The organism is Nocardia crassostreae, assembly GCF_001613405.1.
In the GTDB taxonomy this organism is placed as follows: domain Bacteria; phylum Actinomycetota; class Actinomycetes; order Mycobacteriales; family Mycobacteriaceae; genus Nocardia; species Nocardia crassostreae.
The window spans coordinates 57,672-252,071 of the sequence record NZ_BDCH01000011.1; the positions used below are offsets into that span (position 1 = coordinate 57,672).

The following is a 194,400-nucleotide window of genomic DNA, read 5'->3' on the forward strand; positions in this document are numbered from 1 at the left end:
ATGAGCATCTGACCGCGCGGGCCGCCCTGGTCGACGTGGGCGGCATGCGCCAGCCCGCGCCCGCGCTGCGCTTCTCCCGCACGCCGCCGTCGGTGCCCGCGCCCGCTCCCGCGGCGACCACTCCGATCGGCGATATCTGGGCGTGAGCCGAAGGCCGCCGGTACGAACGGAATTCGTACCGGCGGCCGGTGCTGGTGGCTACAGGGTTTCGAGGTCGATGGTCTCGGCCATGAGCCGGTATCCAGCGTCATTCGGGTGCAGGTGGTCGCCGCTGTCGTAGGCGGGGGCCAGCGCCTCCGGATTATTCGGATCGGCCAGGGCCGCAGCCCAATCGACGACGGCATCGTATTCACCGGAGTCGCGGATCCAGTCGTTGACCGCATGCCACTTGGCCGACGCCCGGGCGCTGTAGTGATCCGAACCGCCCAGCGGCAGCAGGGTCGCGCCCACGACCCGGATGCCCGCGGCGCGGGCCTGCGCGATGAGCGCGCGGTAGCCGTCGATGAGTTGTTCGGCGGTGACATCCGGACCGGGCTGGTAGGTGGGCTGTCCGGGCGCCTCGCTGAACCCGATGTCATTGACGCCCGCGAGCAGGATCACGGTGCGAACGCCCGGCTTGTCGAGGACATCGCGCTGGAAGCGGGCCGCGGAACGTTCGCCGTACCAGGCGGAGTCATTGAGCACCAGATTGCCGCCGATGCCGAGATTGAGCACCGCCTGCTGCCGGTTCGCGGCGGTCAGCCGGTCGGCCAGGGCGTCGGGCCAGCGCCGGTTCGCGCCCGGGGTGGCGCCGAAACCATCGGTGATCGAGTCGCCGAAGGCCACCACGGTGTCGCGGCGCGCGGTGTCGCCCGCGACCTCGATATCGGTGAGGTAGTACCAGGAATTGGTGCGCTCGGTGAAAGCCGTTGCCGCCGTGTCGGACAGGTGATCGCCCGCCGCCCGGTAGGTATCGGTCCACGCCTGGGAATGGAAGGTGGCGGGACCGGTGGTGCCCTTCAGATACAGGGTCACCGCCACCGAATCCAGCGCGTCCACCGGCAATTCCACCGCATCGCTGGCGATTTCGGCGCCCGTGGGAACGACCGCCGAGGCGGCGTCGCCGAAGGTCAGCGCCCGCACCGATGCGGGCAGCACCGCCGCGCCCTCCTTAGCCTCCGCGATGGCCGCCCCGGTGATCTCGAGCGGGCTCGCGCCGAACCGGTTGGACAGCTTGATGCGCACGCTGTCACCGCCATTGGTGACCCGGACGACCTGGCGCACCGTCTGATCGGAGAAACCCGCCTCCGACCAGTTCGGCCCGAACCCGGCGCTCGGGCGCTGTGCCGCCGCGGACCAGGCGGCCGACCAGGCGGAACCATTGGTGGCTTGCTCGCCCTCGGTAGCGCAGGCCGCCGCGGCGACGAGGGTGAATGCCGCGAGGACGGCGGCCGCGACGCGGCGCTTCGAAATCATCATGACCACACTAACGGCACTGTAGTTCCGTTAATTCCCGCCGGGTTCGGGTCAGCCGATGAGCGCCAGGGTCGCGTCGTGCTGGGGTGCGTCCAAAAGGTCCACGACGGGACCGGATTCGACTATGCGCCCGGATTCGAGCACGGACATGCCGGTGCAGTAGCGGGCGACCAGACGCATATCGTGGCTGATCACCAGCAGGGCGAGGCGTTGCTCGCGGCGCAGCCGGTCCAGCAGGCCCATGATGGCGTCGGCCGTGGCCGGGTCCAGGGCCGAGGTGATCTCGTCGCAGACCAGCAGCGCCGGATTCGTGGTGAGGGCGCGCGCGAGGGCGACGCGCTGGCGCTGGCCGCCGGAGAGTTCGTGTGGATACCGCTGGGCCAGTTGGGGATCCAGCTCGACAGTGCGCAGCGCGGCGGCCACGTCCGGGGCCTTGCGGAGGGTCTGGGCGACGGTGCGGCGGGGATTCAGTGAGCCCGTGCTGTCCTGCGGCACGAAACCCGCCCGGCCGGAGACGCTGACGGATTCGCCCGTGGTCCGCTGCAATCCGACAATGGCGCGCGCCAAGGTCGACTTGCCCGCGCCGGACGGGCCGACCACCGCTATCGCCTCCCCGGCCCCGACGATCAGATCGATGCCCTCGAGCACGGGCCTGCGGTCCCGGGTCACTCGCAGATCGGTGACGGCCAGGACCGGTTCGGCTGGTGCGGCCGAAGCCGAGGATATCGGTGACGAGGAGGCCGTCGACGAGGCTGGAGGCGGTGAGTCGAGCAGGGGCGAGCCGGGCAGGGGCGAGCCGGGCAGGGGCGAGCCGGGCAGGGGCGAGCCGGGCAGGGGCGAGCCGAGCGCGCGGACCTCGTCGGCGATCTCGTGCAGGACATCGTGATGGTGGCCGGAAACGACGAGCGTCATCCCGTCCTCGATGACCATGGTGCGGAGCAAGCGCGCGATCGAGCGTTGCAGACGGCCGTGCAGCCCGGCGAAGGGCTCGTCGAGAATCAGGACGGGGGTGCGGCGGGCCAGCGCTCGGGCCAGGGCAACCCGGCGCTGTTCGCCACCGGAGAGTTCGGCGGGGCGGCGGCGCAGATGCGTATCCGGGAGTTCGACCGCGGCCAAGGCTTGTTCGGCGTGTTCCGGATCGGCGCATTCGGTGAGCAGGGCCCGGATGCGCATGGTCGGGTTGAGGGCGGCGGCCGGATCCTGGCCGGTGTAGGTGATGTGGTGGCGGCGGAAGGCGCGCAGCGCCCGGGGATCCAGGGTCAGCGGACTGTGGTCGCCGACGCGCACCGACCCGGAGACGACCGCCGCGGTGGGCACGTGGCCCAGCAGCGCACGCAGCAGGGTGGATTTGCCGGAGCCGGACGGGCCGGTCAGCGCGGTCAGGGTGCCGGGGCGCGCGTGGAGCGAAATCGGTTGCAACAGTGTGGATCCGCCGGGCACGGTCATGGTGAGGTCGGTGATCTCGATCATGTGCGCGGCCCCTTCGGTCCGTCGGCGCCGGGCGGTGCGATCCGGCCGAAGGCGGTGGCCGAGATGTTCACGCCCACGGCGACCACGGCGATGGCGAGGCTGGGCGCCAGCGCCGCCCACGGGTTGAGCAGCATGCCGGAGGCGTTCTCGCGCACCATGATCGCCCAGTTGGCCGCGTCGAGGGTGCCGGGCAATTGCAGGAAGGCGGCGGCGGAGGCGATGTACATGCCGGTCACGAAGCGTAATCCCAGCTGGGTCCAGCAGAGTTCCCGCATATTCGGCAGCATCTCGCGGAAGACGATGTGCGCGGTGGACTCTCCGCTCACCCGAGCCGCCTCGACATATCCGGTGGCGGCCACACCGGCGGCCGCCGCCGCGAAAACGCGAGTGCAGTACGGGATTCCGAAGAGCACGGCCACGGTGATCACGCCGAACACCCCGGATTCCGGCCAGGACAGCATGACCAGGAGTACGCCCAGCATCGGCGGCAGCAAGACGGCCAGGTCGGCCCCGCGTTCCACGAACACGCCCGCGCGCGGCCGCAGCGCCGCCAGCGTGCCGAGCACGCTCGACGGTCCGGCGACCAGAATCGCGATCACCCCCGCCAGCGCGATCAGTCCCCAGCCGCCGTGCAGCAGCTGGGTGAGCACATCCCGGCCCAGCCGATCGGTGCCCAGCCACGCGCTCGAATCCGGTTCGGCGAAGGGCAGTCCCGAGGCCGCCTCGGTATCCCGGCTCGCCACGAGCGGCCCGATGAGCGCGGGCAGCGCCACGGCCACCGCGGGGATCGCGCGCAACCACGGCAGCTGCCGCACCGGTTCCCGGATCATCGGGCCCGCACCTCCTCGGTCGCGGCGCGCCGGAGCGACCGGCGGCCCGGCTCCGGTGCTCGGATGCCGTGCACCGACCAGGTGCGGATGGCGTCGGAGAGCAGCAGGACGCCAATGATGGCCGTACCGGTAATGGCGGTGACCGCGGCGGCCACGGCGGTATCGCGTTCGCCGACCGAGCCCGCCAGCAGCGCACCCAGACCCGGGTAGTTGAACAGGGTTTCGACGACCAGCGCACCGCCGATCAGCATGCCGACGGTGGTGGCGAAGGAGGCCGCGATGGTGGGCAGCGCCACGGGCAGGATGTGCCGCAGCATGATTCGCACCGGGGGCAGGCCCGCCAGCCGGGCGTACTCCACGTGCGGGGTGCGGGCGGCATCGGCCAGGGCGCTGCGAATCACCCTGGCATTCCAGCCGATCTGGGGGAGGGCCAGGGCCAGCACGGGCAGGATCAGCATGTCCGCGTCGGCCGGATAGCCGGAGGAGTCGACCACTGTCACGGCGGGCAGCCAGCCCGCCGCGAGCGAGAACAGTCCGATGAGCAGGGCCGCCAGCACGAACTCGGGCAGCGCCACGACCGTAGTGGTGACCGGTTGCAGAATGCGGGCGATCAGGCCCGAAGGCCGTGCCGCCCAGGCCATTCCGGCCGCCAGGGCGGCGACGACCGTGAGCGCGAAGGCGATACCGCCGAGCAGCAGGGTCGCGGGGGCCGCGGCCGTCAGCAGATCGTTGACCGAGCGGCCGCTCGCGGTGGTGCCGAAGTCGCCGGTCGCCACGCCGGATATCCAGTCCCAGAAGCGCACCGGCAGTGGGCGATCCAGTCCGAGTTCGTGGCGTTTGGCCGCGAGCGACGCCGGATCGGCATCGCGGCCCAGGGCGGCGCGGGCCGCATCGCCCGGCAGCAGGGCGACCGCCGCGAACACCAGGGCCAGCAGCGTGACCAGCAATGCCAGCCGCCGCGCCACCAGCCCCGCGAAGGTGATCACGCCAACCAGGTCCGTTCCAGCTGCATGCGGCCGAAGCCGCCGAGGGTCGGCAGATCCCGGACGCGCGCGGAGGCCACGTCGATGCCGTCGCCCATACCCCACACCAGGTAGCCGCCGCGGTCGTATTGGATGCGTTGCAGTGTCTTGCACGCGGCGGTGAAGGCGTCGGTATTGCCCGCGGCCAGTGCGGCGGCGGTCTCGGCATCGAATTTCGGGTCGCGGAACGCGGTTTCATTGCGGCCGCTCGACGAGATCATGAGCTTGGCCGCGTAGAACAGCGTGGAATCGTTAGTACCCCAGGACACCGTGTACAGCGGGGCGTTCAGCCAGGTGCGGTCGTAGAACGTATTCGATTCCTGGACAACCACTTCCAGCTGAATCCCGGCCTCGCGGGCCTGTGTGGCAATGAGCTTGGCCGATTCCACCTCGCCCGGCGCCTCGGCCTTGGTGACGAGCTCGTAGGTGCGGCCGGTGTCGAATCCGGCCTCGGCGAGCAGGGTGCGGGCGCGCGCCAGATCGCGCGTGCGCTGTGGAATCGTCGTGTCGTACTGGGGATCCCCGGTGCCCATGACGTCATTGGCGATCTCGCCGTAGCCGGAGTAGACCGGCGTGATCAGGGCGTCCCGGTCCACCGCCAGGCGCAGCGCCGTGCGCACGCGGGCGTCCGCGAACGGACCGTCGGCGGTGCGCATGGCCAGCGCCAGCGCGGTGTCGTTGGGGCGGCGCACGACCTGCAGCCCATCGCGGCCCGCGGCGGTGCGGCCCGCGATGGCGCCCACATTCGACGCCAGATCGATCTGCCCGCCGATCACCGCGTTCGACAGCGCGTCGACGCTTTCGAACAGCGTCACCTCGATGGCGTCGAGCTTCGGTTTCGGCCCGTGCCAGGCGTCATTGCGCACCAGGCGGGCATTGCCCTGCCGGTAGGACTCCAGCTTGAACGGACCCGTCCCGATCGCCTGGGTGAAATCAGTGGTGCCCTGTTTGACGGTAAATGTCATCAACCGGGACAGCAGTGGAATCTGGGTATTGGGCGCGGCGAGGCTCAGCACGATCTTGTTCGCGCCGTCGGCGGTGATGTCCTCCGGTTTCGCCACCGGCATCTTGGATTCGCCGCCGATCTCGCGCAGCCGCCGCAGCGACCACACCACATCCTCGACCGTCACGGGGGAGCCGTCGTGGAAGCGGGCTCCGTCGGCGATGATGAAGGTCCAGTGGGTCTGCTCGGCATTGGACGACCACGAAGAAGCAAGGCGCGCAGCCACATTCGGATCGCCGCCGGGAACCGTCAGCGCGTCGTAGACCAGCGAGATGATCAAGAAGTCGCTGTCGTTGGGGATATTGGCGTGCGGATCCTGCTCCAGCTTGGCGACCTTGCCCAGCGCCCCGACCCGCAGCGTCCCGCCGCCGGAGGAGTCGTCGGAGGAGTCGTCGGAGCACGCGGCGAGCACGAGCATCGCGCCCAATCCCGCACCGGCTCGCAGTATTTGACGTCTGGTCGCCTGCACCATCGAAACCTCTCGACACCTCGGATGGAACTGCCTTGCGTGAGCGGAGGCTACCCTAACTATGGGCCGCCGTGGTCGGCGGCGACAAGACGCACTGCGATCAAGCCCACCCTTTCGGTGCGCCGCCACCGGTAATAGCGTCGATGTACGCCTCGTACAACGACGTACAGCCAGTGGATCGCCCTCCCGCCGCGGCAAATCTGCGAGGTGCGGCAATCCGGCCCAGTGTCCCGAGTGGAACCCGGCTGTCACCTCGGGGCGCATGCACGCCACTCCGGCCGTGGGCAGCATGGGCGACCAACTCCGGCGGGGCCGCACCAGTGAAGCGACCCCGCAGGCGCTTCGCGAAACCGTTCGTCCTCGCCAACTATGTCCCGGAGCGCGAAATCGCCATCGAGCAGCCGGAACCTGCCGGGCGAACGCGCTTGCGCCGGACGCTGACCCCGTACGACGGCACATCGAACTCATCGTGCAAGCAGCTCGCCTTCACCGGCGACTCGGCTCCGCCGTTTCGCATGGTAGTCAGCGACCTGCCGCACAGCGATGCCCAAACCTGCCTCGACAGCCCGGCTCGCAGGTGTGCGCGGCCAGGCGCGGACGCGCTGTCGGTGGTCATCGCGGGCGGCAGTGCTGCGCTGAGCCGGATACTCACCGCCGATCTCACCTCCCGTGGCCACCGGGGTCGGTATTCTCGCTCGTCGCACCGATCCTGCACTGTCCTACGACCGGTACGAATGGGACGGCCGATTGGTCGGCGACTGGGTTGCCACCCTGCGCAATCCGGGCCACACCGCCCTGATCAACTCAGCGGGCAAGATCGTCGACTGCCGCCCCGGCGGCCGCGCGAAGCTTCTCGACCGGCGTCGTCCGTTCGCCCGCCATCGTGCTGGGGCGCTTAAGGGAGTCCTAGCGCGATCGCAAGTGCTCGATTGACCGCGAGTAGCGACGCCGGTGTGAGCGCGCCGAGGTAGTCGCCGAGTTCGCCTTTGCCGAGTGGTTCGATGTTGTCGGTGTTGACGTACCCGGCGAGCGGATCGGACGGGCCGAGTTCAACCCAGGTCGGCAGCTGCCGCTTCGTGGTGGTCAGCCGGACGGCGAGCACATCATCGGTAACCCGGTTGCGGGCGTTATTCGACACGATCAACCAGGGTTTCGCCCCGTAGCCGAGATCGGCGCGGTAAACCTGTCCACGTATGGGCGCAGCAGTGGGTGTCACGTGGTGGCCTGCCGCCTGTTACGGCGTGCCCGCAGTGCGGCGCGCTCCTCGTCGTGCTCGTACGGGTAGGTCGGGGATTCGGCCACGGCCGCTTGGTAGGCGTCGAGTAGCCGCTGTTCCTGTAGATGCTGCCAAGCTTCGTGGATCGCTGCTACGACGGCCGCGGAGCGTGAGGCGGCGCCCGCTGCTTCGAGATCCTTGAGCCGCTGGAACGTCTCTTCGTCCAGCCGAACCGTCATCGCATATGTCACACAGATATGATACCGCTTGATGAACCGCAAGGGCCAGTCCCTAATCGAAGACGTGGTTCAAGATCCGTACCTGCTTTCATAACCGTTGGTTATGAAAGCAGGTATTGGAGTGTTCCGGCGCGGGCGACCAGGCTGGTGGCATGTTCATCGCCTATGTCGTCGTCGCCGTGATCACCATCCTGATCAATACCGCCGAGGCCGTGGCCAATTACGGCAAGCATCCGCAGGTACTGAAGAACATGGACGAGGTGCGGGTGCCGCGGCCATTGTTGCCGCTGCTGGCGACGCTCAAGGCCGCGGGATCCATCGGGCTCGTGATCGGGCTGCTGTGGTGGCCGCCGCTGGGCATTGCGGCGGCGGTCGGGTTCACGGTGTTCTACCTCTGCGCGGTGACGGTGCACCTGCGGACCGGGGTGGTGCACAATATCGCCTTCCCGATCTTCTTCCTCGCCACCGCCGCGGGCACCGTCGCCCTGGGCCTCGCCCACTGAGCCCCGGGAACCCGCGCTGAGCCCCGGGAACCACTGACACCGGAAATGGGGGCACATGCCCGATACCCCTGCCCGGCCCGGGTCCATAGCGTTCTCCGCATGATTCAGCACCACATCGTCGTATTCGGTGGCGGTTACGCGGGCATGACGTGTGCGCTGCGGCTGGATCGACGGCTGCGCCACCGCGACGATGTGCACATCACCCTGGTGAATCCGTCCCCCCCGGTTCACCGAGCGGCTGCGGACCCATCAACTGGCGGCGGGGCGGCAGCCCGCGGAGTACCGGATCGAGGACCTGCTCGAGCCGACCGCGGTCGAATTCATCTGCGGCACGGCCACCGTCATCGACACCGAGACCCGCATGCTCGCCGTGGAGACGTTGGGGCAGAAGCGGCACCTCGACTACGACGTCCTGGTCTACGCCCTGGGCAGCACGGCCGATACCCGGCCGGTCCCGGGCGCGGACCGGTTCGCGCACACCCTGGACTCGCCGCAGCGGGCCGGACAGCTGGCGCACCGGCTCGGCGAACTCGGTGCGGGCGCGACGGTGACGGTGTGCGGTGGCGGGCTCACCGGTGTGGAGGGCGCCGCCGAGATCGCGGAAGCCTATCCGCACCTGCGGGTTTCCCTGGTGAGCCGGGGCGAGCCCGCGGCCGTGCTGGGTCCGAAGGCGCGCGCGTACGTGCGGTCCGCCTTCGACCGGCTGGGCATTGCGGTGCGTATGGGAGCGGTCACCGAGGTGCTGCCGCACGCGGTGGAACTGGACGGGGGCGAGCTGCTGCCCTCCGATGTCACGGTATGGACCGCCGGGGTGCGGGTGCCCACGCTGGCGGCCGATTCCGGAATCGGCACGGACGCGCGGGATCTGGTCACCGTCGATCCCACGCTGCGGGCGGTGACCCATCCCGATATCTACGCCATCGGCGATGCCGCCGCCATCCGGCAGGCGTGGGGAGAACTGCACGGCACCTGCCAGAGCGCGCTCCCGGCGGGTGCGCACGCCGCCGACCAGATCGCGCGGGAACTGCGCGGGCTGGAGCCGAAACCGTTCCGGTTCGGCTACTTTCACCAGCCGGTCAGCCTCGGCCGCGGCGATGCGGTGATCCAGTACGTGCGCCCCGACGAGCGGCCGCGGCGGTTCGTGCTGACCGGTCCGCGGGCGGTGCGCTACAAGGAATACATCAGCCGCCGCCCGGTGCGGACCTATCGGCGGCTGCCCGGACTGTTCGGTCTGCTGGCTTCGACCGGCGCGTCCAAAGGCGGGTGGGCCACCCGCAAGGCGTACTCGGGATAACCGGGTTCGGTTCAGTCCAGTTCGAGGCGGGGCAGCTCCACCCGGCTCGATACGCCGAGTTTGCGGAAGGCCCGGGACAGATGGTGGCCCACCGTCTTCGGGCTGAGGAACAGCCGGGCCGCGATCTCCTTGTTGGTCGCGCCGGTCGCCGCCAGCCGCACCACCTGGAGCTCCTGCGGGCTCAGCGCGGCGGCCGGTTCGGACCGCTGCTCCGGCGCCGCGCCCGCGGCGCGCAGTTCCGCGCGCGCCCGGTCCGCCCACAACCGTGCACCCAGCCGCTCGAAGGTGGTGAGGGCCTCGCGCAGTTCGGCGCGGGCCTCGGCGGTGCGCCGCTCCCGGCGCAGGCATTCGCCGCACAGCAGGCCGGTGCGCGCCCGGTCGAACCAGCGATCCTGGCGGGCATGCGATTTCATGGCCCGCGCATAGGTTTCGGGATCATTGTCGAGCAGTGCCGTGGCCCGCAGCAGCAGCGCCTCGGCCCACGGCGCCCCCAGCGCGTCCGACCACAGCCGCAGCTCGGCCAGCGCCGCCCGGGCGCGGTCGGGTTCATTGCCGCGGACCGCGGCTTCCACCCGGTCCGCATAGGCGGTCAGCCACTGCGTGTGCCGGTCGGCGGCCGAATGATCCAGCGCCTCCAGATGTTCCAGCGCCGCGCCGTAGCGCCCGCGGCCCAGCTCCAGCATGCCGAGGGCCCAGCCGAAATAGCGTCGATGGACCAGGGTGTGCCCCGGCCGGGCGAGTCCGTCGCGGACCAGCCGCAGGCACCGCTCGTCATCGCCGCCGATCGCGGCCAGCATGGCCAGATTGGCCTCGGCGTGCATGATGCGCACCGGCTGATCGATATTCTCGGCCAGGCGGCGGCCCTCGGTGGAGAGGATCTCCGCCGCCCGGAAGCGGCCGCTCACGAATTCCACGGTACCCAGCCACAATTCGACCGCCGCCAGCAAACCCAGTCGCCCCCGGGTCCGGCAGTACTCCTCGAGTTCGGTGAGAATCTCCCGGGCGAGGTCCATATCGCCGAGGACCAGCGCCTGGGTGGCGACGATGAACCGCACGGCGGGTTCGCGATGCCGGAGATGTTCCGGCATGGTCACATTCCGCCGCAGCAGCGCGATGCCCGCGGCCGGATCGTCGGCGAACAAGGCCAGGATGGCTTCATAGATGCGCAGATAGGTATTGCGATCGGCGCTCGGCGGCAGATCGGCGAGCAGGGCGTGCGCGGCCCGGAAGGCGTCCACATCGCCGATGGCCCAGGCGATCCGGCCCGCGTCCAGCAGCAGGACGGCGGCCCGGTCCGGTTCCTCCGGCCCCGCCAGTCGCGCCGCGTCGAGCAGCAGCCGGTACGCCTCCTCCGGTGCGCCATTGTCCAGTTCGATCTGCGCGAGCACCGCGCAGGTGCGGGCGCAATACAGCCGTTCCGGGCCGAGTGGGCTGCCCTCGGCGATCAGGCGTTCGCCCAGCAGTCGGCCCGCGGTGGCCAGGCGCCCGGCGCGCGCGTATTGCCCGGCGGCAGCGGCATTCTCGATGGCGTGCATCAGGCGGCGGGCCTGTTCGGACCGATCCGGCGTGAGCTGGGCGGCGCGCTCCCAGGCGCTGGCGGCGGCGCCGTGGCCGGTCCGTTCGCCCGCCCGCTCGGCCGCGGATTCCAGTGCGGCCGCGACGGTTTCCTCGGGTGCGGTGGCCGCGGCGGCGCGATGCCAGGCGCGGCGGTCCGGATCGAAGAGCAGCGTGTACGCAATGGCGGTGTGCACGGCGCGGCGCTGGGCGTCGGTGGCGCTGCGATAGGCGGCGGCGCGCATGAGCGGATGCCGGAACCATACGGTCTGCCCCGAGACGCCGAGCATGCCGGTGGATTCCGCATGCGCCAGGGCCCGCGCATCGGAGCCGAGCGCGACCAGCACGCGCAGCGCCAGCCCCAGATCATTGCTCTCATCGGCGGCGGCCACCAGCAAGGCCAGGCGGGCCGCCTCGGGCAGGTCGGCGATATGGCCCCGATAACCTGACAGCAGCCGCTCCGGCAGATCCAGCGGGCCCACCGGCGGGGCGTCCAGATTCATGCCCGGCAGTTCCAGCAGGGCGAGCGGATTGCCAGCGGATTCGGCGATCACCCGATCCCGCATCTCGACCGGCAACCGCGGAACCCGCTCCGCCAGCAAGGCTTTCGCCTCGTCGGGTGCGAGCGGGGCGGGCTGCAACCGCGGCAGACCAGGCGCGTCGAACTCCGGGCGGCCCGCGAACACCATGACGATGCCCTCGTCGCCGAGGCGGCGCGCGGTGAACAGCAGGGCGTCCGTGGTCGGCTGGTCGAGCCACTGCGCGTCATCGACCAGACACAGTACCGGGCCCTCCGCCGAGAACTCCGACAGCAGTGACAGGGTGGCCAGGCCGATCAGGAACCGCTCGGCGGGCTCGACGGCCTGCTCCATACCGAGCGCACCGCACAGCGCCCGGCGCTGCGGTTCCGGCAGGACGGTCTCGAGGTGCAGCGCCGGGTCCAGCAACTGCCGCAGCCCGGCGAAGGGCAGTTCCGCCTGGCACTCCACACCCGCGCAGCGCAGCACCCGCCACTCGGAATCGGCCAGTTCCGCGGCGCGCTCCAGCAGCGCCGACTTCCCTTCACCCGCACCCGCGATGATCGCCAGCGCACCGCTGTCGCCCGCGGCGCCGCCGGACAACAGGCTGCTGATCCGCCGCTCTTCCTCCAACCGGCCGTACAGCATCGCTCGAACTTAGCGGCCCGGATCGGCGGCTCGAAAATCCCGATCGGCCCCCGCGCTCACGCCACCTCCGCGATCGCCAGCCGGGCCAGTTCCACGCGGCTCTTGACGCCCAGCTTCGGAAAGGCCCGATACAGGTGGTGTCCAACGGTTTTCGGACTCAGGCACAGTTGCGCGCCGATCTCGTTATTGGTCGCGCCCCGCGCCGCGAGCCGGACCACCTGGAGCTCCTGGGGTGTGAGCAGACTCATCGGGTCGGACGGTGCGGTTCCCGAGTGGCCGACGGCACCTCCGGCCGGAACGTTCGGTCCGGCCGGGGGGCCGGGCAGCCTGCGCGGATCACCGCCCGCCGCCCGCAGTTCGGCTCGCGCCCGCTCGGCCCAGGGCCGCGCGCCCAGACCGTCGAAGGCCGCCGCCGCCGATTCGAGCCGGGCGCGGGCATCCAGCTGACGGCGTTCGCGGCGCAGCCATTCGCCGTACAGCAGTTCGGTTCTGGCGTGATCGAAGCGGCGGTTGGCGGCGGCGTGCACCTTCAGCGCCTGCTCGAAGAGTTCGGCGTACCCGGCGAGCTGGGCCTCACAGCGCAGCAGCAGACCGCGCAGCCACGCCGAACCCGCGGCCTCGGCATAGCGGCGCAGGAAGTCCAGCGGTTCGGCCGCGCGCTCCGGTTCCCGCAGGCGGACCGCCGCTTCCACCCGATCCGCCAGCAGATGCGGCCACTGGCCGAGCGGCCGGTGCGGACTGTGGCCGAGCGCCTCGCCCCGATGGACGGAGGCCTCGTAGCGGCCGTGCGCGAGATCCAGGAGCAGCAGCGCCCATTCGCCGTGCGCGGCGTCGATGGTGTTGACATCCGGGCGGGAACGCCGCAACAACCGATCGGCCAGGGTCCGGCAGCGCTCCTCGTCACCGCGCAGCGCGGCCAGCACGGCGAGCACGGATTCGGCCTGCCGCACCCGATTCGGCTGCCCGGTGCCCTCGGCCATGCGCACCGCCTCCAGACAGCTCGCCTCCGCCTCCCGGAAATGGCCGAGCAGCAGCTGCATGGTCCCGAGCGAGGCGTGCACGGCGGGCAGGCGGGCCACCCGGCCGAGCTGCCCGCATTCGGCGGCCACCGCGGTCAGCAGATCGTGGGCGTCCTCGGTGTCACCGGCCAGCGCGCACAGCAGGGCCAGCGTGAAACGGGTCGCCGGATCCGCGGTGGCGCGGGTGGCGGCCACACCGTCGCGGATCATCCGCACCCCGGCCGTCAGATCCATGGCGAAGAGCCGATTGGGCCCCTCCACGGCCGCCAGCAGCGGGGCCCACGAATCATCCAGGGCCAGTGCGGACATGCGCGCGTGCGCCAGCTGCGCGCCCGCCAGATCGCCGACCGTCCACGCCGCGCGGGCGGCGTCCACGAGCACCGCGGCGGCGCGTTCGGGATCCTCCGGCGCGAGCTCCGCCGCGGTGGTCAGCCACAGGTCGTAGGCGGTGGTGAGGGCGCCGTTCTCGAAGGCGATGTGGGCGCGCAGATTTCGCAGCCGCGCCTGATCGGCGATATCGAGGGCGGTCGCATCGATGCGATCGGCCACGGCAATGGCCTGCTCCGGCCGCCCGGCGACGAACAGCGCGGCCGCGGCGCGAGTCAGGCGGCGGTCCTGGCGGAATCGGTCCGGGGTGAGCTGGGCGGCGCGCTCGATGGCGGACGCGGCCGCACCGTACGCGGCCCGGTGATAGGCGCGCTCGGCCGCGGCTTCCAGTGCGGCGGCGACATTTTCCTCCGGCACCGGGGTGGCCAGGGCCAGATGCCAGGCGCGGCGGTCCGGATCGTCGTGTTCGAGCGCGTCGGCAATGGCCGCGTGCGCGGCCAGCCGCTGGGTGAAGGAGGCGAGCTGATAGGCGGCGGCCCGCTTGAGCGGATGCCGGAAGGCCACCGTCTGCCCGGAAATCGTGATCATGCACGAGTCCACGGCCGCGGTCAGCGCCGCCTCGCCCAGCTCCAGGCGGGCCAGCGCCGCGCGCACCACCGCGAGTTTCCCGGTCTCCTCGGCGGCGGCGACCAGCAGCGCCCAGCGCGCCGAATCCGGTTGTGCGGCAATGTGCTCCGCATAACCGGTACGCAGACGATCCGGGATCGGGAGCGGGCCCGCCGGGCAGGATTCCAGATCCATGCGCGGCAATTCCACTACGGCCAGCGGATTTCCGGCCGCCGCGGCCAGCACCCGGTCGCGCACCTCCGGGGCCAGTTCCGGGAAACGGTCGTGCAGCAGCGCCCGCGAGTCCGCCGCGCTCAGCGGGGTGAGCCGCAGCTGCGGCACCGAAGGCGCGATCCGGCGCACATCCACGCCCGTCATCTCCGGGCGCGTGGCGAACAGCAGCACCGCCGCCTCCTCCCCGAGCCGATGCGCGGCGAAGCGCAGGGCATCGGCGGAGGGGCGGTCCAGCCATTGCGGGTCATCGATCAGGCACAGGGTCGAACCGGTCGCGGTGAGCTCGGCCAGCAGCGAGATCGTCGCCAGCCCCACCGTGAAGCGGTCGGCCGCGGTCGTGGCGGACATACCGAACGCGCCGCGCAACGCCTGCCGGTGCGATTCGGGCAGCGCGTCCACCCGATCCAGCACCGGCCGCAGCAGCGATTGTAGTCCGGCGAAGGGTAGTTCCGATTCCGATTCCACCCCGGCGCAACGCAGCACCTGACCCGGATTAGTCGTCAGCCTGGCGGCGGCGTCCAGCAGGGCCGTCTTGCCCTCCCCGGCGTCGCCGACCACCACCAGGGCCGCACTGCGCCCGCTCGCGGCGGCCTCGAGCAGGGCGCCGATCCGGCGCAGTTCCTCAGCTCGGCCGTACAGCATGAGCGCCAACGTGATTCAGACCGATCCGGGGCAGGGGCCGCACCGCTGTTCCGTTTCTCACATGTAGGCGATCGTCCGGGACCGGGTGTCACGTTTCATCGCTCTGAATTGTCTAAGGGTCAGCAGGTCTCCGCCTGCGCTCGAATCCGCAAGGAGGACGACGATGGCCTTGGCCGATGCCACCGATCAGAGGTATCACCTCGCCGCCGGTGTCAAACGATCCATCAACAAGGTCTTTCCGACGCACTGGTCTTTCCTGCTCGGGGAGATCGCGCTCTACAGCTTCATCATCCTGCTGCTGTCCGGGGTGTATCTGACGCTGTATTTCGACCCGTCCATGAGCGAGGTCGTCTATCAGGGCTCGTACCAGCCGCTGCGCGGGGTGACCATGTCGCGGGCCTACGAGACCGCGCTGAACATCTCCTTCGAGGTGCGCGGCGGCCTGTTCGTGCGGCAGGTGTACCATTGGGCGGCGCTCATGTTCGCCTGCTCGATCATCGTGCACATGCTGCGTGTCTTCTTCACCGGTGCGTTCCGCAAACCCCGCGAGGGCACCTGGGTGCTGGGCGCGCTACTGCTGATCCTGGCCATGTTCGAGGGGTTCTTCGGGTATTCGCTGCCCGATGATCTGCTCTCCGGCACCGGTCTGCGGGCGGCGTTCTCCGGTATCACCATGGGCATTCCGGTGATCGGCACCTGGCTGCACTGGCTCATGTTCGGCGGCGACTTCCCGGGCACCATCATCCTGCCGCGGCTCTACATCACGCACGTGCTGCTCTTCCCGGGCATCATGCTGGCCCTGATCGCGGCGCACATCGGGCTGGTCTGGTACCAGAAGCACACGCAGTTCCCCGGACCCGCGCGCACCGAGAAGAACGTGGTGGGCGCGCGCATCGTGCCGGTGTTCTCGCTCGATCAGGGCGCGTTCTTCGCGTTCACGCTCGGCACCATCGCACTCATGGGCGGGCTGTTCCAGATCAATCCGATCTGGAATCTCGGCCCCTACAACCCGTCCCAGGTCTCGGCGGGCTCGCAGCCGGACTTCTACATGATGTGGACCGACGGGCTGGCCCGGCTCATGCCGCCGTGGGAGCTCTACATCGGGAACTACACCGTGCCCGCCTCCACCTGGGTGGCGCTGCTCATGGGCCTGTTCCTGGTGATCATCGTGGTCTATCCGTGGATCGAGAAGCGGTTGAGTCGCGACACCGCGCACCACAATCTGCTACAGCGGCCGCGGGATGTGCCGGTGCGCACCGCGATCGGGGCCATGGCGCTCACGCTGTACGTGGTGCTCACGCTGGCCTGTGTCAACGACATCATCTCGCTGCAGTTCAATATCTCGCTCAATGCCACCACCTGGGGCTTCCGCATCGGGGCGCTGGTGCTGCCGCCGGTGGCCTACTTCCTGGCCTACCGGTTCTGCATCGGCCTGCAGCGCAGTGATCGCGCGGTGCTCGAGCACGGTATCGAGACCGGGATCATCAAGCGGCTGCCGCACGGCGAATACATCGAGGTGCATCAGTCGCTGGGACCGGTGGACGCGCACGGGCATCCGATTCCGCTCGAATACCAGGGGGGCGCCGGTGCCCAAGAAGATGAACCGGCTCGGATCGGCGGGCAAGCCCGGCGCGGGCAGCTTCCTGCGCGCCGATCCGGCGGGCGAGCGAGCAGCGCTGCGGGAGCAGCACCATCGCGAGGAACAGGCGCAGCTGGAGATGTTGCAGGCCAAGCAGGACAGCGGGAGCCAGGCGTGAGCAACTGGTTGCGGTGGGATCGGGGCGCGGCCGAATTCGGTCTGCTGGTCCCGGCCGCCACAGTGTTCGACGAACCGGCCGCGCGCACCGTCCGGCAGTTGCTGCACGCCTACGGGGTGCGCGCCACCACCGGGCGGGACCGGTCCCGGCGCTGGCGGCAGCGCCGGGACCGATTCCGCATTCTGGTCTTTCCCGAGGATGTTGTGCGGGCCTACGACGTGCTGTGTCGTCACACACGCTGAGCTCATCCGGCTATCGAACTCGTTTGCCGATGCGCGGCCCGGGGCCTAAGTTATCGCGTGTGCTGTACGGTCGTGCAAACGAAGTGCAGCAGATCGGATCCCTGCTCCGGGCCGCGCAACGGGGACGCAGCGGCGCCTTGGCCATTACCGCCGAGGCGGGCGAAGGCAAGTCCGCCCTGCTGCTGTCCGCCGAGGAACACGCCGGAAACGGCTGGCGGGTGCTGCGGTGTTCCGGGGTCGAGAGCGAATCCGAGCTGCCCCTCGCGGGTCTGCATCAACTGCTGAGCTCGGCGCTGGATCGGCTCGACGCCCTGCCCGCACCGCAATACGGTGCGCTCGGCGGCGCCCTGGGCCTGTGCGCCAGCGATGGCGCCGACCGCTTCCTCATCGGCGTCGCCACCCTCACCCTGCTCGCCGAACTCTCCGCGGACGGGCCCGTGCTCTGTCTCATCAACGATGCGCAATGGCTGGACCGGCCCTCCGCCGACGCCCTCCGTTTCGCGGCCCGTCGGCTCGGGGCCGAAGGCATCGTCATGCTCTTCGCCGCGCGCAAGGGCTTCGAGCACGGCGGGCTGCCCGGGATGCGGCTGACGCCGCTGGACAGCGCCGCCGCCACCGCCCTGCTGGCCGAACGCTGGCCCGGCCTCACCCCGGACCAGCGCGAACGAGTGCTCGCCGAGGCCGCCGGGAACCCGCTGGCGCTGCTGGAATTCCCCAGCATGAACCCGGAATCCTCACCGGCCGAACCACTGCCGCTGCCGCTGCCGCTGCCGCTGCGGCTGCGCAGCGGCTACGAACGCCGGATCGCCGAACAATCCGAACCCGCCCGCATGGCCATGCTGGTGGTGGCGGCCGAGGAGACCGGCGACCTCGGCATCGCGCTGCGGGTGCTGCACCGGCTCGGTCACACCGCCGAGGCGCTCGCCGCGGCCGAGCAGTCGGGCATGGTGGTGATCACCGGTCAGACGGTGACCTTCCGGCATCCGCTGCGGCGCTCCGCCGCCTATCACGGGGCCACCTTCACCCAGCGGCACGCGGTGCACGCGGCGCTGGCCGCGGTGCTCGCCGACGATCCGGCGCGCAGCGCCTGGCATCTCGCCGCCGCCACCACCGAACCCGACGAAACCGTCGCCGCCGCACTGGAAGCGGCCGCCCAGCAGGCGCGCGAACGCACCGGGCACGCCTCGGCCGCCGCCGCGCTGGAGCGCGCCGCCCTGCTCACCCCCGATCCGGTGGCGCGCGCCCGCCGCCTGGTGTCCGCGGTGGAAACCGCGTCCGAGGCCGGGCACACCGGCCGCGCCCTGCGCTTGGCCGAAGCGGCCGAACAGCTTTCGCTCGGACCGGTGGAACGGGCCCGGGTCACCGGGACCAGGGTCCTGATCGAATTCGAGTACGGGTCGCTACGCAAAGCGCATCAGCTCATGCTCGAGGCGGCCGCGCATGTCACCGAGATCGAACCCGCACGCGCCGCGCAGCTGTTGATCGAGGCGGGCCGGATCGCGTGGACCAGCGGGGATCTCGGCAGCGTGCGGTTGACCTTCGAACAGCTGCGGGGGCTGCGCACCGACGATGCGATCGCACCGCTGCTGCCCGCGCTGCGCGGTCCGCTCGACCTGTGGGACGGCCACCTGGCCGACGGCATCGCCACCATCCGGACCACCGTGCAGTTCAGTCGTTTCGTACCGCTCGAAATGATCTCGCTACGCCTGGGTCTCGCCCTGCACTCCGCCCTCATCGGCAATATGGTGATCGCGCGCGACGGCTTGAACGAACTGGCCGACCTCGTGTGCGAGCGGGGCATGATCGGCTGGGTGCCCGCCATTACCGCCACCCTGGCCACCGCCGAATTCATCCTGGGCCGCCATCGCGAAGCGAAGGTCATCGCCACCCAGAACGTGCGCATCGCCGCCGATATCGGCCAGCCCAATCGGGTGGCCGGGTCCGAAGCGGTGCTGGCCCTCATCGCGGCGGTGCAGGGCGACGAGGTGCGCTGCCGGGAACTGGCCGAACGCAATCTCGCCCACGCGCCCGGCGATTACAACGCCATCGACGTGACGCACTGCGAATGGGCCCTGGCGCTACTGGATCTGGGGCTGGGCCGCCATGAACGCGCCCTGGATCGGCTCGACATGCTGTACCGGGGGCCCGCCCAGGCGCGCGGTCACTGGATCGACCTGCTCTCGGATCTGGTGGAGGCCGCCGTCCGGGCGCGCCGCCCGGAGCGCGCCGCCACCGCCATGGCCGAAATCGAGGAATGGGCTGCCGCACTGGGCAATCCGTGGGCGCAGGGCCTTCTGCTCCGCTGCCGGGGACAGGTGCGCGGTGACGGCGATCTGCTCGCCCGCGCCCTGACCGCACATGCCGCCGCCGACCGTTGGTACGACCACGCCCGCACCGCCCTGGCCTACGGCGAACTGCTGCGCCGGGAACGGCGCACCACCGAAGCCCGCGTGCAGCTGCGCAAGGCCCTGGAAACCTTCGACCGCCTCGGCGCGCACCCCTGGGCGGAGCGCGCCCGCGTCGAACTCCGCGCGGCGGGTGAAGGCGTCGTCCCCGAACCCGAAACCGATGTGGCCGCCCGCCTCACCCCCCAGGAACTCCAGGTGGTCCGCCTGGCCGCCAGCGGCGCCACCAACAAGGAGATCGCCGCCCAACTCTTCCTGAGCCCCAAAACCGTTGGCCACCACCTGTATCGCGCATTCCCCAAACTGGGCGTGAGCAACCGCGTGGAACTGGCCCGGCTCAGTCTCGCCTGAGCAGCCCTGCCGCACCCGCTGTTTCGGCCCGGCGGTATCGGGTAATCGGGTGGGACCGGAGTGCCTCGGAGGGGGAGACATGGCTCATTCGGTGGCAATATCGCGGCAGACAGACCTTTTCCGATTGTCACGGATCTGGGCTCGCACCTACGGCGCGCTCCTGAGCGTCACCGCGGCGCTCACGCTGGGCCTGATCGCGGCAATGGTCTACGGCTCCGAGAGTCCGTGGTGGTTCCACGTATTCGCCGCGCCGGCACTACGTGCGGGTGCGATCCACCGCGCCGTACTTCACCCACCCGTCCTCGCCCCCGGTGCCCCGGTTCACCGGGCGGACCGAGGTGCAAGCGCAGAACGAGCTGTCCGCGTTCGACTTTCAGGCCATCGGCTGGCCCTGGGCGGTGCTGCTCAGCATTGCGGCGGTCGTCGTCGCGATTGTCATGCAGTACCGGGTGCGCATACCGCGCACCGTGCTGCGCGGCTGGGCGCTGCTGCTCGGGAGCGCCATTTTCGCACCCGCGCTGATCGTCACGATGGAAAGCCTGAGTTTCCATGCCCGGCGCGGCGAGCACGCCGGGATCGTGTCGATCTGGTTCGGGCCCGGCTGGGGCGCCACGATCGGCGCCGCCGGGCTGTCCCTGGTGCTGGTGGTGGCCGGGCTGTGGGCGGTGCGCCGCGACGCCCGGCCGGTCAGCGCTGCTGCCGATACCAGCGGATGAGGGCGTCGGTGGACGAATCCGATTGGGGGGCGGGATCTTCCGTCGAGGTCAGCAGGGGTTCCAGGGCCAGGGCCTGCTGTTTGCCGAGTTCGACGCCCCACTGGTCGAAGCTGTCGATGCCCCAGATCGAGCCCTCGGTGAAGACGATGTGCTCGTAGAGGGCGATGAGCTGGCCCAGGACGGAGGGGGTGAGCTGGGGGGCGAGGATGGTGGTGGAGGGGCGGTTGCCGGGCATCACCTTGTGGGGGACCCGGGTTGGGGCGGTGCCCTCGGCGGCGATCTCCTCGGCGGTCTTGCCGAAGGCGAGGACCTTCGTCTGGGCGAAGAGATTGCTCATGAGGATGTCGTGCATGCTGCCGGTGCCGTCGAGGGTGGGCAGATCGTCGGTGGGGCGGGCGAATCCGATGAAATCGGCGGGGACCAGGACCGTGCCCTGATGCAGGAGCTGGTAGAAGGCGTGCTGGCCATTGGTGCCGGGCTCGCCCCAGAAGATCTCGCCGGTGGTGGTGGTCACCGGAGTGCCGTCGGCGCGAACGGATTTGCCGTTGGACTCCATGGTCAGCTGCTGCAGGTAGGCCGGAAAACGGGCCAGGTCATTGGAATACGGCAGCACCGCGCGGGACTGGGCGCCGAAGAAATTCGAGTACCAGACGCCGAGCAGGCCGAGCAGGGCCGGACCGTTTTCCGGCAGCGGCGCGGATCGGAAATGTTCGTCCACCCGGTGCATTCCGTCGAGGAACTCGGCGAAGCGCTGCTTGCCGATGACGGCCATGACCGACAGGCCGATGGCCGAGTCCACCGAGTAGCGGCCGCCGACCCAATCCCAGAAGCCGAACATATTGGCCGTGTCGATACCGAAGGCCGCGACCCGCTGCGCGTGCGTGGAGACCGCGACGAAATGCTTGGCGACGGCGTCCTCACCGAGCGCCGCCACCAGCCAGCGGCGCACCGCCGTCGCATTGGTGAGCGTCTCGAGGGTGGAGAAGGTCTTGGAGGCGACAATGAACAGCGTGGTCGCCGGGTCCAGGCCGTGCAGCGTCGAAACCAGGTCCGCCGGATCGACATTCGAGACGAAGCGGGCGGAGATCCCGGCATCGGCATAGTGCCGCAGGGCCAGATACACCATGGCCGGGCCCAGATCCGAGCCGCCGATGCCGATGTTCACCACCGTGGTGATGCGCTCGCCGGTCGCACCGCGCCACTGTCCGGAGCGCAGCGCGTCGGTGAACTCGCCCATGCGGTCGAGGACCTCGTGCACCTGCGCGCCCGCGTCCACCCCGTCCACCATGACCTGCTGCCCGGCGGGCATGCGCAGCGCCACATGCTCGACCGCGCGATCCTCGGAGGTATTGATGTGCGCACCCGCGAACATCGCGTCGCGATGTTGCTCGACGCCCGCGGTATGCGCCAATTCGACCAGCAGATCCAGGGTTTCGCGGGTCACCCGGTGCTTGGAGTAGTCGATGCGCAGATCCGCCACCCGGACGGTCAGCTCGTGCCCGCGCTCCGGATCCTCGGCGAAGAATTCCCGCAGGTGGCGCCCGGCAATGGACGCATGATGGTCGTGCAGTTTCCGCCAGGCCGCCGATGCGGTGATGTCGCTGCTCACGTCCGCCGAGGTTACAACCCCCGGCGGCGACCCGCAGGTAACAACCGGTACTTCACGGCAAGCCCGCACCGGCCCGCCGGATTCGTCCGGACCACCGAAACGCTCGGACCAGTGGCCTAGGCTGGATCACATGGTGTCCGAAACCGAACTACTCGAGTCCATTCCCACACAACTCTGGATCGGCGGACCGGTGGACGCCGCGGGCGGCGCCACCTTCCCGGTGCACAATCCAGCCACCGGCGAGGTCATCGCGAATGTCGCCGACGCCACCCCCGCCGACGCCGTGCGCGCCCTCGACGCGGCCGTGGCCGTCCAGGCCGAGTGGGCCGCGACTCCGGCCCGGCAGCGCGGGGAGATCCTGCGCGCGGTCTTCGAGGCGATCACCGCGCGCGCCGAGGAATTCGCCCTGCTGATGACCCTGGAAATGGGCAAGGCATTGCCGGAGTCGCGCAACGAGGTTCGCTACGGCGCGGAGTTCTTCCGCTGGTTCAGCGAGGAGGCCACCCGAATCCACGGCCGCTATCAGCCCGCCCCCGCGGGCACCGGCCGCATCCTGGTGCACAAACAGCCGGTCGGCCCGTGCCTGGCCATCACCCCGTGGAACTTCCCCCTCGCCATGGGCACCCGCAAGATCGGGCCCGCCCTGGCGGCGGGCTGCACCATGATCGTGAAACCGGCGGGGGAGACCCCGCTGACCATGCTGCTGCTGGCCCAGCTGTGCAGTGCGGCCGGTCTGCCCGACGGTGTGCTGTCGGTCATCACCACCAGCCGCTCCGGCGCGGTGACCGCCCCGCTGCTCACCGATCCGCGGCTGCGCAAGCTCACCTTCACCGGCTCCACCCCGGTCGGCAAGAAGCTGGTGGAATCCGCCGCGCACGGATTGCTGCGCACCTCCATGGAATTGGGCGGCAACGCCCCCTTCGTCGTCTTCGACGACGCCGATATCGACGCCGCCGTCCAGGGCGCCGTGCTGGCCAAGCTGCGCAATGGCGGCGAAGCCTGCACCGCCGCCAACCGCTTCCACGTCCAGAACTCGGTGCGCGCCGAGTTCACCGACAAACTCGTCGCCGCCATGGCCGAGTACAAGCTCGGCGCGGGCGCCGACCCGGCGACCACCCTGGGCCCGCTCATCAACGAGAACCAGCTCGACACCGTCAGCGAACTGGTCGACGACGCCGTCGCCGCGGGCGCCCAGGTGAAACTCGGCGGCAAGGCCCCCTGCGGTCCCGGCTGGTTCTACCCCGCCACCGTCCTCACCGATATCCCGCCCCGCGCCCGCATCCTGCGCGAGGAGGTCTTCGGCCCGGTCGCCCCCATTGTCGGCTTCGATACCGAGGAACAGGGCCTGGCTGCCGCCAACGACACCGAATTCGGCCTGGTCGCATACGTTTTCACCAAGAACCTGGACCGCGCCTTGCGTGTGGCCGAGGGCCTGGAAACCGGCATGGTCGGCATCAACCGCGGCGTCATCTCCGACCCGGCCGCCCCCTTCGGCGGCGTCAAACAATCCGGCTTCGGCCGCGAAGGCGGCTTCGAGGGCATCGAGGAGTACCTCAACACCAAATACATCGCCCTGCCCTGAGCGGAGATGTGAAGAACCGCCCCGGGGGTAATGAACACCCGGGGCGGCCTCTGGAAAGCAGCCCCCGCTCGCACGAGAACCGCGTGGTTCGTGTCGCCTAGTGGCCGAGACGCCCGCGGCCGAGGCGGAGCAGCAGCATGGCGAGGGTGTGGCCCTCCTGACCCAGCTCGCTGAAGCGCTCCAGCACCTTCATCTCGCGAGAGTGCACCAGCTTCGGGCCGCCATTGGCCATGCGCGTGCGGCCGATGATGCGGGAAACCTCGGTGCGGCGTTTGATGGCGGCCAGGATCTCGGCGTCGAGCTTGTCGATTTCCTTGCGCAGCTTGTCGATCTCGACCTCGGAAGGCAGCGCGGTATCCGTGGGCAGGGCCGTCTCCGCAGGCACTGCAGCGTCCGATTCCAAGGCGGAGTCCGACCCGGTGGCAGGTTCGGATTGTCCCGTCGCAGAGATGCTCATACTTTCAACTCCTCGTGGTCCAGAACGTGGATCGGCCGACGGTACCGACCCGTTACCGATCGGTTCTTCACCAAGAATCTGACCTGTTCGGTCTACATTGTCTCCCCGAATGCGCGCTGCCCGTGAAACGTTTAGCAACAGCGCCGATCATGTGGCCAGTGTGCCACGAGTGGTGAGCCAAGCAAAACGAGTTCGTTTGTGAATCTCCTGAGTTTCCGTCCGCCATGTTCACCGCGCGTTCGCTCCACCGGCACTAATCGGACACCTGAGCCGCCGGGCTTCATGCCTGTCGGTGTCCGCCGGTAGCGTGGATGGGCGATGAACACGACGGTGGAGCAGGTGGAGCAGAAGACCGAGCAATTGCTCGAGGGGTTGAACCCGCAACAGCGCGCCGCGGTGGTGCACACCGGGTCTCCGCTACTGATCGTGGCGGGCGCCGGATCAGGCAAAACAGCCGTGTTGACCCGGCGCATCGCCTACCTGCTCGCGGCCCGCGGCGTGCGCCCCGGCGAAATCCTGGCGATCACCTTCACCAATAAGGCAGCCGCCGAGATGCGCGAGCGCGTCTCCGGTCTGGTCGGCCCGCGCGCGGCCGGAATGTGGGTGTCCACCTTCCACTCCAGCTGCGTGCGAATCCTGCGAACCCAGGCCGGACTGGTGGCCGGGCTCAACTCCAACTTCTCCATCTACGACGCCGACGACTCGCGCCGCCTGCTGGCCATGATCAGCCGCGATTTCGACATCGACGCCAAGAAGTACACGCCGCGCCTGCTGGCCACCGCCATCTCCAACCTCAAGAACGAGCTCATCGATCCCGAGCAGGCCGCCGCCGACGCCGAGACCGAGGACACCGAACTGCCGCGGCTGGTGGCCAAGGTCTACGACGAGTACCAACGTCGGCTGCGCGCCGCCAATGCCTTCGACTTCGACGATCTCATCGGCGAGACGGTGGCGCTGCTGCAACGGCATCCGCAGGTGGCCGAGTATTACCGGCGGCGCTTCCGGCACGTCCTGGTCGACGAATACCAGGACACCAACCACGTGCAGTACATCCTGGTGCGCGAGCTGGTCGGGCATCACCGCGGCGCCGCCTGGGGCGAGGACGACATCCCGGTCGCCGCCGACGACCGGGTACCGCCCAGCGAGCTGTGCGTGGTGGGTGACGCCGATCAGTCAATCTACGCCTTCCGCGGCGCGACCATCCGCAATATCGAGGAGTTCGAGCGCGACTTCCCGGATGCGGAAACCATTCTGCTGGAACAGAACTACCGCTCCACCCAGCACATCCTGACCGCCGCCAACGCGGTCATCTCGCGCAATGAGGGCCGCCGCGAGAAGAAGCTGTGGACCGATTCCGGCGACGGCGATCTGATCGTCGGCTACGTCGCGGACAACGAGCACGACGAGGCCTCCTTCGTCGCCCGCGAAATCGACAAACTGGTCGACCACGGCGACGCCAACTACAACGACGTCGCCGTCTTCTACCGCACCAACAACAACTCCCGGGCGCTGGAAGAGATCTTCATCCGCATGGGCCTGCCCTACAAGGTGGTCGGCGGCGTCCGCTTCCACGAGCGCAAGGAAGTCCGCGATATCGTGGCCTACCTGCGCGTCCTGGAGAATCCGGACGATGCGGTGAGCCTGCGCCGGGTCCTCAACACCCCCCGCCGCGGCATCGGCGACCGCGCCGAGGCCTGCGTCGCCGTGCACGCCGAACAGCGCAATATCGGCTTCGCACAGGCCCTTCGCGATGCCGCCGACGGCAAGGTCGCCCTGCTCAATACCCGTGCCCAGCGCGCCATCGCCGGTTTCCTCGACCTGCTCGGCGAGATCCGCGCCGCGGGCGCACAGGACGATGTGGACTTCCCGGATGTCGGCACCGTGGTGGAGGCCGTCCTCGACCGCACCGGCTACCGCGCCGAACTCGAGGCCTCCGACGATCCCCAGGACGGCGCGCGCCTGGACAACCTCAATGAGTTGGTCAGCGTCGCCCGCGAATTCAGCTCCGAGGCCCGCAACAATGTCGAGGCCGCCCGTGCCGAGGGCCTGCTGCCCGAACCGGCCGAGGGCGAACCCGATCCCGGTTCCCTCGCCGCCTTCCTCGAACGCGTATCCCTCGTCGCCGACACCGACCAGATTCCGGACGAGGGCTCCGGCGTGGTCACCCTCATGACCCTGCACACCGCCAAGGGCCTGGAATTCCCGGTCGTCTTCGTCACCGGCTGGGAGGACGGCCAGTTCCCGCATATGCGCGCCCTGGGCGACCCCACCGAACTCGCCGAGGAACGCCGCCTGGCCTATGTGGGCATCACCCGGGCGCGCAAGCGTCTGTACCTGACCCGGGCCGTGGTGCGTTCGGGCTGGGGGCAGCCGGTATCGAATCCGGAATCCCGGTTCTTGCAAGAGATTCCGGCTCACCTCCTGGATTGGCGGCGGCTCGAGCCCGCACCGTCGCAGAGCGGTCGCGGTATGCGCCGTCGCGGCGAGGACGAAGGCTTCGAACGGGATTGGACGCGCGGCGACGGCTGGGCCGAACAGCGGCCCGGAATGCGCGGCGAACGCCGCCCCGCGCCCGCCGCGAGCGGTGCGGCGGGTAAACGGAACAACAGCGGTCTGGTGCTGGCGGTGGGCGATCGGGTCAGTGATGACAAATACGGTCTCGGCCGGGTCGTCGCCGCGGAGGGATTCGGCGCGCTGGCAACGGTGACAATCGATTTCGGCACCGCGGGCAAGATTCGGCTCATCCCGCAGTACAGCCGTACCCTCATAAAACTGTAAGGGCATTATGAGCCATTTATTAGGATCTGACCTGCATGGATGTGATCCGCGTCCCGGTGAGGCAACTCACTGTTTCCGGTGCCGCGGATCATTGGAATGTATTTCCGGTACCGGCGAAGTGCGTCTTTACGAAATGTCTACGGCCCCTTTCGGATAGCCGACCCATGGAAATTACGTACCGGACATCCGGATAGGTGTCGAAAATTCCGCGGTGCTGTTCTAGATTCTGGATCGCGCCGTATTCAGCGTCGATCGGTGCATTCGAAATTCGCATTTCCGAATACACGGAGCGACTGCCATGGGCACTTCCACCGTTATCGGTTCCAGCACAACCCCCTCGCCGCGGCTCGGGGTTGGAACGCTACAGCGACTCCCGCGGACCGTCACCCGCCCTGCCTACACGCCACAGGGCCTGGGCACCGGCATCGTGCATCTGGGCTGCGGCGCCTTCCACCGGGCGCATCAGGCCCTGATCACCCAGCACGCCATGGCCGCCACCGGGGACCGGCGCTGGGGCATCGCCGCCGTCGCCATGTCCCGCCCCGATATCGTCACCGCGCTGCGCGCGCAGGACAACCTGTACACCACCCTGCTGCGCGACAGCTCCGGCGTGCGCGCCGAGGTCGTCGGCGCCATTACCGCGGCCGTGCACGCGCCCTCGGATCGCCTCGGGGTGACGCGGCGGATAGCCGATCCGCGCGTGCGCCTGGTCACGCTGACCGTCACCACCGGCGGCTACTGCGTCTCACCCGTCACCGGGCAGTTGGACGTGAGCAGCGATCCGGTACGACACGATCTGCGCTGCGCGGCGAACCCGTGCACCGCCATCGGCATGCTGGTGGGCGGGTTGCAGGCGGTGCGCCGCCGCGGCGGCGCACCGCCCGTAGTCATCAGCTGCGACAACCTCTCCGGCAACGGCCGCCAATTGCGCGGTGCGGTCCTGGGTTTCGCGGCCATGCGGGACGACCGGCTGGTGGACTGGATCGCGCGCAATGTGCAATTCCCGTGCAGTGTGGTGGATCGCATCGTGGCCTCCGCCGGTCCGGCCGACGAGGAGGTGACGCGCGGCTGGCTCGGCGGCCTCGACGATCGCGCACCGGTCTCGGCCGAGCCCTTCCTGACCTGGACCATCGAGGATTTCACCGGGGAGCGCCCGCGCTGGGAACTGGCCGGTGCGCGCTTCGTCGGCGATGTCACCGACTACGAACTGGCGAAACTGCGGCTGCTCAACGGCACCCATATGCTGCTCGCCTACTTGGGCGCCCTCGCCGGGCACGAGACCGTCGCCGCGGCCGGGGCGGATCCGATGATGGCCGCCCTGGCCCGCCAGTTCATGCTGTACGAGCAGGGCTCGACCCTGAACCTGCCGGGCCACGAATTGCGCCGCACCGTGGACGAACTGCTGCGCCGGTTCCGCAATCCGGCCATCCGCCACGAGATGCGCCGGGTGGGCCGCAATGGCTCGGAGAAGATGACGGCGCGCGTCACCGACGCCATGCGGGAGAACCTCGCGACCGGTCGGCCGATACCGGGCGCGGTGCTGCTGATCGCGTCGTGGATCCGCTGGTTCGAGCTGTGAGGCAGCGGCAATCCGGTCTCGGAGGTGATCGATCCGCGCGCCGAGGCGCTCGCGGGCCTGGCCGCCATCGCCGATCCGCACCTGCGGGCCCGGGCCTTTCTTGCCCGCACCGATATCTTCGGTGAGCTGCCGCAGCGGGATCGGATCCAGCGCGAGGTGGGCGATGCACTGGCCGAACTGGCCCGCGATAACGTCGTCGATGTGATCGAGCGACGACTGTTCCGCACCGAAATCGGGCGCGCCGCATGACCGCGCCCGGCCGGACCGACCCGCCCGTGCGCGCGGTCGTCTTCGATATGGACGGGCTACTGCTCGACTCCGAACGCCTGGCCGTCGAATCGCTGCTCGCCTCCGGCGCCGGGATCGGCTACGAGCTCTCGGACGAGTTCTGCCACAGCCTCATCGGCATGCCCGCCGACCGCTGTCGCGAACTGGCCGCCGCCGCCCACGGTCCCGACTTCCCGCTCGACGAGTTCTTCCGGCGGCACGAGGCCACCATTGCCGAGCTGGTCGACGCGGGCCGCCTCACCACCAAACCCGGTGTCGCCGAACTGCTCGACGAACTCGACCGCCGCGGCATCCCGCGCGCCATCGCCACCTCCTCCGGTCGCGACCGCGCCCGCCACCGCCTGCGGGCGGCCGGACTCGCCGACCGCTTCCACGCCATCGTGACCCGGCAGGACGTCACCCGCGGCAAACCGCATCCCGAGCCCTGCCTGACCGCGACCGCGGCCCTGGGCGCGCTGCCGGAATACACACTGGCCTGCGAGGATTCACCCAATGGGCTGCGTGCCGCCCATGCCGCGGGCCTGCGCTGCGTCCTGATCCCCGATCTGGTTCCCCCGACGCCCGAGACCCGGCGGCTCGCCCATCGCGTGTACCCGGATCTGTTGCATGTCATCGGCTATATCGCCACGGTGAACGGCCCGGCGACCGTGAGCCCGGGTGCCGGGCGCGCGTAATCGACCGCGCCGCGGCGGATTACCGAGAAATCTACGATTCAGTCGCGCTGCGGCCCGAGGCCGATGCCGCGGGAGGCCAGCCACGGAATCGGGTCGATCTTGTCGACGCCATTGAGCCACACCTCGAAATGGCAGTGCGGGCCGGTGGAGAAGCCGCGGTTGCCGACCGTGGCGATCTGGTCACCGGCCATGACGCGCTGGCCCTGGGACACCGTGGCGGTGTCGATGTGGCCGTAGATGGTCACGGTGCCGTCGTCGTGCAGCAGGCGGACCCACATACCGAAACCCGAAGCCGGACCGGACTCGAGCACCGTGCCGTCGGCCACCGCGTAGATCGGGGTGCCGATGGGCGCGGCCACGTCGATACCGGTGTGCTGCACGCCCCAGCGAATGCCGTAGCCGGAGGTGAAGTTTCCGGATGCGAACTTCGCGAACAGCGGGCGCAGCTTCGCGGCTTCCTGGGCGGCCAAGTCCGCGGCGTACTGCTGGCCCTTGCGGAGGATGCCGTTGAACTGATTGATGTCAACGGGGGCGGACACATTCAGGACCTGCGGGGAGCCCTCGGGGGCCGCCTCGGCGAGTCCGATGGTCTCGGCTCCCGCGGCGATATCGCGCACCTGGGCCGCGGCCTGGAAGTCGACATTGTCATTGTGCGGAGTGGTGGTGGTCTCCATACCGGTCTGTCCCGCGGCCACCACCGCGCCCGCGGCCACCGCCACGACGGCGGCGCGGCCCTTGAGCGAGGCCGGGGGAGCCGGGAGGCGATGCGCCCCACCGGCGCGGCGACGGCCGCCGGAGCGGGTCGCGCGCGGTTCGTCGTCCGAATCCGCTGCGGGCGCGGCGCGATCGATGGGGGCGCCGTCACCGGCGAAGTCGAGCCGCTCGCCCGAGGCGGTGCGGAAGCTGTAGGCCGGGCGGTACTGATCCGACGGGGTCGGGTCGGCGGTCGGATCCCAGTTGGTGCGGGACTGACCGGCCCAGTCGTCCGGATTGGGGACGGCCCAGCCATTGGTGGTGGCGGTGGGCTCGAAATCGGCGGGCGCGGAGTTCCATTCGGAATTCGACGCGTCCCAGCCGGATTCGGCATTGTCGTCCCAGGAGGACTGCTCGTGTTCGTTCCAGGCGGCCCGACCGTCCCAGGCGGGGGCGTTCTCCCACCCGTGCCGGTCCTCCCAACCGGGTTGGGCGCCCGCCCATTCCGACTGCGGTTCGACGGGGGCCTGCCACTGCTGGGCGTTTCTCCAGTCGTCCTGGTGCCAGTTGTCCCCGGCGTCCCAGGATCGCGCCGCGCCCCACTCGCCGTGGGCGACCTGGGCGCTGGCCTGGGGGGCCTCGAAAGAGGTGGCGCCGCCGTAGTTCTCGGATTCCTCGCGGTATCGGTGGCCGTGTTTGGCGCGATGGCGGGAGGGGAAGGGACCGTCGCTCATCGGAGTCGATCCTGGCGGTGGAGCTGGGCCGACGCATCCTCTACGGAGCGGCTCTTCACCTGCGGAGCGCTGTGCTGCGTCAAGCCTGCCGTCCTCCTGTCGTGACCGGGTTGTGACATCGACCGCATCGACGGTAACGAAACGATTGCGGGTCAGCAAGCGATGGGCATGGTTCGGCGCAAACGTATGACATTCATCACGTTCTGCTCCGCGATAGCCTCACTGTGCTCCGGGTAACCAAGTGAGGCTTTTCCGCGATAACATGTAGTAGTTCCCATCACTCGCGGGGGTTCGTGTTCTCTACCTGGCGCGCGGTCAACAAGCTACCGGCGAGTAGGTTCTGCCAGGCGTTTTGACGCCGCAGAGACAGTACCGTGACCTGTGCCACTTAGGCTGTATGCGGCTGATTTCGGCTCCATGTGACTGATTAGAGTCCGATCGACCCGCCTCCGACGACGGGCCGCCAACACAGACGTTGTCACAACAACGCAGACGAGACGGTGAGTACATGGATCTCTTCGAATATCAGGCGAAGGAACTCTTCGTGAAGCACGGAGTGCCTTCGTCGGAGGGCCGGGTCACCGGCACGGCCGAGGACGCGCGTGCCATCGCGGAAGAAATCGGCAAGCCGGTGATGATCAAGTCGCAGGTCAAGGTCGGTGGCCGCGGCAAGGCCGGTGGCGTGAAGTACGCCGCCACCCCCGAGGACGCCTTCACCCACGCCCAGAACATCCTGGGCCTGGACATCAAGGGCCACGTCACCAAGAAGATCCTGGTCGCCGAGGCCAAGTACATCGCGGAGGAGTACTACATCTCCTTCCTGCTGGACCGCTCCAACCGCACCTACCTGGCCATGTGCTCGGTCGAAGGCGGTATGGAGATCGAGGAAGTCGCCGCCACCAAGCCGGAGCGGCTGGCCAAGGTCGCCGTCGATGCCGTCAAGGGCGTCGATCTGGCCTTCGCCCGTTCCATTGCCGAGCAGGGCCACCTGCCCGCCGAGGTGCTCGACGCCGCGGCCGTGACCATCCAGAAGCTGTGGGAGGTGTTCGTCAAGGAGGACGCCACCCTGGTGGAGGTCAACCCGCTGGTTCGCACCCCCAACGACGAGATCCTGGCCCTCGACGGCAAGGTCACCCTGGACGAGAACGCCGAGTTCCGCCACGCCGACCACGCGGAGTTCGCGGATATCGACGCGACCGATCCGCTGGAGCTCAAGGCCAAGCAGAACGACCTCAACTACGTGAAGCTCGACGGCGAGGTCGGCATCATCGGCAATGGCGCCGGTCTCGTCATGTCGACCCTGGACGTCGTCGCCTACGCCGGTGAGAACCACGGCGGCGTCAAGCCCGCCAACTTCCTCGACATCGGCGGCGGCGCGTCCGCCGAGGTGATGGCCGCGGGTCTGGATGTCATCCTGGGCGACGCCCAGGTCAAGAGCGTGTTCGTGAACGTCTTCGGCGGCATCACCGCCTGTGACGCGGTCGCGAACGGCATTGTGAAGGCGCTGGAAATGCTTGGCGACGAGGCCAACAAGCCGCTGGTCGTCCGTCTGGACGGCAATAAGGTCGAAGAGGGCCGCAAGATCCTCGTCGACGCCAACCACCCGCTGGTGACTCTCGCTCAGACCATGGACGAAGGCGCCGACAAGGCCGCTGAGCTGGCTGCGGCCAAGTAAGGACACGAACCAACATGTCTATCTTCCTGAACAAGGACAACAAGGTCATCGTCCAGGGCATCACCGGTGGCGAGGGCACCAAGCACACCGCGCTGATGCTGAAGGCGGGCACCAATGTGGTCGGCGGCGTGAACGCGCGCAAGGCGGGCACCACCGTCAAGCACGTCGACGCCGACGGCAACGACATCGAGCTGCCGGTGTTCGCGTCGGTCGCCGAGGCCATGGAGAAGACCGGGGCCGACACCTCGATCGCCTTTGTGCCCCCGGCCTTCTCGAAGGACGCCATCATCGAGGCCATCGACGCGGAGATCCCGCTGCTCGTGGTCATCACCGAGGGCATCCCGGTGCAGGACACCGCCTACGCGTGGGCCTACAACGTGGACAAGGGCAACAAGACCCGCATCATCGGCCCGAACTGCCCCGGCATCATCACCCCGGGTGAGTCGCTGGTGGGCATCACCCCGGCCAACATCACCGGCAAGGGCCCGGTCGGCCTGGTCTCCAAGTCCGGCACCCTGACCTACCAGATGATGTACGAGCTGCGGGACTTCGGTTTCTCCACCGCCATCGGCATCGGCGGCGACCCGGTCATCGGCACCACCCACATCGACGCCATCGAGGCGTTCGAGAAGGATCCCGAGACCAAGCTCATCGTCATGATCGGCGAGATCGGCGGCGACGCCGAGGAGCGGGCCGCGGCCTACATCCAGGCCAATGTCACCAAGCCGGTCGTCGGCTACGTCGCGGGCTTCACCGCCCCCGAGGGCAAGACCATGGGCCACGCGGGCGCCATCGTCTCCGGCTCGGCCGGTACCGCCCAGGCCAAGAAGGACGCCCTCGAGGCCGCGGGCGTGAAGGTCGGCAAGACCCCGTCCGAGACCGCCGCCCTGGCGCGCGAGATCCTCGAGAAGGCCAGCATCAGCGCTTGATGGTTCTCGTGCCCCGCTGCCTGACGGCAGCGGGGCACAGGACAAGGAGTGGGGAGGTTCGGCCCCGCGGGGCCTCAACGGGCACAGCCCAAAGGTTCAGCCGGGCGCAGCCCTAAGGGGGTTCGGGGGCTTAGCCCCCGCTCCTCCTACCCACATGAATGCAGACCGCCTGCCGAATCCGGCAGGCGGTCTTCGCTTTTCGCGCGGGAGTGTGTCGGGTTGCACATGAGATCGGGGGTTAGGGGAACTCCCGCTGGGTACACGCCCCTTGACGTTTGCGCTGCTGGGCGTATCGCTCGGCGGATATCCGGGTATTGCGTTCCGGCGTCGGTCGGTGGTACATCGTGACCCCGGCCGTCCGGTGCAGTAGCGTCGTGGGAGTTCGTGAACGACTCGATAGGAGACGACGACATGTCATACCCGACCGGGGGCTCGGGCTCGGGATACAACTCGCCCGCGCCGCAGCCCTCCTCCGGACCCGGCTACGGCGCTGCGCCCGCGGGCGGTCCCGCTGCCGGGTCGAGCACGACGGCTGCGGCGGGCAAGGGCCTGCCCTACTTCCTCACCGTGGGCGTGGCCGCCCTCGGTGTCCTCAACTTCCTGCTGGGCTTCGCTCCGGCCAAGGGCAGCTCGGATATCGACCTGAGCTTCAACCTGTTCGAGTCCGTGCCGGCGCTGCCCGCCTTCCTGCTGTTCGCGGGTCTGCTCGCGGGCCTGTCGCTGCTGCCCAAGCAGGACTGGGTCGGTGCGGCGGCCGCCGCCTCGGTGTCGGCGTTCCTGGCGGTGCTGTTCTACTCGTTCGCCGGTGAGCTCGACAACGAGTGGGGCGCCTGGGTCATTCTGTTCCTGTCGTTCGTGCTGGCCGTGCTGGCGGTGCTGTTCGAGACCGGCATCATCAAGCCCCCGGCCCCGAAGCCCGCTGCGCCGCAGGGCGGTTTTGGCCAGCAGCCGTTCAGCTCGACCGGTCCGCAGGGCTACCAGCAGCAGGGCTACGGCCAGCAGGGTGGCTTCCAGGCATTCGGCCAGCCGGGTCAGCAGGCCGGGCAGCCGTCCTACGGGCAGCAGGGTGGTTTCGGCCAGCCGCCGTCCTACGGTCAGCAGCAGCCCGCCGGGAACGATGCCGCGACCCAGCACTTCGGCGCCGCGCCGCGCCAGGCGCCGCAGCCGTTCGGCGGCGAGCATAACGCCGATCCGTCGGCGGACGCCACCCGCGCGTTCCGTCCGGGCCAGGACGACGCCAGCAAGTAGTCCGAGCGGGACTGCGGATCGAAATGCCAACGGCCCCCGGGTTTCGCACCCGGGGGCCGTTCCCATTGCCGCGCCCGGTGCGGCCGCCGCTGTTCCCGGTGTGCGGCCCGGCCCGGCGCGCCTGACCCTCTGGTTTCGGTGAAGATGCCACGCTGGAATGCCATGAATGCCCCGAGAACCGCCTTGGCTCGCCTGGACGATGAGGACGTGCGGGCGGCCCCGCGCACCCGCACCCGCGTCCGGCGATCGAGCGGCGGCGGGGGCGGATTCGGATCGCTGACCCCCGAACGCGCGCGCGTACTGCTGATCGTCGCCGCGCGGGCGTCGAGCATCACGCTGCTGCTCATCCTGGCGCTCGTCTTCGGCACCCTGCTCGCCGCGGGCAGCGGGCTGACCGGCGCGCCCGGCGCCGTCTCCGCGAGCTGGCTTGCGGTGCACCAGGTTCCGCTGACCATCGGCAAGGCCGATATCGGCCTGTGGCCGCTGCTGCCGACCGCGTTCCTGCTGTGGCTGGTCGCCAAGGATTGCGCCCGCGCCACCGAACCGGACAGCACGCCCGCCGATCTCGGCTGGATCGCGGGTGCGGCGGTGGGCGGGCCGCTGCTGGTTACCGCGGTCTGCCTGGCCGTGGCCGACGATGCCTCGGCCGTGGTGGCGCTGCGCGCGCCGAACACCTCCTTCTCCTTCGCCTGGGTGATCGGGCTGCATCTGCTGGCCGCGGCCGCGGGCGTGGGTTCGCGGCGGTGGCGGGATCTACTGGATCTACTACCGATTCCCGTGCCGGACTGGGTGATTCCGGGTATCCGCGCGGGCGCGGTGGCCGTGGCGCGGCTGCTGGCCGCGGCGGCCGCCCTGACCGTGATCTCCCTCCTGGCGCACTGGTCGCGCATCGGCGAGACCTACGCGGCGGCCGGAAATTTCGTGGGCGTACTGGGTTTGACGCTGCTGTCGCTGGCGTTCCTGCCGAATGTGGCCATCGACGCGGTGAGCGTGCTGCTCGGCGGGCAGGCCCACATCGGCCCTGGCTCGCTCGGCCTGTTCGGCATCGAGGGCGCGCCCGTGCCCGCCGTGCCGATCATGGCGGCGGCGCCGTCCGGTCCGGCGGCGGCCTGGTGGGCCGCACTGCTGATCGTCCCCGCCGCGGTGGGCGTGCTGGGCGGCCTGGACTGCGGTCGCACCGCGGGCGACCACGCCAAGGCGCCGTGGGCCATGCTGACCTCCGCCGGTGTCGCCGCCGTCCTGCTCGCGGGGCTCGGCCTCCTCGCGGGCGGCGAACTGGGCAGCTTCGGCTGGATCGGCCCGAATGTCCCGCTCACGCTGGTGCTGGCCTTCGTCTGGCTGGCGCTGCCCGGTTATGTGGGCGTCGTGGCCGCGCGCTTCTTCGCGCCCGCCGCCCCGGCGACCGCGTACGCCGAGGAGGACTACGCCGACGACGATGACGAATACGACGAGTACGACGACGATTACGCGGACGACGACTACGAAGACGACCGCGACTACGAAGACGACTACGCCGACGACGAGTACGACGATGCCGACGGCGGCGACTACGAAGCCGACCACGACAACGAGTACTACATCGATCCGGACGGCGACCCGGATCGCGAGGACGCCCTCGACGGCGAACTGGTCGAGGAGCAGCCCGCCCTGGCCTCGGAACCGCATATCGATCCCGGCGAGGATCTCGACATCGTCGACGCCGAGGTGGTGGACGGTCCACGGTCGGCCGACCAGAGGTGACAACTGATCTCGTGCGGCGAGGGTAACTCGTCGGGTACGTCCAGAATCGGTTCGGCTCCCGACCGCCGGCACGCGTTGCCAACGGTCAACGGCTCCCAGCCGGGCGCTGAAGGTTCGGGGAGGCGGCACAGCTAGGCTCTAGGCGGCGACGGTAATCCCCTCGCCGTTCCTTCCCGCTCCGACACACAGGGAGTAGAGCGCTGACCACGCCAGCCCAGTTGTTGCCGCCGCCCGCGCCCGCGACCATTGTCGTGCTGGCCTCCGGCACCGGCTCCCTCCTGCGATCCCTCCTGGAAGCGACTCGGCGGCCCGGTTATCCGGCGCAGGTCGTGGCGGTCGGTGTGGATCGTGAGTGCGCGGCTCTCGACCATGCCGAGACGTTCGAGATCTCCTCGTTCAAGGCGGAGCTGGGCGAGTTCGCGAATCGCGCGGAATGGGACAAGGCGCTCACCGAGATCGTGGATGCCTTCCGGCCCGATCTGGTGGTCTCCGCCGGATTCATGAAGATTCTGGGCCCGGCCTTCCTGGACCGTTTCGGCGGCCGCATCATCAATACCCATCCCGCGCTGCTGCCCGCCTTCCCGGGCGCGCACGGCGTGCGCGACGCGCTCGCCTACGGGGTGCGGGTCACCGGCTCCACCGTGCATCTGGTCGACGCGGGCGTCGATACCGGGCCGATTCTCGCGCAGGAGGCGGTCACCGTACTGCCCGGCGACGACGAGGCCACCCTGCACGAGCGCATCAAGGTCGTGGAGCGCCGGCTGCTGGCGGAAGTCGTCGCGGCCGTCGCCGAACGGGGCATTGTCTCCGATGGACGAAAGGCAGTAATTCCAGATGAGCGAGATCTCCGGTGAGTGAACGCAAGCCGATCAAGCGGGCCCTCGTAAGCGTCTACGACAAGACCGGTCTGATCGAACTGGCGACCGGCCTGCACAATGCGGGCATCGAGCTGGTGTCGACCGGCTCCACCGCCGGGAAGATCGCCGACGCGGGCATTCCGGTCACCAAAGTGGAAGACCTGACCGGTTTTCCGGAGACCCTGGACGGCCGGGTCAAGACCCTGCACCCGCGCGTGCACGCGGGCATCCTGGCCGACACCCGCAAGGACGAGCACCTCGACCAGCTCGTGGAGCTCGGCGTCGAGGCCTTCCAGCTGGTCGTGGTGAACCTCTACCCGTTCACCCAGACCGTGGCCTCCGGCGCGAGCATCGACGAATCGGTCGAGCAGATCGATATCGGCGGGCCGTCCATGGTGCGCGCCGCGGCCAAGAACCACCCGTCGGTGGCGGTCGTGGCGGACAGCGGCGAGTACGACAAGGTGCTCGCGGCCGTGGCGCGCGGCGGTTTCACCTTCGCCGAGCGGACCGCCCTGGCCGCCAAGGCCTTCCAGCACACCGCCTCCTACGATGTGGCCGTCGCCAGCTGGATGACCAGCGTGGCCGCCCCGGCCGCCGCCGCGGCGGACGCCGAAGCCGAAGCGCCGCAGCAGTTCCCGGCCTGGATCGGCGCCACCTGGACCCGCGACGCGGTGCTGCGCTACGGCGAGAACCCGCATCAGAACGCCGCCGTCTACAGCACCGAGGCCGGTCCGGCCGGACTGGCGCAGGCGAAGCAGTTGCACGGCAAGGAAATGTCGTTCAACAACTACACCGACGCCGATGCCGCCTGGCGCGCCGCCTACGACTTCGACGAGCCCGCGGTCGCGGTCATCAAGCACGCCAATCCGTGCGGTATCGCCGTCGGCGCGGATATCGCCGAGGCGCACCGCAAGGCGCACGCCACCGATCCGGTGAGCGCGTACGGCGGCGTCATCGCGGCCAACCGCGAGGTGAGCGTGGAGATGGCCGAGCAGGTCGCGGAGATCTTCACCGAGGTCATCGTGGCGCCCGCCTACGCCAATGGCGCGGTGGAAGTGTTGCAGCGCAAGAAGAATGTGCGCGTGCTCGTGGCCGAACCGGCGCAGCGCAAGGGCCCGGAGTTGCGTCCGGTCAGCGGCGGCGTGCTGCTGCAGGAGCGCGATATTCTCGACGCCGAGGGCGACGATCCGGCCAACTGGATCCTCGCCGCGGGCGAGGCGGCCGATGAGCAGACCCTGGCCGATCTCGAATTCGCTTGGCGCGCTTGCCGTGCCGTGAAGTCCAACGCCATCCTGCTGGCCGATGCGGGCGCCGCCGTCGGCGTGGGCATGGGGCAGGTCAATCGCGTCGACTCCTGCAAGCTGGCGGTCGAGCGCGCCGGTGACCGCGCCAAGGGTTCGGTCGCCGCCTCCGATGCGTTCTTCCCGTTCTCGGACGGTCCGCAGATCCTGGTCGCCGCGGGCGTGCGCGCCATCGTGCAGCCGGGCGGGTCCATTCGCGACAAGGACACCATCGAGCTGTGCAAGGAAGCCGGAGTCACCTTGTACCTGACGGGATCTCGTCACTTCGCCCACTGACGAGGGCGTGAAGGAGGGTGTGGGAGCTGGGCTCCCACACCCTCCTTGCTTATTCGGCGTTCACGACTTTCCGGTCGCCGAGTGGAGCCTTCAGCTGGATCTCGAGGCTGCCGAAGACCAGGCTCTGGACGCACATCTTGCCCGCGGCGTCGGCGCGGGTGCCGCCGCGCAGGGCGACGGTGACGGTGGTGTCGGTCTCGGTCACGGTGGCGTCCACGCCGTAGCACTCCGGGACGCCGGTCTGGAAGTTGACGGCGATCTTGTCGGGCGCGATGCGGGTCCAGCTGTCGAACTGGATCGGGCGCGGGTTCACCAGATTCGGGTCGGCGGTGAAGGGTCGGCCGAGTTGATCCGCGGGGGCCTCGGTGGGTTCGGGGGCCGCCGTGGTGGTGACCGCGGCGCTGGTCGTGGTCGAGTGACCACTGTGGTCTTCGGTGTTTCCACATGCCGTGACAGCCAGGCTCAGGACCGCGGCTCCGGCGGTGGCAATCAGGCGGCGTCGCCAAATCCCGTACATGGCCTAAACCCTAGTGTCTAGGGACCGTACGGCCGGTTCGAAGCGGCCGATTTGTTGATCTAGCGAATTTCTGGCGAAGACACGCCGAAATGTCTGAGTCGTCCGGCGCGTATCCCCCCGAGTGTCGCGCGATCGTCGGTAGTCTCGAAGGTAGATGTGCGAATGCGGTTCTCGTGCCATCGATTTACCGAAGATCCCCCCTCCGAAAGGACACCACCGTGGGCGATTCGTTGAAGGTCGGCGAAGAACTCGGTCTGGGCCAGTCGCTGCAAGGCGGCGCCTACACACTGACTCTGCAAGATGACGGCAACCTGGTGCTGTCCCAGCCCGACGGCAAAGTGTTGTGGAGCACCCTCACTCACGGCCAGGGTGTGCAGCGCGCCGTGCTCCAGGACGACGGCAACTTCGTCGTCTACAAGGGTGACGGCGCCGCCTGGTCCACCGAAACCAATGGCAAGAGCGCCGACCGCCTGGTCGTGCAGTCCGATGCCAACGTCGTGCTCTACGGCTCCGACGGCAGCGCACTCTGGTCCAGCGGCACCAATACCGACAACCCCCTCCCGGCCCCCGAACCGGTCACCCAGGCCGCCGCCGTCGAGGACGCACCCCCGCCGCCCCCGCCGCCCAGACCTACACGGTCGAACCCGGCGACACCCTGTGGGCCATCGCCGAACGCTTCTACGGCGACGGCAACCGCTACCAGGACATCGCCAACGCCAACGGCATCCCCAACCCGGACGCCATCAACGCGGGCCAGGTCCTCACCATCCCGTAATCCCCCTGAACGCGGAGCGCCCCCGATGCGTAAGCATCGGGGGCGCTTGGTTTTTCGTCCCTACCGGCTGGTGAAGGGGAGCAATGCTATTTCGCGGGCGTTCTTCACGGCGACGGCGACCTGGCGCTGCTGCTGCGGGGTCAGGCCGGTCACGCGGCGGCTGCGGATCTTGCCGCGGTCGGAGATGAACGTGCGGAGCAGGTTCACGTCCTTGTAGTCGACGGTTTCGACGCCCGCGGCGATGAGGGGGTTCTTCTTCGGGCGGCGGGCCTGCTCGGCGCGGACCTTTTTCGACGGTGCTCGCTTCACTGCCATGTCAGCGGTTCCTTACTCACGAGATCTGTGGGTGCTTACCAGCTCGATTTGTGTACACCGGGCAGTTCTCCCCGGTGAGCCATCTCGCGCACGCGCACTCGCGAGAGACCGAATTTCCGGAGATGTCCGCGCGGGCGTCCGTCCGCGGCGTCCCGATTGCGCAAGCGTATCGGACTGGCATCACGCGGCATCCTCTGCAGGGCGCTCTGCGCGGCGGCCCGCTGCTCGTCGGTGCTGGACGGCTTGCGGATGATTTCCTTGAGCTCGGCACGGCGCTCGGCGTAGCGGGCGACGACGAGCTTGCGGGCCTCGTTCTTCTCGATCTTCGACTTCTTGGCCATGTCAGCGGTCCTCGCGGAAGTCGACGTGCTTGCGCACGACCGGATCGTATTTGCGCAGCACCATGCGGTCGGGATCATTGCGCCGGTTCTTACGGGTGACATAGGTGTACCCGGTGCCCGCGGTGGACTTGAGCTTGATGATCGGCCGGATATCGGTCGATTTCGATGCCATCGAATGCCTCCTCTAGATCTTCTCGCCGCGAGCGCGCAGCCGGGCGACGACCGCCTCGATGCCGTCGCGATCGATGGTCTTGATGCCCTTGGCGGAGACGGTCAGCGTGATGCGCCGCCCCTCGCTGGGCAGGTAGTAGGTCTTCCGCTGGCTATTGGGGTCCCAGCGGCGGTTGGTCCGCTTGTGCGAGTGCGAAACGGACTTGCCGAAACCCGGCTTGCGGCCGGTGACCTGGCAGATGGCCGACATGGGCACTCCTTTCCAGCCGTAGATGTTGATGACAATCGTTTTCGACAACGGCTGCCGAACAATGTACCGTTACCTTCCGGTAAATGAAAATCGTTATCGAAAGGGGTGCCGGTGGTGTCCGAATTCACCTCGCCCGAGCGCACCCCGGTGCTCATCGTGGCGGGCCTGCCCGGCCGTGCCGCCGATGGCGTGGACCAGGTGGCGCGCCTGCTGGGCGCGGAGCCCGGCACCGTCGTCGTGCGCCACGACCTGAAGGAACTGAACGAAGGCGTGGTCCGCCGGACCGTGATCGCCGACGGCCGGGTCACCGGCACCGTGCTCGAACTCGCCCACGGCTGCGTGTCCTGCACACTGCGCGCGGATCTGCTGCCCTACCTGTGCGTGCTGGCGCAACGGGATTCGGTGCGGCGCATCGTGCTCGCACTGGATCCGGCCTTCGAGGCCGAGGCCGTCTGCCAGGCCATCGAGGATGTCACGGTGACCGGCGTGCACGGTCGCGTGGACGGCCCGGCGGGTCGCAGTGTGCGCATCGAATCCGTGCTCACCTGCCTGGACGCCCGCGACTGGCTGGCCGACGCCACCGGCGACGAGACCCTCGCCGAACGCGGCCACGCCACCACCGAGGACGACCGGACCATGGCCCAGCTGGCGGTCGGACAGGTCGAATTCGCCGATGCCCTCATTGCTTTCGACGCCGGAGCCGAGCTGCTGGAGCGCGAGCGCACCGCCGCCGTACTGGCCCGCTTCGCTCCCGCCGCCCCCGTCGCATGGGTGGCCGAGCCCACCGCGCTCGACGCCGGTGATCTCACCTGGCTGCTGCGCCGCATTCCGGACACCGCGCGCCGCGGCACCGCCTTCGACCCGCACGCCTCGCTGCTGCGCGGCCAGCCGCCGCTGAGCGCGGATTGCGGTGTGACACTGGTGGAATTCGCCACCGATCGCCCGTTCCATCCGGAGCGGCTGCACTCGGCCATCGACGTCCTGCTGGACGGCGTGGTCAGCGCCCGCGGCCGGGTCTGGCTGGCCACCCAGCCCGAGGACGTGGTGTGGCTGGAGTCCGCGGGCGGCGGGCTGCGCGTGGGCGGCGCCGGAAAATGGCTGGCCGCCATGACTCCCCGGGAACTGGACGAGGTCGAACCGGAGCGCCGCACCATGGCCGCCCTGCACTGGCACGAGCAGTTCGGCGACCGGCACAACTCCCTGGTGATCCTGGTGCACGACGCCGATGCCGAGGAGATCCGGCACGCGCTGCACTGGGCGCTGGTCGACGAGGACGAACTCCGGCAGGTCCGGTTCGCGCTGGAGCGGGTGGCCCGGTGGGCCGATCCCTTCGGCGAGCAGCACGAGGAACCGTGCGACACAACCCGATCCACGCCGGTGACCGGCGACGGTGGTTCCCGCCAGAACGAAAGGTGACGCCATGAAAAAGGGAATCCACCCCGACTACCACCCGGTGGTCTTCGAGGACGTGAGCACCGGCAAGCGCTTCCTCACCCGCTCCACCGCGGTCTCGGAGCGCACCGTGCAGTGGGAGGACGGCAATACCTACCCGCTGCTGGTGGTGGACGTGACCGCCGACTCGCATCCGTTCTGGACGGGCAACCAGCGCGTGCTGGATACCGCGGGTCGTGTGGAGAAGTTCGAACGCCGCTACGGCAAGCGCGTGCGCGGCGGCACGACCGAGCAGAAGGAGAACTGAGATGGCGGTTCCGAAGCGGCGAATGTCGCGGGCCAATACCCACGCCCGGCGTTCACAGTGGAAGGCGACGGCGCCGGATCTGGTGCCGGTCAAGGTCGACGGCGTGGTGCACAATGTGCCGCGGCGATTGGTGCGCGCCGTGCAGGCTGGACTGATCGATCTCGACAAGCTGTAGCGGTTCGGGTCGACAGAGCACGATCGGACGTTTTCGAACCTAGGTCCGGTTTGTTCCCGGCGCTCTAAAAAGTCTTCTCAAAGTTGTGAATTCGTGCTCTTGCGACGGTATTCTCGTGGCCGAGGGCGGGTTCTTCTGATCGCAGAAGAACCCGCTCATCGCCAGTTCAGGGCCTGTTTACCCGGCTTTTCGGGCAATGTCCCCGAGTCCGGATAAAATCCGACAAATCAGCCAATTGGACTGTCCGATCGGGCATTACGCCCATTCGATCCCGGAGTTTGTTCGATTTGGGTGGTGTCCCGTGCACGCCCGTCCGGACCCTCGCCCCAACCGGGCAGCGGCAGATCCGGCAGCATCTGTTCCACTCGCGCCAGCTGTTCGGCGAACAGCGTCGCGGGCCCTTCGATCAGCGAGAACGGCCACGGCCAGCGGTGCCCGCTCAGCCGCGCCACCTCGGCGCTCAGCTCGGCGGTGGTCGCCTCCAGTTCGCTGATCTCGGCGCGCAGCTCGTCGATCTTGGCCAGCGCCGCCGCCAGTCCGTCCACCACGGTCCGATTCCGCCCCTCGGCGTCCTGGCCGAGCTGCGGCCAGCCCGCCAGCCCTGGACCGCGCAGCTGGATCTGGACGTCGCGCAGTATCTCTTCCTGTTCGGGCGTCATGTCCTGTTCCTCCGATTGGAAGTCCCATTGGCCGAAATCGATTCGGTCGGATTCGTTCACATCGCACACCACGCCGTCCACCATGACCTGGCGCGTGGTCTGCAGGATGTGCAGGCGCGGATCGCGATTCGTGCCCGACCAGGCCACCGTCTGCCAGCCCCAGACCGCGGTCCCGGCGTCCAGGGCCCGGCTGAGCGGCCAATATTCGCCGTAGATACCCACATTCGCGCGCCCGATGACGGTGGCCGCACCGTCCAGATAGGCATTGATGGGTTCCTGCTGTCCGGGCGTGGCATCGAAATCGGCGGAGAAGTAGATGGGCCGATCGGTGCGCCCGCCGCAGCGCAGCACCTGCGCCAGCGCCGCGCGGGCATCGGTGACCCCGGCCCCGAACCCGTCGAGCATGCGGGCCGCGGTGGTCTCCCAGTTGGAGACGATTGAAATGTCGTGTGCGCGAAGATCGTCCGCTTCCGCGGGTGTGAGCAGCTTGCCGGGGAGAGTGGGACCGCCGGGGGACAGGTACCGCACCACGAAATCGAAACCGGCCGCCCGGATGGCACTCGCGGCGGGACGACCTCCGGCGTAATCCAACCCGAAACGCATGACACTCACTGTAATTCGCCGAACACGCCGAGCGTGGGGCATTCCCGGAGTCCGGTTCGCGGTCCGCGAATGAACTCTTGGATTTCGGCCATCGCTTCCGGACCGTCGGGGCTGGTGGTTGACTTGGGGCGGCTGTGTGATCGGCGTCACTTCGCCTTTACCCGATTTGCTTGTTGCAGTACTTCAGAAACGGAGATGACCGATGCCTGTACGCGACGAGGCCTGGCCCGCGGGCACACCGTGCTGGGTCGACTGTCAGGTCGACGACCCGGCGAAAGCCGGTGAGTTCTACGCGGAGCTGTTCGGCTGGGACGTTGTGGGCGGTGGGGAGGAGTCCGGGGGATATCTCATGGCCTTCAAGGCCGGGCAGCCCGTGGCGGGCGTCGGGCCCAAACCGGAAGCGGGCGTGCCCTCGGTGTGGACCACCTACTTCGCGGTGGCCGATGCCGACGCCGTCGCCGCGCGGGTGCGGGCCGCGGGCGGGAGCATGCTGGTGCCGCCCTTCGACGTCATGGAATTCGGCCGCATGTTCGTGGCCGCGGATACTGTGGGCGCGCCCTTCGCGGTCTGGGAGGCGCGGGCGCACAATGGCGCCGCCGTGCACAACGAGCACGGCGCCTATGTCTGGAACGACCTGCAGACCGGCGACTACGAGGCCGCCAAGACCTTCTACGCCGAGGTCTTCGGCTTCGCCCTCACCGAATTCGACGACGACGCAATGCGCTACGCGACGCTGACCCCGCCCGATCGCGCGGAGGCCGTCGCGGGCATCAACGACGACACGCGCAATGGCACGGCGCCGGAACGGCCCTACTGGCTGACCTGGTTCCAATTCGACGGCCTGGACGACGGTCTCACCCGTGCCGCCGAATTGGGCGCCAATATCCTGCTGCCCGCCCAGGACGGGCGCTTCGGGCGGATGGCGATTCTAGCCGCGCCCCAGGGAGAACTGTTCGCCCTGCTCGATCCCGCCGCGAAGTCCTGACGCGACCGCGAGCGAAGGGCTGTGCCGGTCATCGAATTCCGGCGTGGCCGTGGCCTGCCGGGCCTCCCGGCGGTCCGGCGCCACCAGGATGGCCGTAATCGGAATCGCCAGCGACAGTGAGCCGATGACGAAGAACGGCACGAAGAAGTCGAACAGGTCCGCGCCCTTGGGCAGCGGCGCGGACTGGTCGATATGCGCGTCCAGCCCGGTCAGCCCGGCGTAATGCATGCCGGTGACCAGGATTCCGTAGATCACCGAGCCGGTGAGCAGCACCGGCACCGAGGACACGGTCAGGCTGAACCACAGCGTCAGCGCCGAGATCACCAGCGCGAGCACGAAGACCGCGATCATGGACACCGTATTGTGCTCGGTGCTGCCCTGCACCCGCACCGCCGACAGTACCATCAACTGCACGATGCCCAGCCCCGCCGCCATGATGACCGAGCCCGCGATCAGCCGCGCCCAGTGCAGCTTTCGGCCGACCATGAGCAGTGCGATGAATGTGGTGAGCCCGGCCAGCCCGGCCGCCACGCTGATCATGGCCGGGTCGTAGCGCAGCTGACTGCCCTTGGCCTCGAAGCCGAGCAGGGAGACGAAGGTGGCCAGACCGGTGCCGACGCCGCCGATGGAACTCGAGGCCACGAACAACCACACCACCCGGAACCGGGCGGTCACCGATTTGGTGGACTGGCGGATGCAGGCCAGCCCACAGGCCGCGCCCAGCGCCGACACGATCAAGGCCAGCCCGATGACCCAGTAGCCCATCGAGAAATAGATCACCCGGTAACCCCTGCCTTCGTAATCTCGCTCTGTGTTGTTATCCCTGCTCGGCCCGAATTGATTTAGCCGCGGGCCGTTTCGCGCTGTGACTTCATGAGCCGCTCGATGGCGTATTCGGTGACCGCCGCCAGCGATCGCCGCACTTCACCCGGATCGCGCGCGTCGATATCCACGATCGGCACGCCCTCGCGGACGCTGAGCGCCTCGCGCAATTCGGCGACCGGGAAGCGCGGTGCGTCCGGAAAACGGTTCACCGCAATGAGGAACGGCAGTTTCTTGGCCTCGAAGAAATCGACGGCGGCGAAACTGTCCTCGATACGGCGGGTGTCGACGAGGACCACCGCGCCGATGGCGCCCTTGATGAGGTCGTCCCACATGAACCAGAACCGGCGCTGCCCGGGCGTGCCGAACAAATAGAGCACCAGATTGCCGGGCAGGATGATGCGGCCGAAATCCATGGCCACTGTGGTGGTTTCCTTGCCCGGGGTGGCGGCGAGGTCGTCCACGCCCTCCGAGGCGCCGGTCACCATGGCCTCGGTGCGCAGCGGGACGATCTCCGAGACCGCGCCGACGAAGGTGGTCTTGCCCGCGCCGAAACCACCCGCCACCACGATCTTGGTGGAGGCGGTGCGGAACTCGTCGCCGGGGCGCGGCGGGTACTGCTGCCCCAGGGCGGCCTGGGGCATGCCCGGATTCGGCTGGGCCGTACCGGGAGCCGCGAACTGCGCGCCCGGGAACTGCGGTCCGCCGTTCGGGTACGGCGGACCACCGTTGTAGGCCCCGCCGTCAAAGGGCGCGGAGTCCATGCAGGGTCCTCTCCATCAGAGAGCGGCGCTCGTCGAAGGTCGCCTGGTCGCTCAGAGTCGAATGCACGCGAAGGGTCCCGGCGACGACGAGATCGCCGATCACGACCCGGATCATGCCCAGCGGCCGCTGCAGATGCGCCGCGATCTCGGCGACCGACAGCCGGGCGGTGCCCAATCGCAGGATCTCGGTGCGGATATCACCGGCGGGCCAGTCGAAATGGGCGGTATAGGACAGGGTTTCGACGACCGCTTCGAGGGGCAGATCCACTGCCGGTTCGGTGCGGCCGGAGGTCAGCGCGTAGGGGCGTAACCGGCTTGTCGACCGGTTTCCGCCGCCGCCGTTGGGATTGGTCATCGGCGGCTCATCAGGCTGTCCGGGCGGTGGCCTGCACCACCGACCCGACCCGGTCGACGAGCAGCGCCATCTCGTAGCCGATGCGGCCGATATCGTGCTGCTTGTTGGCCAGTACCGCCAGGTGCGAGCCATTGCCGACGCTCATGACCAGCAGGTAGCCGCGCTCCATCTCGACTATGGACTGCATGACCTTGCCGCCGTCGAACAGCTGCGCGGCGCCGGAGGAGAGGCTGGCCAGACCCGCGGTCACCGCGGCCAGCTGCTCACCCCGGTCGGACGGCAGATGCGGGCTGGTCGCCTGCAGCAGGCCGTCGGCGGAGACCAGGACGGCGTGCGAGACGCCCGGCACCTCTTTGGTGAATCGGGTGACCAGCCAGTTCAGATTTTCGTCGGTCTTGGTGCGCTGAGTGTCGGTCATGCATGCCCTCCGTCGTTGTACTGCGAGTCGGCCCGTCCGGAGCGGACGCCGCTCAAGTGCCTGGTCAGGCTGCTGCGAATCTCTTCGGGATTGCGAGCGCCGCCCTCGTCCTCCTGAGTCACCGCGCCGGGCACCAGCTGGGCGCCGGGCCGGCGAATCGGCAGCCCGCCCTGGGTGCGATCGCTCGTGGTCGGATTGGCGGCCTCCTCCGCGGCCGCCCAGCCGGCATCGGAGGCCGAGGTCCACGTCTCGGTGGACGGGCTGCCCGCGGCGGGTTCCACCAGCCATTCCGACACCATGCGTTGGTAGATGGGGCTGTGATCGTCGCCTGCCGGGTGCTGCTCGGCCGGTTCGGCGGTGTCGTTGCCGCCGTTGGCGTTCGCGGCGATGCCGTTCGCGCCGATGCCGTTCCCGTTCGCACCGGCGCCGCTGCCGGTCTCGAAGGAACCGCCGCCGAAGGCATTGAAGCCGGTGTCGTAGGAGCGGTCCGCCGCGCTGTCGTCGTAGCCGTACCCGCCGCCCTTGATCGGGGACATGGGCTCGAACCGCTGGGTCGCTGGGTCGCCGGGTGCGATACCGGGGAACCGCTGCTCCTCGTGGGTGAACTGCGGCTCGTCCCTCGTGAACTGCGGCTCGTCCCGGGTGAACTGGGGCTCGTCCCGGGTGAACCGCGGCTCGTCGGTCGGGGACGGCTGCTGCTCGTCCGACCGGCCGGAATCACCCCAGAAGTCGACCTGCGCGGGGTAGACGCTGGTGTCCTGGTCGGCGAACGCGTCGCTGAAACTATCCGATTTCTGCTGCTCACCAACGAATCCGGGGAGCGCGGGCAGCTCACCGGTATCCATGCCCGGCGTCTTGCGCTGCGGCAGTCCGGAACTGGTGACGCCGAATCGGGTGGTGGTCTCCGGGAAGCGCGCCACCTCCGGCGGATTCGGCACCGGCATGAGGCGCGGCGGCGTGATCGACGGCTGCGGCGCCGAGACCGGCGCGGGCGTTCCGGCGGGCGGGGCGACCGGCAGCGCGGTCGCGGCGACCGGGTACTGCCCGGTGCTGTCGCCGACGCGCTCGGGCGCGGGGGAGACCAGGCTGCCCGGCAGGTGCACGCTCGCCGTGATGCCCGGCTGCTGCACCATGGCCGAGGTGCGGCGCAGGCTGACGGTGATGTTGTGCCGCTTGGCGAGCCGGCCGACCACGAACAGGCCCATGCGGCGGGCGGTCTCGACATTGACCTCGCCACCGGAGGCGAGCCGGTCGTTGATGGACTGCAGGTCTTCGGCATTCATGCCGAGGCCACGGTCGGTGATCTCGATGAGATAGCCGCCGTCCACGGCGCGCGCCACCGAGACCGCCACCGGCGTGGTCGGCGGCGAATAGCGCAGCGCGTTGTCGATGAGCTCGGCCAGCAGGTGCTCGATATCGACGGCGGGCTCACCGGCCACGATGCCGTCGGGCACGGTGCCGATCTCGACGCGCTGATAGTCCTCCACCTGGGAGACCGAGGACCACAGCATGTCCGACAGCGGCACCGGCGCGAGATGGCCACGGCGCAAGGCGGTTCCGGCCAGCACCAGCAGGTTGTCGCCGTTACGGCGCATGCGGGTGGCGAGGTGGTCGAGGCGGAACAGCGACTGCAGCCGCTCGGAATCGTCCTCGTCGCGCTCCAGTTCCTCGATCAGGTTGAGCTGCTGCTCCACCAGGGATTGGCTACGGCGCGAGAGGGTCTCGAACATATTGCCGATCTGCAGGCGCAGTCGCGCCTGTTCACCGGCGAGGTGCAGCGCCTGCGCGTGGATATCGTCGACGGCGCGGGCCAGCTGGCCGATCTCCTCGGTGGTGTGCACGTCGACCGGCGTGATCTCGGGGGCGGCGCCGCCGGAGCGCACCACCTCGAGTTCGCGCGGCAGGTCGATATGGGCCACCTGCAAGGCATCTCGCCGCAGGCGGCGGACCAGCACGACCAGCGAGCGCCCCACCACCAGGGCGAGCGCGAGACCCGCGAGCAGCATGCCGATAACCACGGAGGTATCGCGGAGCACCGTATTGCGGGCGTCGGTGCTCAACTGCCCCAGGCGCGCGTCCAGTGAGGCGGCGAGATGCTCGGATTCCTTCGAATAGGCCTCGAGGCTGGCATTGACCGCATCCGACATGGCCGGAATGGCGGCCGGGTCCGGGACGTTCTGCGACAGCACGCCGATGCGGATGCCCGCGGCGTCCTTGAGCTGCGTGAAGTTCTGAGCCTGGCCCGGATTCAGCCCGGCGTACACCTCGAGCATGGTGATCTCGGCGCCGATGGAGGTCAGCAGCCGGGCCCGCAGCGCCGGATTCTTGGCCAGATCGGGGGAGGCCAGCATGACGCGTTCCTGGGTGAGCAGGCGCCCGCCGGTCATGATGGTGCCCAACTGCAGGAACAGCTGCTGGGTCTGCAGCTCACTGACCGACTGCGAGGTCGACAGCGTGGCCTGAATGCGGGTCGAGACCGTCTCGGTCTGTTCGGCCAGGGTGGCGGGGGAGCCGCTGCGCAGGCTGTTGCGCATGGTGCGGGCGACCCCGATGGCCTGCGTCATCTCCTGGGTGATCTGCGGATCGGCCTTGGAAGAGCGCAGCCGGGTCTCGAGGTCCGCCACCGCCTGATCGAACTTCCCGGTCGCGGCGTCGAGGACCGGATCGGCCTCGGTATTGCCCCACCCGGTGATGGCGGCGATCGCGAGATTCTGCGTCGCGGTTTCGAACTTGGTGGTGCTGCGCATGATTGCGGCCTGTTCGGTACCCGCGCTCAACTGATTGATCGTCTGCAGCTCGCTGTTGATTCGCAGGACCGCGAAGGTCGAGGCGAGCAACACCGGCAGCACCAGAACGATGCCGACCTTGCGAGTGACGGGCCAGTTGGACAGGCTGAATTGCCAGGACCGGGGCGTTGCTTCCATCCCGCTTCCGTCGCCTCCGCTTTCAGAAGTGACCCCCGGGTCATATGCGGTTGTACGGTTTCGGGGATCGAACCCGCGCGGAACCAACTAGTGGTCTTTTTGTATGGCCTGCAACATACCGCGTGGGGTGAGTAACGGCAATTCGGACAACTCGATGTTAGAGACTCCGAATGCAGCCGCGCGCAACGTGTTTCGAACAGGTATAGGCGCGCCTGTGACACGCCTCGGTAAGGGTTCTGCAAAAGCCCCAGGTCACCCCCGCATGTCTCTCTGCGTGTCGAAGGCATCCTTCTCAGTCACCTCTCAGTCGCTGTGGGCAGACTGGTGGCCATGCGCATTCTGGTAGTCGACGACGACCGCGCGGTCCGGGAATCGTTGCGTCGTTCGCTCACCTTCAACGGGTACACCGTCGACCTCGCCGTCGACGGACTGGACGCCCTGGAGAAGACCGCCAGTCAGCGACCCGACGCCCTCGTGCTCGATGTCATGATGCCCCGCCTGGACGGCCTGGAAGTGTGCCGCCGCCTCCGCAGCACCGGCGATGATCTGCCCATTCTGGTGCTCACCGCACGGGATTCGGTCTCCGAGCGCGTCGCCGGACTCGACGCCGGGGCCGACGACTACCTACCCAAGCCCTTCGCGCTCGAGGAGTTACTGGCCCGGCTGCGCGCCCTGCTGCGCCGCACCACCGCCGATGCCTCCGACTCCTCCGAGACCATGAAGTTCGCCGACCTGTCCCTGGATCCGGTCACCCGCGAAGTGTGGCGCGGCGAACGCCAGATCAGCCTCACCCGCACCGAGTTCTCGCTGCTGGAAATGCTCATTGCCAATCCGCGCCGCGTGCTCACCCGCAGCCGCATCCTGGAAGAGGTGTGGGGCTACGACTTTCCCACCTCCGGCAATGCCCTCGAGGTGTACATCGGCTACCTGCGCCGCAAGACCGAGGTCGATGGGGAACCGCGGCTCATCCATACCGTGCGCGGCGTCGGCTACGTGCTGCGCGAGACACCGCCGTAGGAGCCGTGCTCGTGGGTAGAACCGTTCCCCGGCGCACCGTGGTCGCCGGATTGACGCAGCGGCCGGAATCCGCCGGGTTCGATGCGAAGGACATGCGCCCGCCGATGCCGCTGACGCGCTCGGTCTCGCTGCGCTGGCGGGTGACGCTGCTGGCCGCCTCGGTGGTGGCCGTGGCCGTCGCCTCCACCTCCATCGCCGCCTATGCCATGGTGGCGCGCTCGCTGTACGCCGATGTCGACACCCAGCTGCGCGCCCGCGCCTCGCTGATGATCGACAACAACTTCGACTCGCTCGGCTTCCAGTCGATCGTGCTGGCCGGGCTGTACTCCAGTGACGTCGGCGTGGCGCTGATCTTCCCGGATCTGTCGCCGTATGTGCCGCCGCAGTCGACGAATCCGCCCATCAGCAGCCAGGAATTGGCGGTGGCGCGCGGGGAGATCGGCTTCTCGCTGCGCACCGTCGACAATCAGCGGGTGCTGGCCCGGCGCACGCATTCCGGCTCCACCCTGGTGGTTTCGCAACGCCTGCAACCCACCCGCGAGGTGCTCGACCGGCTGGCCTGGCTGTTGTTCGTGGTGGGCGGGTGCGGCGTCATGCTGGCCGCCGCCGCGGGAACGGCCGTGGGCCGCACCGGTTTGCGGCCCATCGCCCGGCTCACCGCGGCCACCGAACGCGTGGCCCGCACCGACGATCTGACCCCCATACCGGTAACGGGCGACGACGAACTCGCCCGGCTCACCGACAGTTTCAACACCATGCTGCGCGCACTGGCCGAATCCCGGGAAAGACAACGGCGATTGGTGGCCGATGCGGGGCACGAGCTGAAAACGCCATTGACCTCGTTGCGCACCAATATGGAATTGCTCATCGCCTCCTCCCGGCCGGGCGCACCGCGCATTCCGGACGAGGACATGGCCGAACTGCGCTCCGATGTCATGGCGCAGATCGAGGAATTGTCCACGCTGGTGGGCGATCTGGTGGACCTGGCCCGCGAGGACGCCCCGGACACCGTGTACGAGGTGGTCGATATCGGCGATGTCACCGAACGCGCCCTGGAACGAGCGCGGCGGCGGCGCAGCGGAATCGAATTCGAGGCGCAATTGCGACCCTGGTTCGTCTACGGCCACGAAGCGGGCCTGGAACGCGCCATCCTCAATGTGCTCGACAATGCCGCCAAATGGAGTCCGGCCGGGGCCAAGGTGCTCGTCACCATGACCGAGAACGGCCGCGGCCTGCTGGAGCTGTCGGTCGACGACGCCGGACCCGGCATTCCGCTCGCCGAACGCGAGCTGGTGTTCGAGCGCTTCTACCGGACCACCGCCTCGCGCTCCATGCCCGGCTCCGGTCTGGGCCTGGCCATCGTCAAGCAGGTGGTGACCAAACACGGCGGCACCATCACCATCGACACCTCCGAACGCGGCGGTGCGCTCATCCGTATCGTTCTGCCCGGAGAGGGTGCGCCACCCGCGGTCGCGGAGGAAAGTTAGAACCCTCCGGAAAAAGCAAGCACGGTCTCAGTCCGCTCTCAGTCGTCACCGCCAATGTTGGCCAGGAGACTCGAGGAGAAACGAGAAAATGACCGAGGATTCGAAGGACAGGCAGGGCAACGCAGGTTCGCAGGACAGCACCGACGGCCCCCAGGGCACCCCCGCCGCGCAGCCCGATCCGGCCGCCCCCGGCGGTCCCGCGCCTTCGGCTCCCGCCGCCCCCGCGCCCCAGCAGCAGCCGCACGGTTACGGGCCCTACGGGCAGCCCGCGCCGGGACAGCCCTACGGCGGACATCCCTACGGCGGCGCACCGGCCGGCTACGGCTCTCCCGAGACCTCCGGTGTGCATGCCACCGAACAACTTCCGACGGGTCCGTACGGCCCGGCGTATGCGGCGTCGGGGGCCGGATACGCCGCCGGAGCGCACCAGACCGGCCAGCACCGGAACGGGCCGCAGCACACCGAGCCGATCTACGGCGCGGGCGGTCCGGGGCAGCCGGTCGGTCCCGGCGCCGGATATCCGGGCACGCCCGGCGCTCCTGCGCCGAAGCGGAACTCCAAGACCGCGCTCGTCGCCGGTGCGCTGGCGCTGGCGCTGGTGAGCGGCGGCATCGGCGGTGCGGTCGGCACCCTCGCCACCCGGGACAGCGCCGGGCATTCGACGATCACCAATGCCCTCGACGCGCCGCGCAAGGTGAACGAGGTCGCCAATGCGCCGGAGGGTTCGGTGCAGGCGGTGGCCCAGAAGGTGCTGCCGAGCGTGGTCATGATCCAGGTGGCGGGCAATCGGGCCGCGGGCGAGGGCTCGGGTGTGGTGCTCTCCTCGGACGGCCTGATCCTCACCAACAATCACGTGGCCAATGGCGCGGGGCCGAACGCCAAGATGGAGGTCTCCTTCTACGACGGCTCCACCGCCTCGGCCACCCTGGTCGGCGCGGATCCGGTCTCCGATCTGGCGGTCATCAAGGTCACCGACAAGAAGGATCTGACCCCGATCGAGCTCGGCTCCTCGGAGAACCTCCAGGTCGGCCAGGCCACCGTGGCGGTCGGCTCACCGCTGGGCCTGGCGGGCACGGTGACCACCGGTATCGTCTCCGCGCTCAACCGCCCGGTATCCACCAGCGGCGAAGCCGGGTCGCAGGGCACCGTCATCGACGCCATCCAGACCGACGCCGCCATCAACCCGGGCAACTCCGGCGGCGCGCTCGTGGATATGAACGGCAAGCTCATCGGCATCAATACCGCCATCGCCACCCTCGGCGACGCGGAGACGGCCGGTGCGCAGAGCGGATCCATCGGCCTCGGCTTCGCCATTCCGGTCGACACCGCGCGCCGGGTGGCCGACGAACTGATCAAGACCGGCAAGGCCACCTACGCCCAGATCGGCGTGAAGGTGCGCGGCGGCGACGATGTGAACGGTGCGCGCGTGCTGGAGGTGACCGCGAACGGCCCGGCCGCCAAGGCGGGCATCCCGAACGGCGCGATCATCACCAAACTCGATGACCAGCCCATCGATTCGGGCAATGCGCTGATCGCCGCGGTGCGGTCGCACAAGCCCGGCGACAAGGTCAAGGTGACCTACACCGACGAGCAGGGACAAAACCAGAAGACCGTCGAGGTGACCCTCGGCGAAGCGGCAGTGGAGGGCGGCAGATGATGATGCACGAAAGCGGACGGGTGCCCATGCCCGCCATCCGGGTCCGCCCGGACGGGGAGTGGGAGCTGTTGTCGGGCAAGGGCGCTACGGTGAGCACCATGGAAATCGATGCCCCCGTGGCGGGCCGTGCTCTTGTCGTTGTCGTCGACGACCGAACCGCCCATGGCGGGGTCGACTCGCTGGGCCCGCTGGTGACGGAACTACTCACCGAGGCCGGGTTCCTGGTCGACGCCTCGGTATCGGTGTCGGCCGACGAGGTCGAGATCCGCAATGCGCTCAATACCGCCGTCATCGGCGGTGTCGATCTGGTCATCTCGGTGGGCGGCACCGGTATGTCGCCGCGCGATGTGACGCCCGAGGCCACCGAAGAGGTCCTCGATCGGGTGCTGCCGGGTATCAGCGAGGCGCTGCGCTCGTCGGGACTCGCCTCAGGCTCGCTCGACGCGGGTCTGTCGCGCGGTCTGGCCGGTGTCTCCGGCAGCACGCTGGTGGTAAACCTGCCGGGTTCGCGTGCCGCCATTCGCGACGGTATGGCCACCCTGGGCCCGCTCGCGAGCCGGGTCATCGATGAACTCTCCGGCCTGGCGGAATGACCGCCGAGTCCGAGCAGAACTCCGAGCAACCCCGTCCGGCCGAGCGCCGGGCGGGGTCTCGTCGTCTTTCCGCTGCCGAGAAGGCGAAACTCGCGCGCATATTCGGTGACGCGCTACCCGACACCACCTCCGACGAGCGCGCGCCCGCACCGGATTCCGGGCAGTCCGGCGACGACTGGCTGCGCTCGCAGGTGCCGCCGCATCACGGCTGAGCCGCCACCCTTTCGCGCGCCATTCTGAGCGCGCTCATTTTCGAGTCCGCTCAGGGACGAAGCCATTTCGTTATCACTTTCCCCGGTCGGGGACGCTAAACGCGTTCCCCGTTTTTCATGCTGTTTTCCGCATGTGCACCCTGGTGTTGCCATCTAATTGCTGATGTGGCTAGGGTCTCGTTCGGGTCAACAAACCTACTAGTCCAAAGGGTTTGAGGCAGACGCTTGAGTATTGCCGTCCGGAAACTCGAGAGTTGCTCATTGGGAATTGGCCTTGTAGGTGACCCATCCAGCTTCGGTGGTCGGAGCTGGTCGGTAGACAACCTGATGAGGGAAAGAATGAGCGAGAACCGCACCAGCGGCTTCCGTCGCGTCGGCCGTGTCGCGGTCTTCGGCGCAGCCGCCTCCGTGGCCGTGGGTCTGCTGTCGACCGGCGCCGCGAACGCCGACACCTTCGTGCCGTTGCCGGACGGCCAGAAGGCGAGCCCGGCGGGCGTTACCATCAGCCGCGTCGGCGAGCACGCCGTCATCTCGCCGTCGCTGGCCGCCAATGGCGCCGGTCGTACCGCGTGGGTGTCGGGCAAGGTCTTCGCCGATGTCACCAACACCCCCGAGGGCGAGGTCGGCCCCTGGAACGGCGCCACCAACGCCCCGGGCTCCAACAACTCCTCCACCCACGGCGCCTCCCGCCTGACCACCGGCTACATCGTCGGTTGCCAGGTCAGCCTCGCCGATGACGCCATCTCCGCCGGTGTGTCCGGCGGCGTGAGCCTGTCCGGCGGCAGCCTCGGCGGCTCCATGGGCCTGAGCCTCGGCCCGGGCCAGGTCAAGTTCGTCGAGATCCAGGGCAAGGACATCCTGAAGAACGGCACCTACTCGGTGGAGTACCAGGACGTCCCGATGGAGATCAACGGCTGCGCCGGCTACGCCCAGGCGCGCGCCTACACCGTGGTCGAGATCATCGGCGATCACTACTCGAAGACCACCCTCTACGGGCAGCCGTTCAGCATCGGCTGACGTTGGTCGCGAACCGCTAATTCACATCTCGCGTAAGCGAGTTCGACCCTAGAAGGAATTCTCATGAACATTCGCAAGACTGCGGCCCGGGTGGCCGGCGTCGGCTTCGCCGCTACCGCCGCTATCGGCCTGTTCTCCACCGGTGCGGCCAATGCCGACACCTTCGTCGGCCTGCCCGGCGGCGAGATCACCCAGACCCTGTCCGACGGCACCGTGGTGAACGTCCGGCTGGTCGGTGAGTCCGCCAATATCAACCCGTCGCTGGGCTCCACCCCGCTGCACCGCAACGCCTGGGTTTCCGGCTCCGCGCAGGTGCAGATCTCCGGCGCCAACGGCACCGTCGGCGGCAAGATCGTCCCCGGTTACGTGGTGGGTTGCCAGGTCAATATCTCCGGCGGCGGCGCCGAGGCCAGCCAGAGCAACGACTTCGCGGTGAGCGCCGACGGCGTCAGCGTCACCCCGGGCGCGCTCAACGGCGGCGGCAAGCTGACCCTGGGCCCCGGCCAGTCCAAGGCCTTCTACATCCTGGACCTGGAAGCGCCGGACGACTACGGCAGCGAGTCGCACAACAAGAACAACAAGTTCAAGGGCTCGAACGGCTCGGTGACCTGGGCCGACACCACCATCGCCCTGGGCGGTTGCGCGGGCTACGCGCAGGCGCGTTCGTTCGTGCAGGTGCAGGTCGAGACCGACAATGTCGTCGGCACGGTCACGCTCTGGGGTCAGCCCTTCAGCCTCGGCTGATTCGGTAGCCTTCCGGCTGATTCGGCAACCGCTGCGGCGGATTCGTTCCAGCTCAGCGGATCTTCAAGGGGTCCGGTGCTAAAGCACCGGGCCCCTTTTGCTATTCATAGCCTTCTCGGCATAGCTGCGGGTAGTTGTGAAGCCGTCCAAGTTCTCTTCTCTCTCACGAGTCAAACGTCACACTTGTGATGTAAAGTGCCCACCGTCGCTACGTGAAAAGAATTCGTTAGCAGTAACACAGCGGCAACAATGTGGCGACAAACTAACCCGGGTTCCTCAAAGAACCCATTTCAGCTCCGGTGGTCGGGGATGACCGCAAGAAACCTGATGAGGGGAAGTATGAGCGAGAACCGCACCAACGGTCTGCGTTCCGGAGCCCGTTTTGCGGGTGTCGGCGCGGCCGCTGCCGTGGCCATCGGCCTGTTTTCGACTGGTGCTGCCAGCGCCGATACCTTCGTGCCGTTGCCGGACGGTCAGAAGGTGTCGCCCAGTGGAACCGTGACCATCACCCGTACCGGTGAGCACGCCATCGTGTCGCCGTCGCTGGCTGCCAATGGCGCCGGCCGTACCGTCTGGGGCAGTGGCAATGCCACCGCAGACGTTGCCGAAACCCCCGAGGGCGAAGCCGGTCCGTGGAACGGTCCGACCAACAACCCGGGCACCAATAACTCCTCCACCCATGGCATTTCGCGCCTCAGCACCGGCTACATCGTCGGCTGCCAGGTGTCCATCGCCGACGATGCGATCGGCGCCAGCGTCGGTGGCGGCATCGACACCTCCGGCTTCAGCCTGAGCGGCGGCATGAGCCTGAACCTGGGCCCCGGCCAGGTCAAGTGGGTCGAGGTGCAGGGCAAGGACATCCCGAAGGCGGGCGTGTACTCGGTCGAGTACATGGACGCCGAGATGGAGATCCAGGGTTGCGCGGGCTACGCCCAGGCGCGGTCGTACACCGTCGTCGAGATCATCGGCGACCACTACTCCAAGACCACCCTGTACGGCATGCCGTTCAGCATCGGCTGACGTGGTCCGGCCCGCAAAAACTCTTCTCGCGCAAGCGAATTCAACCCCTGAGGGAAAAAGAATGAACATCCGTAAGACCATGGTGCGGGTGGCCGGTGTGGGTGCCGCCGCTACCGCCGCTATCGGCCTGTTTTCCGCCGGCGCCGCCAACGCCGACACCTTCATCCCGCTGCCGGGCGGCGAGATCACCAAGACCCTGTCCGACGGCACCGTCGTGACCGTCAAGCTCGTCGGCGAGTCCGCCAACATCAGCCCGTCCATGGGTTCCACCCCGCTGCACCGCAATGCCTGGGCCTCCGGTTCCGCGCAGGTCACGCTGTCCGGCGCCGAGGGCGCCACGGGCGGCAAGATCCGTCCGGGTTACGTCGTCGGCTGCGAGGTCAACATTGCCGGTGGCGGCGCTGAGGGCGGCGTCGAAGGCGGCGGCACCTGGGAGGGCGAAGGCAGCCTGGGCGCCACCACCGGTGGCAGCCTGAGCCTCGGCCCGGGCCAGGCCGCGAAGTTCTACGTCCTGGATCTGGAAGCGCCGGATGACTACGGCAACGAGGATCACAGCGGCAAGAACAAGTTCAAGGGCAACTTCGGCTCGGTGACCTGGGCCGACACCACCATCGCCCTGGGCGGTTGCGCGGGCTACGCGCAGGCGCGTTCGTTCGTGCAGGTGCAGGTCGAGACCGACAATGTGATGAGCTGGGTCACCCTGTGGGGCCAGCCGTTCAGCCTCGGCTGATAGTCACGGCGTAAGACGAATGGGCCCGGCGCTTTTCGCGCCGGGCCCATTCGGTTTTTGCGGGGCCCTTCAGCTTTCGTGTTTTCCGCCGCCGCTGGCATTGCCGCCTTCGGCGAGTAGATCCCGAATCTGGTGCAGCAGTTCGTTATCGGTGAGTGCGTCATCGGACTTGCCCCAGCGCTGCTTGGCGCGGGTGGCCGGAGCCACCAGGACGAAGTACAGCAGGGCCGCGATGATGAGGTAGTTGAGCGCGGCGGTGATGATCGGGCCGATGGCGATGAAGGTCGCCGGTTTGTCGGCCACCAACTGGAATCCGAGTCCGAGTTCGTTGGAGCCGCCGAATACAGCCAGCAGCGGATTGATCACGCCATCGCTGAATGCGGTGACGATGGCGACGAACGCGGTGCCGATGACCACGGCCACGGCCAAGTCGACGACATTACCGCGGAGTAGAAAATCCTTGAAACCCTTGAGCATTGCCGAAAACTCCTCTGCGTGATAGCCGGTGGAGCCTGGAGTGCTGTGATAGAGCCCGAGTAATAGCGGATATCGGCGATGCTAGTTCACGCCGCCCGCGCCTCAATGGAACACGACGGTCAGCGCGCTGCGCAATGACGCCGCCGCCACCACGGTCGCATGCCGCGCATCCATGGCCACCAGTACCACCCGCTCGCCCCGCCCGTCCCGGCCCTGCCGCCCGGCATCCCCGGGCGCCAGCACCACCGCCGCATCCGGCACCAGCAACAGCGCCGCCCGCCCGCCGCCCCCACCCTCGTCGTAGGCCACCACGTCCACCCGATCCCCGGCTCGCAGCACATCGGCAACAGGATTGTCCGCCAACCGAATCGGAACAATTCGAGCATCCGCGGCCCCACCCGCGACCACCGCCAGCCGCGGCCCCACCACCCGCAATTCGGTGAGCACCTCCCCTTCGGCGACACCCCCGGTCAACGTCGCCCCCACCACCCGCTCCGACTCCCGTACCGCCCCCGCAGGCAATTCATCCGCCGCCCGCGGCACCCGCCGCACATCCGCATCGCCGAGCACATGCCCGGGCGGCAACTCCCGCGCCGCCACCACAACCTCGGTCCGCCGATCCTCCGGATCTCCCCGCACCGCCACAACAGCCGCGATCACCAGTAGCTCCATCGCCGAAACCCGCCGCAGCAACACCCCATCCGCCCAACGCGGCAGCCCCGCACCAGTGAATTCGAATCGGCGAAGTCGGTCCATGCCGCGCAGTCTACGACCACACCCCCACCCACAGCCCCCACAATTCAGCCACCTGTGGATAACTCGGGCATTGTGAAAATCGCCCGTCCCCGAGAGGTAAGGGGGTTCCGGGGGCTTAGCCCCCGCCTTGTCTTTCTTTCGCGCCGAAGGCGCGGCGCTCAGGCCGCGGAGGTGCTGGAGGTGCTCGCCGTGGAGGTGGTCGAGGTCGAGGCGCTCGACGCGGAGCTGGAGTTGCTAGAGTCCGTGGAGGTGGACTTGGCAGGCTCGGCGGAGGTGGACCCGTTGCGGCTGTCGGTGCGGTAGAACCCGCTGCCCTTGAAGACGATGCCGACCGAGTTGAAGAGCTTGCGCAGCTTGCCGCTGCACTGGAGGCAGGTGGTCAGCGCATCATCGGAGAAGGACTGCACGATGTCGAACTTGTTGTCGCACTCGGTGCACGCATACGAGTAAGTAGGCATCGGGTAACCTCCACAGTCTTCGTCGATTTAGCACTCTACAGCTGACAGTGCCAACACTGCCAATCGGGTGTCAATTCCCGGCCGATCAGCCGAGCTCGAGCAACCCGCCGCCGGGCGTCAGCGCCCACCCCATTCGATGGTCGTGCGCCTCTTCCGGCAAATGATCAACGAGTTCATCGTCGCGCACCACGGCGATCAATCGCACATCGGCACGACAAGCCGCCAAACTGCGGTCGTAATAACCCGCCCCGCGCCCCAATCGCACCCCGCGCCGATCCACCGCGAGCGCCGGAACCAGAATCACCTCGGCCTTCGCCAGGGCATCCGCCACCGGCTCCCCATCCGGCTCCGACAATCCGAACCGCCCCCGCCGCAACCGCTCCGGCCCCAGATATTCCGCCCACGCGAGCGGCCCCGGCCCGCCGGTGACCGGCAGCAGCACCCGGGCCCCGCCGCTCCGCAGCGCGTCCAACATGGCCAGCGACCCCGGCTCACTCCCGACCGGCACATACGCGCACACCCACGCCGCCCCGAGCCCGCCGACGGCCGCGGCCAGCGCCTCCGCCTCGCGCGCCCGCACCGCCGCGGGCAGCGCCTTGCGTCGCCCCAGGATCTCCTCCCGCCACGCCTTCTTGTCCCGCACACCATCGGTCACGCCCCAACGATATGCGCCCGCCCCCATGCTCCCGACAGCGCAAGTCCGCGATCATCCTGTCGACGAGGTGCGCTCCAGCAACGCGCATCGCCATCCGCCTGTTGTAGATCCGAACGGGTGCGGCATTCCGCCGTGCGGCTGCCGCTCGGCTGCCCGCGTCGGTTCTGATGCGCTGTTCGCTGTGTTGGCGGGTGGATTCGCGCACCGTGGAATCGGCTGGGCTGTGGGAGGATTCGTACGGTGACGAGCTCCTCCGGCGGCGCGGTTCGACTGTTGGGGGCGAACCGCTCGTTTCGGTTGCTGTGGACAGCGCGGTCGGTGTCGTTCCTGGGCGACTCGCTCAGCTTGGTCGCACTCATGCTGTACGTCGCGGATCACACCGGGCAGGCGCTGGCGGTGGCGCTGCTGTTGTTGGTGGGCGACTTCGCTCCGGCGCTGCTCGGGCCTTTCACCGGGGCGCTGAGCGATCGGTTCGACCATCGCCGGGTGATGGTGGTCTCGGAGTTGGCGCAGGGCGCGCTGCTGGTGATCATCGCGGTGTGGCTGTCCACGCTCGGCGCGCTGCTGGCACTGGTGGCTTTGCGGGCGATCGCGGGGCAGGTCTTCCAGCCCGCCTCGCGCGCGGTGGTGCCGTCCCTGGTGCGCGACCGGGAGCTGGAAAGCGCCAATGCCGCAATCGGATTCGGGACCAATGCGGGGGAGACCCTGGGCCCGCTGGTGGCCGCGCTACTGCTGCCGCTGGCCGGAATCCGGGGCGTGCTGCTGATCGACGCCGCGACCTTCGCCGTCTCCGCGGCGCTGCTGGCCTTCCTGCCGGTCCGGGCGGACGCATCCGCCCGCGTGCCCGGAGCCGCCGATTCCGCTGCGGCGGAGGTGGATTCCGGCAGCGCGGCGGTGCGGGAGCCGTCGCTGTGGTCGGAGACCCGGGCGGGCTTGCGCTATATCGCCGGTATGCCGATGTTGCGGGCCATCGGGTTCGGGTATTTCGCGATTGTCGCCTGCAACGGGATCGATGATGTGGCGCTGGTGTTCCTGGCCAAGGACACGTTGCACGGCGGGGATTCGGCGGTCGGTCTGTTGCTGTCGGCGGTCGGGATCGGGCTGCTGGTGGGCTATGCGCTGCTGGGCCGCGTTGCCGGGCGGGTATCGATGCCGGTGCTGCTCATCGCCGGTTTCGCCGTCAGCAGTGCCGGGAACCTGCTCACCGGGCTCGTCTGGGCGGTGGCGGCCGCGTTCGCGGTGCAGGCGACGCGCGGGCTGGGTATCGCCGCCATGGATGTGGCCGCCAATACGCTGATCCAGCGCACGGTTCCGGCCGCATTGCTGGGCCGGGTCTTCGGAAGCCTGTACGGCGCGATCGGTGTCGCGGCGGCGCTCTCCTATCTGGGTGGCGGTCTGCTGCTGGATCTCACAGATCCGCGCACCGCCCTCGTGGCGGCGGGCGCGGGCGGTTCGATAGCCACGCTCGCGACGGCCCTCGCGTTGCGGCGTTCCGGGTCGGCGCCGCATTCCGGCTGATTCCGCTGGTTGTGGGTCTTCCCACGGTTTGCGGGCGGCGTGGCGGGGATACCAACCAGAATGTGGCGCTTTGCACTATTGGCGCGGTTGTCGCGGGTGCGCAGCCGCTTCTCGGGTGCGAAGTTGCCCGCTACCGTGCCGTTCGATGCGCTCCCGACGAGCGCGCCGCTTAGGCTTCCTGGGAACTCGGAGCGGAGACGACGGCCGCTTCGGTGCGTAAACGGATGGATAGGGTGAATTCATGACGGCTAATGGCGGCGGAACCGAGTCGTGCTTCCGCACCGCGGTGGTGCCCGCGGCGGGGCTCGGCACGAGGTTCCTGCCCGCGACCAAGACGGTTCCTAAGGAGCTGCTACCGGTGGTCGACACCCCGGGCATCGAATTGGTCGCCGCCGAGGCCGCGGAATCCGGCGCCAATCGGCTGGTGATCGTGACCTCGCCCGGAAAAGACGGCGTGGTCGCGCATTTCGTCGAGGATCTGGTGCTGGAGAGCACCCTGGCCGAGCGCGGCAAGTTCCATCTGCTGGAGAAGGTGCGCAAGGCCCCGGCCCTGCTGGACGTGACCTCGGTGGTGCAGGAGGAGCCGCTGGGCCTGGGTCATGCGGTGGCACAGGCGGAATCGGCGCTCGATCCGGACGAGGACGCCATCGCGGTGCTGCTGCCCGATGATCTGGTGCTGCCCAGCGGCGTGCTCGGCGTCATGGCCAAGGTGCGCGCCAGTTACGGCGGTTCGGTGCTGTGCGCCATCGACGTGCCCAAGGAACAGGTCAGCGCCTACGGCGTCTTCGACGTGGAGGTGCCCGAGGGCGCGCCCGCCGATGTGCTGAAGGTCAACGGCATGGTGGAGAAGCCCGCCCTGGCCGACGCGCCGTCCACCTACGCGGCCGCGGGCCGCTATTTGCTCGATCGCGCCATCTTCGACGCGCTGCGCCGGATCACCCCGGGCGCGGGCGGGGAACTGCAGCTGACCGATGCCATTGCGCTGCTGATCGCCGAGGGACATCCGGTGCACGTGGTGGTGCATCGTGGGTCGCGACACGATCTGGGCAATCCGGGCGGTTATCTTCGTGCTGCGGTCGATTTCGCTTTGGAACGAGAGGAATACGGTCCGGCCCTGCGCGAGTGGCTCGAGCAGCGGCTGAGCCCGGGCTGGCAGAGCCACTGGACGGATCCGCAGCTGCCCTCTTGCGAATAGCGAAGTCCCCCGTGTGCGGGTGTGCAGTGTGCGAGATCAGGGAAGGGCGGCATGCGCTCGGTTGAGGACCAGCAGATCAAGGTGACCGCGGCGGCCGTCGCGCCGCGGCCGGTGCGGGTGGCCATTTCGGAGGCCCAGGGACTGCTGTGTGCCGAGGATGTGGTGACCGAGCAGCCGCTGCCGGGCTTCGATCAGGCGGCCATCGACGGCTATGCGGTGCGCAGTGTCGACGTGGCGGGCGCGGGCGCGAATATTCGCGACGAGGACGGCAATGCGGTGGATCTGACGCTGCCGGTGGTGGGTGAGGTGGCGGCGGGTTCCCGGCAGCCGATTCGCCTGCAGCCCCGGCAGACCGTCCGGGTGGACACCGGTGCGCCGCTGCCCACCCTCGCGGATGCCGTACTGCCGCTGGACTTCACCGATGGCGGCCGGGCCCGGGTCAAGGTGTACGAGCCGGTACGCTCGGGCGATTACGTGCGCCGCATCGGCGACGATGTGCAGCCGGGCGATCTGGCCGTGCGCGCGGGCACCATTATCGGCCCGGCGCAGGTGGGCCTGCTGGCCGCGGTGGGCCGGGACAAGGTGCTGGTGCATCCGCGTCCGCGGCTGTCGGTGCTGTCGGTCGGCGGTGAACTGGTCGATATCGACCGCACGCCCGGTCCGGGTCAGGTCTACGACGTGAACTCCTACGCCCTGGCCGCCGCCGCGCGCGACGCCGGTGCGGATGTGAACCGGGTCGGCATCGTGAGCGGTGATCCGAAGCGGTTGCGAGATGTGGTGGAGGGGCAGCTGGTTCGCTCCGAGGTCGTGGTGATCGCGGGCGCGGTCGGCGGCTGGGCCTCGGAGCAGATTCGCGAGGCCCTGGAGGGCCTGGGCGAGCTGGAGATCACCCGGGTGGCCATGCATCCGGGGTCGGTGCAGGGTTTCGGCCTGCTGGGCCGCGACGAGGTGCCGACCTTCCTGCTGCCCTCGAATCCGGTTGGCGCGCTGGTGGTGTTCGAGGTGATGGTGCGTCCGCTCATCCGGATCGCGCTGGGCCGCCGCCATCCCATGCGCCGGGTGGTGCGGGCCCGCACGATTCTGCCCATCGCCTCGATTCCGGGCCGCCGCGGTTACCTACGCGCCCAGCTCAATCGATCCGTATGTCACCGAGGTACGGACCGGTGACGAGGTGCGGGTCGCCTTCCTCGCGCAGCGCGGATAGGCATGGACATGAACGTCTTCCGGGCCGGTCAGCATCCCGGCTGGCCCGCGCATCTGGGACCGGTGCGGGTGGCCGCCGGTCAGGTCACCTTGCGGCCCATCAGATTGCGGGACGCGGCGGCGTGGAGCCGGATCCGCACCCGTGATCGGGAGTATCTGGAGCAGTGGGAGCCGACCGGCCGCGGGGCCTGGGAGGCGCGCAATCACGCCGGGAACTGGCCGTCGCTGTGGTCGAGCCTGAAGGCGGAAGCCCGCCGGGGCGCGATGATTCCGCTGGTGATCGAGGTGGACGGCAATTTCGGCGGGCAGCTCACGGTGGGCAATATCGTGCGCGGCGCGCTGCGTTCGGCGTGGATCGGCTACTGGGTGGCCAAGGATCTGAGCGGTCAAGGGGTGGCGACGGCGGCGCTGGCGCTGGGCCTGGACCACTGCTTCGGCGCGGTGGGGCTGCATCGGGTGGAGGCCACGGTGCGCCCGGAAAACCTTGCCAGCCAGGCGGTTCTGCGTAATGTGGGTTTCCGGGAGGAGGGTCTGCTGCGCCGTTATCTGGATGTGGACAATGCCTGGCGGGATCATCTGCTGGTGGCCATGACGGTGGAGGAGGTGTCCGGCACCGTGGTGGACAGGCTGATTCGCTCGGGCCGGGCCGCGCAGTCCTGACACTTGAGAAAACCGATCCGCCCGGTCTGTAAATAGTGTGACTACTGTGGCAGGTGTTGACGGCGCGCCTGCGGGTTATTCCTGAGGTACCGAATTACCCTACGGACGTCGGTGGTGTGTCCACAACACACGTCGAAGGGATAAACGCCAGGCGGGGACGGAGGTGCGAGCACGATGCCGAATTCGATCTTGTGGATCGGACTGGTCGTGCTCTGGGTCTTCGTGTTGTTCCCGATGCTGGCCGACCGGCATCCGCGCATCCGCCAGCACACCGAGGCCGCCCTGAGCACCAGGGTGTTGCATCGCGGGGATGCCAAGCGACGCACCAGAAAAGGTCCGGCCACCGGACATGACACCGACCCGGACTTACGTGCCGGTTCGCAGGAAGCATCACCACGATGATCCGGAGGATCGGATGACCAGATCGGACGACAGCCGCACGGCTGAATCGGACGACGAGGATTTCGACACCACCCGCGAACGCGATACGGAGAGCGGCACTTCCGCGACGGCGGCGGCCGAGATCGGCGCAGAGGCCGCCGCGGAGCCAACGGAAGCGGCGGCCGACGAGCCCGAGGACGATGCGGAAGACCGCGAATTCGACTCCGGGACAGCAGAATCCGAAGCAGAGGAACCGGAGCTCGCCGCCCGGGACCCCGATGCCGAACCCGCGGAGCCCGCTCCGCCCCGCCGCGCCGAGGCCCCCGCGCGGGCGCGCATGCCCGCGCTGCGCGACCGCGATCCCGAGGATGCCGAGGCGGACGAGCTCGACGAACCCGACGACCGGGCGGCCCGCGACGGATTCGACGACGAATCCGAGGACGAGGACGCGGATTTCGTGCCGACCAGACGCGGTCGCGGCGGCTACGACCCGGAGGCCGATGCCATTGCCCGCGCGGCCCGTTACACCTTCCGCCAGCGCGCCGTGCTGGGCCTGGTGCTGAGCACCCTGGCCTTCGGCGCCGCGGGCTTCGCGCTGTCGGCCGGATTGTGGTGGCTGTGCGCCCTTTCCGGCGTCGTGCTGGTCACCTACATGGCCTATCTGCGCCGCCAGGTGCGGCTGGAGGAGGATATTCGCCGCCGCCGCGTGGAGCGGCTGTCCCGCCGCCGCAAGCGCCAGGCCGAGGACGAGGAGCAGGCGCGCCGCGCTCCCGAGCTTCGATCGCGAGTCCGCGCGAACCCAGCTGCGCCGGGCGGTCCTGGTCGAACCCGATGACGAGGATCCGTCCTTCGATCACCTGGAGCTGTTCGACGCCGCCACCGCGCGCGCGGCCCGCAATCGGGCCTCGGGTGGCCGGGAACGCCACGCCGTGGGCGAATAGCTGCCGCTGACACGAAGAACGGGCGCCCGATCCGATCGGGCGCCCGTTCTTCGTCTGTGGCTGCTTACCAGTGCTGCGCGATCAGGACCTGTGCGCCCGGATCGACGGCATTGCCGGGATCGAGAAGGAGAATGGTGGATTCGCCGCCGTGCGCCGCGGCCTCGGCGAGGATCTGCTGATCGCTGGCGTAGGTGCTGCCGTCGGGCAGCGCGAGCCGGGATTCCGGATCCATTTCCACGCGGTGCCCGGTCGGCGGCACCAGGCCGTCGATGGCGCCCGGGATGGGGCTGTTGGCGACCGCAGCGGTCTCGCCCGGATTCAGGATCACACCGAAGCCGTTGTCGGTGCTGACGGGTGTGACCGCGGATGCCGCGCCCGCGCCGATCGTGACGGCGGCGGCCAGGCCGAGAACTCCGGTGGCGGCGACTGCGAGAGGATGGATGCGCATGAGGTGCTCGCTTTCTCGGAAGGGTCGGGAACGAGCCGGCTGTGCGCATCAGTTTGCATAGCTAATTGCTATTACCGGAAGGGCTTGTCCGCGCAATCACGAATTGCGGAACCAGTGATCCGGATCGCAATCCGCATCCGGAACGGCAGTTGAACGGCGGGGAGACAACGGAAGGGCCCGGCGACGGCCGGACCCTTCCGTAGCAATCGCTGGGCTACCGCGTGGTTACGGGAAGCTGCTTCTCGATGAGTTCGGCCAGGGTCCGCAGTTTGGCCGCGAATTCGCGGGCGGCCGCCGGATCGCCGGTGGAACCCTTCCCGACCTTCTGAGTGAGCGCGGTGAGCCGCGATTCGACGGTGCTGAACAGATCCGGGGCGCGGGAATTGTCCTCGGGCAGATCGCCGCGCAACCAGGACCGCAGCCGGTCCACCACATCGCCCTCGTCGTAGTCGTCCGGGAGCAGCGCCACGGCCTCCCGGAGCTTGCCCGCCGTCACCTTCACATCGGCGGCGAGGGTGGTGTAGACGGTGACCGCGGCGTCCTCGCCGTAGGCCGCCGCGACCGGCAGCAGTTCCCGGATCTGACCCTCGTTGATGGACGGGGCCAGCGGATGCAGCCGGGCCGCCAGCGGCCAGGCCCGGATCAGCTTGTGCGCGTAGGACCGCTGCATATCCCAGCGCTTCTCCACATAGTCGTCGAAGCTGGCGTGGTCGGCCCGGTAGAGGCGGCCGTCGCGCACGATCTGCAGCGCCCGCCCGGCGGTCCAGAACGCGACCTGCAGGGCGTCGATGGAGGCTTCGCAGACATCGAGCTGTTCGAGTTCCCCGGTGCTGAGCGGACCGTCGCCGGGCGCGGGCAGCGGCATGGTCAGCGCGCTCGGCGGATCGGCGGGCGGGGCTGCCACGACCGCGAGCGCCGGTGCGGGCGGCGGCGGTTCGTTCGCGGATTCGGCGGCGGGCGTCGCGCCCGGTCGCCATTCGGCATCCCGCAGCGGTGAGACCGGGGGAGTGTGCTAGGCCTCGTCGGCGAGCGGATTGCGCCCGGGCGCGGCGGTGCCGCCGCCGATGGAACTCTTGCGTCGCTGCGGCGGCATCAGGCGGGCACCTCCACCGGAACCCGCTCGGCCAGTGCGGCATCCAGGTACGGCTGGATGAGCTCGTCGCCGACCTGGCGGTATTCGCCCAGATCCTCGAGGGGATTCTCGGCCCCGTCGCCGACCTCGCCGTCGGCGGCCTCCCGGTACCACTTCCAGGCGCTGACATAGGACTCGAACACGTCGTACCCGGCGTCTTCGAGATTGCCGCGCTGCGAACGGTATTCGGTGGAGACATTGACGCCGTTCTTCATGGTGACCGGCACCTTGGTCATGAGCACGCGCACGCGAATGGCCCGGTCGCTCTCCGCGGCGGCCTCCTCGGCGGCCCGGTAGGTACTGGGCACGCGCTTGACCTCGGACGGGCTCACGCTGGTCACCAGCACGAGTTCATCGCTCTGCGGGACGGCGGCCTTGAAGATGTCGGCGGATTCACCGCCGACGTCGACGATGATGACGTCGTATTTCCCGGCATTGTCGGTGATGCAGTCGTTGACGTGCCGGGACGGAAAGGCGATGAGCTCGAACGGAACCGCGATATCGGCCTTCTGCAGCCGCCGGTACCAGGAGTAGCCGGTCTGACTGAGCGGGTCGGCATCGATGACCAGCACCCGCTGCTGATGGGCGGTGGCGAAATACGAGGCCAGGAAGAAGGCCGAAGTCGTTTTACCGACGCCGCCTTTGAGATTGCCGAGCGTGACCACGAGGGGCTCGGGGAGTTCGGGCAGTGCAACGGAATTCGTCATTGATCCTCCGGATGATGAGGAGGGCACTTGAACGCGATCAGTCTCACACGGAGCGCTCCGCGGGGCCCGGATTGCTCCGCTGTTTCGCGCGCATTTCTCCGAAATCGGGCTGTGTCCAATTGGACACAGCCGTAAATGTTTACGATTCCGTTATGAATAACATGTGTGTCATTCGTTGCAGCCCATGCAAAACGGGCGTTCCATGCAACGTGGATCTGCTGGGAGTGCCGAGATGTTCGTGATTGATGGACGGAAACCGAAGAGCTTCACGCTGAATCGGAGGACCGCATCATGGAAAGCATCGGGGACAGACAGTCGGTTCGTTTTCTTCCGCGACTGAGCTGGAAGGGCCTGGTGACAGGCTTGCTCGGCACAGCGGCCGTCGGTGCGGCGCTGATGTTCACCGCGGGTGAAGCCGAGGCCAGGCCGGTGACCATCCCGGGTATCGGGCAATTCGAAATGCCCGAGGGAATCGAATTCCGTCCCGTGACGATTCCGGGTATCGGTAATGTCGAGGTGCCGCACATGGTTTCGATCGACGAAACCGCTCCGGCCATTGCTCCGGAGATCATGCCGAGCGCGACAGCGGATTTCGAGACCGCGCCTTTCGAGACCGCGCCCGGAACGATTCCCGTCGCGGCGAATCCCGAATCGATGCCCGCGCCCCGGACCGATTCGACACCGGCCACTCCCTCCGCGCCCGCGGCTCCGGAATTCCGTTCGGTGACCGTCGACGGTCTCGGCGTCTTCTCCGTCCCGAACAGCCTGCCCCCGCTGGCCGGAATTCCGGGCGTGACCGATGCCGCCACCATTACTCCGGCACCGGCTCCGGCCGCGCCGAAGACCACCGGTGAGCGTGCGGTCGAGGCGGCCTACTCCAAACTCGGCGCGGGCTACAGCTCCGGCGGGTCGGGACCGGACGCCTTCGACTGCTCGGGCTTCGTACAGTGGTCCTACGCGCAGGCCGGTGTGGATCTGCCGCGCACTTCCTATTCGCAGCTGAATGCGGGAACCCCCGTCTCGATGGACGAATTGCAGCCGGGCGATCTGGTCTCCTTCTACGGCGGCGGCCACTCCGCGCTCTATGTCGGCGACGGTCAGGTCATTCACGCCTCCACCTACGGATCCGGCGTGAGGGTCTCTCCGATCGAGAACATGCCGGTGTCCGGAGCGCGGAGGTTCTAAGGTGCGGTATGAGCACGAGGACAACAGTTGCGGCAGTGCTCGCGGCGTTCACCTTCGCCGCGGTGTCGGTGGCCGGGGCCGCGCCCGCACAGGCCGCGCCCATCTGTCCGGGAGCAGGGCAGCCGACCGTCACGGTCGCGACTGTGGGCGGCGCCCTGGAGGGGCTGACGGTCGATGCGAACGGGCGAGCCTTCACCACCGATCTGATCAGCGGCCGGGTCTTCCGGATCGATGCGCCGGGTGCGCCGGCGGTGCCCATCGCCACGGTGCCCAGTGGCGGCGGCGGTGCGCCGACCTGGACTCCGGACGGGAAGCTGCTGGTCGGCTATGGCGCGGATGCGCGAGTGCTGCTCGGCGATGCCATCCGGCACGCGGGAATTGTGACGGTCGATCCGGATACCGGGGCCATGGCGCCCTATACGGCCGGGTTGAGCGCGGCGAACGGCATGGATGTGGTCGGGAACGGAATCGTCTACGCCACCAATGATTTCGGCAATCTCATCGGCCGGGTGTATCCGGACGGCGTGGTGCAGGCGGACTGGGCGAGCCTGCCCAGCGCGAACGGCGCGGTACTGAGTGGCGACGACCAATTCCTGTATGTGTCACGGTCGTTCGTGAATCCGGGCGTGAGCCGGATTCCGACGTTCGCCCCGTGGGCCCCGCAGTCGCTGCTGGATCTCGGCGGCGGTGATGTGCTCGCCGCTCCGGACGGGCTGACGCTGGATTCGCTGGATCGGCCGGTGGTGCCGCTCAATCCCTCGGGACAGGTGGTGCGCATCGACGCACCGCAGCAGTACTGCGTGCTCGGTTTCGGCAATCAGCTGACCAGCGTGGTCGGCTACGGTCGCGGCGATCGGGGCTTCGCGGCGGGTCGGTTGTTCGGGGCCACGTTCACCGGTGTCGTCTACGAGATTCCGGGCGGATTCGATCCGGACGCGCGCACCGCGACGCCCTGACGAATCGCGTCACCACAGATCGAACCTGTCCTGTTCCGCCGGGGCGGGCTGGGTGAGCATGCCGACGATCATGGCAATGATGTTGTCCTGCAACTCGATTCGCTCGGCAGCGGTGCCGAACGGCTGGCGCTCGTAGTCGGCGAGCAGTGCGAACATGGCCGTGCTCATGGCCGTGAGCCGGTAGCGGCGCAGCGCGGGGGACAGTTGCGGCATGGCGCGGTAGATCCGGTCGATGAGAATGCGGGTCGCGGGCCAGAACGTCTTGTCGTGCAGATTGCGGACGCCGACGGCCGGATGGGTGCGGGCCTGTTCGAGGAAGCGGGCGTAATGGGTGGAGCCCGCGGCATACGGAATATCGAAGAGCGGGCGGATCAGGATGCCGACGAGAATGCCTACGGAATCCGGTTTTCCGGACATCTCGTGCTCGGCGAGCAGGGCGGTGCGGCGGCTCTCCAGCGCGGGTTGATGGCGCTCGATTATGGCGGCGATGAGCCCGTCCCGATTGCCGAAGTGGTAGTGCACCGCGGAATTGTTGCGTTGTCCGGCGGCGACGGCGATATCGCGCAGGGCGACGTCGGGCCCGTGTTCGGCAATGGCGCGTTCACCCGCGAGGAGCAGGAGTTCGCGGGCGTCGGGGCTGGTCACCCGGGAACTATAGCGCTGCCCGGACCTGGTCCCGGAGAACGATTCCGGACGTTCTACCAGATCGCATACTGTTCGATATAAGGCGAACGCTACGTTGCGTTCGCAGCTTCGACAATGGCGTATTGCACTCAAAATCTGCTGAATGCCAACAAGATTCGTCAAGCATCCGGCCGATGACTGTGCATCCTAATGCAATCGGTTTGGGGCTGTGTTGCAATAAACGAAGCGGTTGCGCAACCGGGGACTGCTGCCGAAACCGAGATGAAGGAGGGGTGCCAGATGCCGGGTGGAAGACTCTCGCCCGATGACCGCCGGCTCATCGCCGCGGGTTTGTCGCAGGGACTCGGATATGCGGAGATCGCCCGGCAGTTGGGCCGTCCCACCTCCACCATCAGCCGCGAGGTGAGCCGCAACGGCGGGCCGGGGCGCTATCGCGCGGATCTCGCGCACGCGGCCACCGTGGTCCGTTCCCGGCGGCGGGTGCCCCGGGTCAAGCGGGTCGAAAAGCTCGCCGACGCCGACCGGTACGGGCGCAGCCCGGAGGTGATCGCCGAATTCGGCGCGCAGTTCGGGGAACTGTTCGCGCAGACCGGAATGCCCAAGATGGCGGCCGCGGTGCTGGCGCGCATCTACGCCGCCGACTCCGGCAGCGTCACCGCCGCGGAGCTGGTGGGATACCTGCGGGTCAGCCCCGCGACGGTGTCGGCGGCCGTCGGCTATCTGGAGAGTCAGGAGCTGATCCACCGCGAGCGCGATGCCGGGACCCGCCGGGATCGCTATTTCATCGACGAATTCGCTTGGTACCGAGCAACTCTCGCTGGCGCCAAGGCCAATGAACTGCTCGCCGCCAAGGCCCGGGAGGGCGCCGCCTCGCTCGGCCCGGGCACGCCCGCGGGTACCCGGCTGCTCGGGATGGGCGAGTACCTGGAGAAGGTCGGGCTGGACATGATCCGGTCGGCGGAGCGCTGGCGGGAACAACTCGGCGGGTGACAATTTACATACATACGGTATGTATGTAACAGTGTCGGGGTACCTCCGGCATTGGAGCAAGTCATGGCAACAAGCACTGCACTCGGCCGCGTCCACGAAGTCGATCTTCCGGGCGGCCGCATCAGGTACCACGACACCGGGGAGGGCGCGCCCGTCGTCTTCGTGCACGGCCTCCTCGTCAACGCCGATCTGTGGCGCAAGGTCGTACCGGGCATCGCGGCGGCGGGCCACCGCTGCCTCACCCCGGACTGGCCGCTCGGATCGCACGAAATCCCGGTCCCCACCGCCGATCTCATGCCCACGGGCCTGGCCGACCTGATCGCCGCCTTCCTGGAGCGCTTGGATCTGCGCGATGTCACGCTCATCGCCAACGACACCGGCGGCGCGATCACCCAGGTGTTGCTGACCCGCGACCGATCCCGCATCGGCCGGGTCGTGCTGGCTTCGGTGGACAGCTACGAGGGCTTCCTGCCGCAGCCTTTCACGGCGCTGCCGCTGCTGGCCCGCATTCCGGGTTCCATCCGCCCGCTGACCGAGGCGCTGCGCCTGCGCGCCCTGCACCGGCTGCCCGTGGCCTTCGGCTGGATCGTCAAACGCAATCCGCCGCGCGAGATCATCGACTCCTATCTGCTGCCCAGCCGCAATTCCGGCGCCATCCGCAAGGACCTGCGGCGGGTGCTGAAAACCCTGCACCGCCGCTACACCCTCGAGGCCGCGCGGCACTTCCCCGACATCGATATCCCGGTACTGCTGGCGTGGGCGCGTGCGGACAGGGTCTTCCCGGTCTCCTTCGCCGAGCGCCTCGCGAAGGATTTCCCGAACGCCACCCTGACCCTCATCGACGATTCGTACACCTTCCTTCCCGAAGACCAACCCGAGTTGCTCACCAGCGCGATCCTGGAGTTCACTCGCATGCATGCCACGTCGTAGCCAAGAGGATCGCTCGCGCACCACCCGGGCCGCGCTCGAGGCAGCCGGACGGCGGCTGTTCACCGAGCGCGGCTTCGCGAGCACCTCGGCACAGGACCTGGTGGCCGCGGCCGGGGTCACCCGCGGCGCGCTGCACCACCACTACGGCGACAAGCGCGGCCTGTTCCTGGCGGTCCTGGAGGAGATCGAACTCGAATCCACCGCCGAGATCGACAAGGCCATCGCCGCGGTCGATCCCGACGACGTACTCGGCGGCATGGCCGCCGGTATCGCCCTCTTCATGGAGATCTGCACCCGCCCCGACATGCTGCGCATCGTCCTGGCCGACGCCGTCTCCGTGCTGGGCTGGGAAGCCTGGCGCGAATTCGAACTCCGCCACGGCTTGGGCCTCATCACCGCCCAACTTGAGCGTGCCCGCGATGCTGGTCTCATCAACGAGGCCCCCATCCCCATGCTGGCCCAACTCCTGCTCAGCGCGATCAGCGAAGCCGCCCTGATCGTCGCCCACGCCGCGGACCCCGCCGCCGCCAAGGACCAAGCCCAGCGATCCCTGCTGCTCCTCCTCGCGGGCATCGTGCGCGCCTGATCGGATTCCGATCTGCCACTGGCAATCGCGTCAGGGTGCTGTCAGCCCGCTGTCAGCGCTCCTCGGCACAGTGCGATCGACACCGGAATCCCCCGGGCCCGCAGAGAAAGCCTCGAATTGCCATGTCGCTCCGCGCATTCACCTCGTCCACCACCCTTGCCGCCGCCGTCCTCGCCACCGCCGTCGGCCTTGCGGCGGGCACCGCCCAGGCCGCCCAGGCCGCCGATCCCACCGCCCGGATCTCCTACGCTCCCACCGCCGACGCCAAGGCCACCACCATTACCGCCGACTCCGGCTCGCTCGCCGTCGAGGACGGTGTGCTCGAGGTCAAGGCGGCCGACGGCAGCGTGGTCGCCGGAACCGAATTGACCTTCCGCGTAGACGAATACGTCTTCCCGATCGCCGCGGAGATCTCGGGCACGTCGGCCACCCTCACCCCGCAGCTCGATCCGGCCAAGGCCGTGTACCAGCCCGTCGCACTGCCTTTCGAGAACGAGGCCGGGTGGCGGACGCCCTACGAGCGTGAGCAGGCCGCCTGGTCGCGGATGGTCGGCACCATCGGGCTGGGCGTGAGTGTCGGCACCCTGGTCGGCGGAATCGGCGGGGCGGCCGTGGGATGCGTGCTCGGCGGTATTGCCGGAGCGACCGTGGCCGCCGCGACCATTATGGGCATGTTCGGGCCGTTCCTCCCGGCCGCGGCCGTCGGATGCCTGGGCGGGATCGCCGCCATCGGCGCACTGGGCGCCGTGGCCGGGCAGGTGCTGGTGACCGCGCCGGTCGCGATTGCCGCGGCCGCACAGTACTTCACGACCATCACTGCGCCGATGCCCGCCGCGCCCGCCAAGTAGAGCGCTCAGGCGGTGAGTGGGAGCTCGTAGTTCTCGAAACGGCCCGCGAGGGTGAGGCCGCTGAGTTCCAGTGCGGTGCGGGCGGTTTCATCCTCGAACTCGATGACGGTCAGCAGTTCGACGTGGGGGGCCTGGCGGCGGAGTTCGACGACGAGGGCGCCGAACAGGGCGGCCAGGGTGGCCGGGTCCATATCGGCGGGGTGGGACAGGGATTCGCCGATATTGACGTAGGCGTCGGTGTCCATGATGGCGGCGCGGACACTGGCCGCGGCGGTGTCGACGGTCAGCTCCAGGGGCGTGTCCTCCGGCCCGTCACCGGTATCGGCCAGGGTGCTCACCGGTTCCAGGGGCGGAAGGCTCTGCGGGGCTTGCCAATCGGTGGGGGCGGCGGTCCAGGTGCGCGCGTACTCGGCGGTGGTCCGGGCGTCGAGCGCGATGGCGGCCCGCCCTTCGGGACCGGTGTTCTGGCCTTCCCAGCGCAGCACCGTATAGCCCTCGGAGCGGGCGTGATCGGCGCACTGCCGGATGAGCCCGCCGATGATGTCGGTCTCCTCGGCGGTGGCGGGCGCCATATCGTAGTAGCCCGCCACCATGGCGCGGATGATCCGCGGGGCGTACGCGGCCTGCACCCAGGCGGCCGTCGGGGAGCTGGCGTGGAGTTCGGCGAAGCCGAGCAGTTCGCCCGCGCGCCGCGCGCAGACCGCGCCCAGCATGTCCAGGTCCGGATCGTCGATGCCGTCGGCCGCCGTATGGCCGGGCATCAGCTCCTCGGCGTAGCAGTCCGCCGCGTCCGCACCGTACGTCCACTGGAATTCGATGGCCACGCCTCGACTCTAGACAGCTGATCGCCGCAGGTAGCGGTTCCGTCGGCCGGGCGCGCCGCGCCGGACCGTCACTGTGCGCGCACCCCCAGATCACGGCAGGCGCGGGCGGCGCTCTCCAGCGCGCCTTCGATCCAGGCGCGGCCCCGGGTGGAGGTGCCGTCTCCGGCGAAGGCGAGGCGGCCGTCCATTTCGGTGGTCCGGGTATCGGGTCCGATCTCGACGGCCTGGCCGGGCATATAGACCGCGGCCTCGCCGTCGGCCCAGCGGTCCGAAGCCCAGGAGTGCGAGGCGAATCCGCCGGTCCAGGTCTCCCGGACCCGCGGGCCGTGCACCTCGCCGAGATGGTCGAGGCATTCGGCGGCGCGTTCGGCGGGGCTGAGCGCATCCCAGGCGCGGGCATCGTCGGCCCAGGTGTAGGAGGCGATGAGCACGCCGCCCTCCCCGTCGGGATGGGAGGGGTAGACGGTCAGCCGGGTCGGCGCGTCGGTGACATCGGTGCCGCCGTTGCCGGGCCACCAGCGCGCGCCGAATTCCAGGAAGGTCTTGGTCGCGGCGTCGTAGTGCAGTTCGGCGATGGCGCGCTGCTTGCCGTAGGGCAGTGCGGGTTCGAACGATACGTGCCGCAGCAGGGTGAACGGCGCGGTCACCAGCACCCGATCGGCCTCGACGGTGTCGTCCTGCGGTCCGTAGGTGACGCGCATCCGGTGGCCGCGGCCGTCGACGGCGGTCACCTCCGCGCCGGTGCTGATCTACGCGCCCGCCGACCGGGCCGCTTCCGCCAGCGCCATGGTCAAACCCTCGGTGCCGCCGACGATTTCGAGCAGTTCGGTATTCGGCGCGAGATTGTGCGCGGTCATCAGGTTGTGCGTCATGCTCAGCCCCATGCGGGCGGTGAGCCCCTCGGTGGAGCCCACATAGTCGATGTGCGCCTCCGAATGTCCCTGTCCGAGCAGCCATTCCCGCAGCGACATCTCGTCGTGACGGGCCAGGTAATCCGCCCATTCGTCCACCCCGGCGCCGGGGCCGACACCGGCCTCGGTCAGCGCGTCGTCCAGAATGGCCCGCCCGCGCTGTGGCTCGATGCCGAACAGATCGGTAATGGGCTGGGGATCCTTCTCGTATTCGGATCGCGTCACCGACACGTGCCCGACGGTGATCCGCCGCTCCGGATTGGTCATGAGGAACGGCCGGGTGGCGACGCCCAGCTTGGTCAGCACGCCGGTCACCAGGGTGTGCGAGGCGGGAATGCGCATGGCCCCGGCCTCCCCGTGCCCGCCGGTGCGGCCGAAGGGTTCGCGCAGGGTGCGAATGCGCCCGCCCACCCGGTCCGAACCCTCCAGCACCCGCACCCGATGCCCGGCGCGCGCCATGATCCAGGCGGCGGCCAGTCCGGAGACGCCCGCGCCCACGATGACGACCTCGCCTGCGTTCGGCTGATGCCGCGGGCCCGGCCCGGTCAGCAGTTTCTGATACCGCGCCCGCAGATTGCGGCCGTCGTCGTCCACGCCGACGATGTCCTGGGCCACCAGTCGCGCGCGCTCCCGCTTGTAGACGGGCACCTCGGCCGCCGTCGTGCGCACCTCGTGCTGCCGATCGGTGACGAAGGCGCCGCCCGCCGCGCCCAGCGCCACACCCACCGTGCCGATGGCGGCCATGCGCAGTATGTCCCGTCTGCTGCGGGTGTCATCGCCCACGAAAGCAACTCCTCCGATGGCGCAGGTTGATTTGCTGTCAGTTTGCAGCAAATCGGGCGCGGAGTGGTTCATTGCGGGCCGGGGAGTCTGCCCGGGCCGGGTCGCAGGCATGTCCGCTGATGTCAATGCTCTGGCGAACCATGTCGCAATCGGTTGCGGCACTCCGTCTTACGGTCGGGAGGTAGGTCTCTCCCGAGGAGGGTGTCTGGTGCCACGACCGCGCCGCATTGTCAGAATCCTGTCGACCACGGCCGCCGCCGTCCTGTTCGCGCTGGCGGGACCGGGGGCGACGCCCGCCTCGGCCGATCCGTATCCGGATCCGCAGCCGCCGGATCCCACCTATCCCTTCGCTCAGGTCCTGACCCTGCTGGAGGGCACAGTCCGGGACGCCACCGCGCCCGGCATGCTCGACTACTTCGTCAAGGCCGGGATCATGACCAGCGCGGGCCAGATCGCCCAGCCCTTCCTGGAGTTCACCAAGCCGGATATCTACGGGACCACCGAGGGCCAGACGCAGGCGCTCGTCGGTGCGCAGAGGATCTGGGACGCGCTGACCCACACGCCGCCGTTCAGTCTCGGCTTCCCGCCGCATCCGGACTATCTGCCGGACTGGAATCGCAATGGCAAGTTCGGCATCGAGGACACCGCCGGGCAGGTGCTCATCGCGGGCGATTCCGATGCCATGGTCGACGACAACTACAGCGATGCGGCCTTCCAGGATGCGAACTTCCGGTACCCGTGTCTCAACAGCGACGGCAGTGTCTTCTACGAGACCCTCGAAGGCGGTTGTGCGGCAGCCGATTCCGGTTCCGAGTTCAAACTCGGCACGGTCCGGAAATTCAAGGTCGTGAACTCGCGCGGCATCCCGCTGGCGGGCAAGGTGTGGATGCCCCATGGCGCCGAGGAATCCGATCAGCGGTATCCGGTGGCCATCGGCCTGCCCGGTGCGGCCGAATCCCAGACCGATATCGGCATGTACGCCCAGTCCGCGGCGCGCGCGGGCTATATGTCCTTCACCTTCTCCCAGGCCGGACAGCCCGGCAGCGAGGGCAATGCGCTGGACCTGGTGCTGCCGCTGCTCACCGTGGAGGACTGCTTCGCGCCCGGTTCCTGCCGCGATGCGCAGGACGTCACGCGGTGGGTCTTCGGCGAGGACATCACGCCGGTCGTCGATCTGGGCAATGAGCTCGGCAATCTGCTCACCGGACAGGTGCCGCGCCTGGTGCGCAGCAATCCCTATTACGAACCGGTCGGCCACAATACGCGCAATCCGTGGCTCGGCATGCTCGATCTCGAGCATGTGAACCTCTGGGGCCAGTCGGTCGGCTCGATCGGGGTCACCAACTACCTGAACTGGCAGGACAAGGGGCACGGCATCGACGGCCGACCGCTGCTGCGGGTTAGCTCGGTGGTCGGCATGTCCGGGTTCGCCGGTATCCGCCCGGCCTCCGCGCCGCTGCAGATGCAGACCGCCGATCTCGACATCCCAGTTCCCTCCGGCAATTTCACCAACTTCTATCAGCCCTTCTTCAATCCGACCGACGGCCCGTTTGGCACCAAGGACCGTTACGACAATCTGCTGCGCAGCGGGCGCAGCCAGCCGGTGCAGCTCATCGTCTACGAGGCGGGCAGCCACGGTGATTCGATCAACTGGGTGGGCGTACCACGTAATCTGCGCTCGCCGAAGCTGTCGGTGCACTACTTCCTCAACTGGTTCGACTGCTACGGCAAGGGAACCGGTGATACCGAGGCGGCGTGCGGCGCACTACTGGAAGCGCAGCCGGGCTTGTCGCGCGCGGTCGCCACAGAGTACGCGCCGGATGGTTCGGCCGGTCCGAGCTACTGCTTGACGATTCCGGATCGAGCCACCCTCGGGCAGATCATCCGGCCGGAGGTGTTCATCCAGAACCTCACCGGGCCGGGCAAATACGACTGCGTCCGGAAGAGCTGAAAGCGATGGGCATGCGACTTCTCACGACCGTGCGCCGGGTACGGCTGCTGTGCGCGACCGGCTCGGCGGCGGTGCTGATCCTGGGTGGATCGGCGGGCACACTGGCGGATCCGGGCGAATCCATTGCCGCCGAGGAGGTTTCCGGATCCTCGGCGCCGAATCCCCTCTTCCGGGAATCGGTGCAGTACAACGCGGGCGGTCTCGGCCCGGCCGTCGGCTCGCAGACCATGGCGACCGGTGACTTCGATAACGACGGGCACATGGATGTGGCCGCCACCGGCGTGATCGACGGCGTGGCCGTCATGTTCGGCGACGGAACCGGCGCCTTGCGGCGAAATCAGTTCGTGCACACCGAGGTCGGCGCGAATGCCGTCGCGGTGGCCGATCTGCGCGGCACCGGGAACCTCGACATCGTGGTGTCGAACTTCCTGAGCATCGCGGTGCTGTTCAATGACGGCAACGGCAATTTCACGGTGGACCGCACCTATTCGCGAGACTTCAATCCGCACACCACCTATCGCACCGGCGGCATTGTCTTCGGGGTCGCGCTCGCCGATTTCGATCATGACGGCGCGGTCGATCTGGCATTCAACAATCTGGTCCCGGTGCCCGGCGGGGCGGGCATCATGCGCAATGACGGTCGGGGCCATTTCGCCGCACCGCAGTGGTACGGGGTCGGGCTGGGCAAGGGCAGCGTGGTCTCCGCCGATGTCGACAACGACGGGTGGGCCGATCTGGCCTTCCACGATCTCGGCACCTCGGGGATATGGGTGATGGTGAACGACCGGCGCGGCGGATTCCTCGCGCCCCGGTGGAATTTCGCGGCCCTGCCCAGCGAGGACCTGAAACTGGCCGATGTGGACGGCGACGGCAACCAGGACCTGGTCACCGCGAATATCGGCGCGTTCAGCGCGAGCGTCCACTACGGCGACGGGCGCGGCAATTTCGGGCCGCCCAACCTGGTCGGCCCGGCCCTGGCGCCCTGCGCGGTGGCCATCGGCGATTTCGACGGTGACGGCAGCAACGATCTGGCCGCCATGCAGTACCTGCCGTCCACGGCGGTGATCTTCAAAGGTGACGGCCGCCGGGGCTTCGCCTACGTCGAACAGCACACCATCGGGCTCGGGCCGCAGGCCGCCGCCACGGTGGACCTGAATGCCGACGGATATCCGGATCTGATCACCATGAGCAGCCTGTCCGAGGATGTCGCGGTACTGCTGAACCGGAGCGGGGAGCGGGGCTGAATCATGCGGAAATACTGTGCGGCAGCGCTGTTCGCCGCCGGAGCGCTCGCGCTCGCGATGGTGCGGAGCGCACCGGCCGATGCGGTTGAGCCGACGCTGTCCTGGGGCACGAGCGTGGGCGGCACCAGCCTCAACCATTTCACCACCGCACCCGATGGCGCATTGTTCGACGGCGATGTGGTGACGCTGATTCCCGGGGTGCGACCGGCAATCCTCGGCGTGCTCGCGGATGCGAGGCCCTTCGACAACACCTGCGCGGTAGCGAATTTCGTATTCTATCCGAAATCGGGCGCGCCGGAGACCGTTCCGGTGGGGACATCGTGCGGTACCCCCATGACCTATCTGGTGACCGCCGCGAATCCCGCGGGGGAGTACGCGGAAATGTGTGGTGTCGTGACCGTCGCCGAGCAGCGCACCGAAACCTGCTTCCGCTTACCCAATGACACCGGTGACGCCACCGTGGCGAAGACCGATGCGCCGTCGCTGCTGCCGCCGTTCAACTTCACTGTCAATATCCTCGGTTTCGACTTCAAGCACACCAACCAATTCCCGGCCGGAGTCACCTTCGACGGCGCGGTGTGGTCGCTGCATCCGGAATGGCGGGTGCTGACCATCGGCTGGCTGGCGGATATGGCGCCGTTCATCGACGCCAACTGTGCCGAGGGCGCGCTGGTGTTCGAGACGAAAACCGGTGCGCAGGAGGTGCATCCGCTGGCCACACAGTGTTCGAATGGATACATCTTCGGTGTGCTGACCGATTTGCCCGCCAAGGAGTACAGCCGTGTCTGCATGTCCTCGGCGACCGTGGGCGATCGCGGTCAGCGGGCCTGCTTCCGCTTCATCAATTGATATGCGCCCGGTCGCCAGATCAGGACGGCGGCCGGGCCGGTGTAATTCCGGGAAAACAGCGGTGCAGCCGCTCGACATATCGGCGCACCGCCGACAGTTCGGCATTGAGTGCGCGCCGCGCATCCACGGTGGGCGCCGTCTGCATTCGCCGCGTCAGCGTCGCAATGTGTCTTTCCAGCTCACCCAGAAAGATCCTGGCCTGCGCTAACTCCGGATCCTCCGGGTTGTCGTGCATATCGCCGAAGTATTCCATGCGCCCGCCTTTCGTGCCGTCCGAATGCATGCCGTCCATACGGAATTCACGGGACGTGTTGCCGCAGGAAGGCATGCGCCGCGGCGAATACCGACCGCGGCGCTTCGAGTTGCGGCCAGTGGCCGATATTGTCCAGGCTGACGATGTCCGGTTCGGGGACGAGTTCGCGGTAGCGCGCGGCCATATGCGCACCGGAATTGGGATCGACCGGGCCATTGATCAAACGCATGGGGACGGCCCCGCGGACCAGTGGTTCGACCCAGCGATCACGGAAGGCCTTGCGCTCCACATTGAATCGGCTCACCCGGTGATTGACGAATCGGCCGTTGCCGTGGAACAGCACCTCGAGCAGCGCGCCCATCTCGTCGCCGGTGGGTTTGGTGTCCGGGCCGAACATCTCCCGCACCGCGGCCGCCGCGACCGCGGGCGGCGTGAGCGGGCCCAGTACGTCACCCAGCGGCGATTGCAGCAGTCGCTGCACCGGCCGCGGCCGGTAGACCTCGTAGAACAGACCGCCATTGAGGAATACGACCGCGTCGACGGCGGGCTTGCCCGCGGGCTCCGCGAGGCGGCGGGCCAGCATTTCCTGGGCCACGGTCAGGCCGAGGTCGTGGGCGAGCAGCAGGGTGCGGTCCACACCCAGTCGCCGGAGCAGGGCCTCGTGCATATCGGCGTGCTCGAACACGCTGTAGTCATGCCGGACGGGCTTGTCGGAGAAGCCCATTCCGAGCATGTCCGGGGCGATCACGTCGTAGTGCGCGGTGAGATCGTCCCAGATGCGATGCCAGTCATAGGAGTTGAACGGATAGCCGTGCACCAGCAGCAGGACCGGCCCGCTGCCCGCGCGGCGATAGAAGATGCAATGACCGCCGTGCTCGAAATGGTCGCCGTGCGCCAGCCAGTCCGCGAGTTCGGGTCTCATCGTCGATCTCCCAACGCCGTGCCGCTGTCTCGATCCTGCCCCATGCGCGGCGCCGTTGTCAGCGGCGCAGACCCATCGATGCCGCGATGATGCGTTCCATGACCGCACGCGGCAGCAACCGGCGCACCGCGAACAGCACCGGCGCATTGCTGCCCACCGCGTAGAGCGGCTGCGGGCGCTGCGCCTCGACGGCCTTGCGGATGGTGACACCCACCTTCGCCGGGGTGATGCCCTTGGCCTGCTGCTCGTCGAGTTTGGCCATGAAGCGCGTGAACTCGCCGAGGTGCGGGGACTGCTCGTGCACGTATTTAGTGCGACGCTCACGCAGGCCGGAATCGACCTGGCCGGGTTCCACCGTGGTGATCCACACGCCGAACGGGGACTCCTCGAAACGCGCCGCCGTCGCGAAGGCGCGCAGCGCGGCCTTGGTGGCCACATACGACGAGCGGTAGGGCATGGGGAAGCTGCCCAGCATGGACCCGACCATGACCACGCGCCCGTAGCCGCGCTCGCGCATACCAGGCAGCACGGCCGCGGTGAGCGCGACCGGGCCGAGCACATTGAGCTGGAACAGCCGTTCGACGGCCTCGGCGGGCAGTTCCGCCAGCGGTCCGGCCTGGCTCTCCCCGGCATTGTTGACCAGCACGTCGACGGCCCCCAACCCGGCGGCGAAGGCATCGATCGAGGCGGCGTCGGTCAGGTCGAGCGCGCGGTATTCGACGCCCGGAACGCGATCGGCCTCCGCGATGGTCTCGGGTTTGCGGCTGGTTCCGATCACCTGGTATCCGTGGCTCGCCAGCTCCGCGGCGGTGGCCTTTCCGATACCGGACGATGCGCCGGTGACGACGGCGATACGGGCCATGAGAGCTCTCTCCTCGAATCGGTGTAGTTCACTGGAAACGTACTTCCTCTGAAAGGAACTCTCCCATGGGAACTCTCGATGGCAAGGTCGCCATTGTCTCCGGGTCCGGTCGCGGCATCGGCCGGGAGATCGCGCTGAAACTCGCCTCCGAAGGCGCGCTGGTCGTGGTCAACGATATGGACGCCGATCCGGCCAAGGAAACCCTCGCCGCCATCGAGGCCGCGGGCGGGCGCGCGGTGCCGTGCATCGGCAGCGTCACCGAGGAGGGCTTCGCCGAGCGCTTCGTGCAGACGGCCGTGGACGAGTTCGGCGGGCTCGACATCATTGTCAACAATGCGGGCTACACCTGGGATTCGGTCATCCAGAAGATGACCGACGACCAGTGGGACGCCATTCTCGACGTGCATCTCAAGGCCCCGTTCCGGATTCTGCGCGCCGCCCAGCCGGTCATCTCCGCGGCGGTGAAGCGGGCCAAGGAGGCGGGCGAGCCGGTGCCGTGCCGCAAGGTCGTCAATATCTCCTCGCTGGCGGGCACGGGCGGCAATGCGGGACAGGCGAACTACTCCGCGGCCAAGGCGGGCATCCTCGGGCTGACCCTGGCCATGACCAAGGAGTGGGGCCGCTACAACGTGACGGTGAATGCCGTGGCCTACGGCATGATCCGGACTCGGCTGACCGAGGCCCCGGCCGGTGGCAGCACCATCGACGTGCAGGGCAAGGAGATCAAGGTCGGGGTCAATCCGAATCTGCTGGCCGCCATGGAGCAGATGATCCCGCTGGGCCGCGCGGGCACGCCCGCCGATGCGGCCGGTGCCGTCTACCTGTTCTGCATTCCGGAGTCGGACTACATCAGCGGGCAGACCCTGATCTGCGGCGGCGGCTTCAACCTCTGACGGTGTCCCGGTAGGCGATTGCCTTGTCGGGCAATCGAACTCTTTACAGCCATCGTGGAGTGAGTGTACAGTCACTCACATCGCAAGAGTGATTGCTCAGTCACTCACCCCGGCTACAGGAGAACCGTCATGTCCCAACCGTCCACCTCTCGCATCGTCCTCGACAATCGCCTGTCCTACCTAGGCTTCGGCGCGGCCTGGTTGGTCGGCCACGGGGCGACCGCCCTCGCCAACGGCGAAAATCCGCTGGTCGCAATGCCTTCCGCGCTACCGTCGGCACTGCTCGTCGGCGGGATGCTGGTGGCCATGATCGTCACCGGCGTGGTGAGCGCCCGGGCCCAGCGCGGGGCCACCGGATCCGATGCCGTCGTCGGCAATCTGCTCGCCGCCTCCTGGGCGGTCGGCTTCGGGGCGCTGTTCATCGTGATCACCGCGCTGTCCTCGGCCTTGAACAATCCGGCCGTGGAATCGCTGCTGTGGCCCGCGGGATCCGGCCTGGTCGTCGGATTGCTCTATCTCGCAGGCGGATCCGCCTACCGCGATGTGCAGCAGTACGCCCTCGGCTCCCGGCTCGCCCTGATCTCCGCGGCCGCGCTGTTTCTCGGCGGCGTCTCCGCGTACTGGCTGCTCGCCCTGGCGGGCGGCGGCGCCTACCTGCTCGCCGCGGCCCTCGAACCCCGCCGTCGCGCCGCGGTTCTCGCCGAGCGGCGGCGCTGCGCCGTGGCGGTTCCGGCCTGATCGCACCGAAGCGCCCATCGACCGTCAGCGGACGGTCGGTGGGCGCAGCTGGATTTCGGCGATCAGTGCGCGGTGGTCGGCGCCGGGCACGGCGATCGTTTCCACCGCGGTCGCATGCCCATCGGCCACCAGGATGTGATCGATGCCGACCAGGGGCGGGAACGTCTTGTCCGTCGGATAGGTCACCAGATGTCCCGCCCCCGCCTGCTCGGCGGCGTCGCCGAACCGTCCGGAGAGCATCCGGCGGAACTGCGCGTGGTCGAAGGTCGCATTGAAATCCCCACCGGCAATGGCGGGCCGATCCGCCGGGGATCGGTCGAGAATCGCTCGCAGCCGGGACAATTCGTCGTCCCAGACCCGGGTGCTGTACACCGGCGGCACCGGATGGAAGGCGTACACCGTGACCGGACCCGCACCCGGTATGGTCGCGGTCGCCGAAAGCTGGTTCAGCACATAGCCGTCGTATTCGACGGTGTCGGACAGCGGGTAGCTGCTCCAGATTCCGGTGCCCGCCGCGGTGCGGCCGGGGGAGAGATACCGGTGTGGGAGCAGCTGATCGAGCCCAGCCCGGCCGAGCCCCTCGATCGCCGCGGAGGTGAGCTCGTTGACGGTGAGCAGAGTGACCTTCCGTTCGCGGACCTCGTCCACCAGGGCTTGCGGATCCGCCCCGTCGAACAGCAGATTGGCCTGCATGACCGTCACCGGCTGCCCGTCCGAGCCGCCGCGGTCGAGGTAGAGCGGGGCCTGGGTCCACACGCCGAGGCCGAGCACGAGCACCGCCACCCCGGCCCCGATCCACTGCCGCAGTCCCGCGAATACCGCCGCCCCGACCAGCGCGCCGATCATGAGGTAGGGCGCCACGGAGGCCGCCAGCACCAGCGGTTCGGCCGATGACCGGTTGAAATGCACCGCGACTCCGATGAGCCCCGCCACCGTCGCCGCGCCCGCCACCGGCTCCGACCCGCACCACCTTCGACTTCACGATCACCACTCTGGCAGGAGCCGGTGGCGGGTGCGGGACGGGACCCGGCGGTCGGATCAGTCGGCGGCCGTCTGCGCCTGGAACATCCAGCGGAGCTTCTCAAGCTCGGCGGTCATGCCGATGGGCAGATCCTGGGTGACCGGATCCGCGGTGGCGGTGGCCTCGATATGTCCGCGCAACTGGCGGATCGTGGTGTCGAGGCGGCCGACGATCAGCTCGACCACGACACGGTCGGCCAGATACCCGGCCGGAAAGGCGGGTGCGCCTGCGGCGACGGTCGCGGCCCGGCCGTCCGGTGAGATGCCCAGCGCCGCAGCGCGTTCGGCCACCGCATCGGCGAACTGGCGGCTGCTGTCGACCAATTCGTCGAGTTGCAGATGCACCGAGCGGAAGTGAGGGCCGACGACATTCCAGTGCGCCTGCTTGGCGGTGAGTCCCAGATCGATGAGGTCGGTCAGGGCTTCCTGGAGGACGACGCCGACGACCTTGGTCTCGGCCTTGCCGATGGTGCTGGTGATGGAGCCCTTGGGCAGCGTGCTGGTCACGATAGCTCCTTTCGGGATCTACCCGGATTCGTTTTCTGGAATAATTCCAGATTATGCGCGAAGGGTGGGGTCGGCCAGCATTCCGAAGATGACCTCCAACACATCGCTGTGCTGGGGTTTTTCAGCGAAAGTCGATGGTGGCGACCATGCGGCGGGCCAGGGACTCGGGGGCGTCGTCGGCCAGGCTGGAGTCGACCAGCGCGCCCTCGTGCCAGAGCGAGGCGAAGCCGTGCACCAGGGACCAGGCCGCCAATTGCGCATCCCGTTGGTGGCGGGGCGTGTCCTCGGGGCGCAGGGCGGTGACGCCGGTGCGGAGGGCGGCTGCGGAGCGATTGCGCGCGGCCGCCAGCTCCGGATTGTCGGCGTGCAGGAGTTCGCGGCGGAACATCACCTCGAAGTGGCCCGGATGCCGCAGGGCGAAGGTGATGTAGGCGACGGCCACCTCGCGGAAGTCCCCGGCCGCGGCCTTGAATTGTGTTGCCAGCAGGGTGAATCCATCGATCGCCAGGGCGGTCAGCAGCCCGGCGCGATCGCCGAAGTGATGGGCGGGGGCGGCGTGTGAGACCTCGGCGCGGCGCGCCAGGCCGCGCAGTGAGAGGGAGTCCACGCCTTCGGTGGCTATCTGGTCGGCGGCGGCCGCGAGGATGGTCGCCTGTAGATCTCCGTGGTGGTAGCCGGTTTTCGCCATGGGTCGATACTGGCCCAGAATCTTGTCATTGACAAGTTCCATGGCGCGAGCCTAATCCAGCCACTGTCAAGATTGAGCGTTTCACCGCAGGGAGTTTCCGATGCAACCGCTGGTCGTACTCGTCGTCGTCACCGGAATCAGCAGGCTGATCGGCCTGCTGGCCGATATCGCGTGGCTGGATTCCTGGGCGCATACCGCACAGCTCGGGCTGGCGGCCATGTTCCTGCTCACCGCCACGGCGCACTTTCAGCAGCCGCGGCGCGGGGCGCTGATCGGCATGGTGCCGCCGCAGCTGCCCAATCCCGCCGCCTGGGTCACGCTGACCGGGGTGCTGGAGATCGCCGGAGCGATCGGGCTGCTGCTCCCGATCGCGCCCAAGCTGGCCGCCGCTTGCCTGCTGGCGCTGCTGGTGATCATGTTCCCCGCCAATGTGCGGGCCTACCGGGCCGGTGGCATCACCACCATGCCGCTGCCGGTGCGCACGCTGGTACAGGCCGTCTTCATCGGCGCCTGCGTGCTCGTCATCGTGGGTTGAAATCGTTGGCGTGCACCGTCATACAAGAAACGGCTCCCGGCAGGATGTCCTGGCCGGGAGCCGTTTCGCGCGGTGTTCGATTCAGTGCGCGCCGAGGGCGTCGAGGATGGACGGGCGCGCCTTGGCGAGCGCCTGCCCCCAGTACGGCCAGGTGTGCGTGCCGTGGCCGATTTCGATGCGGGCCGGAATGCCCAAGGCCGCAATGCGATTCGCGAAGATCTGCGCGGCGGTCTGGGTCATGGCCTCGAGGGCCATGGCATTGATGGTGTTGCCGAGTCCATTGGTCAGATCCGGCGCGCCGGGCACGCCATTGCCCGACCAGACGTACATCGGCAGCCCGCGCAGCAATTCGGCCTGCAGGGTGGCGTCATTGCGGGTCCACGCGGGATCACCCACCGGGCCCCACATATCGTCCACATTGAAGTTGCCCTCGTCCCGCATGGCGGCCCGCATTCCCTCGTTCCACGCCGGGAAGGTCGGGTTCACATAGCCGGAGAAGGATCCGGCGAACCGGAACTGATCGCGATGGTGCGCCGCCAGGATGAGTGCGGCATTGCCGCCCATGGACGCCCCGACAATGCCGTTGTTGGTGCGCGAGACACCGTATCCGGCAAGGAAATCGGGCAGCTCCCGGGTGAGGAAGGTTTCCCACCTGTAGGTCGTGCGCTGGCCGTTGGTGCTGCTGGGCCGGTACCAGTCGGAGTAGAAGCTGGAGCGGCCGCCCACCGGGAACACCAAGGTCACATTGTCGCCCGCGAACTGGCGCAGCGCATCGGTATCGGTGGTCCACTGGCTGTGGTCGTCGGGCGCCCGCAGGCCGTCGAGCACATAGAGCGCCGCGCTGCCGCCGCGCGAGGCCCACTGCACCTGAACCTTGATCGGGCCCATGCTCGACGGCACCCAGAGGTTCTCGAACCCGCCCGCAGGCGCCTGCTTCAGCGGACCGTGGCCCGGCGCCGCGGTGGCCACCGCCGCGCCCAGACCGGTCGTCAGCGTCGCGGCCGCCAGGACGGCAATGCTCTTGCGCAACAACCCACCGATGATCCGCCGGTTCCCGAACCGTGCAGCGATTTCCACCCGATTACCTCCTCCTTGTGCGAGTAAATTACCGAAGCCCCGCCGATCCCGCTGAGGCTCCTCCCAAGTTGGCGCATATGCGCGCGCCGGTCCGGCCGGATCGGGGAACCGATCAGGAATCGAGAAGCGTCGGCCGCACCGGCCTCTCTAGCGTTGTTCGCAGAGGTCAGAGCCATCGGCAACCGACAGGAGGAACCGGCAATGACTCAGGCGAGCACACGCAAGTCCCATGCGCTGTCGCTGTGGTTCCAGCGAAAGGTCAACGCCCGCACCGTGGTCAAGATGCGCCGCAAGGGCACCGCCCGGATGATGGGCATGGACATGCTGATCCTGAACACCGTTGGCGCCAAGACCGGGCAGCCGAGCCAGACCCCGCTGTCCTGGTTCGCCGACGGTGACGACACCTGGCTCGTGGTCGCCTCGGGCGGTGGCCCCGTGCATCCCGACTGGTATGTCAACCTGATGGCCCACCCGGACGGCGTCTCGGCCGAATTCCCCGGCCGTAGCACGGTTTCGGTCGCCCCGCACAAACTGAGCGGCGCCGATCGCGAGCAGGCGTGGAAGCTGATCACCACCGCCCAGCCGCGCTACGCCAAGTATCAGCGCAAAGCCGATAGGCAATATCCGCTGGTCCGCCTCACGCCGCGCTGATCGAGCCTTCCGCTCCGCCAGATCGGCCGCGACGATCATCTCGTCGGCCTGCTTGCGCGCCTTGTGCTGCAGGAACTCCACCGACACCCCCACCAGCCGCCCACCGGCGTCCTGCACCCCGTCCGCGAGCACCTTCATCAGCCCCACATCCGACCCGCCCCACACCAGGGTGTGCCCACCCTTGCCGATCAGTTCGGCGAACTCGCGCGTCGGACCGGTGTAGCGCTCGTCGAGATCCGCCGCGGACAGGAAAACGCAGATGTTCATCTGGCCACTGTAGAGAACCCGTCTCGGTCAGATGCCCTATGCCATCCCAGTGCGGCGAAGGCCCTCCCGACCCGCTACGAACGACAAAAGAAAGCGGGCCCAGCGTTTCCGCCGGGCCAGCTTGTCTTCCAATGTGGAGCTAAGGGGAATCGAACCCCTGACCTCTTCGATGCGAACGAAGCGCGCTACCAACTGCGCTATAGCCCCGTGCTGGTCGTTTCCGGCCTGCGTTGGAAGACTCTAGCAGGTGGCTGGGCGGGGGACCGAATCGGCAGGTTGGTGGGGGTTTTTCCTAGGATGGGCGGGGTGGATATGACTGCGCATTCGGAGTTGGCGGGGGATTGGGCGGAGAAGGTCGGGGGGATGTTGGCGGGGTCGGTGCGGCCGGAACTGGCGCGGGGGACGGTGCGGGTGCTGGGGGAGGGGATGGAGAGCGTGGCGGTTCTGGTGACCTCGGAGGAGGGGGAGTTCGTGGTGCGGATGCCCAAGGGGGTGGACGGGGCGGAGGGGATCGCGCAGGAGGCGCGGTTGCTGCCGGAGTTGGGGGAGCGGGTTTCGGTGGTGATTCCGCGGTTCGCGTTCCTGGCGGCCAATCCGATCGGGCCGGGGGAGTGTTGTGTTTATCCGGCGGTGCCGGGGGACTCGGTGGGGGAGGACGTGTGGCGGGCGCGGGGCTTGCTGGAGCGGGGGGAGACGGCGCGGGTGATCGCGGGGTTCATAGGGGAGGTGCAGGGGTTTCCGGTGGAGCGGGCGCGGGAGCTGGGGGTGCTGGAGCGGGATATGCGGGCGGAGTACGGGGAGGATCTGGAAAGGATTCGGGCGGAGGTGATTCCATTGCTGCCGCGGGCCGAGGGGCGGGAGTTGCTGGCGCGGTGGGAGGGATACCTGGGGGAGGACGAGAATTTCGCGTATGCGCCGACATTGATTCACGCGGATATCAGCCTGGATCATGTGCTGCTCAGCGGTGATCGGATCAGCGGGGTCATCGATTTCGGGGATGCGCAGATCGGGGATCCGGACTACGACCTGTGCTATCTGTGGCCGGAGGCGGGGGCGGAATTCGTTCGGCGCGTACGGGAATGCCGGGGGCTGGAGCTGGATGCGCGGCTGGCGGCGAAGCTGGATTTCTGGGCGTCCTCGGATTCGGCCATCGATGTGCTGCATGCGATCGATCACGCTATGCCGGAGTTCCGGGATGTCAGCGTGCGCCGCGTGTGTGAGGCGCTGGCCCGCTTCGGGGGTCAGGGCGCGAGAGGCTCGCTGTAAGCCTCGAACACGTGCAGGAACAGGTCGGTGCGGTGCGCCAGGACGGCGGGATCGCCCGGCTCGAGCAGACATTGGGTCGCGGTGCCGTCGTGGACGGCGATCAGGGCGCGGCCCATGGCGTCCGGATCGGGTATGCGGCGCCCGGCGCGTTCGAGCAGGGTCACCGCCACCGGCATGAGAGCGCCGCGGATGGCCTCCTCACGGGCCACCATCACCCGGCGTAGCTCCGGATTGCGTAAGGCGTGCGCGGTGAACTCGGCGGTGATGCGAAACCACTTGTCGTCCATCGGGACCGCGCTGAGCAGGTACTCCACCGCTTGGCGAGAGTCGCTGACATCGAGGTCGGCGTCGAGGAAGGCGGTCACGCTCTCCAGCAGTTGCGCGGAGCGCTGCTCCCACATGGCGAGGAACAACTCCTCCAGCGAGCTGAAGTTCGAATAGAAGGCCCCCCGGGTGAATCCGGCCCGATCGCAGATCTGCTCGACCGTGGTGCGGCCCAGCCCGTCGTCGGCGAAGGCGTCGAAGGCCGCGTCCAGCAGTCGCTGCCGGGTATCGGCGCGCCGCCGCTTGGCGCGGGCGGGTGCGACCGGCTCGGACTCGAGGTGGTCGGCCGGTACGGCGGCGGCCGCGTCCCGGGAGCCGACGCTGCCGTGGGTGGTGTTATCGGCCCTGCTCACGACCGCATCGTATCGGGTGCCTCGGGGGCTCGTATCCGGCTCATCGCCCGGGCAGCCCCGCGGCGCAGGCCGCATCGCCCAGGACGGCCTCCAGCATGGCCGGGGTCAACCGGCCGGTGCAGGTGTTCTGCTGGCTGGGGTGATAGGAGCCGAACAGGTGCAGATCGCCGCGCCCGGGCGCGGCGGGCGCCAGGGTGTAGTGCACCGCGTGTCCGAATTTCGGCCTGGGTTTCGGCACCCGCCAACCGGATTCGGCGAGGGCGGGCAGCAGCGCCTGCCAGCCCCACGCGCCCAGCACCACGATCGACCGCAGGGTGGGGGCGAGCAGGGTGAGCTCGCGATCGAGCCAGCGGCGGCAGGTATCGCGTTCCACCGGAGTGGGTTTGTTGTCCGGCGGGGCGCAGTGCACTGGCGCGGTGACGCGGGCGCCGCGGAAGCGCAGGCCGTCGTCGCGGTGTCGACTGGTGGCTTGATTGGCGAGTCCGGCGGCGTGCATGGCCGCGATCAGCACATCGGCGCTGCGATCCCCGGTGAACATGCGGCCGGTGCGGTTACCGCCGTGCGCGGCGGGGGCGAGGCCGACCACCAGCAGTCGCGCATCGTCGGGACCGTACCCGGGAACCGGTTTGCCCCAGTAATTTTCGTCACGAAAGGCCGCCCGTTTCTCGCGTGCGACCTGTTCCCGCCAGGCGACCAGTCGCGGGCAGGCGCGGCAGGCGGCAATATCCCCGTCCAGCTGGGCAATTGTGCGGCACACGAAGCGACTCAATCATATCGGCGTCCCGACCGGCCTCCGATCGTCCGGCGTGGCGACCGGGCATACTGAGCGCCGGTAGCCGAGTGTTTGCGACTGTGAAGGGAAGCGGCCCCCATGAGTAACCTCGTCGAACTCGGCACCGCCGTCGACGCCGCCCAGCAGGTCGGAAATGTGGTGGGCGTGTTCGCATTCGGCGTGTCCGGGGCGCTGCTCGCGGTGCGGCGCGGATTCGACGTGGTGGGCATTGCCGTGCTGTCCATCTGCACCGCCACCGGGGGCGGAATCATGCGCGATCTCGTTATCGGGCGCACGCCACCGGCGGCCTTCGTCCAGCTGAGCTATGCGGCCACCGCGCTGCTGGCCGGGGCGCTCATCTTCTTCTGGCATCCGCCGCGCCGGTTGGTGCGCACGCCGCTGAATGTGGCCGATGCCGTCGGCCTCGGAATCTTCTGCGTCACCGGGACCGTCACCGCCTTCCAGCACGGCCTGTCCGCCACCTCCGCCGCGGCATTGGGCGTGGTCACGGCGGTCGGGGGCGGCGTGGTGCGGGATGTGCTCGCGGGCGTGACACCCAGCGTGCTCAGCGACGGCGAGCTCTACGCGGTGCCCGCGCTCCTGGGCTCGGTGGCCACGGCCCTGCTCCTGCACTACGGCCAATACACGTTCTGGACAGGAGCTTTGGCGGGTGCGGGCGCGGTGGGGCTGCGCCTGCTAGCGCTGTGGCGGCACTGGCGCGCACCCGTGGCCCGGCCGCATCGCCGCCGCGACGCGGTGTAGCGGCCGGGCGCGAGCGCGGCAGCCGCCGCCCACCCGGCTCACAGCCGCCACACTGTGCGGCGCCAGCTCGCCCGCAGACCCGGCGCAGCGCGCGTGCAGCGCCGAGCCGATCGACCTGAGTCGTGTCGCGGAGTGTCGCGAACCACGGTTGATAGCATGGCGAAGGTTGGCCGACGGGCTGTGCTTTTCACAACCTCCGAGAGAGTTCCTACCCATGCAGTTTGAGATCGTCGAGCGGGACGAGACGTGGGTTGCCGGGCTGCCGGTACGCAGTCCGAAACGTGCCCTCGGGGAACTGCGCGACCACGATCTGGAAGTGGCCTGGGCCGCTGTGCTGCATCAGGAGCTGGGCGGCCCGCTGGCCTCGGCCTACACCGACTACGCGGCCGAACTGGGCACCTACAACACCCAGATCGTCGGCTACCAGTGCGGCTCCTTCGACGCGGTCACCCGCGGCCACGTGGTCGCCCGCCTACCGCGCGGCACCTACGCCCGGTTCTCCTCGGTCGGAAATTTCCCCCAGGTCATGACCGACCTGTGGACCCAGATCGCCTTCGCGGAGGAGCACAACCAGATCAAGCGCACCCACACCGGCGATTTCGAGACCTACCCGCACGCCTACAAGATCGACCTGTACCTGGCGGTCGAGGCCCCATGACCTATTCGATAGTGGTGCGCCCCGGCGGCGTCTACGGCGGGCTCGTGGTGCCCCGGGTCCGCCCGTCCTTCAAGGTGAGCAACAGCGAGCTCATCGAGTTCCTGCGCGACCGCCTGCGCGACCGCAACAGCAGCGCAGCGGACCGCCCACTGGCCACGGTGTACGTCCCCGATCCGGCCGGCAACTACAACGTGCTCGTCTCCTACGAGTACCGCGATCCCGACGACGCCCCCGTCGGCGACGTTCTGATCAGGGTCCCCAAGGGCGTCTACGCCCGCTTCCGCCCCAATGGCGACTACCACGATCCGGCCGAGGACGTCTGGGCCCAGGTCGACGATGCGACGGCATCGGCGGAGATCACCCGGGCCTACCGCGAGGAGATCGAGATCTGGTCGGGACCGGCCGAACTGGAGCTCTTCATCTCCATCCTGGTCTGATTGCTGAAAGTTAACTGAATTGGAACCAATCGGTCTCTCGACCGTTTTTCATGACTGATAGCAATGGTTTGACCTGGGGTGCTTTCCGGACACGCATACGGGTTTCGGGACATTTGCCAGATGCCTAGACAATTTTCGTTGGCTGACGGATACTCCCCTAGGTGCCCATGCCAGGCACGGTCGATACATGGCCGTATCGAATGGGAGCGGCGTTAACGGCGTGCAGTCAGCGCGGTAGTGAAGTGGGAAACCTTATGGCAATCGAACCGATAGCGCTCGTCCCGGCGGAAGGTCCTGGTGACGGCATGCTCCGATTTCAGGATCCGCGAACCCGCTGCACGTTCCTGGTGGGGTCGCCCGAGGCTGATCCACACCTGTGGCGTCAGTGTATGGATGGTGCGCTGGAGGTTTACCGGCACTACGGATCCGAGGACACACTCGACTATGACGCGGTGATCGACGGCCGCTCGACCACCCTCTTCGGCGTTGCAATCGATTCCAGCGGAAGGGTTGTCGCGGGTGTGCGGGCGGAGGGTCCGCATAAACACGTCGAGCAGGTGCATGCGGTCGTGAGCTGGGCGGGCCTGCCCGGCGACGCGGCGTTCCGGCGCATGGTCGCCGACCAGATTCCAGATGGTGTGATCGAGTGCAAGGCGGGCTGGACTGCGCGCGACGCGCAACATCGTGGCGCTCTGGCGGATTGGGTCGCCCGCTGCATCGTCCACAGCATGGTGCTGCTCGGTGTCAGGTACGCGGTGGGTGTCGCACCGCAGCATGCACTCAAGTGCTACCGCAGCAGTGGTGCGAATGTGGCATGGTGGATTCCTGCTTCGTCGTATCCGGATGACCGTTACCGCACCGTTCCGGTGTGGTGGGATATGCAGACCTATCAGTCTGTCGCCACGGATTTGCAAGTGCGGCTCATCGAAGCCGAATTGTCCGAACTCGAGGCCAGTGGAACCCTCAGTTGGTCTCGGAGCGAGGGACTGGCGTAGGCATGGGCGGCGATCAAGTCCCGGTCGACAATTATCGACCGCTGCTATTCGATGAACTCGATTCCGGAGATGCCGAGCGGCTTGCCTCATTGCGGTCCGATTCGGTGATCGAGTTTTCCGATTTGCGCGGTTTGCTGCGTGCCGAATTCGATGGGCTGGTATCGGTACCGGAATTGTCTGAAGGGCCCGAATCTGACCGCTGGGTCTATTACCCGTGGCGACGTGCCGTCATCGCCCTGCCCGGTCCGCAGCTGCTGCGCGCGGTCCGGCTCGACCGCAATCGCAACAACCTCACCCGGGACGAGCAGGAGAATCTCGCCGGGCAGGTCATCGGAATCGTCGGTCAGAGTGTGGGTCACGCCGCCGCCTATACGCTGGCGCTCGAAGGAATCTGCGGTCGTCTGCGGCTTGCGGATTTCGATACGATCGAGCTGACGAATCTGAATCGCGTCTCGGGAACGCTGTTCGATATTGGCGTCAACAAGGCCGTTGTTGCGGCCCGCCGTATTGCGGAGCTCGATCCGTATCTGCCGGTTGAGGTTTTCGGCGAGGGCATCACCGACTCGAATATCGATGATTTCCTGACGGGACTGTCGATCGTTATCGAGGAGTGCGACTCCCTCGATATCAAACTTGCGGTACGCGAGGGTGCTCGCCGCCACCGGATCCCGCTCCTGATGCAGTCCAATGACCGCGGATTGCTGGATGTGGAGCGCTTCGATCATGAGCCCGATCGTCTGCCCTTCCACGGCTTGCTCGGCGATACCCGCGCCGCAGATCTGCGCGGGCTGTCAACTCGCGACAAGGCGCCACATGTCATCCGGATCCTGGACGGCCGCAATCTATCCGGGAAACTCGCGGCGAGCATGGTAGAGATCGGCGAAACCTTGAACAGTTGGCCGCAGCTCGGCGGCGACGTTCAGCTCGGTGGGGCCATCATCGCGGCGGCCGTTCGCCGTATCGGGTTGCAGGAGAAGCTGCCGTCCGGGCGTACCAGGGTCGATGTGGACCGTTGCCTTGACGATATCGCCGAGCCATCGCTCGGCGATGAACTCGTGTGGTTCGAGGGAGCAGTCGGTGAGCCAGAGCCCGCGACTCCGATCGAGGCTGTCCTCGAGTGCGCGCAGCGCGCGCCATCCGGGGGCAATACGCAGCCGTGGACACTGCTGGCGGGGGCCGATTCCGTGACGATTTCCATTGCACCCGAACGATCTTCGATTGTGGACATCGGCTATCGCGGTAGCGCGCTGTCGGTCGGGGCCGCGCTGTACAGCGCGCGTGCCGCCGCAGCCGCGCTGGGCATCCTCGGCGGTAGCCACTTGCACTCCGATGGCCCCGGCAGGCTCACCGCCACCTTGGCACTGGGTACCGACTCCGATCCGCGGCTTGCCCGCGACTACCCGGCATTGCTCACCAGGCACACGAATCGGCGCTCCGGTACCGGGACGCCGATTCCCGCAGAGGTCTTGGGATCCATGGCCGATATCGCCGCGACCGCTGGTGCGAGGTTGCGGTGCCTGACCGATCGCAGCGAAATCGACAGTCTGGCACGGCTGCTCGCAGAGTCCGATCGTGCGCGGTACCTGACTCCGCGATTGCACGAGGAAATGTTCACCGAACTTCGGTGGCCGGGTGACGACCTGCGAACGGGCTTGGATCTGCGGACATTGGACCTGGCTCCCGATGAATTGGCCAAGCTCGAGATCGGCCGTCGCGCCGATGTCATGGAACTGGTGCGAGCCTGGTCGGGCGGTATCGCGTTGGGCGACTCGATCCGAGATCGGGTGCTGACCAGCTCGGCCGTGGCAGCGGTGACCTTCCCGGCGCCGCCTCTGGACGATTCCGCCGAGCTGGTTGCCTATGCGCGGGCGGGTGAGGCGATGGTGCGTGTGTGGATAGAGGCCGAGCGTCAGGGACTTGCGGTGCAGCCCGTTTCACCGTTGTTTCTGTTCGTCCGACGCCCCGATGAGCTACATACGGTTTCCCCGGAGTTCGCCGATACACTAACGTCACTTCAGGGACGCTTCCTGGACCTGTTGGGAGTGCCTGGGCACGAGACAGTGGCAGTGGTGCTCCGCTTCAGTTATGCGGCGGAGGTCACGGTTCGGAGCAGGCGACTTCCGATACCGGGCGCGAACACCCGCGGCTAGTGCGATCGGAGATAAGGTGCCTCGGCGAATGCTCGACTCACTGGTGACCCAGGTCGCCTCCGAGTTGATGGCGGTCGACGCCACAACTATGGCGGCGACGAGTGAACGGGTGCTGTCCTGGTTGGTCGAGCATTTCGATGTCGATTTCAGTTTCCTGCGATACACGGACCGGGAAGAACGCGCGTCGATTCTGATCGCGGAGTGGCCGCCTCGGCCGGTGGCGGTCGATCCGGACCCGTTGCGAGTGGCGTACTTCGACAAGACCAACTCGATATTCGCGCGGTTGGAGCACGTCACCGAACCGATGATCGTCCCACGTAGTCCGGATTATCCCGACTATCAGCAGTACATTCAGGGCGCCACAGGGTTTTCCGAGGTCTCCGCTGCTTGTGTTCCTCTGGTCTCGCGCGACGTATCGACCGGCGTACTGGGCTTCATCAAGGTCGGCGACCGGGAGTGGAGCACTCGGGAGATCAATGTACTCAAGGCGATTGCCGCGCTGTTCGCGCAGTTGCAGGCGCGTGTAGAGGCCGAGGAGCGGCTGCGCTACATCGCCATGCACGACGATTTGACTGGGTTGTCCAACCGTCGGGCGCTGCTGGAGCACATGGAGGAACGGCTCAGACCTGGTAACTCGGGACCGGTGGCCGCGTTCTTCCTGGATTTGGATCGGCTGAAGGCGCTGAACGATTTCCTCGGGCACACCGCCGGTGACAATTTCATTCGCAAGCTCGCTGCGCGACTTCGCGAGCATCTGGAGCCCGGAGACATGATTGCCCGGTTGGGTGGGGACGAGTTCGTTATCGTCCCAGCCAAGCCAATGGATGCGGCGGCGGCCGACTCCGAGGCCAATCGAGTTCAGGCGCTCGTCGCCCGGCGGGTCACCGTGGGCGGGGAGACGGTCAGCCGTGGGGCGAGTGTCGGCGTGGCGCTGGGGATTCCGGGGGAGACCACGGTGGCCGAGGTGTTGCGGCGGGCCGATCATGCGCTGTTGTCGGCCAAGTCCAGTGGCGGCAACGGGGTCGCGGTGTTCACCGATGCCATGCGGGCGCAGTTCGAGCTGCAGGACGATGTGGAACTGAACCTGCGCGGGGCGGTGTCGGACGGGTCGCTGCTGCTGCACTACCAGCCCGAGGTGGATTTGCGGACCGGGCGGGTGGTGGCGCTGGAGGCGCTGGTGCGGTGGCAGCATCCGACGCGCGGGCTGTTGCCGCCGGGGGCGTTCGTGGGGGTGGCGGAGGCCACCAATCTCGCGGGGGAGTTGGGGCGCTGGGTGATTCGCTCGGCGTGTGAGCAGTTCGCGCAGTGGCGGCGGCGGGGGCTGGCGTCGAATGTGGTCATCCGGATCAATGTATCGCCGGTGCAGTTGGTGAGCCTGGACTTCGTGGAGACCATGGAGGGGGTGCTGCGGCGGTTCGGGATCGACGGGTCGTCGGTGTGCCTGGAGATCACCGAGCATGTGGTGGTGCAGGATCTGGCGCGCACCCAGGTGACGCTGCGGGGGCTCAAGCGAATGGGCGTGCAGATCGCCATCGACGATTTCGGCACCGGGTATTCGTCGCTGTCGCATCTGAAGGCGCTGCCGGTGGACGCGGTGAAGATCGACCGCGGGTTCGTGCAGCGGCTGGGGGCCAGCGCGGATGATCTCGCGATTGTGAAATCGATTGTGGGGCTGGCCGGTTCGTTCGGCCTCGGCGTGGTGGGAGAAGGTGTGGAGACGACCGTCGCGGCGCGTACGCTGGTGGCGCTGGGGTGCTATCGCGCGCAGGGCTTCCTGATCGCGCGGCCGATGCCCGCCGATGAGGTGGAGGCGCATCTGGCCGCCGGGAGAATCGCGCTGGACCTGGACCTACCCGGCTCCGGGCGCCCCTGACCCCGGCCGGTGGCCCGGTTGAAACCCCCGAGAAATAGGGGTGTGTCGAGACCGTTTCCCGACTCGCGAACAATAGTGTTCGCGTAGTAGCGTGCCGACTGACAGAGCTGTCGATTCGAGGATGGATTCGCGTGGCCAAACGAAGCCTGAGCGGTAAGAAAACCCTGATCACCGGTGCGGCGAGCGGTATCGGCCGCGCGACCGCCCTGGCCGCCGCGCGCAAGGGCGCGCATCTGGTCCTCACCGATGTGAATGCGGAGGGCCTCGAGGAGACCGTCGAATCCGTCCGCGCCGCAGGCGGAGTCGTCGACGTCGCCGAGGCGCTCGATGTCAGCGATTACGACGCCGTCACCGCCTTCGCCAAACAGGTGCACGAACAGCTCGGCTCGGTCGATGTCGTCATGAACATCGCCGGGATCTCCACCTGGGGCACGGTCGAGAATCTCGAGCACCGGCACTGGAAGCGCATGGTGGACGTGAATCTGATGGGGCCCATCCATATCATCGAGAACTTCGTGCCGCCCATGATCGAAGCCAAGCGCGGCGGCGCGCTGGTGAACGTCTCCTCGGCGGCGGGCCTGCTGGCCTTCCCCTGGCATGCGGCCTACAGCGCCAGCAAATTCGGCCTGCGCGGCGTATCGGAGGTGCTCCGCTTCGATCTGGCCCGCCACGACATCAAGGTTCACCTGGTGGTGCCCGGCGCGGTCGACACCCCGCTGGTGCAGACGGTCGACATTGTCGGCGCGGACCGCGACGACCCGCGAATCCAGGCCTGGATCAAGCGATTCCGCCGCCACGCGAAGAAGCCGGAGGCGGTGGCAGACTCCATCCTCACCGGCGTGGAGAAGGGCACCTACCTCATCCACACCCAGTTCGACATCCGCTTCGGCTACTGGTGGGCCCGAAAGTTCGCCTGGCCCTACGAGTTCGCCATGGCCCGCGCCAACGACCTGTTCACCACCTTCCTGCCGAAAGAGCAGAGGTAGAAACAACTCTCGTAACTCTCAGGGGCAAGCCCCTGAAACCCCGGGACTTCGGGGTTGGTGCCACTCTCAGGGGCGGTCCCCCGAAACCCCGGAATTTCGGGCTGGCTCGCGGCGGGTCTCGGCTAGGCGGAGTCGGCCTGCTGTCCGGTGGGCATGCACACGTCCATCGGGGACTTCGTGCAGGTTTCGGCGGCGTGGGTGTCCAGGACGCGGGCGCCCGGGCCTTCGTCGCCGAGGTGGTCGTGGGCGTTGACGATCTTGCAGGTGCCCAGGGAGAGGCAGCCGCAGCCGATGCAGCCGGTGAGGTTGTCGCGGAGGCGGACCAGTTGCTCGATGCGGTCGTCGAGCTCGCTGCGCCAGGCGGTGGACAGGGTCTCCCAGTCGCGGCGGGTGGGGGTGCGGCCGTCGGGGAGGTTGTCGAGGGCCTCGCGGATATCGTTGAGCGGAATCCCGACACGCTGTGAGATGCGGATGAATGCCACCCGGCGCAGGGTTTCCCGCGGGTAGCGGCGCTGGTTGCCGCTGGTTCGGCGGGCTGTGATCAACCCCTCACGTTCATAGAAATGCAAGGCGGACACCGAAACTCCCGCACGTTGTGCCAGCTGGCCCGGTGTCAGCTCCTTCGCCTGCCAGGATGCGGTCTGCATACCTCAACACTAGTCGAGGTTTTTCGCCGCCGCGAATTGCATGCCATCTTTGCCGCGGGGAACTACCGTCAGGATATGGGAACCAAGGCTGCGCCCCAGGCGCGACCGTTTTCCGTGACCTCGGAGGTCGGTACATTGCGCACGGTGCTGCTGCACCGGCCCGGTGACGAACTGCGTCGGCTCACCCCGCGCAATAACGACCAGTTGCTGTTCGACGGCATCCCCTGGGTGGAACGGGCACAGCAGGAACACGACATCTTCGCCAGTGTGTTGCGGGAGCGGGGGGTGGAGGTGTTGCTGCTGGCGGATCTGCTGACCGAGACCATCAAGGTCAGCGGAGCCGCCCGCATACAGGGCATCTCCGGCGCCGTGGACGCCCGCCGCCTCGGGCACGCCCTCGCCGACGAACTCGCCGCACACCTGTGCACCGTCCCCGCACCGGAACTGGCGCAGATCCTTATGTCCGGTATGACCTTCGACGAGCTACCCTTCGGCCCCGATCATCACTCGCTGGTCGTGCGCATGCATCACGGCCACGACTTCGTCATCGACCCCCTGCCGAATCTGCTGTTCACCCGCGACTCCTCGTTCTGGGTCGGCCCGCGGGTGGCCATCACCTCCCTGGCCCTGCGCGCCCGTATGCGGGAGACCTCGCTCACCGATCTCATCTACGCCTTCCACCCGCGCTTGCTGAACGTCCGCCGCGCCTACGAATCGCATACCGCGCCGATCGAAGGCGGCGACGTCCTGCTGCTTGCCAAGGGCGTGGTGGCGGTCGGCGTGGGCGAGCGCACCACCCCGGCGGGCGCGGAAGCCTTGGCGCGCAGCCTGTTCGAGGACGATCTGGCGCACACCGTGCTGGCCGTGCCGATCGCCCAGAACCGCGCCACCATGCACCTCGACACCGTGTGCACCATGGTCGACACCGATGCGGTGGTGATGTATCCGGCGATTCAGGATTCGCTGTGCGCGTTCACCATTCGCAAGGAGGGCGACGCCACGGTGACCATGGAGGGTCCGGATCCGTTCCTGCCCGCCGCGGCCAAGGCCATGGGCATCGGCAAGCTGCGGGTCATCGATACGGGCCTGGACGGCGTCACCGCCGAACGCGAGCAGTGGGACGACGGCAACAACACCCTCGCGGTCGCGCCGGGCGTGGTCGTCGCCTACGAACGCAATGAAATGACCAATGCGCGGCTCGCCGACGCCGGAATCGAAGTCCTGCCCATCCCCGGCTCCGAATTGGGTTCCGGCCGGGGCGGCCCGCGCTGCATGTCCTGCCCGCTGTCGCGTGACGAGGTGTGAAAAGCCATGCTGGACATCCCGGTTGACCACCACTCGACGGTCCCGCCGTACGAGCAGCTGCGGCAGGGCATAGTCGCCCGGGTCCGCTCCGGTGAATTGGCGGCGGGCACGAAGATACCCACCGTGCGCGCCCTCGCCGCCCAGCTCAAACTCGCCCCGAATACGGTCGCCCGGGCCTACCGCGAACTCGAACAGGACGGCGTGCTCGAAACCCGCGGCCGGTTGGGCTCTTTCATCGTCTCCTCGGGCGATCCCACCCGCGATGTGGCGGGTCGCGCCGCCACCGAATACGTCGCGGTCATTCGCCGGTTGGGACTCGACGACGAGGCCGCGCTGCGCTATCTGCGCGCGGCCCTGGGCGAAACCCGTTCCGTGCCCTGAGCTATCGCCAGCTCGGCAGCCACAGGTGCTCGTGCCAGCTGCCGGGCGTAATGGGCATGGCGGTCAGGATGGGCCACAGCCAGATGTAATTGGCGATCACCAGCGCGAGGTAGAGGCAGACCAGCAACAGCCCCAGCCCTTGTCGTTCACTCGGCGGCGAAAGGTGTTGCCAGTCCGGCATACCCGATAGTCGCCGCCCGCTCGGCGGCGCGTGCCCGAGCACATCGCCGAGCACCAGCGCGACGGCCATTACCAGGAAGGGCGCCAGCGGCACCGCGTAGAAGAAGTACATCTGCCGATCCAGCGACAGGAACCACGGCAGCAGTCCGGCCGCGTAGCCGACCAGCACCGCGGCGTATCGCCAGTCCCGGCGCACGAAACTGCGCCAGATCGCCCAGCCCAGCACCGGGAACGCCAGCCACCAGATGGCGGGGGTGCCGATCGCCATCACGGCCTTCACGCACTGCGACTGCCCGCAACCGGTCACATTGGTGTCGGCGTAGTAGTAGAGCATCGGCCGCAGACCCATCGGCCAGGTCCACGGCTTGGACTCCCACGGATGATGATTGCCCGCCGAATTGGTGAGGCCCTCGTGGAAGGTGAGCACCTCACCCCCGTAGAACCACAGCGACCGGAATGCGTCCGGCAACCAGGAGAACGCGCCGTCGCGGCCCACCCGCACCCCGACCGCGTACCGGTCGTATCCGCTCTCGGAGGCGAACCAGGCCCACCAGGAGCCGAGGTACACCAGCAGCGGAACCGCCACCAGCGCATAGACGGTGGGCCCGAGATCACGAATCGCGGCGCCCGCCCACGGCCGCCGCATCCGGTAGCCGCGCCGCGCCGCCAGATCGAAGGCCAGGCTCAATGCGGCGAAGGCGACCACCCAGTAGATGCCGGACCATTTCGTCCCGCACGCCAGCCCGAGCATGACGCCCGCCCCGAACCGCCACCAGCGCACCCCGAACCGCGGGCCGAATTCACTGTCGTCCACACGGCCTTCGGCATCGACCTGCGCCATGCGCATGCGCATCTCGTCGCGATCGACAATGAGGCACCCGAAGGCCGCGACCACGAAGAACGCCTGGAAGATATCCAGCATCCCCAGCCGCGACGAGACGAAGGTGAGCCCGTCGCAGATGAGCAGAATGCCCGCGAACGCGCCGATCAGCGTGGACCGCGACATGCGCCGCACAATGCGAATCACCAAGAGCACCATGAGCGTTCCGCAGACCGCCGAGGCGAACCGCCAGCCCCACGGCGTGTAGCCGAAAATCGCCTCGCTCAGCGCGATCATCTGCTTGCCGACCGGTGGATGCACCACCAGCCCGTACGCCGGATTGTCCTCCACGCCCCCATTGGTGAGCACCTGCCAGCCCTGCGGCGCGTAATGCTTCTCATCGAAGACCGGCGTCTTGGCATCCGTCGGATAGCCCAGCATGAGGAACCGGGTCAGCGCCGCGATCGCGGTCAGGAACAGCGTGACCGCCCAGCCCCGAGCCCAGTCAGTGGGTCCGAAATCGGGCGAGGGCCGCAGCGGCGCGGGACTGGATTGAACCGGCCCGTTCTCCACCGGAACTGCCGCCCGCACCTCGCTCACCTGGGTCACGCCCACGATCCTAGGTGCCCCCGCCCCCCACTTCCGCCTCCGCCTGATCGACAAAGCTCAGGTTCACACCCGTTGTCGCTGGTCCACACCCGATATTGGTAGCCAGTTGGGGGTGTGGACCGGCGGTAGGGGGTGTGAACCTGTGGGAGGGGTGGGGTGGGGCGGTCGTATGCTGGGCGGGCGGTGGGGGTGTGGATGGGAGTGGAATGAGCGGTGTGGGTGGACGGCTGGTGTTGGCGGCTACGCCTATGGGGGATGTGGGGGATGCTTCGCGGCGGTTGCGGGTTGCGCTCGCTACGGCTGATGTGGTGGCGGCGGAGGACACTCGGCGGACGCGGGCGCTGGCGAAGGCGCTGGAGGTTGAGATCACGGGGCGCGTGGTGAGCTTCTATGACCATGTGGAGAACGCTCGGATTCCGATGCTGCTGGAGGAGATCGAATCCGGGCGGACGGTCCTGCTGGTCACCGATGCCGGGATGCCCTCGGTCAGCGATCCGGGGTACCGCATGGTTGCCGCCTGTGTGGAGCGCGACCTGCCCATCACCTGTCTTCCCGGCCCCTCCGCGGTGACCACCGCCCTCGCCCTGTCCGGTCTCCCGGTCGAGCGCTTCTGCTTCGACGGATTCGCCCCGCGCAAGTCCGGCCAGCGCAAGGAATGGCTCCGCACCCTGACCACCGAACCCCGCGCCATCGCCTTCTTCGAAGCCCCGCACCGCCTCGCCGACTGCCTCGCCGACGCCGTCGAAGTCCTCGGCCCCGACCGCCGCGCCGCAGTCTGCCGCGAACTCACGAAAACCTACGAGGAAGTGGTGCGCGGCACCCTCGCCGAACTGGCGGCCTGGGCCATCGAGGGCGCCCGCGGCGAAATCACCGTTGTCCTGGAAGGCTCCCAACGCGTCACTGCCGACCCCACCTCCCTGGTAGACCGCGTCGAGGCCCTGGCCGCCGCCGGTCTCCGCCTCAAGGACGCCTGCGCCGAAGTAGCAACTTCCACCGGCGCCTCCCGCAAGGAACTCTACGAAGCGGTACTGGCCGCCCGCTCCGCCGACTGAACTCGAACTTCCTGCCGCGTGGGTCCTGGGGTCCACCAGTTGGCCGGGCCCATGAGTTTGACCAGGGCGGGGACCAGGAGCATGCGGACGAGGGTGGCGTCGATTATCAGGGCTATGACCATGCCGAGGCCCAGGAAGCGCATGGGGGTGAGAGGGGAGAGGGTGAAGGCGCCGGTTATGAGGACCAGGAGGGCTGCGGCGGCGGTTATTACGCGGGCGGTTTGGACTGTGCCGGTGTGGACGGATTGTTCGGTGTCGGCGCCGGATTCGTGGGCTTCGACCATGCGGGAGAGCAGGAAGACTTCGTAGTCGGTGGAGAGGCCGAAGACGACGGCGATTATGAGGACCATCATCCCGCCGGAGAGGGGGCCTACGCTCACGCCTACCAGGTCGGATAGGTGGCCCTGGTCGAAGATCCAGGTGAGGATGCCGAAAGTGGCTGCGAGGCTGAGGAAGGCCATGAGGACTGCTTTGAGGGGCAGGACTATGGAGCGGAAGGCCAGGGAGAGCATCAGCAGGGTTACGGCGACCATGACCACGAGCATCAGGGGGAGTTTGGCCAGGACGGCGGTGACGCTGTCGACGGTGGCGGCGCTTTCGCCGCCCACTCGGAGAGTGATGGCGTCGAGGGGGAGATCGCGGATGTGGCGGATGGTTTCCTGGGCGGCGGGGAAGCGGTCGGGGGCGGCCAGGGCCAGGTGGATTATGGCGGTGTTGTCGCGGGTGCCGAGGTGGGTGGCCTGGCGGACGCCGGGGACGGCGCCCAGTTCGCGGAGGGCCGTGCCGATGGCGGACGGTTGGGGTGGTTCGCCGTTCACGGCTTCCACCAGGACGGTGGCGCCGCTGTTGGCGGCGGGGAATTTGGCGGCCAATTCCTCTACGGCCGTACGGGTTTCGCTGCCCGCGGGGAGGGCGGTGTGGTCGATATCGCCGAGGCGGACGCTGGTCAGCGGGGCCGCCAGGAGGAGCAGGAGGGCGCCCACGGCGATCGCCACCGTGCCGGGGCGGCGCATGACGGCGGTCACCACGCGGCCCCAGAAGCGCTGGGCGCGGAGTTCGGAGCGCTCGAAAGCGTCTGCGCGCCAACTCCATGCGGCGATGCGGGGGCCGAGCAGGGTCAGGACGGCGGGGAGTGCGGTGATCGACAGGGCGGCGGCCAGGCCGACGGCGGCGATGGCGCCGAAGCCCACGGACCGCAGGACCGCTTGGGGGAAAACGAAAGTGCCCGCGAAGGCGCACATGAGCAGCAGTGCCGAGAACAGGACGGTGCGGCCCGCCGTGGACAGGGTGCGGGCGATGGCTTCGGGCACCGAGCGGCCTTCGGCGAGCTCCTCACGGAAGCGGCCGACAATGAAAAGGCCGTAGTCGATGGCCAATCCGAGGCCGAGCAGCGAGACCACATTGACGGCGAAGATGCTGACCTCGGTGAAGCGGGCGATCAGGCCGACCGCGCCCAGGGCGCCGACGACGGCGAAGGTGCCGACGAGAACCGGGAGGGACGCCGCCACCACGCCGCCGAAGACCAGGACCAGGACTATGGCGGTCAATGGAATCGAGATGGATTCGGCGACGATCAAATCCTGGCGTGACTGGTCGCTGATGGCATCGGCGAGCGCGCTGTAGCCGGTGAGCCGGGTGTCGATGCCGCCGATACGCAGGGCGGCCGCGATTTCGGGGTAGACGGCAATGCGATGGTTGTCGTCCCCGGCGGCGAAGACCACGGCCACGGCCTGTCGGCCGTCGGCGGAGCGCAGGTACTGCTGTCGTGAACTGTTCCAATAGCTTTCGACGGGGCGCTGCAGCAGGGCCGGATCGATGCGGTCGATACCCTGCTGGACGCGCGGGCCGATATCGGCGAGCGATTGGCCGTCCGGCGCGGTGTAGATGGCGATGACGTCCGGATTCTGCGGGCCGAGCCGCTCGGTGACCCAGGCGTCGACCCGGCTCGATTCGGCGCCCGGATCGGTGAATCCGGCGGCGCTCACATTATCGGCCAGGCCGGTCGCGAACAGGCCGCAGGCCAGGGCGAACAGTACGGCCGCGGCCAGGATCGTCTTCGGTCGTGCGACGACCACCCGTGCCCAGAACGTCATGACGATTCCTATGAATCCGATTGAGGTAGTTCGGTTTCCAGGGTTTTCACAATGCGATCCAGCAGCGCGTCCAAACGTGCCGGAATGCCGCGGCCGCTGCGCGCCGAGACCGTCAGTTCGGTGCGGCCGCCGCATTCGGTCATGCCGAACAGCAGCGGCATGGCGACGCTGTGCTGCGGCAGGATGTAGATCGAGGTGGGGGCGAAATGGGGGCTCGCGAGCTCGTCCAGGTCGTAGCGGCCCATATGGGAAACGGTGGCGGAGGCCAGATTCCGGCCCAGCCGCGAGCCCGCCCAGTCGAGGCCGCGCAATAGGGTGCGGCCGACGGCGGGCGGGAGTTTGGTGAGGCCGCTGTTGTCCATATGGTTGAGTTCGCGGCGTTCCCGCAAACCGATCTTCTTGTCGGCGTTGAGTTGCCGCCAGGTGACGCCGGGGCGGGCGTCGAGGAACAGCGGGAGCGCGAGATTGCCGGTGGAGCGCAGCTCCGGATCGTGGCGGCGCAGGTCGACGGGAATCATGATGCGCGAGACCGGCCCGCCCTCATCGGCCAGGATGGCGGCCACGCGCACCATGGCGCCGGGGCCGGTGGCGTGAATGGTGCGGTGGCGCAGCAGATGCCGGTGTTCACCCGGATCCTGCGGGCCGTGGCCGACGGCGGAGCGGAAGCGCGGTTGCATGAGGGTGGGGCGGCCGGGCGCACCGACCTTGGCGACCAGTTCGGCATCGGCAATGGGATCGGCCGCGCCGATCGGTTCCAGGCCGCGCAGCGCCCGGAACACGTCGGTCACCCACATGATCATGCCCATACCGTCCATAACGCCGTGGAAGACGCGGAACACGATGGTGGTCGGCCCGCCCGTGAGCAGCAGCACCTCGACGGTCGATTCCGGGGTCGGCCCGATGGGGGTGGTCAGCACCGGATCGGCTTCCAACTCGGGATCGCGCAGCGTGTGCTCGACCGCGCGGACGGCGGGCGCGACGCCGCTGTCCACCCAGAACTTGCCGTCCCGCACCAGCCGTGCACCCGGATTGGCCTCGGAGGCAATGGCTATCGCACGCCCCAGCTCATCCGGCGCCAGATCGCCCGCACCCTCGACGACCAGCTGCATGAGGAACGGCGGAGCCAGCTCCCGCATCGGGAAGTAGATGAGTTCGGTCGGGGAGATCGGGCGCCGGAAGGTGCTCATGCCTGCCTCTAACTGATCGTTGTGCGATTACCGCACGTTCTTGGTCAATTCGACGACGCCGCCTTGGGTTTCGAGCCAGGCCAGGAACTCGGCCAGGCCGCGATCGCGGTCCACGATCGGCTGATAACCGAAATCCCGTGTGGCAGCCCCGGTGTCGTAGGTGGCCGTGCGCGTCATCAAGGCCACGACATATCGCGACAGCGGCGGCGAGAAACGGGTGGCGATATACGGGATGCGCCAGACGGTTTCGATAATCTCCACCACGGCATGCAGCACCCGCGGATTCGGCTGCCGGGACGGCTTCTCGTAGCCCAGCCCGGCCGCCACCTCGCCGAGGAAGCCCCACACATTCGTCTTCTCGGCATCGGCGACGAAATACGCCTTAACGCCGACCTTCTCGGACGCGGCAGCCAGCACGCACGCCTCGGCGATGTTCTCGACATGGCACAGCGAGGCGTACACGTCCTTGCCGAACGACACATCCGGCAGTGAGCCCGCGGCGGCGCGGCTGAGCAGCCGCACAATGGGCCCGGACCGATCGCCCGCACCCCAGATCGTCCGCGGCCGCAGCGCGCAGGTGGTGAATTCCGCTGTGTTGGAGTCCAGGACGAACCGCTCCGCGGCGGCCTTGGTCTCCGAGTAGAAGTTGAGATAGTGATGCGGGTAGGGCACCGACTCGTCGATATCGATCTGATCGCCGCCGAAGCGGTCCATCATGGCGCTGGGGCTGGAGATGAAGACGAAGCGCCGCGCCCCGTTGTCGCGCGCGGCCCGCAGCAAACGCTGGGTGGCCGTGAAGTTCTCGGCAACGAACTGCGCGCGGGTGCCGCGCTCGTCCACCCGGGCGGCGCTGTGGAAGACCACGTCCACGCCCTTGGTGGCGTTCACCAGCGACGCCAGATCGGTGAGATCGCCGTGCCGCACCTCCACCCGATCGATCACATCGGCGAGATCGCGCAGATTGCTGGTGGGCCGCACCAGAATCGCCACCTCGTAGTCGCCCTCGCGGACCAGGCGGCGCACGATGGCCCCGCCCAGGAATCCGGATGCGCCGGTAACCAGCGCCTTCACGCCGCCTCCTGCGTCTTCCACCAGGTGAGCCCGAAAATCTGAGTCATGACCGCGGTCTCCAATGCCGAGCGGTCACTGCCCTGCTCGCGCGCCGCGCGCAGCGCGGGCCGGATCTGCGCCGCGTGCACGACGATGCTCAGGAACGCGTCGATCCAGAAGGCCGCGCGCAGCAGCCGATTGGCGGGTGCGCGCCCGGACAGCGCCAGCAGTAGTCCGACGGCCAGGTAGAGCCAGCCGAGCACCGGAACCGCGCGCAGTGCAGTGGTTTTCATCGTGGTATGTCCTCTCCGAGCTGTTGTGCCGACCAGGCCGCGAGCTGTTCGCGGCCGATCTTGGCATTGTGTCGGATGTCGACCGGGAACTTCGGATGGAACAGGAACTCCGAGATCTTGGCGGTGATATCGAATTCGGCTGCCCGCGTCCGTAATCGGAGCGCAATGATCACCTGGTCCGCGCCCGGCTCGGCTTCGACGCACAGCACGGGCCGCTGCGCGCCGCGCGGGCCGACCCCGACCAGCGCGGTCCGCGCCATCCCGGGCAGGGTGTTGAAGACCTGCTCGACCTGCACGCTGAACATGGGCCCGTCCGCGGTCTGCACGCGCTGACTCTTGCGGCCGCAGAACCAGATCCGGCCCTCGTCGTCGATCCACGCCAGATCGCCGGTGCGATGCCAGATCGCTTCCCCGTCGGCGATCTTGCCCGCCGCATTGGCCTGCTGGGGCCAGTAGTAGCGGGTGCTCACATTCGGTCCCGCGACCACGAGTTCGCCGATCCCGCGGGTGGTCGCCAGTTCGGCGGCCCGCGCCTCGGCCTCGGCCCAGGTCGGGATGGGTTCATCGGTAATGGCGACGAGCCGTGCCCGCACCCCCTCGGCGGGGCGGCCGATGCAGGTGCCGTCCCCGCGGTGCGCGCGCTCGACCAGACCGTCCAGGAGTTCCCGGGATTCGATGGTCGACATGGGCAGCGCCTCGGTGGAGCCGTATCCGGCGTGCATCTCGGCGTCGGCGGGCAGCACCTCGCGCAGCTCGGCAATGCACCAATCGGGCACCGGCGCTCCGCCGGAGTAGATGCTGTGCAGCGTGGGCACCGTCGTCTTGTGCCGCTCCAGATGCCGCAGCAGCGGAATCAGCACGGCCGGGGAGGCGAACATGGTCCGCACCCCGAACCGGTTGACGGCATCCACCACGTGCGCCGGTTCGGTGGAGCCCACCTGGCTCGGAATCAGCGGCGGCAGCACGCAGCGCGAGCCGAGCAGCATATCCAGAATGCCCACCAGCGGCAGGGTGATCAGCGAGGTGCCGGGGTCGACCCGGCCGCGGGCCGCATGCGCCTGATCGACCATGGCCGAGAGGTTTCCGTGTGTCATCTCCACGGCCTTGGCCGGACCGGTACTGCCCGTGGTGAATGCGATGAGCAGCACCTCGTCGGTGGGCGCGGGCACGCGCGCGGCCAGGGATCCGGCATCGAAGCCGGGATCGGTGACCGCGGTGGCGGCGCGCCGCGCGCCCTCCAGGGTGGTGAACAATTCGTCCAGGCGCGCCGCCATTTTCGGGCTCACGTGCTCGCGGACGCGATCGGCCGCTCCACCGGAGCGCACCGAGTCCGGTGCGCCCCAGCTCTGCAGGGTCGGCCCACCCCAGAACCAGCGCGGGCCGACGGTGATCGCCACCCGCACCTTGCGGAAGTAGTTGCGGAACAACACCCGTGCCGCATGCGCCTGCGGAATGCCGATGAAGGCTTCGGCATTCGCGGCGCGCAGGCAGTTGAGCATCTTGCGCAGGCCCATACCGGGATCGATGACCACCGGCACCGCGCCGATCTTCAACAGCCCCAGCATGATCGCGTACAGCTCCGGGCTCGGTAGCACCAGCACGACGGTGCGGGTGCCGCGCCCGACACCGGCCGCGGTGAGCCGCAGCGCGATGGTGTCGGACCAGTCGTCGAGTTCCCGATAGGTGAGGTGCCGGTAGTCCGGCAGGCCGGAGGCGGCGATTCCGGAGGGGAAGATCACCGCCTCGCGGTCCGGATCGGCGGCCACGACCGCGCGGAAGCGGTCGATGGCCTGCCAATAGGTCGCGGTCGTCACGCCGTGGCACCCACCGGGGCGGGCAGCTGGTAGAGCACGGCCGCGGCCGAGGGGCCCGCACCGGCCGCCACGAACAGCACCCGGGTGAACTCGCGCAGCGAATCATCGGCCGCCGCGCGGTCGTAGGCCAGCGACAGCGATGCGGTGTGCGGATCGCCTTGCGACAGATCGGGAGTCCGCACCGAGCTCGCCGCGATACCGAGTTCGGACGCCAGGCGCTGCGGGAAGCCGGGCGTCACGGTGGAGGCGATGAGCGCGGTGCCGACCAGGTCGGCCTCGGCCAGCGCCTGCCGCGCCACATCGGCGGCCAGGGCCAGCAGGCGGTCCTCGGCATCGGGTTCGCGGACAACGGTCATGAGTTCACGGCCGTTCGAGCCCATGGTCGCGACATCGACATAGGACTCGATGGCGGGCGATCCGGACTCGGTCGCGGTGTGCACCCGGCCGAAGCCCTCCGCATCCGCGGTGCGCTCCAGCAGCAGCGTGGCGCCCGCAGTGGCATAGGGGAATTCGGCATCGGCGGCGGCCCGCTTGGTCGACGGATGGGTGTCGCCGGAGACGACCAGCACGTGCCCGGCGCTCCCGGTCTCCAGGATGGACTGCGCCACCTGCACCGCATTGAGCACGCCGACCCCGGCGTTCATGAGATCGAAGGAGAACGATCGCGGATCGTTCTTCTCGTAGTCCAGGCCGATTCCGGCCGCCTTCTGAATCAGCGCCGAGACAGCGGGTTCCACGGTATTGGAGTCGCGGAAGATGCCCGCATTGATCAGCACGCCGACCTGATCGGGGCGGACCCCGGCCCGCTCCATGGCCTGCCGCGCCGCCGCGGCGCTGTGCTCGACAATGCTGAAAGTGTCCTCGGCCCGGCTGGTTCCGGTGGATTTGATGCGCACGCCCATGGCAGACCTCAGACCTTCAGCGACGAAATCGTGGTGGACAGGAATCCCGCGACGACGCCGGAGGCGGCGGGGACCATCAGGACCTTGGACCCCGACGGAATGGCCTGCTGGCTCAACTGGTCGTGCAGGACAATGAAATGCGAAGTGGTGGAAGTGTTTCCGTACTTCTCGATGACATTCAGATCCGGCGGCATGGGTACGCCGAACTCGCGCTGGGCAATGGCGTTGATGAACGGGATGGCGCCCGCGCCGAACTGGTGGTGAATCATGTAGTCGAACTGCTCGTCGGCGAAAGTGGTGCCCTGCTTGTCCAGGTAGCCGCCCTGCGTATCGGTCCACAGCAGGAAGCGCGACTCGTTGTGCATCTTCCGGTTGTCGGTGTACAGCGCCACGCTCTGCGATTTGTCGCTGGGCATGCCGAGGCACAGGTGCGAGTACTCCGAGGCGGTGGTCAGCTCGATGTAGTGGATCTTGTCGTTGTCGTCGACGGCCTGATCCAGCACCACGGCCGCGCCGGAATCGCCGACGGTGAGCGAGGCGAATTGCAGATCGTACTTTTCGGAAATTTCCTCGACGGCGGTTTCCGCAATGGGAGTGATCGCCTCGCCGGAGACGACAATTCCGCGGCGAACCGCACCCGAGCGAATCATGCGATCGAGAATGTAGGTTCCGGTGAGCATTCCGGCGCAGGCATTCGACAGATCGAAATGAATGACATCCGTGCGAGCGCCGATGTCCTTTGCGATGGAGCCCGCGAACGAGGGCTCCATATACATCTTGGTGCCCTCCTTGCTGCGCGTGATCGAGGTGGAGATGATCACGTCCAGATCGGCGGCCGAGTGCTGTGACCTGGAAAGACAGTCCTCGACGGCATTGAGGGCCAGGGTGAAGGGGTCTTCGGTGTTCTCCGGGGAGGTGTCACGGAAGCGGCGTTCCTTGACGCCCGTGATCTTTTCGAGATCGAAGCCCGGTGTCTCCTTCAATTGCGATACGAGCTCTTCGGTGGTGACGCGTTTCGGCGGTAGATAGGCGCCGATCGCCTCGAATCGAGAATGCAGCACAGGAACTCCTGAAAGGGCGAAGAAATGCAATCCGAAACGGTGATGTGATGAGGCTACCCGACGGTAACTATGCATGCGACCGGGCCAATGGCGGCAGATTGTCTGAGGCAAGTTCGCCGACATGGGTTTCGGCCGGTGAGGGCCTCATTTTGTGATCGATCACTGTGAGGGAGTTCACCCGCTGAGCTGGGATGTAATGCTGTTACGACCCGTGCACTGATACTTTCATTTGAAACTGTCTGAGCGACAGTAGATTTCGCTGGTCACGACCGGTTAGGTTGACCCGATGCGCATTCGGAAGGTCCTCGCCCGCAGCCTCGCCGCCACTCAACTCGGCGTCCTGGCCACACTCATCGCACCGGGAACCTCCGGCGCTACACCGGAAGTCGCCGCGTGCGGCGTCTGGGCCAAGTCCACCATCGGGCACCCTGGAGAACCTGGCCTTCGACGGCCGCGGCGGCCTGCTCCTGTCCGAACTGTCCCTCAGCGGCACCGGCGGCGCCCTGCAACGCCTCACCTCCGACGGCTCCCGAACCACCCTCGCCGCCATCGAATCCCCCCGCGGCATAGTCGTTTCCGGCAATACCGCCTACGTCAATTCCGGCAACACCATGCGCAGCGGCCTGACCGGCGCGACCGACGGCTCCATCCTCGCCGTCGACCTCGCCACCGGCGCGACCGCCACTGCCGCCACCGGCCTCAGCATGCCCAACGGCCTGGCCCAACTCCCCGACGGCGGCTTCGTGGTCAGCCGCGATATCGGCGCGACCACCGCCCTCACCCGAGTGGCCTCCGACGGCACCGGCGCTCACGCTCTCGCTCCGGAACTCACCTTCACCAACGGCCTGGCCTACGATCCGGCCCGCCGAAAGTTGTTCGTGTCAACCACTTTCGACGCCACAACGACGATCGCTGCCGTCGACGCGGACGCCCCCTCCGCCGCCCCCGCCCGCATCACCCTCCCCGGCTTCGGCCCCCTCAACTCCGCCGACGACCTCACAGTCGGCCCCGACGGAGCCGTCTACGTCGCCCTCAATGTGGCGGGCCAGATCGTTCGCGTAGACCCCGACACCGGCCGCCACTGCACCATTGCCGACGGCCTCCCCTTCGCCACCTCGGTCCGCTTCGGCCAGGGCCCGGGTTGGGACCCGAACTCGGCCTACGTCACCAGCTTTCTGGGCACCGTCACCCGTCTGACACCGTAGACGCGTGACCGATCCTTTCGAGCCCACGGAACTGCTGCCCGATCAACCGCTGCTCGGCATGTACATGCGGTATCGGCGGGAAAGTCTGGGGATGACGCAGGAGGAAGTGGCGCGCGGGATGTTCGTGAGCGTGTCGCTGTACCGGAAGCTGGAGAGCGGCGAGCGGCCGGTCACGGTGGACCGGCTCGAGGACTGGTGCGCGGTGGTCAACGCACCGGTGTGGATGCTGCACAAGATGGTGTCGCTGGCGGTGCCGAAGCTGTCCTCGCTGGCGGTCGGGGTCTGGCCGCCGCGGTTGAGCCAGGAGGATCTGGACCATATCGAGTGCTTCCCCTTCCCCGCCTACTTCCACCGCTTCCCCGAATACGAGATCCTGGCCGCCAATAGTGTGGCCCGGGAGATGATCCCCTGGCTGTAACCGGCCGCAGCGGACGCGGACCGCCCGGCGAACGTCATCGAACAGATGATGACCGAACCGCTGGCCCGCCAGGTGCTCGGCAACTGGGAGGAGATCGTGCACCGGCTGTTGTTCATCCTGCGGTTGAACTCGCCCGGGGTGGTAGCGCCCGAACGGCTCGCCCAGATCATCGAAACATGCCGTGCGAACCCGGATTTCGAGCGCCTATGGCGCACCGACATGGCCGAGGACGTCTACAACAACTCGCTGGCAACGGTGCGGGATCCACAAACAGGCGCACTACACCACTTCACCATGCGCTCCTACAACTCCATCCATCCGAACAACTGCAACTACCAGCTGTTCACGCTGACACCGCGACGTGGTGACACAAATAGTGTCACCGCCGCGAGTTGACCCCTTCTGCACCCGGATTGGATGCTTCTCCAGCGAGGATGCGGTGGATTTTGGAGGGGAATCTCCAGCGCGCAGGTGCTGTCCCTTCCGGTAAAGCGATGTAGCCCCTCGTCCCCGCGCCCACACTCACCGTCGCGTGTGGACTTACGGTGCTGCACGACCGGAAACGGCCGTGCAGCACCCACCGGGGTCACTTCGCGGCGGTTGCCTTGGGCTCCACGTACTTCGGGAAGACCACTTCAGGTTCCGGCAGGGCGGTGCCCGGCTGGAGCGGCGTCGCGATATCGGCGAAGGTGCGGCCGGTCTGGCCGAGCAGGTCCAGGATCTTGCCTGCGGAACCCGGAATCACCGGCTGGACCAGCAGCGTGACGATGCGCAGGACTTCCATGGTCACGTAGAGGACGGTGGCCTCGCGGGCCACGTCTTCGGGTGTGCCGGACTTGGCGAGGGTCCAGGGAGCCTGGGCCGAGAAGTAGCGGTTGGTCTCGCCGAGGGTGAGCCACAGCTGTTCCAGGCCGAGGTGGATGAGCTGCTGGTCGAATTCGGCGCGGACCTTCTCCAGCAGGCCGTTGGCGCGATCCAGGAGTTCGCGGTCCTCAGGGGTGAATTCGCCGGGGGTGGGGACGACGCTGCCGAAGTCGCGGGCCACCATCTTCAGGCAGCGCTGGGCGAGGTTGCCGTATTCATTGGCGAGGTCGGTATTGATGCGGCCGACAATGCCCTCGTGGCTGTAGGAGCCGTCCTGGCCGTAGGAGATCTCGCGGAGCAGGAAGAAGCGCACGGCGTCGAGGCCGTAGGTGTCGACGAGGTCGGTGGGGTCGACCACATTGCCGACCGACTTCGACATCTTCTCGCCCTTGTTGTAGAGGAAGCCGTGCACGAACACGCGCTTGGGCAGGGCGATGCCCGCGCTCATCAGGAAGGCGGGCCAGTACACGGTGTGGAAGCGCGTGATGTCCTTGCCGATGATGTGCAGATCGGCGGGCCAATACTTCCCGAACGCGGCCGAATCCACATTCGGGAAGCCTGCGCCGGTCAGATAGTTGGTGAGCGCGTCCACCCAGACGTACATGACGTGCGCCGGATCGCCGGGCACCGGAACGCCCCAGTCGAAGGTGGTGCGGGAGATGGACAGATCCTTCAGCCCGGCCTTCACATACGAGACGATCTCATTGCGCCGCGTGCTGGGCGCGATGAATTCCGGATGCGTCTCGTACAGCTCGAGCAGCTTGTCCTGATACTTCGACAGCCGGAAGAAGTAGTTCGACTCCTCGGTCCACTCCACCGGGGTCTTGGTGTCGGTGGAGATGCGGGTGCCGTCCTCGAGGAGGGTGGTCTCCTCCTCGGTGTAGAAGGCCTCGTCGCGCACCGAGTACCACCCGGCGTAGGTGTCGAGGTAGATGTCGTCGTTGGCCGCCATCATCTCCCAGATGGCGACCGATGCCGCCCGGTGATCCTCGTCGGTGGTGCGAATGAACCGGTCGAAGGAGACGTCGAGGGCCTTGTCCATGCGCTCGAACACATCCGAATTGCGGGAGGCGTACTCCTGCTCGGGCACGCCCGCGGCCTTGGCGGCCTGCTGCACCTTCTGGCCGTGCTCATCGGTGCCCGTCATATAGAACACGTCGAACCCGTCGAGCCGCTTGAAGCGGGCCAGGGCATCGGACGAGATGTACTCGTAAGCATGTCCGATATGCGGCGCACCGTTCGGGTACGCGATGGCCGTGGTGATGTAAAAGGCGGGGCGGTCGGATGCGCTCATGGTGTGTCTACTCTATCTGCGTGCCTCTACACGCTCGCGTGAATATCTCCGTGCCAGGTATCGCCCATGAGTAGCCGCCGACCCGCTCCCGCACCGCCGGAGCCGCTGGCCCCGCTGGTGGACGCGCACACCCATCTGGACGCGTGCGGGGCCACCGACGCGGAATCGGTTGCGGCCATTGTGGACCGGGCCTCGCGCGTGGGCGTGCGCGAGGTGGTGACCGTGGCCGACGATCTGGCCGCCGCCCGCTTCGCGGTGCGGGCCGCCAACTGGGATTTCCGGGTGTACGCGGCGGTCGCGCTGCATCCGACCCGCGCCAATGCTCTCGACGACGCCGCCAAGGCGGAGCTGGAGGAGCTGGCGGCGGATCCGCTCGTGGTCGCGGTGGGTGAGACGGGCCTCGATTACTACTGGCCCGGAAAGCTGGACGGATGCGCCGATATCGAGACCCAGATCGAGGGTTTCCGCTGGCATATCGACCTGGCCAAACGGCTCGGCAAACCGCTCATGATCCACAACCGTGAGGCCGATCACGATCTGCTGACCGTGCTGCTGGACGAGGGCGCGCCGGAAACGGTGATCTTCCACTGCTTCTCCTCGGACGCCAACATGGCCATGGCCTGCGTGGATCAGGGCTATGTGCTGAGTTTCTCCGGAACGGTCAGTTTCAAGAATGCTCATGAATTGCGGGAAGCGGCGAAACTCGTTCCGGATGAGCTGATTCTGGTCGAAACGGACGCGCCGTTCCTGACCCCGCATCCGTTCCGGGGTGCGCCCAATGAGTCCTACATGCTTCCGTACACGTTGCGTGCGCTGGCGGAACTGCGTGAACAAGAACCCGCGGCACTGGCCAAGATCACTACCGCGAATGCCAGGCGCGTGTACGGAATCTGATTGCCGCGCATTGTCTCCCATTGCGTGACGCGCCAACTACCGCACCATTGTTCACATTTCGAACCAACCCCCCGGGTTGGCGAATGTGTCCCGTCTCACTATGATCCAGTGCGATCGTGATTAACCTGCGGTTCGATATCGCCTCGTGATTTTCGTATCCGCAGTTCGGCGCGTATCGGTTGTCAATCCATGACCCTCTCGTTATCGTACTGTGATCATGCCGGGATTTCCGATGAACGCTCTTGCGAAGATCAACTCGTCGCGCTCGCCGCTGCTGTACGGCGCCATCGCGGCGATGCTGGTCACGCTGATCGTCGGCGCGGGACTGGCCATCGTGAACAAGAAGAACGTCACGGTGGTCGTCGACGGCCAGAAGCTCACGCAGAACACCATGTTCGGCGATGTGCGCGGTGTGCTCAAGGACGCGGGCTACGCGCTGTCCGATCGCGACGACGTCTCCCCGTCCGCGGGTGAGCGCGTGGGCGACGGCGCCACCATCACGCTGAACCGGGCCCGTGAGGTCTCGCTCATCGTGGACGGCAAACCGTCCAAGGCGTGGACCACCGCGCTCACCGTGGCCGAGGCCGTCGTCAAACTGGGCCTGCCGCACGATGTGTGGACCTCGCCCTCGCGCCCGAGCCCGCTGCCTCTCGAGGGCGCGGCCATGCTCATCACGAATCCGCGCACCGTCGAGCTCTCCGATATGGGCGGCCCGCTCGGCCTGGTGCGCCTGGCCGCGCCGACCGTCGGTCAGCTGCTGGAGGTGCAGGGCGTTCCGCTGGCCAATCAGGATTCGGTGGTGCCCACCGCCGACACTCCGCTCACCGACGGCATGAAGATCACGGTGACCCGCAAGGTCGTCGAGCAGCGCGTCGAGCGACTACCCCTGGATCCGCCGGAGAACGTCATCGAGGATCCGACGCTCAATATGAGCCGCACCATTGTGGAGAACCCGGGCGTGCCCGGCGTCCACGACGTCACCTTCGCCGTCTCCATCGTGAACGGGCATGAGGCGGGCAAGGATCCGATCACCTCCTCGGTGATCACCCCGGCCATGCCCAAGACCGTGCGCAAGGGCGCCAAGCCGGGCACCGAAGTGCCCGAGGTCCAGGACGGAGCCATCTGGGATGCGCTCGCCAAGTGCGAGTCCGGCGGCAACTGGGCCATCAATACCGGCAACGGCTATTACGGCGGCATCCAATTCGACGAGAGCACCTGGGCGCGTCAGGGCGGACTGCGATACGCGCCGCGTGCCGATCTGGCCACCCGCGAGGAGCAGATCGCCATTGCCGAAGTGACCCGCGCTCGCCAGGGTTGGGGAGCCTGGCCCGCCTGCACGTCCCGTTTGGGCCTGAGCTGATCTACATGAGCGCTCCGCCGTCGACGCGGAGTTCGGTGCCGGTCATATAGCGGCCGTCATCGGAGGCCGCCATGGCCACGACGCCCGCGATGTCCTCGGGCTTGCCGAGTTTGCCGCCCTCGAGCCAGCCGGGCAGCCGGGCGAGGAGTTTCCAGTCGGCGTCGGCGGGCAGGGACAGGCCCGCGACGAGTCCGGTGCTGATGCCGCCCGGGACGATATTCACCGCGCGCAGACCCTTGTTCACGTATTCCAGCGCGAGCGTGTGGGTGAGGGCGTTGACGCCCGCCTTCGACGCGGCGTAGGCGGGCATATAGGGATTGGCGCCGAAAGCCGCTGTGGAGGAGAAGTTCACGATGACGCCGCGGCCGGAGTCGACCAGTGCGGGCAGGGCCGCCTGGCACATGAGGAAGGTGCCGGTGAGGTTCACCGAGATGACCTGATTCCAGGTTTCGAGGGGCAGCTCGTGGGTGTGGCCCGCGCGCATGATGCCCGCGCCGTTGACGAGAACGTCCAGGCCGCCGAGGAATTCGAGGGCTTCGGTGGCGGCGGCGCGGACGGATTCCGGATCGGCGATATCGAGGCGGATGGTGTGCAGCCGGTCGCGCTGATCGGCGGGGACGCCTTCGATGGTGGCCGCCAGACCCTGCTCGTTGATATCGGCGGCGACCAGCTTCGCCCCTTCCTCGAGGAGGCGCAGGGCCACCCCCTGGCCGATGCCGGAACCGGCTCCCGTGACTAGTACTCGACGTCCGTCGTATCTGCGCAACATGGCGAGAAATTAGAACAAGTTCCAGCGCGCGTCAATGACAATGCCCAACTCTCGGGGGCTCTCAGGGGCTTCGCCCCCGAACCCCCAGCAGCATTTGGGGGCTCCGCCCCCGAGCCCCTGGGGGCGTGCCGGATCGAGTTGCCAGAGAATTCTCAAACTGGGCAATCGATCAGTTACGTAAACTCGGCCCGGCACACAAATTGTCTGTGGGTCGGGGATCTGATGGAGGATTCATGCGGTTGTTCGATTGGCGCACGCGGATTTTCACCGCGGCTGTGGCGATGACGGGGGCTGTACTGCTCCTTCCGGGCGCTCCGGCTCAGGCGGCTCCGGCGGGTGCGGTGATCGAGGCGGCCGCGCAGGGTGAACTCCGGGGCATTCCCAATGCCTACATCATCGACTACTGGACCACCCGCTCCAATGGCGAGCCGGTGCAGGCGAGCGGGGCGCTCTATCTGCCGGACGGTCCGGCTCCGGCGGGCGGCTGGCCGATCATGGCCTACAACCACGGCACCTCCGGGCTGGGCATGGGCTGCGGCGGGCAGACCGACATCACGCGCATCAACCGCGGTCCGGAAGCCGCCATGCTGCGGAAGTTCGTCGACCAGGGCTTCGCGGTCGTCGCGCCCGACTATCTCGGGCTCGGCCGCTTCGATACCGGGCCGCACCCGTACCTCGAAGTGCGGAGCGAGGCGAGCGCCACCATCGATCTGGTCAAGGCCGCCCGCGCGGCCCGGCCCGGACTGTCGCGCACCTGGTCGGTGATCGGCTTCTCGCAGGGCGGGCACGCGGCGCTGAGTGCGGCGCACTTGCAGGCGAGCACCGCGCCGGATTTGGATTTCCGGGGCGTCATCGCCGTCGATCCGGCCTCCGATGTGGAGAAGGTGATGCCGTTCATCGGTCCGTACGTGCCGGGCATTCCGGGCGAGAACGGTGCGGCCGTCAATGGTTTCGTGGTCAGCATGCTGGTCGGCCTGCGCGAGACGCATCCGGAACTGGACCTGAACGGCTATCTCACCCCGCGCGGCCGCGAGGTGCTGGATCGAGCCTCGACCATGTGTTTCGGCGACATGATGAAGGCCGTCGGCGACATCTCGATAGGGGAGATGGTGAACCGCCCGCTCGGTGACGAGCGCTTCCACGCGGTCATCGACGAGTACATGACGCTGCCGACCTCCGGGTACGACGCGCCGATCCTATTGCTGCTCAATGCCACCGATATCACCGTGCCCTCACCGCTGCACGCGGGGCTGGCCGCGCAGCTCGCCGCCAATGGGGTCGCGTACGAGACGGTGGTGGGCACGGGCCAGCACACCGAGGTGAGTCCGCAGATGTGGGCGGCCGTGGACCGGTTCACCGCCCGGGTGCTGTCCACACCGGTCACGCCCTGAGTGGCAAGTCCATAGCAAACCAACCTGTCGTTAGACTCCCCGGAAGATCAAGACTGCTTTCGGGGTGGGACTGATGGAGGTCGTATGCGTATGAACAGCGTTGTTGCTCGCAGCCTTATTGCGTCTGCCCTGACCATGAGCGCGCTGACGGTGCTGCCGGTGGGCGCCGCGCACGCCGACGCGCCGGGCGCGCTCATCTCGGCAACCGCTCAGCCCGCGGGCTGGCACAACGGGATTCCGAACGGTTCGGTCGTCGAATACTGGACGACGCGATCCAATGGCGAGGCCGTGAAGGCGAGCGGTGCCATGTTCATCCCAGACGGTCCCGCCCCCGCGGGCGGCTGGCCGATCATGGCCTACGACCACGGCACCACCGGGCTCGGCATGGGCTGCGGCGGCCAGGCCGATCCGGCCTCCGCGCCGTATCCGAACGAGCGGGGCGCCGAGGACGGCATCATGAAGTACTTCGTCTCGAAGGGCTTCGCCGTCGTCGCGCCCGACTATCTCGGGCTCGGCCGCTTCGACACCGGACCGCACCCGTATCTGGAGGTGCGCAGCGAGGCGACCTCGACCATCGATCTCGTGCGCGCCGCCCGATCCGCCGACCCGCGGCTCTCGCGTACCTGGGCGGCGACCGGTGTGTCGCAGGGCGGGCAGGCGGCGCTGGGCACGAGCAACCTCCAGGTAAGCGCCGCACCGGATCTCGACTTCCGGGGCACCATCGCCATCGACCCGGCCTCGGATGTCGAGAAGGTGGCTCCGTTCGTGGGCCCGTGGTTCCCGGAGCTGCCCGGCTCGACCGGCGCCGGAATCGACAGCTTCGTGGTCAGCATTCTGGCCGGGGTGCGGGCGGCCCGGCCGCACGCACAGCTCGACAGCTATCTGAGCGAGCGCGGCAGGCAGATGCTGGATCAGGCCGGGGACCAATGCCTGCCGGGAATCATCGACGACATGTCGGGCGTCTCCATCGGCGATCTGCTGTCGCGGCCGCTGTCGGAGGGCCCGCTCCCGGCGGTGCTCAACGACTACATGGGCGTGCCGGTGCGCGGTTACGATGCGCCGATTCTGTTGCTGGTCAACGTAACCGATACGACCGTGCCCTCGCCGCTGCATGCCGCGCTGGCGGCGCAGTTCGCCGCCAATGGCGTAGATTTCCGGACGGTGACGGGCACGGGTAGGCACACTCAGCTGAATCCGCAGATGTGGGCGGCCATCGACGAGTTCACCGATCGAATTCTCGCAACGCCCACACACCCCTGAAACGCCTTTGCACCCCTGAGAGGACCCATGCCAGCGACCGGCGCGCTCGCGCGACATCTGACCATTGCCGCGATGCTCGCGAGCGCGCTGTTGGCGGCGCCCGCCGGTCCGGCGCGAGCCGCCGCACCGGGCACGCTGATCTCGGCGACCGCGCAACCGGCCGGATTTCACGATCAGCCGAACGGATCGGTGCTGACCTACTGGACGACCCGCTCCACTGGTGAGCCGGTGCGCGCCAGCGGCGCGCTGCTCGTGCCGGACGGTCCGGCCCCCGCGGGCGGCTGGCCGATCATGGCCTACGACCACGGCACCTCCGGACTGGGTCCCGGCTGCGGCGGGATGAGCGGTCCGGATCCGGTGAGCAGTCAGAACACCGACAATCGGATTCGATACCTGCTATCGCGCGGATTCGCCGTCGCCGCACCGGATTACCTCGGGCTGGGGCTGTTCGACACCGGGCCGCATCCCTATCTCGAATTGCGCACCGAGGCGACCGCCACCATCGATATGGTCAAGGCCGCGCGGGCGGCCCGGCCGGATCTCTCGCGCACCTGGGCGGTCACCGGATTCTCGCAGGGCGGACACGCGGCGCTGGGCGCGGCGAACCTGCAGGCGAGTGTGGCGCCGGAACTCGACCTCCGCGGTGTGATCGCCGTCGATCCGGCCTCGGATATCGAGAAGGTCGTGCCGTTCCTCGGGCCCACCGTGCCCGCCATTCCCATTTCGACCAGTGATGAGGCCGTGGGGCTGCTGGTCACCATCCTGGCCGGGCTGCGCGCGGTGCATCCGGAGCTCGATGTCGACGGGTATCTGACGCCGCGCGGTCGCGAGATCGTCGATGCGGCCGGGAGCCGGTGCTATTACGACATCGCCCGCTCGGTCGGCGGCGCGTCCGTCGGGGAACTGCTGTCCCGCACGCTCGACGATCCGACCTTCCGGGCCACCATCGACGAGTACATGCGGATTCCCACCACCGGCTACACCGCGCCGATCCTGTTGCTGCTCAATGCCGCCGATATGGTGGTGCCCTCACCGCTGCACGCGGCGCTCGCGGCGCAGTTCACCGCGGCGGGTGTGAGCTACGAGACAGTCGTCGGCGTCGGGGCGCACGTCCAGCTCTCGCCGCAGATGTACGCGGCGATGGACGAGTTCACCACCCGTATGCTGGCTACTCCGACCGTGTCCTGAGAGGAAGCATCCATGTGCCAGCCCGTCCGTTGTACCTGCGGCAAGATCACCTGGTCCGGCTGCGGTGAGCACATTGCCGAGGTCCAGGCCGCGGTACCCGCCGACCAGTGGTGCGCGGGCCACGACGACGCCTCCGGAGACAACTGACCCGGCGGTCCTTGATAGGTTTCGGAGAATGTCCGACACCGAAATCGCTGGTCGAGGTAAAGCCGCTCTGCTGGGTCCCGCCGAAGTGCGCGAGCTGGCCGAGCGATTCGGCGTACGGCCGACCAAGCAGCTCGGGCAGAACTTCGTCCACGATGCCAACACCATGCGACGGATCGTCACCACGGCGGGCGTCGGCCGCGACGATGTGGTGCTCGAGGTCGGGCCGGGTCTGGGCTCGCTGACCCTGGCGCTGCTGGATGTGGTGGACCGGGTGATCGCCGTCGAGATCGATCCGACCCTGGCCGGGCATCTGCCGGAGACCGTGCGCGACCGGGCGCCCGAACTCGCCGACCGGCTGAGCGTGGTCGGCATGGATGCCATGAAGGTGACCCGCGCCGATCTCCCCGCCGAGCCCACCGCGCTGGTCGCCAATCTGCCCTACAACGTGGCGGTGCCCGTCCTGCTCCACCTCATGGCCGAATTGCCGAGCATCCGAACGGCTTTGGTCATGGTGCAGCTCGAGGTCGCCGACCGGCTGGCCGCCGAACCCGGCGGCCGCATCTACGGCGTCCCCAGCGTGAAGGCGGGCTTCTTCGGCACCGTCCGTCGCGCGGGAACTGTTGGCCGCCAAATCTTCTGGCCGGTACCGCAGGTCGAGTCCGGGCTGGTGCGCATCGACCGCTTCGCGGAATCGCCGTGGCCGCAGGACATCGACTTCCGTCGCCGCGTCTTCGCCGTCGTCGATGCCGCATTCGCCCAGCGCCGCAAGACCTTACGCGCCGCCCTCGCCACCTGGGCCGGTTCTCCCGCGGAGGCCGAGCTCCGCCTCGTTGCCGCGGGCATCGCACCCACCGCCCGTGGCGAAACCCTGGAAACCGCGGCCTTCGTCCGCCTCGCCGAACAGGTCTAGAACACGAAAAAGGGCCGCCCGGAGGACTATCCGGGCGGCCCCTTCGAATTCTCAAGCCGAGATGGTCAACCCATTCACGATGGCCGCCGCATCCCCGCCGTCATGCTCTTCCTTGGTGGTCACCGTCAGCTGCACCAGGTACTGCTCGGCCCCGATTCCCACCACGATGTACCGGTTGTACGCCCACAGCGTCAACGGCTCCACCACGTAGGTGCCGGTAATCGCACTGGACGGGTACCCCGCGAACTCCCCACTGTCGGTATCGATATCCCGCCACTCCGGCAGCCGCCGCGCATCGGTGAACCCGCACTCCAGCAGCTCGATGGCATTCACGGTCTCCGACAACTTCCCCAGCAGCAGCACCGCATTATCGGCCCACCCGCCCTCCGGCGCGGTAGCCCACACCCCGTACGCCCCCGGAAACGCGGCCGCGGGCACCTCCTGCCACCCCTCCGGAACCGGCATCGAAATCACCGGCGCCCCAGGCGTACCCGCCTCCACAGCACTGACCTGCCCCCCCGCGGTAGCAAGGTACTCGGCAAGACTCGGCAGCGAACCGGTCGACGTCATGGAATCTCCTCCTCGGCTTCACGGAACAGACGGTCGCGCTCACGCAGCGTAGGCGGCGCGAACCACACCGCCGCATCCGGGCGTGCCACCAACTGCCGCTGTGCGGGGTGCTCCTTCAGGTACCACATGATCGCCAGCAGCGTATTCGGCTCGCAGGCCAGCAGATACACGGGAATCCCGATCCGGTCCGGTGTATCGAACATCTTGTGTTGAATCGGCTCACGCGGCGTACGGAGTCCGATTGCGATCAGCGGCTTGTCACCGGCTTGAGCCGATGGTCGGCAGGTGGTCGCAGTGAGCGATTCGATGTCGTCCCACGCGATGAAATGTTCCTTGTGGACTCGGATGAGCGGCGCGATCATGGCGCGCCGGACGCCGTCCGGATAGAGCTCGATCTCCCATCGGGTGTACATCACCATGAAGAACACGAAGCACAGTGCCAAGGTGACACCGAATACGAGCGCTATGGTCGCTCCTCCGGAATTGTCCTTCGAAACCGGAAGCAGGTCGCCGCCGGTGCCCTGCTTCCACGCCAGCCAGGACGAAATCCCGTATACCGCACCGCCCCCAGAATCACCATGAGCGGCAGCGCGAGTGACATTGTGCGGCTGGCGATTCCCGGACTGTGAGGACCGCTGCGCCGGTACCGCGTTCCGTGACGGCGCGAATCGCCCTGGAAGAGTCCGGCTGTCGATATGACCAGAAAGATGAATCCGACTGCGAGCACGAGGAAGCCGAATGAGCCGACCGCTGTGTAGACGTGGTTCGCCCGCAGTCCGTCGCCGACCATGATCCAACCCGCAATGACCGCCAGTGCGGTCGCACCGGCGAGGAACAGATACGGGACGACCGATCCGGCAACCGTCTTGCGGATCGGCCACTCGGGCTTCCATTCGACCTCCGGGAATACCGGATCCGGCGATGTCATCATGACCACAATTTCTGGATGGCCTTCGAGCCGCCCCACGACACCAGACCGCCGACGACCGTACCGACAACCAGGCCAGCGGCTGTTCCGACGCCGGGAACCACCGAGCCGATCGCCATGCCGGTCACAGCCGACGTTGCGAGACTCCCCATCACGCCGCCCGCCACCATTCCTGCGGCCGTCCCTGCGCTCTCGCTGACGATTGCCTTGGTGACGTTTCCATCATCCTCGATGTCGTTGACGATGGCCGGAACGGTGCCGACGATATTGCCGAGGACTCCGAACCGGCTCATGCCGCTCGTCCACTTGCCGCGCTCTCCCCAGTTCTGGACCCACTTCAGGACGCCCGAGTCACCGGCTTCGGTGGCTGCTTGCTGCAGTCCCATGCGCTGCACCTCGGTCATCGTCCCGATGATGGTGCTGGCGGTGGTGGATGGGATGTCCGGAGCCCAGGAGAAGGTTGGGTGGGTGGCGATTTCGTCGGGGACGGCGTCGGGGTCCTGCTTCTTGATCTTCTGGATTTCGGCGGTGATGGCCGTCAGGGCTTCGGGTGGGGCCATGCGGTGGAGTTCGCCGACGGCTTCGGTGATCTTCGCGCCCCAGGTGGCGTCGGCGGTGAGGAGGGTGGACAGCAGGCCGGAGAGGCGTTGGAGTTCCAGGCCCTGTTCGGAATTCCAGTCTTCGACGCCGGTGATGGTCCAGTCGTCGGAGACGGCGACGGGTGGGGTGACGTAGAGCTGGAAGATGGTTTTGATTTCGGCCAGGGGGTGTTCCATGGCGTTGAACGCGCCTACGCAGGTCGCGCCCAAGTCGTCGTAGGCCGTGACGATGGCGCGCATCTGGGTGCGTTCGCGTTCGGCTTTGGCGTCGGCGGCGGTGCCCGCTTCGCCTTGCCAGTCGAGGCCGTCGTGGATGGCGGTGTACTGGGAGTCGGACGCCTTCAGGATGGCGTCGGCGATTGTGGTGGCGGCGTCGCCGGTCTTGGAGAGGCCGGAGACATCCCAGGCGCGGACTTCGGCGGGGGTCGGCATGGCCTATTTCTCCGCGTGGGGGTCGCCGGAGTTGAGGTCCGCCAGTGCGGCGATGCGCTGGGCCGAGTCGAGGTCGGTGCCCTTGTACTCGTTGGCGGAGTGGGCGAGGACGGCGGAGAACTCGTTGAAGCGGGCCTTCAGGACATCCTTGGCGGTGCGGCTGGCCGGGTCGGCGGCGGCGAGGGCCGCGCCGACCGTGGAGCCGGGCAAGGCTTTGGCTACCGGTTCCGCGCCCAGTTTCGGGGCGTCGTCGATCTCCTTGGGGAGCAGGGCTATGGCGCCCGCCGCCAGGCGTAGACCCTCGGGATTCACTTGGAAAGCCATATCGGCCCCCTTGCTGAAGCATGAATGTGGGGCGGGCCGGAAGCCGCCGGACGAACCGACGCTACCGACCCGCCCCACGGATCAGCAAATTATGGGCACTTACTTGAAGCGGCGCAGCCGCAAGCTGTTGCTGACCACGAAAACGCTGGACAGAGCCATGGCGGCACCGGCGAGCATCGGGTTCAGCAGCCCTGCGGCGGCCAGCGGGATGGCTGCCACGTTGTAGCCGAAGGCCCAGAACAGATTGCCCTTGATGGTGCGCAGGGTGGCCCGGGACAGGCGGATCGAGGTCGGGACGGCCCGCAGGTCGTCGCGCACCAGGGTCAAATCCGCCGCCTGGATGGCGACATCGGTGCCGGTGCCCATGGCCAGGCCGAGATCGGCCTGGGCGAGCGCCGCCGCGTCATTGACGCCGTCGCCGACCATGGCGACCACCTTGCCCTGGTCCTGGAGCTTCTTGACCACGTCCAGCTTGTCGCTGGGCAGCACCTCGGCAATGACCTCGTCGATGCCCACCTGGTCCGCCACCGTGCGCGCCGTCGCGGCATTGTCGCCGGTGAGCAGCACGGGGGTGAGCCCGAGGTCGCGCATTTCCGAGATCGCCTGGGCGCTGGTCGGTTTGATGGCGTCGGCGACCACCAGCACACCGCGCGCGGTGCCGTCCCAGGCCACCACGATGGCGGTCTTGCCCGCCTGCTCGGCCGCGGTCTTGGCCTCGGCCAGGGCCTCGGGCAGCCGGATCGACCAGTCGTCGAGAAGTTCGGTGCGGCCGATGACGACCGCCCGCTCGCCGACCAGACCCTGCACGCCCTTACCGCCGTGGCTGACGAACTGCTCCACCCGCTCGGTGTCGAGCCCGCGATCCTTGGCGCCGTTCACCACGGCCTTGGCGACCGGGTGCTCGGAGCCGTGCTCGACGGCGGCGGCCACCGACAACAGCTCGTCGGCGTCCCCGCCCTCGGCCGGAATCACTTCGGCGAGAGTCATTTTGCCGGTGGTGACGGTGCCGGTCTTGTCCAGGACGACGGTGTCGACGCGCCGGGTGGACTCCAGCACCTGCGGGCCCTTGATCAGGACGCCCAGCTGCGCGCCGCGACCCGTGCCGACCAGAAGGGCGGTCGGCGTGGCCAAGCCCAGGGCGCAGGGGCAGGCAATGATGAGCACGGCCACCGCCGCGCCGAAAGCGGTCGAGACGGCCGCACCGGTGCCGAGCCAGAAGCCCAGGGCCGCAACGGCGATCGCGATGACGATGGGAACGAACACACCCGCCACCCGATCGGCCAGCCGCTGCACCGGCGCCTTGCCGTTCTGGGCGTCCTCGACGAGCGCGGCCATCTGAGCCAGCTGGGTATCCGCGCCGACGCGGGTGGCGCGCACGGTCAGCAGGCCGCCCGCATTGACGGTCGCACCGACCACCTGATCGTCCGGACCTACCTCGACGGGGACGGATTCACCGGTGAGCATGCTCATGTCGACGGCCGAATTACCGCTCACCACAACACCATCGGTGGCGATCTTCTCGCCGGGGCGAACGAGGAACTCCTCGCCGACCCGCAGATCGCCCACGGGGATGCGGGTTTCGACGCCGCCGCGCAGCACGGCGACATCCTTCGCGCCCATTTCCAGCAGCGCCCGCAGCGCGGACCCGGCCTTCTCCTTGGACCGCGTCTCGAAGTAGCGGCCCGCCAGAATGGCCGTGATCAGGACCGCCGCCACCTCGAAGTACAGGGCGGAGGACGAGTCGCCACGCGTAATGGCAAGGCTGAAGGGGTGTTTCATACCGGGATGACCGGCATCGCCGAAGAACAGCGCGTAGACCGACCAGCCGAAGGCGGCGATCGTGCCGAGTGAGATGAGCGTGTCCATGGTGGCCGCGCCGTGCTTGGCATTGACCCAGGCGGCGCGGTGGAACTGCGCACCGCCCCACACCACGATGGGTGCGGTGAGGGTCAGCGACAGCCACTGCCAGTTATCGAACTGCAGCGCCGGAATCATGGCCATGGCGACCACCGGAATGGCCAGCGCCAGGCTCACCAGCAGCCGGTGCCGCAGCTGCCGGGTCGCGGTCGGCGCCGAATCATCCTCGGCCGACTCGGTTTTCACCGGTTCGGTGTGGTGCACGCTGGCGGTGTACCCGGTGTCGACGACCTTGGCGATCAACTCGTCGGGCGTCACCGATTCCGGGAAGCTGACCTTCGCCTTCTCGGTGGCGTAGTTGACGGTGGCGGTCACACCGTCGATCCGGTTGAGCTTCTTCTCGATTCGGGACGCGCAGGAGGCGCAGGTCATGCCACCGATTTCGAGTTCGATCGACCGCTCCGGGGCTGGTGCGCTCATCTCAGTGACCTCCTCCGTGCTCTCCGTGTCCGCCCGGCGCGCTGGATGCCGGTGCGGCAGTTGTCGTCTCATTGGTGAATTCCGCGGTGTGCACCTTGCCGCCGTGCTGGAAGTCCAGGTACAGGCGGTATTTGCCGTCGCTCGGCACCTCCGCGTGGAAGGCGACGTCCGGTCCGGGCGGTGTCTTGCCGACTTCGCCTTCCGGGTGCACGTGCAGGTAGGCGAGATCGCTGGCCCGCAGCGCCACGAGGTGCGCGTACGCACCCAGGTAGGGCTGTAGGTCGGTGACCGGCTTGCCGTCGCGGGTGACGGTGAACTTCAGTTCGCTGCCCGCCTTGGTCAGATCGCCGGTCAGGGTGACCTGGTAGCCGTCCACCTCGGCGGTCTTGGACGGCGCCGGAAGCGGTTTGTCCGCAACCGGTCCCGGCACGGAGACGATCCGGCTCAGGGTGAGTTCACCCGGACCGCCCGCGGGGGAGAAGTCGGCGAAGACCCGGTAGTTGCCGGGCTCGGCCCACTTCCAGTCGATGGACCAGGTGCCGTCCGCGGCGAGTTCGGGATGCACGTGCCGGAACTGGCTCGCATCCGAACGCACCACGATCAGGTGCAGGTTCTTGTCGTGCAGCGTGTTGTACTTCGTGACCGCGCCCTGCGGTTTCTGGATCTGGAACCGAAGCGCGCCTTGCTGATTCGCGGCCGTGGGGGCGGTGATGGTCCCGAGGGCGTAGCCGGACTCGCTGTCCAGCAGCCCGGGCGCCGCTTCGGCCGCGGCGTGCTCGCTGTGTTCGGTGGCAGTGTTCGCGGCCGGCTCGGTCGGATCGCCCACCAGGGCACCGATTCCGAGCGCGGCCCCGAACAGTACGACCAGTCCGCCGCCGAAGGCGGCGAACCTCAGTCGATCGTTCATTTAGACCGCCACCTGGTATCCCGCTTCGTCCACGGCGGCGGTCACATCGGCATCGGCGAGTGGGGCGCTGGACTCGACCTTGACCAGCCCGGTGGCGAGGTCCACGTCGACGCTGGTGACGCCATCGATCTTGCCGATCTCCTTCTTGACCGACCCGACGCAGTGGCCGCAGGTCATTCCGGTGACGGTGTAGGTGCTGGTGGCCATGTCGACTCCTTCTCGCGGTTAATACGGTGTGGGGGTATCCCAGACGCCTAGAAAAATACCCCTCATGGGTACCTGACGCAAGGGGTTCGCCGGAGGAATTCCCCCGTCGTGAGCCGGATCAACTCAGTCGCGGCCACCGTTCGGTCGCGGCAGGGCCCGAAGTGCCAGCTCAGCGACTCGCTCCAGGTCTTCGCGGCTCGCCCCGTCGCGGGCGGATTGTGACATGCCCTGCATGATCGAGGCCGCGAACCGCGCCAGGATCCGGGCGTCGGTGTCGGCGGGCAGCGCGCCCGCCGCGATATCGGCCCGCAGCGCCGCCTCCATGGCGGCGACATTGCTATTGCGCATCTCCTCGAGTCGCGTCGCCACCTCGGCGTTCGTGGTGTTGAGCCCGGCGCTGATGATCATGCAGCCATTGGGCTGACCGGGCTGGGTGTACTCGACGGCCGCCTCGCGCAGGGTGCGCTCGATGGCCGCGATACCGGTCGGCTCCTCGGCCAGCGCGCGCATGGCGAATCCGCCGTAGCGACCGCCGTAGACATCGATGATCTCGTCGAACAACGTCTTCTTGTCCCCGAACGCGGCATAGAGGCTGGGCGCCCCGATGCCCAGCTCCCCGGTGAGGTCGCTGATCGAGGTCGCCTCGTACCCCTTGCGCCAGAACAGTCGTAATGCCTTGTCCAGCGCGGCATCTCGATCGAAGGAGCGCGGTCGCCCGCGGGTGGGAGTGGCCATACCTGAAATTTTATAGTGCTCGCTAAATAATGTGCTACGGTCCTTTCTGTAACGATCACTAGAGAAAAGGAGCGGGCCCATGGGCGCACTCACCGGCAAGACGGCACTGGTCACGGGCAGCGGACGCGGTATCGGGCGGGCCATCGCGGAACGACTCGGCCGCGACGGCGCTCGGGTCGGCGTGCACTACAACGGCAATAGCGCCGCCGCGAAGGAGGCGGTCGCCGCCATCGAAGCCGCCGGTGGGTCGGCCTTCGCCATTCAGGCGCCGCTGGGCGCACCCGGTGATGCCGAGGCGCTGTGGGCCGCCTTCGACGCGCACGCCGACGGGCTCGACATCCTGGTCAACAACGCCGGTATCGACGGTGTGCGGGAACCCATCGGGGGTACCGACGAGGAGAACTTCGACCGCGTGTTCGCCGTCAACACCAAGGCTCCGTTCTTCGTCACCAAGCTGGGCCTGGACCGCCTGCGCGACGGCGGCCGCATCGTGAACATCTCCACCGGCCTCACCAATGGCGCCCATATGCCGGAGCTCATCGCCTACTCCATGACCAAGGGCGCCATCAATGTCTTCACCTCGACCCTGGCCAAGGAGGTCGGCGCGCGCGGCATCACCGTCAATGCCGTCGCACCCGGCGTCATCGACACCGATATGAATGCCGGATGGCTGCGCAACGACCAGGCCTGGGCGGCCGTCACCGCGCTGTCCCCGCTGCGCCGTGTGGCCGATGCCACCGATGTCGCCGATATCGTGGCGTTCCTGGCCTCCGAGGATTCCCGATGGGTCACCGGCCAGTGGATCGACGCCACCGGCGGCGCGCTGCTCTGAATGGTGTTGGGGGTAGCGCCCCCGCACACCCCGAGAGTCGGCTTCCCCGATTAGGCTTGGGCCGTGCTGTCAGTTGTGCCCAGTCCCGTCGTCGTGCGCGCGCCCTCGAAGGTGAACCTGCACCTCGGGGTGGGCGACCTCCGCGATGACGGATATCACGACCTCACCACGGTTTTCCAAGCGCTTTCGCTCAGTGACGATCTGCGGATCTCGCCGGCCGCCTCCCTCACGGTGAAGGTGACCGGCGAGAGCGCCGATCAGGTGCCGACCGATCGCGGCAACCTGGTGTGGCAGGCCGCCGTGCGCCTGGCCCCGATCGGCGGACGCGCGCCACTGGTGGAAATCGCCATCGCCAAAGGCATTCCGGTGGCGGGCGGCATGGCGGGCGGCAGCGCCGATGCCGCGGCCGCCCTGGTGGGTCTCAACGATCTGTGGGAACTCGGCCTGGGTCGCACCGAATTGTCGGATATCGCAGCCGAACTCGGCAGCGATGTGCCCTTCGCCCTGCACGGCGGCACGGCGCTCGGCCACGGCCGCGGCGAGAAACTGCTGCCGGTGTTGTCCCGCAACACCTTTCACTGGGTGCTGGCCCTCGCCAAGGGCGGCCTGTCCACCCCGGCCGTCTTCCGCGAACTCGATCGCCTGCGCGAAGCCGGGGATCCCCCGCGCCTCGGCAGCCCCGAGGACCTCATGCAGGCCCTGGCCTCCGGTGACGCGAAACAGCTGGCCCCCTTGCTCGGCAACGATCTGCAAGCCGCGGCGCTGTCCCTGAAACCGGAACTGCGCCGCACCCTGCGCGCGGGCGTCGCGGCCGGAGCGCTGGCCGGAATCGTCTCCGGCTCCGGACCCACCTGCGCCTTCCTCTGCGAGAGCGAGGAGTCGGCGGTGGCCGTCGCCGCCGAACTCTCCGGTGTGGGCGTCTGCCGCAGCGTCCGCACCGCGCACGGGCCGGTACCCGGCGCGCGCGTCATCACCGATCCTGCCGACGCCGCCAATCGCTAACGCTCGAATGTGCCAAAGGCGACCCACTGATTTCGTGAGGGACGGGTAACTCGTCGGGTACCGGCTAAGTCTCCCCGTATGCGACCGCCGGTCCGCAACGCGAGGTGAGTAGGCTCTTACGGTTCGAAAAAGGCACGGAGAGGCGGGACAGTCCATGGCCAACCTGATCAACCTCGAAGCCGTCAACAAGAGCTTCGGCATCAAGCCGTTGCTCGACAACGTCTCGCTCGGCGTGCAGGAGGGGGAGCGGATCGGGGTCGTGGGTCTGAACGGCGGTGGCAAGACCACGCTGCTGGAGGTGCTGACCGGACTGGAACAGCCGGACAGCGGCCGTGTCAGCCGCGTCGGCGGACTGCGTATGGCCGTGGTCACCCAGCGCGGCGTGCTGCCCGAGGGCGCGACCGTCGGTGAAGTGGTGCTGGCCGGACTGGCCGCCGACGCCATGACCGATGGCGTGGCCGAGCACGAGTGGGCCTCGAATCAGCGCATCCGCTCGATCGTCGAGGGCATCGGCATTGCCGACCTCGGCATGGACACCCCCGTCGCCAATCTCTCCGGCGGTGAGCGCCGCCGCACGGCGCTGGCCGCCGCCCTGGTGCGCGAACTCGATCTGCTTGTCCTCGACGAGCCCACCAACCACCTCGATGTGGAGGGCGTCCAGTGGTTGGCCGAGCATCTGCTCTCGCGCCGCAGCGCCCTGGTGGTCGTCACCCACGACCGCTGGTTCCTCGACACCGTCGCCACCCGCACCTGGGAAGTCCAGGGCGGCAAAGTGGAAACCTACGAGGGCGGCTACAACGACTGGATCTTCGCGCGCGCCGAACGCGTCCGCCAGGCCGATGCCAGCGAGGCGCGCCGCCAGAACCTGGCCCGCAAGGAACTCGCCTGGCTGCGCCGCGGCGCGCCCGCCCGCACCTCGAAGCCGCGCTATCGCATCGAGGCCGCCGAGGCCCTCATCGCCAATGTGCCCGCACCCCGCGATTCGGTCTCGCTGGCCTCCTTCGCCCGGAAACGCCTGGGCCGCGTGGTGATCGAGCTCGAGGACACCACCCTCGCCACCCCCGACGGCCGCGAACTCGTGAAGGATCTGACCTGGCGGCTGGCGCCCGGTGAGCGCGTCGGCCTGGTCGGCGTGAACGGCTCCGGCAAGACCACCCTGCTGCGCGCCCTGGCCGGTGATTCGGATCCGAAGTCCGGTAAGCGAATCCAAGGTCAAACCGTCAAGATCGGCTGGCTCCGACAGGAACTCGACGACCTACCCCTGGACATGCGCGTCCTGGAGGCGGTCCAGGACGTCGCCCAGCGAACCATGCTCGGCGACAAGGAGATCACCGCCAGCCAGCTGGCCGAACGCCTCGGCTTCACCCCCGCCAAACAGCGCACCCCCGTCGGCGACCTCTCCGGTGGCGAGCGCCGCCGCCTCCAGCTCACCCGCATCCTCATGGGCGAGCCCAATGTCCTGCTCCTCGACGAGACCACCAACGACCTGGACATCGACACCCTCCAGCAGTTGGAGGACCTGCTCGACAACTGGGCGGGCACCCTCGTGGTCATCTCCCACGACCGCTACCTCATCGAGCGCATCTGCGACTCCACCTGGGCCCTGTTCGGCGACGGCAAGCTCACGAACCTCCCCGGCGGCATCGAGGAGTACCTGCGCAAGCGCACCGCCCTCATCGCCGCCAAATCCGGCGCAACCACCAAACCGGCACCCGCCGCCTCCGCAACCGATTCCGCCGCCTACCGCGCCGCCCGCAAGGAACTGGCCAAACTGGAACGCGCCATCGAAAAGCTCACCGAGCGCGAGGAAAAACTGCACGCCAAACTGGCAGAAGCCGCCACCAACCCCGACCAGCTCATCACCCTCGGCGCGGAACTCAAGCAGGTCCAGTCCGAAAAGGAATCCACCGAAGAACGCTGGCTCGAACTGGTCGACAACGCCTAGTCGGGTGTGAACTCAGCCGTGTTGTTCGAGGGCGGCCTGGTCCAGGACGGGGACGGGGAGGCAGGTGCGGACGAAACAGGCGCCGAACGAGGTCAATTCGATGGTGCGGTAGAGGACCTTGGTGCCGAAGGAGGTGCGTTTGAGCATGCGGCGCACGTCGGGGAGGGCTTCCAGGAGTTGGTAGCGGTTCGGGTTGCCGAGGGGTTCGCGTGCGATGTCGGTGAGGCCCAGGCGGTCCAGGTTGGTGAGGTATTCCTCGACGCGGTTGGGGTAGCGCAGGCCCGCGTCCTCGCCCAGGAGGATGAATTCGCCACGGCTGCTGGTGCGTCCGGTGCGGACGGCGAGCAGGGGTTGGGGGCCGTCCAGGTAGAGGAAGCGGATGATGCGGGCCTCGTCGGGGGCCAGCTCGCCCAGGATGCGGGCGTAGGCGGGGTGCAGGTGGGTGTCGTCCTCGGACTGGAAATCGGCGGAGCGCCGGAGTAGTTCGGCGCCGCGGGCGCGGAGATCGGTGGGGGAGCAGGGTTCCGGGGCGGTGATCGCCGCCGGGGCGGGGGTGCTCACGCCGAGGGCCTCGCGGACCGAATGGCGTACCTGCGCACCGGCTTCGGAGAGGATATCGCGCGGGGTCTGGCCGGTCATGCTGCCGCGCAGCACCACCGAGGTGACGCCGAGGGTGGTGCGCAGGCTCCAGAAGCCCGCCTCCACCGCGGCCGATACCGCCACGCGCGCAACGCCGGTCGCGGTGCGCACGGTGCCGGTCAGGGCCGAAGACCGCCCGGGCGTCGAGTCCACCGGCACGGGCAGGGGCGCGGGTCGGCGCAGCGCCAGTTCGGTGGAGGTATCGACGGGATCGTCGTCGCCCGAGGCGGTTTCGGTCATATCCATGTCGTTGCCACTCCTGTGCCGAAGATCAGGATGTGAGCGTAACCGGCGAAGAGCCCCAGTATGCCGCCATGGACGAACAAAAGCCATTCGTCTTGTTTGATGGCCGATCGCAGCATGTCCACGAAGTCCGGCGGCTCCAGCGCCGACATTTGTTTGGAGATGAACTCCGAGACCTGCTTGCTCTGCTGGGCGTTGAAGGCCGGGTCGGCGAAGGCGATGGGCGCGATGTTCCTGGCCTCGGCGGTGAAAGACGCCTGCAGCGAGTCGTATTCGCGCCCGCCCAGCATGAACTTGACCGCGCCCCGGGCCGGTCCCAGCGCCCGGTCGGCGGCGGGCCGCAGGGAGTCCTCCAGCATCTGGATGGTGCGGTCCGAGCGCGGGCCGTTGAGCAGCTCGTCGCCGAGATTGGCGATGGTCATGACCTGGCTGGAGACCATGTCCGCGTATCCCTCGGTGATCTCCGACTGCCGCTTCACGAGCAGCCCCTGCCGCCACGGGCACCACCACTTGGGGTAGGCGGGCACGAAGATCAGATTGATGCCGACCCAGTTCACCACCCAGCCGATGATCACCCCGCCCACCGGCAGCACCAGCAGGGTCGACCATCCGGTCCAGTGCAGGATGCCGACCAGCACCAGACCCATGGGCGCGCCGAAGTAGAAGCCGAAGTTCTGCATGAACTGCAGTTCCTTCTGCCCCAGGACCTGGAACAGACTGTTCAGCAACTGCGGCCGCGCCTGGAAGTAGCGAATGACCATCTGCTTCACATCGACCAGTTGATCGATGTTGTTGGCGAGTTCGCTGGTGAGTTCGCGAAGAATATCGGGGAGTTGCTCCTTGACCCGCTGATGCACCATCTCGCGGACTCCGCTGGGCAGGTTGTACCAAAGCTGCGGATGCTCGCGCTTCAGGATGTCTTCGACGATGTCGCGAATCTGTAGTTCCGCGGTTTCGGTGAAATGCTGGGCGATCTGGTCGGGGCCGAGTTCGCGAAAGAAGTCCCCGATGTTGCCGAGTTTCGCCAGCCCTTTGTCCACGGCGATGGACGCCATCTTGTCCGCACGTGAGGGCACGATGCTCTGCCAGCCCATCCGGCCGTCGTACTGCAGCAGCGGCAGCACCTGAATTCGATTGGGCAAGTAAGGAAACAGCGCGGCGAGACCCGGAACTCGGAAGCCGTGAAACCGGACCGGTTTGAACAGCATGAGCACGCCGGTCCAGTTGGTGATGTAGCCGATCACGCCGGTGAACAACGGAATTGTGATCAATTCCAGCAGAATTGTCGGGTGAACTCCGAAAACGCTCTCTAGCACGACATCCTCCTGCCGACCCTGCACCGGTACTGCCGCCGGTGAACACACCCCATCGGCATCCCGGACCTTACTTTGCGCTCAGGAAGTGAGTCCAGTGACGGGGTGTCTGAGTCGGAGACTTCGGTCACACTGGCTCGCCCTGATGTTCCGATCTCTCGATGGGACCACGAGAATGGCGGAGGCCACATCCATATCGCTAGCGGTACGGGGGTTGCAGGGGGCTCATGGCGGACGGCGTCTCGTCCGGTGTGAGCGGGGTGGCCTTCGGTGGGCTTGCCGGGTTCGACATGCCTGGGGTCTGCCGACGGCATAATCTGTGGACGGTTAGTTCACCTGGCGATATTCGGAGATGACGTGGCAGACGACAGGACCGGACAGGAAGTGGTTCGTCCGGGTTCCCGTGCCGTGGAACGCAGCTCGGATGTGGAGAAGCGGCAGATCAGCAATGAGGCCCGGCTGATCCGCGGCGCGTTCCGAGCCGCCGGACTGGCCGTCGGCACCGCCGTGCGCGGTACCGAATGGGCGGTCGGCACCAGCTTCGAAATCACCAAACAGCTGACCCAGGCTGCCCTCGACGGGGAGTCCTCGGCCGATATCGCGGAGCGCACCGGGGCGGCGCTGCGCTCCATCGCGCGCAGTGCGCTCGGCGTCACCGAGGGTTCGGTGCGCGAGATCGTCAGCTATGTGCCGACCCCCATGAACGGGCCCACCGGCCAGCACGCCATTCCGTCCGGGGCCCTGGTCCGCTCGGCCAGCTCCGATGAACTGCGCCGCCGCGGCGACGCGCTGCTCGCGCGCTCGGCCGATGTCTACTTCACCGAGGACGTGCACCCCGCCTACGACCGCATTCTCGATCAGCTCGCACCCGACGAGGCGCGCATCCTGCGCTTCATGGCCTTGAACGGCCCGCAGCCGTCGGTGGACGTGCGCACCAACCGCCCCCTGGGCATCGGCTCCGAACTGGTGCAGGGCGATCTCACCTCGGTGCCCGAGCAGGCCGGGGTGCGCTATCCCGACCGCGCCCGGCACTACCTGATCAACCTCAACCGCCTCGGCCTCACCATGACCTCCGAGGACCCCGTGGTGCTGTCGCGCTACATGGTGCTGGAGGTGCAGCCGGTGGTCGAGCAGGCCCTGAAGAAGGCCGGTAGAGTGCCCAAGATCGTGCGAAAGAGCCTGCGCCTGACCGAGTTCGGCGAGGACTTCTGCACAACCTGCTTCAGCATCAACGGCTGACCCGCCGCCCCGCCGTCCCCCCAACCACCCCGAACCGGGGCGCGCGAGTACCTGGCTGATAGCGATACGGTACAAATCTGCCTCAATCGGCAAAGGATTCCGCATACCTGATGGGATTGTGGATGCTATGGATTCCGATGCGGTAGCCGCGATCAGCCGGTTGAAGTTCCGGTATCTGCGTGCCCTCGACACCAAGTCGTGGGAGGAGTTCGCCGACACCATGATTCCGGAGGCCACCGCCACCTACAGCGAATACCTGCAATTCGAATCGCGCGACGCCTTCCTAGCCTTCATGCGCATCACCCTCGGCCCCCACGTCATCACCGAACACCGCTGCGACCACCCCGAAATCGACGTAGACGGCAACACCGCCACCGGCACCTGGTACCTAGCCGACACAGTCCTCATCCCCGGCCACAACATGCTCCTCCGCGGCGCCGCCTTCTACTCCGACCAATACGTCAAATGCCCCGACGGCCAATGGCGCATAGCCCACACCGGCTACGAACGCACCTACGAAGTAGTCCTCTCCCTCTCCGACCTCCCCAGCCTCCGCCTAACCAGCAGCCGCTGGGGCTTGATCGCCCGAGACCCAGCGGACACCCCCCGCACCGAACCCATGCCCCCCGACGCCACCGGCACGATGGGCTAACTGTTCGCGGCCCACCACCCTGTTGGTCTGCCGCTGGTGATGCTTTTCCAAGACGTCGTCTCAAGGGCCCGCCGTAGGCGAACTGTCGACGACAGTCGGTCCAATCCGTTCCGCGTATCAAGCCAGTTCGTCCGTCTGTAGGGAATTCTCTTCGAGCAGTCCTGTCAGGGTTCGGGCCGTCTCGATTTTGGACTGAGCGGAGCGTGCGTCTGTGCGGGGGAGCGAAGCGGAGGAGCACAGACGTGCGCGGAGGGAGGGAAAAATCGAGACTCAGGGGCCCGAACCCCGCCCGGAGCGAAGCGGAGGGCAAATTAAACACAGCCACGAGCGATCCTGATCAGAAGCCGCTCTCCCGGTTTTTCCTGCCCGCGCCTTCTACTCCGTGCCCGCCACCAACAGTTCGAGCGTCAGCTCCGGCATCTCCTTCTGGATGTACTGCAACCGCCACTTATCCGAGAACAGCGCGAGCAGTGCCCCGTCGGTCCGCGTGAACACCTCCACACCGCGCTGCCGGTTCAGTTCGGCAGCCGAAGCCGCGTCGGTCCGCCGCGCCAGCTGGTAAGGCAGGTGATCCAACTGCGTCTCGACGTTGTATTCGCCCAGCATCCGCGCAGTCATAACCTCGAACTGCATAGGCCCGACCGCCGCCAGCACCGGCGATGCATCACCGCGCGTGTCATTCCGCAGCACCTGAACCACGCCCTCGGAGTCGAGCTGGTCGATAGCCTTCCGGAACTGCTTGTACTTGCCCTGCGACTGCGCCCGCAGCGTCGCGAAGTGTTCCGGCGCGAACGACGGAATAGGCGGGTACTGCACCTTCTTGTCCACGAACAGCGTGTGCCCCGGTGCCAGCGCGGTCGCGTTCACAAGCCCGACCACATCGCCCGGATAGGCGGTGTCGACCGTGGACCGCTCGCGCCCGAAGACAGTCAACGCGTACTTGGTGGCGAACGGCCGCCCGGTCTGCGCGTGCGTAACCACCATCCCCCGCTCGAACTCACCGGAGACGATCCGCATGAAAGCCAGCCGGTCGCGATGCGCGGAATCCATCCCCGCCTGCACCTTGAAGATCACCGCACTGAACGGATCGGTAGTCGCACGCGGCTTGCCGTCGACATCATTGCGAGCGCGCGGCGCCGGAGCCAGCTCAACGAGCGTGTCCAGAATCTGCCGCACCCCGAAGTTCAACATGGCGGACGCATAGATAACCGGCGACGTATGCCCCGCCAGGAACAGTTCCTGATCATGGTCCTGCCCTGCGGCAGAGAGCAATTCGCTCTCCTCGGCCGCGGTCACCCACACCTCGCCCTCACGCGCCTCAGCCTGCTCAGGCGTGTAATGCTCCTCAGGCGCAATGGTCGCGCCACCCGCAGTACGCGTGAAATGAATGTATTCAGTAGCCGCCCCCTCGTCACCGCGCCGCAGCAGCCCCCGGAAATCCCCGGCGATACCCACGGGCAGAAACAGCGGCGTAGGCGTCAGTCCGATCCGCTCGATGATCTCATCCAGCAGTTCCAGCGGCGCCTGCCCCGGCCGGTCCCACTTGTTGATAACAGTGATCACCGGAATCCCGCGATCCCGCGCCACCTGAAACAGCTTGAGCGTCTGCGGTTCCAGCCCCTTCGCGGCATCGATGAGCATGACCGCCGCATCCACCGCGGTGAGCACCCGATAGGTGTCCTCGGAGAAATCGGAGTGCCCCGGCGTATCCACCAGATTGATCACGCAGTCCCCGTACTCGAACTGCAGCGCCGTCGAGCTGACCGAGATACCGCGCGCCTTCTCCATCTCCATCCAGTCCGACACGGTGGACTTGCGCCCGCCCTTGCCGTGCACCGCACCGGCCTCGGCAATGACCTTGGCATGCAGCGCCAGCGCCTCGGTGAGCGTGGACTTACCCGCGTCGGGATGCGAGATGACCGCGAAGGTGCGCCGCCGCGCCACCTCGTCGGCCAACCCGGATGCGGTGGTCGCGCTGGTGGTCGGGGAACTCACGGGGGACTCCTTTTGGGACGGCGAGCGGTCCGGAAACGCGGACGGCAACCTGTCCAGGGTACGTGACGACCTACACGCCCTGACCAGCCGGATCCGCCGCCAGATGCCGGGCGACGGCGTCCGCCACCAGAGCGCGCACATCGGTCCCCGGCGCGACCGCCTCGATACTGCGATTGGCCACCACCACCGCGATCCCGTGCAGATTGGTCCACAGATTCAGCGCCCGCGCACCGGCCCGATCCGGCGCGCATTCCGCGATCAGCTCGCGCCATCGCGCGAACATCGGCAGTGTCGTGGTCACCCGCAGGTTCCCACCCGCGCCCTCCAGGAGGTCGTGCCGGAACATGAGGGTGAACATCTCGGGCCGTTCGGCCGCGAACTCGACGTACGCCAACCCCATTCGCTCGACCTGCTCTCGGACTGTTATCCGCTGTGCTGCAATGGTTTCCGTGCATCGCCGCACGGCCGTCCCCGGAGCCTCGGCGGTTCGCCCCGTGTCCTGCGCCGCGTCGATCCGGGTCCGCAGGTCGGCGTAGCCGCGGACGGCAATGGCGGCGAGGAGGGTGTTGTGCGTCGGGAAGTAGCGCCGGGGCGCGCCATGTGAGACGCCGGTTTCGCGGGCGATCTGCCGTAGTCCGAGCTGGGCCGCGCCGACCTCTTCGAGCATGTCCACCCCCGCGCTCACGAGGCGTTCCCGCAGCGGCTCAACCACTCCCATGCGGCTCATTCTCGCGCCCTTCGCTCCGGTTTTCGCTGTAGACACTGTCTACCGACTCGTGTAGGAAGGAGCTTAACCCGCGTAGACAGTGTCTACGAACTCGTCTCCGGGGAGGTTCTCATGGCGTACTGGTTCCTGAAGTACGTGCTGGTCGGTCCGATACTGCGCCTGCTGGGCCGCCCGAGAATCGAAGGGCTCCACCACGTTCCGAAGGACGGCCCGGTGATCATCACCGCCAACCACCTGGCGGTCGTCGATTCCCTCTACCTGTGCCTGGTCCTGCCCCGCCGCCTCACCTTCCTCGCCAAGCAGGAGTACTTCACCGAGAACGGCTTCCGCGGCCGCATCAACCGCTGGGTCATGAACGCCACCGGCCAGGTGCCGGTCGACCGCACCGGCGGCACCGCGGGCTCGGATTCCCTCGCGGCCGCCATCCGCATTCTCGAGAACGGCGGCATGTGGGGCATCCACCCCGAAGGCACCCGCTCACCCGACGGCCGCATCTACCGCGGCCGCACCGGCGTCATCCGCGTCGCCATGCACACCGGCGCACCCGTGGTCCCCGTGGTTCTCTCCGGCACCGACCGCGTCAACCCCCGCAACCGCCGCTTCCTCCGCCTCGCCAAGGTCAAGATCTCCTTCGGCCGCCCCCGCCACTTCCTCCCCGCCGACCAGCGGGCCGTCCGCCGCGCCACCGACGAGCTCATGGCCGATATGGTCCGCCGCTCCGGCCGCCCCTATGTCGACTGCTACGCGGCGACTTTCAAAGCCGACGCAGCTTGAGCGCGTTCGCGGGTGGGGGTGGTGCGGAGCGGCTATCGAGGCATGTTAGAGTTCTCAGGTTGTCTCGGCGAGGGTGTGGCACCCAGTTGCCCACCGTGATCGACGCGGCTCGGCTTTCCGGCCGTCCCTGTTCGGTTCTCGCCCGACGAGAAGACCAACATTGCCAGGGCGGCACAAGTACCCCTGGCGCACACGCTGACACAGCCCGGACGAGCCGTAGGAGTAGACAGTCATGTCTGACGCCAACCTTCTCGAAGCCACCGTACGCACCGAGTTCGGTAAGGGTGCCGCGCGTCGGACCCGCCGCGACGGCAACGTTCCCGCCGTTCTGTACGGCCACAACGAAGAGCCGCAGCACCTGGCCGTCGACGCCAAGGCCTTCGCCGCCATCCTGCGCGCGCACGGCACCAACGCGATCCTGAACCTGGACATCGCGGGCAAGAAGCAGCTGGCCATGACCAAGTCGGTCGTCGTCCACCCGCTGCGTCGCTACATCGAGCACGCCGACCTGCTGATCATCCGTCGCGGTGAGAGCGTCACCGCCGATGTGCACGTGACCCTGGTCGGCGAGGCCGCCTCCGGCACCCTGGTCACCCAGGAGGCCACCGTGCTCTCCGTCGAGGCCGACGCCCTGAAGCTGCCCGAGTCCATCGAGATCGATATCGCGGGCTCCGAGCCGGGCACCCAGATCACCGCCGGCGCCGTCGCGCTGCCCGCGGGCGTCACCCTGGCCGGTGACCCGGAGGCCCTGATCGTGAACATCATCGCCGCCCCGGCCGCCGCCGAGGAGCCCGCCGAGGGCGAGGCCGCCGAGGAAGCCGCCGAGTAATTCGGCCTTCCCGCAACGACTTTCACCAGAAGTCACCGCGATGACCGTGGCTGATGCCGGGCCCGCGCTCGTAGTCGGATTGGGTAATCCCGGAACCGAATACGAGCGCACCCGGCACAATGTCGGGTTCATGGTCGCCGATGTGCTCGCGGAGCGCGTCGGCGGCCGTTTCACCGTGCACAAGAAGTCCGGCGCCGATCTGCTCGAGGCGCGCCTGGACGGGCGCAAGGTGCTCATCGCCAAGTCGCGCAGCTATATGAACCTGTCCGGGCGACCGGTTGCCGCGCTGGCGAAGTTCTTCTCCGTGCCCGCGAGCGACATCATTGCCGTGCACGACGAATTGGATCTGCCCTTCGGCACCGTCCGTCTCAAGCAGGGCGGCGGCGAGGGCGGGCACAATGGTCTGCGCTCCATGTCGCAGGCGCTCACCACCAAGGATTACCTGCGGGTTCGCTTCGGCATCGGGCGGCCGCCGGGTCGGCAGGATCCCGCCGACTACGTGCTCAAGCCGTTCTCCGCGCCGGAGCGCAAGGAACTGCCGGTGATCGTGGAACAGGCCGTGGACGCTGTCGAGCTACTGCTCCGAGTGGGCCTCGAGCCCGCGCAGAATCAGCTGCACTGAACATCTTTCGCCCCGTCGCTCTCGCGACGGGGCGAAGTTGTTCTCAGGACAGGTTGGCGGCCGTCGCCGAACGCCGGAGTTTTCCGGAGGATGTCTTCGGCAGCGCGCCCGGCCCGAGTACCGTCACACTGCGCGGCCGCACGCCGACTTCCGAGAACACCGCGTGCACGACATCGTGTTCGATGCGTTTCACCTCGTCGAGATTCTGGTGATCGTTGCTCTCCACTACCACCGCGAAACTCTCTCGTTTCTGCCCGGCGTCCAAGCGGACAGCCACCGCATTCCCGGGTCGAACGCCCTTGACGCGCAAGGCCGCACGCTCGATATCGGTGGGAAAGATATTGCGCCCGCCCATAATGATGACGTCCTTGATGCGGCCGCACACCACCACCAGTCCGTCCTCGGTGAAGTAGCCGATATCGCCGGTGTCCAGCCAGCCCTCGGCATCCACCGCGCTGCGGAATCCGTCCACCGTCACATAGCCGGAAGTGACTGCCGGACCGCGTAATTCGATGACACCCACGGAGCGAACCGGCAGCGGCTGCCGATCGGCGTCCACAATGCGACCCTCCAGATTGTCGACCAGGTAGCCCAGCGTCGGCAGCCTGCGCACCGTGCCGTGATGGTGAGCGGGATCGCGCACCCGCACCGCCTTGCCGATGGCCTCGAGCAGATCGGCGTCGACGAAATCCAGCACCTGCCCGAGCCCGGGATCCGGAACCGATACGGCCAGAGTGGTTTCGGCCATGCCGTACACCGGCGTCAGGGCCATCGGATTGAGCCCGAAGCGCTGCCCGGCGACCGCCATGGCCTCCATGGTGTCGGCGTCCACCGGTTCCGCGCCGTTCCACATATAGCGCACGCTGCTCAGATCGAGCGCGCCGTCCTCGGCATTGCGCAGCCTGCGGGCCAGCAGGGAGTACGCGAAATTCGGTGCGGCGGTGACGGTGCCGCGATACTTCGAGATGAGCTCGGCCCACAGCAGCGGCCTGGTGAGGAAGTCCAGCGGCGTCACGCACACCACCTCGGCGCCGAATTGTATGGGCACGCTGAGGAATCCGACCATGCCCATATCGTGGAACAGCGGCAGCCAGCTGATCATCACATCGTCGTCGAGCTGATATTTCACCCGATCGAACATGGCGTAGGCATTGACGTAGAAGTTCCCGTGCGTGATCCGCACCGCCTTGGGCGATCCGGTCGAGCCGGATGTCAACTGCAACAGGGCGATATCGTCCTCACCGGTTTCCAGGGGATCGGTGGCCGCGCCCGCCCGCATGGAATCGATGGTGATGACCGTGATGCCGCGTTCCAGCAAGAGCGGTTCCGCCGCCTCGAACGGCGCACCCAGGATGACCGCCCGCGCCTCGATCATGTGCAGCACGGTTTCGGTATCGCGCGCCCACATCATGAGATCCGTGCGCGGCGTGGGCTGGTGCAGCATGGTGATCGAGGCCCCGCGCATCCACACCGCCTGGCAAGCCGGTGCGATATCGACCGGCATGCCCGCCAGGACCCCCACCGCATCCCCGTGCCCGATCCCGGCCGCCGCCAGCCCGCCCGCCATCCGGCGCGCGATCTCGTGAATCTCGCCCCACGGCTGCCGTCGCGGCGCATCCGGTTCGCCGGTCACCAACCCGCGACCGGATGTTCGCGCGGTCGCATACATTTCGTCGGTGAAGCGGCTCACGGTCGACTCCTCACACGCTGCCCAGCACCTCAACTATCCCGCACGGCGCTGATGAAGCGGTCCAGGTCGTCGAAATCGACGAAACAGTGCGGGGAGGCGCGCACCACCGAATCGAGATCGCGGGCGGACATATCCAGCAAAGTGGACGAGCGGTGGCTGACGGTCACCGTAATGGCCTGGGCGGCCAGGCGGTCGCGCACCTCGATGCCGCTCCGGCCGTCGACGGTGAAGGAGACGATGCCCGCGTGCTGGGTGCCGCGGTCGCGCACGGTGACGCGGGGAATCTCCTGCAGCGCTTTGCGCAGGTATTCGGCGCGCTCGGCAATGGCCGCGTAGACCTGGGCCGGACCGAGGTCGAGCAGATACCGCACGGCCGCGCCGAGGCCGAGGCGACCGGCGATATCGCATTCCCAGAATTCGAAGCGGGAGGCGTCGGGGGCGAGGGTGTACTCGCTCGGGGCGGTCCATTCCGCGCTGTGCAGGTCCAGGCGGCCGGGTTCGAGGGTGGCGGCAAGCTCGGGGCGGAGGTAGAGGAAGCCGGTGCCGCGCGGACCGCGTAGCCATTTGCGGCCGGTGGCCGAGAGCGCGTCCACTCCGAGCTCGATGACGTCGATGGGGAGCTGTCCGGCGGACTGGCAGGCGTCGAGCAGGGTCAGCGCGCCCGCGCGGCGGGCAATGCGGGCGGCCTCGGCGACCGGGTTGACCAGGCCGCCATTGGTCGGAACATGCAGTAGCGAGACGATTTTCACGCGCTCGTCGACCATGGCCTTGAGCGCGTCGAGGTCGAGCTGGCCGCTGCCGTCGCTGGGAATTGCCTCGACGGTGGCGCCGGTCTGCCGAGCGCGTTGCAGGGCGGCAATGGCATTGCTGGCGTAGTCCGCGCCGGAGATCAGAATGCGGTCGCCGGGACCCAGGGGCACCGAATAGAAGAAATCGGACCAGGAGCGGCTCGCGCTGTCGCTGAGCGCGATATTGCTCGCCTCGGTGTTGACGAGTTCGCCAATGGCCGTCTTGACGGCGTCCAGATCGGCGAGCCGCTCGTTCGCGGCGCGGTAGCCACCGATCTCCGCCTCGCGGCGCAGATGTGCGATGGCGGTGTCGACGACGATCCGCGGCGGCAGGGAGGAACCCGCGCTGTCGAGAAATACCTGATTCTCGCATCCGGGGGTATCAGCGCGCAGACCTGCGATGTTCAGCATGGAATCGACCATACGTGTTGGTGTGTTCTCCATTTCGTCAGATTTCGTGTCGGTGGGTATGGCTACCCTGGTTTGGTCGGCGTCGTCTCTTCGGCCGCCGATGCCCAGGAGAGGGAGGTTGGCATGGCTGTCACGGCGTCCCCCACCGAGTTGCCGCGAGTTGCCGCAGGTGGCGCTCGCCCGGCCGGTGAGCGCAATGGCCACGTCGCACAGGCCCCGACCGGTGAGTTCTCGTCCCGCGCCGCGGCCGAGGCATACGTCGGAAAAGTCTGTTTCAAGCAAGGTCCACCATCATTGATCGGCGCCGAACTCAAGTGGCTCACCGCCCAAGGTGAGCGTTCGGTGTCCGCCCCGCGCCCCGACCTGACCGAGTTGGCGAGCGCACTGGTGCCCTACGCGCCACGGTCGATATCCCCCGAATCCCCGGCGGTCGCACTGCCGGGAGGCAGCCGGGTCACCATCGAACCCGGCGGGCAGATCGAATTGTCCTCTGCCCCGTTCGGCGCCGCCGCCGAACTCTGAGAGAATCTGCGCACCGACGCGATCCGCCTGCGGGAGCTCCTCGAATCCCGCGCAATCCGAACCTTTTCCGCCGCCGCCGATGAAACGCGGCAGGCTCAGCGGCAGCTCCAATTGCCGCGCTACTCCGCCATGGAGCGTTCCTTCGCCGGTATCGGACCGTTCGGCACGCTCATGATGTGCAATACCGCCGCCACCCAGGTGAGCGTGGATGCCGGGGCGGATGCCGCGGAGATCGCGGCGCGCTGGACCGCCCTGTACGCCATCGGTCCCGCGCTACTGGCGGCTTTCGCCTGTTCCCCGAGTCTGCACGGCGCCCCACCCAGCGCCTGGGCCTCCCAGCGCATGCGCACCTGGCTGCGGCTGGACCATTTGCGGACCAGGCCACCCGTGCACGACTGGTCCAACCCCATCACCGGGTACGCGCGCTGGGCACTCGATGTGCCCCTGCTGTGCGTGCGCTGCGACGATGACGGGGATTGGATGGCCCCGCCCGGCGCCACCTTCGCCGACTGGCTGTGCGGCGCTCTCGACGACGAGATCGCCCGCCGCCCCGATCGCACCGATCTCGACTATCACCTGACCACGGTCTTCCCGCCGGTCCGCGCCGCCGGTCATCTGGAAGTCCGCTATCTCGACGCGCAGCCGGGCGACTCGTGGACCGTACCGGTGCACGCGGTCGACGCGCTCATGTCCACGCCCGCCGTGGTCGCCGAGGCGATGGCTCTGGCGGCGCAGACCGCCGGGCGCTGGTCGGAGGCGGCCTGCCGCGGCCTGGCCGATCCGGAGATCCGCGCGGCGGCGGTCGCGCTGCTCGAGCTGGCCGCCGCGCATGCCGGAATGCCCACGGCAGCAATGGAATTGGCTGCTGCCGCGGAGCGATGTCGGCGCGGCAGCGCGCCACCCGACAGTGGTGATCCCGGGAGCCCGGTATGAGCTCCCGGCGCCCGATCGGCACTTCCCGTAGCGGGGCGGATGCCATCGGGTGCGGTGTGCTGCCTGTTCAATCTTTCGAATTCGGAGTTCTGTCATGACCATTGAGCATCTACCCGGGACCGATCGAGCCGAGACGGAGCGATTGCGGGGGCGGATAGCGGACTCGCTGGAGCGGGCCCGGCGGCGCACCGCCGGACTCACCGAATGCCTCGACGAGGCGGAGCTGGTGGCCCAGCATTCGCGCATCATGAGCCCGCTGGTGTGGGATCTGGCGCATATCGGGAACCAGGAGGAGCTGTGGCTGGTTCGCGATGTGGGCGGGCGGGAACCGGTGCGGGAGGACATCGATCACCTCTACGACGCGTTCAAGCACGCGCGAGCGGATCGGCCCGCGCTGCCATTGCTGGATCCGGTGCAGGCCCGCGAGTACGTGGGCACCGTGCGGAAGAAGGTGTGGGATGTGCTGGAGCGCAGCCCGCTGCGCGGTGACGCGCTGGTGTCGGACGGTTTCGCCTTCGGGATGATCGCCCAGCACGAACAGCAGCACGACGAGACCATGCTGGCCACGCACCAGCTGCGCACCGGCGAGGCGGTGCTGGCCGCGCCGCCCCCGCCGGTAGCGGCGAAGCCCGTGCAGGGTGAAGTCGTCATTCCCGCGGGCGAATTCGTCATGGGCACCGACACCGACCCGTGGGCGCTCGACAACGAGCGGCCCGCGCACCCGGTGCACGTGCCCGGTTTCGCCATCGACGCCGCGCCCGTCACCAACGAGCAGTACCTGGCCTTCCTGGCCGACGGCGGCTACGACCGCCCGGAGCTGTGGTCCGAACGCGGCTGGGGGCACCGCGTCGAAGCCGGGCTGGCGTCCCCGCAGTTCTGGGAGCAGGACGGCGGCGGCCGTTGGCGGCGGCGGGTTTTCGGCACCATGCAGCCGCTGCGCCCGCACCAGCCGGTGGTGCACGTCTGCTGGTTCGAGGCCGAGGCGTACGCCAACTGGGCGGGCAAACGCCTGCCCACCGAGGCCGAATGGGAGAAGGCGGCGCGCTTCGATCCGGAGACGGGCCGCTCCCGCCGCTACCCCTGGGGCGACGCCGATCCCGACCACACCACCGCCAATCTCGGCCAGCACCACCTGGAACCGGCCGATGCGGGCGCTTACCCCGCCGGTGCGTCACCCCTCGGTGTCCACCAGTTGATCGGCGACGTCTGGGAATGGACCGCCTCCGGCTTCGACCCCTACCCCGGCTTCCAGGCCTTCCCCTACCGGGAGTACTCGGAAGTCTTCTACGGAGGCGACTACCGCGTCCTGCGCGGCGGCTCCTTCGGCGCCGACCAGGTCGCCGCCCGCGGCACCTTCCGCAACTGGGACCACCCCATCCGCCGCCAGATCTTCTCCGGCTTCCGCCTGGCCCGCGACCTCCGATCGGGCGAACTCTGATGTGCCGCCACATCGGCTACCTCGGCCCACCCGTCCCCGTGGGCGAAATCCTCACCCGCGGCCCCCATTCCCTGCGCACCCAGTCCTGGGCCCCCGGGGAGATGCGCGGCGGCGGCACCATCAACGCCGACGGCTTCGGCGTCGCCTGGTGGACCCCGGCCGCACCGCCGGACCACGGCCCCGGCGTCATCTGGCACGGCGGCATGCCCCCGGATCCCTCCGAGGACTCGTCCACCGGGCAGGGGCGGTCGCATACCGCTGCGGGTACCAGCGGCGTCGATCGGGAGTGGAGTGCGGGTCCAGCGCCTCTGGTCGTGAGCCGCTACCGCAATGCGGCGCCGATCTGGACCGACCCGGCGGTGGATGAAGTGCTGCCGCAACTGCGTTCGACGGCGGTGCTGGGCGCCATTCGATCCGCCACCGTCGGCATGCCGGTGGAGCGGGCGGCGTGCGCGCCGTTCACACACGGGAGCTGGGCATTCAGTCACAACGGTGCGATACCGGACTGGCGGCACGCGCTGACCGCCGTTGCGCTCGAGTTCGATTCGCCCCCGCTGCTGGAGGCCGAGTCGCTGACGGATTCGGCCGCACTCTGGGTGATTCTGCGCGGGCTGCTCGAGGGTTCGGCGGAGACCGGCGCGGAGGACACCGGTGGTGAGGACACGGGTGCGTCGAGCGAAAGGCGCACTGTGCCAGGAACACCCGAGCCCAGCCACGGTGGTACACGTCCGCCGGGCGCGGACGCCGCCGCACCGGATGAGGACGCCGTGCCGCCGGGTGCGGCGAGCTTCAGCACGACCGTTTCGTTCGGCTCCGCGGTGAGCGTCAGCACGACCTCCGGTGCGCAGCCGCAGGTCACGTCGTGGAGCTGGACGACCGGCGAGGAAGTCGGCGGTGCGGCGGAGGAGGCGAAAGGCCCCGGCGGCACCGCCGGGGAAGCCCGAATTCACGGCCAGTCCATGGTCTTCGGACCGGGTGGCGCCACGGCCTGGAGCTGGACGGTCGGCGGTTCGGAGAAGGGCGCCTCGCGATGGGGAACCGCCGCGGACGCGGCGGACCCGGCGGGCAGCGCTCGCGCGTCGCGTCGCCGACAGCCCGCCTCCGATGCGGAGTCCGGCAGCGGAGCGACGGGCGCGGCCGAGTCCGGTGGAGGGAGAACGGGCGGCGCGGAAACCCCCGGCGGCCAGTACAGCGGCGGTCAGGGAGCGGGTTCACCCGGTCACGGTGCGGGGGAGAGCGCCGGGCGGGGTGTGGCTCCGGATGTCGCGTTGCGGATGGTGGTGCGGGCCGTATTGGCGCGGTCGCCGCGGGCGCGGCTGAACTTGCTGTTGGGGGATGGGGAGACGTTGTGGGCTACGACCGTGCATCACTCGTTGTCGGTATTGGTGACCGAGGAGTTCGCGGTGGTGGCTTCGGAACCGTATGACGGGGACCCGCGGTGGCGGGCGATCGGCGATCGGCAATTGGTGGGTGTGCGGCCCGGATGGGTGTCGGTGCAACCGCTGGATAGCGAAACTGGGAAGGCTTCTTCATGAATTCGGCTGAGCTGGAAATACATCTGACCGACGACGATTTGACGGCGGCGCTGCGCACGGATGTGCGGACCGGGCTGACGGCGACGCCCAAGTGGTTGCCGCCCAAGTGGTTCTACGATGCGCGCGGCAGCGAGCTGTTCGAGGCGATCACCGAATTGCCGGAGTACTACCCGACGCGGACCGAACGGGCCCTGCTGGAGCGGGTGGTCGGGGAGATCGCGCAGGTCGCGCAGGCCGAGGTGCTGGTGGAGCTCGGGGCCGGATCGGCCGCCAAGACGCGGCTGCTGCTGGAGGCGCTGACCTCCGGTGGGCCATTGAAAACCTATGTGCCGCAGGATGTATCGGTGGCAGCGCTGAGCGCGGCCGCCGAACAGGTGGCGGCGGAGTTCCCGCGGCTCGGCGTGCACGGCGTGGTCAGCGACTTCACCGCCACGCTCGACAATCTGCCCCGCGGCGGGCGGCGCATGATCGCCTTCCTGGGCGGCACCATCGGCAATCTCGTTCCGGCGGAGCGGGCCGCGTTCCTGGGCGGGATCCACGAGGTGCTGGAGCCGGGGGAGCAGCTGCTGCTCGGCGCCGGTCTGGTGATCGATCCCGCCATTCTGGTGCCCGCCTACGACGATGCCGCCGACGTGACCGCGGAGTTCAATCGCAATGTGCTGCACGTGCTCAACAAGCGCCTGGACGCCGATTTCGCACCCGAGAAGTTCGAGCACGTCGCCATCTGGGACGCCGACCAGGAGTGGATCGAAATGCGGTTGCGGGCAACCGAACCCATGCGGGTCACGATCGCGGACCTGGATCTGACGGTCGACTTCGCCGCGGGTGAGGAGCTGCGCACCGAGATCTCGGCGAAGTTCCAGCGTGCGAGCTTCGAAAAAGAGCTTGCCACAGCGGGTTTCGCAACCGAGCGGGTATGGTCCGATCCGGACGAGCGATTCGCGCTGTTCCTGGCCGAACGCCGGTAGCGTACCGGTCGAATCCGGCAATGGCGGCGGGGCCCGCGGTTACCATCGAGAACAGTGAAGCCGTGGGAGATTTTCGGCCTCTGTCTCGGAGTCGCCGCATTCTGTATCGCCCTGCCGCCGTTGCTCGGCTGGCGTCGTGCCCGCCTGTGGCTGCTGGGCGGCCTATTGCTGCTGGCGGGCGCGGCCGCCCTGCTGTTCCTGCCGCTGCCGCATCCGGTCGGCGATGTGGACTGCGGCACGGTGCTGCACCCGCGCCACGAATGGATAGGCCCGCCAATCTGTTTCGATCCGTTCAGCTGCAGCGAACCCGATTTCCGGGTGCAGTGCGAGAGCAATCGCACCGACCGCATGCAGATCATCGCCCTGCTCACCCTCGGCGCGACCGGCATTGTGCTGCTCAGCGTGCGCGCCCTCCGCCGCGCCGACCGCACCGGCGCGGACGGCTGAACCTATTTCTGCGCCGTGACCGCGCCCAGCCACTCCACCAGCGGCCGGATGCCCTCCCAGGACTTGCGGATCTCGTCCGCCGCCTCGGGCTTGGTCAGCCAGGCGGGTGCGCCGAATTCACGTCCGGCGGTGAGGGATTGGTGGCGCAGCAGATCGATGCGCGGATGATCGGCGGAATAGCCCTTGGGCTTCGTCTTCAGCTTGTCGCCGCCGATCGTGAATCCGTCCGAGACCAATTGCGCGAGCAGGGCTTCCAACTCCGCCCCGCGCACCTCGTCGTCGATGGCGGTGCGCAGCGCGGCGAGCTGTGCGGGCGAGGCGGTGTACATGCCGCCGCCCACGAACAGCCCGGCCGCGCCGATCTGCACGTACCAGCCCGTGTACTGGGCGGTGTGCACAACCGCGCCCTGATGAGTCTTGTAGGTCGACTTGTCCTTCGAGAATCGGACGTCGCGATACGGCCGGAATATCTTGGCCGTACCGAAATCCGCCTCCAGGTCCGTGACCAGCGCCTGCATGGGGTCGCGCACCGACTCCTCCCAGACCTGCTTGTTGCCGGACCAGAAGGCCTTGGAGTTGTCGGCTTCGAGATCCTCGTAGAAATCGAGTCCGGCGAGCGGGAATCCGGTGAAACGGGGCATGGCTCTAATAATCGCTCGGGCTGAAGCCGTTGGAACCCAAGACCGCGATGGCGAAGATCACGCCGAGCACCAGGCAGACACCGCCCGCGATGGCGGCCCATTTTCCGAGTGGTTCGCCCTTGCTGTTGCCGACGATGCCCAGCACGATGGCGGCGATGCCGAAGCCGGGCGGGCAGAAGAGCAGTGCGATTCCCGCGCACACGAATCCGATGATGGAGAAGATCTGCGGACCCGTGCGCGGCGGCGCGCCATAGGGCTGCGCCGGATAGGCCTGGTACTGACCATAGGGCTGCTGACCATAGGGCTGCTGACCGTAAGGCTGCTGCTCGTAGGGTTGCTGGCCGTAGGGCTGCCCATACGGTTGCTGCTCATACGGTTGATGGCCGTAGGGTTGCTGCCCGTACGGCTGTTGCTGGCCATAAGGCTGCTGCCCCGCGGGCGGCGGATCCGCCGGATAACCGGTGTGCGGCTGGCCGCCGGTGGCGTGCGGTGCGTTCGGATCCCAATACGGGGCGGGCGGTGGCGGCGGATATCCGGCCTGCGATTCCGGCCCGCGCGGTTCGTAATGATCCGGTGGCGGATAGTCCCCCGGCGCGTGATGGGCGTTCGGACCCCATGGCCGGTCGGTCGGCGGCGTATCGGTCGGCGGCGTATCGGTCGGCGGCGGGGTATCGGGCGACTGCGGCGCGGCCGCGCTCGGCGGCGGCGTGCTCGCATCCGGTGCGGAGGGGCCGTGCGCGACCCCGGGTTCCCCCGTCGCGGGCGTGTCGGCCTGCTTCTTCAGCGGGTCGGATCCGGGCTGCGGTTCGTTCGGCGGGGTGCTCATGACGCCCTCCTCTGTGTCAGTCGCCGGGTTCGTCCACGATCTCCATGGCCGCGACCTCGGCGGGCCGATCATCCTCGGATTTGTACTCGTCACGCCGTCGGCGGCGGGTCCATTCCTGATCGAGTTCGGCTTCGATCCCCAGTCGCCCGGTGTCGTCGTTCTCCCGATTCCGGATGACCAGGTCCTCGGGCGGATCGGCGATATAGCGCTCGTATTCGCGGATCTCATCGGCTTGATCGTCATCGCCGAGGTCGTAGTCGAGATCCTCGACGTGGTCGTCGTCGGCGTCGAAGACCTGATCCATCAGCTGGTCGTCGTCATCGCCGGGCCGGTCGTCCATACGGCACTGCCTCTCCGCGCTTCAGCGCACCTCGAGCAAACCACCGTTTACAGGGTTCAACGCTACCGCACGCGAAACGCCCCTTCCCGAGATGGGAAGGGGCGTTCCGGAAGCGGGGTTCGGGGTCGGTCCCCGAGCGGTGCGGCGTCCCTACGCGGAGCCGTTGAAAAGGCCGGTGACGGAACCGTTCTCGAACACCTCGCGGATGGTCTGCGCCAGCAGCGGCGCAATGGACAGCACGGTCAGCGTCGGGAACTTCTTGGCCTCGTCGATGGGCAGCGTATCGGTGACCACGACCTCCTTGGCGCCGCAGGCGGCCAGCCGCTCGGAGGCCGGGGCGCTGAGGATGCCGTGCGTGGCGGCGATGACCACGTCACCCGCGCCCGCCTCCTTGAGCACCTTGACCGCACCCGCGATGGTGCCGCCGGTGTCGATCATGTCGTCGATCAGGATGCAGGTGCGGCCCTCGACCTCACCGACCACGCGGTTGGCCACGATCTGGTTGGGCACCAGCGGATCCCGGGTCTTGTGGATGAACGCCAGCGGCGCGTCGCCCAGATTGTTGGCCCACTTCTCGGCGACCTTCACGCGGCCCGCGTCCGGGGATACGACGGTGATGTTCTCGAGGGTGTAGTTGTTGCGAATGTGCTCGGCCAGCTGCACCTGCGCGTGCATGTGATCGACCGGGCCGTCGAAGAAGCCCTGGATCTGATCGGTGTGCAGGTCGACGGTGATGATGCGGTCCACGCCGGCGGTCTTGAGCAGATCGGCGATGAGGCGAGCGGAGATGGGCTCGCGGCCGCGGTGCTTCTTGTCCTGGCGGGCGTAGGGGTAGAAGGGCAGCACCGAGGTGATGCGCTTGGCCGAACCGCGCTTGAGCGCGTCGATCATGATGAGGTGCTCCATGACCCACTGGTTCAGCGGGGCCGGGAAGCTCTGCAGCACGAAGGCGTCGGAGCCGCGGACCGATTCCTCGAACCGGACGAAGGTCTCGCCGTTCGCGAAATCGCGCGCGGTCTGCGGGGTGACGTGAACATTGAGTTCCTTGGCCACCGCCTCGGCGAGCTCAGGATGAGCGCGTCCCGAGAACAGCATCAGATTCTTGTGGTTTTCGGTAGAGAACGCGGTCACTGACGTTCGCCATCCTTTTGCTCGTCGGATATCTCAGTGGCCGTAATGGCCATTTCAGCTGCCTTTGCGGCATCGGTGCCGGGGCGATTGCGCTGCACCCAGCCTTCAATATTGCGCTGTGCTCCACCCGATACCGCAAGAGCTCCCGGGGGAACGTTTCTGCGCAGTACAGTACCCGCCGCCGTATACGCGCCGTCACCCACGGTGACCGGTGCGACGAACATGGTGTCGCTGCCCGTTCGCACGTGCGAACCGACGACGGTGTGATGCTTTTTCACCCCGTCGTAGTTGACGAAGACGCTGGAAGCGCCGATGTTGCTGTGCTCGCCGATGGTGGCGTCACCGACATAGGTGAGGTGCGGGACCTTGGAGTGCGCGCCGATGGCGGCGTTCTTGGTCTCGACGAAGGCGCCGAGCTTGCCGGAATCGCCGACCGAGGTGCCGGGGCGCAGATAGGTGAACGGGCCGACGTTCGCGCCGGGGCCGATGCTGGACTTCTCGCCGTGGGTGCGGATCACCCGGGCGCCCGCGCCGACCATGGTGTCGGTGAGCGTGGAATCCGGGCCGATCTCGGCGTCCTCGCCGATCACGGTGTCGCCCAACAGCTGTACACCCGGCCGGATGATGGCGTCGCGGCCGATGACCACGGTGCCGTCGATCCAGGTGGTGGCCGGATCGACAATGGTGACGCCCGCGCGCATGTGCCGCTCCACGATGTAGCGGTTGAGCGTGCGGCCCGCGTCGGCCAGCTGTACCCGGTCGTTGACGCCGGTCACCTTGGCCGAGTCCAGCAGTCGCGCGCCGTGCACCGGATGCCCGGCCTCGCGGGCCAGCTTCAGCACATCGGTGAGGTAGAGCTCGTGGCGGGCATTGGCGGTATCGATGCGCGAGATCATGACCCGCAGCACGGCCGCGTCGAAGACGTAGACGCCGGAGTTGACCTCGTTGATGGCGGCCTGCGCGGGGGTGGCGTCGGCGTGCTCGACGATTTCGAGCACCCGGCCGTCGGCATCGCGCACGATGCGGCCGTAGCCGTTGGGATCCTCGGGTTCGAAGGTCAGCACGGTCACGGCGGAACCGTCGGAGTAGCTGCGGTGCTCGTCGAGCAGGGCATTGAGGGTGTGCCCGTCCAGCAGCGGCACATCGGCGTAGGTGACGAGCAGATCGCCGGTGAAGTCCGCGGGCACCGCGGTGAGCGCGCACTGCACGGCGTGCCCGGTGCCGCGCTGTTCGTCCTGGACGGCGAGCACGATCTCGCGGTCGAGTTCCTTGGCCACCGCCCCGACGGAGGCCCCTACTTGTTCGCGGTCGTGTCCGACGACGGTGATGAGGTGCGTCGGGTCGATCTCGTTCGCCGCATGCAGCGCGTGCGCGAGCATGCTGCGGCCGGCCAGTGGGTGCAACACCTTGGGGGTCTTGGACCGCATTCGGGTTCCGGCTCCGCCGGCGAGAACGACGACGGCGGTCTGCTGTGGCATGGATCTCCCTCGGCTGCGCGTCATCGTGCTGAGTTCTTCATTGTGCTGGGCCACAGTGGTGCTGGGTCAGCGATGTGCGGGGCCAACGATAGTGACCCTGCTCGCGAGCTCCGCCGCCAGGACTCGAACCTGGACTAACTGAACCAAAATCAGTGGTGCTGCCATTACACTACGGCGGATTGACACCGGCGGACCGTACGGTTCGCCGCTCTCTATCAACGGCATGCGCCCTAGATACTCGCACACGGGACGCCGATTTCGCGATTTTTGAAGTTCCCCGGCATCCGGAGGCGGCGACCGGCGGCTTCGCAACGCGACGAAAGCCCTGGCGCGCTCGACGCGGCGCGAAAAATCGCGTGAAGGCGGGAGAGTCTGGAAGAGTTGTAGGACGGGCGTACGGAATTGGGCGTCTCGAATGGCAGGGACCTATGGGAGGCGGGAGCGATGGCTTCGGGTGAAGCGAACCGGGTGTCGCGGCCGCGTATGACCGGGACGCAGCGCAGGCAGCAGTTGATCGAGATCGGCCGGGCGCTGTTCGCGGAGCGGGGGTACGACGCCACTTCCATAGAGGAGATCGCGCAGCGGGCGCAGGTGTCGAAACCCGTGGTGTACGAACACTTCGGCGGCAAGGAGGGTTTGTACGCCGTCGTGGTGGATCGGGAGATGTCCACACTGCTCGAGATGATCAGCGCCTCGCTCACCCAGAACCGCTCGCGGGTGCGCCTGGAGCAGGTGGCGCTGGCGTTGCTCACCTATATGGAGGAGCGCACCGACGGCTTCCGCATCCTCATGCGCGATCAGCCGGTCTCGGCGGCGGAGGGCACGTACTCGTCTCTGCTCAACGAGGCCGTGAATCAGGTGGCGCACATCCTCGCCGGGGATTTCGAACGGCGGGGTTTCGATACGAGTCTTGCGGTCCTGTACGCGCAAGCCCTGGTAGGCATGGTCGCCACGGCCGCCACCTGGTGGCTGGACGAGCGGTCCCCCTACAAGGAAGTGGTGGCCGCGCACCTGGTGAATTTGTGCTGGAACGGCCTCACCCATTTGGAAGCGGACCCCAAGCTGGCCTCGGAATGGCCCAGCGGCAAAGGGGTATAAGACCTAACGGTCTGAAACTTTTCCGCGCCACGGCGGAACTGGACAGTTAACCAGCGAATTGCGAAGGAGGACGGGTCGAATGCTCGAATCGGCTGGCATCCGGCAGCCGGGTGGTACGGTTCACCCATCCTTCGAGTGCTGTTCGAACTGTGATGTCGGTCAACTTCGGGATGTCGGTCTACTTCAGGATGGCTGGTTTGATGACAGGCGGATCTGATGGCTAGGCAAGCGCGTGCGGAGATCACTCGCGATTCCGTGCTCGCGGGCGCGGCCGATGTCTTTCTGCGACTGGGCTATGCGAATGCGAGCCTGTCCGAGATCATCGCACAATCGAATGTGACCAAGGGCGCCTTGTACTTTCACTTCGGGTCCAAGGAAGAACTAGCCCGGGCCGTGGTCGACCAAGGCAACGAGCGCCTGGTAGGAGCCTGCCAGGGCTTCTTCGACCCGCGCGTCCCCGCCCTGGAAGCCTGCATCGGGATCACCTACGTGGTCGCGGATCTGACCATGAACGACCCCATGGTCGGCGCCATGCCCAAGCTGACCCACCAGATCGGCGACTACCGCGGCGCCCAAGGCGACAACATTGCCAAGACCTGGGGCGAGACCCACCGTTTGCTCGCCGAGCGCGCCATAGCGCAGGGCGACCTGAAGCCGGACCTGGATCCGGAGACGATCGGGCTGCTGCTGTAGGAGATGACAACCGGCGTGCACATCGTCGCCGTCAGCACCGAGTCCATCGATCAGATGGCCACCCGGATGGAGCGGGCCTGGTATTTCCTGCTGCCGTCGATCGTGCTGGATGAGAAGGTCGCGTACTTCCGGGAATTCGCGGCTCGCCGTTTGCGACGGTACGTGCAGTAAAGCCCGGCAGGTGGTGGTGGCGGATGGTGTCCGAGCCGACTTATAGACTCGGATGGCCGTCCTGAATCGCTGATCTGCGCCGAGGAGTCTTGCCTCATGTCGACCAATCGCCCACCTCTGGCTGGCCTCGCGGCGGTGGCCGGGGCCGACACCGCTTTGCAGCAGGTCAAGGGTCTGATCGGGCGAAGTTCGGCGATGCTGGTGGCGCCCTCGGCGGTGCGGCCGTTCGTAGCGGCGACCATTGCCGGAGAGAAGCCGCTCGTGGTCGTGACCGCCACCGGCCGCGAGGCCGATGACCTGACGGTCGAGCTCACCGAGATTCTCGGTGACAGCGTCGCGCTGTTCCCGTCCTGGGAGACGCTGCCGCACGAGCGTCTGTCCCCGGGCGCGGACACCGTGGGCAAGCGGTTGCAGGTCATGCGGCGACTCGCGCATCCCGGCGACTCGGTCTACCCCGAGCCGCTGCGCGTGGTCGTCACCACCGTCCGCTCCCTCATGCAGCCCATGGCGCACGGCCTCGGCGATATCGAGCCCATCGTCCTGCGCGTGGGCGCCGAGTTCGATTTCGACGAATTGCTCACCCGCCTGGTGGAATTCGCCTACGAACGCGTCGACATGGTCGGCAAGCGCGGTGAGTTCGCCGTCCGCGGCGGCATTCTCGACCTGTTCCCCTCCACGGCGGATCACCCCGTGCGCGTGGAGTTCTGGGGCGATGAGATCAGCGAGCTGCGCGCCTTCTCCATTGCCGATCAGCGCTCCATCCACGATGTCCCGATCGAGGTCGCCGTCGCGCAGCCGTGCCGGGAACTGCTGCTGACCACCGAACTTCGCGAGCGCGCCACGCAGGTGGCCGCCGAGAATCCCGCCGACGCCGCCCTGGTCGAGATGCTGGAGAAGATCTCCCAGGGCATCCCGGTGGAGGGCATGGAGGCGCTGCTACCGGTCCTCCAGCCCGGCGAGCTACAACTGCTCGTCGACGCCCTGCCCGCGGAAACCCATGTGCTGCTGTGCGATCCGGAGAAGATCCGCACCCGCGCCGCCGACCTCGTGCGCACCGGCCAGGAATTCCTGGAGGCATCCTGGACCGCAGCCTCCTTCGGCGGCGCCGCCCCGCTCGGCGCGCACGGACTGGATCTGGCCGCCTCGTCCTACCGCGGCCTGGATGTCGTGCACGCCGACGCCGACCGCCGCGGCCTGCCCTGGTGGACCCTGAGCCCGCTGGCCGCCGACGATCCGAACGAGATCGCCCGGCCCGTCCTCTCGGCCCCGTCCGCGCGCGGCTCCGAGGAACTGGTCGCCACCATCTTCGCGTCCCTGCGCGCCCACGTCTCCACCGGCGGCCGCGCCGTCATCGTGGTCGCCGGACACGGTACGGCGCAACGCATTCTGGAACGCCTCGCCGATGCCGAGGTGCCCGCCGCGACCCTGGACCCGGGTGCGGAACCGGTGCGCGGCCTCGTCGGCGTGCTGTGCGGTTCATTGCACGACGGCGTGGTCTTCGACGACGCCAAGCTCGTGGTGATCGCCGAATCCGATCTCACCGGCAACCGCGTCACCGCCTCCGCCGAGGGCAAGAAGCTGGCCGCCCGGCGGCGCAATCAGGTCGATCCGCTGGCTCTGAGCGCCGGGGATATGGTCGTACACGATCAGCACGGCATCGGCCGCTTCGTGGAGATGATCGAACGCACCGTCGGCGGCGCCCGACGCGAATACCTCGTCATCGAGTACGCGCCCAGTAAGCGCGGCCAGCCGGGCGACCGGCTCTTCGTCCCCATGGACTCCCTCGACCAGCTCTCCCGCTATGTCGGCGGCGAGATGCCGAGCCTGTCCAAGCTCGGCGGCTCCGACTGGCAGAACACCAAACGCAAGGCCCGCAAGGCTGTTCGCGAGATTGCCACCGAACTGGTGCAGCTCTACGCCGCCCGCCAGGCCGCCCCGGGCCACGCCTTCGGCCCGGACACGCCGTGGCAGCAGGAGATGGAGGACGCCTTCGCGTTCACCGAGACCATGGACCAGCTCACCGCCATTGCCGAGGTGAAATCGGATATGGAGAAGGCGGTCCCGATGGACCGCGTGGTCTGCGGTGATGTCGGCTACGGCAAGACCGAGATCGCGGTGCGCGCCGCCTTCAAGGCGGTGCAGGACGGTAAACAGGTCGCCGTGCTGGTGCCCACAACCCTGCTGGCGCAACAGCATCTGCAGACCTTCACCGAGCGCATGGCCGGTTTCCCGGTGGCGGTGAAGGGCCTGTCCCGCTTCACCGATCCCGCCGAATCCCGCGAGATCATCGACGGTATGGCCGCCGGTGAGGTGGATATCGTGGTCGGCACCCACCGGCTCATCCAGACCGGCGTGCGCTGGAAGGATCTGGGCCTGGTCGTCATCGACGAGGAGCAGCGCTTCGGCGTCGAGCACAAGGAGCACATCAAGGCGCTGCGCACCCATGTGGACGTGCTCACCATGTCCGCCACCCCGATTCCGCGCACCCTGGAGATGAGCCTGGCGGGCATTCGCGAGATGTCGACCATCCTCACCCCGCCCGAGGAACGCCATCCGGTCCTCACCTATGTCGGCGCCTACAACGACAAACAGGTCGCCGCCGCCATCCGCCGCGAGCTGCTGCGCGACGGCCAGGTGTTCTACGTGCACAATCGGGTGTCCTCGATCGACAAGGCCGCCAAGCGGATTCGCGATCTGGTGCCGGAGGCGCGGGTCGCCATCGCACACGGGCAGATGAACGAGGACACCCTCGAGAAGACCGTGCAGGGCTTCTGGGAGCGGGAATTCGACGTGCTGGTCTGCACCACCATTATCGAAACCGGTTTGGACATCTCCAATGCCAATACCCTGATCGTGGAACGCGCCGACGCCCTGGGCCTTTCGCAGCTGCACCAGTTGCGTGGCCGCGTCGGCCGCAGCTGCGAGCGCGGGTACGCCTACTTCCTGTACCCGCCGGAGAAGCCGCTCACCGAGACCGCCTACGACCGGCTCGCCACGATTTCGCAGAACTCGGATCTGGGCGCGGGCATGGCGGTTGCCATGAAGGACCTGGAGATTCGCGGCGCGGGCAATGTGCTCGGCGCGGAGCAGTCCGGTCACGTGGCGGGCGTCGGCTTCGATCTCTATGTGCGCCTGGTGGGGGAGGCGGTGGAGGCCTACCGCGCCGCCGCCGACGGTCGCCCCATCACGGTGGACGAGGAGGTCAAGGAGGTCCGCATCGATCTGCCGGTCGACGCGCACATCCCGCCCGACTACATCGCCTCCGATCGCCTGCGCCTGGAGGGCTACCGCAAACTGGCCGCCGCCCAGGACGATTCGGCCCTGGCCGCCGTGGTCGAGGAGCTCGTCGACCGGTACGGCCCGCTGCCCGTGGAGGTCGGCCGCCTGGTCTCGGTGGCCAAACTGCGCCTGCTGGCCCGCGAGTACGGCATTGTCGAAATCGGCGTCACCGGCACCACGCTCAAGGTGTCGCCGCTGCAACTGCCGGACTCGAAACAGTTGCGGCTCAAGCGGCTCTACCCGAACGCCACCTATCGCGCCGCCACCGGCATCGTGCAATTGCCGCTGCCGCGCGTGGAGGACAGCGTCGGCGCGGCCCGCGTGCGCGATGTCCAGGTGCTGCAGTTCGTGGCCGATCTGCTGCTCGCCCTGGACGGCAAGGCCCCGGGCGCGGTGGACGTGCGCGTCTCGACCGAGGCCGCGGCCGCTCGATGAGCGCACCCGACGCCGATACCGCGTTGCTCACCGAGGCTCTCGCCGAGGCGGTCGACGTCATGGACCGGTTGTGGAATTTCGGCGGCTGGGAGGTTACCCAGACCCACGATTCGCTGCGCCCGTACCTGCTCGAGGAGACCTACGAACTGCTCGACGCCATTCAGGCCGGTGATGCCGAGACCATCAAGGAGGAGCTCGGCGATCTGCTGCTGCAGGTGCTGTTCCACTCCCGGATCGCCGAGGCCGCAGGCGAATTCACCGTGGTCGAGGTGGCGGCCGCGCTGGTCGTCAAGCTGACCCACCGCAGCCCGCACCTGCTCGACGCCGCCTTCGGCGCGGACACCGATATCGAGGCCAAGATCGCCGCCCAGGAACGCGCCTGGGAGGAACGCAAGACCACCGAGAAATCCCGCCGCTCCTGCCTGGACGGCATTGCCATGGCCCAGCCCGCGCTGGCGCTGGCGGAGAAGGTCCGCTCCCGCAGCACCAAGGCCGGACTGCCGGAGGACCTGATTCCGTCGCAGCTCCGCCTGGTCGAACTGGGCGGCCCGGACAGCGCCGAGGAACGGCTGCGCAAGGCGACCCTGGATTTCGCCGCCGCCATTCGCGCCGCCGAGGATGCCGCCGAAGCCGATCGAGGGGACCGCCGCCCGCTCTCGGCAACGGATTGGCGGCAGTATTGGCCGCCGGTATAACGCCGGGCGAGCCTTCCCCGTAGCCCGCTATGCTTCAGCTGTTTTCGCGTTCAGAGGAGGACCAATGCGGGGGCGTGGGATTGCCGGGGTCGTGGCGCTGCTGTTCCTGGTGACCGGCTGCGGAAAAGTGGTGAGCGGGTCGGCCATGCCGGATCCGGTGGTGGCCAAGATGCCGCGGCTCACGCCGGACAAGATCGCCGATGTCATGCTCACCCCGGACGAGCTCGGCAAGGTGGTGGCGGCGACCGGGCTGAAACTCCAGTTCGAGAACACGGTGCCGACCGCCCCGAACTACACCTATCAGCCGTCGCACTGCGCCCCCATGCTCTACACGGGCAACTCCGACACCTACGGCGACAAGTGGACCGGCTACCGCCTGCGCTCGCTGCAGGAGGGCGCGGAGGAATACGACCACGCCATCTATCAGACCGTCACGACCTTCAAGAACTTCGTGGTCGCCGAGGATCTGGTGGGCGAATACCGCGAGGTCCTGTCCAAGTGCAAGGACACCGACGTCAAGACCACCCCCAAGGACCCCAAGGAACAGCCCAGCACGCTGCGGGTGACCGAGGTCCCGCACAATTCCGATCCGTCGGCCATCTCGGTGGACTGGACCGTCTCCTCCAGCGGCACCACCTGGGTCTGCTCGGACACCATCCGCACCCAGGGCAATGTGGTCATCGAGGTCTCGAGCTGCGCCTACGCGGACTCCCGCACCTCGGCCGTGGTCGCCGACCGCATTGCCACCAAGATCCGTGGGCTCTGATCCGCACCGGCGGAGCAGAGCCCACGGGCATCATCTCTAGACGTTGACCCCGTAATCGCGGGCAATGCCCGCCAGGCCGGACGCGTAGCCCTGGCCGATGGCCCGGAACTTCCATTCCGGCCCGTGCCGGTACAGCTCGCCGAAGACCATGGCGGTCTCGGTGGAGGCGTCCTCGGTCAGATCGAAGCGGGCCAGCTCCGCGCCGGTGACCGCGTCCACCACGCGAATGTAGGCATTGCGGATCTGCCCGAAGGACTGCCGCCGGTTGTCCGCGTCGTGAATCGAGACGGGGAAGAAGATATTGGTGATCGTCGGCGGCATCCCCGCCAGATCGACGTTGATCACCTCGTCGTCGCCCTCGCCCGCGCCGGTGAGATTGTCACCGGTGTGCTCGATGGTCCCCTCCGGCGAACGCAGGTTGTTGTAGAAGATGAAATGCGCATCCGACAACACCCGCTGATTCGACCCGCAGGCCATGGCACTGGCATCCAGGTCGTAGTCCGCACCGGTGGTCGTGCGTACGTCCCACCCCAGGCCGACCGCGACCTTGGTCAAGTTCGGGGCCTGTTTGGACAGCGAAACATTTCCGCCCTTGGCCAAGCTGACGCTCACAATTCTCCTTCCCCGCGGCGCAAGTACACCGCATCCCTTCCTGATTATGGTCGATACGGAGGCGCATTGTGCGCGTTCAAAACCGCACCGGGGGTAGGAGTTCCCTTAGAAATACCGGTCATGCACCTCAGTTACGGCCTGCCGCCATGGCTTTGAGCGTCGCGACCCGTTCTTCGAGGTAGCGAAGCTCACTCGGGTCGAGCACCGTGCGCCGGATGCCGCCCGCCACCGCGAACGCCGACTGCCGGTGATCGTCGATGGCCGTCACGTCGATGGCGACCGCGGTGTAGTCCGCGGCCCCCGGCATGGGGTCGGCGATCACCCGCGCCGTACCGCGCGCGCAGAGCGCCACATCGCCGCCGCCGAGGATCAGCAGCGCCACATCGGGCCGTTCCCGGAGCCGGGCCAGCGAGCCGCGATCGGATTTGAGACTGAGCAGGATGCGTCTGTCCCCGGCGCGCACCGGCCAGGAGACCGGAATGGCATGGGGCGCTGGATCGGTGGTCACCAGAACGGCGATGGTGTCCAGTGGCCATTCGGGCAGGGTGTCCAATTCGGGATGGTCGGCCTGAGCCGTCGAGGGCTCCTGACGTTCCCGCGCTTCGGCTACCATTCGCGTCACCTCACGATCGGATCTACACAGTGGGCTGGACTGTGTTGCCATGAAGTGTATGCCGTTGCCGCCGTGGCGCGCTGGCGTCCAAGTTGATCATCCGATTCGCGAGGCCCGGTCGTTCGCTTGGTTACAGATGTGAAAACACCGCAGGACCTGCGGGGTAATGGATTGACGAGAAGCGATAACGGCCTCATCATTCGTTACAGTCCCCCGTCTGATCGGGGTCATGCGAGTAACCGGCCGATGACCGCTCGGTGAAGCCGTCCGCCACCAGGGGCGTCGACGAACGCAACAGCAACAGCACATGACGCGGCAGGGCGTCCGGTGAACGAGTGAGGTGATCAATGGGTTTCGTGGGGCGTTCGGCGGTGGCGAATCTGGTGGTGTCGACAACGGTGATGGAGGATCTGCGCTATCTGCGCGGTGAGCTGGCGGCGGCGGAGGTGCCGTATCTGCTGGTGCGGGATGCCAATCATCGCCTGGTGCTGGCGGTGGACAGTCTGCATCGGGCGGCCCTACGGCGAGTGCTGGGCGCGGCGGTCGTCTGCGGATTCTCGTGCAATGAGAAGCAGCACAATGTGTTCCGGCTGGGACGGGATCTGGACCCGGCGCATCACGTGGATGTGGAACTGTGGGACCACCACGGTGACACCGTGGAGTGCCCGCGGCCGAACGCCTTGACCCGCAATGTCTTCGACCTCGCCGATGTCGAGCCCACCACGGTGCTGCTGTACGACGCCAGCTGGCCGACCCTGGACGGCATGTTCGCCCCGCATCCCACCGATGTCGGATTCGATATCGACATCGTGTTCTCCTGGGTGGACGGCAGCGATCCCGAATTCCGGGCGCGCCGTGCGGGAATGCTGGCGCAGGTGGTGGTCGGCGAGGGCGACGACGCCGATGCCCGCATCCGGCAGATCGACGAACTGCGCTACGCCCTGCGCTCGGTGCACAAGAACGCGCCGTGGATCCGGCGCATCTTCATCGCCACCGATTCCCGCGTACCCGATTGGCTCGCCGACGATCCCAAGGTGACCATCGTGCGCGCCATCGATCACTTCTCCGATATGAGCGGGCTGCCGATCTTCAATTCCCATGCGGTGGAATGCCAGTTGCAGCACATCGACGGGCTCTCGGAGCACTTCCTGTACTCCAATGACGATATGTTCTTCGCCCGCCCGGTGCGGCCGTCCATGTTCTTCACCCCCGCCGGTATCAGCCGCTATATCGAGGCGGGCACGCGCATCGGTCCCGGCTGCAACAACGAACGCCGCAGCGGTTTCGAGAACGCCGCCCGGGTGAATCGCGGACCGCTCCAGCAGCACTTCGGCCAGGTCATCATCCGGCATCTCGAGCACACGCCGGTTCCCTTGCGCCGCAGCGTTCTGCACGAGATGGAGGCGGCCTTCGCCGAGGATTTCGCGCGCACCCGGGCCAGCCGGTTCCGGTCGGCCACCGATATCTCGGTGACGAACTCGCTGTACCACTACTACGCCCTGCTCACCGGCCGCGCGGTCCCGCAGGAGGCGGCCAAGATGCGCGATGTGGACACCACCATGTACACCGGTCTCGCCCTGTTGGACGGGCTGGCGAAGCGGCGCAATGTGGATTTCTTCTGCCTCAATGACGGCAGTTTCCCGGAGGTGCCCGAGGCCGAGCGGGTGCGGGCGGTGTCGGAATTCCTGGAGACCTATTTCCCGGAACCCGCGCCGTGGGAGAAGCCCGATGCCTTGGCGGGCAGCCTCGACGCTTTCGAATCAGGCGCCGCCTGAGCCGAATCGCGCTGTCAGACGGGTGTCGGTACGGGGAGCTGCCCGGCCCATTCGCGGGCGTGCTGCTGCGGCCGGTGGTCGACCGAGGCGTCGTGCCGTGCGTGCTCGCCGACCTGTATCGCGCCCAGGGCGGCGAACTTTTCCGCGCAGATCTCGCCGCCGCGATTGAAGGTGTCGTCGTAGACGGTGTCGCCCAGCCCGAAGACCGCGAAGCGCAGCCCGGTCAGATCGGGCAGGCGATCGTCGAGTTGTTCGAAGAACGGTTCCGCGCCGGTCGGCAGATCGCCGGAACCGTAGGTGGAGCAGACCAGGACGTGGAAGTCGCGACTATCGAGATCGTCGACGTCGTAGTCGGACATGTCGTAGACCGAGACGTCGTGTGCGCCCATCAGCACATCGGCAATGGCGTCCGCCGCCAGTTCGGCGGTGCCCATCTCGGTTCCGAACAGCACGACCACGCGCATGCGAACTCCCATCTTCCAACCCGAAATTCTTGGTTAGCTTAGCCTAGCCTGGGTTGGAGGGGGTGTCACGCCGCACGGCCGAGTGTGGGCGGTGCTTCCGGTGGTGTGTCGGGTTCAGCCGCCGCGTCGCGCCCGGTTGGGGGAATCCCACTCGCCCCGAACGGATTCCGGAGCAGTCGCAGGATTGCCTCACGCAACCGTCTCCCCATTGTCCTGGGGGGTGGCGGCGCGGCGGCGTAGGACATGAGAAATGCCCGCCGCGGGGGTATGACGATTCCGGCATCGGCCAGCCGCTTCGCCGCCTGCCGCGGGGCGGCCGGTTCGCCGACCGTCGGCCCGGCGCCGATCGGCACCACCGAATGCACCACCGTGTCCGGATAGACGTGCACGTAGTTGAACGCCTGCGCACCGTCGCGCCCGCGCAGGCCGCCGGTCTCGACGGCCAGATCCTGGCTGTAGCAGGTGGCCGAGGCGACCGACACCGGAATTCCGGCGAAGGTGGCGCTCGTCGAGAAGTGCAGGTGCCCGGCCAGAATGGCGCGCACATCGGTGCCGTCCAGGACGTCGGCGAGGCGGCGCTGATCGCGCAGTTCCACCGTCACCGCCAGGTCGAGGACGCACGGTATGGGCGGGTGGTGCATGGCCAGATTGGTGCCGAACGGCGCGGGCTCGGAGAGCACATCGCGCAGCCAGGCCAGCTGGGCGGTGCTGATCTCGCCGTAGTGGTGACCCGGCACGGTGGTGTCGAGGGCGATGATCCGCAGCCCGTCGAACACGTGCACGCGGTCGAACGGTTTCACCGAACGCGTTTCGCCCAACAGGTTTTCGCGGAGGGCGGCGCGATCGTCGTGATTGCCCGCGACCCAGACCAGCGGTGCGCCGATGCGGTGCGCGAACGGTTCGACCAGATCGCGTAGTCGCCGGTACGGGCCGGGCTCACCCTTGTCGGTGAGATCGCCGGTGAAGACGACGGCGGTGGGGGTGATCCGGCTGGCTTCGGCCTGCCCGAGTAGCTCGCGTAGGCGGGCCTCGGCGTCGACGTCGCCGTAGAGGTCCCCGGCGGCGATCAGATGCGTATCGCTGAAGTGGAACAGGACATGATCTGCCTTCGGATACTCGGCGACTCTCGTGATGTACACGGACATCCTCCCCGGCCAGTGGTGGTGCGCCCTTGAACTGCCTGCTTGCCGATTCCGTCGGAAGAATAGTCAAGCCTGTTAACTCCAGCGTGCCCACGTCCAGTGACGGCATGCTTGCGGGAAGGTGAGATTTACGTGTCGGGCCTAATGACGGAGGCTATCGGCCAGCAGCCGTGGATGTTCCTGCTCACGCTCGTGGAGCAAGGTGAAGTAGCGGCGCAGCATCAGGACAGCGGTGGTGGCCAGACCCGCTGTCAGGCCCCACCAGACCCCCGCCGCGCCCAATCCGAGGGGGAAGGCGAGCAGCAGGGCAGTGGGCAATCCCATACCCCAAAGCCGATCAGGGACAGCCGGAAACCCGCCTTGGTGTCCTTGAGGCCGCGCAGCAGACCGACGCCGATGTTCTGGGCCGCGTCGAAGAACTGCAGCACGATGGCGATCAGCAGCAGGGTGTGCGCGAGCGCCACGGTGGCCGGATCGGTGACATCCAGGAAGGGCCGCAGCACCCGGTCCGGGGCGATGGCGTAGGCCGCGCCGGTGACCACGGTGACCGCCAGCGCGTACCGCAGCGCCAGCCAGGCCACCGAGCGGGCATGCCCGTATTCGTCGCGGGCGACATCGCGGCTCACCAGGATGGAGGCGCCGTGCGAGAGGCCGATGGCGACCTGGAACACGATGTAGACGATCTGGTAGACGACATTGTGGGCGGCCAGCGCGGCGGCGCCGAGGCTGCCCATGACCAGCGCCAGCACCGAGAACATGCCCGCCTCGGAGCCGTAGGTGAGCGCGATGGGCGTGCCCAGCTTGAGTTCCTCGCGCACCGTCCGCATATGCACCGGCCACATGCGAAGGGGCAGTGTGGCACCGAGTTTCGCATCGCGGCGCACCATGGCCCAGAACACCCCGAAGGTGATCAGGAAGACCAGCGAGGTGGCGACGCCGATACCGGTGAGGCCGAGGTGGGGCAGGCCGAGCCAGCCATGGATGAAGGCCAGGGCCAGTACGAGATTCAGCGCCACCGAGCCGATGGTCACCAGGAGCAGCGCCTGCGGCCGCTGCATGCCGACGGTGTACTGGCGCAGCACCTGGAACCACAAGCAGGGCAACAGGCCCGGCGCGAGCGCCACCATCATGGGCCGCGCCTCGTTCAGCACCGCGGCATCCTGGCCGAGCCATTGCAGCGACCAGCCGAGCCCGATGAGCAGTGCGCCGCCGAGGATTCCGGCGAGGGTCGCGATCAGGAAGCTGGAGCGCACCACCTCGCGCACCTCGTCATGGGTTGCGCGGCCGCGCTTCTCGCCACGGCTGACCACCGTCGCCACCTGATTGCCGGTGCCCGTGATCAATCCGACGCACATGGTGCGAATCTGATTGAACAGCACCAGCGCCAGCCCGCCCGCCGCCACCTGTTGCACGCCGAGCGTGCCCATGAGCGCGATATTCGTGGTGGACACCGCCACCTGGGCGAGCTGGGTCAGGGCAATGGGCGTCGCCAGCGCGGTGAGCGCGCGCCCATCGGTTTGCCGTGGGGCGGTGATCATTTGGCCGCGGCCTCGCTGCGCTGCGCACCGGCGGGCACCAGGATCGTGTGGGTGGCCGCGGGCCTGCGGGCGGCCTTGTGCGCCGGGGTGTAGCGGTCGAGCAGCTCGGCGAACCGCTGCTCGGTCTCCGCGTCCAGCAGATCCCGGTCGCTCATCCAGTCGTCGTCGAAGACGGTGTCGAGATACTTCTCGCCGCCGTCGCAGACGATGCTGACGACATGGGAGCCCGCCGGGAATTCGTGCATGCGCTCGAGCGCCGCGTACACCGACCCGCCCGCGGAGCCGCCGATCATGAGGCCGAGTTTGGCGGCGATCACCCGGGCCGTGGCGAAGGCGTCCACATCGGAGACCTTCACGCCCTCTTTGAGCAGGTTCAGGTCCTCGTCCACGATGCGGCCCGGATCCGCGCCCTCGGATGTCCCGGTGCCGGACTGCCAGTACGGCCCGGCCGGACCGCCGAAGGCAATGGAGCCCACCGGTTCCACGCCGTAGAGCAGCGGTTCGTGGCCGAGATCGCGCAGCCTGCGCGCGGTGCCGAACAGCGAGCCGCCGGTACCGACGGCGGAGATGAGCACTTCCACCCGCCCGTCCAGATCGGCCAGCAATTCATCGGCGAGGGCGTAGTAACCGAGTGCGTTGGCGAGGTTGTTGTGCTGTTCGGTGAAGTAGGTGTTGGGCGTGCGCCCTTCGCGCAGGGCCGCCGCGTTCTCCTCGCGCGCCGAGGTGGAAAGGCTGTCGTCGCCGTCGTCGGCGACGAACACCAGTTCCGCGCCCATGGCTTTCATCGAACGGAGTTTGTCCTTACAGGCGTGATTGTCGACTACCGCGGTGAAGCGATACCCGCGTTCGGCCGCGATAACCGCCAGACCCTGGCCGGTATTTCCGGACGTGGATTCGATGATGTGCCCGCCCGGTGTCAGCAGCCCGCGTTCTTCCGCGTCGTCGACCATGGCGCGCGCCATTCGGATTTTCGCGGCCCCGGTCGGATTCATGTTCTCGAGCTTGAGAAACAGCCGGGTGCCGGTGGCGGTGGCAGCCAGCTCGAACAGCGGGGTCCGGCCGATCAGGTCTGTCACGCGCGTGGTGACAACCGGCATGAACGTATCTCCTCGTGACGTAGGTGTTGTGCGTAAACGGGCAGTTCAACAACCTGGAAGCGGAGCTGAGGGCAACCTTAGTCCACTAGCTTCCATTCGAATAGTCGTGCACCGGGTGCATTGCGCAACACCACCTTGGGTGGAATCGGCAACTCGTGAAACGACGATTCGTTGCTGTCCTGCTGGTAGCCCGCGGTATTGGGATAAATGAGTAAATCGTCCGTCGTGGCGAGCCGGGGGAGCGGAATGCGCCGCCAGCTCAGCATGTCGGCTTCCAGACAGGAGGAACCGCCGACACAGGTCGGGGTGAGCGAACCGGGATACTCCGGCCAGAGCACCGGATCGGGCAGGTATTCACTGTCGAACCATTGTTCGGACAGGCTGAGACTGGTGCCGTTCGCGGTGAGGATCACATACGGATAACCGTGCGCGGAACGGACTTTCACGCCCTGCACCCGGAAAACGGTGCAGCCCGCGCGATCCAGCAGCGCGCGGCCGGGTTCGATGGCCATTCGGATTCCGTTCGAGCGCAGCTGATTTCCGAGGTCGCCGTGGTCCAGAATGGCGGCCAGCATGGCCGGTCCGGGCACCGGGCAATGGTAGGGGTAATAGGAATCCGGTTCGGGGGCGCGATCGCCGTGGAACCAGCGTTCGTCGACGCCGTCGAGAAAGGCGTGCCAGGCCGCGGCGGGCACATAGTCCACGCCGAAGCCGCCGCCGATGGAGATGGTGGACACCGGATGGCCGAGGCCGCGCGCCTCCCGGCAGCGGGCGATCAGCCGCAGGGCCAGCTCGGCGCGGTCGGCGATCTCGTAGCCGGTGAGGTGGAAGCTGAAGCCCTCCAGGCGGATCGTCTCCGCGTCGACGAGGGTGAGCGCCAGATCGAGCTCATCGCCGGTCATACCGAACCGGCTGGTCGAGCCCGGCGGCAGCACGCGCAGCACCGCCCGCGACGGAATGCCGGTCGCGGTCAGGCGCGCGAGTTCGTCGAGATCGTCGATGGCGATCAGGGCGCGCTGCTGGGCCGACAGGCGCAGCAGCTCATCGGATTTGGCGGGCCCGGTCACCATGAGGTCTTCCCCGCGCACGCCACCGGCCAGCGCGGCGGTGAATTCGCCGACACTGGAGACATCCACGCCCGCACCGGTTTCCGCGCATGTGCGGACGACGGCGGAGGACTTGTTGGCCTTCTTGCCGTAGTAGATCGCCCCCACCACGCCTTTGCGCGCGAACACCCGCTGAAAGGCCTCGATATTGGCGCAGACCCGGGCCGGATAGAGCAGGTGGAAGGTGCCGCCGATGCCATCGGCGATCTCCCGCAACAATTTCGGATCCGCCAGCAGTCGCCGTTCCCACTCGTCGCGGTGCGCGGGCATCGGCGAGGCCGTGATGTCGGATAGGCCCGGCGGCACGGTCAGGGTCTTCATGAATTCGGGCAGAACTCTCTCCCCTCACTTCCCGGCGTCAGTCCCACAGGGGAACCTCCGTTCCGCGGCCCTCGTCGATCGCGCGCCCGGCGAGCGCGTGCGCCACGGCGATATCGGTGAGCACCAGGCCCGAGTTGTAGACGAAGATGCGTTCGTCGTCGGCGGTCCGGCCGACCGCGCGGCGGCTCAGGATCTGGGGCAGCTCGGCGTCCACCCGGCGCAACCGGCCGTCGGGGCCCGCCATATCGGTGCCGGTGAGCGCCATTTGCTCGGCGCTGGTGGCGATCACGCGATCGGCTTCGTGCAAGGTGGAGGGGGCCAGGCCGTAGCCGACCAGCACGACCGTCGCCCCGGGGGCCACATCCTTGGCCTCGATGGCCACGCGGGTGCCGGGTCCGGCGGTGGCCAGAATGACGTCGGCGGTGCGGGCGGCGGTGACCGGATCGCTCACGATCTCCAGTTCGGCATGCGGATTGTGGTGCAGCAGTTGCCGATACACCGCTTCCAGGCCCTCGGGATGGGTGCCGTAGAGCATGAGCCGGTTCAGCTGCGGATTGGCGGCCAGCAGATGCGGTAGCGCATTGCGGCCCTGTTCGCCGGTGCCGATCAGCAGCACGCTGCGCGCGCCGGGCCGCGCCGTCTCGCGCACCAGCAGGGCGGAGACCGCCGGGGTGCGCAGGGCGCCGACGCGGGCGCAGTCCATCATGGCGATCGGCATACCGGTGGCGTCGTCGTAGAGCGTGATGGTGGTGTAGTACCGCTTGGTGCTGCGATCGTGATGCGGATCGAATTTGTAGCTGGTCTTCATGGCCACCACGCGGCGGCGGCCGTCGCGGCCCAGCATGGCGTAGGCCACCGACCAGCCGTCGGGATGGGCGACGCTGAGTTTGCGCGGATTGTCCGAATCCCCGCCCGCGAAGGCGAGATACGCGTCCTCGACGGCGCGCACCACCTCCGCGGGACTGATCGGCACATCGGCGAGATCGCTGCGGCTGAGCACGCGCAGCGGGGTGGGTCGGGTATTCACGTACGGTTTCCTAGCAGTCGGAACGGCGCCACCACCGATTGGCCGTATCCGTTCTCGGCGGCCTCGGATGGGTCGCGGCGGCGCTGGGGCAGAAGGATGTTCACCCGCTTGAGCCACCTGTCGGTGCCGTCGTAACGGGGGGTGAACGGCACCCGTCCGTGTACCACAACATCATTGTCCACCAGCAGCAACTCTCCCGGGGTCAAAGCGGCGGTGATGCACACCCTTGCGAGTTCGGCGCTCAAATGGTCGTAGGCGGCCCGGAATTCGGGGTCGGCGTCGGTGAGCGGGGTGTACGCCGGGTCGTAGCGCAGGGTGAGCTGTCCCGCGTCGCTGCCGAGGGTGGCGATCGGGGGTGCGACCGCATCCGGGAAATCGCTGCCGTAGGACACGTCGGGCAGAATGGGCAGCTCCCGGTTCGACAGCCGATCTCGCTGTGCCGCAGCCAGTTCCACATTGCGCACCGAGGAGACGGTGGTGCCGACATTGTCCGGATTGCGTAGGCAGCCCAGCATGAGCAGATTGGCGCGGCGCGGATGGAAGGCGTCCTCGGTGTGCGGGCAGAGCAGGGTGGTGCTGCTCGCGCCGGACTGTTCGTGCTCGTGCCCGGGGGTGGGCAGGATGTTGTTCACCAGCCGCCCCGCCTGCTGGCCCTGCCAGCCGAAGGGTTCACCGGCGCAGCGCGCCAGCAGCAGCATGGCGATATCGAGTTCGAAGGAGGACGAATCGCGCAGCGGTTCACCGGCCCACGCCGCGGCCTCGCGCCAATCCCGCGGTGTACGACCGAGTTCGGCGTCGCTGATGGGTAACCGGGAGATGACCGTGACCCCGCCTGTGGTGGCCGGTGCGCGCATGGCGTGATGCACGTCTTCGGGTAATTCGCGGTAGCGGGAGTCGATGTGGTGCAGCAGGACCGAATCGGCGAGGGTGGCGGCGGTCGCCGCGGTGGTTCCGACTGTGACGGCGATCTCAGCCGCGAGGGCGCGGACGGCCTGTCCGGAGTTTGCCGAGAGTTCGCGTCGTTCGAGTTCCGAGGGGTGAAGCGTCTTACGTTCGGAGAGAACGCTTTTAACCAAGGGAATTGCCTTCCTGGCCCGGGAGGTGACATGGGTTTTCTCGTTCGGTCAAGGAAGCTATCCGGCACGTGGAGATTTGGTAAGGCTTACCTAAGGGCGTGTCGGAAAAATAGCTGATGCGCATCAAAGACTAGCGGGGAGGGTATCCGACTCCGGATACCCGGCGCGAGTTGTGCGCAGCGCCGTTCACGTTCCTGGTAGGAGGGCCGATCCATCTGGATGATGAACAGTGTGCGTTCCTTGAAGGCCGGCGTCGGCGCCGCTCTCTCCCGCGCCGGCCTCCTGGGCACGGCGGCCGCTGTGATGCTGCTAACCGGTTGCGGTTCAGCGAATCTCACCCCCATTCCGGAGGGCATTCCGCCCGGACCGGGTGCGCCCATACCGGTCATCGATCTCAACGCGCCGGGCCGCACCGCATTGCAATTGCGCGCCTGGGCCGAGGAACAGGCCGACCCATTGGGTATTCCGGTCGTGTCGTTCGAGGCGTACGCCTACGCCGCCGCGGTCATGGCGCAGTCGCGGCCGGATTGCGGTATCGGCTGGACCACCATTGCCGCCATCGCGAGCGTGGAGAGCAAACACGGCACCCACCGCGGCGCGGACGTCGGCGACGACGGCAAGGTGTCGCCGCCCATTCGCGGTATCGCGCTGGACGGTTCGCCGGGCGTGGCGACCATCAAGGACTCCGACGGCGGCAGACTCGACGGCGACGATGTCTACGACCGCGCCGTCGGCCCACTGCAATTCATTCCGGAAACCTGGCAACGCTGGGGCGTGGACGCCAATGGCGACGGCACGGCGGATCCGGACAATATCGACGACGCCGCCCTCACCGCCGCCCGCTACCTCTGCGCCATGGGCGGCGACCTCACCGCAGCCCCCGGCTGGCAGCAGGCCCTGCTCACCTACAACCAGTCCAACGCCTACATGAACAAGGTCCGCGACCGCGCCGCCGCCTACAGCGTCGGCCGGAAGGCCTGAAGATATATCTTGTCCGACCGCCTCGGGCGCGCCGCAGGGGCGTTGCCACCAACCTGCGCCAACACGTTAGGCTCGGGGCGCACGGAGTAACCCGTGCGACCTGCCGAGTCAGCAGCCGAAGGAGTGTCGTTTCGTGGCCATCATCGAACAGGTTGGAGCTCGCGAGATTCTGGATTCTCGTGGCAACCCCACCGTCGAGGTTGAGATCGCTCTCGACGACGGCACCCTCACCCGCGCGGCCGTGCCCTCCGGCGCGTCCACCGGTGAGCACGAGGCCGTGGAGCTGCGTGACGGTGGCGATCGCTACCAGGGCAAGGGTGTGCGCAAGGCCGTCGAGGGCGTCCTCGACGAGATCGCCCCGGCCGTGATCGGTCTCGACGCCGTCGAGCAGCGCACCGTCGACCAGACCCTGCTGGACCTGGACGGCACCCCGGACAAGTCCCGCCTGGGCGCCAATGCCCTGCTGGGTGTTTCGCTCGCCGTGGCCCGCGCCGCCGCCGAGTCCTCGGGCCTGGAGCTGTTCCGCTACGTCGGCGGCCCCAATGCCCACGTCCTGCCGGTCCCCATGATGAACATCCTCAATGGTGGCGCGCATGCCGACACCGGTGTGGACGTGCAGGAATTCATGATCGCCCCGATCGGCGCCCCGACCTTCAAGGAGTCGCTGCGCTGGGGTGCGGAGATCTACCACACGCTCAAGTCCGTGCTGAAGGCCCAGGGCCTGTCCACCGGTCTGGGCGATGAGGGCGGTTTCGCGCCGGACGTCGCGGGCACCCGCGCCGCGCTGGACCTGATCGCCACCGCCATCGACAAGGCCGGTTACAAGCTGGGCACCGATGTGGCCCTGGCCCTGGACGTGGCCGCCACCGAGTTCTACACCGCCGGTTCGGGTTACAAGTTCGAGGGCGTGGTGCGCAGCGCCGCCGAGATGAACGCCTTCTACGCCGAGCTGCTCACGTCCTACCCGATCGTGTCCATCGAGGATCCGCTGTCCGAGGACGACTGGGATGGCTGGGTCGCGCTGACCGACGAGATCGGCGACAAGGTGCAGCTGGTCGGCGACGACCTGTTCGTCACCAACCCGGAGCGCCTGGAAGAGGGCATCGCCAAGGGTGCCGCCAATGCGTTGCTGGTGAAGGTCAACCAGATCGGCACCCTGGCCGAGACCCTGGACGCCGTGGACCTGGCCCACCGCAATGGCTACAAGACCATGATGAGCCACCGGTCCGGCGAGACCGAGGACACCACCATCGCCGATCTGGCCGTGGCCGTCGGCTCGGGTCAGATCAAGACCGGCGCCCCGGCTCGCTCGGAGCGCGTGGCCAAGTACAACCAGCTGCTGCGCATCGAGGACGCCCTCGGTGACTCGGCGCGCTACGCGGGCGATGTGGCCTTCCCGCGGTTCGCGTTCGAAGGCTGATCAACCGGAGGTTTCAGATGACGGAGCGACGGGCGCGCGGTACCAGTCCGGCCGGACGTGGTGACCGCCGCCCGTCGCGGTCCGCCAAGCCTCGCGGCAGCGGGAAGCGGGCGGCCACGGAGACCGCCCGCACCGCCGCCGGCGCCAAGGCGGTCAAGCGCCGGGCCGCCAAGAAGACCGCGAAATCCGAACGGCACGAACGCAAGATCCTCGGTCTGTCGACCGGGCGCGCCGTACTGCTGGCGGCGGTGCTGTGCGGGCTCGCGCTCACCCTCGCGGTGCCGCTGCGCACCTATTTCTCCCAGCGGGCCGAGGCCACCGAACTGGCCGCCCAGCGCGCGCAATTGGAGGCCGATGTGAACCGGCTGCGCGATCGCCGTGCGCAGCAACAGGATCCGGCCTACATCAAGGCCGAGGCGCGCGACCGGCTGCGGCTGGTCATGCCCGGCAAAACCCCCTACATCGTGCAGGTGCCCGGTATCGAACAACCGGCCGTGCCCGCCATGACCACCAGTGCCAAGGCGCCCGACCCCTGGTACACCGAACTGTGGCAGAGCATCGAGGAAGGACAATCCAGGTGACCGCATCCGGGAACCAGCCGACCGAGCAGGATCTCGACGTCGTCGCCCAGCAACTCGGCCGGGAGCCCCGCGGCGTGCTCGCCATTGCCTACCGCACGCCGGACGGCCTGCCCGCGGTCGTGAAGACCGCCCCCAAACTGCCCGACGGGACGCCGTTCCCGACGCTGTACTACCTGACCGATCCGCGGCTCACCGCCGAGGCCAGCCGGTTGGAGACGACCGGGCTCATGCGCGAGATGACCGAACGGCTCACGCACGACACCGAATTGGCGGCCTCCTATCGCGCCGCGTACGAGAGCTATCTGTCCGAGCGCAATGCCATCGAGGATCTCGGCACCGACTTCGCCGGTGGCGGTATGCCGGACCGGGTGAAGTGCCTGCACGTGCTGATCGCGCATTCGCTGGCCAAGGGTCCGGGGCTGAACTTGCTGGGCGACGAGGCGGTGGCGCTCGCGGCCGAACACGGTTTGCGCGGTACCGCGATTCCGGCAGACTGGCCGAACTACGAGCAGTACCAGGTGAAGTCGGAGGGCTAGTCATATGAGTGAGCGGATCGCCGCCGTCGATTGCGGGACCAACTCCATCCGACTACTGATCGCCGATGCGGTCCGGGGCGAGAACGGCGCGCCGCACCTCACCGATGTGCATCGGGAAATGCGCATCGTCCGGCTCGGACAGGGCGTGGACGCCAATGGCTCGCTCAATCCCGAAGCCATCGAACGCACCCGCGCCGCACTGCGCGACTACGTCGATCTCATGATCGAGGCCAAGGTGACCAAGGTGCGCATGGTCACCACCTCCGCCACCCGCGATGCGAGCAATCGGGACGACTTCTTCTCCATGACCGGCGCCGAACTCGAGCGGGTGGTGCCCGGCGCACAGGCCGAGGTCATTACCGGCGATGAGGAGGCGCGGCTGTCCTTCGCCGGTGCGGTCGGCGAATTGTCCGCCGCCGCAGGGCCTTTCGTGGTCGTCGATCTGGGCGGCGGATCCACCGAGGTGGTGCTGGGCGATGCCGGGGGCGTGCAGTCGGCGTACTCGGCCGATATCGGCTGTGTGCGGATCACCGAGCGTTGCCTGCTCGGCAATCCGCCCACCCGCGAGGAGGTCGCCTCGGCGCGGTTCTTCGCCTCCGAGCGGCTGGCGCAGGCCTTCGGCGTGGTGCCGGTGGAGCGCGCGCACACCTGGGTGGGCGTGGCCGGGACCATGACCACGCTGGCGGCCGTGGCGCTGGATCTGCCCGAATACGATTCGGAGAAGGTGCATCTCACGCGGCTGTCGCTGGCCGAGGTGCGCGCGGTGTGCGATCGGCTGATCGGTATGGATCACGATGAGCGGGCCGCGCTGGGTCCCATGCATCCGGGCCGGGTGGATGTGATCGGCGGCGGTGCGGTGATCACCGAGGTGCTCGCCGACGAGCTGGCGCGGCGCGCCGGGATCAGCGAGCTGATCGTGAGCGAGCACGACATTCTGGACGGGATCGCGCTGTCCATCGCCTGATCCGTGTGTGGCGGAAATCCTGGCAACTCGAGCAGGAATCGACCTCACAGTTATGCCTGTACTGGACAACTGTGACGTACTTTAACGGCTGAGGTTGCTGTCAGATTGCCCCTTATGGGAAGGTCTGGGGTTATGTCAGGAGTAGCGCACAACGCGAAACCGGTCGCCGAACGAACCCTGTTCGGACATCCCATCGGACTCGCGAATCTGTTCGGTGTCGAGCTGTGGGAACGTTTCTCGTTCTACGGGATGCTCACGATCCTCGGCTACTACCTGTATTACTCGACCACCGAGGGTGGCCTGGAGTTACCCAAGGCCACCGCGACCGGCATCGTCGGCGCCTACGGCGGCCTGGTGTACCTGTCCACGGTGCTCGGCGGCTGGATTGCCGACCGTGTGCTGGGTATGGAGCGCACGGTCTTCTACGGCGGCGTGATCGTCATGGCGGGCCATATCAGCCTGGCCGTGATTCCGGGCCTGCCGGGCGTCGGCGTCGGTCTGGTGCTCATCGCGCTGGGCTCGGGTGCGCTCAAGGCCAATGCCTCCTCGCTGCTGGGCACCCTCTACGACAAGGGTGACGCGCGGGCGGACGGCGGCTTCACGCTGTTCTATCTGGGCATCAACCTGGGCGCGTTCGCCGGGCCGCTGATCACCGGTCTGCTCAAGGATCACGTGGGCTTCCATTGGGGCTTCGGTGCGGCCGCCGTCGGTATGGCGCTGGGCCTCACCCAGTATGTCGCCTTCCGCAGGAACCTCGGCGATCACGGCCGTGACGTGCCGAACCCGCTGCCGCGCACCGAGATTTCGCGCGTCCTGGCAGCCGTCGCGGCCGTCGTCGTGATCGTGGCCGCCGCCTGGGCCGCCGGTCTGCTGACCCTGTCCAACCTGCCCGATGTCACCACCGGCGTCATTGTGGTGGCCTCGGTCGCCTACTTCGCGGTCATGCTCAACCATCCGAAGGTGGATGCGACCGAGCGCAGCCGGGTGCGCGCGTTCATTCCGCTGTTCATCGCCAATGCCGTGTTCTGGTCGCTGTTCCAGCAGATCTTCACGGTGCTGGCGGTGTACTCCGATGAGCGGATCAACTGGGACGTCTTCGGCTGGACTGCGCCGTCGAACTGGATCGGGTCCATGGAGCCGGTGTGGATCATCGCGCTGTCGCCGCTGTTCGCCATCATGTGGACGCGGCTGGGCAATCGCGCGCCCAGCACGCCGCGCAAGTTCGCGCTCGGCGTGATCGGCATGGGTATCGCGTTCATGCTGTTCGCGCTGTTCTCCGGGACCGAGGGCAAGACGGTGCCCATCCTGTTCGTCTTCGTGGTGCTCGGCGGGTTCGCCATTTCCGAACTGCTGCTCTCGCCCATCGGCCTGGCGGTCACGACCAAGCTGGCGCCCAATGCCTTCCGGGCGCAGATGATGGCGCTGTACTTCTTCTCCGTGGGTATCGGCACCTCCATGTCGGGTGTGCTGTCGAAGTTCTACGACCCGTCGCACGAGCTCGCGTACTTCGGCATCACCGGACTGGTGACCATTGCCGTGGGCGCGATCGTGCTCGGTATCGCGCCGTGGGTGAGCCGCCACATGGAGGGCGTGCACTAACCGGTTTCTCGACGAACGAGGCCCGCTTCCCGCTCGGGAGGCGGGCCTCGTTGTTTCGGGCCGCTACGTTTCGGGCCGCTACCGCTTGCGGGCGCGCACGATGAGATTGCCGAGCACGCCGACCGCGATCACGCAGGCGGCGGCGCCGGCGAGCAGCACTCACACCCCGGCCGAGCTGACCGTCGATTCGGCGGCGGTGGTCTGCACGGGCTTCCCGGCGCCGTCGTCGCCGCTGAGCGTATTGCTGTTCGCGGTCGTCTGCGCGTAGACCGGTCCGGGCTCGGGCTCGCCGACCACCTGCAGCTCGAGCCGGATCGGCACCGGCGGCACGTCCGATTCCTCGCGCGGCAGACCGAGTTTCACGGCAATGTAGTACCAGCCCGCCAGGGCCTGGTCCCGCGCCTCGTACACGTCGCCGTCCCGGTTGTGATACCGGATGGGATAGGTGGACAGGGCCTTGCTCGCGGGCAGGACCAGTTCGTTGCCGGTGTAGGCGTGGGTATCGCTTTCCACCTCGTCCAGAAGCGGCGAGTAGATGGCGGTGTCGACATTGGCGATGGCCTCGAGTCCGGATCGGCCGATGGCGTCGTAGTGGACGCGATAGGCGAGCGCCTGTCCCCAGTCCAGCTTCACCTTGTAGAACACCAGCTCGCCGTATTGCAGCGCATCGGTGTAGACGCCGGAACCGGGCAGTGCGGCGGCCACGGTGAACGATCCGCCGCCGACGACCGGCACGGCGGGGGTGGTGGGCGTGGTGTATTCGGGCAGGGCGCCGACCTCCTCCGGCCCGCCGCTGCCCGCGAGCGCGGGCTCGATGCCGATCACCAGCTCCATCGGCATCCGCTCGAGCGCGCCGTCGGAGGCCTGCGCCCACTGCGCGGTGAAGTAATACCGTCCGCCGCCCGAACATCCCGGCGGTCCGGAAGTCTCGGCCGCGCCCGCGAATACGAGCGTCGCGGTGAGCGCCTCCCCGTCACTGGATCTGGTGACGAATTCCGATTCGTACTTATTGCAGTCCTCGCCGTTCTTGCCGTAGGCGCGCAATTCGAGCCGATTCAGATCCTTGAGAATCCCGACATCATTGCGCCGCGGAAACGACAGCGCCGCGGTGAAATACGCGGTGGCCCCCGCCGGTACGTCCACCCCGTAGAACCGCTTCTCCTCCTGTCCGATGGTGTCCAGATACTGTCCCGGCTCGGTCACCACCGGTGCGTCGACATAATTCGCGGTACCGCTGATCGGCGTCCCCGTCGCCTCGTAATTCCGCAATGCCGCCGCACTGATCCGCGGCAGCACCTGCTCCAGCGTCTTCCCGTCCGCCGCATCCGTATACGTGCCCCCGGTGGCCTGCGCCAGACACGTCAACTGCACCCGCGACTGCTCGTCCACCCCGAACCCGATGGCATGCACCACCAGCTCCGTCCCCTCCGCCTTCAACTCGCGCGCCACCTCGCACGGATCGGGCGGCGCACACGTGTCCTCCCCATCCGACACCAGCACGATCGACCGCGCCCCCTCCTTCGGCAAAGCCTCCGCCGCGGTCCGCAATGCCGTCCCGATCGGCGTGAACCCCCGCGGCGTCACCCCCTCCACCGCACTCGTCAGCGCCCCCCGATCCAATGTCTCCGCCTGCTGCAACACGCTGACATCCCCGCACCCCGCACCCCGCACCCCGCACCCCGCAACCTTCTCCGCCTCCGAGGACCCGGTACCCGTCCCGTACACGGTGAGCCCCACCTTCGACTCCCCCGGCGCCCCCGCCACAAAGGTGCGCACCGCACTCTTGGCCGCATCCATCTTGGTCCCGCCCCCCGGATCCTCCGCCAACATGGACCCCGACCCATCCAACACCAACATCGTCGGCGCATACCGCTCCTCCGCGCCCCCCGCCACCCCCACGGTCAATGACACAATTGCGACACCAATAACCAACGCCGCCAAGCTTTTCCGAACATAAGCCTTCATCACCCGCGAACGTACCGCCGCCCCTATAACCCCCGTAACGCAGATGAGACGCAGATCACACCCCATTCCCCTCATTTCCCCCCTTTCCCTCCACCCCCGCCATTCATCCCCAGAATTCACCCCCCCGGGTGATTCCAGCACGACCGTACGGCTCGGTACTCTGACCCAGTCGCCCCCGTAGCCCAATTGGCAGAGGCAGCGGACTTAAAATCCGCCCAGTGACGGTTCGAGCCCGTCCGGGGGCACTTACGGCATGGATGTATTCCCATGCCCTGCGTTAACCGCGGTCCTGTGTGGACCGTCGTGGGTTCGGGTCTCGGTGTGATCGATGGCGCTGTGGAGGTGCTGCGCCGGGGGTGATCGGGTAGCCGGTGTGTTGCGTGCGAGTGGGTGATGCATGTGCGATTCGCGTTGTGACCGGCCGAGTCTTGACTCGGCTGAATCAAAGTGATTCGATCTGAATCATCATGGTTCCAGTGAATCAACCCGCAGAGGGCGCGAGCGAGGCGGCGGCTACGGCCGCGAGTTCGGTTGCGCGCCAGACGCACCCGCGCCTGCAGTTGGGCGCGGAGTTGCGGCGGTTGCGGGATCTGGCTGGAATCTCGGGGCGGGAGCTGGCGAAACGGGTTGGAATCAGTCAGTCGACGCTGTCGCGGATCGAAGCGGGGCATGTGGTTCCGCCGCTGCCGCAGGTGCTGGACTGGGCCGAAGCGGTTGGGGCGGACGGGGATACTCGGCAGGCGTTGCGGGGGCTCACCGAAACCGCGCACACGCCCGAGGTGCGGGACTGGGCGGCCTCGCTCGCGAATCGCGCGCATTTGCAGGACGACGTACGGGCATTCGAGGAGGACGCGCAGGTGGTGCGGAACTTCCAGCCCTCACTCGTGCCGGGTCTGCTCCAGACCGCCGACTATGCCCGCCGGGTGTTCGATACGTTCGATCCGCCTTATACGCCAGGCGCTTTGGCGGCCGCGCTCGCCGCGCGCCTGGATCGCCAGCGGGTGCTGTACGACCCGGCGAAGCGGTTCGAATTCCTCATTACCGAAGCGGCCCTGCGTTTTCGGCCCGGACCGTATCGGGTGCTGCTCGAGCAACTGGACCGGATCATCTCGATCGAGACCCTCGATACGGTCACCATCGGGGTGATTCCGCAGGACATCGAGGCGAGCACCACGATCCCGCACGGTTTCGTCATCTACGAGAGCGAGGACCATGCGGTCGCCTCCGCGGAGCCGATTCCGGGCAGCATGGTCACTCGCGGCCCCGAACTCGTCGACGCCCATCGACGCCGCTGGCTGGCCTTGACTCGAATGGCCTTGTTCGACATCGATGCCCGCGTATTCCTCACGGAACTGCGGGGCGAAATACACCGCCTCGCAACCAATTGACTTGTTTCCCGCGGCCGCACGAGGGCTCGGCCGCACGTGGGGGTGGTGGTGTCGCAGCGAATTCGCTGCGACACCACCTTTCCATCACTCGCCGAAATCGAATTCTCCGGCGCGTACACCCGAGGTGAACGCTCGCCACTCGGATCTGGTGAACCACAGGGTCGGGCTGTACCGATCCTTGGAATCACGCAGGGCTATCCGGCCTTCGTGGTACGCGACCTCGACACAGTCGCCGCCGCCGTAGCTGAAGCTGCTCTTGGCGAACCGCGGGCCGCGATGCTCCCCACGAATCATCTTGCCGTTCATGGCATTCATTCCTTCCCCCGGAGGGTCACTCCCCATGACCCTTCTGGTGTATCGCTTACGACCAACACAGTGCTATCCGAACCATCAGCTGCGCAACTGAATTCGGCTGGGACCGCACGCCGGAATGTCGTAATGCTCATGAACGCAATTTTACGGCGACCCACCGACAAATCACCGCTACCAGCGGGGCCACCGCACGGCTGCTCGCCGACGGTGGCCCCAGCGTATTCAGGGTGTCATTCCGGCCGGTCGGTCACAGCGCGAGCAGGGCGCGGCTGGCCAGGGTGTTGTCGCGGATCGGCCGCATGGCCAGGCGGACCAGTGCGAGGGCGTTGTCGTCGCCGGCGGTGCGGTTGACGCTGAGCTCGCCGCAGGCCAGGCATTGGTGGATGAGCATCCACTCGCCGTCGCCGCGGGCGCTCATCGCCACCGCCTCCATCCGGCCCCGGCACGGCGAGGCGCGGTCGCCGGGGATCTTGCGATCCACGTGCAATGACGCCAGGCAGGTCGGGCAGTGATTGCGATGCGCGGCGCCCGGCGCGTGCACCGGGATGTCGAGTCGGCAGGCGACACAGCGGAAGTCGCCGTGGCCGTCCTGGCCGTGCAGTACCGTCTTGTGCCGCTGCGGGCGGCGGGCTCTGCGGTTCGTGCGGCGTGGCATGGTCGTCCTCCTTTCTTGCGCCACAACCGGTTACAGGGAACCGAAGGCCTCGAGCGGGAACGGCGGCTGCGCGAGCGGGCGCACCGCGATGCGCATGAGGACGAGCTGGTTGTCGTCGGCGCAGATCGGGTTGGCGGTCAACTCGTCACAGCGCACACAGCGGTGGATGAGCATCCAATCCCCGCTGCGCGGTACGGCGATGGAGTTCGGTGACATGCGGGCGCCGCAATCGCTCGCCTCGCCCTCGACCTGGTCGAAGACGTGGCGCGAGTGCAGGCAGGACGGGCAGTGGTTACGGCGTGCGCCATCGGCGGCGTAGGTGGATACGACCAGGCCGCACCAGAGGCAGGTGAAAGTGTCGAGCTTGTGGGAAACGTGGGTAGACACCCGGATACTCCTTTGCTGAAGGCATGCGATGACAGCAGGAGCAGGCCGAGCGATCCTCGACGGGTGGGACGCGCGGTTACGCGGCGCGGCGAGGCGCGCTCGGCGCTGGCCGGGACATCAACACCCTCTTTCAGGGCCTGAGCCCGTGAGTAATCAGCAAAGTCGGCGGTCACCCTAGCAACCCGGTCGCGGACCACGCCACCGAATTATTTGCGGGAATCGGTGAAGACCGGGATCTGCATGGTCACCGGATCGGTGATCGGGGTGGTTTCGACGAGATCGATGACCTGTTTGCCGCCCGGTCGTTCGTCGTCGAGGACGAGTTCGCCGAAGCCGATCTTCTCCTGGACCTTCTTCATCCAGCCCGGCGCCCACCAGCAGTCGTCGCCGAGCAGTTTCATGGTCGCCGGTACGAGCAGCATGCGGATCACGGTGGCGTCGATGAGCAGTGCGGCCACCATGCCGAATGCGATGTACTGCATCAGCACCAGATCCGAGAAGGCGAAGGCGCCGGTGACGACGAGCAGGATCAGCGCGGCCGCGGTAATGATGCGACCGGTGTGCGCGGTGCCGACGCGGACCGCCTCCGTGGTGGAGGCGCCCTGCGCGCGGGCTTCGACCATGCGCGAGATCAGGAAGACCTCGTAGTCGGTGGACAGGCCGTAGACGAGGGCAATGATCAGGATCAGCAGATTCGACTGGATCGGCTGCGGCGTGAAGTTCATCAGCCCGGAGCCGTGACCGCCGATGAAAATCCAGGTCAGAATGCCCAGGGTCGAGCCGAGCCCGAGCGCGCTCATGATCGCCGCCTTGATCGGCAGAATCAGCGAGCCGAAGGTCAGGAACATCAAGAGCGTCGTCACGAGCAGGACCAGCGCGATCATGAGCGGCATCCGGTCGAGCAGCGCGTCGATGCTGTCCTTCTGGATGGTCGGCACCCCGCCGACGAACAGGCTCACGCCGTCGGAAGTCTCGATCGCCCGCAGGTAGTCGATGGTGGCCTCGGCGCGGCGGGAGTCGGTGAGCAGAGCACTGGTCCGGTAGACATCCGGTTGGATGGTGGACCGTTGGGGCATGGCGAATTTCCCGGCCAGTCCCGGTGCGTCGTTCGCCTGTGCCCAGAGGGGGCCGATCGCTTTGCTGTCGGCGGCGACGAGGACCAGTTCGATCGGGTCGGCCCGGCGCCCGGGGAATGCCGCGTCGATCTGCTGCTGCGCGAGGCGAGTCTCATTGTCCGGGGGCAGGTATCGCTCGCTGAATCCGCCGAAGGCCAGATCGCGCACGGGCAGGATCAGCAGCAGCAGGATGATGGTCAGGCTGCCACCGATCTTCAGCGGCCGCTGCATCACCCAGCGCGTGCTCCGGCCCCAGAAGCCGTTCTCGACCTCCTCCGCGGTCTTGGTCTTGCGCAATCGCTTGATACCCAGCATGTCCACCCGCGGACCGAGGACGGCCAGCATGGCGGGCAGCACCGTGATCGCGGTCAGCGCCGCCAGCGCCACCGCCGAAATAGCTCCGTAGGCAATCGATTTGAGGAAGCCCTGCGGGAACAGCAGCATGCCCCCGGCACTCGCGATGATCATCGTCGCGGAGAACGCCACCGTCCGCCCGGCGGTCATCACCGCCCGCCGCACCGCCGCCGGCGTGTCATACCCCTCGGCGAGCTCCTCCCGGAACCGACTCACGATGAACAGCCCATAGTCGATGGCCAGACCCAGGCCGATCATCGAAACGACCGGCTGGACAAACGAATTGACCTCGAAATACTTGGTCAGCAACCGGATGATCCCGTTCGCGCCGACCATCGTCAGCCCGCCCACGATCAAGGGCAGCGCGGCCGCGACCACACCGCCGAAGATGAAGAACAGCAGCACCGCCACCACGGGGAAAGCGAGCACCTCCATGCGCCGGATGTCCTCGGCCATGGTGTCGTTGAGCGTGCCCGCCACCGGTTTCAACCCACCGACCTGCACGGTCACACCGGGGATATGGAAGACATCCTTGACCTGGCGGTAGTTGTGCAGCATGGCGTTCTCGCTGTCACCGCGGATCGCGATCGACGCGACGCCGTACTTCTTGTCGGGAGTAGCGAATTGCGCTCCGCTCGCCCTGCCGGTTTCGGTGGGCCAGTAGGCGCCGTTGATGCCCGCGATTTGCCCGGGGTACACGCGCGGCAGGCTGTTCAGGTTGTCGATGATCTTGCGACTGAACTCGGAATCGTCGACGGTCTTGTCCGTCGGCGCGGTGTAGATCGCGATAACGTCCGCGTCGTGGCTCGGCGGGAACGACGCCCCGAGCAGTCGCGCGGCATGCGCGGATTCCGATCCGGCATCGTCGAGCCCCCCGGAACCGAGATGGTTCCCCAACTCCGAGCCGTACACCCCCAGTGCGAGCAATCCGGCGATGACAATGCCGAGCACAGCGAACCGCTGCCGGTAAACGAGGTTTCCCCAGCGCGCGAACACTATGTCCCGCCGATCATCAGGACTTCCCCCAAAGACTTTTCCGGATTGTGCAACTTCGTGAGAGGTTAGTGTGCATCATCGGCACCTGCAAACGTGCTGCCGGGCGCTGTGATAGCGAATCGCTTTGAATCGGCGGTATCGGGCGCCGGAATATCTATTACTTGTCGGCATCGTGACTCGAGTTACCATCGCCAGCTATGTGTTCAGTGGTTCCTGGTCGAATTCTCGGCGGTACGGCGTGACGAAACCTGATGAGACTGTTGCGGATCCGATCGGGCGGGTCGAAGAAAATGTGCGCACCCGTCGTGGCCGGTTCGAGTTTCTGGACGCACTCCGCGGATTCGCGGCATTGGCGGTCGTGATCCAGCATTGTTCGGAGCTGGTGTGGCCGGGCTATGAACGATTCTCGGCGACGTACTTCGGGGCGGGCGTGTTCGGGGTCTTCGTCTTCTTCATTGTCAGCGGCTTCATCATCCCGCCGTCCGTGGAGCGCGGGCGGTCGCTGGGCGCGTTCTGGGTGGGCCGATTCTTCCGGCTGTTTCCACTGTTCTGGGGTTGCCTGGGCGCGGTGCTGATTCTGCACTTCCTGGGCATGTACGGCGGGCCGCCGGGCTTTCTGGCCGAACCCGCGTGGAACCTCGTCACGAATGCCAGCATGGCGCACTTCTTCCTCACCGGGCCGGACTCGCAGATGCTCGTCGTCGCTTGGACGCTCTCCTACGAGCTGGTGTTCTATCTGTTCGTGTCGCTGCTGTTCCTCGGCGGGCTCAATCGCCGATCGGTGCCGCTGGCGGTCCTGGCGCTCGGCGCGATTCTGCCCGCCGGATTGTTCCTGCCGGTCGCGATGGTCAATGGTCCCGACGCGAACCTCGTCACCCGCTCGGTGGTCGTCGCCGCGACCGTGGTGGTCGCGGTGTTGTTCGCCCGCCGGGCGGCCGACCGGAGTTCGGCCGCGACGGCGGTGCTGTTCGCGTCGATCGCTGTCCCTTTGGCGCTCAACCAGCCCGAATCGGCGTGGTACTCCGCGGCGATCTTCGCCACCATGTTCGTCGGGACGGTGGTCTATCGGATGACTTCGGGCGAGATCTCGATCAAGCTCGGCTGGGCGGTGTTCGGACTCGCCCTCGGCTTGATCCCCGTGCTCAAGCTCATCCAGCTCGGGCTCCTCCATCAGCCCGTACTGGATGCGACGACCGGCGCCTGGAAGGACGTCTTCACCATTGGCGGCGCCTATCTGCTCTTCGGGGCGGCGCTGCTGCTGCGCCGACGTTCGTTCCCGCGCCCGCTGCTGTACCTGGGGCGAATCAGCTACTCGCTGTACCTGATTCACGCCTTGGTGATGAACTTCGTGCCCAAATGGCCGGTATCGGCGTTCGGGGCGCTCGCACCATGGCTCACCTGGTGTTCATGGATCGTCGTCTCGATCGCCCTCGCCGCGCTGTGCTACCACAAGGTCGAGAAGCCGTTCCAGAACCTCGGGCATCGGTTGATCACCAGAATGGACGCGCGGGCGTAGCCGGCCCCTGCGACGGGGCCGGTGCGCCGCCTTGGTCAGCGGTGTTCGGTGCCCGCGTACGCGGATCCCGCGGCCAGCAGGTTGGCGCCCTTGCCGAACAGTTCGACGATGAACCCGAGAATTTCCATGGTGGCCTGTATTCCTATCTGCCAGTGTATTGGTGGATCTTTGTTTCGGTGACAAGCGATATCACATACCCGCCGCATTGGATCTGTCGGCGAATCGGTCATCGAATCGGCTGCTCGCCAAGCATGGCAGGGCAGGAGTAAACAGGGCGGGAACAGTCGCTGAATTCGAATTCCGGATGCGATGCGCGCCACATTCTTCTAATCCTAGTCATGAAGGACCCGCTTCCTCCGGCTCGAACGAGCGGCTTTCGCATCACTACTCATTCGGTATAGGTCATCGAATCGGTCATTGCGAGAAGGTGAGTCGCAGCGTTTGCGAACTCCGACAACAGGCATTAATGTCGGGCAAACATAATCCGAGCAGGATCGCGAGCTCTCGCGCTCATCAAGTTCGCTGCCGGGGAGGAATCAGTTCGTCAGCGAACAGATGCGGCGCCGCCAATGGGAGTGGGGCGCCGGACGCGTCTGTCGGAAAGTGTCAGGTGCAGTTCATGACAGCGGTCGTTGCGGTTCGTTCCGAGTCGCAAACCATTCCGGATACCCACCCGCCGTTCGCTTTCCGTGGCGTCGCATTGATGGCCGGGATCTCGTTGATCGTGCTGACGGTGACGGCGGGGCGTTACGAGTTCTTCGGCGACGAGCTCTATTTCCTTTCCGCCGGACGGCGACTCGACTACACGTACGCGGATCAGGGCGTCGTGGTGGCCTTCTTCGCGCACCTCGCGGATGTGCTCGCGCCGGGATCGGTGACGGCGCTGCGGGTTCCGGCGGTCGTGATGAGCGTGGGCGCCATCGTGGTGTCGGCGCTGATCGCCTACGAACTCCGCGCCAACCAGCGCGTCCAGTTGTTCGCCGCGTTCACCTATGGCACGTCCTACTTGCTGGTGACCCAGTGCGCGCTGAGCACCTTCTCCTTCGACGCCACGCTCACGGCCGTGATCACGTGGCTGCTCATCCGCTGGGTTCGCACCCGCCAGGATTGGCTGATCGTCGTGGCGGGCGTGGTCGCGGCGCTGGACATGCAGGTGAAGTGGATGATCCCGCTGGTCTGGGCATGCCTCGGCGTGGCCGTGATCCTGTGCGGGCCGCGCGAGATTCTGCGCCGCCTCGCGCTGTGGGCGGGCACCGGCATCCTCGGCTTGTCCGTGCTCCCGATTCTGTATTGGCAGTCGCAGCACAACTGGCCGCAGCTGGCGATGGGCCCGATCATCGGAGCGGAGCAGGACGCCACGGGCTACGGTCCGCCCGGATTCTTCCCGCAGTGGCTGGGTTTCGCCGGATTCACGGGTTGCTTGCTGATCGCGGTCGGTTTCTACGCGGTGGTCAAGCAGGAGTCGCTGAAGCCGTACCGCTTCATCGCGGTCGCACTGCTGCTCATGACGGCATTCGTGGTCATCACGCACGGCCGCCCGTACTACCCGACGGGCTTCTTCCCCGCCATGTTCGCCATCGGCGCCGTCGGCCTGTGGCAGTACCCGCGGAAGCGGTGGATGAACCTGGCGATGATTCCGATCGTCGTGCTCACCGTGGTGACCTACGTCGGCACGCTCACCCTGCTACCCCTGCCGCCCAGCTGGCGCGGCCAGACGGTGACCCCCATCGATCTCGGCATCCGGTCGGCGCTCTGGGGTACCACCAATTGGGATCGCATGGTGGAGGCCGTCGACACCGGCTACCGCACGCTGACGCCCGAGGAGAAGGCGCACTCCGCCATCATCACCCAGGGCTATTGGCAGGGCGGCGCGGTCGAGCAGTTCGGCGGCGAGTACGACCTGCCCCCCACCTACAGCCCCAGCCGAGGCTTCGGATTCTTCGGCCCGCCACCGGATTCCACCACCACGGTGATCTTCGTCGGCCTAGACACCGCCGAGCCCGACCTGAAATCCCGCTTCACCGAGGTGGAACGCGTGGTGAACCTCGACGATCCCATCGGCATCCCCGGCATCGACCGCATGGTCGCCGTCTGGAAATGCAAGAACCCGAAGCAGCCCTGGTCCACCATGTGGGACACCTGGACCACCCTGTACTTCGACCTCGGCCACTGGCGCGACTCCCGGGCCACCACCCGCCCCACCCGCTGAGCCACCGCG

Annotated in this window: 180 protein-coding genes, 3 tRNA genes and 9 pseudogenes (1 of these 192 cut by a window edge); 101 read left to right on the forward strand and 91 right to left on the reverse strand. The window is 67.8% G+C overall.

The annotated features are described in order from the left end of the window. Positions 1–146: the end of a CaiB/BaiF CoA transferase family protein gene (locus NC4_RS05785; RefSeq protein WP_067533368.1), read on the forward strand. It extends 931 nt beyond the left edge of the window; the window shows 146 of its 1,077 coding nt (coding positions 932–1,077); its start codon lies beyond the left edge, outside the window; it ends in the stop codon at positions 144–146. 52 nt (positions 147–198) lie between these two features. Here the strand turns inward: NC4_RS05785 and NC4_RS05790 are convergent, their stop codons facing one another. From NC4_RS05790 to NC4_RS05820, 7 genes are all read right to left on the reverse strand, one after another. Next, positions 199–1,458 (reverse strand): SGNH/GDSL hydrolase family protein, encoded by a 1,260-nt coding sequence (locus NC4_RS05790; protein ID WP_067533835.1) that lies wholly within the window; start codon positions 1,456–1,458, stop codon positions 199–201. 48 nt (positions 1,459–1,506) lie between these two features. Continuing rightward, entirely contained in the window at positions 1,507–2,925 is a 1,419-nt protein-coding gene (locus NC4_RS05795; protein WP_067533371.1) for an ABC transporter ATP-binding protein, read from the reverse strand. Next, positions 2,922–3,755 (reverse strand): ABC transporter permease, encoded by an 834-nt coding sequence (locus tag NC4_RS05800; RefSeq protein WP_067533374.1) that lies wholly within the window; start codon positions 3,753–3,755, stop codon positions 2,922–2,924. Before NC4_RS05800 ends, NC4_RS05795 begins: the two co-directional genes overlap by 4 nt. Further along, a complete protein-coding gene (locus NC4_RS05805) occupies positions 3,752–4,741 on the reverse strand; it encodes an ABC transporter permease (RefSeq protein ID WP_157554318.1) in 990 nt (329 codons plus the stop codon). Before NC4_RS05805 ends, NC4_RS05800 begins: the two co-directional genes overlap by 4 nt. Further along, positions 4,738–6,198, reverse strand: a complete 1,461-nt coding sequence (locus NC4_RS05810; protein WP_245721512.1) for an ABC transporter substrate-binding protein — start codon at positions 6,196–6,198, stop codon at positions 4,738–4,740. Before NC4_RS05810 ends, NC4_RS05805 begins: the two co-directional genes overlap by 4 nt. 946 nt (positions 6,199–7,144) lie before the next feature. Beyond that, positions 7,145–7,465: a type II toxin-antitoxin system PemK/MazF family toxin gene (locus tag NC4_RS05815; protein WP_067533383.1), complete on the reverse strand. Its 321-nt coding sequence runs from the start codon at positions 7,463–7,465 to the stop codon at positions 7,145–7,147. Further along, on the reverse strand, positions 7,462–7,716 hold the full coding sequence (locus NC4_RS05820; RefSeq protein ID WP_245721513.1) for an antitoxin: 255 nt from the start codon (positions 7,714–7,716) through the stop codon (positions 7,462–7,464). Before NC4_RS05820 ends, NC4_RS05815 begins: the two co-directional genes overlap by 4 nt. Before the next feature lie 140 nt (positions 7,717–7,856). Here NC4_RS05820 and NC4_RS05825 point away from each other — a divergent pair, with 140 nt between their 5' ends. After that, on the forward strand, positions 7,857–8,207 hold the full coding sequence (locus tag NC4_RS05825; protein WP_067533386.1) for a DoxX family protein: 351 nt from the start codon (positions 7,857–7,859) through the stop codon (positions 8,205–8,207). A gap of 343 nt (positions 8,208–8,550) precedes the next feature. Then, positions 8,551–9,501, forward strand: coding sequence for an NAD(P)/FAD-dependent oxidoreductase (locus NC4_RS05830; RefSeq protein ID WP_369690686.1), 951 nt, complete (start codon positions 8,551–8,553; stop codon positions 9,499–9,501). 11 nt (positions 9,502–9,512) lie between these two features. On the opposite strand, the gene NC4_RS05835 is transcribed toward NC4_RS05830, so the two are convergent. Both NC4_RS05835 and NC4_RS05840 read right to left on the reverse strand, forming a co-directional pair. Further along, positions 9,513–12,221: a helix-turn-helix transcriptional regulator gene (locus NC4_RS05835; RefSeq protein WP_067533389.1), complete on the reverse strand. Its 2,709-nt coding sequence runs from the start codon at positions 12,219–12,221 to the stop codon at positions 9,513–9,515. A gap of 56 nt (positions 12,222–12,277) precedes the next feature. Further along, on the reverse strand, positions 12,278–15,049 hold the full coding sequence (locus NC4_RS05840; protein WP_067533840.1) for an AAA family ATPase: 2,772 nt from the start codon (positions 15,047–15,049) through the stop codon (positions 12,278–12,280). A 163-nt stretch (positions 15,050–15,212) separates the two neighbouring features. Here NC4_RS05840 and qcrB point away from each other — a divergent pair. The 4 genes and pseudogenes from qcrB to NC4_RS05860 all read left to right on the forward strand — a co-directional run bounded on the left by qcrB (position 15,213) and on the right by NC4_RS05860 (position 20,520). After that, positions 15,213–16,806: pseudogene (gene qcrB, locus NC4_RS05845) on the forward strand (cytochrome bc1 complex cytochrome b subunit). After that, positions 16,803–17,048: a hypothetical protein gene (locus NC4_RS05850; RefSeq protein ID WP_067533393.1), complete on the forward strand. Its 246-nt coding sequence runs from the start codon at positions 16,803–16,805 to the stop codon at positions 17,046–17,048. Before qcrB ends, NC4_RS05850 begins: the two are co-directional and overlap by 4 nt. A 59-nt stretch (positions 17,049–17,107) precedes the next feature. Beyond that, entirely contained in the window at positions 17,108–19,804 is a 2,697-nt protein-coding gene (locus NC4_RS05855; RefSeq protein WP_169814730.1) for a helix-turn-helix transcriptional regulator, read from the forward strand. 266 nt (positions 19,805–20,070) lie between these two features. Continuing rightward, complete coding sequence (locus tag NC4_RS05860; RefSeq protein WP_067533399.1) at positions 20,071–20,520, forward strand: hypothetical protein; 450 nt, start codon at positions 20,071–20,073, stop codon at positions 20,518–20,520. Here NC4_RS05860 and pgi read toward each other — a convergent pair. After that, positions 20,492–22,129 (reverse strand): glucose-6-phosphate isomerase, encoded by a 1,638-nt coding sequence (gene pgi, locus NC4_RS05865; RefSeq protein WP_067533402.1) that lies wholly within the window; start codon positions 22,127–22,129, stop codon positions 20,492–20,494. The genes NC4_RS05860 and pgi overlap by 29 nt on opposite strands. 130 nt (positions 22,130–22,259) lie before the next feature. Here pgi and NC4_RS05870 point away from each other — a divergent pair, with 130 nt between their 5' ends. Continuing rightward, complete coding sequence (locus NC4_RS05870; protein ID WP_067533405.1) at positions 22,260–23,711, forward strand: NAD-dependent succinate-semialdehyde dehydrogenase; 1,452 nt, start codon at positions 22,260–22,262, stop codon at positions 23,709–23,711. Positions 23,712–23,808: 97 nt separating this feature from the next. Here the strand turns inward: NC4_RS05870 and NC4_RS05875 are convergent, their stop codons facing one another. Beyond that, on the reverse strand, positions 23,809–24,168 hold the full coding sequence (locus NC4_RS05875; protein WP_084528559.1) for a chorismate mutase: 360 nt from the start codon (positions 24,166–24,168) through the stop codon (positions 23,809–23,811). Positions 24,169–24,486: 318 nt separating this feature from the next. Between NC4_RS05875 and pcrA the strand changes: the two genes are divergently transcribed. The 4 genes from pcrA to NC4_RS05895 all read left to right on the forward strand — a co-directional run bounded on the left by pcrA (position 24,487) and on the right by NC4_RS05895 (position 29,487). Further along, positions 24,487–26,946 (forward strand): DNA helicase PcrA, encoded by a 2,460-nt coding sequence (pcrA, locus tag NC4_RS05880; protein WP_067533411.1) that lies wholly within the window; start codon positions 24,487–24,489, stop codon positions 26,944–26,946. 298 nt (positions 26,947–27,244) lie between these two features. Then, on the forward strand, positions 27,245–28,525 hold the full coding sequence (locus NC4_RS05885; protein ID WP_067533414.1) for a mannitol dehydrogenase family protein: 1,281 nt from the start codon (positions 27,245–27,247) through the stop codon (positions 28,523–28,525). Positions 28,526–28,549: 24 nt separating this feature from the next. Next, a complete protein-coding gene (locus NC4_RS05890) occupies positions 28,550–28,774 on the forward strand; it encodes a hypothetical protein (protein WP_067533417.1) in 225 nt (74 codons plus the stop codon). Continuing rightward, positions 28,771–29,487, forward strand: a complete 717-nt coding sequence (locus NC4_RS05895) for an HAD family hydrolase (RefSeq protein WP_067533419.1) — start codon at positions 28,771–28,773, stop codon at positions 29,485–29,487. The genes NC4_RS05890 and NC4_RS05895 overlap by 4 nt, the downstream gene beginning before the upstream one ends. Positions 29,488–29,525: 38 nt before the next feature. Here the strand turns inward: NC4_RS05895 and NC4_RS45065 are convergent, their stop codons facing one another. Continuing rightward, positions 29,526–30,914 (reverse strand): M23 family metallopeptidase, encoded by a 1,389-nt coding sequence (locus NC4_RS45065; RefSeq protein ID WP_157554320.1) that lies wholly within the window; start codon positions 30,912–30,914, stop codon positions 29,526–29,528. A gap of 508 nt (positions 30,915–31,422) precedes the next feature. Between NC4_RS45065 and sucC the strand changes: the two genes are divergently transcribed. From sucC to purH, 6 genes are all read left to right on the forward strand, one after another. Then, on the forward strand, positions 31,423–32,589 hold the full coding sequence (gene sucC, locus NC4_RS05905) for an ADP-forming succinate--CoA ligase subunit beta (RefSeq protein ID WP_067533422.1): 1,167 nt from the start codon (positions 31,423–31,425) through the stop codon (positions 32,587–32,589). A 14-nt stretch (positions 32,590–32,603) separates the two neighbouring features. Further along, positions 32,604–33,518: a succinate--CoA ligase subunit alpha gene (sucD, locus tag NC4_RS05910; RefSeq protein WP_067533426.1), complete on the forward strand. Its 915-nt coding sequence runs from the start codon at positions 32,604–32,606 to the stop codon at positions 33,516–33,518. Positions 33,519–33,929: 411 nt separating this feature from the next. Continuing rightward, the gene (locus NC4_RS43835; RefSeq protein ID WP_067533428.1) at positions 33,930–34,766 is read left to right on the forward strand and encodes a DUF5336 domain-containing protein; all 837 of its coding nucleotides are present in this window, start codon (positions 33,930–33,932) and stop codon (positions 34,764–34,766) included. Between the two features lie 162 nt (positions 34,767–34,928). Then, entirely contained in the window at positions 34,929–36,506 is a 1,578-nt protein-coding gene (locus NC4_RS05920) for a cell division protein PerM (protein WP_067533431.1), read from the forward strand. Positions 36,507–36,727: 221 nt separating this feature from the next. Then, positions 36,728–37,360 (forward strand): phosphoribosylglycinamide formyltransferase, encoded by a 633-nt coding sequence (gene purN / locus NC4_RS05925; RefSeq protein WP_067533843.1) that lies wholly within the window; start codon positions 36,728–36,730, stop codon positions 37,358–37,360. Further along, positions 37,357–38,940, forward strand: a complete 1,584-nt coding sequence (purH, locus tag NC4_RS05930; protein WP_067533433.1) for a bifunctional phosphoribosylaminoimidazolecarboxamide formyltransferase/IMP cyclohydrolase — start codon at positions 37,357–37,359, stop codon at positions 38,938–38,940. The genes purN and purH overlap by 4 nt, the downstream gene beginning before the upstream one ends. A 49-nt stretch (positions 38,941–38,989) precedes the next feature. On the opposite strand, the gene NC4_RS05935 is transcribed toward purH, so the two are convergent. Next, entirely contained in the window at positions 38,990–39,457 is a 468-nt protein-coding gene (locus NC4_RS05935) for a hypothetical protein (RefSeq protein ID WP_067533436.1), read from the reverse strand. A 218-nt stretch (positions 39,458–39,675) separates the two neighbouring features. On the opposite strand from NC4_RS05935, the pseudogene NC4_RS38710 reads away from it, so the two are divergent. After that, a pseudogene (locus NC4_RS38710) lies at positions 39,676–40,232 on the forward strand (LysM peptidoglycan-binding domain-containing protein). Between the two features lie 60 nt (positions 40,233–40,292). Here the strand turns inward: NC4_RS38710 and rpsR are convergent. The 4 genes from rpsR to rpmB are packed head-to-tail and all read right to left on the reverse strand — an operon-like array spanning position 40,293 to position 41,309. Next, entirely contained in the window at positions 40,293–40,547 is a 255-nt protein-coding gene (rpsR, locus tag NC4_RS05940) for a 30S ribosomal protein S18 (protein WP_067533439.1), read from the reverse strand. A 35-nt stretch (positions 40,548–40,582) separates the two neighbouring features. Then, positions 40,583–40,888: a 30S ribosomal protein S14 gene (gene rpsN, locus NC4_RS05945; protein WP_067533442.1), complete on the reverse strand. Its 306-nt coding sequence runs from the start codon at positions 40,886–40,888 to the stop codon at positions 40,583–40,585. A 1-nt stretch (position 40,889) separates the two neighbouring features. Continuing rightward, the gene (gene rpmG / locus NC4_RS05950; RefSeq protein ID WP_067533445.1) at positions 40,890–41,060 is read right to left on the reverse strand and encodes a 50S ribosomal protein L33; all 171 of its coding nucleotides are present in this window, start codon (positions 41,058–41,060) and stop codon (positions 40,890–40,892) included. Positions 41,061–41,072: 12 nt separating this feature from the next. Next, the gene (gene rpmB / locus NC4_RS05955) at positions 41,073–41,309 is read right to left on the reverse strand and encodes a 50S ribosomal protein L28 (RefSeq protein ID WP_067533846.1); all 237 of its coding nucleotides are present in this window, start codon (positions 41,307–41,309) and stop codon (positions 41,073–41,075) included. Positions 41,310–41,420: 111 nt separating this feature from the next. Between rpmB and mrf the strand changes: the two genes are divergently transcribed. From mrf to rpmF, 3 genes are read left to right on the forward strand one after another with little or no spacing between them, the layout of a single operon-like run. After that, a complete protein-coding gene (gene mrf, locus NC4_RS05960; RefSeq protein ID WP_245721515.1) occupies positions 41,421–42,725 on the forward strand; it encodes a ribosome hibernation factor-recruiting GTPase MRF in 1,305 nt (434 codons plus the stop codon). A 4-nt stretch (positions 42,726–42,729) separates the two neighbouring features. Further along, positions 42,730–43,008: a type B 50S ribosomal protein L31 gene (locus NC4_RS05965; RefSeq protein WP_067533449.1), complete on the forward strand. Its 279-nt coding sequence runs from the start codon at positions 42,730–42,732 to the stop codon at positions 43,006–43,008. Position 43,009: 1 nt separating this feature from the next. After that, complete coding sequence (rpmF, locus tag NC4_RS05970; RefSeq protein ID WP_067533452.1) at positions 43,010–43,183, forward strand: 50S ribosomal protein L32; 174 nt, start codon at positions 43,010–43,012, stop codon at positions 43,181–43,183. A gap of 227 nt (positions 43,184–43,410) precedes the next feature. Here rpmF and NC4_RS05975 read toward each other — a convergent pair whose 3' ends face one another. Beyond that, positions 43,411–44,445 (reverse strand): DUF1906 domain-containing protein, encoded by a 1,035-nt coding sequence (locus tag NC4_RS05975; protein ID WP_067533457.1) that lies wholly within the window; start codon positions 44,443–44,445, stop codon positions 43,411–43,413. A 202-nt stretch (positions 44,446–44,647) separates the two neighbouring features. On the opposite strand from NC4_RS05975, the gene NC4_RS05980 reads away from it, so the two are divergent. Beyond that, positions 44,648–45,430, forward strand: a complete 783-nt coding sequence (locus NC4_RS05980; protein WP_067533460.1) for a VOC family protein — start codon at positions 44,648–44,650, stop codon at positions 45,428–45,430. Here the strand turns inward: NC4_RS05980 and NC4_RS05985 are convergent. The 5 genes from NC4_RS05985 to NC4_RS06005 form a co-directional block, all read right to left on the reverse strand. Then, on the reverse strand, positions 45,374–46,210 hold the full coding sequence (locus tag NC4_RS05985; protein WP_067533463.1) for an MHYT domain-containing protein: 837 nt from the start codon (positions 46,208–46,210) through the stop codon (positions 45,374–45,376). The two genes, NC4_RS05980 and NC4_RS05985, sit on opposite strands and share 57 nt — an antisense overlap. Before the next feature lie 62 nt (positions 46,211–46,272). After that, positions 46,273–46,896: a GTP-binding protein gene (locus NC4_RS05990; protein ID WP_245721522.1), complete on the reverse strand. Its 624-nt coding sequence runs from the start codon at positions 46,894–46,896 to the stop codon at positions 46,273–46,275. Positions 46,897–46,996: 100 nt separating this feature from the next. Then, positions 46,997–47,371 carry a DUF742 domain-containing protein gene (locus tag NC4_RS05995; RefSeq protein ID WP_067533466.1) on the reverse strand — a complete coding sequence of 125 codons (375 nt, stop codon included), beginning with the start codon at positions 47,369–47,371 and terminating at the stop codon, positions 46,997–46,999. A gap of 10 nt (positions 47,372–47,381) precedes the next feature. Continuing rightward, positions 47,382–47,789 carry a roadblock/LC7 domain-containing protein gene (locus NC4_RS06000; protein WP_067533469.1) on the reverse strand — a complete coding sequence of 136 codons (408 nt, stop codon included), beginning with the start codon at positions 47,787–47,789 and terminating at the stop codon, positions 47,382–47,384. Next, positions 47,786–50,713, reverse strand: coding sequence for a sensor histidine kinase (locus NC4_RS06005; RefSeq protein ID WP_067533472.1), 2,928 nt, complete (start codon positions 50,711–50,713; stop codon positions 47,786–47,788). Before NC4_RS06005 ends, NC4_RS06000 begins: the two co-directional genes overlap by 4 nt. A 330-nt stretch (positions 50,714–51,043) precedes the next feature. Here NC4_RS06005 and NC4_RS06010 point away from each other — a divergent pair, with 330 nt between their 5' ends. From NC4_RS06010 to NC4_RS06050, 9 genes are all read left to right on the forward strand, one after another. Next, a complete protein-coding gene (locus tag NC4_RS06010; RefSeq protein WP_067533855.1) occupies positions 51,044–51,730 on the forward strand; it encodes a response regulator transcription factor in 687 nt (228 codons plus the stop codon). 92 nt (positions 51,731–51,822) lie between these two features. Next, positions 51,823–53,217, forward strand: coding sequence for a HAMP domain-containing sensor histidine kinase (locus tag NC4_RS06015; RefSeq protein ID WP_084528618.1), 1,395 nt, complete (start codon positions 51,823–51,825; stop codon positions 53,215–53,217). Positions 53,218–53,305: 88 nt separating this feature from the next. Next, positions 53,306–54,874 carry a S1C family serine protease gene (locus tag NC4_RS06020; protein ID WP_084528571.1) on the forward strand — a complete coding sequence of 523 codons (1,569 nt, stop codon included), beginning with the start codon at positions 53,306–53,308 and terminating at the stop codon, positions 54,872–54,874. Between the two features lie 26 nt (positions 54,875–54,900). Beyond that, positions 54,901–55,467, forward strand: coding sequence for a MogA/MoaB family molybdenum cofactor biosynthesis protein (locus NC4_RS06025; RefSeq protein ID WP_067533860.1), 567 nt, complete (start codon positions 54,901–54,903; stop codon positions 55,465–55,467). Further along, a complete protein-coding gene (locus NC4_RS06030) occupies positions 55,464–55,679 on the forward strand; it encodes a hypothetical protein (protein WP_067533477.1) in 216 nt (71 codons plus the stop codon). The genes NC4_RS06025 and NC4_RS06030 overlap by 4 nt, the downstream gene beginning before the upstream one ends. A 339-nt stretch (positions 55,680–56,018) precedes the next feature. Next, positions 56,019–56,696 carry an MspA family porin gene (locus NC4_RS06035; protein WP_067533480.1) on the forward strand — a complete coding sequence of 226 codons (678 nt, stop codon included), beginning with the start codon at positions 56,019–56,021 and terminating at the stop codon, positions 56,694–56,696. 63 nt (positions 56,697–56,759) lie between these two features. Continuing rightward, positions 56,760–57,440 (forward strand): MspA family porin, encoded by a 681-nt coding sequence (locus NC4_RS06040; protein ID WP_067533483.1) that lies wholly within the window; start codon positions 56,760–56,762, stop codon positions 57,438–57,440. Positions 57,441–57,779: 339 nt separating this feature from the next. Continuing rightward, entirely contained in the window at positions 57,780–58,460 is a 681-nt protein-coding gene (locus tag NC4_RS06045) for an MspA family porin (RefSeq protein WP_067533486.1), read from the forward strand. 61 nt (positions 58,461–58,521) lie between these two features. Continuing rightward, positions 58,522–59,190: an MspA family porin gene (locus tag NC4_RS06050; protein WP_067533489.1), complete on the forward strand. Its 669-nt coding sequence runs from the start codon at positions 58,522–58,524 to the stop codon at positions 59,188–59,190. Between the two features lie 69 nt (positions 59,191–59,259). On the opposite strand, the gene mscL is transcribed toward NC4_RS06050, so the two are convergent. From mscL to NC4_RS06070, 4 genes are all read right to left on the reverse strand, one after another. After that, positions 59,260–59,667, reverse strand: a complete 408-nt coding sequence (gene mscL / locus NC4_RS06055; protein WP_067533492.1) for a large conductance mechanosensitive channel protein MscL — start codon at positions 59,665–59,667, stop codon at positions 59,260–59,262. Between the two features lie 102 nt (positions 59,668–59,769). Next, positions 59,770–60,423, reverse strand: a complete 654-nt coding sequence (locus tag NC4_RS06060; RefSeq protein ID WP_067533495.1) for an SAF domain-containing protein — start codon at positions 60,421–60,423, stop codon at positions 59,770–59,772. Between the two features lie 158 nt (positions 60,424–60,581). Next, a complete protein-coding gene (locus NC4_RS06065) occupies positions 60,582–60,881 on the reverse strand; it encodes an FmdB family zinc ribbon protein (RefSeq protein ID WP_067533498.1) in 300 nt (99 codons plus the stop codon). A gap of 85 nt (positions 60,882–60,966) precedes the next feature. Next, complete coding sequence (locus tag NC4_RS06070; RefSeq protein ID WP_245721516.1) at positions 60,967–61,536, reverse strand: 5-formyltetrahydrofolate cyclo-ligase; 570 nt, start codon at positions 61,534–61,536, stop codon at positions 60,967–60,969. A 240-nt stretch (positions 61,537–61,776) separates the two neighbouring features. Between NC4_RS06070 and NC4_RS06075 the strand changes: the two genes are divergently transcribed. The 6 genes and pseudogenes from NC4_RS06075 to NC4_RS06100 all read left to right on the forward strand — a co-directional run bounded on the left by NC4_RS06075 (position 61,777) and on the right by NC4_RS06100 (position 67,328). Further along, positions 61,777–63,054, forward strand: a complete 1,278-nt coding sequence (locus NC4_RS06075) for an MFS transporter (protein ID WP_218020921.1) — start codon at positions 61,777–61,779, stop codon at positions 63,052–63,054. Positions 63,055–63,295: 241 nt separating this feature from the next. Continuing rightward, positions 63,296–64,249, forward strand: a complete 954-nt coding sequence (locus NC4_RS06080; RefSeq protein WP_067533504.1) for a UTP--glucose-1-phosphate uridylyltransferase — start codon at positions 63,296–63,298, stop codon at positions 64,247–64,249. Between the two features lie 51 nt (positions 64,250–64,300). After that, a pseudogene (gene glp / locus NC4_RS06085) lies at positions 64,301–65,453 on the forward strand (molybdotransferase-like divisome protein Glp). An 8-nt stretch (positions 65,454–65,461) separates the two neighbouring features. Next, positions 65,462–66,112: a GNAT family N-acetyltransferase gene (locus tag NC4_RS06090; RefSeq protein WP_067533868.1), complete on the forward strand. Its 651-nt coding sequence runs from the start codon at positions 65,462–65,464 to the stop codon at positions 66,110–66,112. Positions 66,113–66,286: 174 nt separating this feature from the next. Then, positions 66,287–66,514: a SepX/GlpR family protein gene (locus tag NC4_RS41310; protein WP_174566833.1), complete on the forward strand. Its 228-nt coding sequence runs from the start codon at positions 66,287–66,289 to the stop codon at positions 66,512–66,514. 13 nt (positions 66,515–66,527) lie between these two features. Then, a complete protein-coding gene (locus tag NC4_RS06100) occupies positions 66,528–67,328 on the forward strand; it encodes a SepX/GlpR family protein (protein ID WP_067533520.1) in 801 nt (266 codons plus the stop codon). A 170-nt stretch (positions 67,329–67,498) separates the two neighbouring features. Here NC4_RS06100 and NC4_RS06105 read toward each other — a convergent pair whose 3' ends face one another. The 3 genes from NC4_RS06105 to NC4_RS42210 all read right to left on the reverse strand — a co-directional run bounded on the left by NC4_RS06105 (position 67,499) and on the right by NC4_RS42210 (position 69,721). Continuing rightward, positions 67,499–67,882, reverse strand: a complete 384-nt coding sequence (locus NC4_RS06105) for a hypothetical protein (protein WP_067533523.1) — start codon at positions 67,880–67,882, stop codon at positions 67,499–67,501. Positions 67,883–68,096: 214 nt separating this feature from the next. Further along, a complete protein-coding gene (locus NC4_RS06110) occupies positions 68,097–68,786 on the reverse strand; it encodes a hypothetical protein (RefSeq protein ID WP_067533526.1) in 690 nt (229 codons plus the stop codon). A gap of 188 nt (positions 68,787–68,974) precedes the next feature. After that, positions 68,975–69,721 (reverse strand): ParA family protein, encoded by a 747-nt coding sequence (locus NC4_RS42210; RefSeq protein ID WP_067533529.1) that lies wholly within the window; start codon positions 69,719–69,721, stop codon positions 68,975–68,977. 354 nt (positions 69,722–70,075) lie between these two features. Here NC4_RS42210 and NC4_RS42215 point away from each other — a divergent pair, with 354 nt between their 5' ends. Then, entirely contained in the window at positions 70,076–70,906 is an 831-nt protein-coding gene (locus NC4_RS42215) for a C40 family peptidase (RefSeq protein WP_245721517.1), read from the forward strand. Between the two features lie 8 nt (positions 70,907–70,914). Beyond that, the gene (locus tag NC4_RS06125; protein ID WP_067533532.1) at positions 70,915–71,862 is read left to right on the forward strand and encodes an SMP-30/gluconolactonase/LRE family protein; all 948 of its coding nucleotides are present in this window, start codon (positions 70,915–70,917) and stop codon (positions 71,860–71,862) included. Between the two features lie 9 nt (positions 71,863–71,871). On the opposite strand, the gene NC4_RS06130 is transcribed toward NC4_RS06125, so the two are convergent. Then, entirely contained in the window at positions 71,872–72,507 is a 636-nt protein-coding gene (locus NC4_RS06130; protein ID WP_067533535.1) for a TetR family transcriptional regulator, read from the reverse strand. A 279-nt stretch (positions 72,508–72,786) separates the two neighbouring features. Between NC4_RS06130 and NC4_RS42225 the strand changes: the two genes are divergently transcribed. The 4 genes from NC4_RS42225 to NC4_RS06150 all read left to right on the forward strand — a co-directional run bounded on the left by NC4_RS42225 (position 72,787) and on the right by NC4_RS06150 (position 75,861). Then, positions 72,787–73,497: a GbsR/MarR family transcriptional regulator gene (locus NC4_RS42225; protein WP_067533538.1), complete on the forward strand. Its 711-nt coding sequence runs from the start codon at positions 72,787–72,789 to the stop codon at positions 73,495–73,497. A gap of 63 nt (positions 73,498–73,560) precedes the next feature. Beyond that, positions 73,561–74,427: an alpha/beta fold hydrolase gene (locus NC4_RS06140; RefSeq protein WP_067533541.1), complete on the forward strand. Its 867-nt coding sequence runs from the start codon at positions 73,561–73,563 to the stop codon at positions 74,425–74,427. Beyond that, positions 74,414–75,013 (forward strand): TetR/AcrR family transcriptional regulator, encoded by a 600-nt coding sequence (locus NC4_RS06145; protein WP_067533544.1) that lies wholly within the window; start codon positions 74,414–74,416, stop codon positions 75,011–75,013. The genes NC4_RS06140 and NC4_RS06145 overlap by 14 nt, the downstream gene beginning before the upstream one ends. A 122-nt stretch (positions 75,014–75,135) precedes the next feature. Then, the gene (locus NC4_RS06150) at positions 75,136–75,861 is read left to right on the forward strand and encodes a DUF8020 domain-containing protein (protein WP_067533547.1); all 726 of its coding nucleotides are present in this window, start codon (positions 75,136–75,138) and stop codon (positions 75,859–75,861) included. A gap of 5 nt (positions 75,862–75,866) precedes the next feature. Here the strand turns inward: NC4_RS06150 and NC4_RS06155 are convergent, their stop codons facing one another. From NC4_RS06155 to NC4_RS06165, 3 genes are all read right to left on the reverse strand, one after another. Beyond that, positions 75,867–76,685 (reverse strand): hypothetical protein, encoded by an 819-nt coding sequence (locus NC4_RS06155; RefSeq protein WP_067533550.1) that lies wholly within the window; start codon positions 76,683–76,685, stop codon positions 75,867–75,869. A gap of 68 nt (positions 76,686–76,753) precedes the next feature. Then, a complete protein-coding gene (locus tag NC4_RS06160; RefSeq protein WP_305781632.1) occupies positions 76,754–77,434 on the reverse strand; it encodes a flavin monoamine oxidase family protein in 681 nt (226 codons plus the stop codon). Then, complete coding sequence (locus NC4_RS06165) at positions 77,435–78,379, reverse strand: flavin monoamine oxidase family protein (protein WP_067533556.1); 945 nt, start codon at positions 78,377–78,379, stop codon at positions 77,435–77,437. It abuts the gene before it with no gap. A gap of 208 nt (positions 78,380–78,587) precedes the next feature. On the opposite strand from NC4_RS06165, the gene NC4_RS06170 reads away from it, so the two are divergent. From NC4_RS06170 to NC4_RS06180, 3 genes are read left to right on the forward strand one after another with little or no spacing between them, the layout of a single operon-like run. Continuing rightward, the gene (locus tag NC4_RS06170) at positions 78,588–80,330 is read left to right on the forward strand and encodes an alpha/beta hydrolase family protein (RefSeq protein WP_067533559.1); all 1,743 of its coding nucleotides are present in this window, start codon (positions 78,588–78,590) and stop codon (positions 80,328–80,330) included. A gap of 5 nt (positions 80,331–80,335) precedes the next feature. After that, positions 80,336–81,574, forward strand: a complete 1,239-nt coding sequence (locus NC4_RS06175) for an FG-GAP repeat domain-containing protein (protein ID WP_067533562.1) — start codon at positions 80,336–80,338, stop codon at positions 81,572–81,574. A 3-nt stretch (positions 81,575–81,577) separates the two neighbouring features. Next, complete coding sequence (locus NC4_RS06180; protein WP_067533565.1) at positions 81,578–82,423, forward strand: hypothetical protein; 846 nt, start codon at positions 81,578–81,580, stop codon at positions 82,421–82,423. Positions 82,424–82,442: 19 nt separating this feature from the next. On the opposite strand, the gene NC4_RS06185 is transcribed toward NC4_RS06180, so the two are convergent. The 3 genes from NC4_RS06185 to NC4_RS06195 are packed head-to-tail and all read right to left on the reverse strand — an operon-like array spanning position 82,443 to position 84,460. After that, positions 82,443–82,676 carry a hypothetical protein gene (locus tag NC4_RS06185; protein ID WP_067533568.1) on the reverse strand — a complete coding sequence of 78 codons (234 nt, stop codon included), beginning with the start codon at positions 82,674–82,676 and terminating at the stop codon, positions 82,443–82,445. Between the two features lie 46 nt (positions 82,677–82,722). Further along, positions 82,723–83,598: an alpha/beta fold hydrolase gene (locus NC4_RS06190; RefSeq protein WP_067533571.1), complete on the reverse strand. Its 876-nt coding sequence runs from the start codon at positions 83,596–83,598 to the stop codon at positions 82,723–82,725. A gap of 58 nt (positions 83,599–83,656) precedes the next feature. Then, on the reverse strand, positions 83,657–84,460 hold the full coding sequence (locus NC4_RS06195) for an SDR family NAD(P)-dependent oxidoreductase (protein WP_067533574.1): 804 nt from the start codon (positions 84,458–84,460) through the stop codon (positions 83,657–83,659). Between the two features lie 65 nt (positions 84,461–84,525). On the opposite strand from NC4_RS06195, the gene NC4_RS06200 reads away from it, so the two are divergent. After that, entirely contained in the window at positions 84,526–85,353 is an 828-nt protein-coding gene (locus NC4_RS06200; RefSeq protein WP_067533577.1) for an SDR family NAD(P)-dependent oxidoreductase, read from the forward strand. A gap of 129 nt (positions 85,354–85,482) precedes the next feature. Further along, on the forward strand, positions 85,483–86,091 hold the full coding sequence (locus NC4_RS06205) for an ABC transporter permease (RefSeq protein ID WP_067533580.1): 609 nt from the start codon (positions 85,483–85,485) through the stop codon (positions 86,089–86,091). A gap of 24 nt (positions 86,092–86,115) precedes the next feature. Here the strand turns inward: NC4_RS06205 and NC4_RS06210 are convergent, their stop codons facing one another. From NC4_RS06210 to NC4_RS06220, 3 genes are all read right to left on the reverse strand, one after another. Further along, on the reverse strand, positions 86,116–87,042 hold the full coding sequence (locus NC4_RS06210) for an endonuclease/exonuclease/phosphatase family protein (RefSeq protein ID WP_067533583.1): 927 nt from the start codon (positions 87,040–87,042) through the stop codon (positions 86,116–86,118). Between the two features lie 87 nt (positions 87,043–87,129). Beyond that, on the reverse strand, positions 87,130–87,618 hold the full coding sequence (locus NC4_RS06215; RefSeq protein WP_067533586.1) for a Dps family protein: 489 nt from the start codon (positions 87,616–87,618) through the stop codon (positions 87,130–87,132). A gap of 121 nt (positions 87,619–87,739) precedes the next feature. Next, on the reverse strand, positions 87,740–88,306 hold the full coding sequence (locus NC4_RS06220) for a TetR/AcrR family transcriptional regulator (protein ID WP_067533873.1): 567 nt from the start codon (positions 88,304–88,306) through the stop codon (positions 87,740–87,742). A gap of 100 nt (positions 88,307–88,406) precedes the next feature. On the opposite strand from NC4_RS06220, the gene NC4_RS06225 reads away from it, so the two are divergent. Further along, entirely contained in the window at positions 88,407–88,841 is a 435-nt protein-coding gene (locus tag NC4_RS06225; RefSeq protein WP_067533589.1) for a DoxX family protein, read from the forward strand. An 81-nt stretch (positions 88,842–88,922) separates the two neighbouring features. On the opposite strand, the gene NC4_RS06230 is transcribed toward NC4_RS06225, so the two are convergent. Beyond that, entirely contained in the window at positions 88,923–89,912 is a 990-nt protein-coding gene (locus NC4_RS06230) for an alpha/beta hydrolase (RefSeq protein ID WP_439957485.1), read from the reverse strand. 207 nt (positions 89,913–90,119) lie between these two features. On the opposite strand from NC4_RS06230, the gene NC4_RS06235 reads away from it, so the two are divergent. Beyond that, positions 90,120–90,569: a nitroreductase/quinone reductase family protein gene (locus NC4_RS06235; protein WP_067533592.1), complete on the forward strand. Its 450-nt coding sequence runs from the start codon at positions 90,120–90,122 to the stop codon at positions 90,567–90,569. 33 nt (positions 90,570–90,602) lie between these two features. On the opposite strand, the pseudogene NC4_RS38720 reads toward NC4_RS06235, so the two are convergent. Then, positions 90,603–90,836 (reverse strand): annotated as a pseudogene (locus tag NC4_RS38720) (SLOG cluster 4 domain-containing protein); the annotation flags it as partial. 134 nt (positions 90,837–90,970) lie between these two features. Next, positions 90,971–91,043 (reverse strand) — tRNA-Ala (locus NC4_RS06240). A gap of 105 nt (positions 91,044–91,148) precedes the next feature. On the opposite strand from NC4_RS06240, the gene NC4_RS06245 reads away from it, so the two are divergent. After that, complete coding sequence (locus tag NC4_RS06245; protein WP_169814731.1) at positions 91,149–92,102, forward strand: phosphotransferase family protein; 954 nt, start codon at positions 91,149–91,151, stop codon at positions 92,100–92,102. Here the strand turns inward: NC4_RS06245 and NC4_RS06250 are convergent. Further along, the gene (locus NC4_RS06250; RefSeq protein ID WP_245721526.1) at positions 92,078–92,641 is read right to left on the reverse strand and encodes a TetR/AcrR family transcriptional regulator; all 564 of its coding nucleotides are present in this window, start codon (positions 92,639–92,641) and stop codon (positions 92,078–92,080) included. The two genes, NC4_RS06245 and NC4_RS06250, sit on opposite strands and share 25 nt — an antisense overlap. 178 nt (positions 92,642–92,819) lie before the next feature. Further along, entirely contained in the window at positions 92,820–93,536 is a 717-nt protein-coding gene (locus NC4_RS06255; protein WP_067533881.1) for a uracil-DNA glycosylase, read from the reverse strand. Positions 93,537–93,650: 114 nt separating this feature from the next. Here NC4_RS06255 and NC4_RS06260 point away from each other — a divergent pair, with 114 nt between their 5' ends. The 7 genes from NC4_RS06260 (at position 93,651) to NC4_RS06290 (ending at position 101,412) form a co-directional block, all read left to right on the forward strand. Then, positions 93,651–94,313, forward strand: coding sequence for a trimeric intracellular cation channel family protein (locus NC4_RS06260; protein ID WP_067533603.1), 663 nt, complete (start codon positions 93,651–93,653; stop codon positions 94,311–94,313). 214 nt (positions 94,314–94,527) lie between these two features. Continuing rightward, entirely contained in the window at positions 94,528–94,971 is a 444-nt protein-coding gene (locus NC4_RS06265) for a GyrI-like domain-containing protein (RefSeq protein ID WP_067533606.1), read from the forward strand. Continuing rightward, the gene (locus tag NC4_RS06270; RefSeq protein WP_067533608.1) at positions 94,968–95,408 is read left to right on the forward strand and encodes a GyrI-like domain-containing protein; all 441 of its coding nucleotides are present in this window, start codon (positions 94,968–94,970) and stop codon (positions 95,406–95,408) included. The genes NC4_RS06265 and NC4_RS06270 overlap by 4 nt, the downstream gene beginning before the upstream one ends. A 254-nt stretch (positions 95,409–95,662) precedes the next feature. After that, positions 95,663–96,403, forward strand: a complete 741-nt coding sequence (locus NC4_RS06275) for a hypothetical protein (protein WP_067533612.1) — start codon at positions 95,663–95,665, stop codon at positions 96,401–96,403. 2 nt (positions 96,404–96,405) lie between these two features. Next, entirely contained in the window at positions 96,406–98,553 is a 2,148-nt protein-coding gene (locus NC4_RS06280) for an Rv1355c family protein (protein ID WP_067533615.1), read from the forward strand. Positions 98,554–98,581: 28 nt separating this feature from the next. Continuing rightward, positions 98,582–100,426, forward strand: coding sequence for a putative bifunctional diguanylate cyclase/phosphodiesterase (locus tag NC4_RS06285; protein ID WP_067533618.1), 1,845 nt, complete (start codon positions 98,582–98,584; stop codon positions 100,424–100,426). 131 nt (positions 100,427–100,557) lie between these two features. Beyond that, positions 100,558–101,412 (forward strand): SDR family oxidoreductase, encoded by an 855-nt coding sequence (locus NC4_RS06290; RefSeq protein WP_067533621.1) that lies wholly within the window; start codon positions 100,558–100,560, stop codon positions 101,410–101,412. Between the two features lie 122 nt (positions 101,413–101,534). Here the strand turns inward: NC4_RS06290 and soxR are convergent, their stop codons facing one another. After that, positions 101,535–102,059 carry a redox-sensitive transcriptional activator SoxR gene (soxR, locus tag NC4_RS06295; RefSeq protein ID WP_067533624.1) on the reverse strand — a complete coding sequence of 175 codons (525 nt, stop codon included), beginning with the start codon at positions 102,057–102,059 and terminating at the stop codon, positions 101,535–101,537. Positions 102,060–102,134: 75 nt separating this feature from the next. Here soxR and arcA point away from each other — a divergent pair, with 75 nt between their 5' ends. Together arcA and NC4_RS06305 are read left to right on the forward strand one after the other, a co-directional pair. Beyond that, positions 102,135–103,364 carry an arginine deiminase gene (arcA, locus tag NC4_RS06300; RefSeq protein WP_067533627.1) on the forward strand — a complete coding sequence of 410 codons (1,230 nt, stop codon included), beginning with the start codon at positions 102,135–102,137 and terminating at the stop codon, positions 103,362–103,364. Positions 103,365–103,370: 6 nt separating this feature from the next. Next, positions 103,371–103,745, forward strand: a complete 375-nt coding sequence (locus NC4_RS06305; protein ID WP_067533630.1) for a GntR family transcriptional regulator — start codon at positions 103,371–103,373, stop codon at positions 103,743–103,745. 1 nt (position 103,746) lies between these two features. Here NC4_RS06305 and NC4_RS06310 read toward each other — a convergent pair whose 3' ends face one another. Next, the gene (locus NC4_RS06310; RefSeq protein WP_084528587.1) at positions 103,747–105,354 is read right to left on the reverse strand and encodes a dolichyl-phosphate-mannose--protein mannosyltransferase; all 1,608 of its coding nucleotides are present in this window, start codon (positions 105,352–105,354) and stop codon (positions 103,747–103,749) included. A gap of 215 nt (positions 105,355–105,569) precedes the next feature. On the opposite strand from NC4_RS06310, the gene rsmI reads away from it, so the two are divergent. Then, positions 105,570–106,406, forward strand: coding sequence for a 16S rRNA (cytidine(1402)-2'-O)-methyltransferase (gene rsmI / locus NC4_RS06315; RefSeq protein WP_067533889.1), 837 nt, complete (start codon positions 105,570–105,572; stop codon positions 106,404–106,406). Here rsmI and NC4_RS06320 read toward each other — a convergent pair. Genes NC4_RS06320 through NC4_RS06350 form a run of 7 tightly spaced genes read right to left on the reverse strand, consistent with a single transcriptional unit; the run spans position 106,370 to position 114,806 of the window. Beyond that, on the reverse strand, positions 106,370–108,499 hold the full coding sequence (locus NC4_RS06320; protein WP_067533633.1) for an MMPL family transporter: 2,130 nt from the start codon (positions 108,497–108,499) through the stop codon (positions 106,370–106,372). The two genes, rsmI and NC4_RS06320, sit on opposite strands and share 37 nt — an antisense overlap. Before the next feature lie 8 nt (positions 108,500–108,507). Next, positions 108,508–109,686: a peptide synthetase gene (locus NC4_RS06325; protein ID WP_067533636.1), complete on the reverse strand. Its 1,179-nt coding sequence runs from the start codon at positions 109,684–109,686 to the stop codon at positions 108,508–108,510. Positions 109,687–109,713: 27 nt separating this feature from the next. Beyond that, on the reverse strand, positions 109,714–110,757 hold the full coding sequence (locus NC4_RS06330; protein ID WP_084528589.1) for an NAD-dependent epimerase/dehydratase family protein: 1,044 nt from the start codon (positions 110,755–110,757) through the stop codon (positions 109,714–109,716). After that, complete coding sequence (locus tag NC4_RS06335; protein ID WP_067533642.1) at positions 110,754–111,029, reverse strand: hypothetical protein; 276 nt, start codon at positions 111,027–111,029, stop codon at positions 110,754–110,756. The genes NC4_RS06330 and NC4_RS06335 overlap by 4 nt, the downstream gene beginning before the upstream one ends. Further along, positions 111,026–112,843 carry a fatty acid CoA ligase family protein gene (locus NC4_RS06340; protein WP_157554322.1) on the reverse strand — a complete coding sequence of 606 codons (1,818 nt, stop codon included), beginning with the start codon at positions 112,841–112,843 and terminating at the stop codon, positions 111,026–111,028. Before NC4_RS06340 ends, NC4_RS06335 begins: the two co-directional genes overlap by 4 nt. Continuing rightward, on the reverse strand, positions 112,840–113,745 hold the full coding sequence (locus tag NC4_RS06345; RefSeq protein ID WP_067533646.1) for a beta-ketoacyl-[acyl-carrier-protein] synthase family protein: 906 nt from the start codon (positions 113,743–113,745) through the stop codon (positions 112,840–112,842). Before NC4_RS06345 ends, NC4_RS06340 begins: the two co-directional genes overlap by 4 nt. A gap of 8 nt (positions 113,746–113,753) precedes the next feature. Then, positions 113,754–114,806: a 3-oxoacyl-ACP synthase III family protein gene (locus NC4_RS06350; RefSeq protein ID WP_067533649.1), complete on the reverse strand. Its 1,053-nt coding sequence runs from the start codon at positions 114,804–114,806 to the stop codon at positions 113,754–113,756. 278 nt (positions 114,807–115,084) lie between these two features. Between NC4_RS06350 and NC4_RS06355 the strand changes: the two genes are divergently transcribed. The 3 genes and pseudogenes from NC4_RS06355 to NC4_RS06365 form a co-directional block, all read left to right on the forward strand. Next, positions 115,085–116,011, forward strand: coding sequence for an SMP-30/gluconolactonase/LRE family protein (locus tag NC4_RS06355; RefSeq protein ID WP_245721519.1), 927 nt, complete (start codon positions 115,085–115,087; stop codon positions 116,009–116,011). Positions 116,012–116,015: 4 nt separating this feature from the next. After that, positions 116,016–116,429 (forward strand): helix-turn-helix domain-containing protein, encoded by a 414-nt coding sequence (locus NC4_RS06360; RefSeq protein WP_067533652.1) that lies wholly within the window; start codon positions 116,016–116,018, stop codon positions 116,427–116,429. Positions 116,430–116,450: 21 nt separating this feature from the next. Further along, positions 116,451–116,825 (forward strand): annotated as a pseudogene (locus NC4_RS06365) (MmyB family transcriptional regulator); the annotation flags it as partial. A gap of 190 nt (positions 116,826–117,015) precedes the next feature. On the opposite strand, the gene metG reads toward NC4_RS06365, so the two are convergent. Further along, positions 117,016–118,587, reverse strand: coding sequence for a methionine--tRNA ligase (gene metG, locus NC4_RS06370; RefSeq protein WP_067533658.1), 1,572 nt, complete (start codon positions 118,585–118,587; stop codon positions 117,016–117,018). Between the two features lie 66 nt (positions 118,588–118,653). On the opposite strand from metG, the gene NC4_RS06375 reads away from it, so the two are divergent. Both NC4_RS06375 and NC4_RS06380 read left to right on the forward strand, forming a co-directional pair. After that, entirely contained in the window at positions 118,654–119,481 is an 828-nt protein-coding gene (locus NC4_RS06375; protein ID WP_067533661.1) for a TatD family hydrolase, read from the forward strand. Positions 119,482–119,713: 232 nt separating this feature from the next. After that, positions 119,714–120,841, forward strand: coding sequence for a resuscitation-promoting factor (locus tag NC4_RS06380; RefSeq protein ID WP_067533893.1), 1,128 nt, complete (start codon positions 119,714–119,716; stop codon positions 120,839–120,841). 1 nt (position 120,842) lies between these two features. Here NC4_RS06380 and NC4_RS06385 read toward each other — a convergent pair whose 3' ends face one another. After that, positions 120,843–121,607: an SDR family NAD(P)-dependent oxidoreductase gene (locus NC4_RS06385; RefSeq protein WP_067533896.1), complete on the reverse strand. Its 765-nt coding sequence runs from the start codon at positions 121,605–121,607 to the stop codon at positions 120,843–120,845. A 236-nt stretch (positions 121,608–121,843) separates the two neighbouring features. On the opposite strand from NC4_RS06385, the gene NC4_RS06390 reads away from it, so the two are divergent. The 5 genes from NC4_RS06390 (at position 121,844) to rsmA (ending at position 126,506) form a co-directional block, all read left to right on the forward strand. After that, a complete protein-coding gene (locus tag NC4_RS06390) occupies positions 121,844–123,001 on the forward strand; it encodes an alpha/beta fold hydrolase (protein ID WP_067533663.1) in 1,158 nt (385 codons plus the stop codon). 84 nt (positions 123,002–123,085) lie between these two features. Beyond that, positions 123,086–124,261 (forward strand): lipase family protein, encoded by a 1,176-nt coding sequence (locus NC4_RS06395; protein ID WP_067533666.1) that lies wholly within the window; start codon positions 123,086–123,088, stop codon positions 124,259–124,261. A gap of 27 nt (positions 124,262–124,288) precedes the next feature. Further along, positions 124,289–125,449 carry a lipase family protein gene (locus NC4_RS06400; protein ID WP_067533669.1) on the forward strand — a complete coding sequence of 387 codons (1,161 nt, stop codon included), beginning with the start codon at positions 124,289–124,291 and terminating at the stop codon, positions 125,447–125,449. Between the two features lie 12 nt (positions 125,450–125,461). After that, positions 125,462–125,596, forward strand: coding sequence for a DUF8730 family Cys-rich protein (locus NC4_RS43840; RefSeq protein ID WP_281186227.1), 135 nt, complete (start codon positions 125,462–125,464; stop codon positions 125,594–125,596). A gap of 28 nt (positions 125,597–125,624) precedes the next feature. Continuing rightward, entirely contained in the window at positions 125,625–126,506 is an 882-nt protein-coding gene (rsmA, locus tag NC4_RS06405; protein WP_067533672.1) for a 16S rRNA (adenine(1518)-N(6)/adenine(1519)-N(6))-dimethyltransferase RsmA, read from the forward strand. A 51-nt stretch (positions 126,507–126,557) separates the two neighbouring features. On the opposite strand, the gene NC4_RS06410 is transcribed toward rsmA, so the two are convergent. The 9 genes from NC4_RS06410 to NC4_RS06450 form a co-directional block, all read right to left on the reverse strand. Continuing rightward, positions 126,558–127,076: an LpqN/LpqT family lipoprotein gene (locus NC4_RS06410; RefSeq protein ID WP_067533675.1), complete on the reverse strand. Its 519-nt coding sequence runs from the start codon at positions 127,074–127,076 to the stop codon at positions 126,558–126,560. After that, on the reverse strand, positions 127,073–127,438 hold the full coding sequence (locus NC4_RS06415) for a hypothetical protein (protein ID WP_157554326.1): 366 nt from the start codon (positions 127,436–127,438) through the stop codon (positions 127,073–127,075). Before NC4_RS06415 ends, NC4_RS06410 begins: the two co-directional genes overlap by 4 nt. Before the next feature lie 101 nt (positions 127,439–127,539). Next, on the reverse strand, positions 127,540–128,007 hold the full coding sequence (locus tag NC4_RS41465) for a hypothetical protein (RefSeq protein ID WP_218020922.1): 468 nt from the start codon (positions 128,005–128,007) through the stop codon (positions 127,540–127,542). After that, positions 128,004–129,035: a hypothetical protein gene (locus NC4_RS06425; protein WP_067533683.1), complete on the reverse strand. Its 1,032-nt coding sequence runs from the start codon at positions 129,033–129,035 to the stop codon at positions 128,004–128,006. The genes NC4_RS41465 and NC4_RS06425 overlap by 4 nt, the downstream gene beginning before the upstream one ends. Positions 129,036–129,038: 3 nt before the next feature. Next, positions 129,039–129,359: a hypothetical protein gene (locus tag NC4_RS06430; protein WP_067533686.1), complete on the reverse strand. Its 321-nt coding sequence runs from the start codon at positions 129,357–129,359 to the stop codon at positions 129,039–129,041. 99 nt (positions 129,360–129,458) lie between these two features. Next, entirely contained in the window at positions 129,459–131,696 is a 2,238-nt protein-coding gene (locus tag NC4_RS06435; RefSeq protein WP_067533690.1) for a heavy metal translocating P-type ATPase, read from the reverse strand. Between the two features lies 1 nt (position 131,697). Continuing rightward, the gene (locus NC4_RS06440; protein ID WP_067533693.1) at positions 131,698–132,603 is read right to left on the reverse strand and encodes a DUF8832 domain-containing protein; all 906 of its coding nucleotides are present in this window, start codon (positions 132,601–132,603) and stop codon (positions 131,698–131,700) included. Next, positions 132,604–132,810, reverse strand: coding sequence for a heavy-metal-associated domain-containing protein (locus NC4_RS06445; protein ID WP_067533696.1), 207 nt, complete (start codon positions 132,808–132,810; stop codon positions 132,604–132,606). A 123-nt stretch (positions 132,811–132,933) separates the two neighbouring features. After that, positions 132,934–133,545, reverse strand: a complete 612-nt coding sequence (locus tag NC4_RS06450; protein WP_067533699.1) for a TetR/AcrR family transcriptional regulator — start codon at positions 133,543–133,545, stop codon at positions 132,934–132,936. 79 nt (positions 133,546–133,624) lie between these two features. Between NC4_RS06450 and NC4_RS06455 the strand changes: the two genes are divergently transcribed. From NC4_RS06455 to NC4_RS06465, 3 genes are all read left to right on the forward strand, one after another. Continuing rightward, positions 133,625–134,377: an SDR family oxidoreductase gene (locus NC4_RS06455; protein WP_067533701.1), complete on the forward strand. Its 753-nt coding sequence runs from the start codon at positions 133,625–133,627 to the stop codon at positions 134,375–134,377. Between the two features lie 63 nt (positions 134,378–134,440). Next, positions 134,441–135,379 (forward strand): 4-(cytidine 5'-diphospho)-2-C-methyl-D-erythritol kinase, encoded by a 939-nt coding sequence (locus NC4_RS06460; protein WP_067533704.1) that lies wholly within the window; start codon positions 134,441–134,443, stop codon positions 135,377–135,379. A gap of 154 nt (positions 135,380–135,533) precedes the next feature. Then, positions 135,534–137,324: an ABC-F family ATP-binding cassette domain-containing protein gene (locus NC4_RS06465; protein WP_067533707.1), complete on the forward strand. Its 1,791-nt coding sequence runs from the start codon at positions 135,534–135,536 to the stop codon at positions 137,322–137,324. Positions 137,325–137,336: 12 nt separating this feature from the next. Here NC4_RS06465 and NC4_RS06470 read toward each other — a convergent pair whose 3' ends face one another. Both NC4_RS06470 and NC4_RS06475 read right to left on the reverse strand, forming a co-directional pair. Further along, positions 137,337–138,209: an Abi-alpha family protein gene (locus tag NC4_RS06470; RefSeq protein WP_245721520.1), complete on the reverse strand. Its 873-nt coding sequence runs from the start codon at positions 138,207–138,209 to the stop codon at positions 137,337–137,339. Continuing rightward, a complete protein-coding gene (locus NC4_RS06475) occupies positions 138,200–139,522 on the reverse strand; it encodes a DUF445 domain-containing protein (RefSeq protein WP_067533899.1) in 1,323 nt (440 codons plus the stop codon). Before NC4_RS06475 ends, NC4_RS06470 begins: the two co-directional genes overlap by 10 nt. Before the next feature lie 354 nt (positions 139,523–139,876). Here NC4_RS06475 and NC4_RS42230 point away from each other — a divergent pair, with 354 nt between their 5' ends. Both NC4_RS42230 and NC4_RS06485 read left to right on the forward strand, forming a co-directional pair. Further along, on the forward strand, positions 139,877–140,758 hold the full coding sequence (locus NC4_RS42230; RefSeq protein WP_084528593.1) for an Abi-alpha family protein: 882 nt from the start codon (positions 139,877–139,879) through the stop codon (positions 140,756–140,758). A gap of 127 nt (positions 140,759–140,885) precedes the next feature. After that, positions 140,886–141,410, forward strand: a complete 525-nt coding sequence (locus tag NC4_RS06485; protein WP_067533713.1) for a nuclear transport factor 2 family protein — start codon at positions 140,886–140,888, stop codon at positions 141,408–141,410. Between the two features lie 375 nt (positions 141,411–141,785). Here the strand turns inward: NC4_RS06485 and NC4_RS06490 are convergent, their stop codons facing one another. Together NC4_RS06490 and NC4_RS06495 are read right to left on the reverse strand one after the other, a co-directional pair. Next, on the reverse strand, positions 141,786–143,405 hold the full coding sequence (locus NC4_RS06490) for a peptide chain release factor 3 (protein ID WP_218020925.1): 1,620 nt from the start codon (positions 143,403–143,405) through the stop codon (positions 141,786–141,788). Positions 143,406–143,475: 70 nt separating this feature from the next. Continuing rightward, the gene (locus NC4_RS06495; RefSeq protein WP_067533905.1) at positions 143,476–144,123 is read right to left on the reverse strand and encodes a TetR/AcrR family transcriptional regulator; all 648 of its coding nucleotides are present in this window, start codon (positions 144,121–144,123) and stop codon (positions 143,476–143,478) included. Positions 144,124–144,243: 120 nt separating this feature from the next. On the opposite strand from NC4_RS06495, the gene NC4_RS06500 reads away from it, so the two are divergent. From NC4_RS06500 to pth, 3 genes are all read left to right on the forward strand, one after another. Next, entirely contained in the window at positions 144,244–144,906 is a 663-nt protein-coding gene (locus NC4_RS06500) for a lysophospholipid acyltransferase family protein (RefSeq protein WP_067533720.1), read from the forward strand. A gap of 232 nt (positions 144,907–145,138) precedes the next feature. Continuing rightward, a complete protein-coding gene (locus NC4_RS06505) occupies positions 145,139–145,735 on the forward strand; it encodes a 50S ribosomal protein L25/general stress protein Ctc (protein WP_067533723.1) in 597 nt (198 codons plus the stop codon). Positions 145,736–145,775: 40 nt separating this feature from the next. After that, the gene (gene pth, locus NC4_RS06510; protein WP_067533726.1) at positions 145,776–146,357 is read left to right on the forward strand and encodes an aminoacyl-tRNA hydrolase; all 582 of its coding nucleotides are present in this window, start codon (positions 145,776–145,778) and stop codon (positions 146,355–146,357) included. 43 nt (positions 146,358–146,400) lie between these two features. On the opposite strand, the gene NC4_RS06515 is transcribed toward pth, so the two are convergent. Continuing rightward, positions 146,401–148,047 (reverse strand): fatty acyl-AMP ligase, encoded by a 1,647-nt coding sequence (locus NC4_RS06515; protein ID WP_067533729.1) that lies wholly within the window; start codon positions 148,045–148,047, stop codon positions 146,401–146,403. Between the two features lie 29 nt (positions 148,048–148,076). Beyond that, complete coding sequence (locus NC4_RS06520; protein WP_067533908.1) at positions 148,077–149,246, reverse strand: aminotransferase class V-fold PLP-dependent enzyme; 1,170 nt, start codon at positions 149,244–149,246, stop codon at positions 148,077–148,079. A gap of 150 nt (positions 149,247–149,396) precedes the next feature. Here NC4_RS06520 and egtA point away from each other — a divergent pair. From egtA to NC4_RS06545, 5 genes and pseudogenes are all read left to right on the forward strand, one after another. After that, positions 149,397–150,701 (forward strand): annotated as a pseudogene (gene egtA / locus NC4_RS06525) (ergothioneine biosynthesis glutamate--cysteine ligase EgtA). A 94-nt stretch (positions 150,702–150,795) separates the two neighbouring features. Next, positions 150,796–152,139 carry an ergothioneine biosynthesis protein EgtB gene (egtB, locus tag NC4_RS06530; RefSeq protein ID WP_067533732.1) on the forward strand — a complete coding sequence of 448 codons (1,344 nt, stop codon included), beginning with the start codon at positions 150,796–150,798 and terminating at the stop codon, positions 152,137–152,139. Then, positions 152,139–152,528, forward strand: a pseudogene (locus NC4_RS45070) (hypothetical protein); the annotation flags it as partial. The gene egtB and the pseudogene NC4_RS45070, both read left to right, overlap by 1 nt. Positions 152,529–153,670: 1,142 nt before the next feature. After that, positions 153,671–154,642 carry an L-histidine N(alpha)-methyltransferase gene (egtD, locus tag NC4_RS06540; RefSeq protein ID WP_067533739.1) on the forward strand — a complete coding sequence of 324 codons (972 nt, stop codon included), beginning with the start codon at positions 153,671–153,673 and terminating at the stop codon, positions 154,640–154,642. A gap of 54 nt (positions 154,643–154,696) precedes the next feature. Beyond that, on the forward strand, positions 154,697–155,089 hold the full coding sequence (locus NC4_RS06545) for a hypothetical protein (protein WP_067533741.1): 393 nt from the start codon (positions 154,697–154,699) through the stop codon (positions 155,087–155,089). Positions 155,090–155,091: 2 nt separating this feature from the next. Here the strand turns inward: NC4_RS06545 and NC4_RS06550 are convergent, their stop codons facing one another. The 6 genes from NC4_RS06550 to NC4_RS06575 form a co-directional block, all read right to left on the reverse strand. Beyond that, positions 155,092–155,730 (reverse strand): DUF2461 domain-containing protein, encoded by a 639-nt coding sequence (locus tag NC4_RS06550; RefSeq protein ID WP_067533744.1) that lies wholly within the window; start codon positions 155,728–155,730, stop codon positions 155,092–155,094. Between the two features lie 4 nt (positions 155,731–155,734). Next, positions 155,735–156,556: a DUF4190 domain-containing protein gene (locus NC4_RS41315; RefSeq protein ID WP_067533747.1), complete on the reverse strand. Its 822-nt coding sequence runs from the start codon at positions 156,554–156,556 to the stop codon at positions 155,735–155,737. 16 nt (positions 156,557–156,572) lie between these two features. Next, a complete protein-coding gene (locus NC4_RS06560; RefSeq protein ID WP_245721521.1) occupies positions 156,573–156,896 on the reverse strand; it encodes a hypothetical protein in 324 nt (107 codons plus the stop codon). Between the two features lie 150 nt (positions 156,897–157,046). Continuing rightward, complete coding sequence (locus NC4_RS06565) at positions 157,047–158,027, reverse strand: ribose-phosphate diphosphokinase (RefSeq protein WP_067533750.1); 981 nt, start codon at positions 158,025–158,027, stop codon at positions 157,047–157,049. Beyond that, entirely contained in the window at positions 158,024–159,505 is a 1,482-nt protein-coding gene (gene glmU, locus NC4_RS06570) for a bifunctional UDP-N-acetylglucosamine diphosphorylase/glucosamine-1-phosphate N-acetyltransferase GlmU (RefSeq protein WP_067533753.1), read from the reverse strand. Before glmU ends, NC4_RS06565 begins: the two co-directional genes overlap by 4 nt. Positions 159,506–159,613: 108 nt before the next feature. Then, positions 159,614–159,684, reverse strand: a tRNA-Gln gene (locus tag NC4_RS06575). 304 nt (positions 159,685–159,988) lie between these two features. Here NC4_RS06575 and NC4_RS06580 point away from each other — a divergent pair. The 5 genes and pseudogenes from NC4_RS06580 (at position 159,989) to NC4_RS06600 (ending at position 166,642) form a co-directional block, all read left to right on the forward strand. Beyond that, a complete protein-coding gene (locus tag NC4_RS06580; protein ID WP_084528597.1) occupies positions 159,989–160,603 on the forward strand; it encodes a TetR/AcrR family transcriptional regulator in 615 nt (204 codons plus the stop codon). A 216-nt stretch (positions 160,604–160,819) separates the two neighbouring features. Then, a pseudogene (locus NC4_RS06585) lies at positions 160,820–161,467 on the forward strand (TetR family transcriptional regulator). Positions 161,468–161,563: 96 nt separating this feature from the next. Then, entirely contained in the window at positions 161,564–165,181 is a 3,618-nt protein-coding gene (mfd, locus tag NC4_RS06590; protein WP_067533759.1) for a transcription-repair coupling factor, read from the forward strand. Continuing rightward, entirely contained in the window at positions 165,178–165,876 is a 699-nt protein-coding gene (locus tag NC4_RS06595; protein ID WP_067533762.1) for a nucleoside triphosphate pyrophosphohydrolase, read from the forward strand. Before mfd ends, NC4_RS06595 begins: the two co-directional genes overlap by 4 nt. Before the next feature lie 64 nt (positions 165,877–165,940). After that, complete coding sequence (locus NC4_RS06600) at positions 165,941–166,642, forward strand: sensor domain-containing protein (RefSeq protein WP_169814732.1); 702 nt, start codon at positions 165,941–165,943, stop codon at positions 166,640–166,642. 36 nt (positions 166,643–166,678) lie between these two features. On the opposite strand, the gene NC4_RS06605 is transcribed toward NC4_RS06600, so the two are convergent. Both NC4_RS06605 and NC4_RS06610 read right to left on the reverse strand, forming a co-directional pair. Continuing rightward, complete coding sequence (locus NC4_RS06605; protein WP_067533768.1) at positions 166,679–167,254, reverse strand: TerD family protein; 576 nt, start codon at positions 167,252–167,254, stop codon at positions 166,679–166,681. A 127-nt stretch (positions 167,255–167,381) separates the two neighbouring features. Then, a complete protein-coding gene (locus NC4_RS06610; protein WP_067533771.1) occupies positions 167,382–167,867 on the reverse strand; it encodes a pyridoxamine 5'-phosphate oxidase family protein in 486 nt (161 codons plus the stop codon). 347 nt (positions 167,868–168,214) lie between these two features. Here NC4_RS06610 and NC4_RS06615 point away from each other — a divergent pair, with 347 nt between their 5' ends. Continuing rightward, the gene (locus tag NC4_RS06615; RefSeq protein ID WP_067533774.1) at positions 168,215–169,642 is read left to right on the forward strand and encodes a stealth family protein; all 1,428 of its coding nucleotides are present in this window, start codon (positions 168,215–168,217) and stop codon (positions 169,640–169,642) included. Positions 169,643–169,656: 14 nt separating this feature from the next. Here the strand turns inward: NC4_RS06615 and NC4_RS06620 are convergent, their stop codons facing one another. The 7 genes and pseudogenes from NC4_RS06620 to NC4_RS06650 all read right to left on the reverse strand — a co-directional run bounded on the left by NC4_RS06620 (position 169,657) and on the right by NC4_RS06650 (position 177,413). Next, positions 169,657–170,106 (reverse strand): flavodoxin domain-containing protein, encoded by a 450-nt coding sequence (locus NC4_RS06620; protein ID WP_067533777.1) that lies wholly within the window; start codon positions 170,104–170,106, stop codon positions 169,657–169,659. A gap of 65 nt (positions 170,107–170,171) precedes the next feature. Beyond that, positions 170,172–171,245, reverse strand: coding sequence for a phosphodiesterase (locus tag NC4_RS06625; protein ID WP_157554328.1), 1,074 nt, complete (start codon positions 171,243–171,245; stop codon positions 170,172–170,174). 144 nt (positions 171,246–171,389) lie between these two features. Further along, a pseudogene (locus NC4_RS06630) lies at positions 171,390–172,786 on the reverse strand (MATE family efflux transporter). Beyond that, positions 172,783–173,883, reverse strand: coding sequence for a PLP-dependent cysteine synthase family protein (locus tag NC4_RS06635; protein ID WP_067533780.1), 1,101 nt, complete (start codon positions 173,881–173,883; stop codon positions 172,783–172,785). Before NC4_RS06635 ends, NC4_RS06630 begins: the two are co-directional and overlap by 4 nt. Positions 173,884–173,960: 77 nt before the next feature. Beyond that, on the reverse strand, positions 173,961–175,310 hold the full coding sequence (locus tag NC4_RS06640) for a type III PLP-dependent enzyme domain-containing protein (protein WP_067533783.1): 1,350 nt from the start codon (positions 175,308–175,310) through the stop codon (positions 173,961–173,963). Between the two features lie 37 nt (positions 175,311–175,347). Further along, positions 175,348–176,310: an ornithine cyclodeaminase gene (locus NC4_RS06645; RefSeq protein WP_067533914.1), complete on the reverse strand. Its 963-nt coding sequence runs from the start codon at positions 176,308–176,310 to the stop codon at positions 175,348–175,350. A 23-nt stretch (positions 176,311–176,333) separates the two neighbouring features. Further along, positions 176,334–177,413, reverse strand: coding sequence for a TauD/TfdA family dioxygenase (locus tag NC4_RS06650; RefSeq protein WP_067533787.1), 1,080 nt, complete (start codon positions 177,411–177,413; stop codon positions 176,334–176,336). A 219-nt stretch (positions 177,414–177,632) separates the two neighbouring features. On the opposite strand from NC4_RS06650, the gene NC4_RS06655 reads away from it, so the two are divergent. From NC4_RS06655 to NC4_RS06680, 6 genes are all read left to right on the forward strand, one after another. After that, entirely contained in the window at positions 177,633–178,394 is a 762-nt protein-coding gene (locus tag NC4_RS06655) for a lytic transglycosylase domain-containing protein (protein ID WP_084528603.1), read from the forward strand. A gap of 133 nt (positions 178,395–178,527) precedes the next feature. Next, the gene (gene eno / locus NC4_RS06660; protein ID WP_067533790.1) at positions 178,528–179,814 is read left to right on the forward strand and encodes a phosphopyruvate hydratase; all 1,287 of its coding nucleotides are present in this window, start codon (positions 178,528–178,530) and stop codon (positions 179,812–179,814) included. A gap of 17 nt (positions 179,815–179,831) precedes the next feature. Continuing rightward, positions 179,832–180,395 carry an FtsB family cell division protein gene (locus NC4_RS06665; RefSeq protein ID WP_067533793.1) on the forward strand — a complete coding sequence of 188 codons (564 nt, stop codon included), beginning with the start codon at positions 179,832–179,834 and terminating at the stop codon, positions 180,393–180,395. Further along, on the forward strand, positions 180,392–180,931 hold the full coding sequence (locus tag NC4_RS06670; RefSeq protein WP_067533796.1) for a DUF501 domain-containing protein: 540 nt from the start codon (positions 180,392–180,394) through the stop codon (positions 180,929–180,931). Before NC4_RS06665 ends, NC4_RS06670 begins: the two co-directional genes overlap by 4 nt. A gap of 4 nt (positions 180,932–180,935) precedes the next feature. After that, the gene (locus NC4_RS06675) at positions 180,936–181,895 is read left to right on the forward strand and encodes a Ppx/GppA phosphatase family protein (protein ID WP_067533799.1); all 960 of its coding nucleotides are present in this window, start codon (positions 180,936–180,938) and stop codon (positions 181,893–181,895) included. A 132-nt stretch (positions 181,896–182,027) separates the two neighbouring features. Further along, on the forward strand, positions 182,028–183,494 hold the full coding sequence (locus tag NC4_RS06680; RefSeq protein WP_067533803.1) for a peptide MFS transporter: 1,467 nt from the start codon (positions 182,028–182,030) through the stop codon (positions 183,492–183,494). Between the two features lie 159 nt (positions 183,495–183,653). Here the strand turns inward: NC4_RS06680 and NC4_RS06685 are convergent, their stop codons facing one another. Further along, a complete protein-coding gene (locus tag NC4_RS06685) occupies positions 183,654–185,351 on the reverse strand; it encodes a vWA domain-containing protein (RefSeq protein ID WP_169814733.1) in 1,698 nt (565 codons plus the stop codon). 279 nt (positions 185,352–185,630) lie between these two features. On the opposite strand from NC4_RS06685, the gene NC4_RS06690 reads away from it, so the two are divergent. Both NC4_RS06690 and NC4_RS06695 read left to right on the forward strand, forming a co-directional pair. After that, positions 185,631–185,704: transfer RNA gene (locus NC4_RS06690), tRNA-Leu, on the forward strand. 231 nt (positions 185,705–185,935) lie between these two features. Then, positions 185,936–186,847 (forward strand): helix-turn-helix domain-containing protein, encoded by a 912-nt coding sequence (locus NC4_RS06695; RefSeq protein ID WP_218020923.1) that lies wholly within the window; start codon positions 185,936–185,938, stop codon positions 186,845–186,847. A gap of 84 nt (positions 186,848–186,931) precedes the next feature. On the opposite strand, the gene NC4_RS06700 is transcribed toward NC4_RS06695, so the two are convergent. From NC4_RS06700 to NC4_RS06715, 4 genes are all read right to left on the reverse strand, one after another. After that, entirely contained in the window at positions 186,932–187,153 is a 222-nt protein-coding gene (locus NC4_RS06700; protein WP_084528628.1) for a DUF397 domain-containing protein, read from the reverse strand. 253 nt (positions 187,154–187,406) lie between these two features. Continuing rightward, positions 187,407–187,814 (reverse strand): RNHCP domain-containing protein, encoded by a 408-nt coding sequence (locus tag NC4_RS06705; protein WP_067533809.1) that lies wholly within the window; start codon positions 187,812–187,814, stop codon positions 187,407–187,409. A gap of 30 nt (positions 187,815–187,844) precedes the next feature. Next, the gene (locus NC4_RS06710) at positions 187,845–188,201 is read right to left on the reverse strand and encodes an RNHCP domain-containing protein (RefSeq protein WP_067533811.1); all 357 of its coding nucleotides are present in this window, start codon (positions 188,199–188,201) and stop codon (positions 187,845–187,847) included. Positions 188,202–188,407: 206 nt separating this feature from the next. Then, positions 188,408–190,666 (reverse strand): MMPL family transporter, encoded by a 2,259-nt coding sequence (locus tag NC4_RS06715; RefSeq protein ID WP_067533814.1) that lies wholly within the window; start codon positions 190,664–190,666, stop codon positions 188,408–188,410. Positions 190,667–190,790: 124 nt separating this feature from the next. Here NC4_RS06715 and NC4_RS06720 point away from each other — a divergent pair, with 124 nt between their 5' ends. Together NC4_RS06720 and NC4_RS06725 are read left to right on the forward strand one after the other, a co-directional pair. Next, on the forward strand, positions 190,791–192,182 hold the full coding sequence (locus NC4_RS06720) for an acyltransferase family protein (RefSeq protein ID WP_169814734.1): 1,392 nt from the start codon (positions 190,791–190,793) through the stop codon (positions 192,180–192,182). A gap of 619 nt (positions 192,183–192,801) precedes the next feature. Further along, positions 192,802–194,391, forward strand: coding sequence for an ArnT family glycosyltransferase (locus NC4_RS06725; protein ID WP_169814735.1), 1,590 nt, complete (start codon positions 192,802–192,804; stop codon positions 194,389–194,391). The last annotated feature ends 9 nt before the right edge of the window (positions 194,392–194,400 follow it).

Bases quoted from the DNA above. Each gene is read 5' to 3' on its own strand.
- NC4_RS05965 (WP_067533449.1), top strand. From the start codon at position 42,730: ATGAAAAAGGGAATCCACCCCGACTACCACCCGGTGGTCTTCGAGGAC.
- NC4_RS06080 (WP_067533504.1), top strand. From the start codon at position 63,296: ATGACGGCTAATGGCGGCGGAACCGAGTCGTGCTTCCGCACCGCGGTG.
- NC4_RS06320 (WP_067533633.1), bottom strand. From the start codon at position 108,499: ATGACGTTCTGGGCACGGGTGGTCGTCGCACGACCGAAGACGATCCTG.
- NC4_RS06245 (WP_169814731.1), top strand. From the start codon at position 91,149: ATGACTGCGCATTCGGAGTTGGCGGGGGATTGGGCGGAGAAGGTCGGG.
- NC4_RS06665 (WP_067533793.1), top strand. From the start codon at position 179,832: ATGACGGAGCGACGGGCGCGCGGTACCAGTCCGGCCGGACGTGGTGAC.
- NC4_RS06725 (WP_169814735.1), top strand. From the start codon at position 192,802: ATGACAGCGGTCGTTGCGGTTCGTTCCGAGTCGCAAACCATTCCGGAT.
- NC4_RS05825 (WP_067533386.1), top strand. From the start codon at position 7,857: ATGTTCATCGCCTATGTCGTCGTCGCCGTGATCACCATCCTGATCAAT.
- NC4_RS05870 (WP_067533405.1), top strand. From the start codon at position 22,260: ATGGTGTCCGAAACCGAACTACTCGAGTCCATTCCCACACAACTCTGG.
- NC4_RS05895 (WP_067533419.1), top strand. From the start codon at position 28,771: ATGACCGCGCCCGGCCGGACCGACCCGCCCGTGCGCGCGGTCGTCTTC.
- NC4_RS05810 (WP_245721512.1), bottom strand. From the start codon at position 6,198: ATGCTCGTGCTCGCCGCGTGCTCCGACGACTCCTCCGACGACTCCTCC.
- NC4_RS06400 (WP_067533669.1), top strand. From the start codon at position 124,289: ATGCCAGCGACCGGCGCGCTCGCGCGACATCTGACCATTGCCGCGATG.
- NC4_RS06020 (WP_084528571.1), top strand. From the start codon at position 53,306: ATGACCGAGGATTCGAAGGACAGGCAGGGCAACGCAGGTTCGCAGGAC.
- NC4_RS06045 (WP_067533486.1), top strand. From the start codon at position 57,780: ATGAGCGAGAACCGCACCAACGGTCTGCGTTCCGGAGCCCGTTTTGCG.
- NC4_RS06505 (WP_067533723.1), top strand. From the start codon at position 145,139: ATGTCTGACGCCAACCTTCTCGAAGCCACCGTACGCACCGAGTTCGGT.
- NC4_RS06280 (WP_067533615.1), top strand. From the start codon at position 96,406: ATGGGCGGCGATCAAGTCCCGGTCGACAATTATCGACCGCTGCTATTC.
- rsmA (WP_067533672.1), top strand. From the start codon at position 125,625: ATGTCCGACACCGAAATCGCTGGTCGAGGTAAAGCCGCTCTGCTGGGT.
- NC4_RS06105 (WP_067533523.1), bottom strand. From the start codon at position 67,882: ATGCGCATCCATCCTCTCGCAGTCGCCGCCACCGGAGTTCTCGGCCTG.
- NC4_RS06000 (WP_067533469.1), bottom strand. From the start codon at position 47,789: ATGACCGACACTCAGCGCACCAAGACCGACGAAAATCTGAACTGGCTG.
- NC4_RS06030 (WP_067533477.1), top strand. From the start codon at position 55,464: ATGACCGCCGAGTCCGAGCAGAACTCCGAGCAACCCCGTCCGGCCGAG.
- rpsR (WP_067533439.1), bottom strand. From the start codon at position 40,547: ATGGCAGTGAAGCGAGCACCGTCGAAAAAGGTCCGCGCCGAGCAGGCC.
- NC4_RS05835 (WP_067533389.1), bottom strand. From the start codon at position 12,221: ATGCTGTACGGCCGGTTGGAGGAAGAGCGGCGGATCAGCAGCCTGTTG.
- NC4_RS06550 (WP_067533744.1), bottom strand. From the start codon at position 155,730: ATGCCCCGTTTCACCGGATTCCCGCTCGCCGGACTCGATTTCTACGAG.
- NC4_RS06060 (WP_067533495.1), bottom strand. From the start codon at position 60,423: ATGGACCGACTTCGCCGATTCGAATTCACTGGTGCGGGGCTGCCGCGT.
- NC4_RS42225 (WP_067533538.1), top strand. From the start codon at position 72,787: ATGCCGGGTGGAAGACTCTCGCCCGATGACCGCCGGCTCATCGCCGCG.
- NC4_RS05935 (WP_067533436.1), bottom strand. From the start codon at position 39,457: ATGTACGGGATTTGGCGACGCCGCCTGATTGCCACCGCCGGAGCCGCG.
- NC4_RS06635 (WP_067533780.1), bottom strand. From the start codon at position 173,883: ATGCCGGTTGTCACCACGCGCGTGACAGACCTGATCGGCCGGACCCCG.
- NC4_RS05920 (WP_067533431.1), top strand. From the start codon at position 34,929: ATGAATGCCCCGAGAACCGCCTTGGCTCGCCTGGACGATGAGGACGTG.
- NC4_RS06145 (WP_067533544.1), top strand. From the start codon at position 74,414: ATGCCACGTCGTAGCCAAGAGGATCGCTCGCGCACCACCCGGGCCGCG.
- NC4_RS05840 (WP_067533840.1), bottom strand. From the start codon at position 15,049: ATGCTGTACGGCCGAGCTGAGGAACTGCGCCGGATCGGCGCCCTGCTC.
- NC4_RS05875 (WP_084528559.1), bottom strand. From the start codon at position 24,168: ATGAGCATCTCTGCGACGGGACAATCCGAACCTGCCACCGGGTCGGAC.
- arcA (WP_067533627.1), top strand. From the start codon at position 102,135: ATGGGAACCAAGGCTGCGCCCCAGGCGCGACCGTTTTCCGTGACCTCG.
- pcrA (WP_067533411.1), top strand. From the start codon at position 24,487: ATGAACACGACGGTGGAGCAGGTGGAGCAGAAGACCGAGCAATTGCTC.
- NC4_RS05800 (WP_067533374.1), bottom strand. From the start codon at position 3,755: ATGATCCGGGAACCGGTGCGGCAGCTGCCGTGGTTGCGCGCGATCCCC.
- NC4_RS06685 (WP_169814733.1), bottom strand. From the start codon at position 185,351: ATGTTGGTGTTGGATGGGTCGGGGTCCATGTTGGCGGAGGATCCGGGG.
- NC4_RS06345 (WP_067533646.1), bottom strand. From the start codon at position 113,745: ATGGGCGTGCGCATCAAATCCACCGGAACCAGCCGGGCCGAGGACACT.
- NC4_RS06260 (WP_067533603.1), top strand. From the start codon at position 93,651: ATGAGTAACCTCGTCGAACTCGGCACCGCCGTCGACGCCGCCCAGCAG.
- NC4_RS06335 (WP_067533642.1), bottom strand. From the start codon at position 111,029: ATGAAAACCACTGCACTGCGCGCGGTTCCGGTGCTCGGCTGGCTCTAC.
- NC4_RS06395 (WP_067533666.1), top strand. From the start codon at position 123,086: ATGCGTATGAACAGCGTTGTTGCTCGCAGCCTTATTGCGTCTGCCCTG.
- NC4_RS05995 (WP_067533466.1), bottom strand. From the start codon at position 47,371: ATGACCAATCCCAACGGCGGCGGCGGAAACCGGTCGACAAGCCGGTTA.
- NC4_RS06285 (WP_067533618.1), top strand. From the start codon at position 98,582: ATGCTCGACTCACTGGTGACCCAGGTCGCCTCCGAGTTGATGGCGGTC.
- NC4_RS06005 (WP_067533472.1), bottom strand. From the start codon at position 50,713: ATGGAAGCAACGCCCCGGTCCTGGCAATTCAGCCTGTCCAACTGGCCC.
- NC4_RS06450 (WP_067533699.1), bottom strand. From the start codon at position 133,545: ATGGCCACTCCCACCCGCGGGCGACCGCGCTCCTTCGATCGAGATGCC.
- egtB (WP_067533732.1), top strand. From the start codon at position 150,796: ATGACCATTGAGCATCTACCCGGGACCGATCGAGCCGAGACGGAGCGA.
- NC4_RS06200 (WP_067533577.1), top strand. From the start codon at position 84,526: ATGGGAACTCTCGATGGCAAGGTCGCCATTGTCTCCGGGTCCGGTCGC.
- NC4_RS05885 (WP_067533414.1), top strand. From the start codon at position 27,245: ATGGGCACTTCCACCGTTATCGGTTCCAGCACAACCCCCTCGCCGCGG.
- NC4_RS06090 (WP_067533868.1), top strand. From the start codon at position 65,462: ATGAACGTCTTCCGGGCCGGTCAGCATCCCGGCTGGCCCGCGCATCTG.
- mscL (WP_067533492.1), bottom strand. From the start codon at position 59,667: ATGCTCAAGGGTTTCAAGGATTTTCTACTCCGCGGTAATGTCGTCGAC.
- NC4_RS06680 (WP_067533803.1), top strand. From the start codon at position 182,028: ATGTCAGGAGTAGCGCACAACGCGAAACCGGTCGCCGAACGAACCCTG.
- NC4_RS06520 (WP_067533908.1), bottom strand. From the start codon at position 149,246: ATGCTGAACATCGCAGGTCTGCGCGCTGATACCCCCGGATGCGAGAAT.
- NC4_RS05990 (WP_245721522.1), bottom strand. From the start codon at position 46,896: ATGCCCCAGGCCGCCCTGGGGCAGCAGTACCCGCCGCGCCCCGGCGAC.
- NC4_RS06620 (WP_067533777.1), bottom strand. From the start codon at position 170,106: ATGCGCGTGGTCGTGCTGTTCGGAACCGAGATGGGCACCGCCGAACTG.
- NC4_RS06015 (WP_084528618.1), top strand. From the start codon at position 51,823: ATGCGCCCGCCGATGCCGCTGACGCGCTCGGTCTCGCTGCGCTGGCGG.
- NC4_RS06010 (WP_067533855.1), top strand. From the start codon at position 51,044: ATGCGCATTCTGGTAGTCGACGACGACCGCGCGGTCCGGGAATCGTTG.
- NC4_RS06615 (WP_067533774.1), top strand. From the start codon at position 168,215: ATGGGTTTCGTGGGGCGTTCGGCGGTGGCGAATCTGGTGGTGTCGACA.
- NC4_RS06425 (WP_067533683.1), bottom strand. From the start codon at position 129,035: ATGCCGACCCCCGCCGAAGTCCGCGCCTGGGATGTCTCCGGCCTCTCC.
- NC4_RS06435 (WP_067533690.1), bottom strand. From the start codon at position 131,696: ATGAGCGCACCAGCCCCGGAGCGGTCGATCGAACTCGAAATCGGTGGC.
- NC4_RS42210 (WP_067533529.1), bottom strand. From the start codon at position 69,721: ATGACGAATTCCGTTGCACTGCCCGAACTCCCCGAGCCCCTCGTGGTC.
- NC4_RS06380 (WP_067533893.1), top strand. From the start codon at position 119,714: ATGAACGCTCTTGCGAAGATCAACTCGTCGCGCTCGCCGCTGCTGTAC.
- NC4_RS06485 (WP_067533713.1), top strand. From the start codon at position 140,886: ATGGATTCCGATGCGGTAGCCGCGATCAGCCGGTTGAAGTTCCGGTAT.
- NC4_RS06390 (WP_067533663.1), top strand. From the start codon at position 121,844: ATGCGGTTGTTCGATTGGCGCACGCGGATTTTCACCGCGGCTGTGGCG.
- soxR (WP_067533624.1), bottom strand. From the start codon at position 102,059: ATGCAGACCGCATCCTGGCAGGCGAAGGAGCTGACACCGGGCCAGCTG.
- NC4_RS06195 (WP_067533574.1), bottom strand. From the start codon at position 84,460: ATGGCCCGTATCGCCGTCGTCACCGGCGCATCGTCCGGTATCGGAAAG.
- NC4_RS06430 (WP_067533686.1), bottom strand. From the start codon at position 129,359: ATGGCTTTCCAAGTGAATCCCGAGGGTCTACGCCTGGCGGCGGGCGCC.
- NC4_RS06220 (WP_067533873.1), bottom strand. From the start codon at position 88,306: ATGGCGAAAACCGGCTACCACCACGGAGATCTACAGGCGACCATCCTC.
- mfd (WP_067533759.1), top strand. From the start codon at position 161,564: ATGTCGACCAATCGCCCACCTCTGGCTGGCCTCGCGGCGGTGGCCGGG.
- NC4_RS06500 (WP_067533720.1), top strand. From the start codon at position 144,244: ATGGCGTACTGGTTCCTGAAGTACGTGCTGGTCGGTCCGATACTGCGC.
- NC4_RS06225 (WP_067533589.1), top strand. From the start codon at position 88,407: ATGCAACCGCTGGTCGTACTCGTCGTCGTCACCGGAATCAGCAGGCTG.
- NC4_RS06100 (WP_067533520.1), top strand. From the start codon at position 66,528: ATGACCAGATCGGACGACAGCCGCACGGCTGAATCGGACGACGAGGAT.
- NC4_RS06325 (WP_067533636.1), bottom strand. From the start codon at position 109,686: ATGAGCACCTTCCGGCGCCCGATCTCCCCGACCGAACTCATCTACTTC.
- NC4_RS06375 (WP_067533661.1), top strand. From the start codon at position 118,654: ATGAGTAGCCGCCGACCCGCTCCCGCACCGCCGGAGCCGCTGGCCCCG.
- metG (WP_067533658.1), bottom strand. From the start codon at position 118,587: ATGAGCGCATCCGACCGCCCCGCCTTTTACATCACCACGGCCATCGCG.
- NC4_RS06235 (WP_067533592.1), top strand. From the start codon at position 90,120: ATGACTCAGGCGAGCACACGCAAGTCCCATGCGCTGTCGCTGTGGTTC.
- NC4_RS06675 (WP_067533799.1), top strand. From the start codon at position 180,936: ATGAGTGAGCGGATCGCCGCCGTCGATTGCGGGACCAACTCCATCCGA.
- NC4_RS06610 (WP_067533771.1), bottom strand. From the start codon at position 167,867: ATGGTAGCCGAAGCGCGGGAACGTCAGGAGCCCTCGACGGCTCAGGCC.
- NC4_RS06560 (WP_245721521.1), bottom strand. From the start codon at position 156,896: ATGGACGACCGGCCCGGCGATGACGACGACCAGCTGATGGATCAGGTC.
- NC4_RS06050 (WP_067533489.1), top strand. From the start codon at position 58,522: ATGAACATCCGTAAGACCATGGTGCGGGTGGCCGGTGTGGGTGCCGCC.
- NC4_RS06600 (WP_169814732.1), top strand. From the start codon at position 165,941: ATGCGGGGGCGTGGGATTGCCGGGGTCGTGGCGCTGCTGTTCCTGGTG.
- NC4_RS06495 (WP_067533905.1), bottom strand. From the start codon at position 144,123: ATGGGAGTGGTTGAGCCGCTGCGGGAACGCCTCGTGAGCGCGGGGGTG.
- NC4_RS06025 (WP_067533860.1), top strand. From the start codon at position 54,901: ATGCCCGCCATCCGGGTCCGCCCGGACGGGGAGTGGGAGCTGTTGTCG.
- NC4_RS06465 (WP_067533707.1), top strand. From the start codon at position 135,534: ATGGCCAACCTGATCAACCTCGAAGCCGTCAACAAGAGCTTCGGCATC.
- NC4_RS06455 (WP_067533701.1), top strand. From the start codon at position 133,625: ATGGGCGCACTCACCGGCAAGACGGCACTGGTCACGGGCAGCGGACGC.
- NC4_RS06470 (WP_245721520.1), bottom strand. From the start codon at position 138,209: ATGGATATGACCGAAACCGCCTCGGGCGACGACGATCCCGTCGATACC.
- NC4_RS06040 (WP_067533483.1), top strand. From the start codon at position 56,760: ATGAACATTCGCAAGACTGCGGCCCGGGTGGCCGGCGTCGGCTTCGCC.
- rpmB (WP_067533846.1), bottom strand. From the start codon at position 41,309: ATGTCGGCCATCTGCCAGGTCACCGGCCGCAAGCCGGGTTTCGGCAAG.
- rpmG (WP_067533445.1), bottom strand. From the start codon at position 41,060: ATGGCATCGAAATCGACCGATATCCGGCCGATCATCAAGCTCAAGTCC.
- NC4_RS06190 (WP_067533571.1), bottom strand. From the start codon at position 83,598: ATGAGACCCGAACTCGCGGACTGGCTGGCGCACGGCGACCATTTCGAG.
- NC4_RS43835 (WP_067533428.1), top strand. From the start codon at position 33,930: ATGTCATACCCGACCGGGGGCTCGGGCTCGGGATACAACTCGCCCGCG.
- NC4_RS41465 (WP_218020922.1), bottom strand. From the start codon at position 128,007: ATGATGACATCGCCGGATCCGGTATTCCCGGAGGTCGAATGGAAGCCC.
- egtD (WP_067533739.1), top strand. From the start codon at position 153,671: ATGAATTCGGCTGAGCTGGAAATACATCTGACCGACGACGATTTGACG.
- NC4_RS41310 (WP_174566833.1), top strand. From the start codon at position 66,287: ATGCCGAATTCGATCTTGTGGATCGGACTGGTCGTGCTCTGGGTCTTC.
- NC4_RS06305 (WP_067533630.1), top strand. From the start codon at position 103,371: ATGCTGGACATCCCGGTTGACCACCACTCGACGGTCCCGCCGTACGAG.
- rpsN (WP_067533442.1), bottom strand. From the start codon at position 40,888: ATGGCCAAGAAGTCGAAGATCGAGAAGAACGAGGCCCGCAAGCTCGTC.
- NC4_RS43840 (WP_281186227.1), top strand. From the start codon at position 125,462: ATGTGCCAGCCCGTCCGTTGTACCTGCGGCAAGATCACCTGGTCCGGC.
- sucD (WP_067533426.1), top strand. From the start codon at position 32,604: ATGTCTATCTTCCTGAACAAGGACAACAAGGTCATCGTCCAGGGCATC.
- NC4_RS05790 (WP_067533835.1), bottom strand. From the start codon at position 1,458: ATGATGATTTCGAAGCGCCGCGTCGCGGCCGCCGTCCTCGCGGCATTC.
- NC4_RS06140 (WP_067533541.1), top strand. From the start codon at position 73,561: ATGGCAACAAGCACTGCACTCGGCCGCGTCCACGAAGTCGATCTTCCG.
- NC4_RS06065 (WP_067533498.1), bottom strand. From the start codon at position 60,881: ATGCCTACTTACTCGTATGCGTGCACCGAGTGCGACAACAAGTTCGAC.
- NC4_RS06640 (WP_067533783.1), bottom strand. From the start codon at position 175,310: ATGAAGACCCTGACCGTGCCGCCGGGCCTATCCGACATCACGGCCTCG.
- NC4_RS06440 (WP_067533693.1), bottom strand. From the start codon at position 132,603: ATGAACGATCGACTGAGGTTCGCCGCCTTCGGCGGCGGACTGGTCGTA.
- NC4_RS06445 (WP_067533696.1), bottom strand. From the start codon at position 132,810: ATGGCCACCAGCACCTACACCGTCACCGGAATGACCTGCGGCCACTGC.
- NC4_RS05975 (WP_067533457.1), bottom strand. From the start codon at position 44,445: ATGCGTTTCGGGTTGGATTACGCCGGAGGTCGTCCCGCCGCGAGTGCC.
- NC4_RS06655 (WP_084528603.1), top strand. From the start codon at position 177,633: ATGATGAACAGTGTGCGTTCCTTGAAGGCCGGCGTCGGCGCCGCTCTC.
- NC4_RS06270 (WP_067533608.1), top strand. From the start codon at position 94,968: ATGACCTATTCGATAGTGGTGCGCCCCGGCGGCGTCTACGGCGGGCTC.
- NC4_RS06275 (WP_067533612.1), top strand. From the start codon at position 95,663: ATGGCAATCGAACCGATAGCGCTCGTCCCGGCGGAAGGTCCTGGTGAC.
- NC4_RS41315 (WP_067533747.1), bottom strand. From the start codon at position 156,556: ATGAGCACCCCGCCGAACGAACCGCAGCCCGGATCCGACCCGCTGAAG.
- rpmF (WP_067533452.1), top strand. From the start codon at position 43,010: ATGGCGGTTCCGAAGCGGCGAATGTCGCGGGCCAATACCCACGCCCGG.
- NC4_RS06205 (WP_067533580.1), top strand. From the start codon at position 85,483: ATGTCCCAACCGTCCACCTCTCGCATCGTCCTCGACAATCGCCTGTCC.
- NC4_RS06580 (WP_084528597.1), top strand. From the start codon at position 159,989: ATGACCGGGACGCAGCGCAGGCAGCAGTTGATCGAGATCGGCCGGGCG.
- NC4_RS06410 (WP_067533675.1), bottom strand. From the start codon at position 127,076: ATGACGTCGACCGGTTCGCTGCCGAGTCTTGCCGAGTACCTTGCTACC.
- NC4_RS06700 (WP_084528628.1), bottom strand. From the start codon at position 187,153: ATGAACGGCAAGATGATTCGTGGGGAGCATCGCGGCCCGCGGTTCGCC.
- NC4_RS06125 (WP_067533532.1), top strand. From the start codon at position 70,915: ATGAGCACGAGGACAACAGTTGCGGCAGTGCTCGCGGCGTTCACCTTC.
- NC4_RS06705 (WP_067533809.1), bottom strand. From the start codon at position 187,814: ATGCCACGCCGCACGAACCGCAGAGCCCGCCGCCCGCAGCGGCACAAG.
- NC4_RS45065 (WP_157554320.1), bottom strand. From the start codon at position 30,914: ATGAGCGACGGTCCCTTCCCCTCCCGCCATCGCGCCAAACACGGCCAC.
- NC4_RS06035 (WP_067533480.1), top strand. From the start codon at position 56,019: ATGAGCGAGAACCGCACCAGCGGCTTCCGTCGCGTCGGCCGTGTCGCG.
- sucC (WP_067533422.1), top strand. From the start codon at position 31,423: ATGGATCTCTTCGAATATCAGGCGAAGGAACTCTTCGTGAAGCACGGA.
- NC4_RS06415 (WP_157554326.1), bottom strand. From the start codon at position 127,438: ATGATCGCGCCGCTCATCCGAGTCCACAAGGAACATTTCATCGCGTGG.
- pth (WP_067533726.1), top strand. From the start codon at position 145,776: ATGACCGTGGCTGATGCCGGGCCCGCGCTCGTAGTCGGATTGGGTAAT.
- NC4_RS05980 (WP_067533460.1), top strand. From the start codon at position 44,648: ATGCCTGTACGCGACGAGGCCTGGCCCGCGGGCACACCGTGCTGGGTC.
- glmU (WP_067533753.1), bottom strand. From the start codon at position 159,505: ATGCCACAGCAGACCGCCGTCGTCGTTCTCGCCGGCGGAGCCGGAACC.
- NC4_RS06595 (WP_067533762.1), top strand. From the start codon at position 165,178: ATGAGCGCACCCGACGCCGATACCGCGTTGCTCACCGAGGCTCTCGCC.
- NC4_RS06150 (WP_067533547.1), top strand. From the start codon at position 75,136: ATGTCGCTCCGCGCATTCACCTCGTCCACCACCCTTGCCGCCGCCGTC.
- NC4_RS06175 (WP_067533562.1), top strand. From the start codon at position 80,336: ATGGGCATGCGACTTCTCACGACCGTGCGCCGGGTACGGCTGCTGTGC.
- NC4_RS06185 (WP_067533568.1), bottom strand. From the start codon at position 82,676: ATGGAATACTTCGGCGATATGCACGACAACCCGGAGGATCCGGAGTTA.
- NC4_RS06180 (WP_067533565.1), top strand. From the start codon at position 81,578: ATGCGGAAATACTGTGCGGCAGCGCTGTTCGCCGCCGGAGCGCTCGCG.
- NC4_RS06265 (WP_067533606.1), top strand. From the start codon at position 94,528: ATGCAGTTTGAGATCGTCGAGCGGGACGAGACGTGGGTTGCCGGGCTG.
- NC4_RS05795 (WP_067533371.1), bottom strand. From the start codon at position 2,925: ATGATCGAGATCACCGACCTCACCATGACCGTGCCCGGCGGATCCACA.